Annotated in this window: 193 protein-coding genes, 1 tRNA gene and 4 pseudogenes (2 of these 198 cut by a window edge); 135 read left to right on the forward strand and 63 right to left on the reverse strand. The window is 72.8% G+C overall.

Annotated features, from left to right (window positions below; translation table 11 throughout):
- Both QRN89_RS28310 and QRN89_RS28315 read right to left on the reverse strand, forming a co-directional pair.
- On the reverse strand, positions 1–748 hold the 5' portion of the coding sequence (locus QRN89_RS28310; protein WP_290352241.1) for a glycerol-3-phosphate dehydrogenase/oxidase. It extends 809 nt beyond the left edge of the window; only the first 748 of its 1,557 coding nucleotides appear in the window; its start codon is at positions 746–748; its stop codon lies off the left edge, out of view.
- Positions 745–1,344: a TetR/AcrR family transcriptional regulator gene (locus QRN89_RS28315; protein WP_290352242.1), complete on the reverse strand. Its 600-nt coding sequence runs from the start codon at positions 1,342–1,344 to the stop codon at positions 745–747. The genes QRN89_RS28310 and QRN89_RS28315 overlap by 4 nt, the downstream gene beginning before the upstream one ends.
- A 73-nt stretch (positions 1,345–1,417) precedes the next feature.
- Here QRN89_RS28315 and QRN89_RS28320 point away from each other — a divergent pair, with 73 nt between their 5' ends.
- Entirely contained in the window at positions 1,418–3,013 is a 1,596-nt protein-coding gene (locus QRN89_RS28320) for an FAD-binding oxidoreductase (protein WP_290352243.1), read from the forward strand.
- 28 nt (positions 3,014–3,041) lie between these two features.
- Entirely contained in the window at positions 3,042–3,923 is an 882-nt protein-coding gene (locus QRN89_RS28325) for a YegS/Rv2252/BmrU family lipid kinase (protein ID WP_290352244.1), read from the forward strand.
- A gap of 67 nt (positions 3,924–3,990) precedes the next feature.
- On the opposite strand, the gene QRN89_RS28330 is transcribed toward QRN89_RS28325, so the two are convergent.
- Complete coding sequence (locus QRN89_RS28330) at positions 3,991–5,250, reverse strand: saccharopine dehydrogenase family protein (RefSeq protein ID WP_290352245.1); 1,260 nt, start codon at positions 5,248–5,250, stop codon at positions 3,991–3,993.
- A 140-nt stretch (positions 5,251–5,390) separates the two neighbouring features.
- Between QRN89_RS28330 and QRN89_RS28335 the strand changes: the two genes are divergently transcribed.
- Positions 5,391–6,086 (forward strand): TetR/AcrR family transcriptional regulator, encoded by a 696-nt coding sequence (locus QRN89_RS28335; protein ID WP_290352246.1) that lies wholly within the window; start codon positions 5,391–5,393, stop codon positions 6,084–6,086.
- Between the two features lie 411 nt (positions 6,087–6,497).
- Here QRN89_RS28335 and QRN89_RS28340 read toward each other — a convergent pair whose 3' ends face one another.
- Positions 6,498–6,710, reverse strand: a complete 213-nt coding sequence (locus QRN89_RS28340; protein ID WP_290352247.1) for a hypothetical protein — start codon at positions 6,708–6,710, stop codon at positions 6,498–6,500.
- Between the two features lie 145 nt (positions 6,711–6,855).
- On the opposite strand from QRN89_RS28340, the gene QRN89_RS28345 reads away from it, so the two are divergent.
- From QRN89_RS28345 to QRN89_RS28355, 3 genes are read left to right on the forward strand one after another with little or no spacing between them, the layout of a single operon-like run.
- Positions 6,856–8,085, forward strand: coding sequence for a sensor histidine kinase (locus QRN89_RS28345; protein WP_290352248.1), 1,230 nt, complete (start codon positions 6,856–6,858; stop codon positions 8,083–8,085).
- The gene (locus QRN89_RS28350; RefSeq protein WP_290352249.1) at positions 8,082–8,753 is read left to right on the forward strand and encodes a response regulator; all 672 of its coding nucleotides are present in this window, start codon (positions 8,082–8,084) and stop codon (positions 8,751–8,753) included. The genes QRN89_RS28345 and QRN89_RS28350 overlap by 4 nt, the downstream gene beginning before the upstream one ends.
- A gap of 9 nt (positions 8,754–8,762) precedes the next feature.
- Positions 8,763–9,986: a cytochrome P450 family protein gene (locus QRN89_RS28355; RefSeq protein WP_290352250.1), complete on the forward strand. Its 1,224-nt coding sequence runs from the start codon at positions 8,763–8,765 to the stop codon at positions 9,984–9,986.
- 22 nt (positions 9,987–10,008) lie between these two features.
- On the opposite strand, the gene QRN89_RS28360 is transcribed toward QRN89_RS28355, so the two are convergent.
- A complete protein-coding gene (locus tag QRN89_RS28360; RefSeq protein WP_290352251.1) occupies positions 10,009–11,013 on the reverse strand; it encodes a Gfo/Idh/MocA family protein in 1,005 nt (334 codons plus the stop codon).
- 155 nt (positions 11,014–11,168) lie between these two features.
- Here QRN89_RS28360 and QRN89_RS28365 point away from each other — a divergent pair, with 155 nt between their 5' ends.
- The 5 genes from QRN89_RS28365 (at position 11,169) to QRN89_RS28385 (ending at position 15,992) form a co-directional block, all read left to right on the forward strand.
- A complete protein-coding gene (locus tag QRN89_RS28365; protein ID WP_290353892.1) occupies positions 11,169–11,888 on the forward strand; it encodes a GntR family transcriptional regulator in 720 nt (239 codons plus the stop codon).
- 138 nt (positions 11,889–12,026) lie between these two features.
- Positions 12,027–13,019 (forward strand): sugar ABC transporter substrate-binding protein, encoded by a 993-nt coding sequence (locus tag QRN89_RS28370; RefSeq protein ID WP_290352252.1) that lies wholly within the window; start codon positions 12,027–12,029, stop codon positions 13,017–13,019.
- A 98-nt stretch (positions 13,020–13,117) separates the two neighbouring features.
- Positions 13,118–14,131 (forward strand): sugar ABC transporter substrate-binding protein, encoded by a 1,014-nt coding sequence (locus tag QRN89_RS28375; RefSeq protein ID WP_290352253.1) that lies wholly within the window; start codon positions 13,118–13,120, stop codon positions 14,129–14,131.
- Positions 14,128–15,183, forward strand: coding sequence for an ABC transporter permease (locus QRN89_RS28380; RefSeq protein ID WP_290352254.1), 1,056 nt, complete (start codon positions 14,128–14,130; stop codon positions 15,181–15,183). Before QRN89_RS28375 ends, QRN89_RS28380 begins: the two co-directional genes overlap by 4 nt.
- Positions 15,180–15,992, forward strand: coding sequence for an ATP-binding cassette domain-containing protein (locus QRN89_RS28385; RefSeq protein ID WP_290352255.1), 813 nt, complete (start codon positions 15,180–15,182; stop codon positions 15,990–15,992). The genes QRN89_RS28380 and QRN89_RS28385 overlap by 4 nt, the downstream gene beginning before the upstream one ends.
- A gap of 181 nt (positions 15,993–16,173) precedes the next feature.
- Here QRN89_RS28385 and QRN89_RS28390 read toward each other — a convergent pair whose 3' ends face one another.
- On the reverse strand, positions 16,174–17,115 hold the full coding sequence (locus QRN89_RS28390) for a YhjD/YihY/BrkB family envelope integrity protein (protein ID WP_290352256.1): 942 nt from the start codon (positions 17,113–17,115) through the stop codon (positions 16,174–16,176).
- Positions 17,116–17,764: 649 nt separating this feature from the next.
- On the opposite strand from QRN89_RS28390, the gene QRN89_RS28395 reads away from it, so the two are divergent.
- The 10 genes from QRN89_RS28395 (at position 17,765) to QRN89_RS28440 (ending at position 28,974) form a co-directional block, all read left to right on the forward strand.
- A complete protein-coding gene (locus QRN89_RS28395; RefSeq protein WP_290352257.1) occupies positions 17,765–18,439 on the forward strand; it encodes a GAP family protein in 675 nt (224 codons plus the stop codon).
- Positions 18,440–18,607: 168 nt separating this feature from the next.
- Positions 18,608–19,072: a DUF6325 family protein gene (locus QRN89_RS28400; protein ID WP_290352258.1), complete on the forward strand. Its 465-nt coding sequence runs from the start codon at positions 18,608–18,610 to the stop codon at positions 19,070–19,072.
- Positions 19,073–19,177: 105 nt separating this feature from the next.
- Positions 19,178–19,486: an SHOCT domain-containing protein gene (locus tag QRN89_RS28405; RefSeq protein WP_290352259.1), complete on the forward strand. Its 309-nt coding sequence runs from the start codon at positions 19,178–19,180 to the stop codon at positions 19,484–19,486.
- A gap of 12 nt (positions 19,487–19,498) precedes the next feature.
- Positions 19,499–20,899: a chloride channel protein gene (locus QRN89_RS28410; RefSeq protein WP_290352260.1), complete on the forward strand. Its 1,401-nt coding sequence runs from the start codon at positions 19,499–19,501 to the stop codon at positions 20,897–20,899.
- Between the two features lie 8 nt (positions 20,900–20,907).
- A complete protein-coding gene (locus QRN89_RS28415; RefSeq protein WP_290353893.1) occupies positions 20,908–21,822 on the forward strand; it encodes a cyclase family protein in 915 nt (304 codons plus the stop codon).
- Between the two features lie 182 nt (positions 21,823–22,004).
- Positions 22,005–23,588: a GMC oxidoreductase gene (locus QRN89_RS28420; RefSeq protein WP_290352261.1), complete on the forward strand. Its 1,584-nt coding sequence runs from the start codon at positions 22,005–22,007 to the stop codon at positions 23,586–23,588.
- A 190-nt stretch (positions 23,589–23,778) separates the two neighbouring features.
- Positions 23,779–24,573 carry an SDR family oxidoreductase gene (locus tag QRN89_RS28425; protein ID WP_290353894.1) on the forward strand — a complete coding sequence of 265 codons (795 nt, stop codon included), beginning with the start codon at positions 23,779–23,781 and terminating at the stop codon, positions 24,571–24,573.
- A 44-nt stretch (positions 24,574–24,617) separates the two neighbouring features.
- On the forward strand, positions 24,618–26,123 hold the full coding sequence (locus QRN89_RS28430; RefSeq protein WP_290352262.1) for a cytochrome ubiquinol oxidase subunit I: 1,506 nt from the start codon (positions 24,618–24,620) through the stop codon (positions 26,121–26,123).
- Complete coding sequence (locus QRN89_RS28435; protein WP_290352263.1) at positions 26,120–27,169, forward strand: cytochrome d ubiquinol oxidase subunit II; 1,050 nt, start codon at positions 26,120–26,122, stop codon at positions 27,167–27,169. Before QRN89_RS28430 ends, QRN89_RS28435 begins: the two co-directional genes overlap by 4 nt.
- Positions 27,170–27,174: 5 nt before the next feature.
- Positions 27,175–28,974 (forward strand): cation:proton antiporter, encoded by a 1,800-nt coding sequence (locus tag QRN89_RS28440; protein ID WP_290352264.1) that lies wholly within the window; start codon positions 27,175–27,177, stop codon positions 28,972–28,974.
- A gap of 53 nt (positions 28,975–29,027) precedes the next feature.
- Here the strand turns inward: QRN89_RS28440 and QRN89_RS28445 are convergent, their stop codons facing one another.
- Entirely contained in the window at positions 29,028–30,905 is a 1,878-nt protein-coding gene (locus tag QRN89_RS28445; RefSeq protein WP_290352265.1) for a glycoside hydrolase family 15 protein, read from the reverse strand.
- A 91-nt stretch (positions 30,906–30,996) separates the two neighbouring features.
- Here QRN89_RS28445 and QRN89_RS28450 point away from each other — a divergent pair, with 91 nt between their 5' ends.
- The 7 genes from QRN89_RS28450 (at position 30,997) to QRN89_RS28480 (ending at position 38,290) form a co-directional block, all read left to right on the forward strand.
- Complete coding sequence (locus tag QRN89_RS28450) at positions 30,997–32,352, forward strand: DUF2254 domain-containing protein (protein WP_290352266.1); 1,356 nt, start codon at positions 30,997–30,999, stop codon at positions 32,350–32,352.
- 595 nt (positions 32,353–32,947) lie between these two features.
- Entirely contained in the window at positions 32,948–34,135 is a 1,188-nt protein-coding gene (locus tag QRN89_RS28455; RefSeq protein ID WP_290352267.1) for an ROK family glucokinase, read from the forward strand.
- Positions 34,136–34,200: 65 nt separating this feature from the next.
- Entirely contained in the window at positions 34,201–34,710 is a 510-nt protein-coding gene (locus QRN89_RS28460) for a hypothetical protein (RefSeq protein WP_290352268.1), read from the forward strand.
- Positions 34,711–34,738: 28 nt separating this feature from the next.
- Positions 34,739–36,034 (forward strand): bifunctional 3-oxoadipate enol-lactonase/4-carboxymuconolactone decarboxylase PcaDC, encoded by a 1,296-nt coding sequence (gene pcaDC, locus QRN89_RS28465; RefSeq protein WP_290352269.1) that lies wholly within the window; start codon positions 34,739–34,741, stop codon positions 36,032–36,034.
- 166 nt (positions 36,035–36,200) lie between these two features.
- Entirely contained in the window at positions 36,201–36,833 is a 633-nt protein-coding gene (locus tag QRN89_RS28470; RefSeq protein WP_290352270.1) for an MBL fold metallo-hydrolase, read from the forward strand.
- A 156-nt stretch (positions 36,834–36,989) separates the two neighbouring features.
- Positions 36,990–37,769, forward strand: a complete 780-nt coding sequence (locus tag QRN89_RS28475; protein ID WP_290352271.1) for an exodeoxyribonuclease III — start codon at positions 36,990–36,992, stop codon at positions 37,767–37,769.
- A gap of 80 nt (positions 37,770–37,849) precedes the next feature.
- Entirely contained in the window at positions 37,850–38,290 is a 441-nt protein-coding gene (locus QRN89_RS28480; protein WP_290352272.1) for a DUF6278 family protein, read from the forward strand.
- Between the two features lie 252 nt (positions 38,291–38,542).
- Here QRN89_RS28480 and QRN89_RS28485 read toward each other — a convergent pair whose 3' ends face one another.
- Positions 38,543–40,129, reverse strand: coding sequence for a CocE/NonD family hydrolase (locus QRN89_RS28485; RefSeq protein WP_290352273.1), 1,587 nt, complete (start codon positions 40,127–40,129; stop codon positions 38,543–38,545).
- Positions 40,130–40,296: 167 nt separating this feature from the next.
- Entirely contained in the window at positions 40,297–41,517 is a 1,221-nt protein-coding gene (locus QRN89_RS28490; protein ID WP_390701058.1) for a L,D-transpeptidase, read from the reverse strand.
- A 221-nt stretch (positions 41,518–41,738) separates the two neighbouring features.
- On the opposite strand from QRN89_RS28490, the gene QRN89_RS28495 reads away from it, so the two are divergent.
- Both QRN89_RS28495 and QRN89_RS28500 read left to right on the forward strand, forming a co-directional pair.
- Positions 41,739–42,509, forward strand: a complete 771-nt coding sequence (locus tag QRN89_RS28495) for an alpha/beta fold hydrolase (RefSeq protein ID WP_290352274.1) — start codon at positions 41,739–41,741, stop codon at positions 42,507–42,509.
- Entirely contained in the window at positions 42,506–43,807 is a 1,302-nt protein-coding gene (locus QRN89_RS28500) for a cytochrome P450 (protein WP_290352275.1), read from the forward strand. Before QRN89_RS28495 ends, QRN89_RS28500 begins: the two co-directional genes overlap by 4 nt.
- A 425-nt stretch (positions 43,808–44,232) precedes the next feature.
- Here the strand turns inward: QRN89_RS28500 and QRN89_RS28505 are convergent, their stop codons facing one another.
- Positions 44,233–45,009 (reverse strand): hypothetical protein, encoded by a 777-nt coding sequence (locus tag QRN89_RS28505; RefSeq protein WP_290352276.1) that lies wholly within the window; start codon positions 45,007–45,009, stop codon positions 44,233–44,235.
- Positions 45,010–45,125: 116 nt separating this feature from the next.
- Between QRN89_RS28505 and ggt the strand changes: the two genes are divergently transcribed.
- The 13 genes from ggt (at position 45,126) to QRN89_RS28570 (ending at position 60,033) form a co-directional block, all read left to right on the forward strand.
- Complete coding sequence (ggt, locus tag QRN89_RS28510; protein WP_290352277.1) at positions 45,126–46,946, forward strand: gamma-glutamyltransferase; 1,821 nt, start codon at positions 45,126–45,128, stop codon at positions 46,944–46,946.
- 156 nt (positions 46,947–47,102) lie between these two features.
- Positions 47,103–47,741, forward strand: a complete 639-nt coding sequence (locus QRN89_RS28515; RefSeq protein ID WP_290352278.1) for a hypothetical protein — start codon at positions 47,103–47,105, stop codon at positions 47,739–47,741.
- A 225-nt stretch (positions 47,742–47,966) separates the two neighbouring features.
- Positions 47,967–48,197, forward strand: coding sequence for a ferredoxin (locus QRN89_RS28520; protein WP_290352279.1), 231 nt, complete (start codon positions 47,967–47,969; stop codon positions 48,195–48,197).
- Positions 48,187–49,581, forward strand: coding sequence for an NAD(P)/FAD-dependent oxidoreductase (locus tag QRN89_RS28525; RefSeq protein ID WP_290352280.1), 1,395 nt, complete (start codon positions 48,187–48,189; stop codon positions 49,579–49,581). Before QRN89_RS28520 ends, QRN89_RS28525 begins: the two co-directional genes overlap by 11 nt.
- Positions 49,582–49,608: 27 nt before the next feature.
- The gene (locus QRN89_RS28530) at positions 49,609–50,844 is read left to right on the forward strand and encodes a cytochrome P450 (RefSeq protein WP_290352281.1); all 1,236 of its coding nucleotides are present in this window, start codon (positions 49,609–49,611) and stop codon (positions 50,842–50,844) included.
- Positions 50,845–51,010: 166 nt separating this feature from the next.
- On the forward strand, positions 51,011–51,262 hold the full coding sequence (locus tag QRN89_RS28535) for a helix-turn-helix domain-containing protein (protein WP_290352282.1): 252 nt from the start codon (positions 51,011–51,013) through the stop codon (positions 51,260–51,262).
- A gap of 110 nt (positions 51,263–51,372) precedes the next feature.
- The gene (locus QRN89_RS28540; protein ID WP_290352283.1) at positions 51,373–51,762 is read left to right on the forward strand and encodes a PPOX class F420-dependent oxidoreductase; all 390 of its coding nucleotides are present in this window, start codon (positions 51,373–51,375) and stop codon (positions 51,760–51,762) included.
- Positions 51,763–51,856: 94 nt separating this feature from the next.
- On the forward strand, positions 51,857–53,701 hold the full coding sequence (locus QRN89_RS28545; protein WP_290352284.1) for a hypothetical protein: 1,845 nt from the start codon (positions 51,857–51,859) through the stop codon (positions 53,699–53,701).
- Between the two features lie 167 nt (positions 53,702–53,868).
- Complete coding sequence (locus QRN89_RS28550) at positions 53,869–54,711, forward strand: nitrilase-related carbon-nitrogen hydrolase (RefSeq protein ID WP_290352285.1); 843 nt, start codon at positions 53,869–53,871, stop codon at positions 54,709–54,711.
- The gene (locus QRN89_RS28555; protein ID WP_290352286.1) at positions 54,708–55,988 is read left to right on the forward strand and encodes an aspartate aminotransferase family protein; all 1,281 of its coding nucleotides are present in this window, start codon (positions 54,708–54,710) and stop codon (positions 55,986–55,988) included. The genes QRN89_RS28550 and QRN89_RS28555 overlap by 4 nt, the downstream gene beginning before the upstream one ends.
- Before the next feature lie 19 nt (positions 55,989–56,007).
- Complete coding sequence (gene hydA / locus QRN89_RS28560) at positions 56,008–57,411, forward strand: dihydropyrimidinase (RefSeq protein ID WP_290352287.1); 1,404 nt, start codon at positions 56,008–56,010, stop codon at positions 57,409–57,411.
- A 24-nt stretch (positions 57,412–57,435) separates the two neighbouring features.
- Positions 57,436–58,437, forward strand: a complete 1,002-nt coding sequence (locus tag QRN89_RS28565) for a TIGR03842 family LLM class F420-dependent oxidoreductase (RefSeq protein ID WP_290352288.1) — start codon at positions 57,436–57,438, stop codon at positions 58,435–58,437.
- 54 nt (positions 58,438–58,491) lie between these two features.
- Positions 58,492–60,033, forward strand: a complete 1,542-nt coding sequence (locus QRN89_RS28570) for an NCS1 family nucleobase:cation symporter-1 (protein ID WP_290352289.1) — start codon at positions 58,492–58,494, stop codon at positions 60,031–60,033.
- 111 nt (positions 60,034–60,144) lie between these two features.
- Here QRN89_RS28570 and QRN89_RS28575 read toward each other — a convergent pair whose 3' ends face one another.
- Entirely contained in the window at positions 60,145–60,939 is a 795-nt protein-coding gene (locus QRN89_RS28575; protein ID WP_290352290.1) for an SDR family NAD(P)-dependent oxidoreductase, read from the reverse strand.
- 56 nt (positions 60,940–60,995) lie between these two features.
- Here QRN89_RS28575 and QRN89_RS28580 point away from each other — a divergent pair, with 56 nt between their 5' ends.
- Both QRN89_RS28580 and QRN89_RS28585 read left to right on the forward strand, forming a co-directional pair.
- The gene (locus QRN89_RS28580) at positions 60,996–62,423 is read left to right on the forward strand and encodes an amidase (RefSeq protein ID WP_290352291.1); all 1,428 of its coding nucleotides are present in this window, start codon (positions 60,996–60,998) and stop codon (positions 62,421–62,423) included.
- 5 nt (positions 62,424–62,428) lie between these two features.
- Positions 62,429–63,043, forward strand: coding sequence for a TetR/AcrR family transcriptional regulator (locus tag QRN89_RS28585; protein ID WP_290352292.1), 615 nt, complete (start codon positions 62,429–62,431; stop codon positions 63,041–63,043).
- Here the strand turns inward: QRN89_RS28585 and QRN89_RS35960 are convergent.
- Both QRN89_RS35960 and QRN89_RS28590 read right to left on the reverse strand, forming a co-directional pair.
- Positions 62,985–63,404: a hypothetical protein gene (locus QRN89_RS35960; RefSeq protein ID WP_494478361.1), complete on the reverse strand. Its 420-nt coding sequence runs from the start codon at positions 63,402–63,404 to the stop codon at positions 62,985–62,987. The genes QRN89_RS28585 and QRN89_RS35960 overlap by 59 nt on opposite strands.
- Entirely contained in the window at positions 63,353–63,673 is a 321-nt protein-coding gene (locus tag QRN89_RS28590) for a hypothetical protein (protein ID WP_290352293.1), read from the reverse strand. Before QRN89_RS28590 ends, QRN89_RS35960 begins: the two co-directional genes overlap by 52 nt.
- A gap of 321 nt (positions 63,674–63,994) precedes the next feature.
- Between QRN89_RS28590 and QRN89_RS28595 the strand changes: the two genes are divergently transcribed.
- From QRN89_RS28595 to QRN89_RS28605, 3 genes are all read left to right on the forward strand, one after another.
- A complete protein-coding gene (locus QRN89_RS28595; protein ID WP_290352294.1) occupies positions 63,995–65,791 on the forward strand; it encodes a gamma-glutamyltransferase family protein in 1,797 nt (598 codons plus the stop codon).
- Positions 65,792–65,898: 107 nt separating this feature from the next.
- The gene (locus tag QRN89_RS28600) at positions 65,899–66,756 is read left to right on the forward strand and encodes an inositol monophosphatase family protein (RefSeq protein ID WP_290352295.1); all 858 of its coding nucleotides are present in this window, start codon (positions 65,899–65,901) and stop codon (positions 66,754–66,756) included.
- Between the two features lie 73 nt (positions 66,757–66,829).
- Positions 66,830–67,570, forward strand: a complete 741-nt coding sequence (locus tag QRN89_RS28605; RefSeq protein ID WP_290352296.1) for a Type 1 glutamine amidotransferase-like domain-containing protein — start codon at positions 66,830–66,832, stop codon at positions 67,568–67,570.
- 311 nt (positions 67,571–67,881) lie between these two features.
- On the opposite strand, the pseudogene QRN89_RS28610 reads toward QRN89_RS28605, so the two are convergent.
- Positions 67,882–68,680: pseudogene (locus QRN89_RS28610) on the reverse strand (nucleotidyltransferase domain-containing protein).
- A gap of 87 nt (positions 68,681–68,767) precedes the next feature.
- Between QRN89_RS28610 and QRN89_RS28615 the strand changes: the two are divergent.
- The 5 genes from QRN89_RS28615 to QRN89_RS28635 all read left to right on the forward strand — a co-directional run bounded on the left by QRN89_RS28615 (position 68,768) and on the right by QRN89_RS28635 (position 74,548).
- The gene (locus tag QRN89_RS28615) at positions 68,768–70,192 is read left to right on the forward strand and encodes a phytoene desaturase family protein (protein WP_290352297.1); all 1,425 of its coding nucleotides are present in this window, start codon (positions 68,768–68,770) and stop codon (positions 70,190–70,192) included.
- Positions 70,193–70,349: 157 nt separating this feature from the next.
- The gene (locus QRN89_RS28620) at positions 70,350–70,871 is read left to right on the forward strand and encodes an O-acetyl-ADP-ribose deacetylase (RefSeq protein WP_290352298.1); all 522 of its coding nucleotides are present in this window, start codon (positions 70,350–70,352) and stop codon (positions 70,869–70,871) included.
- A gap of 136 nt (positions 70,872–71,007) precedes the next feature.
- Positions 71,008–72,336, forward strand: coding sequence for an LCP family protein (locus QRN89_RS28625; RefSeq protein WP_290352299.1), 1,329 nt, complete (start codon positions 71,008–71,010; stop codon positions 72,334–72,336).
- 217 nt (positions 72,337–72,553) lie between these two features.
- A complete protein-coding gene (locus tag QRN89_RS28630) occupies positions 72,554–74,035 on the forward strand; it encodes an AlkA N-terminal domain-containing protein (protein ID WP_290353896.1) in 1,482 nt (493 codons plus the stop codon).
- A gap of 18 nt (positions 74,036–74,053) precedes the next feature.
- Entirely contained in the window at positions 74,054–74,548 is a 495-nt protein-coding gene (locus QRN89_RS28635) for a methylated-DNA--[protein]-cysteine S-methyltransferase (protein WP_290352300.1), read from the forward strand.
- A gap of 192 nt (positions 74,549–74,740) precedes the next feature.
- On the opposite strand, the gene QRN89_RS28640 is transcribed toward QRN89_RS28635, so the two are convergent.
- The 8 genes from QRN89_RS28640 to QRN89_RS28675 all read right to left on the reverse strand — a co-directional run bounded on the left by QRN89_RS28640 (position 74,741) and on the right by QRN89_RS28675 (position 85,662).
- A complete protein-coding gene (locus tag QRN89_RS28640) occupies positions 74,741–75,457 on the reverse strand; it encodes an SIR2 family NAD-dependent protein deacylase (RefSeq protein WP_290352301.1) in 717 nt (238 codons plus the stop codon).
- A 76-nt stretch (positions 75,458–75,533) separates the two neighbouring features.
- Entirely contained in the window at positions 75,534–76,025 is a 492-nt protein-coding gene (locus QRN89_RS28645; protein WP_290352302.1) for an NUDIX domain-containing protein, read from the reverse strand.
- A gap of 276 nt (positions 76,026–76,301) precedes the next feature.
- Entirely contained in the window at positions 76,302–80,546 is a 4,245-nt protein-coding gene (locus QRN89_RS28650) for an SAV_2336 N-terminal domain-related protein (protein ID WP_290352303.1), read from the reverse strand.
- Between the two features lie 4 nt (positions 80,547–80,550).
- Entirely contained in the window at positions 80,551–81,537 is a 987-nt protein-coding gene (locus QRN89_RS28655) for an AAA family ATPase (protein ID WP_290352304.1), read from the reverse strand.
- The gene (locus tag QRN89_RS28660) at positions 81,534–83,711 is read right to left on the reverse strand and encodes a VMAP-C domain-containing protein (protein WP_290352305.1); all 2,178 of its coding nucleotides are present in this window, start codon (positions 83,709–83,711) and stop codon (positions 81,534–81,536) included. The genes QRN89_RS28655 and QRN89_RS28660 overlap by 4 nt, the downstream gene beginning before the upstream one ends.
- A gap of 3 nt (positions 83,712–83,714) precedes the next feature.
- The gene (locus QRN89_RS28665; protein WP_290353897.1) at positions 83,715–84,062 is read right to left on the reverse strand and encodes a CU044_2847 family protein; all 348 of its coding nucleotides are present in this window, start codon (positions 84,060–84,062) and stop codon (positions 83,715–83,717) included.
- Between the two features lie 94 nt (positions 84,063–84,156).
- Positions 84,157–85,233: an ADP-ribosylglycohydrolase family protein gene (locus QRN89_RS28670; RefSeq protein WP_290352306.1), complete on the reverse strand. Its 1,077-nt coding sequence runs from the start codon at positions 85,231–85,233 to the stop codon at positions 84,157–84,159.
- A gap of 24 nt (positions 85,234–85,257) precedes the next feature.
- Positions 85,258–85,662 carry a VOC family protein gene (locus tag QRN89_RS28675; RefSeq protein ID WP_290352307.1) on the reverse strand — a complete coding sequence of 135 codons (405 nt, stop codon included), beginning with the start codon at positions 85,660–85,662 and terminating at the stop codon, positions 85,258–85,260.
- Between the two features lie 139 nt (positions 85,663–85,801).
- On the opposite strand from QRN89_RS28675, the gene QRN89_RS28680 reads away from it, so the two are divergent.
- Together QRN89_RS28680 and QRN89_RS28685 are read left to right on the forward strand one after the other, a co-directional pair.
- Positions 85,802–86,935, forward strand: coding sequence for a glycerate kinase (locus QRN89_RS28680; RefSeq protein WP_290352308.1), 1,134 nt, complete (start codon positions 85,802–85,804; stop codon positions 86,933–86,935).
- 289 nt (positions 86,936–87,224) lie between these two features.
- Entirely contained in the window at positions 87,225–88,037 is an 813-nt protein-coding gene (locus QRN89_RS28685) for an SAM-dependent methyltransferase (protein WP_290352309.1), read from the forward strand.
- Between the two features lie 113 nt (positions 88,038–88,150).
- On the opposite strand, the gene QRN89_RS28690 is transcribed toward QRN89_RS28685, so the two are convergent.
- Together QRN89_RS28690 and QRN89_RS28695 are read right to left on the reverse strand one after the other, a co-directional pair.
- A complete protein-coding gene (locus QRN89_RS28690; RefSeq protein ID WP_290352310.1) occupies positions 88,151–89,053 on the reverse strand; it encodes a helix-turn-helix domain-containing protein in 903 nt (300 codons plus the stop codon).
- A gap of 92 nt (positions 89,054–89,145) precedes the next feature.
- Positions 89,146–89,379, reverse strand: coding sequence for a DUF397 domain-containing protein (locus QRN89_RS28695; protein WP_290352311.1), 234 nt, complete (start codon positions 89,377–89,379; stop codon positions 89,146–89,148).
- 167 nt (positions 89,380–89,546) lie between these two features.
- Here QRN89_RS28695 and QRN89_RS28700 point away from each other — a divergent pair, with 167 nt between their 5' ends.
- Positions 89,547–90,092 carry an ATP-binding protein gene (locus QRN89_RS28700; protein WP_290352312.1) on the forward strand — a complete coding sequence of 182 codons (546 nt, stop codon included), beginning with the start codon at positions 89,547–89,549 and terminating at the stop codon, positions 90,090–90,092.
- Between the two features lie 1,127 nt (positions 90,093–91,219).
- Here QRN89_RS28700 and pssA read toward each other — a convergent pair.
- From pssA to QRN89_RS28745, 9 genes are all read right to left on the reverse strand, one after another.
- On the reverse strand, positions 91,220–92,089 hold the full coding sequence (gene pssA / locus QRN89_RS28705) for a CDP-diacylglycerol--serine O-phosphatidyltransferase (protein WP_290352313.1): 870 nt from the start codon (positions 92,087–92,089) through the stop codon (positions 91,220–91,222).
- Positions 92,076–92,723: a phosphatidylserine decarboxylase gene (locus QRN89_RS28710; RefSeq protein WP_290352314.1), complete on the reverse strand. Its 648-nt coding sequence runs from the start codon at positions 92,721–92,723 to the stop codon at positions 92,076–92,078. Before QRN89_RS28710 ends, pssA begins: the two co-directional genes overlap by 14 nt.
- Positions 92,724–92,905: 182 nt before the next feature.
- A complete protein-coding gene (locus QRN89_RS28715; RefSeq protein WP_290352315.1) occupies positions 92,906–94,111 on the reverse strand; it encodes an acyl-CoA dehydrogenase family protein in 1,206 nt (401 codons plus the stop codon).
- Between the two features lie 2 nt (positions 94,112–94,113).
- Positions 94,114–94,638, reverse strand: a complete 525-nt coding sequence (locus tag QRN89_RS28720) for a MaoC family dehydratase (protein WP_290352316.1) — start codon at positions 94,636–94,638, stop codon at positions 94,114–94,116.
- Positions 94,639–94,641: 3 nt separating this feature from the next.
- Positions 94,642–95,607 (reverse strand): HpcH/HpaI aldolase/citrate lyase family protein, encoded by a 966-nt coding sequence (locus tag QRN89_RS28725; protein ID WP_290352317.1) that lies wholly within the window; start codon positions 95,605–95,607, stop codon positions 94,642–94,644.
- The gene (locus QRN89_RS28730) at positions 95,604–97,616 is read right to left on the reverse strand and encodes a protein meaA (protein ID WP_290352318.1); all 2,013 of its coding nucleotides are present in this window, start codon (positions 97,614–97,616) and stop codon (positions 95,604–95,606) included. The genes QRN89_RS28725 and QRN89_RS28730 overlap by 4 nt, the downstream gene beginning before the upstream one ends.
- 16 nt (positions 97,617–97,632) lie before the next feature.
- Complete coding sequence (gene ccrA, locus QRN89_RS28735) at positions 97,633–98,970, reverse strand: crotonyl-CoA carboxylase/reductase (protein ID WP_290352319.1); 1,338 nt, start codon at positions 98,968–98,970, stop codon at positions 97,633–97,635.
- Between the two features lie 1,183 nt (positions 98,971–100,153).
- Complete coding sequence (locus QRN89_RS28740) at positions 100,154–100,990, reverse strand: TetR family transcriptional regulator (RefSeq protein WP_290352320.1); 837 nt, start codon at positions 100,988–100,990, stop codon at positions 100,154–100,156.
- Between the two features lie 295 nt (positions 100,991–101,285).
- Positions 101,286–103,067, reverse strand: coding sequence for a 3-hydroxyacyl-CoA dehydrogenase family protein (locus QRN89_RS28745; RefSeq protein ID WP_290352321.1), 1,782 nt, complete (start codon positions 103,065–103,067; stop codon positions 101,286–101,288).
- A 453-nt stretch (positions 103,068–103,520) separates the two neighbouring features.
- On the opposite strand from QRN89_RS28745, the gene QRN89_RS28750 reads away from it, so the two are divergent.
- A complete protein-coding gene (locus QRN89_RS28750; protein WP_290352322.1) occupies positions 103,521–104,096 on the forward strand; it encodes a HEAT repeat domain-containing protein in 576 nt (191 codons plus the stop codon).
- Here QRN89_RS28750 and QRN89_RS28755 read toward each other — a convergent pair.
- The 3 genes from QRN89_RS28755 to QRN89_RS28765 form a co-directional block, all read right to left on the reverse strand.
- Positions 104,045–104,662 (reverse strand): GNAT family N-acetyltransferase, encoded by a 618-nt coding sequence (locus QRN89_RS28755; RefSeq protein WP_290352323.1) that lies wholly within the window; start codon positions 104,660–104,662, stop codon positions 104,045–104,047. The two genes, QRN89_RS28750 and QRN89_RS28755, sit on opposite strands and share 52 nt — an antisense overlap.
- A 110-nt stretch (positions 104,663–104,772) precedes the next feature.
- On the reverse strand, positions 104,773–106,362 hold the full coding sequence (locus QRN89_RS28760) for an alpha/beta hydrolase (protein ID WP_290352324.1): 1,590 nt from the start codon (positions 106,360–106,362) through the stop codon (positions 104,773–104,775).
- Positions 106,363–106,532: 170 nt separating this feature from the next.
- Positions 106,533–107,594 carry an Rv2578c family radical SAM protein gene (locus QRN89_RS28765; RefSeq protein ID WP_290352325.1) on the reverse strand — a complete coding sequence of 354 codons (1,062 nt, stop codon included), beginning with the start codon at positions 107,592–107,594 and terminating at the stop codon, positions 106,533–106,535.
- Between the two features lie 134 nt (positions 107,595–107,728).
- On the opposite strand from QRN89_RS28765, the gene QRN89_RS28770 reads away from it, so the two are divergent.
- The 7 genes from QRN89_RS28770 (at position 107,729) to QRN89_RS28800 (ending at position 117,444) form a co-directional block, all read left to right on the forward strand.
- Complete coding sequence (locus tag QRN89_RS28770; protein ID WP_290352326.1) at positions 107,729–108,172, forward strand: SRPBCC family protein; 444 nt, start codon at positions 107,729–107,731, stop codon at positions 108,170–108,172.
- Positions 108,173–108,727: 555 nt separating this feature from the next.
- A complete protein-coding gene (locus QRN89_RS28775; RefSeq protein WP_290352327.1) occupies positions 108,728–111,154 on the forward strand; it encodes an MFS transporter in 2,427 nt (808 codons plus the stop codon).
- Positions 111,155–111,371: 217 nt separating this feature from the next.
- Positions 111,372–112,070, forward strand: coding sequence for a PAS domain-containing protein (locus QRN89_RS28780; protein ID WP_290352328.1), 699 nt, complete (start codon positions 111,372–111,374; stop codon positions 112,068–112,070).
- Positions 112,071–112,228: 158 nt separating this feature from the next.
- Positions 112,229–113,062 carry a M55 family metallopeptidase gene (locus QRN89_RS28785; protein WP_290352329.1) on the forward strand — a complete coding sequence of 278 codons (834 nt, stop codon included), beginning with the start codon at positions 112,229–112,231 and terminating at the stop codon, positions 113,060–113,062.
- Positions 113,063–113,138: 76 nt separating this feature from the next.
- Complete coding sequence (locus QRN89_RS28790; RefSeq protein WP_290353898.1) at positions 113,139–114,470, forward strand: M20/M25/M40 family metallo-hydrolase; 1,332 nt, start codon at positions 113,139–113,141, stop codon at positions 114,468–114,470.
- 11 nt (positions 114,471–114,481) lie between these two features.
- On the forward strand, positions 114,482–116,482 hold the full coding sequence (locus tag QRN89_RS28795) for a S9 family peptidase (protein WP_290352330.1): 2,001 nt from the start codon (positions 114,482–114,484) through the stop codon (positions 116,480–116,482).
- Complete coding sequence (locus tag QRN89_RS28800; RefSeq protein ID WP_290352331.1) at positions 116,479–117,444, forward strand: S66 peptidase family protein; 966 nt, start codon at positions 116,479–116,481, stop codon at positions 117,442–117,444. Before QRN89_RS28795 ends, QRN89_RS28800 begins: the two co-directional genes overlap by 4 nt.
- Before the next feature lie 133 nt (positions 117,445–117,577).
- On the opposite strand, the gene QRN89_RS28805 is transcribed toward QRN89_RS28800, so the two are convergent.
- Both QRN89_RS28805 and QRN89_RS28810 read right to left on the reverse strand, forming a co-directional pair.
- Positions 117,578–118,690: an adenosine deaminase gene (locus tag QRN89_RS28805; protein ID WP_290352332.1), complete on the reverse strand. Its 1,113-nt coding sequence runs from the start codon at positions 118,688–118,690 to the stop codon at positions 117,578–117,580.
- 192 nt (positions 118,691–118,882) lie between these two features.
- Positions 118,883–119,635 carry a GntR family transcriptional regulator gene (locus tag QRN89_RS28810; protein ID WP_290352333.1) on the reverse strand — a complete coding sequence of 251 codons (753 nt, stop codon included), beginning with the start codon at positions 119,633–119,635 and terminating at the stop codon, positions 118,883–118,885.
- A gap of 637 nt (positions 119,636–120,272) precedes the next feature.
- On the opposite strand from QRN89_RS28810, the gene QRN89_RS28815 reads away from it, so the two are divergent.
- The 6 genes from QRN89_RS28815 to QRN89_RS28840 all read left to right on the forward strand — a co-directional run bounded on the left by QRN89_RS28815 (position 120,273) and on the right by QRN89_RS28840 (position 130,179).
- Positions 120,273–120,962: an MFS transporter gene (locus QRN89_RS28815; RefSeq protein ID WP_290352334.1), complete on the forward strand. Its 690-nt coding sequence runs from the start codon at positions 120,273–120,275 to the stop codon at positions 120,960–120,962.
- Positions 120,959–121,231 (forward strand): LapA family protein, encoded by a 273-nt coding sequence (locus tag QRN89_RS28820; RefSeq protein WP_290352335.1) that lies wholly within the window; start codon positions 120,959–120,961, stop codon positions 121,229–121,231. The genes QRN89_RS28815 and QRN89_RS28820 overlap by 4 nt, the downstream gene beginning before the upstream one ends.
- Before the next feature lie 20 nt (positions 121,232–121,251).
- Positions 121,252–121,977, forward strand: coding sequence for a GNAT family N-acetyltransferase (locus tag QRN89_RS28825; protein ID WP_290352336.1), 726 nt, complete (start codon positions 121,252–121,254; stop codon positions 121,975–121,977).
- Between the two features lie 891 nt (positions 121,978–122,868).
- A complete protein-coding gene (locus tag QRN89_RS28830; RefSeq protein WP_290352337.1) occupies positions 122,869–126,255 on the forward strand; it encodes an ABC transporter permease in 3,387 nt (1,128 codons plus the stop codon).
- Between the two features lie 178 nt (positions 126,256–126,433).
- Entirely contained in the window at positions 126,434–129,097 is a 2,664-nt protein-coding gene (locus tag QRN89_RS28835) for an FtsX-like permease family protein (RefSeq protein ID WP_290353899.1), read from the forward strand.
- Positions 129,094–130,179 (forward strand): ABC transporter ATP-binding protein, encoded by a 1,086-nt coding sequence (locus QRN89_RS28840; RefSeq protein ID WP_290352338.1) that lies wholly within the window; start codon positions 129,094–129,096, stop codon positions 130,177–130,179. Before QRN89_RS28835 ends, QRN89_RS28840 begins: the two co-directional genes overlap by 4 nt.
- Before the next feature lie 349 nt (positions 130,180–130,528).
- Here the strand turns inward: QRN89_RS28840 and QRN89_RS28845 are convergent, their stop codons facing one another.
- A complete protein-coding gene (locus QRN89_RS28845; RefSeq protein WP_290352339.1) occupies positions 130,529–131,038 on the reverse strand; it encodes a DUF4232 domain-containing protein in 510 nt (169 codons plus the stop codon).
- A 499-nt stretch (positions 131,039–131,537) separates the two neighbouring features.
- Between QRN89_RS28845 and QRN89_RS28850 the strand changes: the two are divergent.
- Both QRN89_RS28850 and QRN89_RS28855 read left to right on the forward strand, forming a co-directional pair.
- Positions 131,538–132,423 (forward strand): annotated as a pseudogene (locus tag QRN89_RS28850) (arginase family protein).
- Between the two features lie 124 nt (positions 132,424–132,547).
- Positions 132,548–134,527, forward strand: coding sequence for a DUF5107 domain-containing protein (locus QRN89_RS28855; protein ID WP_290352340.1), 1,980 nt, complete (start codon positions 132,548–132,550; stop codon positions 134,525–134,527).
- A 304-nt stretch (positions 134,528–134,831) separates the two neighbouring features.
- Here QRN89_RS28855 and QRN89_RS28860 read toward each other — a convergent pair whose 3' ends face one another.
- Positions 134,832–135,212 (reverse strand): VOC family protein, encoded by a 381-nt coding sequence (locus tag QRN89_RS28860; protein WP_290352341.1) that lies wholly within the window; start codon positions 135,210–135,212, stop codon positions 134,832–134,834.
- A gap of 265 nt (positions 135,213–135,477) precedes the next feature.
- On the opposite strand from QRN89_RS28860, the gene QRN89_RS28865 reads away from it, so the two are divergent.
- Positions 135,478–136,047: an SMI1/KNR4 family protein gene (locus QRN89_RS28865; protein ID WP_290352344.1), complete on the forward strand. Its 570-nt coding sequence runs from the start codon at positions 135,478–135,480 to the stop codon at positions 136,045–136,047.
- A gap of 6 nt (positions 136,048–136,053) precedes the next feature.
- Here QRN89_RS28865 and QRN89_RS28870 read toward each other — a convergent pair whose 3' ends face one another.
- Complete coding sequence (locus QRN89_RS28870; RefSeq protein WP_290352346.1) at positions 136,054–136,866, reverse strand: class I SAM-dependent methyltransferase; 813 nt, start codon at positions 136,864–136,866, stop codon at positions 136,054–136,056.
- A 183-nt stretch (positions 136,867–137,049) separates the two neighbouring features.
- Positions 137,050–138,681, reverse strand: coding sequence for a bifunctional phosphatase PAP2/diacylglycerol kinase family protein (locus QRN89_RS28875; RefSeq protein WP_290352348.1), 1,632 nt, complete (start codon positions 138,679–138,681; stop codon positions 137,050–137,052).
- A gap of 296 nt (positions 138,682–138,977) precedes the next feature.
- Between QRN89_RS28875 and QRN89_RS28880 the strand changes: the two genes are divergently transcribed.
- The 4 genes from QRN89_RS28880 (at position 138,978) to QRN89_RS28895 (ending at position 144,263) form a co-directional block, all read left to right on the forward strand.
- The gene (locus tag QRN89_RS28880; RefSeq protein WP_290352349.1) at positions 138,978–139,550 is read left to right on the forward strand and encodes a TIGR03086 family metal-binding protein; all 573 of its coding nucleotides are present in this window, start codon (positions 138,978–138,980) and stop codon (positions 139,548–139,550) included.
- Between the two features lie 473 nt (positions 139,551–140,023).
- Positions 140,024–141,220 (forward strand): sulfite oxidase, encoded by a 1,197-nt coding sequence (locus QRN89_RS28885; RefSeq protein ID WP_392854268.1) that lies wholly within the window; start codon positions 140,024–140,026, stop codon positions 141,218–141,220.
- Between the two features lie 309 nt (positions 141,221–141,529).
- Positions 141,530–142,747, forward strand: coding sequence for an aminotransferase class I/II-fold pyridoxal phosphate-dependent enzyme (locus QRN89_RS28890; protein ID WP_290352350.1), 1,218 nt, complete (start codon positions 141,530–141,532; stop codon positions 142,745–142,747).
- A gap of 508 nt (positions 142,748–143,255) precedes the next feature.
- Positions 143,256–144,263, forward strand: coding sequence for an MBL fold metallo-hydrolase (locus QRN89_RS28895; protein WP_290353901.1), 1,008 nt, complete (start codon positions 143,256–143,258; stop codon positions 144,261–144,263).
- Here QRN89_RS28895 and QRN89_RS28900 read toward each other — a convergent pair.
- A complete protein-coding gene (locus QRN89_RS28900) occupies positions 144,243–144,881 on the reverse strand; it encodes a DedA family protein (protein ID WP_290353902.1) in 639 nt (212 codons plus the stop codon). The genes QRN89_RS28895 and QRN89_RS28900 overlap by 21 nt on opposite strands.
- A gap of 14 nt (positions 144,882–144,895) precedes the next feature.
- Positions 144,896–145,669 carry an MBL fold metallo-hydrolase gene (locus QRN89_RS28905; RefSeq protein ID WP_290352351.1) on the reverse strand — a complete coding sequence of 258 codons (774 nt, stop codon included), beginning with the start codon at positions 145,667–145,669 and terminating at the stop codon, positions 144,896–144,898.
- A gap of 182 nt (positions 145,670–145,851) precedes the next feature.
- On the opposite strand from QRN89_RS28905, the gene QRN89_RS28910 reads away from it, so the two are divergent.
- The 7 genes from QRN89_RS28910 (at position 145,852) to QRN89_RS28940 (ending at position 152,675) form a co-directional block, all read left to right on the forward strand.
- On the forward strand, positions 145,852–146,268 hold the full coding sequence (locus QRN89_RS28910) for a recombinase family protein (protein WP_290352353.1): 417 nt from the start codon (positions 145,852–145,854) through the stop codon (positions 146,266–146,268).
- A gap of 584 nt (positions 146,269–146,852) precedes the next feature.
- Positions 146,853–149,003: a phage holin family protein gene (locus QRN89_RS28915; protein ID WP_290353903.1), complete on the forward strand. Its 2,151-nt coding sequence runs from the start codon at positions 146,853–146,855 to the stop codon at positions 149,001–149,003.
- Positions 149,004–149,069: 66 nt separating this feature from the next.
- Positions 149,070–150,476: an amino acid permease gene (locus QRN89_RS28920; protein ID WP_290352355.1), complete on the forward strand. Its 1,407-nt coding sequence runs from the start codon at positions 149,070–149,072 to the stop codon at positions 150,474–150,476.
- A gap of 82 nt (positions 150,477–150,558) precedes the next feature.
- Complete coding sequence (locus QRN89_RS28925) at positions 150,559–150,903, forward strand: hypothetical protein (RefSeq protein WP_290352357.1); 345 nt, start codon at positions 150,559–150,561, stop codon at positions 150,901–150,903.
- A 109-nt stretch (positions 150,904–151,012) separates the two neighbouring features.
- Positions 151,013–151,177 (forward strand): hypothetical protein, encoded by a 165-nt coding sequence (locus QRN89_RS28930; protein WP_290352359.1) that lies wholly within the window; start codon positions 151,013–151,015, stop codon positions 151,175–151,177.
- A gap of 137 nt (positions 151,178–151,314) precedes the next feature.
- A complete protein-coding gene (locus tag QRN89_RS28935; RefSeq protein ID WP_290352360.1) occupies positions 151,315–151,773 on the forward strand; it encodes a DUF3093 family protein in 459 nt (152 codons plus the stop codon).
- A gap of 482 nt (positions 151,774–152,255) precedes the next feature.
- Entirely contained in the window at positions 152,256–152,675 is a 420-nt protein-coding gene (locus QRN89_RS28940) for a hypothetical protein (protein WP_290352362.1), read from the forward strand.
- On the opposite strand, the gene QRN89_RS28945 is transcribed toward QRN89_RS28940, so the two are convergent.
- Entirely contained in the window at positions 152,665–153,501 is an 837-nt protein-coding gene (locus tag QRN89_RS28945; RefSeq protein ID WP_290352363.1) for a helix-turn-helix domain-containing protein, read from the reverse strand. The two genes, QRN89_RS28940 and QRN89_RS28945, sit on opposite strands and share 11 nt — an antisense overlap.
- Before the next feature lie 48 nt (positions 153,502–153,549).
- Here QRN89_RS28945 and QRN89_RS28950 point away from each other — a divergent pair, with 48 nt between their 5' ends.
- From QRN89_RS28950 to QRN89_RS28960, 3 genes are all read left to right on the forward strand, one after another.
- Positions 153,550–153,855, forward strand: a complete 306-nt coding sequence (locus QRN89_RS28950; protein WP_290352364.1) for a 4a-hydroxytetrahydrobiopterin dehydratase — start codon at positions 153,550–153,552, stop codon at positions 153,853–153,855.
- Positions 153,856–153,857: 2 nt separating this feature from the next.
- Positions 153,858–154,646 carry a class I SAM-dependent methyltransferase gene (locus QRN89_RS28955; protein WP_290352365.1) on the forward strand — a complete coding sequence of 263 codons (789 nt, stop codon included), beginning with the start codon at positions 153,858–153,860 and terminating at the stop codon, positions 154,644–154,646.
- Between the two features lie 742 nt (positions 154,647–155,388).
- A complete protein-coding gene (locus tag QRN89_RS28960) occupies positions 155,389–156,315 on the forward strand; it encodes a class I SAM-dependent methyltransferase (protein WP_290352366.1) in 927 nt (308 codons plus the stop codon).
- A 228-nt stretch (positions 156,316–156,543) separates the two neighbouring features.
- On the opposite strand, the gene QRN89_RS28965 is transcribed toward QRN89_RS28960, so the two are convergent.
- The 4 genes from QRN89_RS28965 to QRN89_RS28980 all read right to left on the reverse strand — a co-directional run bounded on the left by QRN89_RS28965 (position 156,544) and on the right by QRN89_RS28980 (position 160,281).
- Complete coding sequence (locus tag QRN89_RS28965; RefSeq protein WP_290352367.1) at positions 156,544–157,578, reverse strand: YeiH family protein; 1,035 nt, start codon at positions 157,576–157,578, stop codon at positions 156,544–156,546.
- Complete coding sequence (locus tag QRN89_RS28970) at positions 157,578–158,144, reverse strand: cysteine dioxygenase family protein (protein WP_290352368.1); 567 nt, start codon at positions 158,142–158,144, stop codon at positions 157,578–157,580. The genes QRN89_RS28965 and QRN89_RS28970 overlap by 1 nt, the downstream gene beginning before the upstream one ends.
- A 188-nt stretch (positions 158,145–158,332) precedes the next feature.
- Entirely contained in the window at positions 158,333–159,238 is a 906-nt protein-coding gene (locus QRN89_RS28975) for a LysR family transcriptional regulator (protein ID WP_290352369.1), read from the reverse strand.
- Positions 159,239–159,444: 206 nt separating this feature from the next.
- Positions 159,445–160,281 (reverse strand): aldo/keto reductase, encoded by an 837-nt coding sequence (locus QRN89_RS28980; RefSeq protein ID WP_290352370.1) that lies wholly within the window; start codon positions 160,279–160,281, stop codon positions 159,445–159,447.
- 330 nt (positions 160,282–160,611) lie between these two features.
- On the opposite strand from QRN89_RS28980, the pseudogene QRN89_RS28985 reads away from it, so the two are divergent.
- Positions 160,612–161,198, forward strand: a pseudogene (locus tag QRN89_RS28985) (Tat pathway signal sequence domain protein).
- Between the two features lie 43 nt (positions 161,199–161,241).
- Here the strand turns inward: QRN89_RS28985 and QRN89_RS28990 are convergent.
- Both QRN89_RS28990 and QRN89_RS28995 read right to left on the reverse strand, forming a co-directional pair.
- Positions 161,242–163,041, reverse strand: a complete 1,800-nt coding sequence (locus QRN89_RS28990) for an AMP-dependent synthetase/ligase (RefSeq protein WP_290352371.1) — start codon at positions 163,039–163,041, stop codon at positions 161,242–161,244.
- 448 nt (positions 163,042–163,489) lie between these two features.
- Positions 163,490–164,386, reverse strand: coding sequence for a LysR substrate-binding domain-containing protein (locus tag QRN89_RS28995; RefSeq protein ID WP_290352372.1), 897 nt, complete (start codon positions 164,384–164,386; stop codon positions 163,490–163,492).
- A 116-nt stretch (positions 164,387–164,502) separates the two neighbouring features.
- Between QRN89_RS28995 and QRN89_RS29000 the strand changes: the two genes are divergently transcribed.
- Entirely contained in the window at positions 164,503–165,531 is a 1,029-nt protein-coding gene (locus QRN89_RS29000; protein WP_290352374.1) for a bile acid:sodium symporter family protein, read from the forward strand.
- A gap of 187 nt (positions 165,532–165,718) precedes the next feature.
- On the opposite strand, the gene fdhD is transcribed toward QRN89_RS29000, so the two are convergent.
- Positions 165,719–166,558, reverse strand: coding sequence for a formate dehydrogenase accessory sulfurtransferase FdhD (fdhD, locus tag QRN89_RS29005; RefSeq protein WP_290353904.1), 840 nt, complete (start codon positions 166,556–166,558; stop codon positions 165,719–165,721).
- 142 nt (positions 166,559–166,700) lie between these two features.
- A complete protein-coding gene (locus QRN89_RS29010; RefSeq protein WP_290352376.1) occupies positions 166,701–167,672 on the reverse strand; it encodes a 2-dehydropantoate 2-reductase in 972 nt (323 codons plus the stop codon).
- A 133-nt stretch (positions 167,673–167,805) separates the two neighbouring features.
- Between QRN89_RS29010 and QRN89_RS29015 the strand changes: the two genes are divergently transcribed.
- From QRN89_RS29015 to QRN89_RS29110, 20 genes are all read left to right on the forward strand, one after another.
- On the forward strand, positions 167,806–168,201 hold the full coding sequence (locus QRN89_RS29015; protein WP_290352378.1) for a VOC family protein: 396 nt from the start codon (positions 167,806–167,808) through the stop codon (positions 168,199–168,201).
- Between the two features lie 303 nt (positions 168,202–168,504).
- Positions 168,505–169,449 (forward strand): beta-ketoacyl-ACP synthase III, encoded by a 945-nt coding sequence (locus tag QRN89_RS29020; RefSeq protein ID WP_290352380.1) that lies wholly within the window; start codon positions 168,505–168,507, stop codon positions 169,447–169,449.
- 73 nt (positions 169,450–169,522) lie between these two features.
- Positions 169,523–170,197, forward strand: a complete 675-nt coding sequence (locus QRN89_RS29025; protein ID WP_290352381.1) for a GntR family transcriptional regulator — start codon at positions 169,523–169,525, stop codon at positions 170,195–170,197.
- 1,023 nt (positions 170,198–171,220) lie between these two features.
- On the forward strand, positions 171,221–173,809 hold the full coding sequence (locus tag QRN89_RS29030; protein WP_390701044.1) for a SpoIIE family protein phosphatase: 2,589 nt from the start codon (positions 171,221–171,223) through the stop codon (positions 173,807–173,809).
- A gap of 420 nt (positions 173,810–174,229) precedes the next feature.
- The gene (locus tag QRN89_RS29035; RefSeq protein WP_093659677.1) at positions 174,230–174,529 is read left to right on the forward strand and encodes an antibiotic biosynthesis monooxygenase; all 300 of its coding nucleotides are present in this window, start codon (positions 174,230–174,232) and stop codon (positions 174,527–174,529) included.
- Positions 174,530–174,740: 211 nt separating this feature from the next.
- Positions 174,741–175,922: an ROK family transcriptional regulator gene (locus QRN89_RS29040; protein WP_290352384.1), complete on the forward strand. Its 1,182-nt coding sequence runs from the start codon at positions 174,741–174,743 to the stop codon at positions 175,920–175,922.
- Between the two features lie 157 nt (positions 175,923–176,079).
- Positions 176,080–177,570 carry a sugar ABC transporter ATP-binding protein gene (locus tag QRN89_RS29045; protein WP_290353907.1) on the forward strand — a complete coding sequence of 497 codons (1,491 nt, stop codon included), beginning with the start codon at positions 176,080–176,082 and terminating at the stop codon, positions 177,568–177,570.
- A complete protein-coding gene (locus tag QRN89_RS29050) occupies positions 177,567–178,598 on the forward strand; it encodes an ABC transporter permease (protein WP_290352386.1) in 1,032 nt (343 codons plus the stop codon). The genes QRN89_RS29045 and QRN89_RS29050 overlap by 4 nt, the downstream gene beginning before the upstream one ends.
- A gap of 95 nt (positions 178,599–178,693) precedes the next feature.
- Positions 178,694–179,740: a substrate-binding domain-containing protein gene (locus tag QRN89_RS29055; protein WP_290352387.1), complete on the forward strand. Its 1,047-nt coding sequence runs from the start codon at positions 178,694–178,696 to the stop codon at positions 179,738–179,740.
- 44 nt (positions 179,741–179,784) lie between these two features.
- Positions 179,785–181,008, forward strand: coding sequence for a Gfo/Idh/MocA family protein (locus tag QRN89_RS29060; protein ID WP_290352388.1), 1,224 nt, complete (start codon positions 179,785–179,787; stop codon positions 181,006–181,008).
- A gap of 114 nt (positions 181,009–181,122) precedes the next feature.
- Positions 181,123–182,127, forward strand: coding sequence for a sugar phosphate isomerase/epimerase family protein (locus tag QRN89_RS29065; RefSeq protein ID WP_290352390.1), 1,005 nt, complete (start codon positions 181,123–181,125; stop codon positions 182,125–182,127).
- Positions 182,128–182,417: 290 nt separating this feature from the next.
- A complete protein-coding gene (locus QRN89_RS29070; RefSeq protein ID WP_290352391.1) occupies positions 182,418–186,131 on the forward strand; it encodes a ThuA domain-containing protein in 3,714 nt (1,237 codons plus the stop codon).
- Between the two features lie 92 nt (positions 186,132–186,223).
- Complete coding sequence (locus tag QRN89_RS29075) at positions 186,224–187,348, forward strand: inositol-3-phosphate synthase (protein WP_290352392.1); 1,125 nt, start codon at positions 186,224–186,226, stop codon at positions 187,346–187,348.
- Positions 187,349–188,130: 782 nt separating this feature from the next.
- On the forward strand, positions 188,131–189,006 hold the full coding sequence (locus QRN89_RS29080) for an SCO3242 family prenyltransferase (RefSeq protein ID WP_290353908.1): 876 nt from the start codon (positions 188,131–188,133) through the stop codon (positions 189,004–189,006).
- Positions 189,003–189,869 (forward strand): sugar phosphate isomerase/epimerase family protein, encoded by an 867-nt coding sequence (locus QRN89_RS29085; protein ID WP_290352393.1) that lies wholly within the window; start codon positions 189,003–189,005, stop codon positions 189,867–189,869. The genes QRN89_RS29080 and QRN89_RS29085 overlap by 4 nt, the downstream gene beginning before the upstream one ends.
- Positions 189,857–190,474, forward strand: a complete 618-nt coding sequence (locus tag QRN89_RS29090; protein ID WP_290352394.1) for an EboA domain-containing protein — start codon at positions 189,857–189,859, stop codon at positions 190,472–190,474. The genes QRN89_RS29085 and QRN89_RS29090 overlap by 13 nt, the downstream gene beginning before the upstream one ends.
- On the forward strand, positions 190,474–191,322 hold the full coding sequence (locus QRN89_RS29095) for a TatD family hydrolase (RefSeq protein ID WP_290352395.1): 849 nt from the start codon (positions 190,474–190,476) through the stop codon (positions 191,320–191,322). The genes QRN89_RS29090 and QRN89_RS29095 overlap by 1 nt, the downstream gene beginning before the upstream one ends.
- A gap of 13 nt (positions 191,323–191,335) precedes the next feature.
- On the forward strand, positions 191,336–192,505 hold the full coding sequence (eboE, locus tag QRN89_RS29100) for a metabolite traffic protein EboE (protein WP_290352396.1): 1,170 nt from the start codon (positions 191,336–191,338) through the stop codon (positions 192,503–192,505).
- Complete coding sequence (locus QRN89_RS29105; protein ID WP_290352397.1) at positions 192,502–193,911, forward strand: alkaline phosphatase family protein; 1,410 nt, start codon at positions 192,502–192,504, stop codon at positions 193,909–193,911. Before eboE ends, QRN89_RS29105 begins: the two co-directional genes overlap by 4 nt.
- Before the next feature lie 94 nt (positions 193,912–194,005).
- Positions 194,006–194,977: a sugar phosphate isomerase/epimerase family protein gene (locus tag QRN89_RS29110; protein WP_290353909.1), complete on the forward strand. Its 972-nt coding sequence runs from the start codon at positions 194,006–194,008 to the stop codon at positions 194,975–194,977.
- 11 nt (positions 194,978–194,988) lie between these two features.
- On the opposite strand, the gene QRN89_RS29115 is transcribed toward QRN89_RS29110, so the two are convergent.
- The 4 genes from QRN89_RS29115 to QRN89_RS29130 form a co-directional block, all read right to left on the reverse strand.
- Positions 194,989–196,377: an OFA family MFS transporter gene (locus QRN89_RS29115; RefSeq protein ID WP_290352398.1), complete on the reverse strand. Its 1,389-nt coding sequence runs from the start codon at positions 196,375–196,377 to the stop codon at positions 194,989–194,991.
- 119 nt (positions 196,378–196,496) lie between these two features.
- Positions 196,497–198,635 (reverse strand): acetate--CoA ligase family protein, encoded by a 2,139-nt coding sequence (locus QRN89_RS29120; RefSeq protein ID WP_290353910.1) that lies wholly within the window; start codon positions 198,633–198,635, stop codon positions 196,497–196,499.
- 32 nt (positions 198,636–198,667) lie between these two features.
- Entirely contained in the window at positions 198,668–199,897 is a 1,230-nt protein-coding gene (gene frc, locus QRN89_RS29125) for a formyl-CoA transferase (protein ID WP_290352399.1), read from the reverse strand.
- Positions 199,898–199,909: 12 nt separating this feature from the next.
- The gene (locus QRN89_RS29130; RefSeq protein WP_290352400.1) at positions 199,910–201,604 is read right to left on the reverse strand and encodes a thiamine pyrophosphate-binding protein; all 1,695 of its coding nucleotides are present in this window, start codon (positions 201,602–201,604) and stop codon (positions 199,910–199,912) included.
- 188 nt (positions 201,605–201,792) lie between these two features.
- On the opposite strand from QRN89_RS29130, the gene sucC reads away from it, so the two are divergent.
- From sucC to QRN89_RS29145, 3 genes are all read left to right on the forward strand, one after another.
- On the forward strand, positions 201,793–202,932 hold the full coding sequence (gene sucC, locus QRN89_RS29135) for an ADP-forming succinate--CoA ligase subunit beta (RefSeq protein ID WP_290352401.1): 1,140 nt from the start codon (positions 201,793–201,795) through the stop codon (positions 202,930–202,932).
- A gap of 11 nt (positions 202,933–202,943) precedes the next feature.
- Positions 202,944–203,825 carry a succinate--CoA ligase subunit alpha gene (gene sucD, locus QRN89_RS29140; protein WP_290352402.1) on the forward strand — a complete coding sequence of 294 codons (882 nt, stop codon included), beginning with the start codon at positions 202,944–202,946 and terminating at the stop codon, positions 203,823–203,825.
- A gap of 125 nt (positions 203,826–203,950) precedes the next feature.
- Positions 203,951–205,510 (forward strand): aldehyde dehydrogenase family protein, encoded by a 1,560-nt coding sequence (locus QRN89_RS29145; protein WP_290352403.1) that lies wholly within the window; start codon positions 203,951–203,953, stop codon positions 205,508–205,510.
- Positions 205,511–205,609: 99 nt separating this feature from the next.
- On the opposite strand, the gene QRN89_RS29150 is transcribed toward QRN89_RS29145, so the two are convergent.
- Complete coding sequence (locus QRN89_RS29150) at positions 205,610–206,917, reverse strand: DUF2254 domain-containing protein (protein ID WP_290352404.1); 1,308 nt, start codon at positions 206,915–206,917, stop codon at positions 205,610–205,612.
- Between the two features lie 212 nt (positions 206,918–207,129).
- Here QRN89_RS29150 and QRN89_RS29155 point away from each other — a divergent pair.
- A tRNA-Leu gene (locus tag QRN89_RS29155) sits at positions 207,130–207,214 on the forward strand.
- Here the strand turns inward: QRN89_RS29155 and QRN89_RS29160 are convergent.
- The gene (locus tag QRN89_RS29160; protein WP_290352405.1) at positions 207,179–208,888 is read right to left on the reverse strand and encodes a recombinase family protein; all 1,710 of its coding nucleotides are present in this window, start codon (positions 208,886–208,888) and stop codon (positions 207,179–207,181) included. The genes QRN89_RS29155 and QRN89_RS29160 overlap by 36 nt on opposite strands.
- A 561-nt stretch (positions 208,889–209,449) precedes the next feature.
- Between QRN89_RS29160 and QRN89_RS29165 the strand changes: the two genes are divergently transcribed.
- Positions 209,450–210,004 carry an HD domain-containing protein gene (locus tag QRN89_RS29165; RefSeq protein WP_290352406.1) on the forward strand — a complete coding sequence of 185 codons (555 nt, stop codon included), beginning with the start codon at positions 209,450–209,452 and terminating at the stop codon, positions 210,002–210,004.
- Here the strand turns inward: QRN89_RS29165 and QRN89_RS29170 are convergent.
- Together QRN89_RS29170 and QRN89_RS29175 are read right to left on the reverse strand one after the other, a co-directional pair.
- Positions 210,001–210,468, reverse strand: a complete 468-nt coding sequence (locus tag QRN89_RS29170) for an NUDIX hydrolase (RefSeq protein WP_290352407.1) — start codon at positions 210,466–210,468, stop codon at positions 210,001–210,003. The two genes, QRN89_RS29165 and QRN89_RS29170, sit on opposite strands and share 4 nt — an antisense overlap.
- On the reverse strand, positions 210,455–211,228 hold the full coding sequence (locus QRN89_RS29175) for an XRE family transcriptional regulator (RefSeq protein WP_290352408.1): 774 nt from the start codon (positions 211,226–211,228) through the stop codon (positions 210,455–210,457). Before QRN89_RS29175 ends, QRN89_RS29170 begins: the two co-directional genes overlap by 14 nt.
- 95 nt (positions 211,229–211,323) lie before the next feature.
- Here QRN89_RS29175 and QRN89_RS29180 point away from each other — a divergent pair, with 95 nt between their 5' ends.
- The 5 genes from QRN89_RS29180 to QRN89_RS29200 all read left to right on the forward strand — a co-directional run bounded on the left by QRN89_RS29180 (position 211,324) and on the right by QRN89_RS29200 (position 214,837).
- A complete protein-coding gene (locus QRN89_RS29180) occupies positions 211,324–212,016 on the forward strand; it encodes an HAD family hydrolase (RefSeq protein WP_290352409.1) in 693 nt (230 codons plus the stop codon).
- Between the two features lie 105 nt (positions 212,017–212,121).
- Positions 212,122–213,024, forward strand: a complete 903-nt coding sequence (locus tag QRN89_RS29185) for a radical SAM protein (RefSeq protein WP_290352410.1) — start codon at positions 212,122–212,124, stop codon at positions 213,022–213,024.
- Positions 213,017–213,658 carry a P-loop nucleotide/nucleoside kinase family protein gene (locus QRN89_RS29190; protein WP_290352411.1) on the forward strand — a complete coding sequence of 214 codons (642 nt, stop codon included), beginning with the start codon at positions 213,017–213,019 and terminating at the stop codon, positions 213,656–213,658. Before QRN89_RS29185 ends, QRN89_RS29190 begins: the two co-directional genes overlap by 8 nt.
- Positions 213,576–214,238 (forward strand): class I SAM-dependent methyltransferase, encoded by a 663-nt coding sequence (locus tag QRN89_RS29195; RefSeq protein ID WP_290352412.1) that lies wholly within the window; start codon positions 213,576–213,578, stop codon positions 214,236–214,238. The genes QRN89_RS29190 and QRN89_RS29195 overlap by 83 nt, the downstream gene beginning before the upstream one ends.
- 11 nt (positions 214,239–214,249) lie before the next feature.
- Entirely contained in the window at positions 214,250–214,837 is a 588-nt protein-coding gene (locus QRN89_RS29200; protein WP_290352413.1) for a class IV adenylate cyclase, read from the forward strand.
- 738 nt (positions 214,838–215,575) lie between these two features.
- Here the strand turns inward: QRN89_RS29200 and QRN89_RS29205 are convergent.
- Complete coding sequence (locus QRN89_RS29205; RefSeq protein WP_290352414.1) at positions 215,576–216,199, reverse strand: nucleotidyltransferase domain-containing protein; 624 nt, start codon at positions 216,197–216,199, stop codon at positions 215,576–215,578.
- Between the two features lie 487 nt (positions 216,200–216,686).
- On the opposite strand from QRN89_RS29205, the gene QRN89_RS29210 reads away from it, so the two are divergent.
- From QRN89_RS29210 to QRN89_RS29275, 14 genes are all read left to right on the forward strand, one after another.
- Positions 216,687–216,863: a hypothetical protein gene (locus QRN89_RS29210; protein WP_290352415.1), complete on the forward strand. Its 177-nt coding sequence runs from the start codon at positions 216,687–216,689 to the stop codon at positions 216,861–216,863.
- A gap of 22 nt (positions 216,864–216,885) precedes the next feature.
- A complete protein-coding gene (locus QRN89_RS29215; protein WP_290352416.1) occupies positions 216,886–217,227 on the forward strand; it encodes an ATP-binding protein in 342 nt (113 codons plus the stop codon).
- A 435-nt stretch (positions 217,228–217,662) separates the two neighbouring features.
- Complete coding sequence (locus tag QRN89_RS29220; protein ID WP_290352417.1) at positions 217,663–218,007, forward strand: hypothetical protein; 345 nt, start codon at positions 217,663–217,665, stop codon at positions 218,005–218,007.
- Between the two features lie 560 nt (positions 218,008–218,567).
- On the forward strand, positions 218,568–218,834 hold the full coding sequence (locus QRN89_RS35635) for a hypothetical protein (RefSeq protein WP_356948666.1): 267 nt from the start codon (positions 218,568–218,570) through the stop codon (positions 218,832–218,834).
- 230 nt (positions 218,835–219,064) lie between these two features.
- Positions 219,065–219,625 (forward strand): SAF domain-containing protein, encoded by a 561-nt coding sequence (locus QRN89_RS29230; protein ID WP_290352419.1) that lies wholly within the window; start codon positions 219,065–219,067, stop codon positions 219,623–219,625.
- Positions 219,622–220,443 (forward strand): MinD/ParA family ATP-binding protein, encoded by an 822-nt coding sequence (locus tag QRN89_RS29235; protein WP_290352420.1) that lies wholly within the window; start codon positions 219,622–219,624, stop codon positions 220,441–220,443. The genes QRN89_RS29230 and QRN89_RS29235 overlap by 4 nt, the downstream gene beginning before the upstream one ends.
- Complete coding sequence (locus tag QRN89_RS29240) at positions 220,440–221,810, forward strand: TadA family conjugal transfer-associated ATPase (protein WP_290352421.1); 1,371 nt, start codon at positions 220,440–220,442, stop codon at positions 221,808–221,810. Before QRN89_RS29235 ends, QRN89_RS29240 begins: the two co-directional genes overlap by 4 nt.
- Positions 221,810–222,718 carry a type II secretion system F family protein gene (locus tag QRN89_RS29245; RefSeq protein ID WP_290352422.1) on the forward strand — a complete coding sequence of 303 codons (909 nt, stop codon included), beginning with the start codon at positions 221,810–221,812 and terminating at the stop codon, positions 222,716–222,718. The genes QRN89_RS29240 and QRN89_RS29245 overlap by 1 nt, the downstream gene beginning before the upstream one ends.
- Positions 222,715–223,614, forward strand: a complete 900-nt coding sequence (locus tag QRN89_RS29250; RefSeq protein ID WP_356948667.1) for a type II secretion system F family protein — start codon at positions 222,715–222,717, stop codon at positions 223,612–223,614. The genes QRN89_RS29245 and QRN89_RS29250 overlap by 4 nt, the downstream gene beginning before the upstream one ends.
- Before the next feature lie 63 nt (positions 223,615–223,677).
- Positions 223,678–223,884 carry a hypothetical protein gene (locus QRN89_RS29255; RefSeq protein WP_290352423.1) on the forward strand — a complete coding sequence of 69 codons (207 nt, stop codon included), beginning with the start codon at positions 223,678–223,680 and terminating at the stop codon, positions 223,882–223,884.
- Positions 223,885–223,887: 3 nt separating this feature from the next.
- Positions 223,888–224,292 (forward strand): TadE/TadG family type IV pilus assembly protein, encoded by a 405-nt coding sequence (locus tag QRN89_RS29260; RefSeq protein ID WP_290352424.1) that lies wholly within the window; start codon positions 223,888–223,890, stop codon positions 224,290–224,292.
- Positions 224,289–224,726 (forward strand): TadE/TadG family type IV pilus assembly protein, encoded by a 438-nt coding sequence (locus QRN89_RS29265; RefSeq protein ID WP_290352425.1) that lies wholly within the window; start codon positions 224,289–224,291, stop codon positions 224,724–224,726. Before QRN89_RS29260 ends, QRN89_RS29265 begins: the two co-directional genes overlap by 4 nt.
- Positions 224,723–225,160 (forward strand): TadE/TadG family type IV pilus assembly protein, encoded by a 438-nt coding sequence (locus tag QRN89_RS29270; RefSeq protein WP_290352426.1) that lies wholly within the window; start codon positions 224,723–224,725, stop codon positions 225,158–225,160. The genes QRN89_RS29265 and QRN89_RS29270 overlap by 4 nt, the downstream gene beginning before the upstream one ends.
- Before the next feature lie 35 nt (positions 225,161–225,195).
- On the forward strand, positions 225,196–227,958 hold the full coding sequence (locus tag QRN89_RS29275) for an AfsR/SARP family transcriptional regulator (RefSeq protein ID WP_290352427.1): 2,763 nt from the start codon (positions 225,196–225,198) through the stop codon (positions 227,956–227,958).
- 237 nt (positions 227,959–228,195) lie between these two features.
- Here the strand turns inward: QRN89_RS29275 and QRN89_RS35640 are convergent.
- Positions 228,196–228,569: pseudogene (locus tag QRN89_RS35640) on the reverse strand (transposase); the annotation flags it as partial.
- 330 nt (positions 228,570–228,899) lie between these two features.
- Here QRN89_RS35640 and istA point away from each other — a divergent pair.
- Both istA and istB read left to right on the forward strand, forming a co-directional pair.
- On the forward strand, positions 228,900–230,492 hold the full coding sequence (istA, locus tag QRN89_RS29290; protein WP_290349017.1) for an IS21 family transposase: 1,593 nt from the start codon (positions 228,900–228,902) through the stop codon (positions 230,490–230,492).
- Positions 230,489–230,686 carry the start of an IS21-like element helper ATPase IstB gene (gene istB, locus QRN89_RS29295; protein ID WP_290349016.1) on the forward strand. 579 nt of this gene lie beyond the right edge of the window, so only the first 198 of its 777 coding nucleotides appear in the window; its start codon is at positions 230,489–230,491; the stop codon falls past the right edge of the window. The genes istA and istB overlap by 4 nt, the downstream gene beginning before the upstream one ends.

Here is a 230,686-nt window from a genome sequence, read left to right on the forward strand (position 1 = left end):
CGTCGACGAGCCCGCCCGCCCAGACCCCGGCGGCGTTGATCACCGTGCGGGCGCGGATCTGCAGTTCCTCGCCGGTCAGTTCGTCGCGCACGGCCGCGCCCCAGCCGCCGACGGAGAGCGCGCGCACCCGGGTGAGGATCCGGGCGCCGTGCGCGGCCGCGGTCCTGGCGACGGCGGTCACCAGCCTGGCGTCGTCGGTGAGCTGCCCGTCCCAGGACAGCAGTCCGCCGCGCAGCCCGGTCGGCCGCAGCGCGGGCGCCATGTGGCGGGTCTCCACCGCCGAGAGGGTGCGCGGCGCGGGCAGGGTCGTCCGCGAGGTGCGGGCGGAGACCCGCAGCAGGTCGCCCGCCCGGAAGCCGGCCCAGGCCAGCGCGGCCTGGGCGCGCGGGACCAGCGGCGTCAGCGGGAGGACGAACGGCTGCGCGCGTACGAGGTGCGGTGCGGTGCGCTCCATGAGGATGCCCCGTTCGACGGCGCTCTCGTGGGCGACGTCCAGCTGGGCGCTCGCCAGGTAGCGCAGTCCGCCGTGGATGAGCTTGGAGCTCCACCGGGAGGTGCCGAAGGCGAGGTCGTGGGCGTCGATCGCGGCGACCGACAGTCCCCGGGAGGCGGCGTCGAGGGCGGCGCCGGCGCCCGTCGCGCCGAGGCCGACGACGAGGACGTCGACCTCGGCCCCGGCGGCGAGTGCGGCGAGCTCCCGCGCGCGGCGCGCCGCGTTCAGGGAGGAGGCGGGACTCGGAGTGCTCATGGCGTGAGGGTCCTCTCCAGAAGGGTCCGCAGCTCTTCGAGGAAGGCCGCGTCGGTGAGCTCGGGGTCGTCCGGTTCGGTCATCGTCCGCAGCGACATGGCGAAGGACTGCACGACGAGCAGCAGCGACCGGGCCTGCAGATCCGGGTGCAGCTGCCGCACGGTTCCGTCGGCGTGGCCCTCCGCCAGAGCGCCGGTGATCAGCCCGAGGAGCGCGTCCTGGCTGGCGCCGCGGCGGTCCAGGACGTACGGCAGCAGCAGTTCCGGATCCACGTCGACGATCTTGTGGAACAGCGGGTGCGCCCGGAAGGCCGCGACCCCGGCGACGAGTCCGTCGACCAGCCGGGTCCGGGTGGCGACGTCCGGTTCGGCCGAGGGCATGGCCCCCACGGCGAGGGCGATCCACTCGCGGGTCATCAGGTCGCCGACGAGCGTCCGCACGTCCGGCCAGCGGCGGTACAGGGTCATGCGTGACACACCGGCGCGCCGGGCCACGTCGGTGAGGGTGGTCCGGCGTACGCCGACGGCCAGGACGCAGTCTCGTGCCGCGTCGAGCACGGCGTCTCCGTCCGCATGGTTGTGACGAATGGGCGTCATCTGTCACAGTGTAATGCCAGTGCAGGCCGCGCGGCACCGCGCCCCGCGAAACCGACGGTGAAGGACAGACGAAGTGGACATGTTGTGGAGCGGCTGGGGCGACCCGGCCAAGGCGGCCCCGCTGCCCGACTCGGTGATCGGCCTGCTGCGCGATCTGCTCGGCGTCACTCCCCGCGAGAGCGGCCCCGCCGGCCTCGGCGACATCGCCGTACCCGACTCCGCGCTGAGCGACGCGGCCCGCCGGGCGCTGAGCGCCGCGGTCGGCGACACCGCGCACGTACGCACCGACGCGGAGACCCGGATCCGCCACACCCGCGGCAAGTCCACTCCGGACCTGCTGCGCATCCGCGCCGGCGAGGTCGACGACATCCCCGCGGCCGTCGTGCTGCCCGCCGGCCACGACGAGGTGCTGGCCGTGCTGAGGGCCTGCGCCGAACACGGCCTGGCCGTCGTCCCGTTCGGCGGCGGCACCTCCGTCGTCGGCGGCCTGGCCCCCGAGGCCAAGCACGGGTTCGTCGCCCTGGACCTGCGCCGGCTCGACGCGCTCCTCGCCCTCGACGAGGTCTCCCGCACCGCGGTGCTCCAGCCCGGACTGCGCGCGCCCCACGCCGAGGCGCTGCTCAACGAACAGGGCTTCACCCTGGGCCACTTCCCCCAGTCCTGGGAATGGGCCTCGATCGGCGGGTTCGCCGCCGCCCGCTCCAGCGGCCAGGCGTCCGCCGGCTACGGCCGCTTCGACGAGATGGTCCTCGGCCTGACCGTCGCCACCCCCGAGGGCACCCTCGAGACCGGCCGCGCCCCGCGCTCGGCCGCCGGCCCGGACCTGCGCCAACTGGTCCTCGGCTCCGAGGGCGCGCTCGGTGTGATCACCGCGGTCACCGTCCGGATCCGCCCGCTCCCGCAGACCCGGGTCTACGAGGGCTGGCGCTTCGAGTCCTTCGAGGCGGGCGCCGCCGCGCTCCGCGCGCTCGCCCAGGACGGCCCGCGCCCGACCGTGCTCCGGCTGTCCGACGAGACCGAGTCCTTCATCGGCCTCGCCCAGCCCGACCGGATCGGCGGCGAGGGCGCCCCGCAGCCCGCCGGGTGCATGGCGATCGCCGGGTACGAGGGCACCGCCGAGGACACCGCCGACCGGCGCGCCCGCGCCCGCGAGGTCCTCCTCGCCTGCGGTGGCGAGTTCGTCGGCGAGGAGCCGGGCGAGCGCTGGGCCCACGGCCGCTACAACGCCCCGTACCTGCGCGACGCGCTCCTCGACGCCGGCGCCTTCGCCGAGACCCTGGAGACCGCCGCCTTCTGGTCCGCCCTGCCCGGCCTCTACGACGCCGTGCGGCAGGCACTCACCACCGCGCTCACCGAGGCGGGCACCCCGCCGCTGGTCATGTGCCACATCTCGCACGTGTACGAGAACGGCGCCTCGCTCTACTTCACCGTCGTCTCCGCCCAGGGCGAGGACCCCGTCGCCCACTGGGCGCCGGCGAAGCGGGCCGCGAACGACGCGATCCTGGCGGCCGGCGGCACCATCAGCCATCATCACGGCGTCGGCACCGACCACCGGGACTGGTTCGCCCGGGAGATCGGTCCCATCGGTGTCCGCGTGCTGCAGGCCGCCAAGGCCGAGCTCGACCCCTCCGGGATCCTCAACCCCGGTGTGCTCATCCCCGTCCGCTGACCGGCCCCTGCCTTCCGGAGGCGCATTCATGCGACAGTTCACCGCCGTCGTCAACCCCACCGCGGGCGGCTCCAGCGGTACGGCGGCCCTGCTCCCGCTGGCCCGCCTCCTCAGGGAGGCCGGAGCCGGGCTCGACACCCAGTACAGCCGCAACCTGGAGCACGCCCAGGAACTGGCGCGGGAGGCCGGACGCAAGGGGCACGTCGTGCTCGCCGTCGGCGGCGACGGGATGGCGGGCGGTGTCGGCGGCGCCCTCAGCGGCACCGAGACCGTCCTCGGCCTCGTACCCGCCGGGCGCGGCAACGACTTCGCCCGGGCGCTCGGCCTGCCCACCGACGCGGCCGCCCTCGCCGCCGTACTGCTCGACGGTTCACCCCGCGCGGTCGACACCATCCGGGTCGAGTCGTCCGTCCACGCCGGGGTGTCCGTCCTCGGCAGCGTGTACGCGGGCGTCGACGCCGTCGCCAACCAGCACGCCAACACCTCGAGGCTGCTGCGCGGCGCGGCCTCCTACTACGCGGGCGGGCTGCGTGCCGTGGCGTCCTGGCGGCCGGCGGAGTACCGCATCACCGTGGACGGGGTGCTCCACGAACGGCGCGGCTACACCGTCGTCGCGGCCAACTCCGGCTACTACGGCTTCGGCCGCCACGTCGCCCCCGGAGCGAGCCTCGACGACGGCCTGCTGGACGTCGTCGTCATACGGCACGCACCGAAGCGGCTGTTCTTCGCGATGATGAACGAGCTCAAGACGGGCGCGCACCTGAAGCGCCCCGAGGTGGAGATCCTGCGCGGCAAGGAGATCCGCATCGAGGCCGACCGCACCCTCCCGTACGGCGCGGACGGCGAGGTCGACGCGACCCTGCCGGTCACGGTGCGGGTGCAGCCCGGCGCGCTGAACGTGCTCGCCTGACGGGAGACGGCGCGGCCGGCCCCCGGACCGGCCGCGCCGCCTCCCGCCCGTGCCCCGAGCCGCCGTCTCACTGCTCGCGCATGCCCCAGGGGGACCCGTGGTCCGCAAGCAGATCCAGGAAGGGGCGCGCCGCGAAGGCCTCCGGGCCCAGGATGCCCGTACCGGACCACGCCCCCGTCGCCAGCAGCTCCAGTGCGACGACCGGGTTGACCGCGGTCTGCCACACCACCGCCTGGCTGCCGTACTCCTTCATCGACCACTCGTTGTCGACGACGTGGTACAGGTACACCTCCCGCGGCCGCCCGTCCTTGACGCCCTTCACCCACGTCCCCGCGCACGTCTTGCCCCGCATCCGGTCGCCGAGCGCGGCCGGGTCGGGCAGGCAGGCCGCGACGACGTCCCGCGGCGACACCTGCACCGGTCCGCCGGCGCTGCGCACCGTGACCGGTTCCGTACGGTCCAGGCCGATCTGGTGCAGCACCTGCAGGGTGTTGATGAAGTCGGCACCGAGGCCGTACTTGAAGGTGACGCGGTCCGCGTCGACCCAGCGCGGGATCAGCAGCACCTCCTCGTGCTCGACGTTCACGCACTCCACCGGTCCGATCCCCTCCGGGAAGTCGAACACCTCCGGCTCGCTGAACGGCGGCGTCGTGAACCACCCGCGTCCCGTCTCGAAGACCACCGGAGGATTCAGGCACTCCTCGATCGTGGTCCAGATGCTGAACGAAGGGGCGAAGTCGTAGCCCTCCACGGTGAGGTTCGCGCCGTCCCGGACGCCGATCTCCTCGATCGAGTCGAAGAGCTCGTCCGCCGCGTGCCGGGCGAAGACGTCCGACAGGCCGGGCTCCACGCCCATGCCGACGAGAGCGAGCCGGCCGGACTCCGTCCAGTCCTCGCCGAGCGAGAACTGCTCGTCGCCGAGCTTCACTCCGCACTCCTCGTACGGCTGCTGCGGATGCGGCCGCGACAGGGACATCGCCATGTCGAGGTAGTTCGCGCCCGCGGCGAGCGACGCGCGGAACAGCGGCATGACGAACCGGGGGTCCGTCGCGTTGAGCAGGACGTCGCACCGCTCCCGCTCCAGGAGTTCCCTGACGGCGGCCTCGTCCGAGGCGTCGATACGGGCGGCGGTGAACCGGTCGTCGGCGGACGCGCCGTCGTCCGGCCCGGCTCCCTCGCCCCCGGCCCGTGAGACGCCGGCCACGGCGGCCCGGGCCCTGGCCTCGTCGTAGTCCGCGACGACCATACGTTCGAAGAAATCGCGGCGTGCGGCGATCCGGGTGACTGCTGTCCCCACTCCGCCGGCGCCGACCAGCAAGATGCGCATGACCTCTTCCCTTCCCTCTTCACCGGGACTCTTCCGGGGTCCTGATGAAACTCACCGCCCGCTGATAGCGTCAATGGCGTTGGCATAAGGGCGGAGGGCCCGGTCGGGGTCCGCACCAACGGTCGGGAAGGGGTGGGGAGTTGCCGAAGAAGGTGGTACCGGAAGGGGCGCGCAGGCGCCGCCGTCCCACGAAGACCGGTGTGGTCCTTTCGGAGCAGCTGATCGTGACGACGGCATTGCGGATGCTGCGCGAGCACGGTGGCGAGGGGCTCACCGCCCGCCGCCTCGGCGCGGCCCTCGGCGCCGACCCGAGCACCCTGTACCGCTACTTCCGCGGCATGGACGAGCTGATCCTCGCCGTCGGCGACGAGCTGATCGGCCGGGCGCTCAGGGGCTGGCGCGCCACGGACGACTGGGCCGCGGACCTGCGCGGGCTGGGGCTGCGCATCCATGCCGCGTACCTGGCCCATCCGCAGGCCGCCGTGCTCACGGCCAGCCGCGTCTCCGGGCGGGCGCACGAGATCGCCGCGGACGAGGCCATCCTCGGGGTGCTGCACCGCGCGGGCTTCCCCGTGCCGGCGGCGGTGCGGATCTACCACTGCTTCATCGACCAGACGCTCGCCTTCGCGGCGCTGGACGCGGCGGCGCTCGCCCTTCCGGAGGCGGCGCGCCGGGCGGACGAGGCCGTGTGGCAGGCGACGTACGCGCGGCTGCCGGAGGAGACGCACCCGCACATCGCACCGGCGGCGCGGTATCTCGTCGCGGAGATGAACGTGAGCGCGTATCCGGCGGCGCTGGACATGCTGATCGCGAGCGCGGCGTCGCAGCTCGCATGAAGGCGCGCCCCGGGGCGCCAGGCGCCGCGCGCACGGCACGTGAGCGTGTGCGGGCGCGTGTCGCCGCGCGAGCCCTGCCGGCGTCTCCCTCGCGCGGGGTGCCGGGGCTCCCCGCGCGAGCCCGCGCTCACGCAACGCGCCGCGCCGGGCCCCCCGCGCGTGACGCCTGTGGGGCACGCACCGTGCGCGGTCCTCGTTCGCGACGCCTTTGGTTCATGACCGTCCGCCGTCCGCGCTCGCGAGGTGTCCGGGTGCGTCGTTCCCATCGTGTCGGTGCGGCGTGCGTGTCGCCGGCGGCCCGCCCTGTCGCTCTCGCAGTACGGGCGCGTGTCGCCGCGCGAGCCCGCTCGCGCAACGCGCCGCGCCACCGCCGGGGCGCAGCCCACCCCCGGCACCGCCCGCCCCACCCTGCTACGTCCGGTTCGCCGTCGTCAGCGAGGCGACGCCCAGGGCCGTCAGCACGATGTGGACATACAGCTCCTTGCCCTCCAGCACGCCGATCGGCGCGATGAGCAGGCGGGTGAAGCCCATGATCGCGAACCGGCCGCCGGTCAGCTCCCGCAGGACCCCGCACACGCCGACGACGAGCAGGGCCATGCCGACGAGCTCCAGAATCTTCCGCATGCGGTGATCCTCGCCCGCCTGCGAGGCGCCGCGCGTCGGCCGTCGGCACATGCCGCTCCGCCGAAAGTCTGCCGTCGCGCGACTTTGGTCTCTTCCCGCTCCCGACGGATCCCCGCCCCCGTCCCCGCTGCGTAGATTCGTCGACATGACCCGCACGGAATACCCCTGGCTGCTGCCGTCGGCCATCGCCGATCCTCTGGTCCAGGAGCTTCCGGGCGACCGGGGCAGGGAACGCCCCCGCCGCACCGTCCGCGACTGGACCGTCGACACGGTCGCGTTCCTGTTCGCCGCGCTCATCGGCGTGCTCGCCGTGGAGGCGAGCGCGCAGACCGACGTCTCCGGGCCCGTGCTCCTCGCCGACCAGCTGATCGGCGGACTGGCGTGCTGTGCCGTGTGGCTGCGGCGGCGCTGGCCGGTGGGGCTCGCCGGCCTCCTGATCGCCGTGTCGCTGGTGGTGCCCGCCGCGGGCGGGGCGATGCTCGTGAGCCTGTTCAGTCTCGCGGTGCACCGGCCGTTCCGCCCGGTCGCCGCGCTCGGCTCCCTCGCGCTCGCCGCCTCCGTGGCACAGCCCTTCGTACGCCCCGATCCCACGGTCTCCACCCTGGCGGGTGTCGTCGCCGGGGTGCTGCTCGTGCTGACGGTCCTCGGCTGGGGCATGCTCGTGCGCTCCCGCCGCCAGCTCGTCGTCGCCCTCCGGGAGCGCGCCGACCGCGCCGAGGCCGAGGCCGACCTGCGCGCCGAGCAGGCCCAGCGGCTGGCCCGGGAGGCGATCGCCCGGGAGATGCACGACGTGCTGGCGCACCGGCTGACGCTGCTGAGCGTGCACGCCGGAGCCCTGGAGTTCCGGCCCGACGCGCCCCCGGCCGAGGTCGCCAGGGCGGCCGGCGTCATCCGCGACAGCGCCCACGAGGCGCTGCAGGACCTGCGCGAGATCATCGGTGTGCTGCGCGCTCCGGGCGACGGTGAGGAGGGGCACCGGCCGCAGCCCACCCTGGCCACGCTGGACGCGCTGGTCGCCGAGTCGCGGCAGGCGGGCACGCGGGTCGTCCTCGACAACGCGATCGAGGAACCGGCCGCGGTGCCCGCCGCGACCGGCCGCACCGTCTACCGCATCGCGCAGGAGGGGCTCACCAACGCCCGCAAGCACGCCCCCGGCGCCGAGGTCACGGTCACCGTGCGCGGCGGACCGGGCGAGGGGCTCACGGTCGACGTGCGCAATCCCGCCCCCGGTGGGCCGGTCACCGGCGTCCCCGGCTCCGGTCAGGGGCTGATCGGGCTGAACGAGCGCGCCACACTCGCCGGCGGCAGGCTGGAGCACGGAAAGACCGAGGACGGAGGGTTCGCCCTGCGATCCTGGCTACCGTGGCCCTCATGACCATCCGGCTGCTCATCGTCGACGACGACCCGCTCGTCCGCGCAGGACTCACCTTCATGCTCGGCGGGGCCGAGGACATCGAGATCGTGGGGGAGGGCGCGGACGGTGCGGAGGCCGTCGAACTCGCGGAGCGGCTGCGGCCGGACGTCGTCCTCATGGACGTCCGGATGCCGCGGATGGACGGGCTGGCCGCCACCGAGCGGCTCCGCGCCCGTCCCGACGCCCCCGAGGTCGTCGTCCTCACCACCTTCCACGCCGACGAGCAGGTGCTGCGGGCGCTGCGGGCCGGGGCGGCGGGTTTCGTCCTCAAGGACACCGCGCCTGCCGAGATCGTCGACGGGGTGCGGCGTGTGGCGGGCGGGGAACCCGTGCTGTCACCTGCGGTGACCCGACGGCTGATGACGCAGGTCGTGGAGGCCGCGCCCGACGAGCGGCGGAGCCGGGCGCGGGCCCGGCTGGACGCCCTCGCCGAGCGGGAGCTCGAGGTCGCCGTGGCGGTGGGACGAGGCCGCTCCAACGCCGAGATCGCCGCCGGCCTCTACATGAGCGTGCCGACGGTGAAGACCCACGTCTCCCGCGCCCTGGCGAAGCTGGGCCTCAACAACCGTGTCCAGATCGCGCTGCTGGTCCACGACGCGGGGCTGCTGGACGAGGGAGCCGCCTCGTAGGCTGGCCCCATGGCCGTCATCGATCTGGGGGAGTACGGGGCGGACTTCACCGCCGATCCGTATCCGTACTACGCGAAGCTGCGCGAGGCCGGACCCGTCCACGAGGTGGTCTCGCCGTACGGCGACCGCGTCTGGCTGGTCGTCGGACACGAGGAGGCCCGTGCGGCGCTCGCCGATCCACGGCTGTCCAAATCGCCCGGGACCCTCGGTCTGAAGATGCTGGACGAGGAGCTCATCGGCCCGTATCTGCTGGTGCTGGACCCACCGGACCACACCCGGCTGCGCCGGCTCGTCTCCCGTGAGTTCACCGCGCGCCGGGTCGAGGCGCTGCGCCCGCGTATTCAGGACATCACCGACGAGCTGGTCGGGGCGATGCTCCCCGCGGGGCGCGCCGATCTCGTGGACGCGCTCGCGTTCCCGCTGCCCATCACCGTCATCTGCGAGCTGCTCGGCGTCCCGGCCGCCGACCGGGACCGCTTCCGCGCCTGGTCGACCGAGATCGTGGCGCCGACCGCGGCCGACCGCGAGCGCACCGCCGTCGAGGAACTCGCCGCCTATCTCGACGAACTGATCGAGGACAAGCGCTGCAGCGGGCCGGCCGACGACCTGCTGTCCGCGCTGCTGCGTACCCTCCCCCACAGCCGTGCGGGCTTGGGAGGTACCCCCATCGAGGACGGCGACCGGCTCTCCGCCGCCGAACTGCGCGCCATGGCCTATCTGCTGCTCATCGCCGGCCACGAGACCACCGTCAATCTGATCTCCAACGGCGTACGGGCCCTGCTCCGCCACCCGGACCAACTGGCCGCGCTGCGCGCGGACTTCGGTCTGATGGACGGTGCGGTGGAGGAGATGCTGCGCTACGACGGCCCGGTGGAGACGGCGACGATGCGGTTCACGACGGAACCGGTCCGCTACGGCGACTCGGTCGTCCCGGCGGGGGAGCCCGTCCTCGTCGCGCTGGCGGCCGCGGACCGGGACCCGGCCCGCTTCCCGGGGCCGGACCGGTTCGACATCCGCCGCACCGCGACGGCGGGTGGCCCGGGCCATCTCGCCTTCGGCCACGGCATCCACTACTGCCTGGGTGCTCCCCTGGCACGGCTGGAGGCCGGGATCGCGGTCCGTACCCTGCTGGAACGCTGTCCCGGCCTCGCCCTCGACCCGGCCGGAGCCCCGCTCGACTGGCTGCCCGGCCTGCTGATCCGGGGAGTGCGCCGGCTGCCCGTCGTGTGGTGACGGCCGGCAGCTGCGGCCGGGGTCACAGTCCGGGGATCTCCTCCAGACGCACCGGGCGGTTCTCCCGCCGGGACAGCTCGCACGCCTCGGCGACCCGCAGTGCCTCCAGTGCCTCCCGGCCGTCGCACGGGTTGTCCAGCTCGCCGGTCGCGACGCGGACGAAGGCGTCCAGTTCGGCCTCGTAGGCGGCAGCGAAGCGCTCCAGGAAGCCCGGCCACGGCTTGTCGGCGGGTGGCGGGCCCTGCGGCTCGGTCGAGGTGATCGGCGTACGGTCGTCCAGGCCGACGGCGACCGTGTCGTCCTCGCCGCACAGCTCCATGCGCACGTCGTAGCCCGCGCCGTTGCAGCGTGTGGCCGTGGCCGACGCCAGCGTGCCGTCGTCGAGGGTCAGCACGGCCGCCGCCGTGTCGACGTCGCCCGCCTCACGGAACATCGCGTGACCCGCGTCGGAGCCGGTGGCGTACACCTCCACGATCTGCCGCCCGGTGATCCAGCGCAGGATGTCGAAGTCGTGGACGAGGCAGTCGCGGTAGAGCCCGCCGGACAGCGGGAGGTACGCGGCGGGGGGCGGCGCCGGGTCCGCCGTGATCGCCCGTACGGTGTGCAGCCGGCCGAGCCGGCCCGAGCGCACCAGGTCGCGGGCCTTGCCGTACCCGGCGTCGAAGCGCCGCATGAAGCCGAGTTGGAGTTCGGTGCCCGCGCTGTCGACCTCGCGCAGCGCCTCCAGGGTCCCCGGCAGGTCGAGCGCTATCGGCTTCTCGCAGAAGGCGGGGAGCCCGGCGCGTGCGGCCCGGCCGATCAGCTCGGCGTGGGCGGCGGTGGCCGAGGCGATGACGACGGCGTCCACGCCCCACTTGAAGACCTCGTCGACGGAAGGGGCGGCGGTGGCGTCGATCCGGGCCGCCACCTCGCGGGCCCGCTGGGCGTCGGTGTCCGCGACCACCAGGGCGCCGACGTCACGATGACGGCTGAGGACGCCCGCGTGGAAGGCGCCGATACGTCCGGTTCCGATGAGTCCGATGCGCATGGCCCAAAGGTGGAGGCCGCCGAAGGGCCCTGTCAAGCATTTGTCCTGACAATCGAACGACACAACTTCCCGTCATCAGGTCCTGCGACTACCCTCGCAGCGTGCCCAAGCAGCCGAGAGACACGACGGACGCCACCGCGCGGCTCCAGCTCAGCGTGGACCGCGCCAGCCCGGTCCCGCTGTACTTCCAGCTGTCCCAGCAGCTGGAAGCGGCCATCGAGCACGGCACGCTCACGCCCGGCAGCCTCCTCGGCAACGAGATCGAGCTGGCGAACCGGCTCGGGCTCTCCCGGCCCACGGTCCGGCAGGCCATCCAGTCCCTCGTCGACAAGGGGCTGCTGGTGCGCCGCCGGGGCGTCGGCACCCAGGTCGTGCACAGCCAGGTCAAGCGCCCCCTGGAGCTGAGCAGCCTCTACGACGACCTGGAGGCGGCGGGCCAGCGGCCCGCCACCCGGGTCCTGCGCAACGCCGTCGAGCCGGCGACCGCCGAGGTCGCGGCCGCGCTCGGGGTGCCGGAGGGCAGCGACGTCCATCTCGTGGAGCGGCTGCGCTCGGCGCACGGCGAGCCCATGGCCCATCTGCGCAACCATCTGCCGGCCGGGCTGCTGTCACTGGACACCGGGCAGTTGGAGTCCACCGGGCTCTACCGGATGATGCGCAACGCCGGCATCACCCTGCACAGCGCCCGGCAGTCGGTCGGTGCCCGCGCCGCCGGCGGCGACGAGGCCCGGCTGCTCGGCGAGGAGGCCGGCGCCCCACTGCTGACGATGCAGCGGACCACGTTCGACGACACCGGGCGGGCCGTCGAGTTCGGCTCGCACGTCTACCGGGCCTCCCGGTACGCCTTCGAGTTCCAGCTCCTCGTGCGTCCGTGACGTGCCGGCCCGGACGCCGCTCCACCGGTACACCTTCCGCGTAAGAATGTTCGGACAAAGTATTGACGGGCTGGCGCCGTCCCCGTAGAAACTCACCCAGCCGCAACCGGGCGGCCGGGAGAGAAGGCGGACCCCACCATGCGCACACCCCGCACGGCAGCAGTCCTGCTCGCCGCACTCGCACTCGCCGTGGCCGGATGCAGCAGCTCCGGCGGCAAGGGCTCCGAGGAGGCCGAAGGCGGCACGGGCGGGGGCAAGCCCGCCACCACCGAGCGGTTGAAGATCGCCATGGTGACCCACTCCGGCGAGGGCGACACCTTCTGGGACATCGTCCAGCGCGGAGCGAAGGACGCGGCCGCCAAGGACAACGTGGAGTTCCTGTACGCCGCCGACAAGGAGGGCAAGGAGCAGGCCCAGCTCGTCCAGACCTACATCGACCAGAAGGTCGACGGCATCGTCGTCACCCTGGCCAAGCCCGAGGCGGTCAAGGACGTCGTCAAGAAGGCCGTCGCCGCCGGCATCCCCGTCGTCACCATCAACTCCGGGGGCCAGTTCTCCCAGGAGGTCGGCGCGCTCAGCCACATCGGCCAGGACGAGTCGGTCGCCGGCGAGGCCGTCGGCGAGGAGCTGAACAAGCGCGGGAAGAAGAAGGCCGTCTGCGTCATCCACGAGCAGGGCAACGTCTCGCTGGAGGAGCGCTGCGCGGGCGTGAAGAAGACGTTCGGGGGCACCGTCGAGAACCTCAACGTGGACGGCACCAACATGCCCGCCTCCACGTCCTCCATCGAGGCGAAGCTGCAGAGCGGCAAGGACATCGACGCGGTCGTCACCCTGGGCGCCCCGTTCGCGGCCGCCTCCGTGCAGGCGAAGGAGAGCGCCGGCAGCGAGGCCGAGATCGACACCTTCGACCTGAACGCCGAGGTGGTGAAGCGGCTCAAGGCCAAGGAGGTCGGCTTCGCCGTCGACCAGCAGCCCTACCTCCAGGGCTACCTCGCCGTCGACGAACTCTGGCTCAACAAGACCAACGGCAACGTCATCGGCGGCGGCAAGCCGGTGCTCACGGGTCCCGCTCTGGTGACGGAGAAGGACGTCCCCGCGCTGGAGAAGCTCACGGCCGACGGCACGCGATGACCTGCGTCACCACCACCCACCCGCCGGCCGCCCCGCCGATCCCGCTCAGGGATACTTGCGCCGGAGTACAGCAGGCACAGCAAGAGGGGCACGGCGTCGTGGCAAGGGTTCGGACAGGTGTACGTGCGATCGGCGCGGTGCTGGCGGCGGTGCTCGGGGCCTCCCTCGCGGGGTGCAGCGCCACCGGCGGCAAGCGCGCCGAGGACGCCCGCAGGGCGGCCGAGGCGCAGGGCCGGGCCGCGGTCGACACACCGCGCTGGACGTTCGCGATGGTCACGCACTCGGGAGACGGCGACACCTTCTGGGACATCGTCCAGAAGGGGGCCCGGCAGGCCGCGGTCAAGGACAACATCAAGTTCCTCTACGCCCACAGCGACGAGGGGCAGCAGCAGGCCCAGCTGGTCCAGACGTACATCGACCAGAAGGTCGACGGGCTGATCGTCACGCTCGCGAAGCCCGACGCGATGAAGGACGTCGTCGCCAAGGCCACCCGGGCCGGCATCCCGGTGATCACCGTCAACTCCGGCTCGGCCGAGTCCAAGGCGTACGGCGCCCTGACCCACATCGGCCAGGACGAGACCGTCGCCGGCGAGGCCGTCGGCGACGAGCTCGACCGGCGCGGCCGGAAGAAGGCCCTGTGCGTGCTGCACGAGCAGGGCAACGTCGGCCACGAGCAGCGCTGCTCCGGGACGGAGAAGACCTTCGACGGCGACCTGCAGAACCTCTACGTCGACGGCACCAACATGCCCGACGTCCAGGCGGCGATCGAGGCGAAGCTCCAGACCGACCCGTCCATCGACGCCGTCGTGACCCTGGGCGCGCCCTTCGCCGACGCCGCCGTCCAGGCGAAGAGGACCGCCGGGAGCAAGGCCGAGATCGACACCTTCGACCTGAACGCCAAGGTCGCCGCCGGGCTCGAGGCCGGCGACCTCGGCTTCGCCGTCGACCAGCAGCCCTACCTCCAGGGCTACGAGGCGGTGGACCTGCTGTGGCTCCACCGCTACAACGCCAATGCGCTCGGCGGCGGACGGCCCGTCCTCACCGGCCCGCAGATCGTCACCGAGAAGGACGCCGCCGAACTGCAGGACCACACCGAGCGGGGGACCCGATGACCGCGACCGCACCACCGGCCCACGACAGGACCGGCCCCTCCGACGAGCGGCTGCTGCACACCTCTCCGTGGAAGAAGCTGCTCGGCCGCCCCGAGCTCGGCTCGGTCGTCGGCGCGGCCGCCGTGTTCCTCTTCTTCTCGATCGTCGCCGACGCCTTCCTGCGCACGTCCAGCCTGAGCACCGTGCTGTACGCGGCGTCCACGATCGGCATCATGGCCGTGCCCGTCGCCCTGCTCATGATCGGCGGGGAGTTCGACCTCTCGGCCGGTGTGCTGGTGACCAGCTCCGCGCTGATCTCCTCGATGTTCAGCTACCAGATGACGGCGAACGTCTGGGTCGGCGCGCTGGTGTCCCTCCTGGTGACGCTCGCGATCGGCGCCTTCAACGGCGTCATGCTGGTCCGCACGAAACTCCCGAGCTTCATCATCACGCTCGGCACGTTCCTGATGCTCACCGGCATGAACCTCGGCTTCACCAAGCTGATCAGCGGCACGGTGTCGACGAAGACCATCGCCGACATGGAGGGCTTCCCCGCGGCCAAGAAGGTCTTCGCCTCGTTCTCCGTCGGCGGGGTCGACGTGAAGACGACGATCCTGTGGTGGATCGCCCTCGTCGCCCTCGCCACCTGGATCCTGCTGCGCACCCGCTTCGGCAACTGGATCTTCGCCGTCGGCGGCGGCTCGGGCGCGGCCCGGGCCGTCGGTGTCCCCGTGGCCCGCACCAAGATCCTGCTGTACACGGGTGTGGCCTTCTGCGCCTGGGTCTCCGGCCAGCACCTGCTGTTCTCGTTCGACGTCGTCCAGTCCGGGGAGGGCGTCGGCAACGAGCTGATCTACATCATCGCGGCCGTCATCGGCGGCTGTCTGATCACCGGCGGCTACGGTTCGGCGATCGGCTCCGCGGTCGGTGCCTTCATCTTCGGCATGACCAGCAAGGGCATCGTGTACGCGGAGTGGAACCCGGACTGGTTCAAGTTCTTCCTCGGAGCGATGCTGCTCCTGGCGACCCTGCTGAACGCATGGGTCCGCAAGCGCGCGGAGGCGACGACATGACGGCCCTCGTGGAACTCGACGACGTCAGCAAGTACTACGGGAACATCCGTGCGCTGGAAGGCGTGTCGCTGGAGGTCCACGCGGGTGGGATCACCTGTGTCCTCGGTGACAACGGCGCCGGCAAGTCCACGCTGATCAAGATCATCGCGGGGCTGCACCGGCACGACTCCGGCACCTTCTCCATCGAGGGGGAGGAGACCTCGCTGGGATCGCCCCGCGAGGCCCTCGACCGCGGGATCGCCACGGTCTACCAGGACCTCGCCGTCGTCCCGCTGATGCCGGTCTGGCGCAACTTCTTCCTCGGCTCCGAGCCGACGAAGGGCAAGGGCCCCTTCCGTCGCCTCGACGTCCGGCTGATGCGCGAGACCACCCGCGCCGAGCTGCTGCGCATGGGCATCGACCTGCGCGACGTGGACCAGCCCATCGGCACCCTGTCCGGCGGTGAGCGGCAGTGCGTCGCGATCGCCCGGGCCGTCTACTTCGGCGCCAAGGTGCTCGTCCTCGACGAGCCCACGGCCGCGCTCGGCGTCAAGCAGTCCGGGGTCGTGCTGAAGTACGTGGCCGCCGCGCGCGACGCGGGGCTCGGGGTGGTGCTGATCACCCACAACCCGCACCACGCCTATCTCGTCGGCGACCGGTTCGTCCTGCTCAAGCGGGGGGTCATGGCCGGTAGCCACAAGAAGTCGGAGATCACCCTGGACGAGCTGACCCGGCAGATGGCGGGCGGCAGCGAGCTCGAGGACCTGCGCCACGAGCTGGAGCGCGCTCCGGCTCCACGGCATGTCGGCGGGCACGACCTGGGGCACTGACCCGGCCCGGAGAACCCGCAGGGCCTGGGGAACTCACAGGGCCTGGGGTCTGCGGTAGGGGAAGCCGACCTCGCCGGGGCCGCCGCGCACGGCTGCCCCGGCGCGCCGGTCGGGCCCGCCCGGCAGGCCGGACCTGGCGGCCCCGGCTCACGGCCCCGCCCCGGGGACCGTCGCCCACCCGTCACTCGTCCCCGTCCGCCCTGCCGCGCGGCCCGGCTTCGGCCGCGGCCCAGCGCGGACCGGCGTCGCCGAGCCGCCGTGCGAGCCACGGCTCCCGCGCCAGCACCGCCCCGGTCGTCACACCCAGCGCGATCGCGACACAGAGCACGATCAGCCAGGACAGCAGGGTGAAGACCGTGCCCACCGAGCCGTACTCGGTCAGGCTCTTGTCGATGGCCCGTGGCATGTAGTACTTGCTGCCGATGAACAACGCCGTCACGGCGAAGCCCGTCAGCACGGCGCCCGGCAACAGCGGCCGCCATCCGACGAGGCCGCCCAGGAGCAGGTGCTGGGACCACCACCAGAGCAGGATCTGCGACAGCATGGTGACCGGGACGGCCAGCCACAGCCCGACCCCGAACCCGTCGCGCACCGGACCCTGGATCATCAGCAGGGACAGCCACACGCCGATCCACGCCAGCCAGCGCCACGGGGCGATCCGCACCCCGGTCCTCGGGACGAGCCAGGCCCGCTTGCACAGCCGCTGCATGGCCCGGCTGCAGGCCGTTGCGGACAGCAGCACCATCAGCGCGCCGATCAGGCCGGTGGCCTCCCGCAGATTGTCGTCGGTGGCCCGGTAGACCTGCTCGAGCAGGTCCTGCGAGGCTCCGGTCAGCCCGAAGATCGCCGAAACGGAGCTGACCAGCTGATCACGCACCGCCTTGGGTGCGAAGGCCCCGACCACGAACAGCAGCGGCACGGCGGTGAGGAAGCACTGTGCGGCGAGCCGGGTGGCGGAGTCGAGGATGTTGACCGAGATCATACGGGCCGTCAGATGAGTGACGACGGGGAAGCGGGTCTCGGCGCGCTCGGCCGCCGACCGCGCGGAGGCGCCCCATGACGCGAAGCGTCCCGACCACCACGACGGGCGGAGGAAGAGCGGAGCCCGGCGCCGCGTGGTCATGGCGTGCTCCTTCCCTGGGACCCAGAGTGGAGGACCCCGTCCGCCCCGGCATCTCGGCGCGCGGCGCGCGCCCGCCGCCCGGGGGACGGAGCACGCGCCCGCCGCCTGGGGTCGGAGCATGCGCCCAGCGTCCAGATCGCGCCGCTGACCGGCGTACCCGGCCAGGACGACGAGCAGCCGAGCGGCTGCCCTCGGTCGGGCCCGGCGGGGCCGGCGCGCTGTACCGCCTGATGCACCTGGCGGCCGCCCTCACGGAGACCGCCGGGGTGAGCGACGTCGTCGAGGCCGTCGCCGACCAGATCGTTCCCGCCTTCGGTCCCCGGCCGCCCACCGCCCGCCGCCCGGCGCGCCCGCCGCCTGGGGTCGGAGCATGCCCCTGCCGTCCGGGGGTCGGAGCATGCGCCCGCCGCCCGCCGCCCGCCGCCCGCCGCCCGCCGCCCGCCGCCCGCCGCGCGCCCGCCACCCGGGGGTCGGAGCATGCGCCTCGGCCCGGGGAGGCCGCGCTCTGTTTGCGGGGGACCGTCACCGGAGGTGACCATGGACCGTGAGCGGGCCGGACACGGCCCGCGTTCGAGCGGGCGGCCGGGTGGCCCCGGGCCCGGCCCGCGAGGGGCCCGCACGGCGTGCGAAACCGCCGGAGGGGAGCGTCATGGTCCTCGACTTGCTGCTCATCGCCGTCGCCATCACCCTCGACCCGCTGCCCATCATGGCCTTCGTGCTGGTGCTGTCCTCGTCCAAGGGCGTCTGGCGGGGACTGGTCTTCATCCTCGCCTGGCTGGCCTGTCTCGTGGCCGTGATCGCCCTGGTGCTGCTGTTCACCGGAGGCCAGCCGCCACCGCCCAGGTCGCCGCCGTCCACGGCCGCCCTGGCCGCCAAGCTCGCCATCGGCCTCGGACTGGTCCTGTACGGCGAGTACCGCCGGCGCAAGCGCCGGGCGCCCAACGAGCCCGCCGAGGCACGGGGCCGCGCCAAGCACGCGGCCGACCCGCACGGCGGTTCGGGCCGGATGTCGCCCTGGTCGGCGGCCGCGCTGGCCGTCTTCCTCCAGCCCTGGGGCCTCGTCGCGGCCGCCGCCACCGTCGTGGTCCGCGCCGACCTCTCCCACTTCACGTCGTACGTGGCCCTGTTCGGTTTCTGCATCCTCGCCTCCGCCAGCCTGCTGGCGGCCGAGCTGTACACGGTCTTCGCGCCGGAGGCGGCCGGGGTGCGGCTGAAGCGGCTGCGGACCTGGCTGCAGGAGCACCAGGAGCCGGCCATCGTCGTCGGCTGTCTGGTGATGGGCCTGTGGCTGACGGGGAACAGCATCTACCAGCTCACGAGCTGAGCGGACCCCCTCGAAACGGCCCCGTCGCCGGTCCGGGGGACCGCGCCGCCGGAGGTGCGAAGCATTCGGGCGAGTGCTCCAATGGCTTACGGGACGCCCCCCGAGGGCGCGCCGAGCGTTCGGCAGGCGAGCCGCCCCGGACCGCTGTTGCGCTCGCAAGGAGTGGTCATGAGCGATGACTTCGAAGACATGGGACCCGTCGACTACCTGGTGGTCGAGTTCCCCGGAAACCGCATGACGGGCGAGGGGCTTCCGCTGCTCGTCGACCTCGTCGACCGGAAGATCATCCGCATTCTCGACCTGCTGTTCGTCCGCAAGGACACCGACGGCACCGTCACCGCCCTGGAGCTCGCTGACATGGACGGAGACGGGACGCTCGACCTCACCGTCTTCGAGGGCGCGTCCTCCGGTCTGCTCGGCCAGGACGACGTCGAGGAGGCCGCCGCGGCCGTCGAGCCCGGCAACTCCGCCGCCGTCCTGGTGTACGAGAACACCTGGGCGGCGCCGCTCGCCCGCGCCATGCGGCGCAGCGGGGCGCAGCTGGTGGCGGGAGGGCGGATCCCGGTCCAGGCCCTGCTGTCCGCGCTGGACGAGGTCGAGGGCGCGTCCGGTCGGGGAGCGTCGGCGGCCTGAGCGCCCGCGCGGCCGGCCGCGGACGCGTCCGGCGTCCGGGGCGGTCCCTCCGAACGGCGCCGCCGTCACACACACCGGAGACCCCACCCCGTACGGGAGGACGACATGCCCCGCCTCATCCGCAGTGTGGTCCGCACGGCCGCCATCGCCGGAACCGCCACGGCGGTGTCCAGCCGCGTGTCCCGCCGGCAGTCGGGCCGGTGGGCCCAGCAGGACCAGCAGGCTCAGCAACAGGCCCAGGCCCCTGCCGCGGCGGCCCCGGGGACGTCGCAGGGTGCCGTGCCCCCGCCGATGCCGCCCGACGACGACATGGGCCGGAAGATCGACAGGCTCAAGGAACTCGGCGAGCTCAAGGCCCAGGGCCTGCTCACCGAGCAGGAGTTCGCGGCCGAGAAGCAGAAGGTCCTCGGCTGAGGGCCGCCGCCGATGACGCAGCCGCAGGCCGGGCCGGAGCGGGAGGACGCCGCGCCCGGGAGCCCCCGGCCGGAGCCCGATGTCCTGCGAGGGCTCCTGCTCAGCGCCTCCTACCGCCGGATCCTGCTGTTCTCCGCGCTCATCGGGATCCCGATCTCGCTGATCGCCTTCTGGTTCCTCGTCGCGCTCCACCAGTTGGAGCACCTGATGTGGGACCACGTGCCGAAGACGCTCCTCGGCTCCCCGGTCCCGCCGTGGTGGTGGCCGCTGGTGCTGCTGCCGGTCGCCGGCCTGATCGTCGGCCTGGTCGTGGCCCGGCTGCCCGGCGCGGGCGGCCACGTCCCCGCGTACGGACTCCAGTCCGGCGGCGCCTCGGCCAAGGCCCTGCCCGGAGTGGTCATCGCGGCGGCCGCGAGCCTGCCGCTCGGCGCCACCCTCGGTCCCGAGGCACCGCTCATCGCCCTCGGCGGGGGGCTCGCGCTGCTGTTCCGCAATCTCGCCCGCGGCAACGCGACCTCCCAGAACACCGCACTGCTGGGCGCCGCCGGGGCCGGAGCGGCCATCGCCGTGGTCCTCGGCAACCCGGTGATCGCCGCCGTACTGCTGATGGAGATCATCGGCGTGGGCGGCCCACGGCTGGTCGCCGTCATGCTGCCGGCGCTGCTGTCCAGCGGGGTCGGCTCGCTGGTGTTCACGGGCTTCGGCCGCTGGACCGGGCTGCAGACGGGCAGTCTCCGGCTGCCGCTGTCGGGGCGGTTCCCGCACCTCGACGCCGGGGACGTGGGCTGGACCCTGGTCATCGGCGTCGTCGTCGGCGTGCTGGTCCACATGATCCAGGTCGGCGGCCGGTTCGCGGCCGGTCTCGTCCGCACCCGGCCCGTCCCGTTCACCGTCCTGTTCGCCCTCGGCGCCGGCGTCTGCGCGGCCCTCTACACCGGGATCACCGGCCGGACCCCGGCGGACGTCGCCTCGTCCGGCCAGACCACCATGGTGCAACTGGCGTCCGACCCCGCCTCCTGGGGGGTCGGGGCGCTCGTCGCCGTCCTCGCCTTCAAGGGCATCGCCTACGCGCTCTGCCTGGGCAGCCTTCGCGGTGGACCCATCTTCCCGGCACTGTTCCTGGGCGCCGCGACGGGCGTCCTGCTGGCGCCGCTGCCCGGCCTCGGCGTCATCCCGGGCATGGCCGCCGGCATGGCCGCCTCGGCCGGCGCCGCCCTGCGGCTGCCCGTCAGCAGCGTGGTGCTCGTGGCCCTCCTGCTCGGCAGCATCGCCATGACGCCCGTGGTGATCCTGGCGGCCGTCGTCGCGATCATCACCACCGAACTGCTGCCGGGCGCACACGGGGCGCCGCCCCCGGAGTCCGCACCGGCGGCTCCCGCCGGGGCCGCCGGCGCGGCCAGGGGAGCACCGTGAGCGGGACGATGAGCGCCGAGGCGTTCCGGGCCCTCTGCGAGCGGGTCCGCGAGCGGACGCCGCGCGGCCCGGACGACCGGCGCGGCACGCTGCGCCATCTCACGCCCGCCCGGGTGGTGGCGGCGACCCGCGAGGTCATGACGGGACGGACGGTCTCGCTCGGCGCTCCCGTGGACACCCGGCCCGGCCCGGACAACCCGGAGCCCGCCCGGCACCGGATGACGGCGCCGGAGCCCGGTCGACGGCCGTCCGCAGGGCTGGACTTCGCCCGCGACTGCTTCGCGATGAACGTGCACGGTGACGCCGACAGCCATCTCGACGCCCTGTGCCACGTCCTGTGGGACGGCACGCTGTACAACGACGTGCCGTCCGGCAGCGTGACCCCGGACGGCGCCACCGAGCTCACCGTCGACGTGGTACGCGACGGCGTCGTGGGCCGCGGCGTGCTCCTGGACATCCCGCGGCTCCGGGGCGTGCCCTGGCTGGAGCCGGGGGAGCAGGTCACCGCCGACGACCTGGCGGCGGCCGAGGCGGCCCAGGGAGTGCACACCGGGCCGGGGGACGTGCTGCTGGTCCGGGTGGGCCACCGGCTCAGACGCCGGGAGCAAGGCCCCTGGCACACCGCGGAGGCACGCGCCGGACTCCACCCGGAGGCCGTCGAGTTCCTCGTCGACCGTCGCGTCGCGATGCTCGGCAGCGACGGCAACAACGACACCGCGCCGAGCGCCGTGGAGGGGGTCGGCTTCCCCGTCCACGTCCTGACCGTCCACACCATGGGCATGCACCTCATGGACTACCTGCAGTTCGAGGAACTGGCGCCGGTCTGCGAGCAGGAGGGCCGCTGGAGTTTCCTCTGCGCGGTCGCGCCGCTGCGCCTGCCGCGGGCCACCGGCTCACCCGTCAACCCGATCGCCGTCCTGTGAGGGCCCGCCCCGTGGCCAGCCGTACCGTCCCGAGCCGCTGCCGCACCGACCCGGCTCCCCGCTCCCGACTCCCGACTCCCGGCCCCACGATTCCGACACCCGCCCCCGAGCACCGATCCCGAAAACCCCTACCCGTGCCGGAGCCCTCGTCCCGGCCCGGACCCGCGAGAACGGTGGCTGCCATGACCGAATCCCCGCACTACGACGTCATCGTCATCGGCACCGGAGCCGGCGGCGGCACGCTCGCCCATCGCCTCGCCCCCACGGGGCACCGCGTCCTCCTGCTGGAACGCGGCGGCTACCTTCCCCGGGAACGCGACAACTGGGACTCCACGGCCGTCTTCGTCAAGGGCAAGTACCGCGCACCCGAGTTCTGGTACGACAAGTACGGCAACACCTTCCCGCCGGAGGTCAACTACTACGTCGGCGGCAACACCAAGTTCTACGGCGCCGCCCTCTTCCGGCTGCGCCCCGAGGACTTCGGCCCGCTGCGCCACCACGGCGGTGTGTCCCCGGCGTGGCCGCTGAGCTACGAGGACCTCGAGCCGTACTACACCCAGGCCGAACACCTCTACCTCGTGCACGGCAACCACGGCGAGGACCCCACCGAGGGCGTGGTGAGCGGGCAGTACCGCCACCCGCCCGTCGAACACGAGCCGCGCATCCAGCAGTTGAGCGACGACCTGGAGAAGCAGGGACTGCACCCGTTCCACCTGCCCATCGGGGTCAACCTCGACCAGGACCGCGACGGCCGGGCCACCCACTCCAGCGTCTGCATCCGCTGCGACCGTGTCGACGGCTTCCCCTGCCTGGTGCGCGGCAAGTCCGACGCCCAGGTGATCTGCGTCGAGCCCGCCCTGGAACACCCCAACGTGGACCTCATCACCGGCGCCCGTGCGACCCGGCTGGAGACCGACGCCACGGGCCGCAGCGTCACCACGGTCGTCGCGGAACTCGCCGACGGCACCGAGGCACGCTTCTCCTCCCACCTCGTCGCCGTGGCCTGCGGAGCCGTCAACACCGCGGCCCTGCTGCTGGCATCGGCCGGCGACCGGCACCCGGACGGGCTCGCCAACAGTTCGGGCGTGGTGGGCCGCCACTACATGCGGCACAACAACATGGCACTGATGGCGGTCTCGAAGGAGCCCAACGACACCCGGTTCCAGAAGACCCTCGCCCTGCACGACTGGTACCTGGGCGCGGACGACTGGGAGTACCCGCTCGGCGGCATCCAGATGCTCGGCAAGTCCGACGCCGAGCAGATCCACGGCGAGGCACCGCGCTGGGCCGGCGCCGTGACCCCCGAGATGCCCTTCGAGGTGCTGGCCCACCACGCCGTCGACTTCTGGCTGTGCGGCGAGGATCTCCCCGACCCCGGCAACCGTGTCACCCTGGACCGGGACGGCGGCATCCATCTCGCGCTCGACGAGAAGAACAACATCACCGGGCTGAACCGGCTGCGCCACAAACTGCAGGGCATGCTGGGCCGGCTGGGGATGCACGAGCACCATCTGCTGCCGCACAGCATCTATCTGCACAAGGGCATGCCCATCGGGGCGACCGCCCACCAGGCCGGCACCGTTCGCTTCGGCAACGACCCGGCGAACTCCGCCCTGGACGTCAACTGCAAGGCCCACGACCTCGACAACCTCTACGTCGTCGACACGAGCTTCTTCCCGAGCATCGGCGCCGTGAACCCGTCGCTGACCGCCATCGCCAACGCCCTGCGCGTCGGGGACCACCTGGCCGAGCGGCTCCGCGGCTGAGCCGACCGGGCGAACATCGCCCACCCAACGGCCCACTCGACCGTGCGCTGTCCGCCTGACGGCATGCGCCGGTGGTTCCGTGGCGCGCGGGTTCCGTCCAGCGCCGCCACGGCCCGGGCCGCAGGCAGGCACGTTCCCAGGAGGCATCGTGAATTCCCAGGCCGGAGCGGCACCGTACCCGGTTCCGCAGCTGCTCAAGGGACAGAAGGCGCTGGTCACCGGCGCCAACTCGGGCATCGGGAAGGCGACGGCGATCGCTCTCGGCCGGGCGGGCGCGGACGTCGTCGTCAACTTCGTCGCCGGCCAGGAGGCCGCCGACGCGGTCGTCAAGGAGATCACCGCCGTCGGTGTGCGCGCCTACGCCCACGAGGCCGACGTCTCCGACGAGGAGCAGGTCGTCGAGATGACGCGGCGGATGGTCGAGGAGTTCGGCACCATCGACATCCTCGTCGCCAACGCCGGTCTCCAGCGGGACGCCGCGCTCACCGAGATGACGCTCGCCCAGTGGCAGAAGGTCATCGACGTCAACCTCACCGGCCAGTTCCTGTGCGCCCGCGAGGCGGTCAAGGAGTTCCTGCGGCGCGGCGTCGTCCCCGACGTGTCGCGCGCCGCCGGGAAGATCGTCTGCATGAGCTCGGTCCACCAGATCATCCCCTGGGCCGGCCACGTCAACTACGCCTCCTCCAAGGGCGGCGTGCAGATGATGATGGAGACCCTCGCCCAGGAGCTCGCACCCAAGAAGATCCGGGTCAACGCGGTCGCGCCGGGCGCCATCAAGACCCCGATCAACACCGACGCCTGGAACACCCCGGACGCCGAACGGGACCTGCTCACCCTCATCCCGTACGCCCGAGTCGGGGACCCCGAGGACATCGCCCACGCGGTCGTCGCCCTCTGCTCCGACCTCATGGACTACGTGGTGGGAACCACGCTGTACGTCGACGGAGGCATGACCCTCTTCCCCGGATTCGCCACCGGCGGCTGACGCCGCGCGGCCGATCCGAAGGGCTCCGACGACCGAAGGCACACATGCACAATCCGGTACCCCTGCCGGCCGGGGCGCACCTGCTGCTCGCGGAGGCACCCGCCCAGCTGCTCCCGGCCCGGGAGCTGATGGCGTTCACGCTCGCCTCCCACATCATCCTCGTGCCGATGGGGGTGGCGCTGCCGCTGATCACGCTGATCATGCACTACCGCGGGCTGCGCCGGAACGACCCCACCGCCCTGCTGCTCGCCCGGCGCTGGTCGGCCGTGATGGCGATCCAGTTCGCCGTGGGCGTCGTCACCGGGACCGTCCTGTCCTTCGAGTTCGGGCTGCTCTGGCCGGGTCTCATGGGCCGCTGGGGCGATGTCTTCGGCATCGGGTTCGGCGTCGAGGCATGGGCGTTCTTCCTGGAGGCCGTCCTCATCGCCATCTATCTCTACGGCTGGCGGCGGCTGCCGGCGCGGACGCACTTCCTCCTCGGGGTGCCCCTCCCGGCCACCGCGCTCCTCGGGGCCTTCGGCATCCTGGCGGCCAACTCCTGGATGAACACCCCCCGGGGCTTCCGGCTCGACCCCGCGGGCAACCCCGTGGACGTCGACGTCTGGAAGGCGATCTTCACCCCGATGTTCGGGCCGCAGTACTGGCACTTCGTCGTGGCGATGTTCGTGACGGCCGGGTACGTCGTCGCCGGTGTCTACGCCGTCGGGATCCTGAAGGGCCGCAGGGACCGCTACCACCGGCTCGGCTTCGCGGTCCCGTTCACCGTCGCCGCCGTCTTCACCCCCGTCCAGTTCGTGCTCGGCGACTCCATCGCCCGCTCCGTGTTCCACAAGCAGCCGGTGAAGTTCGCCGCCATGGAACTGGTGTGGGAGACCGACACCCATGTGCCGGAGTACATCTTCGGCCGTCTGCACCCGGACGGGACCGTCACCGGGGGCATCAAGATCCCCCAACTCGACTCCGTCCTGGCCGGGTTCCGGCCCGACACCGAGGTGACCGGCCTCACCTCCGTGCCCGCTTCCGACCGGCCCAACCCCACACAGGCCACGATCGCCCACTGGGCCTTCGACATCATGGTGGTCATCGGCTCGCTGCTGGTGCTCCTCGTGCTCTGGTACGCGTGGGTCGTATGGCGCAGGCGGAAGCGTCCCGCGGCCGAGCGCCTGCCGCAGTCCCGGTGGTTCTACCGCAGCGCGGCCTGCGCCGGGGTCGCCTCCGTCATCGCCGTCGAGTGCGGCTGGATCACCACCGAGGTGGCGCGGCAGCCCTGGATCGTGTACCAGAACATGCGCGTCGCCGAGGCGGTCACGGCGACCCGGTCCTCCACCCTCTGGATCATGTTCGGTGTCGTGATCATCGTGTACGTCTTCATCTTCGGCTCCTTCCTCGCGGTGCTGCTGAAGCTGCGGACCCGCTGGCGGCTCGCGGACGCGGCGGCGGCGACGGGCGCCCCGGCCGAGGGCCCGGAGACCGAGACGCCCTACGGACCGCGCGCCGCCGTGCCGGAGGCGGCCGCCGGCGCCCGGGCGGGCGAGGACGGAACGCCATGACGACCGCAGGCATCGTGGCCCTCGTGCTGCTCCTCGCCGTCGCCGCCTACGCCTGCGCGGGCGGCACCGACTACGGCGCCGGCTTCTGGGACCTCACCGCGGGCGGCGCCGAGCGCGGCAAACGGCCCCGCTGGCTGATCGACCACGCCATGGCTCCCGTGTGGGAGGTCAACAACGTCTGGCTGATCTTCGTTTTCGTCATCATGTGGACCGGGTTCCCGGTGCTGTTCCAGACGGTGTTCTCGGCGATGTGGCTGCCGCTCGCCCTCGCCGCCGTCGGCATGGTCCTGCGCGGCGCCGGATTCGCCCTGCGCAAGCCGATCACACGGGTGGCGGGACGGCGGCTGTACGGTGCGCTGTTCGCCGTCTCCTCACTGCTCACACCGTACTTCCTCGGTGCCGCCGTCGGCGGCGTCGCCTCCGGCCGGGCCGCGCCCGGCACCGTCGCGTCGGCGCACGCCTGGGCCAATCCGACGTCCTCCTTCTTCGGTCTGCTGACGGTGACGGCGACCGCCTTCCTCGGCGCCGTGTTCCTGTCCTGCGACGCCGAGCGCTGGGAGGCCCCCGATCTCGTCGGCTACTTCCGGCGCCGGGCCCTGGCCTCGCTGGCCGTCGTCGTCCTCCTCGGCGCGGCTGCCTTCGTCGTCGTCCGCGGTGACGCCCCCCACCTCTGGCACGGACTCACCCACGGTGCCGGACTGGTGCTCCTGCTCGTGGCCGTGGTCTGCACGGTGGCGACGGCGCTGATGCTGCTGCGCGGACAGGCCCGCTGGTCCCGGTTCACCGCGACGGGCATGGTCGCCGCCGTCGTCGTCGCCTGGGGCGTCGCCCAGCGCCCGTACCTCATCCCGACCTCCCTGACCGTCGAGGAGGCGGCGGGTTCCCCCTCGACGCTGGTGTGGCTGCTGTTCGTCACCCTCGTCGCGGTGATCCTCGTCGGTCCCGCGCTCGTCCTGCTCTACTGGCTCGACACCCACGGGGAGCTGGAGTCCCTCTCCGAGTCCGATCTGCGGCAGGGCGGGGGCGGCGGCCCCGGGAGCGAGTGACACGCGTGCTTCCCCCCGACCAGTTCCTCCTGGGCATCGCCCTGACCGTGCTGCTCGCCGTCGGCTCCCAGATCGCGGCGAGCAGGCTGCGCATCCCGGCGCTGATCCTGCTGCTGCCCGCCGGCTTCACGGCAGGCGCCCTCACCGACGTCGTCCACCCGGACGAGCTGGCGCCCGGCAACTTCTCGTCCATCGTGTCCCTGTCCGTCGCCGTGATCCTCTACGACGCCGGGCTCGGACTGGAGATGCGCCATCTGCGGGGCGCCACCCGCTCGGTGGTCCTCCGGCTCCTCGTCCTCGGCGTGCTGGTCACCTGGGCTGCGGTCATCGGGCTCGCCCCCGCGCTGTTCGGCGTCCCCCTCCCCGTGGCCGTGCTGCTGGGTGCCGTCCTCGTCGTCTCCGGGCCGACGGTGGTGGGGCCGCTGCTCGACCACGTACGTCCGCCGGACCGGCTGCGGCGCGTCCTGATCTGGGAAGGCACGCTCGTCGACCCGGTCGGGGCGATCCTGGGCACACTCGTCCTGCACTCCCTGCTCGCCGGCGACTTCCGGGTCGCCCGGGGCTTCCACCCGGGCGAGTTCCTGCTCAGCTGGCTGGTCGGGCTGGCCGGCGGCGCGGTGGGCGCGGCGCTGCTGTGGTACTGCCTCCGCAGGCTCCGGCTCGGCGAGACGCTGGGGACCCTCGCCCAACTCGCCACGGTGGTCGCGGTGTCGGCGGGCTGCGACATCGTGCGCGACGACACGGGGCTGATCGCCGCGGTCGTCGCCGGACTCGCCGTCGCCAACCTCCCCGGTCTGGGCATGACGGCCAGGCGCCCCTTCTTCGAGACGCTGGTCCAGCTCATCATCGGGCTGCTGTTCGTGACCATCTCGGCCGGGGTCGCCCCGTCGTCCGTCCGTCCCGTGCTGCTGCCCACGCTCGCCCTGATCGGCGCGCTCGTCCTGGTGGTCCGGCCGCTGGTCGCCTGGATCTCCACCCGTGGGCGCGGACTGGCGCGCGGGGAGCGCGCGTTCATCGCGTGGATGGCGCCGCGCGGCATCGTCGCCGCGTCCACCGCCTCCGCCTTCGCCGCCACCCTGTCCGGCTCGGGACTGTCCGGCGCGGACAAGATCCTCCCGGTGACGTTCCTGGTGATCGTGGGGACGGTACTCGTCTACGGGCTGACCGCGGCACCGGTCGCCGCCGCGCTGGGCATCAACCGGCCGGCCCGTGCCCGGCCGCTGCTCGTGGGCGGGCGGCCCTGGTCGGTCGACCTGGGCCGGTGCCTCAAGTCCGCCGGGCTCGACGTGACGATGTGGACCGCGACGGACGAACAGCGGCAGCGCGTCCGCCGGGCCGGGATCGAGCCGGCCCCGGGGGATCTCCTCGCCACGGCCACCGACGCCTCCGGGCGGCTCGAGGGTGTCACCTCCGTCCTCCTCCTCACCGACGACGACGACTTCAACGCGCTGGTCTGCGTCGTCGCACAGGACAGCGTGGACGGACCGGTCCACCGCGTCGGCCCGCCGCCGGACGGCCCCGGCGCGGTCGCCACCCGCACCGGCCCGGACGTGCTCTTCGGGCCGGGCCTGGGGCGGGACGTGCTGGCGGCACGCCACGAGCGGGGGGCGCGCTTCACCGTGGGCGCTCCGGGCGAGTCCCCGCCGCCCGGTCACGACGCCCTGTTCGTCCTGCGCGCCGACGGCCGTCTGGAGCCGGTCACCGAGGAGCGGCCGGCGCGGCCGGGGCCGGGGGACCGGATCGTCCTGCTGGGCCCTGCCCCGGACGGGCGGCCCGCGGAGGAGCCTCCCGGCGCCGGCCGGTGAACGGACGGGCGGGAGGAGCCGTCGACCTCGGCCGGTGAACGGACGGGCGCCGCTCAGAGGTTGGACTCCGCCGGAGCCTTCCGCGGACGGCTCTCCCCCTGCGCGCGGTTGAGCTCCGCGTCCAGCGTGAGCGCCGTGTCGATGAACGCCAGATGGGTGAACGCCTGCGGGAAGTTGCCCAGTTGACGCCCCGTCAGGTCGATCTCCTCGGAGTACAGGCCGAGGTGGTTGGCGTACGTGAGCATCTTCTCCAGCACGAGCCTCGACTGGTTCAGCCGGCCGGCCCGCGCCAGCGCGTCGACGTACATGAACGTGCACAGGGAGAACGTGCCCTCGGAGCCGGCCAGGCCGTCGGGCGTGACCTCGGGGTTGTACCGGTAGACCAGGCTGTCGTTCACCAGTTCGCGGTCCATCGCGTCGAGCGTGGCGGTCCACATCGGGTCGTCGGGGGTGATGAACCCCACCGTGGACATCCGGACGAGCGACGAGTCGAGCACATCGGTGTCGTAGTGCTGGACGAACGCCTGGCGCTCCTCGTTCCAGCCGCGGGTGAGGACCTGGTGGTACAGCCTGTCCCGCGCGTGGGCCCAGCGGGCGAGCGAGGCCGGCCGGCCGCTCGCGGCCGCGAGCCGCAGCGCCCGGTCGAAGGCGACCCAGGACATCACCCGTCCGTAGGTGAAGTTCTTGCGCCCGCCCCGGGTCTCCCAGAGCCCCTCGTCGGGCTGGTCCCAGTGGTCGGTGAGCCAGTCGAGGAGCGTGCGCAGCGAGGTCCAGCCGCGGTGGTCGAGCTGGATGCCCCGCTCGTGCGCGAAGAAGATGCTGTCCAGCGCCTCGCCGTAGATGTCGAGCTGGAGCTGGGAGGCAGCCCCGTTCCCGATCCGGACCGGGCTGGAGCCCTCGTAGCCCGCCCAGTTGTCGAGGATGTCCTCCTCGAGGTCGGAGGAGCCGTCGACCCGGTACATGATGTTGAGCGGTCCCGATTCGCCGTCGCGGCCGGCCGTCTCGTGGACGCGGTCGCGCAGCCAGCCGATGAACGCCTGGGCCTCGCCGGTGAAGCCGAGGCCCAGCAGCGCGTACACGGAGAAGGACGCGTCGCGGATCCAGGTGAACCGGTAGTCCCAGTTCCGCTCGCCGCCCAGCTGCTCGGGCAGCCCGGCCGTCGGGGCCGCCACGATCGCGCCGCTCGGCGCGTACGTCATCAGTTTCAGCGTGATCGCCGACCGCTCGACCGCCTCCCGCCAGCGGCCCGAGTAGCGGGACTGGCTCAGCCAGTCGCGCCAGAACTGGACGGTGTCGTCGAAGAGCTGCATGAACTCGGCGTGGTGGATGTGCCGCGGCGGACCGTCGGCGAAGGTCTCCAGCACCACCCCGCGCTCCTGGCCGGCCTCCAGGGTGAGGCTGAAGTGCATGTCGTGGTCGCCCAGGTCCAGGGGGACCAGCCGGACGTCCTCGGGCTCCCGGACCGCGTGGACGGTCAGCTCCAGGCCGTCCGCGGCGAACACCGCACCGCGCTCGGTGTAGTGCAGTTTGTGCGGGGAACGGCCGTAGTTGAAGCGCGGAACGATGTCGACCTTGAAGGTGAGGCTGCCGCGGACGCAGCGCAGCAGGCGCACCAGCCGGTGCCGCTCGGTGGCCGTGGAGCCGGTGACCGGCATGAAGTCGACGACCTCGCCCGCGCCCGCCTCGGTCATGAAACGGGTGACCAGGACCGCGGTGTCGGGAAGGTACAGCTGTTTGGTGGCGTACGTCCGGTCCACCGGGGTGACCTTGAAGTACCCGCCCTTCTCACTGTCGAGCAGTGAGCCGAAGACGCTCGGCGAGTCGAACCGCGGGGTGCAGTACCAGTCGATCGTCCCTTGCGTGCTGACCAGTGCCGCGGTCTGCAGGTCACCGATCAGCCCGTGGTCCTCGATGAGGGGGTAGTCGCCCATCCCGAGCCCCTTTCGCCCTGGGTCGCGAGCGGATGCCGCCCCATCAGCTTAGGTAATGCATGCATTCCGGGCTTTTCGGGACGATTTTCCCGTGGCGGGGAAGGGCTCCACCGTGGAGGCGAGAACCGCACGACGGAAGACGCGCCGGGCCCGCGCGCCCCTGTCCTGGGCGGCGGCCTTCGCGCTGCGCCAGTACGTCGTGGCGTGCCTCTGGATCGCCCCACTGGTGGGGATCGTCCTCGGCTCGCTCCTCGCGGAGGCCGCGGTGGCGCTCGACGGCGTCGTCCGGGTGCCGGAGGAGTGGCGGTACTCCCCGTCCACCGCGAGCAGCGTCCTCAGCTCCATCGTCGGCGCGATGGTCGCCCTGCTCGGTTTCGTCGTGACCATCGGGATCCTGGTCGTCCAGCAGGCCACCGGGACGCTGTCGCCGCGCTACATGCGGCTCTGGTACCGCGACCGGCTCCAGAAGGCCGTGCTCGCCACCTTCACCGGGACCTTCGCCTTCGCCTTCTCGCTGCTGCGCAGCATCGAGACGGACTTCGTGCCCGACGTCGGCGTCACGCTCGCGGGAGCGGCGGTCGCGGTGAGCCTGGTGCTGCTGCTGATGTACCTCAACCGCTTCATCCACAACCTGCGGCCCGTCGCCATCGCGGCCCTGGTCTCCCGGGCGGGACGGCGGGTGCTCCGCCAGGGGGTGCTGCTGGCGGAGAGCGGGGCGCTCCGCGGCGCGGACGGGACGCGGGCCCCGCCGGGCGGCCCGGTGACGCCGGTGCCCTCCGCGGCGGGCGGGGCGCTCCAGGGGTTCCAGCCGGAGCGGCTCGCGGCGCTCGCCGAACGGCACGACTGCTTCGTGGTGCTCACCCACCCCGTCGGCGACTTCGTGCCGCCCGGGGTGACGCTGTTCGAGGTGCACGGCTCCACGCCGCCCCCGCCCAGGGAACTGACCGGGCTGGTCGCGCTCGGCGTCGAACGGACCATCGAGCAGGATCCCGCCTTCGGACTGCGCATCCTCGTGGACATCGCCATCCGGGCGCTCTCCCCGGCGGTGAACGACCCCACGACGGCGGTGCAGGTCCTGAACCACATCGAGGCGTTCCTGCACACCGTCGGCCGACTGCGGCTGAGCGGGCGCTACACCCTCCACGACGCCCGCGGTGTGCCCCGGCTCGAGGTCCCCGGCCGTTCCTGGCAGGACTTCCTCCAGCTCGCCGTCACCGAGATCCGCGAGTACGGCACCGGCTCCCTGCAGATCTGCCGGCGCCTGCGGGCGCTGTTCGACGGACTCCTGGACGCCGGCCTGCCCGAACCTCACCGGGAGGCGGTACGGACGGAGCTGCGCCTCCTCGGCGAGGCGGTGGAGCGCCAGTACGCCGACCCGGTCCGCCGGACCGCCGCGCTGACCCCCGACCGCCAGGGCATCGGGGGAGGCGCGGGTCGCCGGACCTGAGCCGGGAACCGGCCGCACGCGGTCCCGCGCGGAACCCCGTGCCGGCGTGGGAAGGGGCCGCGGCAGGACCGGGCCGGGGTCGGGGCCGGGCCGGAACCCGCCGGGCGTGCGGCCGCGCGGGGGCGGACTGCGTCCGGAGTCGGTTGCGACGGAACCCGCGGGGCCCGGCCGGATCTCCGGGGCCCCGTGCGGGATCCCGTCCGGGTCGTCCCGCGCCGGTTGCGACCGGAGTCGGCTCCGGGCCCGTGCCGGAACCCGCCGGACCTGAGCCGGGAACCGGCCGCGCGGGGTCCCGCGCGGAACCCCGTGCCTGCGTAGGACGCGGCCCGGCTGCGGCTGAGACGGAACCGCCGGGCCCGTGCCGGACCCCGGTGCCCCCGCGCCGGCTCGATCACGTCCGGTGCCCGGAATGTGACATCACGCACGCGGACCGTCCCGGCCGACGCGCCCGCAGCCCCCGTGCCGGGCGGCGGGAGGGGCGGGCCGCGCCGCGAGCGCTCAGGGCCGGGGCCGTCCCCGGATGGCACAATCGGGCACGGCGGACGCCGCCCGCCTCCGGTGATCCGGACCCGCCCCCACGATCCGCAGGGACGCCTTGAGCACGTACCGCGACTTCGCCCACCGTGGCTCCGCCCGCGCCACCGTCCTGCGGACCGTCGGCACCCGGGAGCGGCGCTCGCACCTCACCGCGCCCCGCGTCCCCACCGTGGGCATCGACATCGGCGGCACCAAGGTGATGGCCGGTGTCGTGGACGCCGACGGGGTCATCCTGGAGAAGATCCGCACGGAGACCCCGGACAAGTCCAAGAGCCCCAAGGTCGTCGAGGACACCATCGTGGAGCTGGTCCTCGACCTCTCCGACCGGCACGACGTGCACGCCGTCGGCATCGGTGCCGCCGGATGGGTGGACGCCGACCGCTCCAAGGTGCTGTTCGCCCCGCACCTGGCCTGGCGCAACGAGCCGCTGCGGGACTCGCTGCAGAACCGTCTCGCCGTCCCGGTGATGGTCGACAACGACGCCAACACCGCCGCCTGGGCCGAGTGGCGCTTCGGTGCCGGCCGCGGCGAGGACCATCTCGTCATGATCACGCTCGGCACCGGCATCGGCGGCGCGATCCTGGAGGACGGCCGGGTCAAGCGCGGCAAGTTCGGCGTCGCCGGCGAGTTCGGCCACATGCAGGTCGTCCCCGGCGGACACCGCTGCGCGTGCGGCAACCGCGGCTGCTGGGAGCAGTACAGCTCCGGCAACGCCCTGGTCCGCGAGGCGCGCGAGCTGGCAGCCGCGGACTCACCGGTCGCGTACAACATCATCGAGCGGGTCAAGGGCAACGTCCCCGACATCACCGGCCCGCTGATCACCGAGCTGGCCCGGGAGGGCGACGCCATGTGCGTCGAGCTCCTCCAGGACATCGGCCAGTGGCTCGGCGTCGGCATCGCCAACCTGGCCGCCGCCCTCGACCCTTCGTGCTTCGTCATCGGCGGTGGCGTCAGCGCCGCGGACGACCTGCTCATCGGGCCCGCACGGGACGCGTTCCGGCGTCATCTCACCGGCCGCGGCTACCGGCCCGAGGCCCGTATCGCCAAGGCCCAGCTCGGACCCGAGGCGGGTATGGTCGGCGCGGCCGACCTCGCGCGGCTCGTCGCCCGCCGGTTCCGCCGCGCCAAGCGGCGCCGCGTCGAGCGGTACGAGAGATACGAGCGCTACGCCCAGGTCCTCCGCGGCGCCGGAGGAATCGGCGACACCGGCGACAGTGCCCGCCCCACCCCCCAGGACCCCGAGTGAAGACCCTGCCCCGACAGACCCCACCCGTGGAAGAGAACGTGCGTCCCCCCGAGGACCGGCGCCACATGATCTGGCGCCGTGTGCTGACCGCGATCGTCATCGTGCTGCTCATCGGCATCCCCGCCGGGTACCTGGTGATCTCCGCGGAGCAGAGCAGGGACAGCGGCCGGGACAAGGAGGCCGAGTCGTCGGCGACCGGGCTGCGCGAGAACTGGCCGTCCAAGATGAAGCGCCGGGTCTTCGAGGTGCCGATCCCGGCCCGCTCCACCGAGGTCGCCTACTACGAGACCAGCAACTGGAAGTCGAGCCGGCTGTACGTCAAGTTCCGTACGACCGCCGGCGGGCTCGACGCGTTCCTCAACGACGTCGGTACCAGTCGTGCGCGGCTGAAGACCGGCCAGGTCACCATCCACGAGCGCGACGCGGCAACCGTCGGCTGGGTCTTCCGGCCCGAGGCCGCATGGGCCGGAACGTCGCACAAGCAGCGCGATCCCCGTCCCAGCCAGGACATCGCCGTGGATCTGACCGATCCGTCCGCACCCATGGTGTTTGTGGTCTCGACCGCGACCCCCTGAGCCGGAACCACTCCGTCCGCTCACTACTGTGGAGCGGGTGAGTGAGCAGACGCAGACGCCCCCGAAGACCCTGCAGTACCGGATCGACGGCCCCGACGACGCGCCCGTCCTCATCCTCGGGCCGTCGCTCGGCACGACCTGGCACATGTGGGACCGGCAGGTGCCGGAGCTGTCGCGGCAGTGGCGGGTGCTGCGCTTCGACCTGCCGGGCCACGGCGGCGCGCCCGCCCACCCGGCCGGGTCGGTGACCGAACTCGCCGACCGCCTCGTCGCCACCCTCGACGAGCTCGGCGTCCAGCGCTTCGGCTACGCGGGCTGCTCCGTCGGCGGCGCGGTCGGCATCGACCTGGCGCTGCGGCTCCCGCACCGCGTCGCCTCGCTCGCCCTGGTCGCCGCCTCGCCGAGGTTCGGCACCGCCGACGAGTTCCGCCGGCGCGGGGTGATCGTCCGTACCAACGGCCTCGACCCGATGGCCCGCACGGCTCCCGACCAGTGGTTCACCCCGGGTTTCGCGGCCACGCAGCCGGCGATCGTCGAGTGGGCCGTGCAGATGGTGCGCACCACCGACCCCGGCTGCTACATCGCCGCCTGCGAGGCACTGGCCGCCTTCGACGTACGGGCCGAGCTGGGGCGGGTCGGCGTGCCGACGCTGGTCCTGGTGGGCTCCGAGGACCACCTGACGGGGCCCGCCGAGGCACGCACCCTGGTCGCCGGGATACCGGACGCCCGGCTCGCCCTCGTCCCGGGCGCCTCGCACCTCGCGCCCGTGGAGCAGCCGGCCGCGGTGACCGACCTGCTCGTACGGCACTTCTCCCTGGCCTGGCAGGACACCCTCCACGCGATCCCCGTGCCGTCGTCGGTCCCGTCCGTCTCCGCGCCCGTGGCCCCCGTCGCCGAGATCGCCCCGGCCGCCGAGCAGCCGCACCCCGCCGGCGCGGTACGGCCCGACCCGTACGAGGCGGGGATGAAGGTCCGGCGCGCGGTTCTGGGCGACGCGCACGTCGACCGGGCGACGGAGACGGCGGACGAGTTCACCGCGGACTTCCAGGAGCTGATCACGCGCTACGCCTGGGGCGAGGTCTGGACGCGCGAGGGCCTGGACCGAAGGACCCGCAGCGCGGTCACCCTCACGGCCCTGGTCGCGGGCGGTCACCTGGACGAACTGGTCTTCCACACGCGTGCCGCGCTCCGCAACGGCCTCACCCCCACGGAGATCCGCGAGATCCTCATCCACGCGGGCGTCTACTGCGGCGTTCCGGCGGCGAACGCCGCGTTCCGGGTCGCCCAGTCGGTGATCCGCGAGGAGACGACCCCGCGCGACTGAGCGCCGGGCCCGCCGGCCGTGCCCCCTCCCGGTCCGGGCGTGGGCCGGGAGGCGCCCGGGGGTGCGCCGTCCGCCGTTCGGGAAGGCGCCGGGCGGGGAAAGATCCGTTCGGGGAACGAGGCGCGCCGCGTCGGGCGGGGCCCGGACGGAGAGGATGGTCGTCCCCGTGAAGCTCACCAAGAAGTCGCACGCCTGCATCCGCCTCGAGAAGGCCGGCCGGACCCTCGTCGTCGATCCCGGGGTCTTCAGCGAGGCCGACGCCGCCGCCGGGGCCGACGCGCTGCTCGTCACGCACGAGCACCCGGACCACTTCAGCGAGGAACGGCTCCGTGTCGCGCTCGACGCCGATCCCGCCGTCGAGGTCTGGACCCTCCGCAGCGTCGCCGAGCAGCTCTCGGCCGCCTTCCCCGGCCGGGTGCACACCGTCGGTGACGGCGACACCTTCACCGCCGCCGGCTTCGACGTGCAGGTGCACGGCGAACTGCACGCCGTCATCCACCCCGACCTGCCGAGGATCACCAACGTCGGCTTCCTCGTGGACGGTTCGGTCTTCCACCCCGGCGACGCCCTCACCGTCCCCGGCGAACAGGTGGAGACGCTGATGATCCCGGTGATGGCCCCGTGGAACAAGGTCGCCGAGGTCATCGAGTACGTCCGCGAGGTCAAGCCGCGCCTGGCCGTCGACATCCACGACGCCCTGCTCACCGACCTCGCCCGCCCGATCTACGACACCCACATCGGGAACCTGGGCGGCGCCGAGCACCGTCGGCTCGCCGCCGGGGAGTCCACCGAGCTCTGAGAACGGCGCCCTCCGGCGGACGGGCGACGGCGCCCGTCTCCCGCCGGCCCCGGCCCGGCCCCGGCCCGGCCCCGGCCCGGTCACGGCGGGACACCGGCCGGTCCGGGAACTCCCGTCCGCCCGTGACTGTCCGACCCCGCGGTTACGCTTGGCGGCATGCGCATCGCCACCTTCAACGTCAATTCGATCACCGCCCGGCTCCCGCGGCTGCTCGCCTGGCTGGAGAGCAGCGGCACGGACGTGCTGTGCATCCAGGAGACCAAGTGCACCGCCGAGCAGTTCCCCGCGGACGCCCTGAAGGAGCTCGGCTACGAGTCCGCGGTCAACGCCGACGGCAGGTGGAACGGCGTGGCGGTGGTCTCCCGCGTGGGCCTCGACGACGTCGCGCAGGGCCTGCCCGGCGGCCCGGAGTACGGCGGCGTGCAGGAGCCGCGGGCGCTCAGCGCCACCTGCGGCCCGGTCCGCGTCTGGTCGGTGTACGTGCCGAACGGCCGCGAGGTCGCCCATGAGCACTACGCGTACAAGCTGGCCTGGCTGGAGGCGCTGAGGGCCGCGGTCGCGGAGGACGCGGCGGGGGACCGCCCGTTCGCGGTGCTCGGCGACTACAACATCGCGCCGACCGACGACGACGTGTGGGATCCGGCCTTCTTCGAGGGTATGACCCATGTGACCGAGCCGGAGCGTGCCGCCCTGGCCGGGCTGCGCGAGGCGGGCCTCGCCGACGTGGTGCCGCGCCCGCTGAAGTACGACCACCCGTTCACGTACTGGGACTACCGCCAGCTGTGCTTCCCCAAGAACCGGGGCATGCGCATCGACCTGGTGTACGGCAACGAGCCGTTCGCCGAGGCCGTCAAGGACAGCTACGTCGACCGCGAGGAGCGCAAGGGCAAGGGCGCCTCGGACCATGCCCCCGTCGTGGTCGATCTCGACCTCTGACCGGTCCGGGGCCGCGCACTCCGGCCGGCGCCCGCGCGCCCAGTGGTGCGCCCGTCCACGGGAATGCGAGGCTGATCCGTATGAACATCCCTTTCTTGGACAACTGGCGAAAACGGCACGGCAGCGCACGGAGCCAGTCGCCGGCGTCCACCGTCGGGGGCGACCCGGAGGGTGTGGCGGAGCTGCTGTCCGAGTGCGAGCTGCTGCGGGCGCGGGTGGGTCAGCAGGGGCTCGAACTGGATGACACCCCGGCCTCGTTGGAGGCGCTCGACCAGCTGCCCCCGCGCTGGCGGGACGACCCGGAGGAACTGCCCTGGCTGGGGAACGACGCGGGCCTCTATCTGGGCACCGTGATCGTCCGCACCGTGCGGGGTGCCGCCTGGCACGTCTGGCCGGGCGGCCACCCCGTGGTGCGGCTCGCCTCCGGGCGTGAGGTCAATGTGGTGGAGGCGGGGCTCGACTGGGCGGTGCACGGATCGCCCGAGCTGTCCCAGGTGTACGCGGAGGCGGCCGAGGCCTGACCGGCCCCCGTCCCTTTAGATGGCTATTACCGCTTATGTCCTATTCGGTGCGTGTCGGGACGTGAAGTGCCTTGCCTGGCTGGATAGTTTGCGCTGACCTCGACACCGCCGAGATTGGGGCAGAGCAGCGTATGGCCGTCGATCTGCTGATCGAGTTGAGTGACGTCGACAAGGACCGCGTGTGCGAGGCGCGTTCCCCAGAGCCGGGCAGTAGCTCGTAGAGCCCGTGCCCGGCTCGGCGTCGGCCGGAGATCACTGCTCGCGCAACGGGACCGACACGTACGAGGGGTCGGTCGCGGGCGAGGAGAAGGTCAGCTGCGCGCCGGACGGGTTGTGCTCGATGTAGAGCGGGTCGACCGTGTCGACGACCAGGGCCAGACGGTGGCCTGCCGGGACGTCGTAGGCGGTGGAGAACAACTCCAGGTCTACGGGGAACGGCTCGCCCGGGGTCCGGCCGTGGAACGTGTACGGCGCACTGCTGACCAGCTTGCCGAGGCCGAGCGGCCCCACGTCGTAGAGGTACGCGACGAGGGTGCCGCTCTCCTTGGTGCTGGTGACCGTGGTGTGGAGCCTCGCCGTCCCCCTGATCCGCTGGGGGGAGCCGTGGCGCTCGGACTGCCAGACCGCGGCGTAGCGCCGGGGGAGCAGCGGGATCGAGGCGACCGGGGGCAGTTTCACGAACTGGTCCAGGACGTTGGAGAGCATCACGATGCCCCCGTTCGCCCCCGAGTCGATGTTCGCGTGGATCCTCTTCGTGCCGCCCAGGGTGACCTTGCGGGCGTCGGCGCCCACCGACTTCCAGTCCGGGTAGGTCTCGTAGGGGCCGCCGGAGCGCGACTTGATGCGCACGGGCGCCTCGCGGTCCACTCCGTTGTCCGTGCCCCTGAGGTGGTGGTCGAGCCAGCGGCGGGTGCTCGTCCAGGTGTCGTTGGGCAGGCCGAGCAGGCCCGTCGCCTCGGCGGTCGCATGGTCGCCCGGACGGAACTCCAGCCGCTTGGGCACGGTGAGCCGCTCGTAGAACTCGGCGTACTGGTTGGGCGGGAAGACGGTGTCGCCCCAGGCGTTGCCCAGCATCACCGCCGCGCCGTTCCGGTTGATCCGGTCGACGTAGGCCGAGGGGGAGCGCTTCTCCCCCCAGGCGATCATCTCGTCCTCCTTCTCCAGGTTCGATCCGAGGAAGTCCTTGGTGAACTGCTGGAACTCGGGGCTGGGGCGGCCCGTGAGATAGCCGGCGCCGACCAGCAGGCCGGCGGCCTGGAGGTGCTGGGTGCGGCCGCTGTAGATGGAGTCGGTGAGGTCGGCCCAGCCGCTGAGCGCCGCCACGGCCTTGATCCGGTCGTCGTGCGCCGCGGCGAGAAGGGTGATGCCGGCCGCGTACGACATCCCTGCCATGCCCACCCTGGACGGGTCGGCCGGGGTGTTGGCGAGCGCCCAGTCGATGACCTTGCGCGCGTCGGCGATGTCGGGCGGCCCCGCGACCTCGATGTTCCCGCCGGACTGCCAGAAGCCGCGGACGTTGTAGGTGACCACCACGTAGCCGGAGTCGGCGAGCTTCGCGGCCTGCGCGAGGTACTCGACCTGGGGTGTGGCCCAGCTGGTGGGGAGTACGACCACCGGGTACGTGCGCGAGCCGCCGGCGCCGGCCGGGGTGACGACGTTGGCCTTGAGGACGGTGCCGCCGTCACCGCGGATGTCGACGAACCGGATGCCCGGTGCCGACGACGCCTCGGTGGCCGCCGCGGGGGTGGCCGGGGCGAGCCCGAAGGCCGCCCCGGCCAGCAGCGCCGCGGAGACGGCGCCGGTCGTCGAGGTGCGCAGGGCTTTGTGGGGGTGTCCCATCGCTCACTCCTGACTCGTGCCGGCCGACCCGTGCCGGTCCGAAAGTGACCCGAAGGTAACCTCCCGCCTTTACCTTTGGTAACCGGTCGGTAAGTTACGCGCGCGTAACGATTGTTGTACCTGACGTCAGCGAGCGTGCGCGGCCGTTGACATTCGCTGACGAGGCGTCAGCGCAGGGCGCTCTTCGCCTGCCACTCCGTCCAGCCGAGGTTCCACGCGCCGTAACCGTTGTTGACCGCGACGGTGCCCTTGGCGTCGCCGCCGGTGATCTCGAACGGGTCGCCGACCCGGACCTCCGCGTAGACCGAGGCGGCGTCCGCGTCGCTCATGCCGACACAGCCCGAACTCCGGTTGGCGCTGCCGAAGTAGGCGGCGTTCCAGGGGGCGGCGTGCGCGTACATCCCGGACCAGGTCAGCCGCATCGAGTAGTCGACCATCTTGTCGTAGGCGTCGCCCAGGCCGACCGTCTCCGAACGCATGTTGATCGTGCCCTCCTTGGCCATCAGCACCGCCGTGCCGCGCCACGAGGCCTTCTCGCCGCCGGGCGTGCCCGCGGACATGGGTACGTCCTTGACCTGGACTCCGTCGCGGTAGAGCCGCAGCCGGTGGCTGTCGAGGTCGACCTTCACCACCTGCTGCCTGCCCACGGTGAACCCGGTCGTGTAGTCCCGGACGAACCAGCCGCCGTCCGCGCCCGAGTCGACGCCGTTCAGCCGCGCGTCGAGCGTCACCTTCGTCCCCGGCTTCCAGTACTCCTTCGGTCGCCAGTCGACCCGGTCCTTGCCCGACCAGTCCTGCATCCAGCCCCACGAGCCCTGGGTGTCGTCGGACGTGGTGACCCTGAGCTGCCGTTCCACGGCGGCCTTGTTCTTCACCGGGTGGTCGAAGACGATCGACAGCGGCTGGGCGACGCCCACGGTGGAGTCCCTGCCCGGCACCAGCGCCAGTTTGTTGACCTTCTCCGCCGCGGCCGTGGCGAACTCGGCCCGGGCCGTGCCGCCTTGGTCGTCCCGCGCCTCGACCGCGTACGCCGTGCCCGGTGCGGCGACCCGGGACGAGGCCCAGCTCCGGCCGTCGCCCGAGACCTTTCCGTCGAGCCTCTCGCCGCGGGAGCCGGTGACCGTCACCTGGCGCAGCCGCCCCGACTCCAGCGTCACCCGCACGGGTTCACCGGCCCGGGCCTGCTTGCCCCGCAGATTCACCGTGATGCTCGTCCGCGACTGACCCTTGCCGTCCGCTCCCGGGTCCTCCGGGGCGGAGCCGGAACACCCCGCGAGCCCCACCGCCAGGGCCACCGCGCCGGCGGTCGCGGCGGCGCTCCGGCCCCGGCGCTGACGCCGATGGGCGAGCGGGGCGCTCGGGTGCGTGTGGACGCGGCTGCGGCTCAACTCAAAAACCTCCGTGACGATCTCTCTCCCCGGTAGAGAGCAACGAGCGGTTGGACCGGTTGCGTACATACCGGGAATTTCCGTCCCCCCTGGGTGTGACATGTCCGACAGTGCGCCGGTTCTGCACCCTGGCGGTTCCGCACACACCGGTACACCGTGGTGGCGTACGGCCCGCGCTCACCCGCGGCCCGCACTCCGCTGCCCCGCGAACGGAGAAGACGTTGACACCCTTCGTGCTCCCGCACACGCTCCTCGGCGACGGCCCGCACCGGGTCGTCGCCGTCCACGGCTGGCTCGCGGACCGCGACGCCTTCGCCCCCGTGCGCCCCGACCTCGACCTGGAGTCGTTCACCTACGCGTTCGTCGATCTGCGCGGCTACGGCGAGGCCATGGGCACACCGGGCGGGCACACCACGGGCGAGGGCGCCGCCGACGTCCTCGCCCTCGCCGGGCACCTCGGCTGGGACCGCTTCTCGGTCGTCGGCCACTCCATGGGCGGAGCGGTGGCCCAGCGCGTCGCCGCGCTCGTACCGGACCGGGTGCGGCGGATCGTCGGCATCTCCCCGGTCCCGGCCAACGGGCTGCCGATGCCGCCCGAGCAGTGGGGGCTCTTCGCCGACGCCGCCGAACGCCCGGAGAACCGCCGCGTCATCATCGACCTCACCACCGGCTCGGTGCGGCCGGCCGCCTGGCTGGACCGCATGGTCCGCAGGTCGGTGGAGCGCAGCGACCCCAAGGCGTTCCGCGCCTGGCTGGACTCCTGGGCCGTCGAGGACTTCCACACCGATGTGGACGGGTCGGCCGTCCCCGCGCTCGCCGTCACCGGCGCGCTCGACCCGGCCGTCAACGCCGGGCTGATGCGGGACACCTGGATGCGCTCGTTCCCGCACGGCGAGCTCGCCGAACTGGCCCACGCCGGGCACTACGCCATGGACGAGACGCCGCTGCAACTGATCCGCATCGTCGAGGACTTCCTCCGGGCCGACGGATGAGCACGGTGCCCGCCCCGGACGTCTTCGACCCGCGGCTGTACGCGGCCGGGCTGCCGCACGCCGCCTTCCGCGAGCTGCGCGACCGTCACCCCGTCTCCTGGCAGGACGAGTACGAGGTGCTGGGCTGGCCGTCGGGCCCCGGCTTCTGGGCGGTCGTCCGGCACGCCGACGTCGTGCGCGTCCTCAAGGAGCCCCGCACCTACTCGTCCCGGACCGGCGCGACCCAGATCCGCGACCCCGACCCCGCCGATCTGCCCTTCATCCGCCGCATGATGCTCAACCAGGACCCGTGCCCCCGCCGCCCGGCCGTGGCGCCGCCGGCCGCGGGCGGCGCGGAGGAGGGCGGCCCCGACCACGGCCGGCTGCGGCGGCTCGTCAGCCGGGCCTTCACCCCCGGCCGCGTCGACCGCTTCACCTCCGCCGCCCGCACCCGGGCCCGGGAACTGCTCGGCGCCGCCCGCGGGGCCGGCCCCGTCGTCGACCTCGTCACCGCCGTCACCGACGACTACGCCCTCCTCAACCTCGCCGATCTGCTGGGTGTCCCGGAGAGCGACCGGGGGCTGCTGCTGTCGTGGACGGAGCGCGTCATCGGCTACCAGGACCCCGACGAACCACCCGTGCTCGACGCGGACGGCAGACCCGTCAACCCCCGCTCGCCCGCGATGCTCAAGGAGATGTTCGACTACGCCCGCGAACTGGCGGCGTACAAGCGCCGCCGGCCCGGCGACGACGTCATGACCGCACTCGCCGGCAGCGGACTCCGCGACGGCGAGCTCGAGATGTTCTTCTTTCTCCTCACCGTCGCCGGGAACGACACCGTCCGCAGCGCCGCGCCCGGCGGCTTCCTCGCCCTCGCCGAACACCCGGACCAGCAGCGGCGCCTCCGCTCCGGCGAGGCGGCGCCGGACACCGCGGTCGAGGAACTGCTGCGCTGGCACCCGCCCGTGCTCTCGTTCCGCCGCACGGCGACCCACGACACGACGCTCGCCGGCCGGGACATCCGCGCCGGCGACAAGGTCGTCGTCTTCCACGCCTCGGCCAACTACGACGACCGCGCCTTCCGCGAACCCCACCGCCTGGACCTGACCCGCACCCCCAACCCCCATGTCTCCTTCGGTGACGGACCGCACGTGTGCCTCGGCGCCCACTTCGCGCGCCTCCAGCTCCGCGTGCTGCACGAGGAGGCGAGGGCCCTGCTGCCGCCCTGCACCCTGGGCGGGGAGCCCCGGAGGCTGGTGTCCAACTTCATCAACGGGCTGAAGTCGCTGCCGCTGGCCCTGGCGGGTACGGACGGATGACGCGGCGCCGCGGCGGGGCGCGGTGCTCCCGGCCCTCGTCGCCACGGACGACGAAGGGGCCGCCCACGACCGCCGCGGTGTGCGCCCGGACGCGGCCGTTCTCGTCGGAACCGCTGCCGGGCCGGGCCGGGCCCGGCCCGCCCCGAACCGGTGCGGACGACGGCGGGCGGCGGCACGCCCGGTGAACACCGTGGACGGCGCGCGGTGGGTGACGCGACGGCACCGGGCACCACGGTGCGGGGCGGCGGACGGCGCCGTGGGCCCGTGCACGGCTCCCGCGCCCTCCGCCCCCGTCACCGGGGGCGGATACCGGGTCCGGCACGCGGACCCGCCGCTGTGGCCGTCGGGGTGATCCCCTCGCGGGAGGGTGCCGCAGCCGCGGCGCACCGCGTTCTTCCGCGCTCCCCGGCGACCTGGCGCCGTGGCTAGCCCTTCGCCCGGTGGGACTTGCGCGACGGAGCCGTAGCCGGAGCGGGGTCGGGCGCTGCCGCCGGGGCCGGGGACTGGGCGGCGCGGGTCACGTCGGCGACGAGTTCGACGACATCGGGGCCGTACGCCTGGGTGTTGACCACCTTGAGCAGCAGGACGAAGGAGTTCGAGCCGTGCTTGCGGGCGAGCTTCTCGTGGTGGCGGGCCAGATAGCGGGTCGCCGCCTGGTTCGTGATGGCGCGCTGGCCGCAGAAGAGGAACACGGGCCGGCCGCCCTCACCGGCGGTCAGCCGGGCGAGGAGCACGTACTCCGTGGTGCCCGCCTCCAGCCGGTAGCGCTCGGAACCGATCCGGAAGGCACCGCGGTCCGGGCCCGCCTCCACGTCCGTGTTCACCTGCACACCGGGCAGCAGACTGCTCAGATGGGCCGCCATCCGCCGATTGGAGTAAGGCCCGCCGACGCAGAACTCGGTGCGCTCGCCGAAGCCCTGCTGGGCGACGTCGTGCTGGAGTATCCGGGCGTTCGCCCCGCAGTCCTTGATGAGCGCGGAGAGCTCCAGCAGCGCGAACACGTCGAAGCGGTGCACGGCGCCGTCGGCGCCGGCGTCGCGGTTGACGACGAGCAGGCACTCGGAGTTGCCGGGTAGACCGAAGAAGGCCTGCTTGCGGCGCAGCTTCCGGCGCCACAGGTAGGTCCGGACCGTCCAGCCGAGGAAGGCGCTGACACCGGCGGCCACGACACCGAGCACGATGTTGCGCAGGTCTTCGTTCATGGGCGCGCATGCTAGCGCCACGGGCGGAACAATGTTCGATGTGGTCCAGATGTGTTCCTGACGGCGAACGCGCGGTGACGTTACGCTGCGCGGACGTCCGCCGGATGGAGGTACGCATGCGTCGCAGAGTCGTCCGTCACGCTCCGGTCACCGTCGCCGTCGTCCTGGCCGTGCTCACGGCCGGTGCGGCCGCGCCGCCGACGCAGCAACCACCGGACCGGACGCCGACGCCCGTGAAGGAGCCCGTGGCCGCCGGGTACGGGGGAGCGGTCGCGAGCGTCGACGCCGACGCCTCGGCGGTGGGCATCGAGGTGCTGCGGCGCGGCGGGAACGCCGTGGACGCGGCCGTCGCCACGGCCGCCGCGCTCGGGGTCACCGAGCCGTACTCGGCCGGTATCGGCGGCGGCGGCTACTTCGTGTACTACGACGCGAGACAGCGCAGGGTCCACACCGTCGACGGGCGCGAGACCGCACCCCGCTCGGCCGACGCCGCGCTGTTCCAGGAGAACGGCAAGCCCATCCCGTTCGAGGAGGGCGTCACCAGCGGCCTGGGCGTCGGCACCCCCGGTACCCCCGCGACCTGGGACACGGCGCTCGCCGCCTGGGGCAGCCGCCCGCTCGCGGACCTGCTGAAGCCGGCGGAGCGACTGGCGAGGAACGGCTTCACCGTCGACGAGACCTTCCGCAGCCAGACCCGGGCGAACGAGGCCCGGTTCCGGGACTTCCCGGCCAGCGCCGAGCTGTTCCTGCCCGGCGGCCGTCTGCCGGAGCCCGGCTCCGTCTTCAAGAACCCCGATCTCGCCCGTACTTATGCGGACATCGGCCGCGAGGGCACCGAAGTGCTCTACCGGGGCGACGTCGCCCGCGACATCGTCCGTACCGTGCGCGCCCCGCAGGTGCGCGAGGGCGCCACCCGCGTCGTACGGCCCGGCGACCTCACGCTGCGCGACCTCGCCTCGTACGAGACGGTGCGCCGGTACCCGACGAGGGTGTCCTACCGGGGGCTCGACGTCTACGGCATGGCCCCGTCGTCGTCCGGCGGCACCAGCGTCGGCGAGGCGCTGAACATCCTGGAGAGCACCGACCTGTCGGGCCTGTCCGAGTCGAAGTACCTGCACCGCTTCATCGAGGCGAGCCGGATCGCCTTCGCGGACCGGGGGCGCTGGGTCGGCGACCCGGCCTTCGAGGACGTGCCGGTGCGGGGACTGCTCTCCCAGCGGTACGCGGACACCCGGGCCTGCCTCATCCGCGACGACGCCGTCCTCACCAGCCCGCTCGCGCCCGGGGACCCGCGTGATCCGCGGCCGTGCGCGTCGGCGGGCAGGGCCGCGCCGACGACGTACGAGGGCGAGAACACCACCCATCTCACCGTGGCCGACAAGTGGGGCAACGTCGTCGCCTACACGCTGACGATCGAGTCGACCGGCGGCAGCGGCATCACCGTGCCCGGCCGGGGGTTCCTCCTGAACAACGAGCTGACGGACTTCTCCTTCGCCCCGGCCGATCCGGCCGTCCACGACCCGAACCTCCCCGGCCCCGGCAAGCGGCCGCGCTCGTCGATGTCCCCGACGATCGTCCTGGACGACCGCGCCCGGCCCGTGCTGGCCCTGGGCTCCCCGGGCGGTGCCACGATCATCACCACCGCACTGCAGACGCTCACCGGCGTCGTCGACCGGGGTCTGCCCCTGGTCGACGCGATCGCCGCCCCGCGCGCCAGCCAGCGCAACCAGCCCACCACCGAACTCGAACCGGCCCTCTGGAACAGCCCGCTCCGGGCGGAGCTCGAGGCGCTGGGCCACGCCTTCCGACTGAATCCGGAGATCGGCGCCGCGACCGGGGTGCACCGTCTGCCGGACGGCCGCTGGCTGGCGGCGGCGGAGAAGGTCCGCCGCGGCGGCGGCTCGGCGATGGTGGTGCGCCCCTCGGGCACCCCGTAGGCCGCCCCTCGGGCATCCGGACCGGCTCCGGCCGGCCCCGCCGTGTCCGGCCACCGCGCGGCCGCGGTGCGGCACCGGGTCACCCTCACGGGCGGCCCCGGTGGCGCACCGCGGCCTTCCCGCTGCTTGCTGGTAGGGACAGAAAGCGAGCAGCCCATGGAGCCGAACCGGGAGCGACTTCGCACCCCCCGCGCCGCGGGGCTTGCCGGCATCGTGTTCGCGGTGCTGCTGGCCGCCGCGATCGTGCTGATGAGGCTGGCGATCCCCGAGGGCGCCGCCGAGGCGGGTGACGACGCGCTCAGCCCCGGCCGCCGGCGGGCCGTGCGCGCGGCCCTGGAACTCGTCCCGTTCGCCGGGATCTTCTTCCTGTGGTTCATGGGCGCGCTGCGGGCCCAGGTGGGGGAGCGGGAGGACAAGTTCGTCGCGACGGTCTTCCTGGGTAGCGGACTGGTGTTCGTGGCGACCATGTTCGGAGCCGCATCGGCGGCGGGCAGCATCCTCGACGACCAGCAGCCCTCGGAGTTCGGACGCAACTTCGCGTACACGCTGCTGACGACGTACTCGATGCGGATGGCCGCCGTCTTCGTCCTCGCGACCTCGACCATCGGCCACCGGCTCGGAGTGATCCCGCGTCCGCTGGCCGTGATCGGCTACGTGGCCGGCCTGGTGCTGCTGTTCGCGGGGCCGGCCTTCCCGTGGTCGGAACTGGTCTTCCCGGCCTGGTCCGCGCTCATCAGCGTCCATCTGCTGCGGGTCCGGATGAGAGCCCGGCCGGAGCCGGCGGACGTGGTCTGAACTCCCGCCGCCGCACGGTCACCGGCCGCGGCGGCCGTTCGTGGTCCGGATGCACCCGCCGGCCGGAGCCGGGCCACCGCGCCCCGTCCGCCCGCCCCGTCCGCCCGCCGGACCCGGCCCACGCCTTTCCGCTCACCCCTTCGGCCGCCACGGCGAGCGGGACCGCCCCGCTGCTCCCATGCTGGTTCCGGGGGAGTGACCAGGCACGGGAAGGGCTGATCCGTCGTGAGAGTTGTCGTCGATCTCAACCGGTGCCAGGGGTACGCGCAGTGCGCCTTCCTCGCTCCGGACGTCTTCGAAATGCACGGCGAGGAAGCACTGCTGTACAAGCCACGGCCGGACGAGGCACATCGGGACGACGTGGTCCGGGCCGTCGCCGCCTGTCCCGTCCAGGCGATTCTCCTGGACCGGTCCGACGAGACCGTGACCGCCGGGGAGGCGTCCGATGCCCGCTGACGGATACCTCGAACGGTTCAAGCGCGAGGGGCGCGTCGTCGTCGTGGGCGCGTCGCTGGCCGGCCTCAGGGCCGCCGAGACCCTGCGGGACGAGGGCTTCGCCGGCACGCTCACGATGGTCGGAGACGAGCCCTACGAGCCGTACGACCGCCCTCCGCTGTCCAAGGGGGTCCTGCTCAGCAGGACCACGGCGGACCGCACCGCGCTGCCCCGGCGACGCGCCCTGGACGCCGACTGGCGGCTCGGAATCGCCGCCACCGGGCTCGACATGGCCGCCAAGCGCGTCCGCCTGGCCGACGGCGAGGAGATCGAGTACGACCGGCTGCTGATCGCCACCGGGGTCCGCGCGCGGCCGTGGCCGCACGAACGCGAGGCAGAGCTCGACGGGGTCTTCGTGCTGCGGACCCGTGACGACGCGACCGCGCTGCAGAAGCGGCTGGCGGACGGACCGCGCCGGGTGTTCGTCATCGGCGCGGGCTTCACCGGCTCGGAGATCGCCTCCGCCTGCCGCGAGCGGGAGATCTCGGTGACCGTCGCCGAACGCGGAGCCGCGCCCCTCGTGGGCGCGCTCGGCGGTGTCGTGGGGGAGGTGGCCGCCCAACTCCAGCGCGAGAACGGGGTGGATCTCCGGACGGGCGTCATGGTGACCGGGCTGGAGGGCGACTCGGCGGGGCGGGTGCGCGCCGCGCACCTCTCCGACGGCTCCTCGGTGGAGACGGACGTCGTGGTCGTCTCGCTCGGCGCGACCCGCAACACCGAGTGGCTCGCCGGTTCGGGGCTCGGAGCGGGCCCCCGGGGCATCGCCTGCGACGCCGGCTGCCGGGCGTTCGACATCCGGGGCATCGTCACCGACGACATCTTCGTCGCCGGCGACGTGGCGCGGTCGCCGCACCCGCTGTTCGGGTACCAGTTCCTGTCGCTGGAGCACTGGGGCAACGCCGTCAGCCAGGCCGAGACCGCGGCGCACAACATGCTCTGCGAGAGCGTCGACCGCCGCCCCCACATGTGGGTCCCGGCCTTCTGGTCCTCCCAGTTCGGCGTGAACATCAAGTCGGTGGGCGTGCCGTCCATGGGCACGGAGATCCTGATCTCCCAGGGATCGCTGGCCGAACGCAGGTTCGTCGGGGTGTACGGCTACCAGGGCCGCGTCATCGGTGCCGTCACGTTCGACCAGGCGCGCTGGCTGCCGTTCTACGAGCACCTGATCGAGACGACGGCGCCGTTCCCGCCGCCGTTCCCCACGGTGGACCGCCGCCCGGAGGGAGCGCGGCCGGTGCCGGCCGAATTCCCCGACCCGTCGGTCCCCACCCACGGCCCCACCGTCACCCTCAGCGGCTATTCGCCGGCCGACCGGCGCATGACCTTCACCCCCGGCCGGCACTGACGCCGCGAGCGAGCACAAGGACCCGTCATGACTGAAGGCAGCCTGCTGCGGCAGATCCTCGACTACGAGAACCGCCACGACCCGTACCCCCTGTACGCGGAGCTCCGGAAGACGCCGGTGCTCAACGACGGCGACGGTGCGTACGTCGTGAGCACCTACCACGAGATCCTGAGCCTCCTGCACGACCCCCGGGTCAGCTCCGACGCCCGCAACATGACCCAGGCCGCCGGTCCCGACCTCCCGCAGCAGGAGGAGGAGACCGCACTGCCGCCCAGCTTCATCCGGCTCGACCCCCCGGAGCACGACCGGCTGCGCCGCATGACGAACACGTCCTTCGGGCCGCCCCACGAGCCGCGCCGGGTCCACGAGATGCGCGGCGAACTGGGTGGGATCGTCTCGGACCTCATCGCCGGCATCGGCGGTACGGACCGGATCGACCTCGTCGAGCAGTTCTCGTACCCGTTCCCCGTGACCGTGATCTGCCGGCTGCTCGGGGTGCCGCGCGAGGACGAGTCCCGCTTCCACGGCTGGGCCGACACCCTCGCGGCCAGCCTCGACCCGATGCCCGGGGAGGACCCGACCGAGCGGAACAAGATCGCCCAGAAGGCCCGTACGGAGCTGGGCATGTATCTGGCCGGGCTGATCGAGGAGCGGCGCAAGAACCCGCAGCAGGACATGCTCTCCGAACTGGCCACCCTCAAGGGGCCGGACGGTTCGATGACGACGATGGAACTGCTCAGCACCGCCGCGCTGCTGCTGATCGCCGGACACGAGACGACGGTGAACCTGATCACCAACGGCATGCTGACGCTGCTGCGCAACCCGGAGGTGCTCGACCGGCTGCGGGAGGACCCGGGCCTGTCCGTCCCGCTCGTGGAGGAACTGCTGCGCTTCGAGCCGCCGGTCCAGCTGGTGCCGAACCGCACGACCCTCGCGGACATCGAGATCGGCGGGGTCACCATCCCGAAGGGCGCCTCGCTGTGGCTGGTGGTGGCCGCCGGCAACCGCGACCCGATGCGCTTCGAGGACCCCGACCGTTTCGACCCGGACCGCGCGGACATCGAGCACCTGGGCTTCGGCAGCGGCATCCACAGCTGCTTCGGCGCGCCCCTCGCCCGGCAGGAGGCGCAGCTCGCACTGAGCGAACTCGCCCGCAGACTGGTCAACCCCCGGCTGCTCGAGGACCCGCCCGAGTACCGCAGGAACGCGGTGCTGCGCGGCCCCCGTCATCTGCCGATCGCCTGCGACGACATCAGACCGTGAGGGCGGACGCCGTCGCTGGGCGGGCGGCGGGGCAGGGCGGGGACGGTCCCGCTCCCAGTCGCGCCCTCGCGCCCTCGCGCCGTGCCGGTCGCGCCGGTCGCGCCGGTCGCGCCGGTCGTGCCGGTCGTGCCGGTCGTGCCGGTCGTGCCGGTATTAGAATGACGGCATGGTTCGTGCGCCCCTGACCCCCGAAGAACGCGAACGCGGCGAGCGCCTCGGGCGGTTGCTGCGTGAGACCCGAGGTCCCCGGAGCATGGTGGAGGTGGCCGCCGCCGCGGGGATCTCCGCCGAGACGCTGCGCAAGATCGAGACGGGCCGCGCGCCGACGCCCGCGTTCTTCACCGTGGCGGCCCTGGCCGGCGCGCTCGGACTGTCCATGGACGACCTGGTGACGCGCTGCGCGCTCGCCCCCGTGTGAGCCTCCGGCGGGTCCCACGGCGAGTGCCCGGGCGGGCGGGGCCCCGCGTCGACCGGCTCGGTGCCGGTCCGGGATGCCCGCGCGGTGCCCCGGGGCGTAGTCTCGCGCCCGTGGATCTCCAGCAGCTCGACCGCGCGAAGTACATCAGCCTCACGACCTTCCGGAAGGACGGGACGGGCGTCGCCACTCCCGTGTGGTTCGCCGTCGACGGCGGTGAACTGTACGTGTGGACCCGCTCCGACTCCTGGAAGATCAAGCGTCTGCGCAGGGACGACCGGGTCACCGTGACGGCGTGCGATGTGCGCGGCAGGGTCGAGGAAGGGGCCGAGACGGCGGACGGTACGGCGCGGCTGCTCGACGGCGCCGAACTCGGGAGGGTCAGGAAGCTGCTGAGCCGCAAGTACACCTGGCAGTTCTGGCTCGTCGACGTCCCCGCGGCGGTCGTACGGCTCGGCAAGCGCCCCCACACCGGCATCGCAGTGACGCTCCGGACACGTTGAGCGATCCGCACCGCCCGCGAAAACTGCGCGTAGCCGTCCCGTAACACGGCTGGGGTCGAATGCCTGCGAACCCGAAGCGGAGAGCGAGCAGGCAATGGCGGCGCATCAACTCCCCGGCCAGGTCGACGGTTTCGCGCGGTACCTCAGAGCGGTGACGGGGCGCCTCGACCCGGGAAGCGGCTGGTACGGGGTGTTCCTGCGCCGCGACCCCGACGGACTGACGGCCTGTCTGCGGGGCGCGGAGATCCCGCCGTGGGACGTGGTGGCGTCGCTCCTCCAGGACCTCGCGGCGGACGACGAGGAGACGGCGCACGCCCGCGGACTGCATTCCGCGGCGGCGGCCGTCCACGACCGCCGCCCCGGTGGCGGCGAAGCCCTCCGGGAACGGCTGGAACTGATGCGCCGCGAACAGGCCCGCGCGGCCGGACGCGGCCGGGACCTGCTGCACCGGCTCGCCGCCGTCCCCGAGGGCACCCCTGTGTACCGGGAGCTCGCCCACGACCTCTCCTGGGCCAACGACGACCACACCCGCGCTACCGCCCGCTGCGCCGAACTCGCCACCCGCATCGCGGCGCTGGCCCCTCCTCCCGGACTCCCCTCCGGGGCGGCGCCGTACGTCCGGGGCCCGGCCCCCGGGCCGGTCCACCCCGGACCGGTAGCCGGGGTGTCCGGACCACCCGAGACGGCGCACGACCGCGACGCGCTCTCGGGCGCGGAGCGGGGCGGCACGGGGCCGGCGCCGGAGCCGTGGGCCGGACAGGGGCATGGCACGGGGCACTTCGCGGTGGCGGCACGACCCGGGCCGGACGGGCCTGACAGGGCGGACGTGTCGGACGGTGCGCACAGGGCGGACGGGGACGCCGGTCGGGGGTGGGCCGGAACGACTGCCGCCGCGCGCGGTCCTGGGGCGTGGGGCGGCCCCGCGGTGGGCGGGGCGGACGGGGGCGGCTGGAGCAGAGCGGCCGCAGTGGCCGAAGGTCCGGACGGTGGGGCTGATTCCGGGCCCGACAGGGCGGACGGGGCGCACAGGGCGGACGTGTCGGACGGGGCGGACGCGGACGCCGGTCGGGAGTGGGCCGGAACGGATGCGGCCTCCCCCGATCCCGGGGCGTGGGCCCGTCCGGGGGCGGACGGGGCAGGGCCACCGCAGCCCTTCGGGGACGGCTCGTCCGAGGAGCGGCGCGCTCCCGGGCGGGAAGCCCGCAGAGGGAGCAAACGGCGGCCGCGCGGGGCCCGGTACGCCTGGCTCGACGACGCGGAGGAGAGTGCGGGCGAGCCCGTTCCCGTGCCCGGCGTGCCCGAACTGCCCGTCGCCGCCGTGCGGCCGCGCGGCGCGCGGTTCGGCGGGGGAGCGGAGGCGGAGCCGACCGCGGCGACCGGCCCGGGCTCGGCGGCGCCCGCCGGCGAGGAGGACCGCCGTGCCGCCCTCGCGACCGTCGCCACGCTCCGGCGGCTGCGGGCCGAGGGCCGCGGGGGTGAGGCCCACGTCCTGCTGTGCGAGGCCGCGTCGGGGCCTTCGGCCCGGCTCCCCGTGCTCGCCGCCGAGATGCACCGTTCCGGTCTCGGTGCCGACTGGCCCACGCTCCTCTGGGAGGTGGCCTCGCTGCCGCCGGAACGGCTCGCGGAGGCCGCCGGCGCCCTCGCCGGAGCGGGTCGCGACGACGACTGCGGCCGGCTCCTGCGCCAGGGCGTCGCCCGCCCCCCCGACGAGATCGCCGATGCCGTCCTCGCGCTCGGCGACGCAGGAGCGCTCGCCGAGGCGGACGCCCTGCTCGCGGCCTTCCTCCGGGTCCGCAGCCCGGCGGACGGCGCGCGGATCGCCACCGCCGACCCGCGCCGCCTCGTCCCGCAACTGCTCTCCGCCGCCCGCGCGGTGTCGCCCGGCTGTGAGCGCGATCTGGTGCACGCCTTGCGCGTTGCGGGTCTCATCAGCGCCTGAAAAAGTACGGTATACGCTGTATGTCGACCGCTCGGGTGCGAAACATGATCGACACTGCGGGTTGACGACGATGGTCTTGCCCCAGTGTGTGACGGGGCTTACGTTCTCCTCCTACGCATCGCGTCTACGTGCGTAGAGGCTCTGACGTCTTGTCGAAGGAGCAGCTCATGACCAACGTCGTACGCGCCGCACTCGTCCAGGCCACCTGGACCGGCGACACCGAATCCATGATCGCCAAGCATGAGGAGCACGCCCGCGAGGCGGCCCGGCAGGGTGCCAAGGTCATCGGGTTCCAGGAGGTCTTCAACGCCCCCTACTTCTGCCAGGTGCAGGAGCCGGAGCACTACCGCTGGGCGGAACCCGTGCCCGACGGCCCCACGGTGCTGCGCATGCGGGACCTCGCCAGGGAGACCGGGATGGTGATCGTCGTCCCCGTCTTCGAGGTCGAGGACTCCGGCTTCTACTACAACACCGCCGCGGTGATCGACGCCGACGGCAGCTATCTCGGCAAGTACCGCAAGCACCACATCCCCCAGGTCAAGGGATTCTGGGAGAAGTACTACTTCAGGCCCGGCAACGCGGGCTGGCCGGTCTTCGACACCGCGGTCGGCAGGGTCGGCGTCTACATCTGCTACGACCGCCACTTCCCGGAGGGCTGGCGCCAACTCGGACTCGGCGGAGCCCAGTTGGTCTACAACCCGTCGGCAACCTCCCGGGGCCTGTCCGCGTACCTCTGGCAGCTGGAGCAGCCCGCCGCGGCGGTCGCCAACGAGTACTTCATCGCCGCCATCAACCGGGTCGGCCAGGAGGAGTACGGCGACAACGACTTCTACGGCACCAGCTACTTCGTCGACCCGCGCGGCCAGTTCGTCGGAGACGTCGCCAGCGACAAGGAGGAGGAACTGATCGTCAGGGACCTCGACTTCGGCCTGATCGACGAGGTGCGGCAGCAGTGGGCCTTCTACCGGGACCGCCGGCCCGACGCGTACGAAGGGCTGGTCCAGCCGTGAACGACCTGTACGAGCGGCACCGTGCCGTCATCCCCGACTGGGTCGCGCTCTACTACCGGCAGCCCATGGAGATCACCCACGGGGAGGGGCGGCACGTCTGGGACGCGGACGGCAACCGCTACCTCGACTTCTTCGGCGGCATCCTCACCACCATGACCGCCCACGCCCTCCCCGAGGTCACCAAGGCGGTCAGCGAGCAGGCCGGGCGGATCATCCACTCCTCGACGCTCTACCTCAACCGCCCCATGGTGGAGCTGGCCGAGCGCATCGCCGCCCTGTCCGGGATCCCCGACGCCCGGGTCTTCTTCACCACCTCGGGCACCGAGGCCAACGACACCGCCCTGCTGCTGGCCACCGCGTACCGCAGGTCCGGCCAGATCCTGGCCATGCGCAACAGCTACCACGGCCGTTCCTTCTCGGCGGTCTCCATCACCGGCAACCGCTCGTGGTCGCCGACGACGCTCTCCCCGGTGCAGACCCTGTACGTGCACGGGGGCATGCGCACCCGCGGTCCCTACGCGGGGCTCTCCGACGCCCAGTTCGTCGAGGCGTGCGTCGCCGACCTGGAGGACCTGCTCGGCCACACCCACGACGTGGCCGCGCTGATCGCCGAGCCGATCCAGGGCGTCGGCGGCTTCACCTCCCCGCCCGACGGGCTGTACGCCGCGTTCCGCGAAGTCCTCGACCGCCACGGGATCCTGTGGATCGCCGACGAGGTGCAGACCGGCTGGGGCCGGACGGGCGAGCACTTCTGGGGCTGGCAGGCGCACGCGGAGAACGGCCCGCCGGACATCCTCACCTTCGCCAAGGGCATCGGCAACGGGATGTCGCTGGGCGGCGTCGTGGCCCGGGCCGAGGTGATGAACTGCATCGACGCCAACTCCATCTCCACGTTCGGCGGTTCACCCGTCACCGCGGCCGCGGGCCTCGCGAACCTCTCGTACCTGCTGGAGCACGACCTGCAGGGCAACGCGCGGCGCGTCGGCGGGCTGCTCATCGAACGGCTCCGCGCCATCACGGCCGGGGTCCCCGCCGTGCGCGAGGTGCGCGGACGCGGACTGATGATCGGCATCGAACTGGTCCGGCCCGGCACGGACGAGGCGTCCCCGGAGGCCGCCGCCGCCGTGCTCGAAGCCGCTCGCGAAGGCGGACTGCTCATCGGGAAGGGCGGCGGCCACAACACCAGCGTGCTGAGGATCGCGCCACCGATGTCCCTCACCGTCGCCGAGGCGGAAGAGGGCGCCTCGATCCTCGAACGCACCCTGCGCAGCCTCTAGTCCACGCGAGGGGAAGACCATGAGCAACCGCACACTGATCCGCGGCGGACTCGTCCTCACGGCCGCCGACGAGACCCACGCCGACGTCCTGGTCGAGGACGGCCGCGTCGCCGCCCTCGCCGCCCACGGGTCCACCGCCGCCGAGAGCTGGACCGCCGACCGCACCATCGATGCCACCGGGAAGTACGTCATCCCCGGCGGGGTCGACGCGCACACCCACATGGAACTGCCGTTCGGCGGCACCTTCGCGTCCGACACCTTCGAGACCGGCACCCGCGCCGCCGCCTGGGGCGGCACCACCACCATCGTCGACTTCGCCGTCCAGACCAAGGGCCAGAGCCTGCGCGAAGGACTCGATGCCTGGTACGCCAAGGCCGACGGCAAGTGCGCGATCGACTACGGCTTCCACATGATCCTCTCCGACGTCGACGAGTCGTCGCTGAAGGAGATGGACCTGCTCGTCGAGGAGGGCGTCACCTCCTTCAAGCTGTTCATGGCCTACCCCGGCGTCTTCTACAGCGACGACGGGCAGATCCTGCGCGCCATGCAGCGCGGCACCGCCAACGGCGGGCTGATCATGATGCACGCGGAGAACGGCATCGCGATCGACGTCCTCGTCGAACAGGCCCTGGCGCGCGGCGAGACCGACCCCCGCTACCACGGCGAGGTCCGCAAGGTGCTGCTGGAGGCCGAGGCCACGCACCGGGCCGTCCAGCTCGCCCGGGTCGCCGGCGCCCCGCTGTACGTCGTCCACGTCTCGGCCGAGGAGGCCGTCGCGGAGCTCGCCGCCGCCCGTGACAAGGGACTCCCGGTCTTCGGCGAGACCTGCCCGCAGTACCTGTTCCTGTCCACGGACAACCTCGCCGAACCGGACTTCGAGGGCGCCAAGTACGTCTGCAGCACACCGCTGCGGCCCAAGGAGCACCAGGCCGCACTGTGGCGCGGGCTGCGGACCGACGACCTCCAGGTCGTCTCCACCGACCACTGCCCGTTCTGCTTCTCCGGCCAGAAGGACCTCGGCCGCGGCGACTTCTCCAAGATCCCCAACGGGCTGCCGGGCGTGGAGAACCGGATGGACCTGCTGCACCAGGCGGTCCTCGACGGCCACATCTCGCGCCGCCGCTGGATCGAGATCGCCTGCGCCGCACCCGCCCGGATGTTCGGCCTCTACCCCAAGAAGGGCACCATCGCGCCGGGCGCCGACGCCGACATCGTCGTGTACGACCCGCACGCGGAGCAGGTCCTCTCCGCCGAGACCCACCACATGAACGTCGACTACTCGGCCTACGAGGGCAGGCGGATCACCGGCCGGGTCGAGACCGTGCTCTCACGGGGCGAAGTGGTCATCGACGGACGGGAGTTCACCGGCCGGGCCGGACACGGCGTGTTCACCCCCCGCTCGACCTGCCAGTACCTGAACTAGCGGAACCCGACCCAGGAGGTCCCGGTGGACTTCGGACTCGTCCTGCAGACGGACCCGCCCGCTTCGGCGGTCGTCGGTCTGATGCGGCGCGCGGAACGCAACGGCTTCCGCTACGGCTGGACGTTCGACTCGGCGGTCCTGTGGCAGGAGCCGTTCGTCGTCTACAGCCAGATCCTTGAACACACACAGAAGATGCACGTCGGCCCGATGGTCACCAATCCCGGGACCCGGACGTGGGAGGTGACGGCCTCGACCTTCGCCACCCTGAACGACATGTTCGGCAACCGCACCGTATGCGGCATCGGCCGCGGCGACTCCGCGATGCGCGTGGCCGGGCGCAGCCCCAACACCCTGGCCCGGCTGGGCGAGGCGATCGGGGTCATCCGCGATCTCGCCGAGGGCCGTGAGGCGGTCGTGGACGGGCAGCCCGTCCGGATCCCGTGGGTACGGGACGGGAAACTGCCCGTGTGGATGGCGGCGTACGGGCCGAAGGCACTCGCCCTCGCCGGGCAGAAGGCCGACGGCTTCATCCTCCAGCTCGCCGACCTCTACCTCACCGAGTGGATGGTCAAGGCCGTGCGGGAGGCGGCCGCCGGGGCCGGACGCGACCCGGACGCGATCACCGTCTGCGTGGCCGCGCCGGCGTACGTGGGTGACGACCTCGCCCACGCCCGCGACCAGTGCCGCTGGTTCGGGGGGATGGTCGGCAACCACGTCGCCGACCTGGTCTCGCGCTACGGGGAGCACTCGGACATGGTGCCGGAGGCCCTGACCGCCTACATCAAGGAGCGGCAGGGGTACGACTACAGCCACCACGGCCGGGCCGGGAACCCGTCCACCGACTTCGTGCCCGACGAGATCGTCGACCGGTTCTGCCTGCTGGGCCCGCCCTCCGCGCACATCGAGAAACTGCGGGCGCTGCGGGACCTGGGCGTGGACCAGTTCGCCGTCTACAACATGCACGACGCGAAGGAAGCGACGATCGACGCCTACGGCGCGGAGATCATCCCCGCACTCACCCGCTGACGGGCACCGAACTCCCCCACGCGACCGCCCGACCTCTGCTGAAGGGTCAAGGCCATGACCGCGACCGTTCCCCCGGCATCCTCCCCGTCCCCTTCCGACTCCGGCCAGCACATCGACGCCCAGGGCCGGGTGGAACTCGTGCCCGGCGCGATCCCCGCCGGAGGCCGCTTCGTCAACAACGACCTGCTTCCCGTACCGCTCGCCAACCGCCACTGGACCACGTACAACTTCGCCGCCCTGTGGGTCGGGATGGCCCACAACATCCCGTCCTGGCTGCTCGCCTCCGGGCTCGTCGCGCTCGGCATGGACTGGAAACAGGCCGTGTTCACCATCGCGCTGGCCAATGTGATCGTGCTGTTCCCGATGCTCCTCACCGGCCACGCCGGTCCCAAGTACGGCATCCCCTTCCCGGTGCTGGCCCGCGCCTCCTTCGGACTGCGCGGCGCCAATCTCCCGGCTCTGATCAGAGCCGCCGTCGCCTGTGCCTGGTTCGGCATCCAGACGTGGATCGGCGGACAGGGCATCTTCATCCTGCTCGGCACCATCTTCGGCGGCTGGACGGAGGCCGCCGAGATCGCCGGCCAGCCCTGGACGCTGTGGCTCTGCTTCCTCGTCTTCTGGGTGGTGGAACTCGCCATCATCTACCGGGGCATGGAGACACTGCGCCGCTTCGAGAACTGGGCGGCCCCGTTCGTGATCGTCGGCGCGCTGGTGCTGCTGGTCTGGATCGCGATGAAGGCCGGCGGCTTCGGCCCGCTGCTCGACCAGCCCTCCAAGCTCGGCTGGGGGGACGACTTCTGGCCGGTGTTCTTCCCCTCCCTCATGGGGATGATCGCCTTCTGGTCCACACTGTCCCTGAACATCCCGGACTTCACCCGCTTCGGCGCCGGCCAGCGCGCCCAGGTCTGGGGCCAGACGCTGGGCCTGCCCACGACCATGACCCTGTTCGCCCTGCTGTCGGTGTTCGTCACCTCCGGCTCCCAGGCCGTCTACGGCGCGCCGATCTGGGACCCGGTGCAGCTCGCCGCCAAGACGGACAACGTCTTCGGCCTGCTGTTCGCCCTGGTGACCGTGCTGATCGCGACGATCTCCGTGAACATCGCGGCGAACGTCGTGTCCCCCGCGTACGACCTGGCGAACCTCGCACCGCGGTTCGTCACCTTCCGCACGGGGGCGCTGATCACGGGTGTCGTCGGTGTCCTGATCATGCCGTGGAAGCTGACCGAGACCCCGGAGCTGTACATCTTCACCTGGCTCGGTCTGGTCGGCGGACTGCTCGGTACGGTCGCCGGCATCCTGATCGCCGACTACTGGATCGTCCGCCGCACCCATCTGGAACTGGCGGACCTCTACCGCCCGGAGGGCCGCTACTGGTACGCGTCCGGCTGGAACTGGCGTGCCGTCCTGGCCTTCGGCGTCGGCGGGGTCCTCGCGATCGGCGGCTCCCACTCCGCCCCGGGGAAGGGTCCGTTCCCCGAGGACGGGCTGATCCCCTTCCTGAAGCCGCTCGCGGACTACGGCTGGGCGGTGGGGCTCGCAGCCTCGCTGCTGCTGTACACGCTGCTGATGCTGCCGGAGCGCCGCAGGCACAGCTGAGGGACCGGCGTGACCCGGGGCCCGGACCGCTCCCCAGCGGTCCGGGCCCCGGGCGTGAAGAGGGCCCGCCCCGTACGGGGGTGGTACACGGGGCGGGCCGGACGGCGGGCCTCAGCGGCTGTCGCGCTGGGCCGCCACGATCCTGCGGACCGTGCGGTCGGCGCCTCCCGAGCGGCGCTGGACGCGCTCGGAGAAACCGGGGAACTGGCCGCCGATCGCGCTGAGGATCCGCATCTCCGGCGGCGCCACGTTCACTTCGGCCCGGTTGCGCTCGACGGCGCGCACGACCCCCGCGACGACCTGCCGGGGGGAGACCGTGCGCATACCCGCGGGCGGCTCGGCCCCGGTCGCCGCGAACATGCCCGCCTCCCGGACGAAGCCGGGCTGGACGAGCGACACGCCGACCCCGTGCTCGTGCAGGTCCTGCCTCAGTCCGAGCGCGAAGCCCCGCAGACCGAACTTGGTGGCGTTGTAGAGCGCGGAGTGCTTCGTCGCCGTCTTGCCCGAGATCGAGCCCACGAAGACGAGATGGCCCCGGCGGGCCTCGACCATGGCCGGGGCGAGCAGCCGGGCCAGCATGGCGGGGGCGCGGAGGTTGACCGCCAGGGCGCGGTCGATCTGGTCGGGGGTGTAGTCGAGCAACTCGCCGCTGGACGGCAGCGCGGCGTTGGCCAGCAGGATCTCGGTCCCGGCCGCCTCGGCGGCGAGGCGCTCCACGTCCTCCGGGTCGGCCAGATCGGCGACGACGGCGCGGGCGCCGTACTCCTTGGCCAGCGGCTCGACTGCGTCGCGCCGGCGCCCCGTGAGGATCAACCGGGCGCCCCGCCGGGACAGTTCGGCGGCCAGCGCGGTGCCGATGCCGCCGGTGACACCGGTGAGGAGAACGGTTGATCCGTTGATGCGCATCTGGTTACCCTCCAGTTCTGTTCGTTCGAACGAACGATAAGGAGCACAGGGTGGTCATGTCCACAGCGGATTTCTCCGGCCTCGCCGAGCAGGCCCGGAAACTGAAGGAAGGTCAGACCACCTCGGTGGAGCTGGTCCGGGCGGCGCTGAGGCGCATCGAGTCCAGTCAGCCCACCCTCAACGCCTTCCGGCACGTCCGCACCGAGTCCGCCCTCGCCGAGGCCGAGGACGCCGACCGGCGCCTCGCGGCGGGCGGGACGGCAACGCTGCTCGGCGTCCCCCTCGCCGTGAAGGACGACACGGACGTGGCCGGGCTGCCCACCCACTTCGGCTGCCGCGGTGAGAGGGCCCCGGCGGTCGCGGACGGCGAGGCGGTACGGCGGCTGCGCGCGGCCGGCGCCGTCGTCGTCGGCAAGACCAACTCCTGTGAGCTCGGGCAGTGGCCGTTCACCGAGGGCCCCGCCTTCGGCGCCACCCGCAACCCGTGGTCCCCGGACCACACGCCCGGCGGTTCCTCCGGCGGCTCCGCGGCCGCCGTCGCCGCGGGACTGGTGCCCGCGGCCCTCGGCTCGGACGGCGGCGGCTCCATCCGCATCCCCGCGGCCTGGACCCATCTCGTCGGCATCAAGCCGCAGCGCGGCCGCGTCTCGCTGCACCCGCATACCGACGCCTTCCACGGACTCACGGTCAACGGGCCGCTGGCCCGGACCGTCGCCGACGCCGCGCTGCTGCTCGACGCCGTCCAGGGCTCCCACCCGGAGGACTTGCACCGGCCCGACGCCATCGACGCCTCGGCCGCCGCCCGCCGCGAGCCCGGCCGGCTGCGCATCGCCCTCGCCTGGCGGCCGCCGCTCACCCTCAGCGGCGCCCGGCCCCACCCCGAGGTGCGACGGGCCGTCGCCGACCTCGCCGAGACACTCGCCCGGCTCGGCCACCACGTCGAGGAGGCCCGGCCCCGCTACGGGCTGATGGGCCTCGGCTTCGTCTCCCGGGGCACCGCGGGCGTGGCCGAGTTCGCGGCCCTCCACCCCGAGCCCGCACTGCTCGACCCGCGCACCCGTACGGCACTGCGCAACGGCAGGCTGCTCAGCGGGCCGGTCGTGCGTGCCGCGCGCGCCCGCGAGGCACGCCAGCACCGCCGTGTCGGCGCGCTGTTCGACAGGTACGACGTGCTGCTGACGCCGACCACCGCCGCACCCCCGCCGCGCATCGGCACCTTCGACGGCCTCAGCGCCTGGCGCACCAACGCGGCCATGGCCGCCGTCTGCCCCTACGCGTGGCCCTGGAACGTCCTCGGCTGGCCGGGTGTCAACGTCCCCGCGGGGTTCACCTCCGACGGACTGCCCGTCGGCGCGCAGCTGCTCGGTCCGGAGGGCACCGAGGAGTCGCTGATCTCGCTGGCCGCCCAGCTGGAGGCCGACCGGCGATGGTACGAGCGCTGCCCCGACCCGCTGAGGACGTGGAGCGCCCCGGTGGAACAATGACGCGCATGCCCAGCCAGACCAGTGCCTCCGCGGAGCCCGCCGCGCCCGCCATACCCCCGACCCGGCAGCGCATCATCGGTGCCGTCCTGCGCATCATCGGCCAGGACGGCATCGCCGCGGTCACCAACCGGCGGATCGCCAAGGAGGCCGGGGTCTCGCTCGGCTCGGTCACCTACCACTTCTCCAGCCAGCACGAGCTGCTGCGCGAGTCGCTGCTGCACTTCGTCCGCGAGGAGACCCGGCGCTTCACCGAACTCGCCGACGCGGGCGAGGCCGAGGGCGTCGACCTCGACGGCGCGGCCGCGCTCGCCGCCCAGGTCGCGGACGGCACGGTCTTCGACAGCGAGCACATCGCGCCCTTCGAGCTCTACATCCAGGCCGGGCGCGACGAACGGCTGCGCGAGGCGGCGGCCGAGTGCTTCGGCGCGTACGACCGTCTCGCCGTCCAGATCCTCACGGCCCTCGGCGTCCCCGAACCCCAGCGCCTCGCCGCCCACACCGTCGCCCTCGTCACCGGCCTCCAGCTCCGCCGCCTGGCCACCGGCTCGCCCGCCGAGGAGCTCACCGACGCCCTGCTCCTGCTCGTCCGGGGCGCGCTGAGCGAGGACGCGGCGCACTGAGCGAGTAGCCCAGCGAGCGCGGCGCGGGCCGGCCGACCGGACGCCGGAGGCTCCCTGACCGTCCGGAACTCCGGGTGCCGGAGCCAGGACTCCATGCACGCGGCGTCGCGCACGTGGGTGTACTCGACCTGGTGGCCCCGCGCGGCGTACGGGACCTCGTGCACCACCCCGCGGATGCCCGGACCACCACCCGGGTCGCCGCCAGTGCGGAAGCGTCCGGGGCCGGGCCGCCGCCGTGGACGGAGTACCGGTGGCCGAGCAGCCCGTTGCAGCCGATGAGCGCGCCGAGCCGCCGGGCGGGGGACGCAGTCACATGCCCCTGGAGCCGGTGGTTGTCCCGGCCCTGGCAGTACGCCGACACGACGATCTCCTGTACCGGCCGCCGTTCGATCCCTCCGAAGTCGTACCCGGCGAGGACGTCCTCGCTCTCCTCCGCCAGGTGGAACGGGCCGCCCGTACGGGGCGCATGGCCCGCGCCGATGGGAGTGCCGTCTCGATCCAGACGTCCGGGCCGCCGCCCGGCACCGGTTCGACGGCCCGGCAGAACGTCCCCTGCCGGCTCTCGACGTCCACCCACTGCGCGTCGGTGAGCCGTGCGAAGAGCAGCAGCGACGCCTCGGGTCCTGGCATGCCCTCACGGTACGCGTGCCGTCCACTCGGGCGTGGTGAGTTCCCGGGCCGCGAGGTCCTGCGCGCGGGCCGGTTCCCCCGGTCCGCCCCGGCCGTCCGTCGGGCCGCGACGCGCGGAACGAGTCGATCAGCCGCCGGAGACGACGAACCCGGCGTCCCCTGCCGCACCGGGCGCGGGCTGCGTACGCTGCCGGGGACGTGCCGACCGTCCGCCGGCGGGAGCCCCGAGCGCGGTACCGCGTCCACCGCTCCGCCGGCGTCCCCACGCCCACAGCGCCCACCGCACCGGACCGTTCGCGCCGCCCCGAGGGAGCCGCCCCCATGTTCACCACCCGGCCCACGCTGCAGGGCACCTTCGGCATGGTGTCCTCCACCCACTGGCTGGCCTCGCAGTCCGCGATGGCCGTGCTGGAGGACGGCGGGAACGCGTTCGACGCCGCCGTGGCCGCGGGCTTCGTCCTGCACGTCGTCGAACCGCACCTCAACGGCCCCGCCGGCGAGGTGCCCGTCATCCTCGCGCCCGCCGGCGGCGAGGTTCGCGTCCTGTGCGGGCAGGGCCCGGCGCCCGCCGGGGCGGGCATCGGCCACTACCGGTCGCTCGGACTGGAACTGGTCCCGGGCACCGGCCCGCTCGCCGCGGCCGTGCCCGGGGCGTTCGACGCCTGGATGCTGCTGCTGCGCGACCACGGCACCAGGACGCTCGCCCAGGTGCTGAAGTACGCCATCGGGTACGCCGAGGACGGGCACCCGCCCGTCGAGCGGATCGGCGGCACCGTGGAGACGATGCGCGAACTGTTCGAGACGGAGTGGACCACCTCCGCCGAGCTGTACCTGCCCGGCGGCCGCGCCCCGAGGCCCGGGGAACCGCTGCGCAACCCCGCCCTGGCCGCGACGTGGCGACGCGTGATCGCGGAGTCCGGCGGCGGCAGCCGTACGGAGCAGATCGAGCGGGCCCGGGCCGTCTGGCGCGAGGGATTCGTCGCCGAGGCGCTCGTGCGGCAGTCGTCCGTACCGACCACGGACACCAGCGGCCGCCGCCACACCGGCACCCTGACGACGGCCGACCTCGCCGGCTGGTCGGCCTCGTACGAGGCGCCGGTGACGTACGAGTGGCGGGGCTGGACGCTGTGCAAGGCGGGAGGCTGGAGCCAGGGACCCGTCCTGCTGCAGCAACTGGCACTGCTGCCGCCGGAGTTGCCCGAGTACGGGTCCGCCGAGTACATCCATCTGCTCGTCGAGGGCTGCAAGCTGGCCATGGCGGACCGGGAGGCCTGGTACGGCGACGCCGCGGACGTGCCCCTGGAAGAGCTGCTGTCGGAACCGTACAACGCCGGCCGGCGGGCGCTGATCGGTGCCGAGGCCTCGCACGAACTGCGTCCGGGCAGCCCCGGCGGACGCGTGCCCGCCCTCGCCGCGCACGTCCTCGCCGTCGCGGCGGGGAAGCCGGGTCCGTGCGCCGCGGGCGGCACGGCCGCCGGGACCGGCGAACCCACCGTCGCGCCGGACGGCGCCACCCGCGGCGACACCTGCCACCTGGACGTCGTGGACCGCTGGGGCAACATGGTCGCGGCCACGCCCAGCGGCGGCTGGCTCCAGTCCAACCCGGTCGTGCCGGAGCTCGGATTCCCGCTGGGCACCCGGCTGCAGATGGCCTGGCTCGACCCGGGCCTGCCGAACTCCCTCACCCCCGGGCGGCGGCCGCGCACCACGCTCAGCCCCTCGCTGGCACTGCGGGACGGGGTGCCGGTGATGGCCTTCGGCACCCCGGGCGGCGACCAGCAGGACCAGTGGCAGACGCACTTCTTCCTCGCCGTGGCGCTCCGGGCCGGAGTGCGGGGCGGGCTCGACCTGCAGGGCGCGATCGACGCCCCCGACTGGCACACCGACAGCTTCCCCGGCTCGTTCCACCCGCGCGCGATGCGGCCGGGGTCCGTCACCGTGGAGTCCCGGACGGACCCGGAGACCGTGGCTGAGCTGCGCCGCCGCGGCCATGACGTCACGGTCGGCGGGCCCTGGTCCGAGGGCAGGCTGTGCGCGGTCGCACGGGACCCGGAGACGGGGGTGCTGTCCGCCGCGGCCAACCCGCGCGGCATGCAGGGTTACGCGGTGGGGCGCTGAACCGGCACCCCGCGTTCACCTCGTCGTCGCCGGGAGTCCGGCAGGTGTCCGCCGACCGGTCGCCGGGCGGCAGCGGGAATGTCGGTCCGGCGTGCTTAGCTGGTCGTATGACCGAAGAGTTTCTGTCCGGCACGACGGGGAACCCCTGGGAGTCCGGAACCCTCGCCCTGGTCGAGGAGGCGGTCCGCAAGGCGGCCGCCTCCGAGATCATGCCGCGCTTCCGCCAGCTCGCCGTGCACGAGATCGTCGAGAAGAACGGTCCGCACGACCTGGTGACCGTCGCCGACCGCAGCGCCGAGGAGCACCTGACGGCGTCTCTGACGGCCCTGCTGCCCGGCTCGGTGGTCGTGGGCGAGGAGGCCGTCCACGCGGACGCGGGGGTGTACGAGGCGATCCGGGGCGACGCGCCCGTGTGGATCGTCGACCCCGTCGACGGCACCCGGCAGTTCGTCCACGGCGACCCCGGTTTCTGCACGCTCGTCGCGCTGGCCCGGCACGGGGAGGTGCTCGCGTCGTGGACGTACGCCCCGGCCCTCGACGAGATGGCGGTCGCGGTGCGCGGTCACGGCGCCCGGGTCGACGGCTCGGTGATACGGTCGGGCGCTCCGGAGCCCGGCCAGGTCCTCCAGGTGGCCATGTCGCACCCGGACTTCACGACGCCTCAGGAGAAGCGGGCCCTGCTCGCGCTCCGCACCGAGGGCGTCCACTCCCGGCCGTGCGGCTCCGCGGGCCTGGAGTACCTCGCCGTGGCCCGGGGTGAGCTCGACGCCGTCGCCTTCTCCTGGGAGAACGCGTGGGACCACGCGGCGGGGCTGCTGCTCGTCGAGGAGGCCGGCGGCACGGATCTGACGCTGACCGGCGAGCGGTTCCGCATCACGGGCGGCAACGCCCTGCCGTTCACGGCGGCGCGGGACGCGGCGACCGCACGGCTCGTCCACGAACTCCTCGTCTCCGGCGCGGAATAGGCGGAACCGGGGGAGCGGAGCAGGAGGGGGCACGGGCCGGGAGGACCGTGCACCCGGCCGGTAGGGTCGCGCCATGACTGCCGCCGAGCCCACCATCCTCGCCACCTCGGGCGGACACCGCGTCGGCGACCGCACGCGCGTGGCGTTCGACTCGCTGGTCCACCACGCCGTCGAGCTGTCCGGGGTCCACGGGCGCCGACCCCGGATCATGTACGTCGGCACCGCCATCGGTGACGCCGAGCACTTCGCCTTCCGCATGGGTGAGGCCGCCCGTGCGGCCGGATTCGACCTGACACCCCTTCATCTCTTCCCGATGCCCAACATCGAGGACATCGAGGGCGCCGTCCTCGACCACGACGTCGTCTGGGTCATGGGCGGTTCGGTGGCGAACCTGCTCGCCGTGTGGCGGGTGCACGGCCTGGACGCCGTGCTGCGTCGCGCCTGGGAGGCGGGGGTCGTGCTCAGCGGGGTCAGCGCGGGCTCGATCTGCTGGTTCCGGGGCGGGACCACCGACTCCTTCGGACCCCGGCTGCGACCGCTCACCGACGCGCTCGGCTTCCTCCCCTACGGCAACGGCGTGCACTACGACAGCGACCTCGGCCGCCGCCCCCTGGTGCACCGCCTGGTCGCGGACGGCACCCTGCCGGTCACCCACTGCACCGACGACGGGGTGGGCCTCGTCTACCGGGGCACCGAACTCGTCGAGGCCGTCAGCGAGCAGCCGGGGAAGCGCGCGTACCTCGTCGTCCGGGAGGGCGACAGGGCGGTCGAGGAGCGCATCGCCCCGCGCCGCCTGCCCGCACCCCGCTCCTGAGCGGACCCGGCTTCCGCGCGCACTCCGCTTCCGAGCGGACCCGGTTCCGGGGCCCGCTCTCCGCTTCCCGCGCACACTGCTCCCGACCGGCCCCGGCTGCGGCTCGCGAGCGGGCTCCGGGTGGGGGCCGCGCGGGGACGGGGCGGCCGGACGGCACCCCGGCCGGACCTCCGGGTGGACGGCGCGCCGGTCGTGGAGGACGGCACCCCGGCCGGACCTCCGGGTGGACGGCGCGCCGGTCGTGGGCGTGCCGGGTGCCGTCTCCGGCCGCCTGGGCACCGGCCCGCCTGGGTTCCGGCCCGGCCCGCCGGTCACGGCAGGGCCATGGCCCCGCGGATCTCCGCCGTCAGGGCGGCGGCCGATTCCACGGCCCGCGGGCCGAGGCCGCGCTGTGCCGTTTCGACCCGGGGGACGAGGTCCGGCTGAGCCGCGGGCAGGGCCGCAGCGGCGGCCGGCGCGCCCTTCTCGTTGAGGCACCACACACGGTGGTACGCGTGGAGCGACTGCACGAGCACGCCGAACGCCCTCGACAGGCACAGCCCGACGTGCGGCACGTCGCCGCCCGGCGCGGACTTCGCCGCAGCGGCCACCGAGAAGCCGGCCTCCCACGCCGCCCCGACCAGGGCCGCGCGCAGGGGTTCCGGGTACGCCGCCGTCGCCGCCCGAAGCGCGGTCAGCTCGCCCGCGGGATCGGCGAGGACCCGGCACAGGGCCACCTCGCCGGCGTATGCGGGCGACCAGAACCCCAGCGGGTGCCCCGCCTGCACGCCCACCTCGCAACGACCCGCCCGGCAGTCCGCCCAGACCCGATCCACCCGGTCCGGATCGCGCAGGATCCAGTCGACGCGGGCCCCGTCCACGGTCAGCCAGGCGCCGCAGTTCACCCATGGCCCCCAGCCGCCGGGCCCGCGACCTCCACGGGCCCGCCGGTCAGCTCCTCGGCGAGCGGGCGAGCCCCGCCACCTCGACGCCGCCGCGGTAGTGGACGCCCAGGTCCCAGTCCGAACCGGGCCGGTGCGCCACGCGGGCCCGGCTGCCTCCGAGGGCGACGGCGCGTACGCCCCGCACCTCCGCGAGCCGGGCGGCCATCGTCCCGATCACCTCGTCCATCACCGGGGAACGCTACCCCCGGCGGCGTTGTCGGCGCGGGCGAATATCCTGGATCCCTTGGCCACCGGCTGACGAAGGAGTCCCAAGGTGCCGTCGATGCTCGATGCCGTCGTCGTGGGGGCAGGGCCCAACGGACTGACCGCAGCCGCCGAGTTGGCGCGCCGCGGGTTCTCGGTCGCCGTGTTCGAGGCCCTGGACACCGTCGGCGGCGGCGCCAGGACCGAGGAGCTCACGCTCCCGGGCTTCCGGCACGACCCCTGCTCCGCGGTGCATCCGCTGGGCGCGGGCTCGCCGGCGTTCAACGCCATGCCCCTCGCGCGGTACGGGCTGGAGTGGCTGCAGCCCCCGCTGCCCATGGCCCACCCGTTCGACGACGGCACCGCCGCCGTTCTCTCCCGGTCCGTCTCGGAGACCGCGGCCTCGTTCGGGCCCCGTGACGCCGGGGCCTATCGCCGGCTGGTCGCGCCCTACCTCTGCAAGTGGGAGACCCTCGTCCGGGACTTCATGTCCCTGCCGCTCAGCGCCCTGCCGCGCGATCCGCTCACCCTGGCCCGCTTCGGCATCGACGGGCTGCCTCCCGTCACCTGGCTGATGCGCCGGTTCCGCGACGACCGGGCCCGTGCCCTGTTCGCCGGGCTCGCCGCCCATGTGATCGGCCCCCTGACCGGGATCGGCACCGGCGCGGTCGGCCTGGTCTTCGCCCTCGCCGCGCACTCCGTCGGCTGGCCGCTGCCCCGGGGCGGTTCGCAGTCGATCTCCGACGCCCTCGCCGCGTACGTACGCGACTGCGGCGGCACGATCCACACCGGCACCGAGATCAAGCGTCTCGACGACCTGCCGCCCGCCCGCGCCTATGTCTTCGACACCTCTCCCACCGCGCTCGCCCGGATCGCCGGCCTGGGCCGGGTCTACGACGGCTACCGGTACGGAGCGAGCGTCTTCAAGATCGATTACGCCCTGGACGGGCCGGTCCCCTGGACGGCGGAGGCTCCGCGCCGCGCCGGGACCGTCCAGATCGGACCCAGCAGCCGGGAGATCGACACAGCCCTCCGCCAGGCCTCCGGCGGCCGTGCCCCCGGGACACCGTTCCTGATCACCGCGCAGCCCTCGCTGGTCGACCCTTCCCGCGCCCCCGAGGGCAAGCACGTCTTCTGGGCCTACGGCCACGTCCCGCACGGCTGGGAGGGCGACCTCACGGACGCCATGGAGCGCCAGATCGAGCGCTTCGCCCCCGGCTTCCGCGATCTGGTGCTCGCCCGGGCCGTCGCCGGGCCGCCGCAACTGGCCGCGCGCAACGCCAACTACGTGGGCGGCGACATCGCGTGCGGAGCCGCGAGCGGCATCCAGCTGCTGCTGCGCCCCAGGCCGACGCTGTTCCCGTACCGCACCCCGCATCCCGCGGTCTTCCTGTGCTCGTCCGCGACCCCGCCCGGCCCGGGTGTGCACGGGATGCCGGGGCACAACGCGGCCAAGGCGGTGTGGCGGCATCTGCGTCGCGGCGGCGACCGCTGAGTGACGGCCGGGCGACCCCTGTGCCGCCGACAGCCCGTCCCGCCCTCCGCCCGACCCGCTCCCCGTCCGTCATGCCGTCCCGTGACCCGGCCGGTCGTTCCGGCACCCGGCCGGCAAGCGATCGACGGGAGGCGTCAGGCGGCGGCATGATGGGGCCATGAACGGCCGCCCCACGATCACGCTCGTCCGCGGAGACATCACCGAGCAGGACGTCGACGCCGTCGTCAACGCCGCGAACTCCTCCCTCCTCGGCGGGGGAGGGGTGGACGGGGCGATCCACCGACGCGGCGGACCGGAGATCCTGGAGGAGTGCCGGGGACTGCGGGCCTCCCACTACGGCAAGGGCCTGCCGACCGGCCGGGCCGTCGCGACCACGGCCGGGAGGCTGCCGGCCCGGTGGGTCATCCACACGGTCGGCCCGGTCCACAGCCGCTCCGAGGACCGCTCCGAGCAGCTGGCTTCCTGCTACCGCGAATCGCTGCGGGTGGCGGACGAACTCGGTGCGCGTACGGTCGCCTTCCCCGCCATCTCCACCGGCGTCTACGGGTGGCCGATGGACGACGGCGCCCGCATCGCCACCGAGACGGTCCGGAACACGGGGACGACCTCGGTGGAGGAGGTCCGCTTCGTGCTCTTCGACGAGCCGGCTTACGACGCGTTCGCGGCCCACACTGACTGACCGACGGTCCGTCCGTTGGCCAACGCGGGTGACCGACGGCCCCCGCGACGGCGCGCCCCGGCCGCCTGACACCGACCTCCCCGATCGTCCGGTTAACGTCACGCGTATTCCGTGATGATCCTCCCGGGGGTGTCCGATGCGCCGTCTGACCGCAGGACTGACCGTGCTGGCCGGCCTCGCCTCCTGGCCCTGGCTCGGCGCGCAGGCCGCCCCCGCCGCTGGTGAACCCGCCGCCCGGGACACCGGCCGCGGCACCAACATCCTGATCGTCGGCATCGACAGCCGCGCCGGTCTCTCGGCCGGCGAGAAGCGCCGCCTGCACGTCGGCGGTGAAGGCTGTGACTGCACCGACGTGATGATGCTCGTTCACCTTTCCGAGGACCGGCGTCGCGCGAGCGTCGTCTCCGTCCCCCGCGACAGCTACGTCGAATACGCCACGCCCGAGGGCACGGCCGGGGCCGCCCCGCGCGGGAAGATCAACGGCGCCTTCAAGATCGGCCGCGGTCCGCTGGCGGTGCGCACCGTGGAGAAGGTCACGGGCCTGAGCGTCGACCACTACCTGGAGACGGGCTTCACCGGATTCGAACAGGCCGTCAACGACCTCGGTGGTGCCACCGTGTGCACGGACAAGCCGCTCAAGGACGAGAACTCCGGCCTCGACGTCACCACGGGCACGCATCACCTCGACGGGAACAAGGCGCTCGGCTACGCCCGGGCGCGGCACCTCAACCCCCCGGGGGACCTCGGCCGGGTCCGCCGTCAGCAGCGCCTGCTCGCCGACATGCTCGACGGGCTGACCGTACGCGGGGCGCTGGCCGACCCCGTGAAGGCGGCGGACACGGCACGCCGGCTGCTCAAGTCCGTTCGCACCGACGACCGTACGGGCATGAACGACCTCATCGGCATCGGCTGGACGCTGGGGCGGCTGCCGGCCGACCGGATGGAGTTCGCCACCGTACCGATCGCGCACTTCGACCACCGCGTGCCCGGCGTGGGTTCCACGCTGCTCTGGCACGAGTCGCGCTCCCGGGCCCTGTGGGAGGCCCTGCGCGCGGACCGCCCCATCACCGGCGACACCCGCATCCTGCCCGTGCCCGAGACCCGCGCCGAGACCAACCCCGCCGGGATCAAGGTGCACGTCGACGACGCGAAGGTCGCCACGGCGCTGCGGCGCAGCAAGTTCGTGGTGACGGACACCTCCGCGTCGGCCCCCGCCGTGCGGCCCGCGGGTCCGCCGGTGATCACCTACCCGGCCGGGCGCGAAGCCGACGCGGCCACCCTGGCGGCCGCGCTCCCCGGCGCACGCCTTCAGGCGGTCACCCGAGCCGACGGCGTCTTCGACGTCGCCGTCGGCTCCGAGCCCGCCGCGGTGAGGACGGTCACCTACGACCGCAACCTCGCCGAGGGCGCGCCGGTCACCGCGGACCGGCTCCGCTGCGCCGGTTCGCCGTCGCAACCGTCGTAGCCGTAGCCGTAGCCGTAGCCGTGGCAGTGGCCGTGGCCGTGGCCGGCCCCCGCCCGGACCGCGTCCGCCCGCCCGGCCCGTAGCGCGGAAGCGCCCCCGCCCCGCCCGCTCGTCGGTGAGGCCGTCCCTCCCTCCCCGCGGTGATGTCGTTTTTTCGCCAGCGTCGCCCCTCACCATGGACGATGCTGGAGTCATGCCTTCCGACGTGCACACGTCCATGCACACCGACACCGAGCGCTGCGTACGGGCCGTACGGTCCAAGGACGCGCGGTTCGACGGGTGGTTCTTCACCGCCGTGCTGACGACGCGGATCTACTGCCGGCCCAGTTGCCCCGCCGTTCCGCCCAAGGCCGAGAACATGACCTTCCACCCCAGCGCGGCGGCCTGCCAGCAGGCCGGGTTCCGGGCCTGCAAGCGGTGCCGGCCGGACACCAGCCCGGGATCGCCGGAGTGGAACGCCCGTGCCGACGCCGTGGCCCGTGCGATGCGCCTGATCCAGGACGGGGTCGTCGACCGGGAGGGCGTGACCGGCCTCGCGGCGCGGCTGGGGTACTCGACCCGTCAGATCGAGCGGCAGTTGCTCGCCGAGGTCGGCGCGGGCCCGCTCGCGCTCGCCCGGGCCCAGCGCGCACAGACCGCGCGGCTCCTCGTGGAGACGACCTCGCTGCCCATGGCCCAGGTGGCGTTCGCCGCGGGTTTCTCCTCCATCCGGACCTTCAACGACACCGTCCGCGAGGTGTTCGCGCTGGCCCCGGGCGAACTGCGGACCCGCGCCGCGACCCGGCGCGGCGGGGCGGCGCTCCCCGCAGTGCCGGGCGTGCTCACGCTCCGCCTCCCGTTCCGCGCGCCGCTCAACCCCGACAACCTCTTCGGGCATCTGGCCGCGACCGCGGTCCCCGGCGTGGAGGAGTGGCGCGACGGCTGGTACCGCCGCACGCTCACCCTGCCGAACGGCCACGGCATCGTGGCCCTGGCCCCTCGCCCGGATCACATCGCGTGCCGACTGTCCCTCACCGACCACCGCGACCTCACGTTCGCCATCAGCGTCTGCCGCCGGATGCTCGACCTGGACGCCGACCCGGTCGCCGTGGACGACCAGCTGCGTACCGACCCGCTGCTCGCGCCGCTCGTGGACAAGGCGCCCGGGCGGCGAGTGCCGCGCACCGTCGACGCCGCGGAGTTCGCGGTACGGGCCGTCCTCGGCCAGCAGGTCTCCACCGCGGCCGCCCGCACCCACGCCGCCCGGCTGGTCACCGCCCACGGCACCCCCGTACAGGACCCCGAGGGCGGCCTCACCCACCTCTTCCCCGGCCCGGGGGCCCTGGCCACCGTCGACCCGGGGACGCTGGCGTTCCCGCGCAGCCGCCGCACCACCCTCACCACACTGTTCGGCGCCCTCGCCGACGGCACGCTCCGCCTGGGCCCCGACAGCGACTGGAACGAAGCCCGCGCCCGGCTCTCCGAGCTGCCCGGGTTCGGCCCGTGGACCGTGGAGGTCATCGCGATGCGGGCACTCGGCGACCCGGACGCGTTCCTGCCCACGGACCTCGGCATCCGGCACGCCGCCGCCGGCCTCGGGCTGCCGTCGACACCCGCCGCGCTCACCGCCCGCGCCGCCGCCTGGCGGCCCTGGCGCGCCTACGCCGTCCAGTACCTCTGGGCCACCGGCGACCACCCGATCAACCGTCTCCCCTCCTGAGGAAGCAGAGACCGCCCCATGAGCCGCACCCACACCGTCACCGACAGCCCGTACGGCCCGCTCACCCTCGTCGCCACCGACTCCGTACTGAGCGGGCTGTACATGACCGAGCAGCGCCACCGCCCCGGCGAGGAGACCTTCGGCGATCCCGACCCGCGCCCCTTCCGCGAGGTGATCCGCCAGCTCGACGCCTACTTCGCCGGCGACCTGAAGGAGTTCGACCTGCCCCTGCACCTCGCGGGCACGCCTTTCCAGCGCGCCGTCTGGGAGCAGCTGCTGCTGATCCCGTACGGCGAGACCCGCACCTACGGCGAGCTGGCCGGGTCACTGGGCAGCACGGGCGCCTCCCGCGCCGTGGGTCTCGCCAACGGGAAGAACCCCATCGGGATCATCGTTCCCTGCCACCGGGTGATCGGCGCCTCCGGCGGTCTGACGGGGTACGGCGGCGGACTGGACCGCAAGCAGCGGCTGCTGGCCTTCGAACGGGGCGTTCCCGACGACGGGCTGTTCTGAGTCGACGACGGGCCGTTCTCAGTGCCCGGACGGCGGCCCCCGTACGCGCCCGTGCGTACGGAGCGGGGGCGGCGCCCGCACGGCCGACCGAGCCCGCGCCCCGCGCCGGCTTCCGAGCCGCTCGGGGGAGTCCGTGACCACGGGCCCCGCCGCCGGGGCACCATCGGCAGGCTCCCTGCCCGCGGCCGGTGATCAGCGCAGCCGCCGCAGCAGCGCGGGCAGTGCCGTTCCGATCGGCTCGCGCACGACCTCGTCGGCGAGTTCGTCGTACGGGGTCGGCTCGGCGTTCACGATGATCAACCGGGCCCCGTGCTCGGCCGCGACCCCGGCGAGCGAGGCGGCCGGCTGCACCTGGAGGCTGGAGCCCACCGCGATGAAGACCTCGGAGGCCTTCGCGATGCCCATCGACTCCCCGAGCACCACAGGATCGAGACGCTGTCCGAACATGACCGTCGCCGACTTCAGGATTCCCCCGCAGGAGGTGCACGCCGGATCGGCATCGCCCGCCTTCACCCGTTCCAGCGCGTCCTCCATGGACGACCGTGCGTGGCAGCCGGTGCACACCACTGCCCGTGCCGTGCCGTGCAGTTCGAGGACCTTGCGGTCCGGGACCCCCGCTCTCTGGTGCAGTCCGTCCACGTTCTGCGTGATCACCCGGAGCGCGTGCCCGCTGCGTTCGAACTCGGCGATGGCGAGGTGCGCGGCGTTCGGCTCGGCGCGCAGGACGGGACCGTCGAGGCGCATGCGCCACGAGCGCCGGCGAATGTCCGGGTCGGCCATGTAGTGCTCGTAGGTGACCAGCTTCTCGGCCCCCGGATCGCGCCGCCACAGGCCGTTGGGCCCGCGGTAGTCGGGGATGCCGGAGTCCGTGGAGATACCGGCTCCGCTGAGAATCGCGACCATGGTCATGCCGTGAGCGTACGCAGCGGGCCGTGGGACGGGCGACCGGAATTCGCCGCACGTGCCGGCCCGTGCGGCGCCGGGTTCAGCGCACCGGGCGGCCGTCGACCAGCTCGACGGGAGCCGTGTCCGCCGCCAGGGCGTCCAGTGCGGCGAGTACGCGCAGGCCGAGCGAGCCGAGCAGGTACTGGGTGATGTCCTCCCGCGGCACCAGCTTCCACGAGACCAGTTCCTCCTCCTGGAGCCTGATCGCCGAGAGCTGCCGGTCGTCGAGCACGCCGCCGTCGTAGACGTACGCGACGATCGGGGGGCGACCCGGCCCCCGGACCCAGTCGACGGCGAGCAGCCGGCCGGGCACGACGTCCAGCCCGATCTCCTCCAGCGTCTCCCGCCGTGCGGCCTCCCGGGGCGTCTCCCCGGCGTCGGACTCGATCGTCCCGCCCGGAAGCGCCCATCCGGGGCGGTAGTTGGGTTCCACGAGCAGCGCTCGGCCCTCGGCGTCCCGGAAGAGGGCCGCGGCGCCGGAGAGCACGCGGGGCAGGGCGGCGATGTAGGTGGCGTACGCGTCGGTGGTCACCCGGGAAGCGTAGTGGGCGCGCGCGATCCGGAGATCGTGAACCTGCGGGACCCGGGGGTCGCGGACACCTGCGTCGGGACGGCGGACGAGGGGGGCGGCGGACGAGGGCGGAGGGGCGGCCGCGGACGAACGGCGGTGCGCGGCGCACGAGCAGGCGGCGGTGCCCGGCGCACGAGCGGGCGGCAGGGCGTCGGGGAGGGACGGGCGGCGGGCAACTTGCAGGGGAGGCACCGGAGTTCACACGGGACGGATCCCGGTGACCCGTTCGGTCACGCCCTAGGGACGGCTCCCCGGCGTCGGCCCGGGCGGAGTCCTCGGGCCGCCCGCCCGCCGCCGTGCCGCGGCGGCGTTGCGTCCGGCCGCCACGGTGTCGGCATGGCCGGCGCCCAGGGTGCGGGTCCAGCCCGCGGCCACCGCCCCGTACCGTGCGGCGGCCTCCTCCCAGCGCTCCGTCCCGGCCGCCGTGTGCGCCAGTTCGTACAGGGAGAGGAGGGTGTCGGCGTGCAGTTCGCCCAGTACCTCCGTACGGGCGCGGTAGGTCTCGCGCGCCACCTTGTACGCCTCGGTGAGCCTGCCCGTCGACCGGAGCGCGGAGGCGACGTCGTGCCGGCAGCGCATGGTGTCCTCGTGTGTCGTGCCCTGCACCCGCTCGCGCCTGGAGAGCACTTCGAGGTACAGCGTCAGCGCCTCGCTGTGGCGGCCCAGCCGCCCGAGCGCACGGGCCGCCTGCTGCCGGGCGTCCAGGGTGTCCGTGTGGTCGGAGCCGAGCACGCGCGCCCGGACGCGGGCGACGTGCCGGTACGCGTCGAGGGCCTCCGCGTGCCTGCCGAGCGCCAGCAGGGTCCGGGCGTGCTCGTGGCGGGAGGCCAGCGTGGCCCCGTGCTCGGGGCCGAGTGCCTTCTCCCGTGCCGTGACGGCGTCACCGAGCATCCGCAGGGCGAGTTCGGCGCGGCCCTCGCGCAGCAGCGCCACCCCGTGGGCGTGCCGTTCGCCGTGGTCCCAGCCCCGTGCGGGCCCGCCGTCGGCGCGCACGGGGCTGAAGTCCACGGCCGGGCCCTCGCCGTGCCGCAGCCGGGCCCGGGGCGGGGTGAGCTCGATCGTGTACGAGGGGCCGAGCAGATCCACGAGCGGGCTGCGACCGGTGTGCTGCGCCATGAGCACATGGATGCCCGCGCAGGCGCTGACGGCCCTGACCTCGTCGGCCAGTGCGAAGAACGGCTCCTCGCTGCCGGCGATCCGGTCGAAGTCGTCGAGGACGACGAGGAGCCGTGGCAGGCCGGCGGCGCGGGCCGCCGTCCCCCGCCGCCTGCGCTCCCTGAGCAGCAGCGCCGTCAGCTCGCGCAGTCGCGCGGGCCGGCCGCCGACGCTGTCGCACCACCCCGTGTGCGGCAGCGCGGCGAGCGGGGAGCCGGGCAGCGCCGCGTCGTGACCGGCGCAGACGACCGTGAGGGCGTCGGGGGAGCAGGACTCGGCGAGCCGCCGCACGACACCGGTGAGCAGGGCCCGGCGTTCGGCGTCGGACCCGCCCCGCACCAGGCCGTGCGGGCCGATACCGCCGTGCTCCGGCCCGTTGGCGTCGAGCCGGACCGACCGGCCCCCGTCGTCCTCACCGAGCGGGACGGCGGGGAGGGCGGGGAGCGCCGGGCGGTTCGCCGGGTCGAACGCCCACAGCAGTTCTTCCGCGGAGGGACGCGCCGCCGGATCCCGGGCGACGCAGTCGGCGAGCAGCGCGGACACCTCCGCGGGTACTCCGGGCAGGGGCGGAACGGCCGTGCTGGAGAAGGACGTTCCCCACCGGCCGCTCGCGGCCGCGAGGAGGAGCGACCCCACCGCGTACATGTCCGAGGCCCTGGTGGGTCCCTCGGGGGAGCCGGTGAGTTCGGGCGCCTCGTACTCGACCGGTTGGAGTGACATCCCCCGGAGCGGGCTGCTCCCGCCGTCGACCGACGCGGTCGTCCAGCCCGCCACCCGGACGTCGTCGCCGGCGATCAGCACCGAGCCGGGGAGGAGCGTGCCGTGCACCAGGTCCTCGGCGTGGGCCTTCGCCATGGCGGCGGCGAACTGCCTCCCCACGGAAAGGAACCGCTCGCGGGAGAAGGAGCCGTGGCGGGCGTGATGGGTGTGCAGGGTGTCCGCGGGGTCGCCGGTCGCCGGGTCGGTCAGGAACTCGGTGGCCAGCCACCCCGTCCCGCTGCGGGTGCTCACCCCGAGGAGCCGCGGAGCGTGGGCCGCGCCGATCCGGATCAGTGCCTCGGCCTCGGTGGCCAGCAGGCCCACGGCCGTGTCCCGGTCCGGTGACCCGGGCACGCGCAGCAGGACGTGCGAGCCGTGGTTGCCGGCCGTGCCGAGGAAGACGCCGATCCGCGGCCGGCCGGGGACCCTTCGGGCGACGAGCCGGTAGGGGCCGGCGGAACGCGGTTCCTCCGAGGGGTGTCGGGACACCCAGCCGGTGCCGGGCCGGTCGACGAACGACGGCAGTACGGGGGAGATCGGCAGCACGGGGGAGATCGGCAGCACGGGGGAGGCCGGCAGCACGGGGGAGGACCCGTCCGCCGCCCTGGGTGCCGCGGGCCCCGGGGACGCCGACTCCGTGCGCGCCGGGGTGTCCGCGGGTGCGGGGGAGACCGCGGTCGGAGCCGTGGCCGGGGCCTCCGCTGCCCGGGCCAGGCCGTGCACCTCCTGGGCCGCGGCCGGTTCCGTCCCGGCAGACGCCGCGGAATGCGGCCCCGCAGCACCCGGATCAGACCCGGCCGGCCCCGCGGAACCCTGCCCCTCGGATCCCGGCCCCGCAGCACCCGGATCCGTCCCGGCCGGCCCCGCGGAATCCGGTCCCGCAGAACCGCGTTCCCTCCCGGCCGGCCCCGCGGCGGCCGGTGCCGGCATGCCGAGGCGCCGCAGCAGCCGGGCGTCCACCCAGCCGAACGGCCGCGTGCCCCCGGCGAGCATGTCCCGGCCCGAAGGATGCGGCAGCCAGGCGGGGAATCCGGCCGTCCCGTCGGCGAGTTCGGCCATGCGCAGGGTGACGGCGCGGGTGGTGCGCACCAGGTCCGGCGGCGGCACCGTGTCCAGCAGGATGCGCCGGGTGTCCTCCGCGAAGTCGAACCCGCGGTGCTGCGGCAGCAGATCCCCCTCCCGGCCGTCGGCCCCGCGCATCAGCCCGCCGAGGAACACCTCCGCCAGATGGCCTGTGTCGACCTCAGGGCCCAGGGCGTCCTGGACCAGCCGCATCGCCGGCACCGACACCGGCGCCACCGCCGCCAGATGCGCCGCCAGCCGGTAGGCCTGGGGGGAGGCGGCGTCCCGGAACCGCAGCAGACCGTCCCCGCCTCCCGTGCGCGTCGCGGCGTACGGGCGGGCCGGGTCGCGCGGCGCCAGCAGGGGCAGTACCACCGACGTGCCGGACGAGCCGACGAGCCGGGCCCAGGCCCCCACGGAGTCGGGGTCGGGAGCCAGCACCGGCACGGGAACCCCGGTGTACGGGGCGAGTCCGGGCGGCAGCACCGGGTCGGCGACCCGCCAGGTGCGGTTGGCGGCGCCACGCCGCAGGGTGGTCACGCGCCACGGTTCGGCGCGGATGCCCGAGCCGTCCCACAGGCGCCGCGGCAGGGCGTGCAGCACGGCGGTCGGGCCGAGCGCGGCGGCCCGTTCAAGGGCCCGGTGCATCCGGCCGTCCCGCCAGGCCGGGCCCACCCCGTCGCTGACGACGAGCATCAGGGTGTGTCCGCAGGGGTCGGCGACCGCGGTCAGCGGAAGCGGCGCCGGGTCCTTGGCGAAGGGGTGGTGGCCCAGTACCGGGGCGTCGGGGCTCCTGCTGTCGAGCGAGTACACCCGGATGTCGCGGAACGCGCCGCTGCGTTCGAGCAGCCGCCGGGTCTCGGTCGCGAGTCGCTGCCACAGCAGCATCGACACCCCGTCGTCCACCAGCAGCGCCAGATCGAGCCAGCGGGTCCGGGCGGGACGCAGCACCACGTCCGGCAGCCCGGTCTCGGCCATGGCGGTCACCGTGGCCGGCTCGTCCATCTCGCGGGCCCGCCCGTCGGGCCGCAGCTGCTTCAGCGGCCGCAGCGCACGGCCCAGGCGCAGCTCGGCCGAGGCCAGTGCCCGGGCCTCCGGGGCGCGCACCGGCACGGCGGGGCGGCGCGGTGGCACGCGGGAGGACGCGGCCGATACCGGGAGGACGGGGCCGGGTGCGGCCGGGGCGCCGTGCAGCCCGGTGCCCGCGGGCATCCGCGGCCGCCGACCCGGACGTTCGGGGGCCGCCGCGTCCTCGGAGCCGTGCTGCCCGGTCGGCCGCGGCCCGGTGGGCGGTGTCCCGCAGGAGGGGGCCGCGGTCCTCCCGGGCGCCTCGGCCTCTTCCTCGGAGGGAGTCACGGGCGACCCCGCCGAGGAGCCGGCCGCTGCGGCGAGGGCCGACGAGGCCCCAGGAGGCAGCCGCCCCGCCAGCCACACGGCGTCCAGCAGCTCCTCGTGCGCCAGTTGGATCCCGCTGTCACCGAGGACCCGGTGCAGCTCCCGCCACACCCGGCTACACCGTCCCGCCGAGCCGGTGCAGCACGGCGTCCAGCAGCCCGTCGGCGTCGAGGTCGACCCCGCCCCTGCGCAGGAACACGGCGTTCAGCAGCTGGTCGGTGGCCAGCTCCCCGCGACCGCGCCGGGCGAGGAAGGCGTGCAGCAACTCGTCCGTGCCGTCCGGCGCCGCACCGTCGCCGAGATGGGCGCGGACGATCTCCACCAGCCGGGCCTCGTCCGGCTCGGGCAGGTCGAGCCGGACGCAGCGGCGCAGGAACGCGGGAGGGAAGTCCCGCTCCCCGTTGCTGGTGATGACGACGACGGGGAACTCGGAGCAGCGCACCCGGCCGCGCACCACCTCGGTACGGACCCGGGGATCGGCGGTCAGCACCTCGACGGCGGCCTGGTCCTCGGGCAGCCGGGCGAGTTCCGGGATCTCGAACTCGCCCTCCTCGAAGACGCCGAGCAGATCGTTCGGCAGGTCCACGTCGCCCTTGTCGAGCTCGTCGACGAGCAGGACCCGCGGCCGGGTGCCGGGGACGAGTGCCGTGCCGAGCGGCCCGAGGCGCACATAGGAGCCGATGTCCGGCTCACCGGCCTCCCGACCCCTGTCACGGCGCAGGTTGGTCTCGCGCAGTCTGCCGATCGCGTCGTAGCGGTAGAGCGCGTCCTGGAGCGTGGCCCGGCTGTTGACGTGCCAGCTCAGCACCCGGCCGAGCCTCAGCTCGTGGGCGACGGCGTGCGCGAGCGACGACTTGCCGGTCCCGGGGCGGCCCGTCACCAGGAGCGGCCGGCGCAGGTGCAGCGCGGCGTTGACGACGTCGGCCTCGGCGTCGCCGATCAAATACGGCAGCGGCCGCGGCGCACCCGTGTCCCGTGCGCCCCCGGCCGCGTGGTCGAATCGCCGCCACGGCGGGGGCTCGGGGAACGCCACGTCCCGGACCCCGCCGTCACCCCGGAACAGCCGCCAGCCGTCCGCCGCCTCGCCCTGACGTCCTGTCATCGGATGTCCGCTCCTTCCGCGGGGTCCAGCAGTTCGAGCCCGCCGGGCAGCGGGAGTTCGGTGTCCTCCCACACCAGCGACGGCCGTGCGCCGCCGGGGTCGGGGGCGCCGTAGCGCTCCGCCCGGAAGTGCCGTACGCGTTCGGGGAGCTGGTGCAGCGGACCGGTCGGCGCGACCGCGTCGAGCCGGTGCGCGTGCTCGTGCCCCTCCGCCTGCCGGTCCCACAGCACCACGGGTACGCCGACGGCCAGACACAGCTGCACCAGTCGCGCGCGGTCCCCCCGCGGGCCGTGCACCACGACCTGGGCGGTGTCCCGGTGGGAGCTCGCGAGCAGCGCGTACACCCGCTCGGGGGAGGCGGTCCGCTCGTCCACGACCAGCGGACCGGTGTGCCCGCTCTCCCAGCGCCGCCGCAGTTCCGCCTCGCGCCCCGGCGCCCGGGCGCTGACCTCGGGGCAGCGCAGGGCGACCCGGTACGTCACACCCAGCGGCACGCCCGGCAGGAACTCCACGGGGCTGCCGGCGTCCCACTCGTCCACGTCGAGTTCGAGGCCGTCCCGGCCGACGACGACGTCGATCTGCTCCACGGGCGTTCCGCCGCCGTGCGCCGCGCGTTCCGCCGCCTCGCGGATCAGCCGGCCGATCTCCGCGGAGCTCCGGGGCCGGTCGGCCGGGACGAGCCGGGCGGCCGTACCGTCGCCGCGCACCTCCCACACCTCGCACCGGAACCGGCCCTCGTCCTCGGCCGGCGCGCCGCTGAGCTCCGCCACGAGTCGGACGACGGGCGGAGGCCGGTGCGCGGCCCAGGCCGCGGCGTCACCCCGGCGCTGCGACAGCGCGGCACGGTGGACGCCGAGGCGCCCGGCGACCCGGTCCGACCACTCGCTCAGCGCCCGGGACGAAGCGGGGGAGGCACACGCCGCCGCGTACTCGACCAGCTTGAGCAGGGCGGGGACCGGCGCGGTGCCGTCCGGGAGGGAGCCCCCGTCGGGATAGGCCTCCAGCTCGGTCACGACGGGGCCGATGTCGTCCGGGGCCAGCCGGGGCGCCGCCAGCGGCGCCGGCAGCGGTGTGTAGCGCAGTGCCTCTCGCGCGGCGCGTGGCAGCAGCGTCGCGTCGGCGGTCACGACCCCCGCCAATTCGGCGAGGAGGACCCGGTGTTCGTCCACGGACAGCAGCCGCGCCCCGGCCAGCCGGCCGGCGGTCAGCAACCGGTCCAGGCTGTCGCGCCCGGCCCCCGGCGCGGCCGCGGCCGCGAGCGACTCGCTGAGCGTCGCCAGCGCCCGTTCCTCGGCCGCCAGCACCGCCGCCAGTTCCTCCACGGACGGGGCGGAGTCCCCGGCCGGGGGTTCGTACCCCAGCGCCGCGGCGAGCGCCCGCGCGTGCTGGGCCCGGTGCGCGGGATCGCCCAGGAGCCGCCACAGTTCGGCGGCCAGTGCGCCGAGCGCGGGATCGTCGTGGCCCGCCGGACGGTGCACCGCGCAGTCCGCGAGCACCTCCGCCGCGCCCGCCCGCCGCAGCTCCTCCTGCACCGTCCGCCACGGCACCGCCCAGCTGCGGCGCACCGTGTCCTGGGCGCCGAGCGGCCGCCCGCGATCCGGGAGCACGTGCGCCACGACCAGTCCGACCACGGTCTCGTCGGACAGCGACCAAAGCGGCCCGCCGCTGAACCCGGGGCCGATCGCACCGCCGGACAGCTCGCCGTCCAGATAGCCGACGGCGTCCTCCTGCAGTTTGACCCGGGCGTCCGCGAAGGCGATCGCGGCCCCGCCGCCGTGCCAGGCCCGCAGCGCCTGCCCCTCGGCCATGTCGCGCCAGACCACGGGGCGCGGCCCCGGCGGGGCGGGCTCGGCCAGTTCGAGGACCGCGAGGTCTCCCCGCCACACCGTCGCGGACGCGGCCGGCCGGGGCGGCACCCACACCGAGACCCTGGCCGCCCGGTGCCCGGAGCCGGGCACGCGGTTCTCGGGCCCGTGCAGCGCGACGGTCAGTTCGGCGGCCTCGGGCGGCCCGGTCTCGTAAGGGTCCCGTCCCAGCGCGTCGTTCACCACATGGGCGCAGGTCAGCACCCGGTGCGGGGACAGCAGTGCCGCTCCGCCCGCGGCCGCGCGCCCGTCGGAGTACAGCACCGAGAGGCGGGCGGCCGGGGCGGTCGGCCGTGTGAACCAGCCCATGGGTCAGTTCTGCCGCGCCCCGGGCTGCCAGGTGGCCGAGACGGTCATGGTGGCCTTGCCGTTCGCCCCGACGATGCCCAGCTTGAGGTCCTGGCCGATTTCCATATCGAACGCGACCGTGATCTCGGACGGCGGGTTGCCGGCGCCCGCCACCGCGGAGTGGATCTCGTCCAGCAGCGGCCCCATGGGGCTGAGCGCCGTGCGCAGCGCCTCGGTCGCACGTGCGGCGGCCCGTCCCTCCCCGCCGCCGCGTGCCACGGGCACCACGGTCCCGAATCCCTCCGGGAGATCACCGGGGTCCGCGGGCCCCGGTGGCACGGCCAGTGCCTCACCGGCCCCGGAAAGTTCCATCCGCACCTGCGAACCGTCAGTCAGTGCAACATCCATGTACTCGGGCACCCGGCCATTCTCCCGGTCAAGGGCCGCGCCGGGAGGTATTTTCCGGTCAGGCTGAGGCCAAACGAGCGGTCCGGTCGGCGAGTTCACCGATTCGTGTGCCGTCGAAACCGAACACGGCGCTGCGCACGCGGTCCTCCAGCGGCCCGGTCCACTGCGGCGGGATGCCGGCCGCGCCGCACAGCACCCCGGCCACCGAGCCCGCCGTCGCGCCGTTGGAGTCGGTGTCCAGCCCGCCGCGCACGGTCAGCGCGATGGTGGAGGTGAAGTCGCCCTCGCCGTACAGCAGTCCGGCCGTGATGACACCCGCGTTCGGGACGGCGTGGATCCAGCCGAGGTGTCCCGTCTCCCTGTCGAGTTCGTCCAGCGCGGAGGACCAGGACACGCCCGCCTCGTACAGCGCCGTCGCCCGGCGGACGGTACGGGCGAACCTGCTGCTCGCGGGGATCCTGGCGAGGGCCGCCTCGATCGCCTCCCGCGCGTCGGCGGCCGTGAACGCCGCGGCGACCAGCGCGGCCGCCCACATCGCCCCGTACACCCCGTTCCCCGTGTGCGACAGCACCGCGTCCCGGCGGGCGAGCGACGCGGCGCGCACCGGGTCGCCCGGACTCGTCCAGCCGAAGACGTCGGCGCGGATCAGCGCGCCGATCCACTCCTGGTACGGGTTGTCGTACGTGGCCGTCAGCGGCGGCTTCAGCCCGGCGGTGAGATTGCGGTACGCCGCCCGCTCGGCGGTGAAGGTCTGCAGGAACGGCATCCGCAGCAGCCACAGCTCGCCCACCTGCTCGGTGGTGAACGCGAAGCCGTGGGTCTCCAGCAGATGCAGGCCGAGGATCGCGTAGTCCACGTCGTCGTCGCGGCAGCTGCCGTGGATCCGGCCTCGCACGCACTCCCGCCACTCGGGACGCAGCTCGAAGTCCGCTGCCGCACCGGGCGGCGGCTCGGGGAGGTAGTCCGTGAGCGGCAGCGCGCCGGTGAGCCGCAGGTAGCGGTCGATCCGGTCGCGCGTCCAGTAGTCGCCGCGCTCGACGGGCTTGCCGAGCATGTTGCCCGCGATCCGGCCCAGCCAGCCGCCGAGGATCCGGTCGGCGGTCGTCGGGCCCTGGGGCGTGCCGGGAGGCGTCATGGAACGGGTGTACCCCGTCGCGGCTCAGGAACCGGGGAGGCCCGTCCGCAGGACGTCGAGGTAGTGCCGGTTGTACATGATGCCGAGGACGTTCCCGAACGGGTCCACGACCGACGCGGTGACGAAGCCCTCACCGTGCTCCGTGGGTGCCTGGTGCTCCTCGGCGCCCAGCGACAGCAGCCTGTCCAGCGTCCCCTCGAGATCGTCGACGTGCCAGTGGACGACCGCGCCGCCCGCACCGGGCGCGTGGTCCTGCGGGGCGAAGCGGCTGTCGATGATCCCGAGCTCGTGCTCGTAGTCCCCGAGACGGAACTCGATGTAGCCGGGCCGCTCGAAGTACGGGGCGACGCCCAGCAGCTCCGTGTACCACTTCGCGGCCGCGTCCAGGTCGCCCGCCCAGAAGCTGACGGTGGTGAGTCCTCGCAGCATGTCCGCTCTTCCTTCCCGTGGTTCCTCCGCTGCGCCGCAGGCTAGGAGCCATATAGGTCAAATCCTGACCGCTTTCAAAACCGGTCGGCTGCGGATAGGGTCGGGTCGGCGCGACTGCCTGTTCGAAAGCAAGGGATTGATGGTGGCGGACGGAGCAGTTACTGCCCCACGTGTGCTCGTGGCGGCGGACAAGTTCAAGGGCTCGCTCACGGCCGTGCAGGTCGCCGAGCGGGTGACCGCGGGGCTGCGGCGGGTCGTCCCGGGGCTCGCGGTGGAGACCCTGCCGGTCGCGGACGGCGGCGACGGTACCGTCGCCGCGGCCGTGGCGGCCGGGTTCGAGCGGCGTCAGGTCGACGTGACCGGCCCGCTCGGCCAGCCCGTGACGGCGGCGTACGCCCTGCGCGGCACGACCGCGGTGGTGGAGATGGCCGAGGCGTCCGGTCTCCAGCACCTGCCCGACGGCGTCTTCGCGCCGCTCACGGCGACCACGTACGGCTCCGGGGAGCTGCTGCGCGCCGCCCTCGACGCGGGTGCGCGGACGATCGTCTTCGGCGTCGGCGGCAGCGCCACCACGGACGGCGGCGCGGGGATGCTGGCGGCGCTCGGCGCGCGTTTCCTGGACGCGGACGGCGAGCCCGTCGGTCCCGGCGGCGGCGCCCTGATCGACGTGGCGAGCGCTGACCTGTCCGGGCTGGACGCCCGCTTCGAGGACGTGGAGCTGATTCTCGCCAGCGACGTCGACAACCCGCTGACCGGTCCGAAGGGCGCGCCTGCCGTCTTCGGCCCGCAGAAGGGCGCCTCTCCGGAGGACGTGGCCGCCCTGGACGCGGCCCTCGCCCACTACGCGTCGGTCCTCGGGCCCGAGCAGGCCGGGCGTCCCGGCGCCGGCGCGGCGGGCGGCATCGGCTACGGCGCGCTGGTCGCCCTCGGCGCGGGCTTCCGGCCGGGCATCGAGGTGATGCTCGACATCCTCGGCTTCTCCGACGCGCTGTCCCGGGCGACCCTCGTCGTCACCGGCGAGGGCTCCCTCGACGAGCAGACCCTGCACGGCAAGGCCCCGGCCGGTGTCGCCGCGGCCGCCCGTGCGAAGGGCATCGACGTCGTCGCGGTCTGCGGCCGGCTCGCGCTCACCCCGGACGCGCTCGCCGGCGCGGGCATCCGCCGCGCCTACGCGCTCCTGGAGCTGGAGCCCGACCCGGCGGCCTGCATGGCCCAGGCGGGCCCGCTGCTGGAACGGGTCGCGGAGTCGGTCGCGAAGGACTTCCTCTCCTGACGCGTCCTGAAACGTCCTGACGGTACCGGGACGTTCCGGCACCGCGGGTCCCCCACGAGAGCCCCCCGGATCCCGTCCGGGGGCTCCGGTGTGTCCGTGGGCGGAACCGCCGCAAGGCACCCCGTGGGTCCGGAGCGACGGCGCGAACTCCGGTGGAGCGCACGGCGAATGGCCGAAAGACGGCCCTTGCGGACCTGGGCTGTTCCGACGACCTGTACCCGCTCCCCACCGCTCCCTAGCATGTGCGTCCTACCCGACCCGATTTCCCATTGACGCGAATGAGGACTGGATGCAGAGCGAGTCGTGGAGCCCGGACGCCATCGACACCAAGGTGCCCAGCGTGGCGCGTATGTACGACTTCTTCCTGGGGGGCGACGACAACTACCAGTCCGACCGCGACGCCTGTGAGCAGCTGCTGAAGCAGGTGCCCAGCACGAAGGTGCTCGCCGTCAACAACCGCCGTTTCCTGCAGCGTGTCGTCCGTACCCTGGCCGAGGACTACGGCATCCGGCAGTTCATCGACCACGGTTCCGGCCTGCCGACCCAGAACAACGTCCACCAGGTGGCGCAGGCCGTCGACCCGGAGTCACGGGTGGTGTACGTGGACAGCGACCCCATCGTGCTGGCGCACGGCCGGGCGTTGCTGGAGGAGAACGACCGCACCGCGGTCATACAGGCGGACATGAGGGACACCGACGGCATCTTCGGCCACGAGGAGACCACCCGCCTCATCGACTTCGACAAGCCGGTCGCCGCCCTGTTCGTCTCGGTGATGCACTGCATCCCGGACTCGGACGACCCGGCCGGTCTCGTTCGCCGGGTCGCCGAACGCCTGGTGCCCGGCAGCTTCCTGGTGGTCTGTCAGCTCGTCAGCGACCGCCCCGAGATCCGCACGTTCGTGACGGACTTCATGGCCGAGGCCACCGGCGGGCAGTGGGGCCGGGTCCGTGAGGAGCACGAGGTGACGGAGTACTTCAACGGGCTCCAGATCCTGGAACCGGGACTGGTGGAGGTCTCCACCTGGCGGCCGGACACCGATCTGGCGCCGGTGCAGCAGACCGACGAGTGGATCGAGTGGGGCGGCGTGGGCCGGCTGGTCTGACGCCTTCGGACGTCGCGGGCGGCCCCGCGCTCTCAGGCCCGGCTGCCCGCGACGCGGACGGTGCGGTCGTGTCCTCGGCGCCGGCGACCGGGCGGGCCTCTCCGGTCACGGCACTAGAGACGGGACAGCCGCTCCTCGATGAGGGCCAGGGAGTTCTTGGGGGTGAGCGCGCAGGCGCCGAGCCGGTCCAGCATGTCCCGGTACTGCTCCACGACGTGGGGCTTCTGGCTGAAGGTGCTGTCGGTCAGGTGCTCGATGTAGACGGCGTCCTTCAGATCGCTCAGCGCGAAGCGCAGATAGGTCACCCCGGTGCCGACGCCGACCGAGGCCGTCACGTCCAGAGGGGCGATCTGCAACGTGATCCGGGGCTCCTGCATCATCGTGACCAGGTGCTCCAGCTGACCGCGCATCACCTTCGGCCCGCCGACGGTGCGCATCAGCACGGACTCGTCGATCACCGCCCACAGCCGGGGCGCGTCGGGCTGGTCGAGCTGGCGCTGCCGTTCCTGCCGCAGCTCGACCCGGCGGTGCACGTCGTGGGCGTACAGCCGCGCCGGTCCGGACTCGATGACCGCACGGGCGTACGCCGAGGTCTGCAACAGGCCCGGTACGTAGAAGGGTTCGTACGTACGGATCGTCGCCGCCGCGCCCTCCAGGGCGACCAGCGGGGCGAAGAAGTCCGTCAGCACGTCGCTGAAGTTGCGCCACCAGTCACCGCGCCGCGACTGCTCGACGAGCCGCAGGAACTCGGCGACGCTCTCCTCCCCGTCCACCCCGTAGAGCTCCAGCAGGGCGACGGCGTCGGCCGGCTTGCAGCCGTGCCGGCCCAGCTCGATACGGCTGGTCTTGGAACGGGAGAAGCCGAGGCGGACGTCGACGGCGGAGGGGTCGAGCCCGGCGGCCGTGCGCAGTTCGCGCAACTTGCCACCCAGGATCACCTTCAGGGCGGTCGGGTTGCTCTCGACCGCTCCCAGTGGCCCGGCGAACAACGACGGGCTCGGTTCTACTGCAGCCATCGTGCGCTCCTGCGGACTATTGAGAAGACGTCGACACTATCCCGTACATCCGTGTGTGAGCCACGGCGAACTGGACGGTGAGGTACCCATTTTCAGCCAATCACGTCATCGAATTCACCGCCGCGGGCCCCGGCCACGAAAGCCTCCACCTCGTCCCGCGTGTAGACGAGCGCGGGCCCTTGCGGATCACGGGAGTTGCGCACGGCCACCTGCCCGTCGGGGAGTGCTGCCAGCTCCACGCAGTTGCCGGTGGCATTGCTGTGGCTGCTCTTGATCCACGTCACCCGGTTCAGCTCCCCCGCCGGCATGCCATTGGTGAACTCCATGCCCAACAACCCCTCTTTGTTCGCACGTTCGTTCGCCCCGTATCTGGTCAGTGCAATCCCAGATGCAATTGCATTTTCGGGGCCGGCTCGACAATACTCGGTCAACACCGGCTGCCGCAGCGTCGAACACCCAGGCCTGCAGGGGGACATGACCAGTGACGATTCACATGTCAACCATCTCCACCACGACGGCCGGGCACGGAAGTCGGCGCGCAACAGAGCAATACGGCCCGAAACCGCTGCCCGAGAGCCCTCGTGCCACACCCCAGGACCCCGTCCTGGAGGGACTTCCGCCACTCGGTGGGTTCGCCGCCTGCGGGCTGGACGGCAGCCCCCGGAATCCGTGCCAGGCGCGCCGCTTCGTCGCCCACACCCTGCACTGCTGGGAACTTCCGTCCCTCGTCCCGGACATGGCGCTGGTCGTCAGCGAGCTGGTGACCAACGCCGTCCGGCACGCGCTCGTCGCCGAACCGCAGGGGGCGGCGCCCGAGTACCCCCTGTGGCTGGGCCTCGTCCGCCACCCTGAGCACGTCGTCTGCTCCGTCGCCGATCCGAGCTCCGAACCGCCCAGGCAGCGCGACGCCGCGGCCGCGGACCTCGACGGCCGCGGCCTCGAACTGATCGGCGCGCTGAGCGAGAGCTGGTCCTGGTCGCTCACCGAGCCCAGGGGCAAGACCGTGTGGGCGAGCCTGGCCCTGCCCGGCCGGGACTGAGCCCGGGGCGCACCGCCGGGACGCCCGTCCGGAGAGGGCGGAGGTGCCCGCGCCGCCGTACGCGTACCCCGCGCGGCCGCCGTCCCTCAGGGTCCCGGCACGGACGGTGCGCGGTTTCGGACGTGGACCGCCGCCCACGGGTGCCGTCGGCCGTCCGTCGCGAACGCTCCGATGCCCTGCGCCCCGCACCGCCGAACGGGCCGGACGGGCTGCCGGGGCGCGAGGCATCGATGGGGGCAGGGGCGCCGAACGCGCCGGAGCCGTCCCACGCGCCCGATCCGCTGGACGCGCCGCTCCCGCCGCGCGGGCCGGCTCTTCCTCGTGTGCCGGAGTCGCCGTACCCGACGTACGCGCCGTACACGCCGTACGCGCCGGGCCGCCGTACCGGCCGGATCCCTTCCCGCGGCGCCGGGTCCTCCGACTGTGCCGGGGCCGTCGTACGGGCCGGATCCCTTCCCGCGGCGCCGGGTCCTCCGACTGTGCCGGGGCCGTCGTACGGGCCGGATCCCTTCCCGCGGCGCCGGCCCTTCCTCGTGTGCCGGAGTCGCCGTACACGCCGTACCCGACGTACGCGCCGGGCCGCCGTACCGGCCGGATCCCTTCCCGCGGCGCCGGGTCCTCCGACTGTGCCGGGGCCGTCGTACGGGCCGGACCGCTGTACGCGCTGTACGCGCCAGACCGTCGCCCCGGCGGGATCCCGTCGCGCGGCGCCGGAGCTCGCCACCTGCGCCGGAGGTCGTCGCGCCGGACCGCCGTACGGGCCGGACCCTCCGTACGCGCCCGGCCCTGACACGGCTTCCGGCCGGCACACCCGGGCGGAGACGCCTCCCGTGGGCCCGCCTCCCTCCCCCGCCACCTCTCCGCGCGCGGGCTCCCTCGCGGTCTCCGTCCCGCACCGCCCCGTCCGGCGCGACGACCGTGGACACCACCCCGGCCGTCCTGCGGCGAGCCCGGGGAGCGGGCTCGACGGTGGGAAGGGCAGCCGGCGGCACGCGCGGCGCGACGTCGACGGACGCGTACGAGCGGTCTCGGCCCCGGCCGCCCCACCGACAGCGTGTGGGACGCGGGCACAGCGAAGGGCCCGGGGCATGCGCCCCGGGCCCTTCGCTGTGCCGTCGGAGGAACCGCTACGGAAGCTGTGCCGAAGCCCGCGCCTCGCGCCGGTTGTCACGGAAGGTGTTCACCCGCCGTGCCGTCGCGAACAGCGGGATCGTCGCCGCCAGCACGATCTGCAGTGCGCAGCCGGTCTGCAGCAGCAGCTGACCGCCCGGCGCGTCGAACGCCCACGCCGCGAGCAGGCCCATCGCCCCCACGATCCAGCTGAGCATCGCGATCGCCAGCTTGCCCCGCGGCTTCGGGTACTCGACCCGGCTCACCATCAGCCAGGCCGCGCCGATGATCGCGAGCAGCGTCGGGATGAACGGCAGCTCCAGCAGGACGATCGACACGACCGTCAGCGCGCCGAAGGGGCTCGGCATGCCCTGGAACATGCCGTCCTTCATCGTCACGCACGAGAATCTGGCCAGACGCAGCACGACGGCCAGCAGCACCACGATCGCGGCCACCGCCGACACCTTCTGGTGGGCGTCGTCGGCGACCATGCCGTAGACGAGGACGAAGTACGCCGGAGCCAGTCCGAAGCTGATCAGGTCCGAGAGGTTGTCCAGCTCGGCACCCATCGGGCTGCTGCGCAGCTTGCGCGCCACGAGACCGTCGAACAGGTCGAAGACGGCGGCGCACAGCATGAGGATCACCGCGGTCGCCGCGGAGTGCCGCGCCATGCCGCTCTCGCCGCTGCCGACGAGGTGCGGGATCAGGATTCCGGTGGTGGTGAAGTACACCGCCATGAAACCGCACGTGGCGTTACCGAGAGTGAGGGTGTCCGCTATCGACAGCCGGAGCGAGAGGGGCATCTCCTCCGCGTCGTCGGCCGTCCCGGAGCCGGGCTCGGTCCCGTCGACCCAGCCCGCCTGTGTGTCGGGATCAATCACGGTCAATGCGAGTCACCCCCGCGGTCGTGACCTGACCGACTTCGACACCGACCTCGACACCCTCGGGGAGGTAGATGTCGACGCGAGAGCCGAAGCGGATGAGGCCGATGCGCTCGCCCTGCTCGACCTTGGTGCCCTGCGGGATGTACGGCACGATGCGGCGCGCGACGGCGCCGGCGATCTGGATCATCTCGATGTCACCGAGCTCGGTGTCGAAGTGCCAGACGACGCGCTCGTTGTTCTCGCTCTCCTTGTTGAACGCCGGAACGAATCCGCCGGGCACGTGCTCGACGGAGGTCACCGTGCCGGCGAGCGGAGCGCGGTTGACGTGGACGTTCAGCGGGCTCATGAAGATGGCGACACGGGTGCGCCCGTCCTTCCACGGCATGATGCTCTGCACCACACCGTCGGCCGGGGAGATGACCCGGCCCTGGGCGATCTCGCGCTCGGGGTCGCGGAAGAACCACAGCATGCCCGCCGCGAGCGCGGTCGTGGGCACGGCGATGGCCGCGGCGCGCCTCGACCGGCGCGCACGCGCCAGGCTCAGCGCCGCGGTCGCGACGGTCGGGAGGAGCCACGGCGATGCTCCGCGCGCGAGGCGGACGCGGCCGCGAGGTGCAGAGGTTTGGCTGTGGGGCATGGATGACCTTCGTAGCGGATGATGCCGCGCTGGCAACACGGGGGACGGCGGCTTTCTGGCGATGTTATCGGTTACGGGCCGCAACTGGGAAAGCCAGAAGCCGAGTCGGTCGGCCGGAAGCCTTCGGCAAAGGCTGCCGGAATGTGATCTTCTTCGCGGCCGAACCGACTCAAAAGCCCCGTTCAGCCCTGAAACCGGTATTCCTCGAGGAGCCTGCGCCCGATGATCATTTTCTGGATCTCGGCGGTACCTTCGCCGATCAGCAGCATCGGGGCCTCCCGGTAGAGGCGCTCGATCTCGTACTCCTTGGAGAAGCCGTAACCGCCGTGGATCCGGAAGGCGTCCTCGACGACTTCCTTGCAGTACTCGGAGGCGAGGTACTTCGCCATCCCGGCCTCCAGGTCGTTTCGCTCCCCGGAGTCCTTTTTGCGGGCTGCGTTGACCATCATCGCATGGGCGGCCTCGACCTTGGTAGCCATCTCCGCGAGCTTGAACTGGATGGCCTGGTGCTGGGCGATCGGCTTGCCGAAGGTGTGACGTTGCTGGGCGTACCCGACACCCAGCTCGAAGGCGCGCTGGGCCACGCCGCAGCCACGGGCCGCCACATTGACGCGGCCGACCTCGACTCCGTCCATCATTTGGTAAAACCCTCGGCCGGTCCTGCCGCCGAGGACGCGATTGGCCGGAATGCGCAGTCCGTCCATGATGAGCTCGGTCGTGTCGACGCCCTTGTAGCCCATCTTGTCGATCTTCCCGGGGATGGTGAGGCCGGGCCGCACCTCTCCGAAGCCGGGCTCCTTCTCGACGAGGAAGGTCGTCATCGACTTGTGCGGGGCCGTGCCCTCCGGGTGGCCTTCGTCACTCCGGACCAGAACGGCCACCAGCGTCGACGTGCCGCCGTTGGTCAGCCACATCTTCTGGCCGTTCAGGACGTACTCGTCGCCGTCCTTCACCGCCTTGGACGTGATGGCCGACACGTCCGAGCCGAGCCCCGGCTCGGACATCGAGAACGCGCCGCGGACCTCGCCGGCCGCCATCCGGGGGAGGAAGTACTCCTTCTGCTCCTGCGTGCCGTGCTGCTTCAGCATGTACGCCACGATGAAGTGCGTGTTGATGATGCCCGAGACGGACATCCAGCCCCGGGCGATCTCCTCCACGCACAGCGCGTACGTGAGCAGGGACTCGCCCAGGCCCCCGTACTCCTCGGGGATCATCAGGCCGAAGAGCCCGAGCTCCTTGAGCCCGTCGACGATCTGCTGCGGGTACTCGTCGCGGTGCTCCAGCTCGGTGGCGACCGGGATGATCTCCTTGTCGACGAAGTCGCGGACCGTCGACAGGATCTCCTGCTGGACGTCGGTCAGACCGGCGGTCTGGGCGAGTCGGGCCATGGCTACTTCTCCGCCTTCTTCGTGGGCTCGATCAGCTCCGGCCGGCCGGGCTGCTCGCCGCCGCGCTCCTTGATGTACGTCTCGGTGGGGACCATCACCTTGCGGCGGAACACGCACACGAGCGTGCCGTCCTGCTTGTAGCCCTTGGTCTCGACGTAAACGATCCCGCGGTCCGACTTGGACCGGGAGGGCGTCTTGTCGAGGACCGTCGTCTCGCCGTAGATCGTGTCGCCGTGGAAGGTCGGCGCCACGTGCCGCAGCGACTCGATCTCCAGATTGGCGATGGCCTTGCCGGAGACGTCCGGTACGGACATGCCGAGCAGCAGCGAGTAGATGTAGTTGCCCACGACGACGTTCTTCCCGAAATCCGTCGTCTTCTCCGCATAGTTGGTGTCCATGTGGAGCGGGTGGTGGTTCATCGTCAGGAGACAGAAGAGGTGGTCGTCGTACTCGGTGACCGTCTTCCCCGGCCAGTGCTTGTAGACGGCCCCGACCTCGAACTCCTCGTAGGTGCGTCCGAACTGCATCGCTTACGCCTCCGGGGCTTCGAACTTGGAGGTACGGGTCATGCCGGCGGCGCGGCCCTTGCCGGAGACGACCAGGGCCATCTTGCGGCTGGCCTCGTCGATCATCTCGTCGCCGAGCATCGCGGAGCCCTTCTTCCCGCCGGCCTCGGACGTGTAGTAGTCGTAGGCGTCGAGGATCAGCTCGGCGTGGTCGAAGTCCTCCTGCGAGGGCGAGAAGATCTCGTTGGACGCCTCGACCTGGCCCGGGTGCAGCACCCACTTGCCGTCGAAGCCCAGTGCCGCGGCGCGCTGCGCGACCTCGCGGTAGCCGTCGATGTTGCGGATCTGGAGGTAGGGGCCGTCGATCGCCTGCAGGTTGTTGGCGCGGGCGGCCATGAGGATCTTCATCAGGATGTAGTGGTAGGCGTCCGCCGGGTAGCCGGGCGGCTGCTCGCCGACGACCAGCGACTTCATGTTGATGGAGGCCATGAAGTCGGCCGGGCCGAAGATGATCGTCTCGACGCGCGGCGACGCCTGGGCGATCGCGTTGACGTTGTTGAGGCCCTGGGCGTTCTCGATCTGCGCCTCGATGCCGATCTTGCCGACCTCGAAGCCCATCGTCTTCTCGATCTGCGTCAGCAGCAGGTCGAGGGCGACGACCTGCTGGGCGTCCTGGACCTTCGGCAGCATGATGCAGTCGAGGTTCTGGCCCGCGCCCTCGACGACCGTGACGACGTCCCGGTACGTCCAGTGGGTCGTCCAGTCGTTGACCCGCACGACACGAGTCTTGCCCGTCCAGTCGCCCTCGTTGAGGAACTTCACGATGGTGTGCCGGGCCTCCGGCTTGGCCAGCGGGGCGCACGCGTCCTCGAGGTCCAGGAAGACCTGGTCGGCCGGCAGCCCCTGGGCCTTCTCCAGGAAGCGCGGGTTCGAACCGGGGACCGCCAGGCAGGACCGGCGCGGCCGCAGCCGGTTGACGGGGCTTGTCATGCGGGGACCTCCAGGGGGTCGAGCTTGTTCGCTTGACGGATCTCGTCGACGATACGTCCGATGATCTCCGTGATACCGAAGTCCTTCGGGGTGAAGACGGCGGCCACGCCCGCACGCTTCAGTTCCGCGGCGTCGCCGTTCGGGATGATCCCGCCGACGATCACCGGGATGTCGGCGGCGCCCGCGTCACGCAGACGCTCCAGCACGTCCGGTACCAGTTCGGCGTGGGAGCCGGACAGGATGGACAGGCCCACGCAGTGCACGTCCTCCGCGAGGGCGGCGTTGACGATCTGCTCGGGCGTGAGCCGGATGCCCTGGTAGACCACCTCGAAGCCCGCGTCGCGGGCCCGAACGGCGATCTGCTCGGCACCGTTGGAGTGCCCGTCCAGACCCGGCTTGCCGACCAGCAGCCGCAGCCGGCCCGAGCCGAGCTCGTCGGCGGTGCGGGACACCTTCTCGCGGACCAGGGCGAGCGGCGTGCCCGCCTCGGCGGTCACGGCCACCGGGGCTGACGACACCCCGGTCGGGGCGCGGAACTCGCCGAAGACGTCCCGCAGCGCCCAGGCCCACTCGCCGGTGGTGACGCCCGCCCGGGCGCACTCGACCGTGGCGGCCATCAGATTGGCGTCGCCCGCCGCCGCGGCCTTGAGCGCGGCCAGGGCGTCCTGGGCGCGGCTCTCGTCGCGGTTGTCTCGCCACTCGTGGAGCTTGGCGACGACACGCGCCTCGTTCGCCGGGTCGACCGTCATGATCGCCGTGTCGAGGTCCGCGGTGAGCGGGTTCTCCTCGGTGGTCTCGAAGATGTTGACGCCGACGATCTTCTCGTCGCCGGCCTCGATCCTGGCCCGTCGCTCGGCGTGCGAGGACACCAGCTGCGACTTGAGGTATCCGGACTCGACGGCCGCCATGGCGCCGCCCATCTCCTCGATGCGCTCGATCTCGGCGAGCGACTCCTCGACGAGGGCCTCCACCTTGGCCTCGACGACGTGCGAGCCGGCGAAGATGTCCTCGTACTCCAGCAGGTCGCTCTCGTGGGCGAGGACCTGCTGGATGCGCAGCGACCACTGCTGGTCCCAGGGGCGGGGCAGGCCGAGGGCCTCGTTCCACGCCGGGAGCTGGACGGCGCGGGCGCGGGCGTCCTTGGAGAGCGTCACGGCCAGCATCTCGAGGACGATGCGCTGGACGTTGTTCTCCGGCTGCGCCTCGGTCAGGCCGAGCGAGTTGACCTGGACCCCGTAGCGGAAGCGCCGCTGCTTGGGGTTCTCGATGCCGTAGCGCTCGCTCGTGATCTTCTCCCAGATGCGGCCGAAGGCGCGCATCTTGCACATCTCCTCGATGAAGCGGACGCCCGCGTTCACGAAGAAGGAGATCCGGGCGACGACGTCGCCGAACTTCTCCCGCGGCACCTGGCCGGAGTCGCGCACCGCGTCCAGGACGGCGATCGCCGTGGACATCGCGTAGGCGATCTCCTGGACGGGGGTGGCCCCGGCCTCCTGCAGGTGGTAGCTGCAGATGTTGATCGGGTTCCACTTGGGGATGTTCGCCACCGTGTAGGTGATCATGTCGGTGGTCAGGCGCAGGGAGGGCCCCGGCGGGAAGACGTGCGTCCCGCGCGACAGGTACTCCTTGACGATGTCGTTCTGCGTCGTCCCCTGGAGCCTGGTGATGTCGGCGCCCTGCTCCTCCGCGACCACCTGGTAGAGCGCCAGCAGCCACATGGCGGTGGCGTTGATGGTCATCGAGGTGTTCATCTGCTCCAGGGGGATGTCCTGGAACAGCCGCCGCATGTCACCGAGGTGCGAGACCGGTACCCCGACCCGGCCGACCTCGCCGCGGGCGAGGACGTGGTCGGGGTCGTAGCCGGTCTGCGTCGGCAGGTCGAACGCGACCGAGAGGCCGGTCTGGCCCTTGGCGAGGTTGCGCCGGTACAGCTCGTTGGACGCCTCGGCCGTGGAGTGACCGGCGTACGTGCGCATGAGCCACGGCCGGTCCTTCTGACGCTCTGTCATCTGGTGGACCTCTGACTCAGATGTTCCGGAAGCGGTTGATGGCGTCGAGGTGCTTGGCGCGCATCTCCTCGTCGCGCACGCCCAGGCCCTCCTCGGGCGCCAGGCAGAGGACGCCGACCTTGCCCTGGTGCACGTTGCGGTGGACGTCGTGGGCGGCCTGGCCCGTGTCCTCCAGCGCGTACGTCTTCGACAGGGTGGGGTGGATCTTGCCCTTGGCGATGAGGCGGTTGGCCTCCCAGGCCTCGCGGTAGTTGGCGAAGTGGGAGCCGATGATGCGCTTCAGCGACATCCACAGGTAGCGGTTGTCGTACTCGTGCATGTAGCCCGAGGTCGAGGCGCAGGTGGTGATGGTGCCGCCCTTGCGGGTGACGTAGACGCTCGCGCCGAAGGTCTCGCGTCCCGGGTGCTCGAAGACGATGTCGATGTCCTCCCCGCCGGTGAACTCGCGGATGCGCTTGCCGAAGCGCTTCCACTCCTTCGGGTCCTGGGTCCGCTCGTCCTTCCAGAACTTGTAGCCCTCGGCGCTGCGGTCGATGATCGCCTCGGCGCCCATGGAGCGGCAGATGTCCGCCTTCTGCTCGCTGGAGACGACACAGATGGGGTTGGCGCCGCCGGCCAGCGCGAACTGGGTGGCGTAGGAGCCGAGACCGCCGCTGGCGCCCCAGATCAGGACGTTGTCGCCCTGCTTCATCGCCGCGCCGTTCCGCGAGACGAGCTGGCGGTAGGCGGTGGAGTTGACCAGGCCGGGGGCGGCGGCCTCCTCCCAGCTGAGGTGCTTGGGCTTCGGCATCAGCTGGTTGGACTTCACCAGCGCGATCTCGGCGAGGCCGCCGAAGTTGGTCTCGAAGCCCCAGATGCGCTGCTCGGGGTCGAGCATCGTGTCGTTGTGGCCGTCCGAGGACTCCAGCTCGACGGAGAGGCAGTGCGCGACGACCTCGTCGCCGGGGGTCCAGGCGTTGACGCCCGGGCCGGTGCGCAGCACGACGCCCGCGAGGTCGGAGCCGATGATGTGGTACGGCAGGTCGTGGCGCTTGGTGAGCTCGGAGAGCCGGCCGTAGCGCTCCAGGAAGCCGAACGTGGACAGCGGCTCGAAGATCGAGGTCCACACGGAGTTGTAGTTCACCGAGCTGGCCATCACGGCCACCAGGGCCTCACCCGGCCCGAGCTCGGGCAGCGGGACCTCGTCGAGGTGCAGGGACTTGCGCGGGTCCTTCTCGCGCGTGGTGAGTCCCTCGAACATGTCGGTCTCGTCCTTGTGCACGGTCACCGCTCGGTACGACTCGGGGAGCGGCAGTGCGGCGAAGTCGGCGGACGTGGTGTCCGGCGACTGGATCGCGTCCAGGATTTCCTTCACGGGTGCCTCCGGCGAATGGGATCTCCCCGGCCCGGGGCCGGGGGAGGCGTCTCGCGGACGAGAGCGCTGAGGGGAACGTCGGGGAGTGCTGCTTCTGTGGAGGTGTGCCGTCGGTTCGGCGGGTGGTGCCGGCAGCGCTGGTGTGCGCGGGAGGTTGCCTGTGACGCAGGCGTCCGGGCGCGCGAGCCGGGTGGCTTGCGGGGACAGCCGGCGTACGAGAGTTCTCTGCACGCCGGCCGCCCGGACCACTTCAACGTATGGCACGCCGTGCCAGCCCGCAAGACACTGCGTGCCAACAATTTCACTCACCTGCAATCTCGGCGTCACACATGAGCGATGATCGATCGAATTCGACGCTGACCTGCGGAAACGGCGGTCGGTGGCGAGCCTGGCCTCGCGTGGCGTGCCTGCCCGTGCACAGCGGGTCACAGCGGTGTGGGCTATGTCATGAACGCGGCCCGTGGTGCCCGGGTGCCGCCTTCGGCTCCGGCCGGCCGCTTCGGTCACCGGCGCAAGGGCCCGGCGGGGCCGCTTCGGCCGCACGGGCCGGGCGCGCCCGCCGAAGCCCGGGGCGATGTCTCCCCGGTCCGCGTACGGGGCACGGCGGGCGGCGTGCCGAACCGTGCAACTCGTGGCGCTCGTGGCCGAGTTCGTGCGGGAGCGGCCGGCGGGCGCGCACCGCGATCCCGGTGTGCCCGTCCGGTCGCGTGACGCGGGCCCCCGGTGTGCCTCCGGCAGGCGCGCGCCGCGATCCCGGTGTGTCTCCGGCCGGCGCGCGTGACACGGGCCCCAGACAGGCGGCGCAGGCGCCCGCGCCCGGGTCCTCCGGCCGCGGGCGCCTGCGCGGTGCGCCCCAGCGAGAGCCCCGCGGGGTCCGCACGGGGGGCGCCGTACCGGACGGGGCGGCGGAGGGCCGTACGGGGGCGCCGTTCCGGTCCGCAGTCCGGGAGCGGGCGTCGTGGGGGAGCCCGCGCCGCCCGCGGCGGGGCGGCCGGGCGCCGCGTCGGTGGCAGCAGGGGAAAGCCGTGTGCGGGGGGCCGAAGCGGCTGCCGCACACGGCTCGTCGGAGGCGGGTCCCGCGTGGGAGCCGCGGCTCAGGGCATTCCCGGGGGCAGGTCCGGGGGCGCGCAGGCCCGGCCGGTGCCGTCCGCCCCGGCCACCGGACCGCCGGCGGCCGACGACGTCAGCGGCGGCGCAGCGCTTCCTCGATCGTGCGCATCACCTCGGGCAGCGGAGCGTCCGTGCGGGCCACCGCGACCAGGACCTCGTCGCCCGTCCGCACCTGTGCGGCGGCGGGGGCGGGTGCGCGTTCCGCCCCGGCGCGCCCCGCGCCGATGCCGGAGCCGAACGTGTCGCGCACGATGGCGAAGGCGTGGTCGAGCTGGGCCTCCACGTCGCCCTGGCCGCCGGCCCGCAGCCAGCGCCTCAGCACATGGTTGTGAGCGGTGACCACGGCGGACGCGGCGACCTCGGCGAGCAGCGGATCGTCGTTGCCGTCGTGGTGGTCGCGCTCGTCGAAGTGGCCCAGCAGATAGCGCGTGAAGAGCCGCTCGTAACGGGCCACCGAGGCGATCTCCCGCTCCCGCAGCGTCGGCACCTCACGGGTCAGGCGGTACCGCTCGACGGACACCGCGGGCGACGCCGCGTACATCTTCATGACTTCCTTGATGCCCCGGCACACGGTGTCGAGCGGGTGCTCGTGGGCCGGAGCGGCGTTCAGCACGGCCTCTGCCCGCACGAGCGTGTCGTCGTGGTCGGGGAAGATCGCCTCTTCCTTGGAGCGGAAGTGCCGGAAGAAGGTGCGCCGGGCGACCCCTGCCGCCGCGGCGATCTCGTCGACGGTCGTCGCCTCGTACCCCTTCGTCGCGAACAGCTCCATCGCCGCCGCCGCCAGCTCCCGGCGCATCTTGAGCCGCTGGGCGGCGGCGCGGCTGCCCGCGGCGCTCTCGGGGGCGTCGGACGTGGCGGGCGCGGAGGAGGTCCGGGCGGTGCGTCGGTGGGCGTCAGCGGGCTGGGACATGCCCTGAACGTACTGCATCTGCGCAGGGGACTGCGCCTCCAGGGGCGGGCCGCCCGCTCCGTCCAGCAGCCCGCCCCAGGCCCGGCGGCCGACGCCGGGGTCCGCGGTGTCAGGGGCCGACGGCTGTCGCCCGGCCGCGTTCCCGTCGGCGCGCGCAGTGCCTCCCCCCTGGCCGGTCGGGCCTGGGAGGGGCCCCGAGCGCTCTTCTCCCCCGTCCTGCCGGGCTCGGCCCTCGACCCGCTCCCTGACCCACGCTCCCCGCCGTCGGCCGCCGGCTCCGTTCGCGCGGCCCGAATCAGCGCCGGGCATATTCGCGGAAGCCGCGGCCCGTCTTGCGGCCGAGGCAGCCCGCGGCGACGAGGTGCTCGAGCAGCGGCGCCGGGGCCAGCCCCGGGTCACGGAACTCCCGGTGCAGCACCTTCTCGATGGCGAGGGAGACATCGAGACCGACCACGTCCAGCAGTTCGAACGGCCCCATCGGATATCCACCGCCGAGCTTCATCGCCGCGTCGATGTCGTCGAGGGTGGCGTAGTGCTCCTCCACCATCTTGATCGCGTTGTTCAGGTACGGGAACAGCAGCGCGTTCACGATGAAGCCCGCGCGGTCACCGCAGTCGACCGCGTGCTTCCTGATGTTCGCCGTCACCCCGCGGACCGTGGCGTGGACGTCGTCCGAGGTCAGAACCGTACGGACCACCTCGACGAGCTTCATCGCCGGGGCCGGGTTGAAGAAGTGCATCCCGATGACGTCCTGGGGTCGCGAAGTGGCGCGGGCGCAGGCGACGACGGGCAGCGAGGACGTGGTGGTGGCGAGGACGGCGCCGGGCTTGCAGACCTTGTCGAGCGTCGCGAACAGCTGCTGCTTGACCTCCAGGTCCTCCGCGACGGCCTCCAGCGCCAGATCGACCTCGGCGAACGCGTCGAGCGAGCCCGCCGGAGTGATCCGCGCCAGCGTCTCGTCCCGGGCCTCGGCGGTCATCCGGCCCTTGTCGACGGAGCGCGACAGCGACTTGGCGATACGGGACTTGGCGGTCTCGGCCTTCTCCTGACCGCGGGCGGCGAGGACCACGTCGTACCCGGCCTTCGCGAACACCTCCGCGATACCGCTCGCCATCGTGCCCGACCCGGCCACGCCGACCGAGCTCACCGGGCGCCCGCCGGCCGACTGGGCGGCCTCCAGCGGCGTCAGCGCGTCCCGCACGACCGTGCCGCTGTCCGGTGCCTCGTAGGTGTAGAAGCCGCGGCCCGCCTTGCGGCCGGTCAGCCCGGCCTCGCTGAGCTGCTTCAGGATCGGGGCGGGAGCGTGCAGCCGGTCGTGGGACTCGGCGTACATCGCCTCCAGGACGGTGCGGGCCGTGTCGATGCCGATCAGGTCGAGCAGCGCCAGCGGGCCCATCGGCAGACCGCAGCCCAGCTTCATCGCGGCGTCGATGTCCTCGCGCGAGGCGTACTTCGCCTCGTACATGGCGGCGGCCTGGTTGAGGTAGCCGAAGAGGAGCCCGTCCGCGACGAAACCGGGCCGGTCGCCGACGGCCACGGGCTCCTTGCCGAGGTCGCGGGCGAGCGCGGTGACGGCCTCCACGGCCTGCGGGGCGGTCAGCACGGAGGAGACCACCTCGACGAGCTTCATCGCCGGGGCCGGGTTGAAGAAGTGCAGGCCGAGGACCCGCTCCGGGTGCGCCGAGTCCGCCGCGAGCCGGGTCACGGACAGCGCGTTGGTGCCGGTGGCCAGGATCGCCCCGGGCCGGACGATGCCGTCGAGCTCCCGGAAGACCTGCTGCTTCAGCTCGTACGACTCGGGCACGACCTCGATCACGAGGTCGGCCTCGGCCGCTGCCTGGAGGTCGGAGAAGGTACGGAAGCGGGCCAGGACGTTCCGCCGCTCCTCCTCGGTGAGGCGCTCGCGCTGCACGGCGCGCGCGGTGGACGCTTCGAGGGCGGTGGCGGCGTGGCGTGCGGCGGTCTCGCTGACGTCGATGCCGATGACCTCACGCCCGGCCCGGGCGAGCACCTCGGCGATACCGGTGCCCATGGTGCCGAGACCGACGACGGCAATGGTGGAGAGAGGGGTGTCCATCACGGGACTCCAGGAGTGAGTGACGACTGAGGGAGGCGTACGTGCCGCAGGGCGCCGTGGGCCGTCCGCGTCCGCGGACCGGCGGGGCGCGCGGCACGCGCAGAGTGCGTGTCGCGATGAAGATGGCGACGGACCCTGTCCCGGAGTCACGTCGTACTGAAACTGCCGAACCGACCGGCTCTCCCCGGCCGTGCGGCCCGGGAGTCACCCCCGAACGGCTGCGTCACCAGGCCGCCGAGAGCAGAGCGGGTGTTGCCCGCTCACTTGAGATTAACTGGCGGGTAACGAGCGCGCCAGCCCTGCGTGGATGTGATCTGCGCCGCCACCGGACGAATCGCGCAAGGGGGAAGGAAGAGGGCTCCTACCGGCCGGCGACGGCCGCCGCGTCCGTCCCGGCGGTGGCGATCCGTGAAGAGCCCCACCCGCCCCGGACGCGCACCCTAGGCTGCTCGCATGGACGCGGATCTCGAGGATCTGGCACGCCGGACACGCCGCGAGCTGACCGGGCCGGCGGACGAGGAACTCCACCGGCGGCTCACCGCCGTCGCGGATCCCGACGCCCTGGCCGCCGCGCTCACCCAGACCCAGTTGCCCCTGTGGGCACGGGAGATCGCCGCCTTCAGGCTCGGCTGCGCAGGTGACCGTCGCTCCTTCGAACCCCTTGTGCTCCTGCTCAACCACCGCGACCCCGAGCGCTGCCTCTCCGCCTCGTACGCCCTGAGCAGGCTCGGCGACCCCCGTACCGGGGCGGCCGCGGCCGCCCTCGCCACCAACGAACTGCGCGTCGCCTACGCCCTCATCCCCGTGCGGCTCCTCACCACCCTGCGCGCCCCCGAGTCCGCCCCGGCGCTCATCACCGCACTCGGCCGGAGACTCGGCCCGGGCGACCCGCACTGGCGCGTCGCCCTCGCCTGTGTGGAAGGGCTCGGCGCACTCGCCGACGAGCGCGCCCGGCCGGTCCTGGAGTCGGCCCTGTCTCACCCCCGGCTGTCCGCCGCCGCCTCCGCCGCGCTCAGCCGTCTGCGGTAGCGCACTTCGGGCACCGCCACGCCGTCCACCTCGAACGGCTCCTCCGCTCCGTCCGGCGCGAATCCCGCCTTCTCGTAGAAGCGGCGTGCCCGCCCGTTCTCCCTCAGCACCCACAGCAGCAGCGAGGCCCGGCCGTCCGACTCCGCCCGGGCGAGCAGCGCGTCCATCAGTGCCCGCCCCACGCCCGTACCGATCCGCTCGGGCCGTACGTAGAGCGCGTACACCTCGCCGTCCGCCGTCGTCGAACCCCCGTCGCGGTACGGGCCGTAGCACCCCCAGCCGGCCACCTCACCGGCGCACTCCGCGACCAGGTGCGCCACGCCGGCGCCCCCGGCGGAGGCCAGGTGGGCCCGCTGCCGCTCGGCGTCCGCCGTCTCGTCCATGGCGTCGAGGTACGACTGCGGCATCAGCCCGGCGTAGGCGTGCCGCCAGCCGCCGACCCGTACGGCGGCGACCGCCTCGCAGTCCGCGGCCGTCATCGACCGCACGAGGACCCGCGCGCGGCCCCCCGCGCCCAGGGCGCCCCCGTCGTCGGAGGGACTCGGCGATGCGCGGTGCGTGCTCATGGGCCTCATCCTCGCGCACCCCACCGACAGCGCGCCGCCCGGTTCTCCCGCGGTGCCGGACCGTCGGGCCCGGCACCGCCCGGGGGAGAACCGGGCGGCGCGGCGTCACCTCAGGTGCGGTGACCGAGGATCCGGTGCAGTGCGGCACCGGTCCTCTCCGTCTCCGGCACATCCGTCCGCACGCCCGGCTTCAGCGGCTTCGGCTCCTTGCCCGGCGCGCAGAACGCGTCCGCCTCGCCCGTGGCGGCCGCGGGAGGGAGCTTCCCGATGGCCAGATAGTCCGTCACATGGCGGTCCATGCAGGCGTTCCCGCTCAGCGAGGTGGCGTGGTTGCCGCCGCCGCGCTCCACGACGAGCCGGGAGCCCCGCAACGTGCGGTGGACGGTGACGGCGCCCTCGTACGGCGTCGCCGCGTCCTCGGTGGCCTGGAGGATCAGCACCGGCGGCACCTTGTCGTTGGTGACGTCCGTCCGGCCGAGCGGCGGGAGGGGCCAGAACAGGCACGGAGCGTTGTACCAGGCGTTGTTCCACGTGGAGAACGGGGCCTTGGCGTGGGCGGCGGCGTTGTCCAGGCGCCAGGTGCGCCAGTCACGGGGCCAGGCGGCGTCCCTGCACTGCACCGCCGCGTACACGGAGTAGGCGTTCTCGCCCTCCTTGTCCACCGCGGCGAAGGTCCGGTACACCTCCAGCAGCGGCCTCGTGTCCCTGCCCCGGGCGAACGCCGAGAACGCGTCGGCGAGGTACGGCCAGAAGCCGTTGTCGTAGCCGCCCGGCAGGAAGGTGTCCTCGAGTTCGGACGGGCCGATCACGCCTCCCACGGGCGCCTTGGCGAGTGCCGCGCGCATCCCGTACCACGCCGCCTCCACCTGCGCCGGGTCGCTGCCCAGCCGGTACGTCGTGTGGTGCTTCGCCACCCAGGCGGTGAACGCCTTGTGGCGTGCGTCGAAGCCCAGGTTCTGGGCCAGGTTGGCCCGGTACCAGACCCGGTCCGGATCCACGACCGAGTCGAGCACCGCGCGCCGCACGCGCCCGGGGAAGTACTTCGCGTACACGGCTCCGAGGTAGGTGCCGTAGGAGTACCCGAGGTAGTTGATCCTGGCGGCTCCCAGGGCCTGCCGGACGAGGTCCAGGTCCTTCGCCATGCTGACCGTGTTCATATGGGGCAGCAGCTCGGTGTGCCGGGTCGCGCAGCCCAGGGCGAAGGATCGGGCCCTGGAGAGGTTCGCCAGCTCGGTCCTGCGGTCGAGCGGCAGCGAGTCGGGGCGCACCGGGGCGAAGTGCCCCGGACGGCAGTCGAGCGCCGGCCGCGACCTGCCCACGCCCCGGGGGTCGAAGCCGATCACGTCGTACTGGGCCGCCAGCCCGGCGGGCAACGAGGCGGCCACGAAACCGGCGGTCTTCAGCCCGGACGCGCCCGGCCCGCCGGGGTTGACCAGCAGGGGCCCCTGGAAGGTCTTCGCCGTGTGCCGGATCCGTGAGAGCGCCAGCGTGATCTTCGTGCCCTGCGGCTCGGCGTGGTCCAGCGGCACCCGGAGCGAGGCGCATTCGAGCCTCGGGTGCTCCTCGGTGGCGCAGCTCGCCCACGTCAGCGCCGCCGCACGCGGGGCCACGGCGCCCGCGGTCGCGGCGGACGGCGCGCCGGTCACCAGTCCGGCCACCGTCGCCCCCATGGCGACCAGCACTCCTGCCCGTCTGTTCACGTGTCCTCCCGGGATGGCGGGGCGCGCCCGGGCGGCAGAGCCCCGGGGCAGGTTTCCCCGATACCAACGGGAGTGGACGTGTTCTCCGGGTAATCGACCCGTTTGGTGATGTTCCTTCGTCTCCGGGTCGTCCCGGCGGGCGCGAGGCGCGGGGCGCCGCCGAACGGCGGTCAGAGGAGGGTGAGCTGGGTGGCCGCGGGCTCGGCGAGGGTGGGTTCGGCAGGGACCGGGACGCGCCTGGGCGCACCCCGCCGCGCCGGACCGATACCGAACTCCGTGGCCAGCTCGTGCACATGACGGGTGATGCGCCGCTGGTACCACTTGGGTGCGTAGGCGCCCTCCGCGTAGAGCCGCTCGTACCGGCGCACCAGATGCGGATGCTCCCGTGCCAGCCAGGCCGTGAACCACTCGCGCGCCCCGGGCCGCAGATGCAGCACCAGCGGCGTCACGGACGTCGCCCCGGCCGAGGCGATCGCCCGTACGGTCGCGCGCAGCCGGTCCGGGTGGTCGCTCAGGAAGGGGATGACCGGCGCCATCAGCACCGCGCAGCCGATGCCGTGGTCCGCGAGCGTCCGGACCACGTCGAGGCGCCGCTCCGGCGCCGGCGTGCCCGGCTCGACCGACCGCCACAGCTCGCGGTCGGTGAAGCCGACCGACACGGAGATGCCGACATCTGTCACGTCGGCTGCCTGCCGCAGCAGCTCCAGGTCGCGCAGGATCAGCGTCCCCTTGGTGAGGATCGAGAAGGGGTTGGCGTGGTCGCGCAGCGCGCCGATGATGCCGGGCATAAGCCGGTAGCGCCCCTCCGCGCGCTGGTAGCAGTCGACGTTCGTCCCCATGGCGACGTGTGCGCCCTGCCAGCGCGGGGAGGCCAGCTGCCGGCGCAGCACCTCCGGGGCGTTGATCTTGACGACGATCTGGCTGTCGAATCCGTGGCCGGTGTCGAGGTCCAGATAGCTGTGGGTCTTGCGGGCGAAGCAGTACACGCAGGCGTGGGTGCAGCCGCGGTAGGGGTTCACCGTCCAGTCGAACGGCATGCGCGAGGCCCCGGGCACCCGGTTCAGGACCGAGCGGGCCCGGACCTCGTGGAAGGTCATCCCCCGGAACTCCGGTGTGTCGAACGTCCGTGTGGTCACGGCGTCCGTACCGAAGAGCGCGGCGTCCCCGGGCAGGGGTGCGGTGTCGGGGTCCGTGGCGTTCCTGCGGTTCTCGGCGAGATTGTCCCAGCGCATCGGCGCCTCCTCGGTAGCACTGACCACAGAATAGAACACTTGTTCCCTTGATCGCCGCAACCCCGATTTTGGGCGGCCACGGGGGAGGTGGTTGGCTTGGGGCACCGCAGGAACCGAGTGCTGAAGGAGAAGCGATGGCGCAGGTCGAGGCCACGACGGAGCGGATCGTCGCGGGGGACGCGGAGACCGTGTTCGATGCGCTGGCCGACTACAAGGACACCCGCGCGAAGCTCCTGCCCGGGCACTTCAGCGAGTACCAGGTGCGTGAGGGCGGCGACGGGGAGGGGACGCTCGTCCACTGGAAGCTGCAGGCCACCAGCAAGCGCGTCCGTGACTGCCTCCTCGAGGTCGCCGAGCCGACCGACGGGCAGCTCGTCGAGAAGGACCGCAACTCGTCGATGGTCACCACCTGGACCGTGACGCCCGCCGGCGAGGGCCGCTCCCGGGTCGTCGTCACCACCGTCTGGAACGGTGCGGGCGGCATCGGCGGATTCTTCGAGCGCACCTTCGCCCCCAAGGGGCTCGCGCGGATCTACGACGAGGTGCTCGCGAACCTCGCGACCGAAGTGGAGAAGTGACCTCCTCGAACGCCGTCCTGCGTGGGCGCTGATCCATTCGCGCGCTCACGCTTTCCCGCCCGGATCGCTCGAGCCCGGATCCTTTCGGGCGTCGATCGCTCCGAGCCCGGATTCGTTCGGGTGTTGATCTCTGCGAGCGTAGATCCCTCGCCGGGGCGGCGCTCCGCGCTGCGGTCCTTCGAGTGGCGGTGCCCGCGGGCGCCCGTCCGCTCGAAGGGCGGACTCGCTCGGGGGTGACGCGCTCCGGGCGACGCACGCCGCAAGGGCTCCCTTCGAAACGCCCGATTCCGGAGGGGCTTCGCCCTGTCCGGAGGTGAACTCCCTTCCGCTGCCGCCCCGCAAGGGTCACCGATTCGAGTGGTTTTCCCCGTGGCCCCTCGGGGGCGCCGGCGCACTCGGAGCGTCGAAAAGCCCCTGATGAGCGACTGTTGTGCGCCCCCGTACCCCCGTCCGCCCGCGCCGCGCCCCCTCATTCACGGCAAGCGTCCCGCTTGATCCGTCTTGGCGTGTAATGCGAAGAATGGCGCCGCGCAGCCGCGACGAGGGGAGCAGTACGTGGGCGGGACCACTCTGGTGAAGGACGGGCAGACCGCCGAGGCGACCGGTCCCCCCGGGCCCCCCGCACCCCCTGCGGACGGAGCAGGCGACGCCACCGCGCTCAGCCCCCGGCGGGTCCGGCTCGTGTTCTTCGCTCTGATGCTCGCGTTGCTGCTCGCCGCCCTGGAGCAGATGATCGTCGCCACCGCGCTGCCGAAGATCGTTGGCGAGCTCCAGGGCCTGGACCGGATGTCCTGGGCGATCACCGCGTATCTGCTCACCGCCACCATCGGGCTGCCGGTCTACGGAAAGCTCGGCGACCTCTACGGCCGCAAGGGCGTCTTCCAGTTCGCCATCGTCGTGTTCGTCGTCGGTTCGGCCCTCGCGGGCTGGTCCCGGACGATGGACGAGCTCATCGCCTTCCGCGCCGTCCAGGGCATCGGCGCCGGCGGACTCATGATCGGCGTCCAGGCGATCATCGCCGACATCGTCCCGGCCAGGGAGCGCGGCCGGTTCATGGGCCTCATCGGCGCCGCCTTCGGCCTCGCCTCCGTCGCCGGCCCGCTCCTCGGCGGCTTCTTCACCGACCACGTGTCCTGGCGCTGGTGCTTCTACTTCAACGTCCCGTTCGGCCTCGTCACCCTCGCCGTGGTGGCCGTCGTACTGAAACTCCCCAAGCCGCCCGCGAGGGCGCGCTTCGACGTGCTCGGCTCCCTGCTCCTGGCCGCCGCGTCCACCTGCCTGGTCCTGCTGACCAGCTGGGGCGGCACCGAGTACGCGTGGGACTCGCGCGTCATCCTCGCTCTCGCAGCGGGCGCCGCCGGAACGGCCCTGCTGTTCCTCGTCGTCGAGCACTACGCGCCCGAACCCGTCATCCCCCTGCGGCTGTTCCGCGACTCGGTCTTCAACGTCACCGGTCTCGTGGGGGCCGTGGTGGGCGTCGCCCTCTTCGGCGCGGCCAGTTACCTGCCCACCTTCCTGCAGATGGTCGACGGCGCCAGCGCCACCGAGTCCGGGCTGCTGATGCTCCCCATGATGGGCGGCATCGTCGTCGCGTCGATCGTCTCCGGACACCTCATCAGCCGCACCGGCCGCTACAAGTTCCATCCCGTGGCCGGTACGGCCCTCTCGGCCGTCGGCATGTGGCTGCTGTCGGGTCTGGAGACCGACACCTCCCGGTTGACCTACTCGGTCTGGCAGGCGGTCCTCGGCATCGGCGTCGGCATGGTGCTGCCGGTGCTGATCCTGGCGGTGCAGAACTCCGTACCGCCGGCCGACCTCGGCACCGCCACCAGCGCCAACAACTACTTCCGCCAGATCGGCGGCAGCGTCGGCGCGGCCGTCTTCGGCACCCTCTTCGCCGACCGGCTCACCGACGCCCTGGCCGGCCGCATCCCCGCGACCCCCGAGGGCATGCCCGAGGCCGAGGCCATCACCCCGCAGCTCGTGCACGCGATGCCGCCCGCCCTGCGCGACGGCTACATCCAGGCGTACGCCGACGCGATGCCGCGGATCTTCCTCTACCTCGTGCCGGTGCTCGTCCTCGGCCTGATCCTCGCCTTCTTCCTCAAGGAGAAACCGCTGGTGACCCACAACGCCCCCACCGCCGCCGAGCCCACGTCCGTACCGCACGCCCGTACGGCGCCCGCCGCCCCCGCCCCGGCGCCGGCCCCCAGCGCGGGGGTGCCCGTCTGCGGGACGGTCCAGCACCACGACGGCAGCACGGTGCCCCGCGCCGCGCTCACCCTCATCGACGTCCGCGGACGGCAGATCGGACGTGGGGCGAGCGGCGAGGACGGACGGTACGCACTCAGCGTCCCCGGCCCCGGCTCGTACGTCCTCATCGCCGCCGCCGGCGGGCACCAGCCGCAGGCCGTTTCCGTCACCGTCGGCGAGCGGCCGGTCGACCTTGACGTCGTCCTCGGCGGGGCCGGCCGGCTCGCCGGCAACGTGGTCACCGCCGACGGCAGCCCCGTGCGCGACGCCGCGGTGACGCTGACCGACGTGCGCGGCGAAGTCGTCGCGTCCACCCGCAGCGGCCGCGAGGGCGGCTATGTGATCGGCGAACTGGTGGCGGGGGAGTACACCCTCGCGGCGAGCGCACCGGCCTTCCGCCCCGCGGCTCTGCCCGTCAGCGTGCAGGCGTCCCGCGAGACCCGCCAGGACATCGAACTCGCCGGTGGCGCGGTCCTGCGCGGCACGGTCCGCGCGGGTGGCGGGCGGCCCGTCGAGGACGCGCGGGTGACCCTGCTCGACGCTGCCGGGAACGTCGTCGACACCCTCACCACGGGCCCCGAGGGCGCCTTCCGCTTCGTGGATCTGTCGTCCGGCGAGTACACGGTCATCACGGCGGGCTATCCGCCCGTGGCGACGGTGCTGCAGGTCGCGGCCGGAGGGCGCACGGAGCGCGAACTCCAGCTGGGGCACGAGGACCCCTACTCCTGAAGCCGGAGGCCGGTGGTCCCTCCGGGCCCCGGCCGGGGCCCGGAGCCGCGGCGGACGGGGGTACGGAGAGGTCTCCCGGGGCGCGGAGTGGGGCCTTCCGCCTCGTCGCACGCGGGGGCTCGGCCGATTCGCGCGATGACCGGCGGGCCGCGCTCGCAGAGGCCTACTGTGGAGTCACTTGCCACGGACCCCGTGCCGGGGAAGGAGCCTGTCAGCCATGGACGGTGGCGTTCCGCCGGCCCCGCGCCGGCGGTCGGCGGCGGTCGGAGCGACCGGCCTGGCCGTGGTCGTCGCCGACGGCCACGGCCGTGTCTCGCACTGGTCCGCGGGTGCGCGGGCGCTGTTCGGACACGACACGGAGACGGCCGTCGGCCGGCCCGCGGTGGAACTGCTGCCCGTCTCGGGCGCCCTGGCGGCCGCCCCGCCCTCCTCGTCGCCGCGCCGCGGCGGTCCCGGCCCCGCGCCTGACTCCCCGCCCGGGACCCTCGTCTTCTACCCGGCGGCGGGGCGTGCCCGGCTCGGTGTCGGCGGAGGGCGGCCGCCGGAGGAGAGGGTCGACGTCCTGTGGTGGGCGTATCCGCTCGTGGGCCCGGGGCCGGAGCGGTTGCTCGTCCTGGCCGCGGACGCCGGACGCTTCGGCTCCGGCCACGCGTCCGGCACGGGCGCCGCAGGCGGCGGGGAACGCATCGCGCCCGGGTTCGCTCTGCACACCGAGCTCCCCGACTCCGGCGACCTGGTCCGCCGGCTCGCCGGTACACTGCCCGGCCCGGGTGTCCGGGATCCCGGCGGGATCGTGGACCAGGTACGGGAACTGGGCTGCCCCGTCGTCGAGTTCAGACGCCACGACCGGGTACCGGACGCGCCGGGCCGGGGCGTCCCCGGATGCCGGTCCTCCACCCCCGGTGGCGACGGGTGAGCAAGCCGGGGAAACGTCCGCCGAAGTGACCCCGCGCCGATGGGGCTGACGACGAAGCGGCAGGTCGCGGGCCGGATGGGGTGATGTCACCGGTCTGAACCACCGGGAGTTATCCACAGGGCTGGTCGGGGCGGCGGACGGCGCGTACGGTTCCTGGCATGAAGATCCTGATCAGTGCCGACATGGAGGGCGCCACCGGTGTCACGTGGCCGGCCGACGTGCTGCCCGGGACGCCCCAGTGGGAGCGCTGCCGGTCCCTCTTCACCTCGGACGTGAACGCGGCGGCGCTCGGCTTCTTCGACGGCGGTGCCGATGAGGTGCTCATCAACGAAGCGCACTGGAGCATGCGCAATCTTCTGCTGGAGCGACTGGACGACCGCGTCGAAATGCTGACAGGTCGGCACAAATCGCTGTCCATGGTGGAGGGCGTGCAGCACGGGGAAGTGGACGGCATCGCCTTCGTCGGCTATCACACCGGCGCCGGCGCCGAGGGCGTGCTCGCGCACACCTATCTGGCGAACTCGATCACGGGCGTCTGGCTGAACGGCACCCGGGCGAGCGAGGGTCTGCTCAACGCGCACGTGGTCGCCGAGTACGGCGTCCCGGTGATCCTCGTCACCGGCGACGACCTGACCTGTGAGGACGCCCTGGGGTACGCGCCGGAGGCCCGCAAGGTCGCGGTCAAGGACCATGTCTCGCGGTACGCGGCCGTGTGCCGCACACCCGCGCGCACGTCCACCGACATCCGCGCCGCCGCCAAGGAGGCCACGGCCCTCGCCGTCCGCCACGAACCGGTCCGGGGCGGACCGTTCACCGTGGAGCTGGAGTTCGACGCCGAGCACCTCGCCGCAGCCGCCACGGTGGTGCCGGGCACCTCACGCAGCGGCGAGCGACGCACCGTCTACACCAGCGAGACGATGTATGAGGCCATTCGCACCTTCAAGGCCGTCACGACGATCGTCTCCGCCGCGGTGGAGGAGCAGTATGGCTGACGTGACGCACCGCCCCACCCCGACCGCCACGCCCACCGCACCATCCGACAACCCGCACATGGACAGGTCCCACGACATGACAACGGCCGCACCCGTCGACGACACCGCCCTCGACGAGGTGGTGACCTTCACATCCGAACTCATCCGCATCGACACCACCAACCGTGGTGACGGCGACTGCCGTGAGCGCCCCGCCGCCGAGTACGTGGCGGAGCGGCTCGCCGCGGCCGGCCTCGACCCCGTCATGCTGGAGCGCACACCCGGCCGCACGAACGTGGTCGCCAGGATCGAGGGCACCGACCCCTCCGCCGACGCCCTCCTCGTCCACGGCCATCTCGACGTGGTCCCGGCCGAGCCCGCCGACTGGACCGTCCACCCGTTCTCCGGCGAGGTCCGCGACGGCGTCGTCTGGGGACGCGGCGCGGTCGACATGAAGAACATGGACGCGATGATCCTGGCCGTCGTCCGGGCCTGGCACCGCGCCGGCATCCGGCCGCGCCGGGACATCGTCATCGCCTACACGGCCGACGAGGAGGCGAGCGCGGCCGACGGCGCGGGCTTCCTCGCCGACCGCCACCCCGGCCTCTTCGACGGCTGCACCGAAGGCATCAGCGAATCCGGGGCCTTCACCTTCCACGCCGGCCCCGGAATGGCGCTGTACCCGGTCGGAGCCGGTGAGCGCGGCACCGCCTGGCTGAAGCTCACCGCCCACGGCCGGGCGGGCCACGGCTCCAAGGTCAACCGCTCCAACGCCGTCACACGCCTGGCCGCGGCGATCAGCAGGATCGGTGCGTACGAGTGGCCGGTCCGGCTCACCCCGACGGTGCGTGCCGCCCTGACGGAGCTGGCGGCGCTGCAGGGCATCAGTGCCGACCTCGACGCCCCGGACTTCGACGTGGACGCCCTGATGACCAAGCTCGGTCCCGCCGCCGCGCTGGTCGAACCGGTCGTGCGCAACAGCAGCAACCCGACGATGCTGGACGCCGGCTACAAGGTCAATGTGATCCCCGGCCACGCCAGTGCCTTCGTCGACGGGCGGATGGTGCCCGGCGGCGAGGAGGAGTTCCGCGAGACCCTGGACCGGCTCACCGGTCCCGACGTCGACTGGGAGTTCCACCACCGGGAGGTCGCCCTGCAGGCGCCCGTCGACTCGCCGACGTTCGCGAAGCTGCGCGCGGCTGTCGAGCGCTTCGACCCGGAGGGGCACGTCGTCCCGTTCTGCATGTCCGGCGGCACCGACGCCAAGCAGTTCTCGCGCCTCGGCATCACCGGGTACGGCTTCTCACCGCTGAAGCTGCCCGAGGGCTACGACTACGCGGCGATGTTCCACGGCGTCGACGAGCGGGTCCCCGTCGACTCCCTGCACTTCGGCGTCCGCGTCCTCGACCACTACCTGAAGACCGCATAGGGGGAGTTGGCATGGTACCCACGGGGGCCTACGGCACCTGGCCGTCGCCGATCGACGCCGCGCTCGCGGCCTCGCACGACGGCCGTCCCGAATTCGCCGGCGTCGTCGGGGACGAGGTGTGGTGGACCGCGCCGCGTCCCACCGAGGGCGGCCGCAGAGCGCTGATGCGCCGCAGAGCGGACGGAGCCGAGGAGTCCGTCCTGCCCGCTCCCTGGAACGTGCGCAGCCGCGTCATCGAGTACGGCGGCCGGCCGTGGGCCGCCGCCGCCCGCCCCGAGGGCGGCCCGCTCGTCGTCTTCGCCCACCACCCCGACCAGCGGCTGTACGTGTTCGAGCCGGACGGCGAGGGTGAGCCCCGGCCGCTCACCCCGCTCTCCGGGGTCGGCGGCGGCCTCCGCTGGGTCGACCCGGTGCTGCTGCCCGACCGCGGCGAGGTCTGGTGCGTGCTGGAGGAGTTCACCGGCGACGCCCCCACCGATGTCCGGCGCGTCGTCGCGGCCGTGCCGCTGGACGGCTCCGCGGCCGAGGACCGCGCCGCCGTCCGGGAACTGACCGACGACCGGCACCGGTTCGTGACCGGACCCCGGCTGTCCCCCGACGGGCGCAGGGCCGCGTGGATCGCCTGGGACCATCCGCGCATGCCGTGGGACGGTACCGAGGCCATGGTCGGCGAGGTCTCCGGCACGGGACCGTTCACCGCGGTGCGCTCCGTCGCCGGCGGCCCCGACGAGTCGGTCGCCCAGGTCGACTGGGCCCCGGACGGTTCGCTGCTCCTCGTCTCCGACCCGGGCAACTGGTGGGAGCTGCGCCGTATCCCGCCGGACGCCCTCGACGGCGGCGAGCCGATCGCGACCGGACTATGCGGCGGCCGGAACGAGGAGTTCGGCGGCCCGCTGTGGAAGATCGGCCTGCAGTGGTTCCAGCCGCTCGACAGCGGACTCGTCGCGGTCATCCACGGCAAGGGCTCCACGGCCCTCGGGATACTCGACCCGGAGACCGGCGAACTGGTCGACGCCGCGGGCCCCTGGACGGAGTGGGCCCCCACCCTCGCGGCGTACGGCACCAGGGTCGTCGGCGTGGCAGCGAGCCCCCGCACCGGCTACGAGGTCGTCGAACTCGACACCTGTACCGGCCGGACCCGCGTCATCGGAGCGGCACACGTCGACGCCGTGGACCCCGCGTACTACCCCGAGCCCCATATCCGCACCTTCACCGGTCCGGACAACCGGGAGATCCACGCGCACATCTACCCGCCCCACAACCCGGACCGGATCGCCCCCGACGACGAGCTGCCGCCGTTCGTCGTCTGGGCGCACGGCGGACCGACCGGCCATGCGCCCCTCGTCCTCGACCTCGAGATCGCCTACTTCACCTCGCGCGGGATCGGCGTCGCCGAGGTCAACTACGGGGGCTCCACCGGCTACGGCCGCGAGTACCGCAACCGGCTGCGCGAGCAGTGGGGCGTCGTGGACGTCGAGGACTGCGCGGCGGTCGCCGAGGCGCTCGCCTCTGAGGGCACCGCCGACCCCGACCGGCTCGCCATCCGCGGCGGCAGCGCCGGAGGCTGGACCACCGCGGCATCGCTCACCAGCACGGACGTGTACGCGTGCGGCACGATCATCTATCCCATCCTGGATCTGATGGGCTGGGCCACCGACGAGACCCATGACTTCGAGTCCCGGTACCTGGAGTCACTCGTCGGCCCGCTCGCCGAGGTACCCGGCCGCTACCGGGAGAGGTCGCCGATCGAGCACGTCGACCGGATCTCCGTACCGTTCCTGCTGCTCCAGGGGCTGGACGATCCGATCTGCCCACCGGTGCAGAGCGAGCGTTTCCTGGCCCAGATGGCGGGGCGCGGCATAGCGCACGCGTACATCGCCTTCGAGGGGGAGAGTCACGGTTTCCGCCGCGCCGAGACCATGATCCGCGCCCTGGAGGCCGAGCTCTCGCTGTACGCGCAGACCTTCGGCATCCGGCGCACCGACGTCCCCCAGCTCGAACTGAAGAAATGAACGGCATGCACCAGCACTCCGGCGCGGCGGTCCTGACCGCCCTGACCCGCCCCCCGCGCCTCACCCCCGGCGCCAGGGTCGCCGTCGTCGCGACGAGCGGTCCCGTCCCGGCCGACACCCTCGAAACGGGCCTGGACATCCTGCGCGGCTGGGACCTGGACCCGGTCGTCATGCCCCATGTCCACGACGAGCACCCGGCCTTCGGGTATCTCGCGGGCGCGGACGAGCACCGGGCGCGTGACCTGGAACGGGCGTGGTGCGACCCGGCTGTCTCCGCCGTGCTCTGCGCGCGCGGCGGCTACGGGGCACAGCGCATGGTGGACCTCGTCGACTGGGCCGCGATACGCGCGGCCGGGCCGAAGGTCTTCGTCGGCTACAGCGACGTGACCGCGCTCCACGAGGCCTTCGCCGTCCGGGCCGGGCTGTCCACCCTGCACGGGCCGATGCCGGCCGCGGCGACGTTCCTCAAGGACGCCGCCACCCAGGAGTCCCTGCGCGCCACGCTGTTCGAGCCCGAGTCGGTGATGACTCTCGGCCCGGGTACGGCCGGTGGCGCGCTCGTCCCGGGGCGCGCGAGCGGCATCACCCTCGGCGGCTGCGTCAGCCTGCTCGCGGCCGATCTCGGCACCCCGCACGCACGGCCCTCTGCCCGCGGTGGTCTGCTGCTGATCGAGGACGTCGGTGAGGAGGCGTACCGCCTGGACCGGATTCTCACCCAGTTGCTGCGCTCCGGCTGGCTGGACGGTGTCGCGGGCGTCGCCCTCGGCTCCTGGGAGGACTGCGGACCCTACGAGGAGGTCCGCGCGCTGCTCCTGGACCGGCTGGCCGGCCTCGGTGTACCGGTCGTCGAGGAGCTGGGCTTCGGGCACGGCCCCGGCAACCTCACCGTGCCCCTAGGGCTGCCGGCGGTGCTGGACGCCGACGCGGGGACGCTGACGCTGGAGGTCCCGGCGCTGAGCTGACCCGGAAGGCACCGCCCCACGGGTGTGGCCGGACCGGTGTCCGCGCGGCCCCCCCCGTGACGGACGCGCAGACACCTGCCGGACCTTGGAGCACCGGCGGGCGCGTCGAGGACGCACCGCCGATGCGTCCCGGTCAGCCGAGTGCCGCGTAACCGGGCCGGACCACCTCGTCGATGACGCGGCGGCGCTCGGGGAGCGGCAGGAACGCGGATTCGACGGCCGCGACCGTGAACTGCTCGAAGACCTCGGGCCCGTAGCCGAACGCGTCGGCCATGTGCTGGAACTCGCGGCTCATGGTGGTACCGGACACCAGGCGGTTGTCGGTGTTGAGCGTCACCCGGAAGCCCAGGCGGCGCAGCAGGTCGATCGGGTGCGTCGCGTAGTCCTTCGCCGCGCCGGTCTGCAGATTGGACGTCGGGCAGACCTCGAGCGCGATCCCGTTGTCGCGGACATAGGCGGCGAGATGGCCGAGGGTGGCCGTGCCGTCGTCGTGGACCTGGATGTCGTCGGTGATCCGCACACCGTGGCCGATCCGCTCGGCACCGCAGACCTGGACCGCCTCGTGGATGGACTCCGCTCCCACGGCCTCGCCGGCGTGGATGGTGAAGTGGCAGTTGTGCCGCTTCAGGTGCTGGAACGCGGGCAGGTGGTTCGCCGGCGGGTTGCCGATCTCACCGCCCGCTATGTCGAAGCCGGCGACACCGCGGTCCCGGTGGGCGACCGTCAGCTCGGCTATCTCCAGCGAGCGCCGTGTGTGCCGCATGCCCGTGAGCAGGGCACGTACGGTGATCCGTCCTCCCGCCCGCCGCTCGCCCTCACGGAGGCCCTCGTTGACCGCGTCCACGACCTCGTCGAGACTCAGACCCCGCTCCTGGTGCTGCTCGGGTGCGTAGCGCACCTCGGCGTACACGACGCCGTCCGCCGCCAGGTCCTCGGCGCACTCGGCCGCGACCCGGAAGAGGGCGTCGCGGGTCTGCATCACCGCGCAGGTGTGGGCGAAGGTCTCCAGATAGCGCTCCAGCGACCCGGAGTCGGCGGCGTCGCGGAACCAGACGGCGAGCGCGCCGGGGTCCTCGGTGGGCAGATCGCCGTAGCCGCACTCCCGCGCCAGCTCGATGATCGTGGCGGGGCGCAGACCGCCGTCCAGATGGTCGTGGAGCACGGCCTTCGGCGCGCGGCGGATCCAGTCGGCGACGGCGCCCGGGGCTGCGGCCGGCTCTGCGGCGGAGTTGTCAGACAAGTGCATGCAGCGGGAGTGTACGCCACCCCGCGACCGGGCGCGTCCGGGGTCCCCGCAGAGGGGCGCGGAGGGCCCGGCGGCCCGGCCGGCTCCGGGCCGGTGCCTCGCCGTCGCCGGGCGGGAGCCCGCGTGCCCGGGCCCGGCGTCGGTCGGGTGACGCAGCGGGGCGCATTGTCCGCCCGTCCCAGCCGGTCGCCGTCAGTTCGACTGGAGGACGGGCAGGGTCGGGGCACCTGTGGGAAGCATGTGCTTGGCGGCCAGGACCGGGACGCCGGCAGACCGTACGACCTGGGTGACCAGCACGGCGGGGGTGTCGGCGGGGCGGTTCAGCTGGGCACCGCGGCGGCGCCCGAGCAGCGTCGCCGTGATGCCCGAGTGGGCGGTCAGGGGCACACCCCGGGACGCCCCGGTCAGGACCGCGAGCATGGACGTCCCGGTGTCGTCCCCCGCCTCGCGCAGGGCCTGCGCGAACGCCGGATGAGCCCGTTCCAGGACGTCGTCGGCGGCCGCCCACTCCTGGCTGAGCGCCGCCGCGGTGTCCTCGCCCGACAGCAGCGACTCCCAGAACCGCAACTCGGCCCGCGCGGGGGCGAGCAGGTGCTGGGTGGTGAAGTCGGTGGGTTCCTCGACGGTCCGCAGCAGCGCCCGCACCCGCAGGGGCGACGTGCCCGCCGAGAGCTGTTCCTCCAGCGGCTGGACGTGCTCGAAGCCCCGGCGCGGCAGGCGGTCGTTCACGGTCCTGCCCACCCCGCGCCGCACCGTCAGCAGCCCGTCCTCCTGCAGGAGCAGCAGCGCCTCGCGCAGGGCGGGCCGGCTGACCCCGAGTTCGGTGGCCAGCCTGGGCTCGGACGGCAGCGTGCATCCCGGCGGATAGGTGCCGTCGTGGATGGCGTCCGCGATCCGCTCGTACAGGACGACGACCGGCCTTCGCTGCTGTCCGCTGACTGCCACGACCCCTCCTCGGCTCACTTGTCAGGCTGCGTGCCCGGCCCCATGTTCCCGCCATGTTCCCGTCGCGGGCTCCGGACGACGAAGACCGACGGCAGGAGACCTCGGGCCGGCCCCTGTTTCGCCCGGTGCACCTCGGCTGTCGCGCACCTCGCATCCTGCCGCCCACCGTAATTCACAGCCAGGGGCCTTGAGGTTCTATGCACGCAGATTCCCATCTGTACCGGCGGATCTTGTCAGACAAGCTCTGGTGGGCGCTGTCGGACTGCCGTCGTACCGACGGACCACATCGGTGGGCCTCGGGAGAGAACCGACATCCAAGGCAAAGGGGCCGACGTGTCAGCCGCGCCCGGCCGGACGCGATCCGGGCCGACTCCGACCTGGCGGGGCGCCGCGGCATGCCGGCGGCGATGGTGCTGGCGGTGCTGGGCCACCGGATCAACGCCACCATGCTGAGTCCCCCCTGCCGGACGTCATCGAGCGCCGCGGCACCACGACGGCCGCCGCGGGCCTCTCGCAGACGCTGTTCTTCCTGGCCGCTGCTGCTCACCACGATCTGCGCGCTCGGGGGTGCCTTCGGCGCGATCGCGCTCACCATCCCGCTGTTCGCGCAGGACCCCGGTGTCGGTTCGGACTGTCGGTGGTCACCGCCGCCGTGCTCCTCCTGACCCCGCTCCAGCTCACCGGGGCCATCTCCGCCCCGCTGACCGGCCGTATCGGTCCGAGGCTCGGCTGGCGCAGGATCGTGGTCACCGGTGCGATCGCCAACTTCACGATCTTCGCCCTCGCTACCGTCGTCCGGCACCACGAGTGGTTCCTGGTCGCCGCGCCGGCCGCGCTCGGAATGACCTACGGCGGGTTCATGCTCACCGGTCTCGACGGGCTCGCCGTCACCACCGCCCCCAAGGACTGGCCCGGCTCCCTCTCCGGTCTCAACGGCGCGTGCTTCGGAATCGGCGCCTCGCTCGGCATCGCCCTCGCCTCCGCCGTGATCACTGCCGGCAGCGACGCGAACGGCGTCACGGAGGCGGGCTACCGCAACGCAATGCTCGTCGCGCTCGCCCTGCTCGCCGTCGGCGTCGTCACCGCGCTGCTGATCCGGCGCCCGGAGCGGCGGGCGGGACGGGGGAGCGGGACGAGCCGCGCCTGGAGCAGCCCCGACCGGTGCTCAGCCACCACTGACGTCACCACTGACGTCACCACTGACGTCACCACTGACGTCATCACTGTCGTCACCACCGAGGACGCCGCACGGGCGCCGTGGGCGTCACCCGTACGGCCCACTCCGCGCGCCTCATGGGACCGGGATCCGTCCATCCTGGTCCCATGAGCCGCAAGGACGCATCGACCGGGGCCCGGAGCAGCAGGGGGAGCGGCGGGCACGGTGGTGAGGGCTTCCGCGGCAGACTCACCCCGGGCCGGATCGCCGCCCTCGTGGTCGCCGTCCTCACCTTGGTCTTCATCTTCGAGAACACCAAGGAGGTGGAGATCAGGCTGCTGATCCCCGAGGTCACGATCCCCCTGTACCTGGCCCTGCTGGGCACATGGGTCGTCGGCGGTCTCTGCGGGGCCTACCTCTTCCACCGCCGCAGGAGATGACCCGGGACTAGCCTGGCGCCATGCCCGCAGCACCAAGTCCCCCTCCGGACCCACGGGACACCAGCGCCGCCACCGACTCTCCGGCACCCTCCGGCTCTCGGCCCCCCGCGGACTCTCAGGCGTCCTCCCGCTCCGACGCCGCCGCCGGCGCTCCCGTCGCCGCGGTCGCGGTGGGCCCGAGGGTCTTCCTACGCCACTACCGCCTCGAGGACGCCGCGGAGTACACGGCGCTCGCCCGGGAGAGCACCGGACTGCACCGGCCCTGGCTCTTCCCGCCCCGGACGGAAGCCGACTACCTCGCCTACGCCCGCAGACTCCTCGAGGACCCGACCAGGGCCGGCTACCTCGTCTGCGACCGTGCCGACGGGCGGATCGCGGCGTTCATCAACATCAACAACATCGTCGAGGGGGCCTTTCTCAGCGGAGCGCTCGGCTACGGGGCATTCGCCCACGCCGCGGGTCGCGGACTGATGACGGAGGGCCTCGGGCTCGTCGTACGCCATGCCTTCGGGCCGCTCGGTCTGCACCGCCTCGAAGCCAACATCCAGCCCCGCAACGCGGCTTCCATCGCCCTCGTGCGGCGACTGGGCTTCCGGCTGGAGGGCTTCTCCCCCGACTTCCTGTTCATCGACGGTGCCTGGCGCGACCACGAGCGCTGGGCGATCACCGCGGAGATGGAACTCGGCACACCGCTGCCCGACTCCGGCGCCGGGCAGAGCGACCCGGGCGCCGACGAGGGGGACTGACCGGCTGCGGCCGCCCCGCCCGCTCCGTCGGCCGGGACCGAACGGCCGGGTGTCGGCCGTGACGGCCGCGCCTCCGAACGCCCGGTTCGCCCGCTCGTCGCCCGGGACGGCACAGCCGTCGTACGGTCGCACCGCCCGCCCTATCGGTCGGTGCGCCGCGCTTCCGAACGGCCCCGCCCGCTCCGTCGGCCGGGACCGAACGGCCGGGTGTCGGCCGTGACGTCCGCGCTTCCGAACGCCCGGTTCGCCCGCTCGTCGCCCGGGACGGCACCCGCCGCGCAACCCGTCCGCCCGCGTTCGTACGGAGCGGGCGTCCGCCCAGCCGTCACGGTGAACGTACGGCAGGCCGCCGACGGGTCCGGCGCGGTATCCGTGCGGCCGGTCCCGCCGCGGCCCGCGCGATCCGCCCCGACCCGCCGCCCCGGTCGACCCCCGGGCCGGCACCGGCCGTTCCCGCCCGCCCGAACCCTGCCCCGCCGGGCCCACCGTCGGAGCCCCGCCCCGACCCGCCGCCCCGGTCGACCCCCGGGCCGGCACCGGCCGTTCCCGCCCGCCCGAACCCTGCCCCGCCGGACCCACCGTCGGAGCCCCGCCCCGACCCGCCGCCCCGGTCGACCCCCGGGCCGGCACCGGCCGTTCCCGCCCGCCCGAACCCTGCCCCGCCGGACCCACCGTCGGAGCCCTGCCCCACCGACCCGCCGTCGGGCCCCCTCCGCCGGTCCCACCACCGCCTGCCCCTCCGGACGCGGAACCCGGTGCGCCCGCACCACGATTCCGGTCACGATCTCGTCAAGTCCCGGGTGAGAGCGTTCTCCTCGCCCCCTGCCGTCTGCGAGCATCCCGTCCCGAAAGGGCTTTCGGGGGACGTTCACCGTGTGCAAGGGGGGACCGGTGGCGGGGTTCGTGTTTCTGCGTGCGCGCGGGCACCGGCTGCTGCTGGCCGCCGCACTCCTCGCCGTCGTGCTGACCACCGCGGTCCTGACGACCCTCGCCGCCTTCGCCGGATCGGTCGGCGATGCCGGCCTCCGGCACGCGTTGCGCACCAGGGACGCGGCCGACGCCGCGCTGTTCATCACCTCGGACGATCCCGACTCCGACCCGGAAGCGGCATCGGACGCCGCGCTGCGCGGAGCACGTGAGTCGTTCGACGGACTCCCCGTCACCCTGCGCCGGTTCGACCGGTCGGGCCCGTACGGACTGCCGCGCGGCCTGCAGCAACCGGCCGCCCGCACGGGCGAGCCGGACCTCGCCGAGTTCGGCGTCGCCGACCGCTCCCGGGTCCGTCTGACGGCCGGGGCCTGGCCCACGGCCGGCGCCCGCGGGGTGACCGAGGTCGCGGTTTCCGAGGCGGCGGCCAGGCGGCTGCGGCTCGCGCCCGGACCGCGTGTGATCACGCTCGCCGACCGGCTGGGCGGCCCGCCCGCACGCATCCGGGTCGCGGCGGTGTACCGCCCGGCAGACCCCGCCGACCCGTACTGGCAGCTGGACGAGCTGCGCGGACGCGGAGTGCACAGGGACGCGTTCACCACCTACGGACCCCTGCTCACCGACCCCGCCGCCCTCGGTTCCGGCGGCCGGATCACCCAGCGCACCCGGTCCTGGCTGGCCACGGCCGACTTCACAACGCTCCACGCCGGCCGTGTCGACGCCCTGCGCACCGCCGCGGAGGGCACCCAGAAGCACCTCACCGCACAGCGGGCGCTCGCGGGCGGGGTCACGGCACGCACCGCCCTGCCGGACGCACTCGACCGGCTCGAGCGGGCCCTCCTCGTATCCCGGGCGACGCTGCTGATCGTCGCCTCCCAACTGGTGCTGCTCGCCGCGTACGCACTGCTGCTCGTGGCACGGCTGCTCACCGCGGAACGCGCGGCGGAGACCCAGGTGCTGCTCGCCCGGGGGGCGTCACGGCGCAGGGTCGCCGCGCTCGCCGCCCTGGAGGCACTGCTGCTCGCACTGCCCGCCGCCGTCACCGCCCCGCTGCTCGCCGGACCCCTCGCCGGGCTGCTCGCGGGCCAGGGGCTGACCGGCAGGCTCGGACTGCGCATCGACACCGCCCCCACCGCGGCCGTGTGGTCGGCCGGCGCGGCGGTGGCGGCGGCGTGCGCGGTGGCCGTGGCCGCCCCGGCGCTCACCGCGGCCCGGGCGGCCGACGGGCGGGCCCGTGCCCTGCCCGCCCCGCTGCGGGCCGGCGCCGACATCGGACTCCTCGTCGTCGCCGCGGTGGCCTACTGGCAGCTGGACCAGCGCACTTCGGGTGCGGGCGCGCTCAGCGGCGACCGGGAGGGGCGGCTCGGGATCGACCCGCTGCTCGTCGTGGCGCCCGCCCTGGCCCTCCTCGCCGGCACGGTGCTCACCCTGCGGCTGCTGCCGCCCGCCGCGAAGCTCGCCGAGCGGCGGGCGGCCCGCGGCCGGGGGCTGACCGTCTCGCTCGCAGGGTGGCAGCTGAGCCGCCGGCCGATGCGCGGTGCCGGTCCGGTGCTGCTGCTCGTACTGGCCGTCGCCATGGGCATGCTGGCGATCGGTCAGGGCGCGTCCTGGGACCGGTCGCAGGACGACCAGGCGGACTTCCGGGCCGGCGCCCCCGTGCGCGTACTCGGTTCCACCGCACCGCCGTTCGGCCAGGGCGGCGCCCACGACGACACGCCCGGCCTCCGGGCCGCCGCCCCGGCGGCGCGCGGCACCCTCGGGCTCTCCGCCGGGCGCCAGGCCACCGTCCTCGCTCTCGACACGGGACTCGCGGGCGACGGACTGCGGCTGCGCGACGACCTGGCGGACACCGACCCACGGGCGCTCCTCGGGCGGCTCGCGACGGATCGGCCGCCGGGCCGCGGGACCGTCCCCGCCTCCGCCGCGCCGACCGGGTTGGTGCTCCCCTCCGGCACGGAACGGCTGCTCCTCGACGTCACGCTCCGCGCCGCCGAGGACGGCCCGTACGCCGAGTCCGGCTCGGTCCTCACCGTGACCGTCGAGGACCGGTACGGAGTGCCCTACCGCCTGCAGGCGGACGGGCTGCGCCCCGACGGCCGGCCGCACCGCACCACCGTGGACTTCGCGGCGGCCGCCGGCGCCCCCACGGGCCGTCCGGCGGGACCCCTGGTGCTGACGGCGGTCGAGTTCGACGAGAGCGGCCAACCCGACCGGATCGCGCCGAAACGGCTCACCGTCGGCGCGCTGCACGCCGTCGCAGCGGACGGCACTCCCCGGCCGGTGACCGTGCCGGACGGCCTCCGCTGGCAGGCCACGGCCGTGGTCGCGGACGGGGAGCCGCCGTCCGGCGACGAGAAGGCGCCCGCGGTCACTTCGGTGCGTTCGTCGGCCGCGACACCCCTCGACGTCGCGTACCACAGCGGCACGGCGGTCCCCGAATTCGACTGGGGCGACGAGCGCCTGGTGACGATCCGGGCGGCGGTCCGGCGGGCCGCGCCTCCGATGCCGCTCGCCCTGGCGACCGACCGGTTCCTGGAGGCCGGTGGCGCCAGGACCGGCGACGTGGTCGAGGTGCCCATGCCCGGCGGGGCCCTCAGGGTCCGGATCGCCGGCGCGCTGCGGGCCCTTCCCACCACCGGGCCCGGCGCGGACCCGGCCGGTGCCGTGCCCGGCGGCCCCGCCGCGGCCGGCTCGGCGGCCGCGCCGGTGGACGGGGGCGCGCTGCTGCTCGACCTGCGGGCCGTCAACCGGGTGCTCGCCACCCGCGCCGGCGCCTCGCTGCCGCCCACCGAGTGGTGGGTGTTCCCCGAACCCGGCCGCGCCGCCCAGGTCGCGGCGGCACTGCGGGACCGGGCGGAGACCGCACCCGGCCAGGTCCTGGTGCGCGACGAGACCGCCCGGGAGCTCCACGACGACCCGCTCGGCGCGGGCTCCCGCTCGGCGCTGCTGGCCGCGGCGTTCGCGGCCGCCGCGCTGGCCGCCGTCGGCTTCGCGGTGAGCACCGCCGGCACGGTCCGCGAGCGCGCGCGGGAGTTCGCCGTGCTGCGGGCGCTCGGCGCGCCGCGCCGGATGCTCGCCCGGTTGCTCGCCGCCGAACAGGCCCTGCTCATCGGACTCGCCATGGCGATCGGCGTCGCCGTCGGCACGGCGCTGACCCGCGCGGTCGTCCCCCTGGTCGTGCTCACCGGGCAGGCCACGCAGCCGGTGCCGGGCGTACTCGTGGAACTGCCCGTCGGCCGGGTGGTCCTGCTCCTCGCCGGCGTCGCCGCCGCGCCCGTGCTGATCGTGGCGGTGTCGGCGCTGCGCCGCGGGGAGCCTCCGACGGCCCTGCGCGGCCAGGAAGGCGAGTGAGGTGAAGCAGATGCCGGGGAGGGACGCGGCAGGGCGGACGGACACGTCCGGTACCGGCACGGCGGGCGGACCGGGCACGGCCGGGCGGTGGGGCAGCCGTGCGGTTCGCCGTGGCCCCGATGCGTCCGCGCCGTGGGTGCGGACACGGCTGCGCACGGCCCCGCGGCCCGCCGTGGCGATGCTCCTGCTCGTCCTGGTCACGTCCTTCCTCGCCGCCGCCTTTCCGCGGGCCGTGGACACCTACGAGGGCGAGGCGCTGCGCCACGAACTGCGCGGCGCCCCCGCCGAACGCAGCAGCGTCCAACTGTCCGTGGGCCCGCCGGCACCGGACGCCGGGGACGAGGCGGTCGAGGCGCTGCGGCCGGCGAGGCTGGCCGCACGGCACCGTGCCGTGCTGGCCGCGATGCCGCGCTCGCTGCCCGCCGACGCGGCGCAGTCCTCGTACGGGAGCCGTCTCCGCAAGCCGGAGCGGGCCGCGGACGGCTGGCTGCCGCAACTCGACGGCGGCGCACCGGTGTTCACCCTGAGTGCCCCCTCGGGGCTCGCCGGCCACTCGGTGGTGCGGTCGGGGCGGATGCCGACGGCGCCCCGCGAGGGCCCGGGGGCCTGTGAGGTGGAGGCCGCAGTCACCACGGACACAGCCCGCGTCCTGGGCATCGGGGCCGGTGCGCGGATCCATGTGCGGCGGGCCCCCGGCTTCGGCGCACCGCTCGCCGTCCACGTCACCGGGGTCCTGGAACCCCGGCACCCGGAAGGCGGCTACTGGTCCGTCGAACCGGTCCTGCGCACCCCGGCGAAGCTCTACACCCCGCCACCGGTTCCGGAGCCCTACTGGCACGGCGCCCTGCTGCTCGCCCCCGACGCCGCGCCGGTGCTGCTGTCGGTGTCCCCGAACACCGAGGCCTACTCGCGCGTCGCCGTGGACCCCTCCCTGGTCACCGCGGACGAGCTGCCCGCGGTCAGGGAAGCCGTCGCCTCGGTCGAGCACGGGGCCCGGGGTACGGCGCTGCGCGCCCGGGTGTCGCCCGACCTGGAGATCACGACCGGCCTGGACGACATCCTCGTCGAGGCGGAGGGCGTGCTCGGCTCGGCCCGCCCCGTGGTCGCGGTGGCCGCCGTGGGCGTCGGCACGGTCGCGGGCATCGTCCTCGTGCTGGCCGGCGGCCTGGGCGCCGTGCGCCGGCACTCCGAACTGACGCTGCTGCGGGCCCGCGGAGGCTCGGTGCGCGGCATCGCGGGACGGCTCCTCGCGGAGTCCGCCGTCCCCGTCCTGCCCGCGGCGGCGGCGGGCTGCGCCCTCGCGTTCCTCCTGCTGCCCGGCGGCAGGCCGCTGCCCGCCCTGCCGGCCTCCGCCGCAGTGGCGCTCGTCGGATGCGCGGCGCTGCCGATGCGCGCCGCGTTCCTGCACCGGCGGCTGCGGCTGCACGGGCAGCGGGACGACCTCGTCCGCACCAGGCCCTCCCGGCGCAGGACCGTGGCCGAACTGACGCTGCTGGTCCTCGCCGCGGCGGCAGTGGTGGCGCTGCGCAGGGGCGGCACCGCAGGCGGGACGACGGATCTGCTCGCCGGCGCCGCGCCCGTGCTGGTGGGCGTGATCGCCGCACTGCTGCTCGTACGGCTGTACCCGCTGCCGCTGCGGCTCGCAGCCGCGGCGGCCGCGCGATGGCGGGGTGCGATCGGCTTCCTGTCCGTGGCCCGGGCGGGCCGGGCCCCCGCCACCGCCGCGCTGCCGCTCCTGGCCCTGCTCGTCGCCCTGACGACGGCTTCCTTCGGCGGCTCGGTGCTCACCGGTGTCGGCGAGGCCCGCGACCGGGCCTCACTGCTCGCGGTCGGCGCCGACGCCAGGATCGAGGCGGAGGAACTGCCCCGGGGGCTGGCCGAGGAGGTACGGAAGGCGCCCGGCGTGGACGACGTCGCCGCCGTGCACCGCTCGTACGACCTCGACCTGCGGGACGGCGGGTCCGAGAGCGTCACGCTCCTCGCCGTCGAACCCGGTGCCTACGCCCGCCTCGCCCGCTCCACCGGAATCGGCGCGTTCGCGTCCGGGGAACTGCGCGGCGCCACGGACGCGCTGCCTGCCCTCGCCTCCCCGCGGGTCGCCGCGCGCCTGGGCGACGCACCGGCCGAAGTCGGCCCGCCGGACGCGCCGTTCACCGTGCGCGTGGCCGCCGTCCGCGACACCACCCCGGCCGTGGCCGAGGGCGACTTCCTCGTCGTGGACGCCGCGGGACTGCCCGCCGTCCCGGCTCTCACGACGCTGCTGGTTTCCGGCCCGTCCGTCACGGCGGCACACCTCGGCGAAGCGGTCCGAGCGGCGGGTGCCGGGGCCGGGACCCGGGTGACGCTGCGCTCCACGGGGCGCGCCGGTTTCGTCGAGACCCCGGTGCAGCGCGGCGCGGAGCGGGTCTACGTCGTGGCAGTGGCCGCGGGCGCCGGGTACGCGGCGCTCGCGCTGCTGCTGTCCTTGCTGCAGGCCGCGCCGGAGCGCTCCGCGATGCTGGCGCGACTGCGCACCATGGGCCTGACCCGGCGTCAGGGAAGGCGGCTGCTGGTCCTGGAGTCGCTGCCGCAGGCGGTGCTGGCGGGCGCGGGCGGCGCACTGGTCGGATGGGCCGCGATCCGGCTGCTCGCGCCGGGCGTCGATCTGACCCGGCTGGCACTGGCGGCGCGGGGAGGGTTCGCCCCGCCCGGCGCGGTGCGGCTCAGCGCGGATCCGTGGAGCCTGCTGCTGCCCGCGGCCGCCGTGGTGCTGCTGGCCGCCGGGGTGGCGGCGCTGCAGGCGTGGGCGGCGACGCGGCGTACGACGACGACCGAACTCAGGGCAGGAGACATCACCCGATGACCGAGTCCTCCACCGGCTCACCGGCCGCGTCCGGTTCCGCCTGCGCGTCCGGTTCCGTCACGTCCGCGAGCGGGTCGTCCGGGCCGGGCCCCCGGGGACCCGCGCAGGAACCGCCGCCCGCCCCGCCGGGCGGCGCCGCCACCCGCACACTCGGGGAGCTGGAGGCCCGGGCCGCGGCACGCCGGGGCAGGCCCGAGTACGGCCATGACGCGCTGATCACCTGCGACCGGCTGGTCCGGATCTTCTCCACGGACGGGGTGGAGGTCCAGGCGCTGCAAGGGCTCGACCTGCTGGTGCGGGAAGGCGAGTTGACCGCCCTGGTCGGGGCCTCCGGCAGCGGCAAGTCGACGCTGATGAACATCCTCGCCGGGCTCGACGAGCCGACGGCCGGCGCGGCGAAGGTGGCCGGTTTCGATCTGCTGGCGATGGGCGCGAAGGACCGGCTGCGCTACCGGCGCGACGTCGTCGGGTTCGTCTGGCAGCAGACCGCGCGCAATCTGCTCCCGTACCTCACGGCGGCCCAGAACGTGGCCCTGCCCATGCAGTTGCGCGGCCGAGGCAGGAAGGCCGCCCGCGCCGAGCGGGTGACGGAGCTGCTGTCGATACTCGGCGTCGCCGACTGCCGGGACCGCCGCCCCCGTGCGATGTCCGGCGGGCAGCAGCAGCGCACGGCGATCGCGGTCGCACTGGCCAACGACCCGAAAGTGCTCCTCGCCGACGAGCCGACCGGCGAACTCGACTCCCGGACCGCTGAGCAGATCTTCGCCGCGTTCCGCACGGCGAACGAACGTCTGGGCACGACCGTCGTCATCGTCACCCACGACCAGGCCGTCGCCTCCGAGGTCCGCCGCACCGTCGCCATCCGCGACGGCCGCACCTCCACGGAGATCCTGCGCCGGACGGAGGTCGACGCGGTGACGGGCCAGGAGTCGGTGGTGGCGCGGGAGTACGCGATGCTCGACCGCGCCGGCCGGCTGCAGCTCCCCGCCGACTACACCGAGGCCCTGGGGATGCGCGACCGGGTCATGCTGGAGCTGGAGACGGACCACATCGGCATCTGGCCGGACGACACGGCGTCGTAGAGACGACGTTCCGCCGCCGTGGGGCCGGCGGATCGCCCGAGGGCCGCGGGCGGATGGCCTGCCGTGCGGCGCGCGGCACGACATGCCCGCAGGCGCCCGCGGACATGTCGTGGGCGTGCCGCTCAGCGTGCCGTGGACATGCCCGCGTGCGCCCGATCCGCCGATGTCGCCGCCCAACGTGCCGCGGTGGCCGCGCCCGGGCGCGCACGTACGCGGCGCGCCGCGAAGCGGCCGGCCGTTGCGGCGGACGAGCCGAAGGGCGCGCCGCCCGACAGGAGGCGGGCGCGGCGGAGGAGGACCTGAGCCCCCGTACCCCCGTGGTGACGGGGGCTCAGGGGACGAAGGGGACTCAGGCGGCCACCACGGGACCCACGAAGTTCCGGGGCGGGTCGGCGGACTCCTGCTCGGCGACGGGACCCCAGCGCCAGCGCATGTTCTGCGACGCCGTGTTGTTCGGCGGGGTCACGATCGCCGTCACGGGCTCGATCACCCCGTCCTCGCCGGACTGCCCCTGCCGGAACGTGAGGGTGAACCGGGCGCTGGCCCCGGGCTCGAGGGTGACGGCCGAGTGCGACACCGACCGCTGGTCCACGAGGTTCTCCGTCGTGGCGCCCTGGGCGAGCGTCACCTTGGGGAACCCGTCCAGCAGGCACGCGGTGTTCCCCGAGTTCCGCAGCGCCACGACGGCGGTACGGCTGCTGCCGGGGTCCGTGCCGCCGGAGACGGCGGTGCCGCCGGGAGCCCAGGACAGCGCCAGGTCCGAGGTCAGGCACGGCGGGGGCGGCGCCGCCGTCGCGGGAGCGGCCGACACCACCGGCGCGGCGACGGCCACGACGGCCAGGATGCCCAGGGCCCGCACCCTGGCGCGGGGCTCGGTACGGGCACGGACGGCCGTACGGACACGTGCCGCACGGGCGCCCGCGGCAGGCTCAGGGACGGGACGGCACCGTCCTGCGCGGCTGCCCGTGCGTGTGCGTATCGGCCATGACATGCGGTACCTCCGAGGTCGGCTGCTGGGGGACCCGCTCGCGGCGCCCGGGGCGTCCGCTCCGGGACGACAGGGCCTCCCGGGCCCGGCCGGACGCCGACGAAATGCGGACCGTCCGGATCACGGCTGCCGTTCCGAACGCGGCTCGGGCACTCACGAGCACAGTCGATTTCACCCTAAACCAGCCATTCGGGTGATGCATCCGGGCGTTTTCTCGTGGTCCCCCTGTTCGCCCGGTGCTTTCCGTCCACCCGGTTCTTCGGGCACTCGCGTGCGGGGCGCCACCGCGGCTTCGGCCTCGCCTCGCGGGTCCGCTCGCTCAGCGCTGAATCGATGGAGCGACGGGCGCACGGATGGACAGGATGGCCGGATGAGGAACATCGTGGTGATCGACGCCCCCTCCAACCTGGGCCTGCGCCCGCCCGCCCCCGGCTGCCACGAACTCGCCGGAGCCCTGCGCGAACAGCGCGTCGTGCAGAGGCTCGGAGCCTTCGAGGGCGGTGTGGTCGTGCCGCCCCGCTACGACCGCGGCGACTGGCAGGAGGGGGGACGGCGTCTTCAACGCCGGGGCCATCGCCGCCTACACGCCGAAGCTCGCCGACCGCATCGAACACCACGTGCGGGCGGGCGACTTCCCGCTCGTCCTCGGCGGTGACTGCTCGATCCAGCTCGGCGCCTCCCTCGCACTGCGCCGCACGGGCCGCTACGGGCTCGTCGCGGTCGACGCCTCCGCCGACTTCCGGCATCCCGGGAACTCCGACCGCGTCGGCGCCGCGGGTGGCGAGGAACTGGCCCTCGCCACCGGCCGGGGCCAGTCGGACCTCACCGACCTCGAGGGCCTCGGGCCCTATCTGCGCGACGAGGACGTCCGGCTCTTCGGCCTCCGCGACGGCGACGAGGACCGGGCGGAGCTCACCGCGCTCAGGGTCCCCCACGTCACCGTGGGGGAGATACGGCAGTGGGGCGCGGCCGACCTCGCCGCGGCAGCCGTGCGGTCCTTCGGGGCACCCGCGCTCGACGGATTCTGGGTGCACCTGGACGCGGACGTGCTCGACCCCTCCGTGCTGCCCGCCGTCGACAGCCCCGACCCCGACGGCCTGCTGCCGGAGGAAATCCTGCCGCTGCTGCGGACGTTGATCGGCTCCGAGCGGTGCGTCGGCCTCAACGTCACCGTCTACGACCCCGACCTGGACCCGGACGGCGCCGCGGGCCGGCTCCTCGCGGATCTCGTCGTGGCGGCCTTTGCCGAAGCCTGACCCGGCGAGCCCCTGGTCGGCACGGCGGGCACCGTGTTCCATGGTCGACGAGGGCCGCCCCGGCGAATGCCGCAGGGCCGGCGCGCGACCCCGTGTGAACGACGCGAGACGAAGCGAGGTTGCCTTGGCCACGACCGTGCGACGTGCCGTACTCACCCTGCCCGCGGCCCCGTTGGGACCGGAGAACCCCCTGCCCGCCCTGCGTACCCTCGACCGGCTCCACCGCCTCGACGACCGCGCACTGCGCGGACTGCCCCGCGGCATGGCCCGCCGGATCGCGTACGAGCCCCTGCGCACGGTACTGCCGACCCGGCTCCGCGACGGGTACGGGCGGGAGCGCACCGAGACGGACCTCGACGCGATCGTCATCGAGAACGACCTGCTCCGGGCCACCGTGCTGCCGGGCCTCGGCGGGCGTGTCCACTCGCTGCACCACAAGCCCACCGGCCGGGAACTGGTCCACCGCAACCCCGTACTCCAGCCGGCCGACTTCGCCCTCAACGGAGCCTGGTTCGCCGGCGGCATCGAATGGAACATCGGCGCGACCGGGCACACCACCCTCTCCTGCGCGCCCCTGCACGCGGCCGTCGTCGCCGCACCCGACGGCGGTGACATGGTCCGGCTCTGGGAGTGGGAGCGGCTGCGCGACCTGCCGTTCCAGATCGACCTGTGGCTTCCCGACGGGTCCGCGTTCCTCCTCGTCGGCGTGCGGATACGCAACCCCCACGAGCGCCCGGCGCCCGTCTACTGGTGGTCCAACACGGCGGTGCCGGAGGGCGAGCGGACCCGTGTCCTGGCACCGGCCGCCGAGGCGTGGCACTTCGGCTACCGACGCTCCCTGCGCAGAGTGCCCGTGACGGACCACGACGGCACCGACCGCACGTACCCGCTGCGCGGCGAGTATCCCACCGACTACTTCTACGACGTGCCCGAGGACTCCCGCAAGTGGATCGCCTCGCTCGACGAGCGCGGCAGCGGCCTCGTCCAGACCTCCACGGACCGGTTGTGCGGCCGCAAACTGTTCGTCTGGGGCTCCGGCCGCGGCGGACGCAACTGGCAGCGGTGGCTGACCGAGCCCGGCGGACCCGGCTACGCCGAGATCCAGGCCGGGCTCGCCCCCACCCAGCTGGAGCACGTACGGCTCGGGGCCGAGGAGGAGTTCAGCTGGCTGGAGGCGTACGGCCCGCTCGACGCCGACCCGGCCGTCGTGCACGGCGACGACTGGACCGCCGCGCGGGCCGAGACGGAGGCGTGCCTCGAACGGGTGCTGCCACGAGCGGAGTTGGAGAGGGCCTACGCGGCATGGAGGCGGTCCGCAGACACCGACCCCGGTGCGGAACTGGCCACCGGCTCCGGCTGGGGCGCCCTCGAAGTGCTGCGCGCGGGGTACAAACTGCCCGGTACCCCGTTCGACCCGGCCACCCTCGGCGACGAGCAGACGCCCTGGCTTGAACTGCTGCGCACGGGCGTCCTTCCGGCTCCCCGCCGCGTCGCCCCGCCGGGCCCCACTCTCGTCGCGCCGCACTGGCGCGACATGCTGGAGACCGCGCCCGCCGAGCCGCACACCGAGTACCACCTCGGTGTCGCCCAGTGGCACGCCGGCGACCGCGCACAGGCCGTACGGAGTTGGGAACGCGGCCTCCGGTTGGCCCCTTCGCGCTGGCCGCTGCTGCGCTGTCTGGCCCTCGCCGACCGGGTGGGCGGCCATCCCGAGCGGGCCGCCGACCTCTGCGCGGAGGCCTTCGACGACCTGTGCGCCGAGCGCCGCGACCACGGCGAGGCGTGGACGGCGGCGACGGCGGCGCTCGCCCGGGAGACGATCGAGTCCCTGCTGGAGACGGGCCGTACGGCTGCTGCCCGATCGGTACTGGACCGGCTGTGGCCCGCCCTGCGCGAACGGGGCCGGTTCCGGCTGCTGGAGGCCCGGCTGCTGCTCGCGGAGGGCGACCGGGCCGGGGCGCGGGCCGTCTTCGACCAGGGCTTCGAGGTGGCGGACCTGCACGAGGGGGCCGAGACCCTCGGCGAACTCTGGTCGCGGCTCACCGACGAACCCCTGCCCGAACGCTACGACTTCCGGATGCGCCCGCCGCACCCGCTGACGTGAGTCCCCCGGCAGGCGACGGCGGGGGAGGCGCGGCCGAAGTGACAGCGGCGGCGGCCGGACCCGGGGCCGGACGGCCTGGGTGGGGTGTGCCGGGACGGCCTGGTCGGGGTGGGCAGCGGCGGCTCGACGACGGCGCGGACGACCTCGGCCCGGAGGCCGCAGGGTCGCGGCGGCGGTGAGCAGGGCGCGTCACCGCCGGGTGGGAACCCTGCTGCCGGCCCGGTACGGAGGACGGCGCGGGGGCCGGGGGAGGCGGGGACCCGGCGGCGCCGCGCGGTGCGGTCCGCCGAACTGCGGCCTGCTCTCAGCGGCCCGGGGCGCCGGCGGTGTCCGGGGCGGCGGCTTTCCGGTCGACGTACTCGAACACCGACCCGTCCGGGTGGACCGCGATGAGGTTGCGGCCCACCGGCGTCGGCACCGGCCCCGCCACCACCTTGGCCCCGACCTCGGTGAGCGTCGTGTACGCCGTGTCCACGTCCTCGACGGCGATGGTCGCGGAGACCTTGCGGAGGACCTCCAGCTCCGACTCGGGACCGCTCATCAGCAGGAAGCAGCCCACCGCCGCCACCGACACCCCGCCGCGCTCGAAGCGGAGCGCGGGCGTGCCGGTGAGGCGTTCGTAGAAGCCGGACGCGGCCTCGAGGTCGTCGACGCAGATACGCAGCGTGGTTCCGAGGATCTCCATACGGGCGAGGGTAGTTGGCGCCGCCGCACCACGAGATCGATTCCGTCCCGCGGCCGCCGGGGTCGCCGTCGGCCACGGGCACCGCCGCACGGCGCGGCGAGGCACGGACGGTTCGCGGACGGACGGTGCCGCGAGGGCCGGCACGTCCCGGCGCAACCGACGTCGGGTCCCCGGGCGCCCGGGGACCCGACGGCCGCAGGGGACGCCGCCACGATGTCCGCGCCCCTCACCGGGAATTGTCGGACGGCTCTGGCACGCTGCGGTCATGAACGACGAGTCGATCGGCACACAGACGCCGGCCCGCCGCATCACGGATCCGCAGGAGGCCCTCGCGGCGCTGGAGTCGGCCGTCCCCGGACTGCGCGGACTGCGCAGGGCGGAGCCCGTCGTGCCGGACTGGGCCGTGCTGGAGGACGGCCTGGGCACCGCCCTCCCCGCCGACTACAAGCGCCTCGCCGAGTGGTACCCGACGTTCGCCCTCGGGGACTTCGTCCTCGTCGCCCTCCCCGAGCCGGGCGGGGAGCACGATCTGCTCCACGGTGTGCGCGGCGCCCTCGACGTCCTCGCCGACGCCTGGCTCGAATCCGACCGCGGTCCGACGGCCCATCCCGCCCCCGGCGGCCTGCTGCCCTGGGCGGAGTCGAACGAGAGCGACAAGTTCCTGTGGACGGCGGCCGGCGACACCCCGCAGGACTGGGTCGTCACGGTTGCCTCCCGCAGCGGAGGCTGGTGGCACTACGCCGGTGGTGCGGTCCAGTTCCTCGCCGAGTACGCCGGGGGGACGCTGGAGCCGTGGGCGCTGCCGTCGCTCGGGCCCGAGGTGACGCCCTGCTGAGCAGCCTCAGGGCACCCGGCAGAGCAGTTCGCCGTGCGGGACCATGAACCATCCGTCGTCCTCGCTGCCCCACGCGCGCCAGGCGGCGGCGATGCCGTCGAGTTCGTCCGGGCCGGCGTGGCCGCCCTCGACGGCGAGCGACGCGTAGGCCGACGCCGTCGTACGGTCCGCCCACAGGCCGCTCCACCACGCGCGTTCCTCGGGGGTGGTGAAGCACCAGGCGGAGGCGGTGGCCGTGACGGCGGTGAAACCGGCGGCGCGTGCCCACGCGTACAGCCTGCGCCCGGCGTCCGGCTCGCCGCCGTTGGCCCGGGCCACGCGGTGGTAGAGGTCCAGCCAGGAGTCGAGCCCCGGGACCTCGGGGAACCAGGCGAAGGCGCCGTAGTCGCTGTCTCGGACGGCGACGACACCGCCCGGCCTGCACACCCGCCGCATCTCGCGCAGCGCCGCCACCGGGTCACCGACGTGCTGCAGCACCTGGTGGGCGTGGACGACGTCGAAGGAGTCGTCGGGGAAGTCCAGCGCGTGCACATCGGCGACCGCGAAGCGGACGTTGTCCCTCCCGCGGGCCCTCACCGCCTCCCGCGCCTGCTCCAGGACGTCGGCCGCGGCGTCGACCGCCGTGACCGTGCCGGGGGCGACCAGGGACGCGAGATCGGCCGTGATCGTGCCGGGGCCGCATCCGACGTCCAGCAGGTCCGTACCGGGCCGGAGTTCGGGCACGAGGTACGCGGCCGAGTTGGCGGCCGTGCGCCAGCCGTGCGAGCGCAGCACCGACTCGTGGTGGCCATGGGTGTAGACGGCGGTCTCCTTCGACATGCGGCCGTACCCCTCTCGAGACGTGGTACGGCCACCGTACGCCCGAGATTCGGATGCTGAGACCTGGGTCTTGCTATGTGGACAGCAGTCGTCGCCGGGCGCCGCGCGGGGAAGGGGGAGCCGCGTGCGGGACCCGGCTCCGGGGACGGTCGCCGGATCCGGGCCCGCGCGGGACGGGGCCCGTCAGAGCAGCGGCGAGGCCGGTGACGGGCGGTAGACGACCAGCGCCTCCGTGAGCTTGTCCACCGTCAGGTCCGTCGGCGCCTTGGCGATCTCGCCGTCGTACGCGAGCAGCGAGCCCGGCGCCAGTCCGGAGATGCGCAGCTTCCGCAACCGGCCGGCAGCGTGGAACGGGGACCGGCTCAGCGGACCCGCGAGCGCCGCGGCGAGCAGCCGCACACCGGGGAAGCGGCCGCCGTGCACCGCCCGCACGTCGAGCAGCCCGTCGGCGAGGTCGTAACGGCGCCCGGGGGTGGGGCCGACGCGCTGGTAGCTGCCGTTGCCGGCGAACAGCAGCCACAGCGGCCTCCGGCGTCCGGCGATCTCCGCCTCCACCGGGTGCTCGCCCCGCAGGGTCCGCAACGCGGCCAGCACGCCGGCCGGCCAGCCGCCGATCCGAGGTGACCAGCGCTCACGGATGTGCACCATCTCGGGGTACACGCCGAGGGAGAAGGTGTTGACGAAGTGGCCCTCGCGCGCGCCGTCCGGGCCCGGGGTGAACCGGCCCAGGTCGACCCGTACGGCATCGCCCGACGTCAGCGCCTCGCAGGTGTCGTGCACGGTCTCCAGGCCGAGGTCGTGCGCGAAGTGGTTCAGGGTCCCGCCGGGGAACACGGCGAGCGGCAGCCCGTGCCGGGCCGCGGTGGTCGCGGCGCGGTTCACCGTGCCGTCGCCGCCGAGCACGCCGAGCGCCCGGCAGCCGCTCCTGGCCGCCTCTTCCAGAGCGCTCTCGATCTCCTCCGGCGCGCACTCGACGATCCGCGCCAGCGGCAGCGCGTCGCGGACGAGCGCGGTGGCGTCGTCCCCGGCCGCCAGCGCGCCGAGCGGCCCGGTGCCGGAACCGGACGAGCGGTTGGCGACCACGACGAGGTCCTTGCCGGCGGGCAGCCGGGGCGCCCGGGTGTGCGGCCGGCCCGGTGGCGGCAACTGGTCGCGGGTCGGCACCAGCCCGCGTACGGCGAACGCCGCGCCGACCCCGAGGGCCGCGCCCACGAGCACGTCGCTCGGGTAGTGCACCCCGGTGTACACGCGCGACAGCGCGACGGCCGCCGCGACCGGCGCCACCACGGCCCCCCAGCCCTTCGACTCCATCGCCACTCCCGCGGCGAACGCCGCCGCCGACGCCGAGTGTCCCGAGGGGAAGGACGTGGTGAACGGCTGCCGCTTCAGCTGTCTGACGAGCGGCACGGTGTCGAGCATCGGGCGCGCCCTGCGCACCGACCGTTTGGCCACGGTGTTGATCGTCGCCGAGGCGAGCGCCAGTGAGGCGGCGCCCCGCACCGCCGCCCTCCGCGACCGTGCGCCGCGCCCGAAGACGACCATCCCGGCGGCCGTGCCGAACCACAGCAGCCCGTGGTCGGCGGCCCTGCTGAGCCTCGGCAGCACGGGGTCGGCACCCGGCCAGTGGCGGGTCGCGATCGCGTGGAGGGCGCTGCGGTCCCATCCCGTGAGGGTCGAGGCGATCCGCCGGGCGCGCGGCGTGCGCCGTGGCAACCCCTCGGGGACGGACACGAGGCGGGACACGGCGCGGGTGAGGGACTGCGGGAGCGACTGCGCGGTGGACTGCGGCGCTCTGTCTCGGTGGAAGGCCGGCATGCAACGCGGGTACCCCGCCTCATCGCGATCCAAGCGGGCCCCGCTCACATGCCACCCGCGCCGCGCAGAGCGGACGGGCCGGGCTCATACTTCTGCTTCCCCACGGGCGCCTCCTGCCCCACGTGCATCGCCGATCCCGCGGGCGCTTGGCGCCGGCCGGGCCGGGACCCTCGCGCCGTACCGCCTCGCTGCCGCGTTGCCCGACCCCGGGGCCCGCTTCCGCGTCCCTGTCCCGTGGCCCGGCAGCGCACCGCGTGCGTTCGCGGGGGCCGGACGGCCGGAGCACAGTGGACTCCATGGACGATCCCCTGCTGGAACGGCATGCCGAGGCCCTCGCGCTGTTCACGGAACGGGTCCACGCCGTCCGCCCGGAGCAGTGGGACGCGCCGACGCCCTGCGCCGGATGGTCCGTGCGGGATCTCGTCAACCATGTGACCGCCGAGCAGCTCTGGGTGCCGCCCCTGGTCGGCGAGGGCCGTTCGGTCGACGACGTCGGCGACTCCTACGACGGCGACGTGCTCGGCGGCCATCCCGCCGTCACCTGGGACCGGGCCGCCTCCGCCGCCAAGGCCGCCTTCCGCGAGCCCGGCGTCCTGGAGCGCCGTGTCGGGCTGTCGTACGGCGAGAGCACCGTCGCCGCCTACTGCTCGCAGATGACGGCCGACACGATCGTGCACGCGTGGGACCTCTCGCGGGCCATCGGCGCCGACGACGCCCTCCCGGACGCGCTGGTGGGTTTCGCCGCCGCGGAGGTGGCACCGTACGCCGCCGAGCTCGCCGGGAGCGGCATGTTCGCCCCCGCGGTGGAGCCCCCGGAGGGCGCCGACCCGCAGACGAAGCTGCTCTGCCTGCTGGGGCGCCGTCCCTGACGCCCCTTCTCCCGTCACGCCCCCTCCCCCCGGTCGCGGCCGGCACCATTCCGGCCGAACGGCTGACCGGGAGGGCCGGTCGCGCCCAGGCTCACGGCATGACCCTCGACAGGCAGGATCTCGTGGCCCGCCACTCCCGCCGCCGTCACGCACTGCCTTCCGCTTCGGCGTGCCTGTGTCGCTGTCGTGTCCGCTGTCGCTGACCGCCTGCGCCGCACACCCTGCCGCGCGTTGCGCGTTCCCGACGGCCGGTCCTTGCCGTTCGTGTCGGCCGTTCCCTCCCGGTCTGAGCGCGGTTCGGGTCCTTCCGGTCATGTCCCCCCGGTCGAGCCGTGTTCCCGCTTGTTCCGGAATCCCCTGTTCTCTGCCGTTTCCCCGCCCTTCCTCCAGCTGTTCACCGTAAGCGGCCGCCGTCCGCGTCGCGCCACTCGCGGTCCGCCGTGCCGCCCCCCGACACACTTCCGAGGAGTGCCGTGCCGATTCCGTCAGCCCGTCCACCCGCCCGACGTTCCCTGCTCAAACTGATCGCTTCCGCACCGGTCGCGGCAGCCGTCCCCCTGGCCGCCGGAGGGCCGGCCGCCGCTGCGACCGCCGGCATCGTCAAGCCGCTGCCGCCCGGGCTGTTCACCGTCCGCGGCACCAACGCCGAGGCCGACTTCGCGGCGTTCCGGGACACCGGGCCCCTGACACCCGCCGACCGGTTCTTCGTCCGCAACCACACCTCGACACCCGTGCTGAGCGAGACGGACTGGACACTCACGCTCTGGGGCAGCGGCCTCCGCGGACGCCGGTCCGTCGACTTCCGCTACGGCGAACTCCGGTCGATGCCGTCCGTCACCCGTACCGCCTTCCTCGAATGCGCCGGAAACGGCCGCAGTTTCTATGCCTCCCAGCAGGGCGAGACGGTCGGCGGCACGCCTTGGACGCTCGGCGCGATCGGCGTCGCGCGCTGGCGCGGGGTGCGACTGGCCGAGGTGCTCCGGCGTGCGGGTGTCGCCTCCGACGCGGTGGACGTCATGCCCCGGGGACTGGACGACGCGTTCGTCTCGGGCGGGGTCTCCCTGGGCCGGGTGCGCCGGCCCCTTCCGCTCGCCAAGGCCATGGACGACGTGATCCTCGCCTACGAGATGAACGGCGAGCCGCTGCCGTACGACCACGGCTTCCCCGTCCGGGTCGTCGTGCCGTCCTGGGTCGGCATCGCCTCCGTGAAGTGGGTCGGCGACATCGAGGTGAGCACCGCACCGCTGCACTCGCCCTGGAACACCGACACCTACCGGCTGTTCGGGGACGCCTACCCGCCCGGGGGCAGCGCCCCGCTGACCCGGCAGACGGTCAAGAGCGCCTTCGAGCTGCCGGTCCACGCCTCGCTCGCGGCCGGCCGCACCCATCTGCTCACCGGACGGTCCTGGTCCGGGGCGGCGCCCGTACGCCGTGTCGAGATCAGCACGGACGGCGGGGCCCGGTGGCGGCCGGCCGTACTGCGGGACGCCCCGCGCCGCGACGGCTGGGTGCGCTGGGCGACTCCCTGGCGCCCCGGCCGTACCGGTGACACGGTGCTGATGGCCCGCACGACGGACGCCGCCGGCAACACCCAGCCGGCCCGCAGCGTCCACAACTCCCAGGGCTATCTGTTCGACGCGGTCGTTCGCCATCCGGTGACCGTGGTCTGAGCGGGCAGCCCGGAGACGACCGGGAGCGACGGAACCCCCCGGGCCGGGAGCAACCGTGTCCGGGACCCCGGCCGGGATCGACCACCTCCGGGAACGACCCCGGCCCCAAACGACCGTGGCCTCAACGACCGCGCCCGTGAACGACCGCGCCCGTGAACGACCGCGCCCGTGAACGACCGCGGGCCCGGAAGGCGGTGGCCCGAGGAATGCCGAACGGCCCGCCCGGAGCGGCGGGCGGGCCCGAACCTCCGTATAAAGGGCTCGAGGGCCGGGCAGGGATTCCGGGCCGTGAGCACGGGAGGTGGGCGCATGCGGCGGACGGATCCGGAGGGCCGCGGCCCGGTGCGCTACGGCCCGCCCGCGCCTGACCCGGGCCTGCCCGTGCTGCCCGAACTCGCCGACGTCCTCGCGTCCGCCGCCGGACGCACATCACCCGAACCACCGGGCGGCGGGCCGATCCTGCGCGAGGCAGCCGCCGGCTACTGGTGGCGGCGGGGACTGCGCAGCCGCCCCGAGGACATCGCCGCCGCGCCCGGTGCCCAGCCGCTGCTGCTCGCGCTGCTCGCCGCGCACGGCGGCGACGTCCTCATGCCGCGGCCCTGCCCCGCCTGGTGGACACCGCAGGCCCGGCTCCTCGGCAGGCCCGCGTTCCACGTGCCCACCTCCGCCGAGAGTGGCGGAGTGCCCGATCCGTACGCCCTGCTGGAGACCGTGCGCAGGATCCGGGCGGAGGGCGGGAGTCCGCACGTCATGCTGCTGTCCGTCGCCGACGACCCCACCGCCACCGTCGCGCCGCCCGAACTCGTCCGCGAGGCCTGCGAGGCGGCGGTCGACGAAGGGCTGCACATCATCAGCGACGAGACCTGGCGCGACACGGTGCACGAACCTCTCGACCGCCCCCTGCTCAGCCCCGCCGAGATGTGCCCGGACGACGTGACCGTCATCAGCGATCTCTCGGGGGCCCTGCTGCCGGCCGCGTGGCCCGTCGCCGTGGCCCGGTTCCCGACGACGGGACCGGCCGTCGACCGGCGGGCCCGGGTGCTCGACATCCTCACCGCCCTCGGGGGGTTCGTCGCCGGCCCGGTGGCGGCGGCCGCCGCGCACGCGCTGGAGGAGCCCGCCCCGGTCACCGCCCGGCGGGACCGGGCGAACGCCCTGCACGCGGCGGTCGCCGACGCCGTCCACCATCTGATCCTCACCTCCGGTGCCCTGGCCGGGCCGCCGCAGGCGGGCCGCCACCTGTACGCGGACCTGGGCCCGTTGCGCGCCCGGCTCACCGGACTCGGCGTCACCGACTCGATGGAGCTGGAGGACTACCTCAGCGAACGGCTGCACACGCCGGTCCCCGGCGGCCACCGCTTCGGCGACGAACTCGGCGCACTGCGCGCCCGTGTCGACACCAGTCCCTTTCTCGGCTCGAGCCCGGCGGAACGCCTCGAAGCCCTCGAGTCCGAGGACCCCCTCGAACTGCCGCATGTCGCCAAGGCGCTGAAATCCCTCGGATCGGCCTTCCGGGAACTGCGATGACGCAGTCCCGGAGACCGCGACCCGCGAGCCCCCACCGCGATGAACGGAGCCGCAGATGACGGACCAGACGGAGCAGCCGCCTCCCACCTCCCCGGCGGCGCCCACCCGCCGCACCACGGGGGTCTCCCGGGCCCTGAACCCCGCCCACCGGTCCGCGAAGGCCCGCACCGGCACCGCGGACGGCGCGCTCCCCGGCACCGGCCCGGGCGATCCGTTCGCGCCGGCCGCGGCGGCGCCGGGCGACGAGGCGCTCGGCGGGACGGAGCCCAGCGCCCCCCGCCCGCCGGCCGCGGCGGCGTCCGCCGAGCGCGGGAGTGATGGCACGGTCGGCTCGTACCCGCCGGCCCACACGGACCAGCCCGCTCAGGGGCGCCGCCCGTCCGCCGCGTCCGGCCCGTCCGGCCCGTCCGGCCCGTCCGGCCCGTCCGGCCCGTCCGGCTCGTCCGCCGCGTCCGGTGCGGCTGCCCCGCCGGAGGCCGCGGCCCCGCCGGAGGCCGGCCCCCAGCCCGTGCCCGTGACCGGGCCGGAGTCCGTGACGGGACTGCGGCCGCTGGGGCTCACCCGGCGGTGGCCGCGGTCCTTCGCCGACCGGCTCACCTCACCGCTTCCCGGTGTTCGCGCCATGGCGCGGCTGGCGAGGGAGGGTGCGCTGCGGCCCGCGGCGGCCGGGCTCAAGGACATTCCCCGGCTGCCCTTCGCCCCCGGCACCCTGCCGGAGGCCGAACCGGGCACCGTCGCCGTCACCTGGGCCGGCCACGCGAGCTGGGTCGTGGCCATCGGCGAGCTCACGGTGCTCACGGATCCCGTCTGGTCCCGCAGGATCCTCGGCACACCAGCCCGGCTCACTCCCGTGGGCGTCCGCTGGGAGGACCTGCCGCCCGTCGACGCCGTCGTCATCAGCCACAACCACTACGACCACCTCGACGCGCCCACCATCGCCCGGCTGCCCAGACGCACCCCGATGTTCGTACCCGCGGGCCTCGGCGGCTGGTTCCGGCGCCGGCGCTTCACCCGCGTCACCGAACTCGACTGGTGGGAGTCGGCGGAACTGCCCGCCGGCAGCGGGGTCGGCTCGGTCCGGTTCGAGTTCGTCCCCGCGCACCACTGGTCCAAGCGCACCCTCACGGACACCTGCCGTTCGCTCTGGGGCGGCTGGATCCTCACCGACCAGCGCGGCCGCCAGGTGTACTTCTCCGGCGACACCGGATACGGCCACTGGTTCAAGGAGATCGGCCGCCGCCACCCGGACATCGACCTGGCGATGCTGCCGATCGGCGCGTACGCCCCGCGCTGGTGGCTCAGTTCGGTGCACACCGACCCGGAGGAGGCGGTACAGGCGTTCGAGGATCTCGGCGCCCGCAACATGGCCCCGATGCACTGGGCCACCTTCGTGCTCTCGTCCGAGCCCGTGATGGAACCCATCCGCAGGCTGCTGACCGCCTGGGCGCACACGGGCCGACCACGCGAACAGCTGTGGGACCTGCCGGTCGGCGGCTCACGCGTGCTGACCGCCTGACGACCGGCGCCCGCGCGATCCCCGCCGCTGCCGAAGTCTTCTCCACAGCGCGGGCACCCCGCTGAGCAGCAGCGTCAGCCCCACGGCCGCCAGCACGCCCTCCCACGGCTCGTCGAACAGCGAACCGCCGAGGATCCCGATCACCCCGTACGTGGCGGCCCACGCCAGACAGGCGGGCGCGTCACCGCGCGCGAAGCGGGCCAGCGGCATCCTCGCCATCAGGCATGCGAGCATCACCGGAATCCGTCCCGCCGGTACCAGCCGGGACAGCACGAGCACGGTGCCGCCGTGGTCGTCGAGTTTGCGCTGTGCCTGGGCCAACCGGTCCGGGGCCGCCCGGGACCGCAGTGCCTCCAGCCACTTCGAGCCGTTCCTCGACCCGACGCCGCGCCGGCCGAGCCAGTACAGCGTGATGTCCCCGAGGAACGCCGCCGAGGCGGAGACCAGGAACACGAGGAACACCGAGAGAGGCGCCGTCTGATGGAGCGCCACCACCGCCGCCGTGCTCACCACCGCTCCCGTCGGCACCACCGGCACCAGCGCGCCCAGCGCCACCAGCAGGAACAGCGTCGGATAGCCGACGGCCTGCTGCGTCGACTCCGGCGGCAGCTGACCCATGACGTCCTGGAGCGTCACCTGGAGACCTCCGGCCGCACGCTCTCGCCGTGACCCAGCCGGTGCACCGCCACCTCCGGCACCAGACGGGCCGCCCTGCGCACGAACTCGTCGCCCGGGGAGTGGAACTCGTGCGGTCTGACCGCGTCCATCCCGATCGGCCAGTACGTGCCGTAGTGCACCGGCACCGCCGAGCGCGGGGCGAGCGCCGCCAGCGCGCGGGCGGCGCGGTCCGGGTCCAGATGGCCGTGCCCCAGGAACGGCCCCCAGCCGCCGACCGGCAGCAACGCCACGTCCACCGGACCGACCGCGGCCGCCATGCCGTCGAACAGTCCGGTGTCACCGGCGAAGTAGGTCCGGGCCGCGCCGTGGATGACGAAGCCCAGCGCGGGGGAGCGGTGCGGCCCGACCGGCAGCCGCCGCCCGTCGTGCGCCGCCGGAACGGCCCGTAGGCGCAGGTCCGCCACGGCCACCTCGTCGCCCGGTGCCACCTCCACGATCCGCAGGCCGCGGAGTCTGCGCAGCCCGGGGACCGCACGGGGGGCGCCGCGGGGCACGATCAGCCGGGTGCCGGGGGCGAGCCGGGCCAGCGAAGGCAGATGCAGATGGTCGGAGTGCAGGTGGGAGACGACCACGGCGTCGGCGACGGCTGCCTCTGCCGGCGGCAGTTGTCCCCGCCGCCGGCGCAGATGCGCGAGCCTGCCGACGAACAGCGGGTCGGTGAGCACCCGGACCCCCGAGTCCTCGACCGTGCAGGTGGCGTGACCCCACCAGGTGACCTCGACCGCCACGCACCGCCTCCTCGCCGGCGACCCGGCCCGGTCCGCCCCTCGGCGGGCCGGCCGCCGTCCTCGGTACGAGCGTAGGCGCTCGGGGGTCCGGCGGTCTCCCGCGCGCCCCGAAGTGCGCCTCCCCCGCGCGGCCGTACCCGAGTAGGGTCGGGCCACGACAGCCGAGGCGGGGGGAAGGGTCCATGACAGGCGCAGGGGACGGTGTGCGGGTGGCGGCCATCGCGAGCCTGACCCCGCTGGAGGAGCTCGACAGCGACCCCTTCCTCGTCGACACCCGCAGCCAGCACGCGATGTGCGCCCGATGGGCGGCGGACCAGGGGTACGTGGTCGCCCGCGAGCTGCTGTTCTACCGGCTGCGTCCCGACCACTGCGTGCTCTGGGCCGACGTCGAGGCGGGCCTCGTCGACCTTTTCGTCGCCCCGAACGAGCGGGTGCTGGCGCGCGCCCTGACCTCCGTCCCCGACTTCTCCGCCGAGTGCGAGCGCCGCGGTGTCCGGCTGGCCACGGCCGGTCTGGACGAGCCGGCGTACGACGCCGCGATGAAGGCGAGCGTCCACCGCCGGCTCTCGATGCCGACAGCGGGCTACAACGGCTGCTGACCGCTCCTCGCTCCGGCAACCGGCCGGGGCCGCGGCGCCCGCCGGCCCGGCGCCCGGGCTGGCCGCGCCATGTGCGGCTCCCGGCCATCGGGCACGGGGCGACCCACCCACGCTTCCGGGCCCCGAGGACAGCTCCCGGCCCCGAGCAAGCCGCCCGGCCGCCCGGGCTCGCACGGGACCCGGCTACGGGGCCCCGGTCCGCGGCCGAGGTCCCGGTGCACGTATCCCGGTGCCGGACCCGTCCGTCCCGGTCCGTGGCCGAAGTCGCGGTGCACGTATCCCGGTGCCGGACCCGTCCGTCCTGGTGGCGGACCGCCGGTCCCGGTCCGCGGCCGAGGTCCCGGTGCACGTATCCCGGTGGCGGATCGCCGGTCCTGGTGCACGGTCCTGGTGGCGGACCGCCGCTCCCGGTGCACGGAACCCGTTCCCGCCGCCGGCCCCGAGCGCACGGAACCCGCTCCCGTCGCGCGCCCCCGTGCCCCCCTGCGGGGGATCCGGGAGGTTCCGGCGTCCGGGTGGCCGGGACGCGTGACACGCTGGACGCAGGCGAGGCGAGAGGCGGTGGCGCGGTGGGCGAACCGCGGGTGGGCGGGGCGCGGTGGAAGGCCGCCGGGGGAGCGCTGCTGCGCGTGATCGTGGTGTGGGCGGTGTCCACCCTGACGCTGCTCGCGCTCGCGGGGATCCTGCCCGACTTCCAGCTCCGGTCCGAGGACGGCGAGAGCATCACGAGGACCGCGGTCACCGCGGCCTGGGGTGCCGGCGCGTTCGGCCTGCTCAGCGCGCTGGTCTGGCCGCTGGTCGTGCGCGCGTTCCTGCTGGTGCCCGCGCTGGTGCTGGGGCTGCTGGTGTTCTTCCTGAACGGTTCGCTGCTGCTGCTCGCCCTGCGGCTGATACCCGACGGGGGCGGTGCCGCCGCGCCCGAGACCGCCGTGGTGGTCGCCGCCGTCATGTCCGCCGTCGCCTCGGCCACCTCGACCGCCCTGGCGGTCCGTGACGACAACGCCTACCGCCGACGGCTGTCGCGCCTCGCCACCCGCCGGCGCCGCAGACGCGGCGGGCCGGCGGACGGCGACGCGCCTCCCGGCACGGTGTTCCTGCAACTCGACGGCGTGGGCCACGCCGTGCTCGTCCGGGCCGTGGAGGACGGGCTGATGCCCACCGTGGCGGGATGGCTCGGCACCTCGCACCGGCTCACCCGTTGGCGCACCGACTGGTCCAGCCAGACGGGCGCCAGCCAGCTCGGCATCCTGCACGGCTCGAACCACGACGTGCCCGGCTTCCGCTGGTACGAGAAGGACACCGGCCGGATCATGGTCAGCAACCGGCCCGCGAGCGCCGTCGAGCTCCAGCGCCGCGCCGTCCTGCGGACCCGGGACGCAGGCCTCCTCAGTCTCGACGGCGCCAGCCGCGGGAACCTCTTCACCGGCGGCGCCGACCAGCTCGCGCTGGTGCTGTCCGTGGCGGCCCGCCGCGGCCGCGCCAACCGCTCACGGGCCGGCTACTTCGCCTACTTCTCGGATCCCGCGAACGCCGTCCGGACCGCGGTGTCGTTCGTGGCGGAGGTCGGCCGCGAGATCGGGCAGTCCGTCCGCTCACGGATGCGGGGCGACCGGCCGCGCACCGGCCGGGGCGGCCTGTACCCGTTCATCCGGGCCTTCGCGACCGTCGTCGAACGGGACGTGGTGGTCGCCGCCGTGATGGGCGACCTGCTCGCCGGGCGCACCACCGTCTACGCCGACCTCGTCGCCTACGACGAGGTCGCCCACCACTCCGGGCCGCACAGCCGCGACGCCGCCAAGGTGCTCGAGCGGATCGACCGTGCCGTCGCCCTGATCGCCAAGGCCGCCGAGCACGCGCCCCGCACCTACCGGATCGTGCTCCTGTCCGACCACGGCCAGAGCCCCGGCGAGACGTTCGAGGGCGCCTACGGGCTGACCCTGAAGGACCTCGTCCGCGCCGGCTGCGGGCTGCCCGTCTCCCGCCGTGCGGGACGCACCAAGAGCGGCGCCGAGGCACGGGACGCGGCCCGGCACGCGCTGCTCGGGGCGCTGCACCGGCCGATGGGCGAGGAGGCGGCAGGGGAGCGGCCCGCTCCCGGCTCGGACCCGATCGTCCTCGCCTCGGGGAACCTGGGCCTGATCTCCTTCCCGGACCTTCCGGGCCGGGCCGGCAGGGAGGACATCGACCGCCGCCACCCGGCGCTCCTGCACACCCTCGCCGGGCACCCCGGTATCGGCTTCCTCCTGGTACGGAGCGAACGGCACGGCTCGGTCGTGCTCGCGCGGGACGGGGCCGGGACCGTGGAGCTTCCGGTGGCCGGACTCGACGGGGCGGGCCCGCTCGCGGTGTTCGGGCCGGGGGCCGCCGAGGCAGTCCGGCGCACCGACGCGTTCCCGCACGTCGCCGACATCATGGTGAACTCCATGTACGACCCCGCCACGGGCCGGGTGCACGCCTTCGAGGCGCAGATCGGTTCGCACGGGGGACTCGGCGGCGAGCAGTCCCTCCCCTTCCTCCTCTCGCCGCGCGAACTGTCGGAACCCGTCCCGGGCGGGGGCGAGCCGACCGGGGCCGAAGAGGTTCACGCGGTGCTGCAGCGCTGGCTGGACGAGTGTCGGGGCGAGCCCTTCGGTCCGCAGGTACCGCTGGATCCGGCGGAGAATCCCCGGTCGCCGGGCCGTCCGGGCGAAGCTTTTCCCGTGAGGGACCCGGTCGTACGGGACGCATCGGACTGATTTGGCGGGGTGCGGAACCGTCCCCGAACATGGTCGGGTTTGCACGGAGAAAGGCGCACCACCCCCATGACCACCACAGTTCCCCGGACCGAACCCACCGTCGCCACCACCGGGGAGACGGCCGGGAAACGCAGCAGGCACGCACGGAGCTTCGGACTCCCCGTCGCGACCGCCCTGGTCATGGGCAACATCATCGGTGGGGGCATCTTCCTGCTGCCCGCCTCGGTCGCCCCCTTCGGCACGGTCAGCCTCGTCGCCTTCGCCGTCCTCACCGTGGGCGCGATCGCGCTCGCAATGGTCTTCGGACGCCTCGCCGCGCGCCATCCGCGTACCGGCGGCCCGTACGTGTACGCCCGGGAGGCGTTCGGCGACTTCGCCGGTTTCCTCGCCGCCTGGTCGTACTGGATCACCGCCTGGGTGTCGAACGCCGCACTCGCCGTGGCGGCCGTCGGCTACCTCGACGTCCTCGTACCCCTGCACGACTCCAAGCCCGCGACCATGGCGGCGGCCCTGCTGCTCCAGTGGCTGCCCGCCCTGGCCAATCTCGCCGGCACCCGTTACGTCGGCGCCGTGCAGCTCGTCGCCACTGTCATGAAGTTCGTGCCGCTGCTGTTCGTGGCCGTCGGCGGACTGTTCTTCTTCGACGCCGACAACCTCGGGCCGTTCGAGGCCAGTGGTTCCGGCGCCGTCGGCGCGATCTCCGCCTCCGCAGCCATCCTGCTCTTCAGCTACCTCGGTGTGGAGTCCGCGGCGGTCAGCGCCGGCGAGGTCCGAGACCCCCGGCGCAACGTCGGACGCGCCACCCTCCTCGGCACCGCGGGCGCCGCCGTGATCTACCTCCTCGGCACCCTCGCGGTCTTCGGCACGGTCGCCCACGACGAGCTCATCGGCTCCACCGCGCCGTTCTCCGACGCCGTCAACGCCATGTTCGGCGGCGCCTGGGGCGGCACGGCCGTGGCGTGCATGGCGCTCGTCTCCATGGTCGGCGCGCTCAACGGCTGGACGCTGCTGAGCGCCCAGACCCCGTACGCGGCCGCCCGGGACGGCCTGTTCCCGGCGTTCTTCGCCCGCAAGCGGCGCGGCGTGCCCACGGCGGGCGTGCTCGTCACCGTCGTCCTGGCCTCTCTGCTGACCGTCTACAACTACACGGCGGGCGCCGACGGGGTGTTCGAGATCCTGGTCCTGATCACGACCTTCACCGCGACCGTGCCCTACCTGCTGTCGACCGCGGCACAGATCCACTACCTGGCCTCGGGCCAGGCCCACCGCATCGACCGGGCCCGGCTCGTGCGCGACGGGGTGCTCGCCTCGGTCGCCGCCGCCTTCTCCCTCTGGCTGGTCGCCGGATCCGGCTACGCCGCCGTCTACCAGGGCGTGCTGTTCCTTTTCGCCGGAGTCCTCGTGTACGCGTGGATGTCCGCGCGGAACCGCCGAACGGCGGCGGGGACCGAGGGTTCGGCCGGTCGGGCGTAGCCCGATAGGGCGGATTCCGGCCGCGGACGGCGCGTCGGGAGCGGTTCGCGGGCACAGCTGGCATGTCCAGGAGGTTGTGCCCGTGAACCGACCCGTGCGCTGTGCCGACCGTGTCGTGCTCGCCGTCCTGATGGCGCTCGTCGCCGTACTGGGGACCCGGGCGGGCGCCACGGCCGTCACCCCGCCCGGCGCGGATCGCCCGCCGGCCTCCGTGCCCGCCGATCCGGCGGGAGAGGCACCGCAGGACACCTCCGTCACGGAACAGCCTCCGCCCGCCCGGGCGGAAGGGCGGTCCGCACGGGCCTGCGCGCCGACCGAGGACGGGACAGCACGCGACGGCGCCCCCGGCCCGTACCCCCGCGGAGTCGCCGTGTCCGCCGCTCCGCCCCCGCCCCCGGCCTCGAGGTCCGTGGTCCTGCGCTGCTGAGGACCCGTACGGGAACGGCATCTCGTCGTGCCGTCCCTCGCACGGACGTTCACCTTCCTTCGCATCCAAGCGAACACCGAACACCTCGTCCAAGCGCAAGGAGACAGCCATGCCCATCGACCCCCTCGCCGCCGTGAACGCGCTCATCCGTGCCGAGGTCGTCCGCCACGGTCCGGACGACCACCACACCCCCGGAGCGGCCGAACGAGAACCCGAACCTCCCGAGCCCTCCGATTCCCGAGGCCGCGAATCCGGGGCGCACGACGCGCACTGACCCTCGCCGGAGCCGGGCGCGGGGCGCGTGCGCCCCTCGCCCGGCTCCGCGGTCCGTCAGCCCCCCGGTCGCCGCTGCGGCCCGGGAACACCGCGCCCGGCGCGCCGAGTGGATGCGGGCATGGCACCATCGGCGGCATGACTGCCTATCAGGAGCGCCTCGTCGTACCGGTGCGCTGGTGGCTGCTGGCCGGCGTGGCCTGCTGCGCGGTCGCGCTCGCCGTCGCGCCCCTCGGCACCGGCCCGGCGCTGGCCGCCGCGTCGGTCAGCGCCGTGCTCCTGACGGCGGCCCTCCTGGCGTACGGCGCAGCCCGCCTGCGCGTCCAGGACGGTGTACTCATCACCGACGGCCTGGCCGTACGGGTCGAACGCCTCGGCTGGGTCGAGATCCTGGACGAGGCCGAGGCGCTCGAATGGCGTACCTTCCGGGCCGGACCCCACGCCCGCTTCGCCCTGCGCGCGTACATCCCTACGGCGGTCCGGGTCGAGATCGCCGACCCCGGCGTCCCGTACCGCTATGTGTACGTGTCCACCCGGCACCCGCTGAGGGTCGTACGGGCCATCAACGCCGCGAGAGCGGAACAGGCGCCGGTCTGAGCCGCCGAGGTCAAGGGCGGTGGCTCAGACCGGCTCGGGGGCCGCGAGCCGCGGCGCTCCGGGCGCCGCTGCCGTCGGCCCTGCCCGGCGGCCCCCCACCGGGTGGGCACATCGCCGCAGCCGGCTTCCCGCACGGCTGACGTGCTGACGGGCTGACGTGCTGCGCTCGTGCGGCCGGCGGTACCGAGCACCATCCGCACCCTGCCCGTCGTGCCTGGTCCCTGCCTGCCGCGCCCCTTCACCCCCGGCTCCTTCACCCCCGGCTCCTTCACCCCCGGTCCGTCGCCCCTGGTTGCTCCGCTGCCGCCCCCGCGGACGGGAGCCGACGCAACGGCGGGCGCACGCGCGGAGCATGACCTCGCGGGTAATCGACCTCCTCGCGCTGCCCCGGCATCGTGAAGGCACCGGGGCCCGGGCGGCACGCTCCGCCCCGGCAACCGGTCCCCGACCCGTTCCACCACCTCGACGGAGGCTGATCCGCCATGTCCCAGGCCCTGCTCGCCGGTCTCTCCCGCACCACCGACCCGCGGCGTTCGCTGCGTCGCTTCCTCGCCCTCGACGCCGTCGTCACCGGCCTCAACGGGGCGGCCTACCTCGCCGCCCCGGGCCCGCTCGGGCGACTGCTCGGCATCGACGGCACGCTGCTCGCGGCACTGGGCGCGTTCCTCGTCGCAGTGGCGGCGGGCATCGGCCTCCTCGCCTCACGGCCGGAGCCGCCCGCCACCGCCGTCAGGCTCGTCGTCGACGTCAACGCGGCGTGGGCGGTGCTCAGCATCGCCGCGGCCGTGCTCTGGCTGGAGCCCACGACGGCGGGTGCCCTCTGGACACCGGCCCAGGCAGTGACCGTCGGCTGCTTCGCCGCCCTGCAGTGGTCGGCGCTGCGCGCCACGGCTACGGCGTGAGGGACTGCAGGTACTTCACCGTCGCGGGGTCGGCCGGCAGCAGCGTCTCGATGGCCAGCTCCGCGACGGTCACGTCCATCGGCGTGTTGAACGTCGAGATCGACGACACGAACGACAGCACCCGGCCGTCGTGCTCGATCCGCAGGGGCAGGGCGAAGTACGCGTACGGCGCGTCGTCCCCGTTGCCCCCCGCCCCGCCGGCCGCGGCCTCCGGCCCGGCCCCGGCGGGGGTCGCCGCGTACGGGTACGCCGCGACCTCGTCGTACAGCTCCCGCAGCTCCGTCGAGCGGAGCAGGGCGATCTGGCGCTCCATCTGGGCCAGCAGATGCCCGCGCCACTCGGGCAGATTGCGGATCCTCGGGGCGAGGCCCTCCGGGTGGAGGGTGATCCGCATCGCGTTCAGCGGCGGCGTGAGCAGATGCTCCGGAAGGCCGTCCAGGAGCATCGCGATGCCCCGGTTCGCTGCCACCACCGTGTACGTGCCGTCGACCACGAGCGCCGGATACGGCTCGTAGCCGCGCAGCAGCTGCTCCACACCCGCTCGCAGCGCGTCCATCGCCGGGTCGTCGAGCGGTGTCCGCGCGAACCGGGGCGCGTAACCCGCCGCCAGCAGCAGCGCGTTCCGGTCCCGCACCGGCACGTCCAACTGCTCGGCCAGCCGCAGGACCATCTCCTCGCTGGGCCGCGACCTGCCCGTTTCGACGAAGCTGATGTGACGGGCGGAAGAGCCCGCACGCAGCGCCAGCTCGAGCTGGCTCAGCCTGCGCCGCTCCCGCCAGCCGCGCAGTAGTGGCCCTACTCCCGTGTCGGGCGCGACAGTTGTCATGAGGGAACCGTAACGTCGCCGACAGACACATCCGGAGGGAGCTCGCCCATGCCCACAGAGCCGCTGTCCCAGAAGGAGATCGAGGACAGACTGCGTGAACTGCCAGGCTGGTCCCAGGAAGGCGACCGCATCGCCCGCACCTACCGGCTCGGCAACCACTTCGCGGCCACCTCGCTGGTCGTCCACATCGCCCAGATCCAGGAGGAGCTGAACCACCACTCCGATCTGCTCCTCGGGTACAACACGGTCAACCTCACGGTGAACACGCATGCCGCAGGCGGCGCGATCACCGAACACGATTTCGAACTCGCTCATCGGGTCGAAGGCGTTGCCCCCAGCCACGGCGCGAGCTGACCGTGCTGCAGGACGACGAGCCCCGCGACACGGCCGCCGGTGCCGGCCGTGACGCGCGGCTCGACCACGACCTGGAGGCTGCCCTCTACGACGCGGTACGGGGCGGGGTGCACCGAGCGGCGGCGGCCGCCGCGGCGGTGCTTTCCCTCGTCCCCCACCCCGCGCGGTCGCTCCTCGACATCGGCTGCGGCACGGGCCTGGTGACCGAGCGGCTCTCCCGGCCCGGTCTGCGCCTGCTGGGCGCGGACTCCTCGCCCGGCATGGTCAGGGCCGCCGCCGGACGGATCCCGCGCGTCGTCCTCGCGGACGCGCGCCGGCTGCCGCTGCCCGACGCGTCCGTGGACGCGGTGAGCTCGGTGTGGCTGCTGCATCTGGTGCGCGACGCCCGGGCGGTGGTGGCGGAAGCCGCGCGTGTCCTGCGCCCCGGCGGGGTGTTCGTCACCACCGTGGACATGGACGCGGCGCACGGGCCCGGCGACGACATCGAGGCCGTGCTCGCCCCGTACCGGGCCGTGGCGCCGTCCGACCGGGCCGAGCGCGTCGAGGCGTTCGGCGCGGCCCAGGGCCTGGGACCGGCGGGGGAGACCCGCTTCACCGGGCACGGCCAGGGCCGATCACCCCGGCGTACCGCCCAGGCGCTGCTCCGCGGGGAGTACGCCTCCCGCCTGACGGCCCGCGGAGCGGTGGCCGAGAGGCTCGCCGCCGAACTCTGCACGCTCCCCGCCCCGGACGAACCCCGCCCCGAGCCGCGCTACCGGGTCATCGCCCTTCGTCGGGCCGCCGTTGCCTGACAGGTGTCGGCTTTCGGCCGCCGGTTGCAGGGAGCCGTTGCCGCAGTGCGGCGGAGCGCGCCCCGGGGCGCTGCGCCTGGTGCCGGGGGCGGTGCTCCGGCCAGGCCCGGGCGTCGGGGACGCCGGGGTGGAGGCGCGCATCACCAGGACATCGGCGAGCGTCCCGTCGCCGTCCTGACAGGTGTCGGGAGCTGCTGCCGCTGTGCGGGGGTGCGCTCCCGGTGGGCGCTGCGCCGGCCGGGCGGGCCGTGCTCCCGCCCGGTCTCCACGCCGGGCACGCCGGCGGGACAGCCGGCCCGCGCGGGCGCGCCGACGCAGCGTCCGGAACGGGCGTCCCCACGCCGAAGAGCGGTCCGCCGCAGCACGGCCGGCACGCCCGGCCGTCCATGTCGCAGCACGGACGCCCCCGGGCGCCCACGCCCCAGCACGGACGGCGTGCCCGCGGCTCCTCCACGGCGCGGACGACCTCGGCCCGGAGGCCGCAGGGTCTCGGCGGCGGTGAGCAGGGCGCGTCACCGCCGGGTGGGAACCCTGCTGCCGGCCCGGTACGGAGGACGGCGCGGGGGCCGGGGCGTCCCACGCCCCAGCACGGACGGCGTGCCCCCGGGCGTCCCACGCCGCAGCACGGACGGCGTGCCCGCGCGTCCCCCGCCGCGCCGGGCGGCCCCGCCCAGCCCCGCGCGTTTTGCCGGAACGGCAAGAAAACTCGCCATGACGGGCCCCTCCCGCGCACGCTGGCGCCATGAGCCCTCACGACCACGGAACGCCCGCCGGCCACGGATCCGCCGGCGGCCACGCCCACCACGGCCACCACGGTCCCGACACGACGCACATCGACTGGGAGGAGTTCGCCACGCTGCTCGAAGGCGAGGCCGCGCTGAATCTCCCGCTGTACGAGCAGGTCGCGCACTGGGTGCGGGAACAGCTCCCCGCCGGATCGGTGCGCCGCGTCCTCGACATCGGCAGCGGCCCCGGCGCGGTCAGCTGTCTCCTCGCCGAGGTCTTCCCGCAGGCGGAGGTCGTCGCCGTCGACGCCACCCCGGGCCTTCTGGAGCTGGCCCGGGCCCGCGCCGACCGCGCCGGCCTCGGCGAGCGGGTCCGCACCCACGTCGCCGAGCTCCCCGACGGCATCGCCGAGCTGGGCCCGGCGGATCTGGTGTGGGCGAGCGGTTCCCTCCACCACGTGGGCGACCAGCGCGCCGCCCTCACCGGACTGGCCGGGCTGCTCCGTCCCGGCGGGCTGCTCGCCCTCCTCGAAGGCGGCCTGCCGGCGCGCCATCTGCCGCGCGACATCGGCATCGGACGGCCCGGCCTGGAGAGCCGGCTCGAGGCCGCCGCGGCCACCTGGTTCGCCGACATGCGCGCCGCCCTGCCCGGCGCGAAGCCGGAGGTCGAGGACTGGCGCGCCCTGCTCTCCGCGGCCGGACTCACGCCCACCGTCACCCGGTCCTTCCTCCTCGACCTGCCGGCCCCGGTCACCGACGCCGTGCGCGAAGCGCTCGTCTCCGGCCTCTCCTGGCAGCGCGGGGCCCTGGAGGGGCGGCTGGACGCGGACGACGCCGCCGTACTGGAGCGGCTGCTGGACCCGGACGACGAGGAGGGCCTGATGCGCCGCCCGGACTGCTTCATGCTGGCGGCCCGCACCGTGCACACGGCTCGGCGCGGATAGCGGCCCGCACCGTGCACACGGCTCGGCGCGGATAGCGGCCCGCACCGTGCACACGGCTCGGCGCGGACAGCGGCCCGCACCGTGCACACGGCTCGGCGCGGATAGCGGCCCGCACCGTGCACACGGCTCGGCGCGGACAGCGGCCCGCACCGTGCACACGGCTCGGCGCGGACAGCGGCCCGCACCGTGCACGCCGTCCGGCGGGCGCGCCGCGCCCGGTCCCGGGTGTCAGGCGGTGAGAAGCACCCCCGCGTACGCCGCCGTCGCGATCAGCACCCAGGACGTCAGCCCGAGCAGCGCCACCTTCGGGCCGGTGCGGGACAGGGACGGCAGATGGACCGCGCTGCCGAGGCCGAACAGCGCCGCGGCGAGCAGCAGTTCCTGTGCCGTACCGGCCACCGCGAGGACCTGCGCGGGCAGCAGGCCCGTGCTGCGCAGGGCCACCGTCGCGAGGAAGCCCACGACGAACAGCGGGACGAGCGGAGGCCGTCCGGACCGAGGGGCGTCGCGGCCGCGGCGGCGCGCCGAGACGACGAGCACCGCGACCAGCGGGGCCAGCAGCGCCACCCGGAGGAGTTTCACCAGGACCGCCTCGCCCAGCGCCGCCGGTCCGGCCGTCTGCGCGGTGGCCACCACCTGGCCCACGTCGTGGACCCCGGCGCCGACCCACCGCCCGAACTCGGCGTCGGTGAGCCCCAGCGGCCCGTGCAGCAGGGGCAGTACCGCGATGGCGAGGGTGCCGCAGAGCGTCACCAGCGCGACGGAGGTGACCACGTCGTCGTCGTCACTGTCGTGCACCGACCCCACGGCCCCGATCGCGGAGGCCCCGCAGATCGAGTAGCCCGCGGCGATCAGCAGCGGCTGGTCGCCCGGCAGCCCCAGCCTCCGCCCGAGCCACCATGTGCCGCAGAAGGTCGCCGCCACCACGGCCAGCACCATCGCGACCGTCGCCCACCCGAGCCCCAGCACGTCCGCGAGGCTCAGCTTGAGCCCCAGCAGGACGATCCCGGCGCGCATCAGCCGCTTCGTGGCCAGCGTCAGCCCCGGCCGGCAGCGGCCGCGGACCCAGGGGGCCGACCACGGTGCGTGCGCGGCGGCGACTCCCAGGACGACGGCCGCGGTGAGCATCGGCACGGCGGGCGCGGCACGGTGCACCAGCCACGCCGCGGCCACGCCGGCGGCGGCCAGCACCAGCCCCGGAACGGGACCGGCCGGCCGGGCCCGTGCCGTGACGCGCCGGGTCCGGGAGCCCGTGAGGGCCATCACCGGTCGGCAGGCAGGTCGTAGACGCGCCGGATGCTGGTGCCGAGGCGGGCGATGTCGGCGCCGTACACGTGCAGGGACAGGGCCACGTCCGTCCCGGAGTTGCGCACGAGATGGATGTCGCCGGGCGGGGCGAAGGCGGCGACGGTCCCGGCCGGGTTGACCACGTCCCCGGTGGCGACGAGCCGGGCGGCCGCACCGTGCGGCACCAGCCGGTAGCGCCGCTCGTGCTCCTCGCCCCGGTGCACACCCGTCACGCACCACGACACATGGTCGTGGACGGGCGTGCGCTGGCCGGGCAGCCAGACCAGGGCGACCACGGAGAAGCTGCCGTCGTGCTCGGCGTGCAGCACGTGCTGGCGGTAGTTCCCCGGGTCGCCCTCGCACTGCTCGGCGGTCAGCAGATCGGGCCTGCCGAGGTGCGGCAGCAGCTTCTCCGCCACCATGTACGCCGTGGGCTCGGGAGGCAGGCCGCGGTTCACGGTCTCGCGTATCTCCGCCACCAGGGAGCGGAGCCGGGCGGTCGTGGCGGGAGCGGTGACGGTGGCCGGGTTCGCAGTCGTCATGTCCGCAGCGTCCGCCCGCCCGTCCCGGGCGTCCAGGAACGATCGCTTGCAGGGTTCTCAACGTCCGCTTATGGATGGGGAGGAACGGCAACGGACGGGGAGCGGGTACGGCCGTAGCCGGCGGATCCAGGGGTGGAGCGTGCGCCCCAGGGCCGTCCGTAGGGCTCCGCCGCACCCGGCCGCGCCGTTCAGCAGCCGATCTTGCGCTCCGCCACCGCCACGAGACGGTCCAGCACCAGCGCCGTGGCGGGGATGCGCAACTGCTCCCGGAGCGCGTACGCGCCGACCCGGCGGCGGGTGTGCGGTTCCACGATCCGGCCCGTCACCTTGCCGTGGCACAGGAAGGACAGCACGAGCTGCGGCACCACGGCGATGCCCACACCCGACGCCACGAGGCTCTGCATCACGAGGTTGTCGTCCGTGGTGCAGGCGATGTCGGGCGCGAACCCCTCCTCGGCGCAGGCGTGGAGGAAGTTGGCGCGGCAGCGCAGGCACCCCGCGATCCACCGTTCGCCGGCGAGATCGGCCAGCCGGACCGCCCGCCGTCTCGCCAGCGGGTGCCCGGTGGGCAGCAGCACCGTCAGCGGGTCCTCCAGCAGCGGCACCTCGGCCAGCTCGTCCGGGACCTCGGCGGTGTGGCCGGGATAGCTGAAGGCCAGGGCGATGTCGCAGTCGCCCCGGGCCACCAGCCGCAGGGACTCGGGAGGTTCGCTCTCGGTCAACTCGATGCGGATGCCCGGGTGTTCGGCCGCGATGGCGGCCATCGTCTCGGGGATGAGGGTCGCACAGGCGCTGGGGAACGCGCATACGCGCACCCGCCCCGCGCGCAGTCGGGCGATGGCGTCGATCTGCTGCTGCGCAGCCGACAGGCTGTCGAGGATCGTCCCGGTGTGCCGGGTCAGCGCCTCTCCGGCCTCGGTGAGCCTGATGCCGCGGCCGACCCGGGTGAACAGGGGAGTGCCGACATCCCGCTCCAGCGCCTTCATCTGCTGGCTCACCGCGGGCTGGGTGTAGCCGAGCGAACGGGCGGCCGCCGAGTACGAGCCGGTCCTGACCACCTCGTGGAAAGTCCTGATGTACCGGGAATCGAACACGGCAGAAAGCATAAGCAGAATTTGGGTGCCCACAGGCGCCGAATGCCGGTCGTCCACGGCGGGTCAGGGCCCGCGGAGGAGCGGCGCGCCCGTCCCGTGGAAAAGCGGCAGGAGGCCGGACCGCGCCGGACGTGCCCGCCCTGCCGGACGCGCGGCCGCCGTGGAGGCGGCCGCGCCGGGCCCGGATCCCCCGTACCGCCGGGGTGTCAGGCGCCCATGGCGAACGTGGCCGGGTCGGGGCCGAGGCGCCGGTTCTCGTCCAGGGCGGCGAACGCCGCGAGGTCGTCGTCGTCCAGCTCGAAGCCGAAGACGTCGATGTTCTCCCGGATCCGCGACGGCGTCACGGACTTGGGGATCACGACGTTGCCGAGCTGCAGATGCCAGCGGAGCACGACCTGCGCCGGGGTCTTCCCGTGCTTCTGCGCGACCGCGACGATCGTCGGAACCTCCAGCAGGCCGCGGCCCGAGCCGAGCGGCGACCACGCCTCGGTGGCGATGCCGTGCTTGGCGTGGAAGGTCCGCGACTCGGTCTGCTGCAGTTGCGGGTGCAGCTCGATCTGATTCACGGCAGGGACGGCCGAGGTCTCGCCGATCAGCCGCTCCAGGTGCTCGGGAAGGAAGTTGGAGACGCCGATGGCCCGGGCGCGGCCCTCGGCGAGAATGGTCTCGAACGCCTTGTACGTGTCCACGTACGCGTTCTTGGACGGCACCGGCCAGTGGATCAGGTACAGGTCCACGTAGTCGAGGCCGAGTCGGGAGAGCGAGGCGTCGAAGGCGCGGAGCGTGGAGTCGTAGCCCTGGTCGCCGTTCCAGAGCTTGGTGGTGACGAACAGCTCCTCGCGGGGGATCCCGGCGGCCGCGACGGCCTTGCCGGTGCCCTTCTCGTTCTCGTAGACGGCAGCCGTGTCGATGCTGCGGTAACCGGCCTCCAGGGCCGCGCCGACGGCCTTCGCCGCCTCGTCGTCCGGCACCTGCCACACGCCGAAGCCGAGCTGCGGCATGGCGACGCCGTTGTTGAGGGTGATGGAGGGGACCTTGCTCACGAGCGGTCGATCCTTACGTCGGTCGGGTGTTGCTTCCATGGTCAACGATCATCTCGGCGGTCGCATTCCCGATGAGGGAACGCCGGCCGCCGCGGACCGCTCCCGCGCGGGCTTGGCCGAAACCGTTGACCGGCGGTGCGCCGGCCGCGACTCTATTGCACATCGCTGAACGTGGTACATGAATGTGAACGCCGCGGTTCCGTCCCTGTCCCTGCGCTCCCGGCCGGGACGGCTCCTGCCCCCTCCCAGGAAGGCAGGCCCCGCCATGCACCACCCCGAACCGTCATCGCGGCCGCGGCGGCCGCACGCAGCCTCGCGCCGGACCGTGCTGTGCGCCCGTTCCGCCGTCGCCGGCGGAACGGCCTCGGCGCCGCCGGCCGGCAACTGCGCTGGTCGCCCTCCGCACGGACCGACGGGCTGAGGGCCTTCGAGACCATCGAGGACGACCGGGCCGGCTCGCACCCCGCCGGCAACCCCCGCATCCGCGCCGAGGGCGACGACTGGCGTCCCACGATGCACACGGTGGACCGGGACACCGGCCCGGACCGCCGGCGCCAGGAGGCGACCGGCTGCCGGTGCAGTCGCTGCGCCGGGTGAACGGGGCGCAGACGATCGAGCTCAAGCTCTTCGGGTCCGACACCCTCGTCGGCCGGACCGGCCTGGAACCGCTGCACGACAGATGGATCGACGTGGACTTCCGGATCGGGATCGGCAACGGCCCGGCCGGTTCGGTCCGCTGGATCGTGAAGAGCGGCGGTACGACCGTCGTCGACGGGTCGAGGGGCGTCGTCGACACCTTCCTCGCCGACCGGGTCCGCCCCGAGTGGGGCATCCACCGCTTCCTCGGCGACAGTTCGGGCTCGCTCCAGTACTGCCACCTGCTGCTCACGGGTCTGCGGGCCTGTCAACCCGTGTGACCCGGTGCGGCGCCGCACCGGACGACAACCCGTGTCGCGCGCCTCAGCGGTACAGCGCGTCCACCTCGGTCGCGTACGCCGTCTCGATCGCCTTGCGCTTCAGCTTCAGCGACGGCGTCAGCAGCCCGTGCTCCTCGCTGAACGGATGCGCCAGTATCCGGAAGGTACGGATGGACTCGGCCTGCGACACCAGGGTGTTGGCGGCCACCACCGCCCGGCGGATCTCCATCTCCAGGTCCGGGTCGCGCACGAGGTCCCCCGGTTTCATCGGCGGCCGGTTGCGCATCGCGAGCCAGTGCTCGACGGACTCGTGGTCCACGGTGACCAGCGCCGCGATGTAGGGGCGGTCGTTGCCGACGACGATGCACTGGGCCACCAGGGGGTGGGCCCGCACCCGCTCCTCCAGCCCGATCGGCGACACGCTCTTGCCGCCCGAGGTCACCAGGATCTCCTTCTTCCGCCCGGTGATCGTCAGATAGCCGTCCTCGTCCAGCGCCCCCAGGTCGCCGGTGGCCAGCCAGCCGTCCTTGAGGACGGCGTCCGTCGCCTTGGGGTCGTTGAGATAACCGGAGAAGACCTGCGGCCCGTGCAGCCACACCTCGCCGTCCTCGGCGATGTGGACCGTCGTGCCGGGGATCGGCTGCCCGACCGTGCCGTACTTGGTGCGCTCCGGGGGGTTGGCGGTGGCGGCGGCGGAGGACTCCGTCAGCCCGAAGCCCTCGAAGACGGTGACGCCGGCGCCCGCGAAGAACAGCCCGAGTCTGCGGTCCATGGCCGAACCGCCGGACATCGCGTGCCGTACCCGGCCGCCCAGGGCCTCGCGGACCTTGGTGTACACGACCTTCTCGAAGAACTGGTGCTGCAGGCGCAGGCTCGCCGACGGGCCGGGGCCGAGACCGAAGGCGCGGTGTTCCACGGCCTCCGCGTACCGCACCGCCACGTCCACGGCCTTGTCGAACGGACCGGACTTGCCCGCGGCCTCCGCCTTCCGCCGGGCGGCGTTGAAGACCTTCTCGAAGATGTAGGGGACGGCCAGGACGAACGTCGGCCGGAACGAGGCGAGGTCGGCGATCAGGGCGGTCGCCTGGAGCACCGGCTGGTGGCCCAGCTTGACCCTGCCGAGGATCGCCGCCACCTCCACCATCCGGCCGAAGACGTGCGCGAGCGGCAGGAAGAGCAGCGTCGCGGCCTCGTCGCCCGGCTTGGAGTGGAAGACGGGCTCCCAGCGGCCGACGAGCGTCTCGGTCTCGTACATGAAGTTGGCGTGGGTGAGCACGCACCCCTTGGGCCGGCCGGTGGTCCCGGAGGTGTAGATCACCGTGGCGACGGACTCCGGGGTCACGGCCCTGCGGTGCCGGTGCACCACGTCGTCGTCGATGTGCTCGCCCGCCGCGACGAGTTCGTCTACGGCGCCCTTGTCGAGCTGCCAGAGCCGCTTGAGGTGCGGCAGCCGGTCGATGACGGAGCCGATCGTCATCGCGTGGTCCTCGTGCTCCACCATGCAGGCCGAGACCTCGGCGTCGTGCATCATCCACAGGACCTGCTCGGCGGACGAGGTGGGGTAGACGGGTACGGACTGGGCGCCCACCGCCCACAGCGCGAAGTCGAACAGCGTCCACTCGTACCGGGTGCGGCACATGATCGCGACGCGGTCGCCGAACCGCACCCCGTGGGCGAGCAGTCCCTTGGCGAGCGCCAGCACCTCGTCCCGGAACTCGGCGGACGTCACGTCGTGCCAGTCGCCGTCCTCGTCCTTGCGGCCCAGGGCGACCCGGCCGGGGTCGGTCCGGGCGTGGTCGAACACGGCATCCGCCAGCCCGCCGACAGGGGGTGCCGTCGCCAAGGGGGGAACCGTGAACTCACGCAATGACCTGCTCCTTGTGGCGCTCCGCACAGCGCCGGTGACGGTACCCCACCGGGCGTTCGTGCGGGAGGGCCTTCAGTAACTCGGCACATTTCGCATCGACGCTGGTCAGCCGCATGAATTCGGCCAACCCTGGTGTGGGCAGGCCGGGTTCTGACCGAAGAGTAAGTGACACCCGCAAGAATCTGCACCGAATCTGTACGCGGTGAACACGCCCCGGTCTGCCTTCTGTGTCCGTTTTGGGGGTCCGCGGCCGGAGTTCGGCCGTACCCGCCCGGACCCGGCTTCCGTGACCGGGCCCCGGCTTCCGTGAACCGGCTCCGGCTCCGCGGCCCTGCCCCGGCTCCAGGCGCCCGCCCGGGCCTCCCCGGCCAGGCGCCCGGCCGGGCTCCGGCTTCCGCCGCGCGGCCCGCTCCGGACGCCGCCGTCAGCGGGTGCCGTCGGCCGGGCGGGGCCGCCGGTCGACGCCGGCGAGGATCGCGGCGGCGAGCGCGTCCGCCGCCTGCTGGGTGCCGCGGCGCGCACCGGCCCGGTGGCCGTGCAGCAGCACGAAGTCCACGTCCCCCAGGTCCGGCAGCCCCGCGCGGGCCGTCACCGGCGCAAGTCCCGCCGGGATCAGCCCGCGGGTATGGGCCATCACGCCCAGCCCCGCGCGTGCCGCCGCGACCAGTGCGCTCAGGCTCCCGCTGGTGCAGGCGATGCGCCACGGGCGGCCGTGCGCCTCCAGCACCTCCAGGGCCCGGGCCCGCGTGATGCCCGGCGGCGGGAACACGATCAGCGGCACCGGCCGGTCCGGGTCCAGCCGAAGCTGCGGGGCGCCGATCCAGGTGAGCGCGTCCTGCCAGACCAGCTCGCCGTGGGTGCCGCCGGTGCGGCGCTTGGCGAGGACGAGGTCGAGCCGGCCCGCCTCCAGTTGCTCGTGCAGCGTGCCGGACAGCTCGACGGTCAGCTCCAGGTCGACCTCGGGATGGTCGCGCCGGAACGACTCCAGGATCTCGGGGAGCCGGGTCAGGACGAAGTCCTCGGAGGCACCGAAGCGGAGCCGGCCCCGCAGACGGGTTCCCGTGAAGAAGGCGGCCGCCCGTTCGTGCGCCTCCAGGATGGTCCGTGCGAAGCCGAGCATCGCCTCGCCGTCCTCCGTGAGCTCCACGCCGTGGGTGTCCCGGGTGAACAGCTGCCGCCCCGCCGCCTCCTCGAGGCGCCGCACGTGCTGGCTGACCGTCGACTGCCGCACGCCCAGCCGGCGGGCCGCCTGGGTGAAGCTGAGTGTCTGCGCCACGGCGAGGAACGTGCGCAGCTGACCGGGGTCGTACACGCCGCCCATTCTAGCCGCTCATCGCGAATCGTGATGACAGTAAGTGCGGTGTACGGGATTCCCGATCGCCCGGGAGGCGTGGACGATGGAGAGGGCACGATCCGCACCGAGAGCAAGTGGAGCCCATGAGCCGCCGCACCTCCTCCCGACCGCCGTTCCGGCTGCCGGTCGATCCGTACGTCCTCGTGCTCCTCGGCACCGTGCTCCTCGCGGCACTGCTCCCCGCCTCCGGCACCGCGGCCGACGTCGCGGGCGGAGCCTCCACCGGGGCCGTCGCCCTGCTCTTCTTCCTGTACGGGGCCCGGCTCTCGGCCCGGGAGGCGCTGGACGGACTGCGCCACTGGCGGCTCCACACGACCGTCCTGGCCGCCACCTTCGTCGTGTTCCCGCTGCTGGGTCTCGCCGCGGGCGGTCTCGTCCCCGCCGTGCTGACCCCGTCGCTCCACGACGGACTGCTCTTCCTCTGTCTGGTGCCGTCGACGATCCAGTCCTCGATCGCCTTCACGTCGATGGCCCGCGGAAACGTCCCCGCGGCGATCTGCGCGGGATCCTTCTCCAGCCTCGCCGGGATCGTGCTCACCCCGCTGCTGGCCGCCCTCCTGCTCGGCAGCGGCACCGGCGGCTTCTCGGCGGACGGGCTGCTGAGGATCGTGCTCCAGCTGCTGGTGCCGTTCCTGGCGGGGCAGTTGCTGCGCCACTGGATCGCGGGCTTCCTCGCACGCCGGCGCCGGCTCCTGGGCATCGTGGACCGCGGCTCGATCGTGCTGGTCGTCTACACCGCCTTCAGCCAGGGCACGGTGGCCGGTGTCTGGCACCAGGTCACCCCGGTGCGGCTGGGCGCGCTGCTGCTCGTCGAGGCGGTGCTGCTCGCGGTGATGCTCACCCTGACGTGGTACGGGCCCGCATGGCTCGGCTTCGGCCGCGCGGACCGCGTCGCCGTCCAGTTCGCCGGCGCGGAGAAGAGCCTGGCCGCGGGGCTGCCGATGGCGAGCGTCCTCTTCGGTGCGCAGGCGAGCCTTGCCGTGCTGCCGCTGATGCTGTTCCACCAGCTGCAGTTGATGGTCTGCGCGGTCATCGCCGAACGGCGCGCGCGGGACCCGCGACCGGCCGAGGCCGGGCCCGGGCCCACCCGGGCCCGGGTTCCGGCGCGCTGAACGGTGCCGACGATCCGCGCCCGCGCCCGCCCGTCCCGCCGCCCGGTCCGGCTCGGGCGCCGGCGCACTGAACCGCGCCCGGGCCCGACTGCTGCCGCGGGCCGGCGCATCGGGCGAGGCTCCTCGGGATGGCCCCGCGGGGAAGGACCCGGCCGGCGCAGGGGGCGCTCCCCGCCGGCCGGGCCCGTCACACCCCCGAGTGAAGGGCGATGCGCTCCTCGCCCGCGTACACGTTCATGTCCGGGCCGCGCAGAAAGCCGACCAGGGTCAGCCCGGTCTCGGCCGCCAGGTCGACGGCCAGCGACGACGGCGCGGAGACCGCCGCGAGCACCGGGATCCCCGCCATCACGGCCTTCTGCGCCAGCTCGAACGACGCCCGGCCCGACACCAGCAGGATGACCCGCGACAGCGGCAGCAGGTCCTCGCGCACCGCGCGGCCGATCAGCTTGTCCACGGCGTTGTGCCGGCCGACGTCCTCGCGGACGTCGAGCAGTTCGCCCTCCTCGGAGAACAGCGCCGCGGCGTGCAGCCCCCCGGTCCGGTCGAAGACCCGCTGCGCGGCGCGCAACCGGTCGGGGAGGCCGGAGAGCAGTCCGGGCTCGATCCGGACCGGGGGAGTGTCGGCGATGGGGAACCGGGCGGTGGTGCGTACCGCGTCGAGGCTGGCCTTGCCGCACAGTCCGCAGGACGACGTCGTGTAGACGTTGCGTTCGAGCGTGATGTCGGGGACGGGTACGCCCGGCGCGAGCTGCACGTCGACGACGTTGTACGTGTTGGTGCCGTCGTCCTTGGCGCCGGCGCAGTAGACGATCGACCGCAGCTCCGACGCGGAGCCGATCACGCCCTCGCTGACCAGGAACCCGGCCGCGAGCGCGAAGTCGTCGCCCGGGGTGCGCATGGTGACCGCCAGGGGGCGGCCGTTCAGCCGGATCTCGAGGGGTTCCTCGGCGACCAGCGTGTCCGGGCGGGCGGTCACCGCCCCGTTCCTGATCCGGATGGTGCGGCGGCGCTCGGTGACCCGTCCCATGGTGATCAGTCCCGACTCTGTGCGGTGGAGGTGCGCGGTACGGCGCACGGCCTCGCGCGGGTGCGGCGAGGCGCTCCCGACGATCTCATTGTCCTGCACCGAACGCCGCGCCCGGCACGGGCGGGCACCGCCCGTGCCGTTCTCATGCCGCGCTCCTCGTCGCCAGCAGGTCCGAAATGGCCGCCACCGTACGGAGCGTGGGCACCGGCACCCCGGTGATCCCGGCGAGCTCCACCACGGCGGCGAGCAGCACGTCCAGCTCCAGCGGCTTGCCCTTCTCCAAGTCCTGCAGCGTGGAGGTGCGGTGGTCGCCGACCCGCTCCGCGCCGGCGAGACGCCGCTCCACGGAGATCGCGGGCCGGCATCCCAGGGCGGCCGCGACCTCCAGGGTCTCGGTCATCATCAGCCCGATGACCTCACGGGTGGTGCGGTGGAGGCACATCTCCCGCATCGTCGCCCGGGTGAGCGCGCTGATCGGGTTGAAGGAGATGTTGCCGAGCAGCTTGATCCAGATGTCGTGGCGCACCTCCGGCTCCACCGGGCACTTCAGGCCGCCCTCGCGCATCGCCTCGCTGAACCCGAGACAGCGCGCGGAGACGGAGCGGTCGGGTTCGCCGATGGAGAAGCGGGTGCCTTCCAGGTGGCGGACGACCCCGGGGCCCGCCAGCTCCGTCGCCGCGTAGACGACGCAGCCCACCGCGCGCTCGGGAGCGAGGACGGCGCTGACGGCACCGCCGGGGTCCACACTCTCGATGCGCTGTCCGTCGTACGGGCCGCCGTGCCGGTGGAAGTACCACCAGGGAATGCCGTTCTGGGCGGCGACGATCGTGGTGCCGTCCCGGAGCAGGGGCTCGATCAGCGGCCCGCACGCCGCGTACGCGTTGGCCTTGAGGCCCAGGAAGACGTGGTCGACCGGGCCGACGTCGGCCGGGCGGTCGGTGGCGTGGACCCGCGCGGTGAAGTCGCCGCGCGGACTCAGTACCCGTACACCGTGCCGCCTCATGGCCGCCAGATGCGCTCCACGGGCGATGAGATGGACATCGGCGCCGGCGCGGTCGAGCGCGGCTCCGACGTAGGCGCCGATCGCACCGGCGCCGACGACTGCGACTTTCACGTGGGGCTCTCCGTTCGGTCGAGGGGAACCGAGAAACCGGCTGCGCAGCAGCAACGGGCACTGCATGTCGACGATATATTGTCTACAGTATGGACTTCCCGCCGACAAGGCGTGCGACAAGGCGTGTGGCAGCGTGGACGGGAACACCCTCGTCGTACGACAGGAGCCCGCGATGGCCGGGGAGATCTCGTTCTTCGAACTCGGCGTGGACGATCCCAGGAAGGCCCGCACCTTCTACGGCAACCTCTTCGGCTGGACCTTCGAGGACGCGCCCGGCGGCACCGGCTTCGCGATCACCACGCCCACCGTCCCCGGCGGAGTGCACGGCGCCGACGCCGGAGCCGCGCCCTACGTCTTCTTCAAGGTCGACGACCTCGCGTCCGCGCTCGAACGGATCGTGGAACTGGGCGGCACGGTCGAGGACCCCGACGCCGGCACGGAGGACGGCGCCGAACGCTTCGGCCGCTTCCGCTTCTGCCGCGACGACCAGGGCTCGCCCTTCGGGATCCACGAGCCGCCGGCGCGGTGAACCCCGGCCGGGATCGCTCCGCCCGGCGCGAGGGGATGCGGCGGACCCACCCGACCGGCCCGCGCACACCCGTGCCGACCGCACCCGCACCGGTCGCCGACCGTGCCCGTCCCCGCCGCTGCCCGCGCCCCCGTCCCGCGCCCACGCCGGTCCCGGGCGCTCGCGCGGCCCCCGCGCAGACCGCCGACTGGGCGGAGCCTCCAACCCGCGCGGGTGAATCCTGTGGGTTCGGCCGCCCTCGTACCCGCCGGTCGCTGACGAGACTGTTGGCTCCTGACCTCGACACAAAGGGGGTGCCCGGGCATGACCGGCACTCGTATCGCCGCGCTCGGCCACCACCGGCCCGCCCGGGTACTCACCAACGAAGACCTGGTGCGGATGGTCGACACCAGCGACGAGTGGATCACCAGCAGGGTCGGTATCCGGACACGCCACATCGCGGGCCCCGACGAACCGGTCGACGAACTCGCCGCCCACGCCGCCGGGAAGGCCCTCGCCGCGGCCGGGCTCACCCCCGCCGACATCGATCTCGTCCTCGTCGCCACCTCGACCGCGATCGACCGCTCCCCGAACACCGCGGCCCGCGTCGCCGCCCGGCTGGGGATGGCCTCCCCGGCGGTCATGGACCTCAACGTCGTCTGCGCCGGCTTCACCCACGCCCTCGCCACCGCCGACCACGCGATCCGGGCCGGCTCCGCGCTCCGCGCCCTCGTCATCGGCGCCGACAAGATGTCCGCAGTCGCCGACTGGACCGACCGCACCACCTGCGTCCTCGTCGGCGACGGGGCGGGTGCCGCGGTGGTCGAGGCGTGCGACGAGCGCGAGGCGGGCATCGGACCCGTGCTGTGGGGTTCGGTCCCCGAGATGGGCCACGCGGTGCGGATCGAGGGCACGCCACCCCGGTTCGCGCAGGAGGGCCAGTCCGTCTACCGCTGGGCGACGACCCAGCTCCCGCCGATCGCCCGCCGGGTCTGCGAACGGGCCTCGGTCGCGCCGGAGGACCTCGCCGCCGTCGTACTGCACCAGGCCAACCTGCGGATCATCGAGCCCGTCGCCGAGCGGATCGGCGCGGTGAACGCCGTCGTCGCCCGTGATGTCGTCGACTCCGGCAACACCTCGGCCGCCTCGATCCCGATCGCCCTGTCCCGGCTGGTCGAACGCGGGGACATCCCGTCCGGCACGCCCGCGCTCCTCTTCGGATTCGGCGGAAACCTGTCGTACGCGGGTCAGGTCGTCCGCTGCCCCTGAGGGATTGCGCTCGGTAGACTGTAGACGATAGCCAATTGCCGTCGCGTTGGTGCCGAGGACCGAGGGGGACCCGATGTTGTCCGCAGGACTGCCGCAGGGAACCGTGCCCAGGCTGGAGCGGCCGGGCCCGTTGCGCGAGCGCGTGTACGAGGCACTGCTGGAGCTCATCACCACCCGCGCCCTGCGCCCCGGCCAGCATCTCGTCGAGAGCGAACTCGCGGGCCACCTCGGGGTGTCGCGCCAGCCCGTACGGGAGGCGCTGCAGCGGCTCAACACGGAGGGATGGGTCGATCTGCGCCCGGCGCAGGGCGCGTTCGTCCACGAGCCGACCGAGGAGGAGGCCGACCAGCTGCTGTCGGTCCGTACGCTGCTGGAGGCCGAGGCCGCCCGGCTGGCCGCCGCGAACGCCGGCTCCGCCGGCATCGCCGCCCTGGAGGAGCTCTGCGACAAGGGCGAGCAGGCCGTCGCCGCCGACGACGTGGACCTGGCGGTCGCCACCAACGCCGCCTTCCACGCGAAGGTGATGGAGCTCGCGGGCAACGTGGTGCTCGCCGAACTGGCCGGCCAGGTCGACCGGCGCGTGCGCTGGTACTACACCCCCGTGGCCCGGCAGCGCGGCGAGCAGTCGTGGATCGAGCACCGCGAACTGATCGCGGCCATCTCGGCACGCGACGAGGGCCGGGCCACCGAGGTGATGCGCGCCCACACGGAGCACACCAGGCGCACCTACCACGAGCGCGAGTCCTGAGCCCGCCCGCGTCCTTCACCTCCGGGCGGCGGGGCCTGCGCCCCGGCTTCCCGCTGCGGTGCCCGGGTGCTCGGTCTCCTGCCGCGGGGGTCCCGGCCCTCGGCGTCGGCACCTGCGCGGGGAGACGGCGGCCGGGCGTGGCTGGGCCGGGGCGGTCGTGGCCGGGGCTGCCGGGGAGCGTCGGCTTCGGTCTCCCGCGACGAGTCGCCGGCCTTCGGGTTCGCGCCTGCGCGAGGTGTTCGGGGCCGGGCGGGGCGGTTGGGTCCGGGCGCCGGCAAGGGAGTGTGGGCTCCGGGCCAACGGCGGCGAGGGTGCCGGTCTTCGGGTCTGGCCTGCGCGGGGCGTCCGTGGCCGGGGCTGCCGCGGAGTACCGGCTGTCGGCTTCCCCCGCGGGAGCCTTGGCCTCAGGCTCGCGCCCCGCGCCGGGAGATCGCGTCCGGGCCGCCTGACGGGGAGCGTCGGCCCCGGGATTCCGCCGCGGGCGGTCGCGGTCTCCGGTGTTCACGCCCAGGGCCGTCGGGGGAGTGGCGCCTGCTCCCGGCCCCGCAGCCGCGGGCGGTCGCGTCCGGCGGCCGCGGAGCCTGCCGGGACGCCGGCATCTCCTGCGCTCGGGCCGCTCCGGGACGGCCGTCCCCGGGCGCGGGCGGTGCCGGTGCCGGAGGCCCGTCCTCGGCAGGGGCGCGACAGGCCCGGCGCCCCGCGACCGCTCACCCGCCGACATCGGGACGCCGGCATGTCCTGCGCTCGGGCCGCTCCGGGACGGCCGTCCCCGGGCGCGGGCGGTGCCGGTGCCGGAGGCCCGTCCTCGGCAGGGGCGCGACAGGCCCGGCGCCCCGCGACCGCTCACCCGCCGACATCGGGACGTCGGCATGTCCTGCGGCTCGGGCCGCTCCGGGACGGCCGTCCCCGGGCGCGGGCGGTGCCGGTGCCGGAGGCCCGTCCTCGGCAGGGGCGCGACAGGCCCGGCGCCCCGCGACCGCTCACCCGCCCACGCGCGCACCCGCCCGTGTCCAGCGGCCTGAGGTGCGCGCCCCCGCGGCCCTGACGCATCCTTTCTATGTGACCTGGTACGGCGCGGCCAGGCCCGGCGCGCGCTCGAAGCGCGGGCCGCAGCGCGAGACGAGCGGCGGCGCGGTCCACCCCCTGGACGAGCTCGGACTGGTGCTCGCCGAGGCCGCGGTCCACTCGATCGGCGCGGTGGGGGGTTACGCCGGCGGGGTGTACCTGCGGTCGCACACGTCCGGCCTGCTGCGCCTGGCCGTGGCCGTCGGGCTCCCCGGCGAACTGATGCGCCCGTGGTGGCGCATGCACGTCAACAGGCCCTTCCCCGTTGCCGAGTGCCACCGCCGCTCCCAGCCCATCCACCTCGCCGACGGCGAGGAGGCCATGCAGCGTTTCCCGCAGCTCATGGCGGGGCTGCCGTTCTCCTTCAGCTCCCTGTACGCACCGGTCAGGAGCGGGAACGAGCGCTTCGGCGTCCTCGTGGCGCTGCGCCCCGCCACCGCCGGGCAATCCGTCGCCGAGGAGGACCTGCGGCGCTTCACCGACGCGGGGACCCGGCTCGGCGCCGCCCTCGGTGAACTCCACCACGACGGCACCTCCGTCCGCTGGGAACGCGAGCCCTTCGTCGTCCAGGCCCCCGACGCGACGGCCCGACCCGTGCGCATCGGAGCCTTCGACTGGGACCTCGGCACGGGAGCGCTCTCCGCCGACGAGGAACTCTGCGCCATCCTCGGTGTCGACCCCGCCTGTTTCCCGGGCACCATCGAGGCGCTCACCGCCCATGTCACACCCGAGGACGCCTACCAGCTGTGGGCCGTGGCCCGGGAGGCCGCCCAGACCGGCCGTCCCGTCGTACGCCGGATCCGGATCGTCCGCGACGGCCATCCGCCGTCCCTGGTGGAACTCACCGGCCGCCCCGTTCACTCGTCCCCCGGCATCGGCACGCGCCGCGTCACCGGCTCCCTCATCGACCTCGGGACCGGAGTGGTCTCCGGAGAGGCCGGCGACCGGCTCCCCGACGGGCTGTTCTCCCTCGACCGCTCCTGCCGCATCACCTACGCCAACCACAGCGCCGAGGATCTCATCGGGATGCCCCGCGACCAGCTCGTCGGCCGGGTGCTCTGGGAGGCCGTGTCCTGGCTCGACCGCCCGGGCTACTGGGACCACTACCGGGCGGCGCTGCTCTCGCACACCCCCGTCCAGTTCCGCGCCAACCGCGAGGAGGACGACTGGGTCACCGTCTCCCTCTTCCCCGGCCGGGAAGGAGTGACCGGAACCGTCGCCGCCGCCGAGCCCCCCGACTACGCACCGGGTTCCGTCAGCTTCCCCGGCGCCGGACTGGGCACCTTCGCCTCACCCGCCGACCGGGCCAGCGCCCTGTACCGGCCGGTCGCCCTCGCCATCGCCCTGACCGAGGCCGTCACCGCCCGCCAGGTCTCGGCGGTCGTCACGGAGGAACTGCTGCCCGCGTTCGGCGGCCGCCAGCTGGCCATCTACGTCCTCCACGAGCGCCACCTCTACCTGGCCTGGGAGACCGGCTTCCCGGCCGGGTTCCTCGCCCCCTTCGACGGGGTCGGGCTGGACGCCCGCATCCCCGGCGTGGAAACCCTCACCACCGGCCGCCCGATCTTCTTCGAGTCCATGGACAAACTCGCCGCCGCCTATCCCGGGCTCGCGATCGACGCCTCCGTCGGCGCCCGCGCCTTCCTGCCGCTGATCGCCTCCGGCCGCCCCGTCGGCTCCTGCATCCTCGGCTTCGACCACCCGCGCGGCTTCGCCCCCGAGGAGCGCACCGTCCTCACCGCCCTCGCCGGGCTCATCGCCCAGGCCCTCGAACGCGCCCAGCGCTACGACAGCGAGTCCGCACTCGCCCGCGGCCTCCAGGACGCCCTGCTGCCGCACCGGCTGCCCGTCATCAAGGACGTGGAGACCGTCGGCCGCTATCTCCCCGGCACCCAGGGGATGGACGTCGGCGGCGACTGGTACGACGTCATCGAGACGGACCGCGGCCTCGCCCTCGTCATCGGCGACGTCCAGGGGCACGGGGTCTCCGCCGCCGCCATCATGGGCCAGCTGCGCAGCGCGGTACGGGCGTTCGCCCTCGCCGACCGGGAGCCCGACGAGGTGATGAGCGGCACCAACCGGCTCCTCATCGACCTCGACCCGGCACAGTTCGCCACCTGCTGCTACGTGCTCCTCGACCCGGCGACCGGCACCGCCCAGGCCGTACGCGCCGGGCACCCCCAGCCGCTGCTGCGCAGGCCCGACGGCACGACCGAGGTGCTCGACCTGCCCGGCGGGCTGATCCTCGGCGTCGACGCGGAGGAGCACTACCCGGTCTGCGAACTCACCCTGGAACCAGGGGCGGTACTGGCCCTCTTCACCGACGGGCTGATCGAGGAGGCGGGCACCGACATCGACGCCGGCGTCGAGCGTCTGCGGGCCACCCTCAGCCGGGTCAGCCACATCTCGATCGCCGACACCGCGGACCGGCTGATCCGCGAGGCGCGCCAGGCCACGGACCGGCCCGACGACATCGCGCTGCTGCTCACCGCCCGCTGGTCGAGGCGCCAGACGGACCGCACCCTGGCCGGTCCCGGCCGGCGGTGACCGGCGCGGGCCCGTGCCCGCTGCCGTCCGCCACCCGGCCCGGGGCCGTCAGGGCCCGCCTCCGACACGTCCGGAGGGAGGCCGGCCGCCTCGGCCCGGCTCGCGGCACCCGCACGGTCCCGCCGCCCGCCCCCGCGGGTGCGCGCGAACCCCGCTCGTCGCCGTGCGCGGGCGGGCCACTCGTACGCCGGCCGCCCGCTCCCGCTGCTGCGTCCGATCCCGTTCGTCCCCGTGCGACGGCACGACGCCCGTGCGCCGACCGCCCGACCGCCCGGGGCCGCCACCCGCGTGGGGACACGGGCCGTCGCCCAAGCGCCCCGGGCGTACGGAGCCGTGGCGTGCGGGCGGCCGGAGGACGGGGCACGCTGGTCCTGGGGCTGCCGACCGCCCGGCCACGGCCGCGGAGGAAGGGAAGCTGCGATGTTCGCGAGACTGAGCAGGTACGAGGGGTCGCCCGTGCCCCCCGAGGGCGACCTGTCCGCGCACGCGGAGACGGTCGTCCAGCAGGTCCGGGGACTTCCCGGCTTCCTCGGCGTGTACTGGTTCGTCGACCGGGCAACGGGCAGGGCCGTGTCGCTGACCCTGTGGGAGGACGAGGAGACCATGCTGGCCAGCGAGGAGAGGGCTGACCGGATCCGGGTGGACACGGCCCGCAGGGAGGGCCAGCGGATCGTCTCCGTCGACCGCTACGAAGTCGGCTTCAGCCACCTCAAACCCTGACGGCACCCCACGGAACGCGCCCTGCCCGTGCCACGTTCGGCCACCCCCGTCCCCGGCTTTGTCCTGGGTGTGGAGAAAGTTGCGGTGGATTGGTGCTCAACTTCTTCCCCCTCGGGGAAAGCGCTGCTACGTTCCCCTCGAAAGCCCGACGGAACGGCTGACCGGGATTCCCCGCGCCGACGGCCAGGGAGGGGAGGGGCGCGTGAGACGCATGACGGCTCGACCCGCCAACGCGCACCAGGCGCGACTGCTCAGGCTGTTGCGCGACGGCGGTCCCAACTCCCGTGCCCAGCTGGGCGATCAGGTCGACCTGTCCCGCTCCAAGCTCGCCGTCGAGATCGACCGCCTGCTGGAGACCGGACTGGTCGTCGCCGACGGCCTCGCCGCCTCACGCGGCGGCCGCCGCTCCCACAACATCCGGCTCGCCCCGAACCTTCGCTTCCTCGGCGTCGACATCGGCGCCACCTCCGTCGACGTCGCCGTCACCAACGCCGAACTGGAGGTCCTCGGACACCTCAACCAGCCGATGGACGTCCGCGAGGGCCCGGTCGCCGTCTTCGAGCAGGTCCTCGCCATGGCCGCCAAACTGAAGGCCTCCGGCCTCGCCGAAGGCTTCGACGGCGCCGGCATCGGCGTACCCGGACCGGTCCGCTACCCCGAGGGCGTCCCCGTCGCACCGCCGATCATGCCCGGCTGGGACGGCTTCCCGGTCCGCGAGGCCCTCAGCCAGGAACTCGGCTGCCCGGTCATGGTCGACAACGACGTGAACCTCATGGCCATGGGGGAGCAGCACGCCGGCGTCGCCCGCTCCGTCGGCGACTTCCTCTGCGTCAAGATCGGCACCGGCATCGGCTGCGGCATCGTCGTCGGCGGCGAGGTCTACCGCGGTACCACCGGCAGCGCCGGCGACATCGGCCACATCCAGGTCGAGGCCGACGGACGCGCCTGCGCCTGCGGCAACAAGGGCTGCCTGGAAGCCCACTTCAGCGGCGCGGCCCTCGCCCGCGACGCGGAGGAGGCGGCCCGCACCGGCCAGTCGCCCGAACTCGCCGCACGGCTGGAGGCCGCGGGCAGGCTCACCGCCGTCGACGTGGCCACCGCGGCCGCCGCCGGCGACTCCACCGCGCTCGACCTGATCCGCGAGGGCGGCAACCGCGTCGGCCAGGTCATCGCCGGACTCGTCAGCTTCTTCAACCCCGGACTGGTGGTGATCGGCGGCGGAGTCACCGGTCTCGGCCACACCCTGCTCGCCAGCGTCCGCACCCAGGTCTACCGGCAGTCCCTGCCGCTTGCCACCGGAAACCTCCCCATCGTGCTGGGCGAACTGGGCCCCGCCGCCGGAGTGATCGGCGCGGCCCGGCTCATCAGCGACCACCTGTTCTCCCCGGCCTGATCCGCCCGGACCGGTCGGTCCGCAACGCACCACAGCACACGCACCTGGTTCCACCCTGCCCGCTCACCGGCCGCACCCGCCGAGGGGATCCGCCATGGCACCAGAACCACCCGCACCGCCTTCACCGCAGGACGCGTCCGCACCACCGCTGCTCACGATGCGCGGCATCACCAAATCGTTCCCCGGCGTCCGCGCCCTCGACGGCGTCGACCTCGACGTCCAGGCCGGCGAGGTCCACTGTCTCCTCGGCCAGAACGGCGCCGGCAAGTCCACCCTCATCAAGGTCCTCGCCGGAGCCCACCAGCCCGACGACGGACAGATCACCTGGCGCGGCGAACCCGTCGCGCTCAGGTCGCCCATCGCCGCCATGCGCCTCGGCATCGCCACCATCTACCAGGAACTCGACCTGGTGGAGGGCCTGTCGGTCGCCGAGAACGTCTTCCTCGGCCATGAACCCACCGCCGCCGGGTTCGTCGTCCGCGGCCGCGAGGCCCGCCGCGCCGCCACCGCGCTGCTGCGTCGCCTCGGCCACCCCGAGATCGACCCCGGCCGCCCCGTCGGCAGCCTCTCCGCCGCCCAGCAGCAGATCGTCTCCATGGCCCGCGCCCTCTCCCACGACGTACGCCTCATCGTCATGGACGAACCCTCGGCGGCCCTCGACCCCGACGAGACCGACAACCTCTTCCGCATCGTCGCCGACCTCACCGCCGACGGCGTCGCCGTCGTCTACATCTCCCACCGCCTGGAGGAGATCCGCCGCATCGGCGACCGGGTCACCGTCCTCAAGGACGGCCGTGCCGTCGCCGGGGGACTGCCCGCCAAGGACACCCCCACGCGCGACATCGTTGCCATGATGACCGGCCGCAGCGTCGAGTACGTCTTCCCCGACCGCCCCGCGGCCCCGCCCCGGGCGGAACCCGTGCTCCGCGTCGAAGGCCTCAGCCGCGAGGGCGAGTTCGCCCCCGTCGACCTCGAACTGCGCCCGGGGGAGATCCTCGGCCTCGCCGGACTCGTCGGCTCCGGACGCTCCGAGATCCTGGAGACCGTCTACGGCGCCCGCAAGCCCACCACCGGCCGCGTCACCGTCGACGGCCGCCCCCTCAAGCCCGGCAGCGTACGCTCCGCCGTCCGCGCCGGACTCGGCCTCGCCCCCGAGGAACGCAAGGCCCAGGGCCTGCTGATGCTCGAATCCGTCACCCGCAACGTGTCGGTGTCCTCCCTCTCCCGCTTCTCCCGGGGCGGCTGGCTGGACCGCGGCGCCGAACGCCGCGACGCCCGCCGGGCCACCCGCGAGCTGTCGCTGCGGCCGGACAACCCCGACGCCCGCATCCGCACCCTGTCCGGCGGCAACCAGCAAAAGGCCGTCCTCGCCCGCTGGCTGCTGCGCGGCTGCCGTGTGCTGCTGCTCGACGAGCCCACCCGCGGCGTCGACGTCGGCGCCCGCGCCGAGCTCTACGCCGTCATCCGCCGGCTCGCCGACGAAGGACTCGCCGTCCTCCTCGTCTCCAGCGAGGTCCCCGAAGTGCTGGGCCTCGCCGACCGGGTGCTGGTGCTCCGGGAAGGCCGCGTCGTGCACACGGCGCCCGCCGGGGAGCTGGACGAGCACCGTGTACTCGACCTTGTCATGGAAGGGAGCCCGAGCTCATGACGCAGCCCGCCTCCGAGGCCCCGCAGGCCCCGCCGCCGCCCGCGGTGTCGCCCCCGGCCGCCAAGGCCGTCCGGCCCGCCCTGGGACTGCGCGCCGACGTCCGCAACCTCTCGCTCCTCGGGGTCCTCGCCGTGCTCGTCGCGGTCGGCGGCATCACCGAGCCCGACACCTTCCTCGACACCTCCAACCTCCAACTGGTCCTCACCCAGGCGTCCGTCATCGGCGTCGTCACCGTCGGCATGACCTTCGTCATCACCAGCGGCGGCATCGACCTCTCCGTCGGCGCGATCGTCGCCCTCGCCTCCGTGTGGGCGACCACCCTCGCCACCCAGGAGTACGGCTTCGCCGGAATCCTGTTCACCGCGATCGTCGTCGGCGTCGGCTGCGGACTGGTCAACGGCCTGCTCATCGCCTACGGCGGGATGGTGCCGTTCATCGCGACCCTCGCCATGCTCGCCTCGGCCCGCGGCCTCGCCCTGCAGATCACCGACGGCAAGACGCAGATCGTCACCGTCCAGCCCGTGCTCGACCTGGGCGTCCCCGACTCCTACCTCCTCGGCATCCCGCCGCTGGTGCTGGTCTTCGCCGCCGTCACCGCACTCGGCTGGCTGCTGCTGAACCGGACGACCTTCGGACGCCGCACCGTCGCCGTCGGCGGCAACGCCGAAGCGGCCCGGCTCGCCGGCATCGACGTACGCCGCCAGCGGCTCTACCTCTACCTGCTGTCCGGACTGTGCTGCGGCATCGCCGCCTTCCTGCTGATCGTCCTGTCCGGCTCGGGCCAGAACACCAACGGCAACCTCTACGAACTCGACGCCATCGCCGCCGCGATCATCGGCGGCACCCTCCTCAGCGGCGGCCGCGGCACCATCGTCGGCTCCGTCCTCGGCGTCCTCGTCTTCACCACCATCACCAACATCTTCGCCCTCAACAACCTGGAGAGCGCCGTCCAGCAGATCGCCAAGGGAGCGATCATCGTGGCCGCCGTCCTGGTCCAGCGCAGCACCCTGCGCAACGGCGAGACGTGACCCAGCTCCGCTGACACCTCGTCACCCCCGTCCCACCTCCACCCCCGCACGTCCCGGCCCACCCGCACGCCCGAACCCAGAGGGGTTGACCCGCCATGCCAGAAATCCCCGCCACCAGCCGCAGAGGACTGCTCTTCGGCACCGCCGCCGTCTCCGCCGGCGCCCTCCTCACCGCCTGCACGAGCAACGAGCCGAAGAGCGCCGGCACGGCCACCGGCAACGCCCCGGCCGCCGACGACAAGCCCGGCAAGCCCGTCACCATCGGCTTCGCCGGCCCGCAGGCCGACCACGGCTGGCTCGCCGCCATCAACGCCAACGCCAAGCAGCGCGCCGGGAAGTACGCGGACGTCACTCTGGAGATCACCGAGGGCTCCAACGACACCGCCGCCCAGATCGGCCAGATCCAGACCCTCATCAACAAGAAGGTCGACGTCCTGGTGATCCTGCCGGCCGACGGCAAGGCCCTCACCCAGGTCGGACTCCAGGCCATGAAGGCCGGCATCCCCGTCGTCAACCTGGACCGCATCTTCGCCTCCCCGCAGGCATACCGCTGCTGGATCGGCGGCGACAACTACGGCATGGGCCTCAACGCGGGCCGCTTCATCGGCGAACAGCTCAAGGACAAGCCGAACGCCAAGGTCATCGAACTCGCCGGCATGGACAACCTGGAACTCACCAAGCAGCGCACCCAGGGCTTCGACGACGCCCTCAAGAACTACCCCAACATCCGCAAGGTCGCCCGCCAGGCCGCCGAGTTCACCGTCGAGTCCGGCCAGGCCAAGATGGCCCAGCTGCTCCAGGCGCAGAAGCAGTTCGACGCCCTCTGGAACCACGACGACGACCAGGGCGTCGGCGCCCTCCGCGCCATCCAGCAGGCCGGCCGGGACGACTTCCTCATGGTCGGCGGCGCCGGCGCCAAGTCCGCGATGGACGCCATCAAGGCCGACAACGGCGTACTGAAGGCCACCGTCCTCTACCCGCCGACGATGGCCGCCTCCGCCATCGACCTCGCCCGCGCCCTCGGCCAGGGCAAGGGCATCGGCGGCATGGCGGAACTCGAGATCCCCGCCTCCGTCACCCTCTACTCGGCCGTCGTCACCAAGGACAACGTCGACCAGTACCTGCCCACGGGCTTCAACTGACGTTCCGCCCGCCCCCACCGAGCAACCGACGAGGAGGAACCCGCATGCCCGGCAAGGAACAGAGGGACAGCGACAGCGAGGCCGCACCGCCGACACTCGGCGTCGGCATGGTCGGATACGCGTTCATGGGCGCCGCCCACTCACAGGGCTGGCGCACCGCGGGGCGCGTCTTCGACCTGCCGCTGCGGCCGGTCCTCGCCGCGATCGGCGGCCGCGACGCGGTCGCCGTCCGGGCCGCCGCCGCCAAGCACGGCTGGGCGGCGGCGGAGACCGACTGGCGCGCCCTCGTGACCCGCGACGACGTGCAGCTCGTCGACGTCTGCACCCCGGGTGACAGCCATGCGGAGATCGCCATCGCGGCACTGGAGGCGGGCAAGCACGTCCTCTGCGAGAAGCCGCTGGCCAACTCGGTCCCCGAGGCCGAGGCGATGGTGGCCGCCGCCGAGGCGGCCGCCGCGCGCGGCCAGGTGGCCATGGTCGGCTTCAACTACCGGCGCGTGCCCGCCATCGCGTACGCCCGCCGGCTGATCACCGACAACCGGCTCGGCGCGCTCCGGCACGTGCGGGTCACCTATCTGCAGGACTGGCTCGTCGACCCCGACTTTCCACTGACCTGGCGGCTCGAGCGCGAGCACGCGGGCTCCGGCGCGCTCGGCGACCTCGGCGCGCACGCCGTGGACCTCGCGCAGTACCTGGCGGGCGAGCCGCTGGTCGGGGTGTCCGCACTCACCGAGACCTTCGTACGCGAACGGCCGCTGCTCGCCGGGGCGTCCACGGGGCTGTCCGCCACCGGCGCCGACGGCCGCGGCCCGGTCACCGTCGACGACGCCGCCCTGTTCACCGGACGGCTCGCCTCCGGGGCGCTGGCCTCCTTCGAGGCGACCCGGATGGCCGCCGGCCGCAAGAACGCCCTGCGGCTGGAGATCAACGGCGAACGCGGCTCCCTCGCCTTCGACCTGGAACGCCTCAACGAACTGTCCTTCCACGACCACACCGAACCCGCCGCTTCGGCCGGCTTCCGGCGGATCCTCGTCACCGAGCCGGGTCATCCCTACCTGGAGGCGTGGTGGCCGCCCGGCCACGCCCTCGGCTACGAGCACACCTTCGTGCACCAGGCGCGCGACATCGTGCACGCCGTCGCCGCGGGGAACACCTCACCGGCGCCGTCGTTCGCCGACGGACTGCAGGTGCAGCGGGTGCTCGCCGCCGTGGAGGAGAGCGCCGAGAAGAACGCCGTCTACACCCCCGTCCCGGGGTCCGTCGTCTGACGCCGGTCCCCACCCAGTCCGCACACCGGCGGGGAGCCCGGGGGGTGCTCCCCGCCGGTGTGCCCCGTCCGCGGACCGCCGGTCCGCGGGTCGCCGTCCGAGGAGGTCCTCGCCGTGCCCCGTCCCTTCACCCTGTTCACCGGCCAGTGGGCCGACCTGCCCCTGGAGGAGGTCTGCCGGCTCGCCCGCGACTTCGGCTACGACGGACTCGAACTCGCCTGCTGGGGCGACCACTTCGAGGTCGACAAGGCCCTCGCCGACCCTTCGTACCTGGACGGGCGGCGCGCGCTGCTCGACAAGTACGGGCTGAAGTGCTGGGCGATCTCCAACCACCTCGTCGGCCAGGCCGTCTGCGACCACCCGATCGACGAGCGGCACCAGGCGATCGTGCCCGCCCGGATCTGGGGCGACGGCGAGCCGGAGGGCGTCCGGCGGCGCGCCGCCCGCGAACTGCAGGACACCGCCCGGGCCGCGGCCGCCTTCGGCGTCCGCACCGTCATCGGCTTCACCGGATCGTCGATCTGGCACCTGGTCGCCATGTTCCCCCCGGTGCCGGAGCGGATGATCGAACGCGGCTACGAGGACTTCGCCGAGCGGTGGAACCCGATCCTCGACGTGTTCGACGCCGAGGGCGTGCGCTTCGCCCACGAGGTCCACCCGAGCGAGATCGCCTACGACTACTGGACCACGCACCGCGCGCTGGAGGCCGTCGGCCGGCGGCCCGCCTTCGGGCTGAACTTCGACCCCAGCCACTTCGTCTGGCAGGACCTCGACCCCGTCGGCTTCCTCTACGACTTCCGGGACCGGATCTACCACGTGGACTGCAAGGAGGCCCGCACCCGGCTCGACGGCCGCAACGGCCGCCTCGGCTCCCACCTTCCCTGGGGCGACCCCCGACGCGGCTGGGACTTCGTGTCCGCCGGCCACGGCGACGTGCCCTGGGAGGACGTGTTCCGCATGCTGCGTTCCATCGGCTACGACGGGCCGGTGTCCGTCGAGTGGGAGGACGCCGGAATGGACCGTCTGGCGGGCGCACCGGAAGCGCTTGCCACGCTGAAGCGCTACGACTTCGACCCGCCGTCGGCGTCCTTCGACGCGGCCTTCGGGGGCAACGACTAGCCCGTTCCCGCAGGCCGGAGCCCGGCGGTGGCCCCCGCCGCCGGGCGGTCCGGCCTGCCCCGGAACGGCTTTGTCCTGATGCGGGAAAAAGTTCAACTTCCCCGCTGCACAAGGGCTTTCGGCGCAGGACGAACCCCGCTACCGTCCCTGAGGTGTACAGGACACAGTCCTGAAACACGGCTCACATCCTGAACGAGTGACACGACCAGCGTGACGGCGCACGCCGGTCCCCGGACCTTCCGCACGGCAGCACCACCCGCCCGTACGACCGCTCCTTCCGGAGGACACACGTGCACACAAAACGGCCCGGAGCACCACGGAACCGCGTCAGAAAGGGCCTCGCGCTCCTCACCGGCGGCCTGCTCGCCGCGACCTCCCTCACCCTCGCCGCCCCCGTCGGCGCCCTCGCGTCCGCGAACGACCCGGCACCCGCCGCGGCCGAGGAGTTCCAGCAGGTGACCCTCGCCAAGGGCGAGCCCGAGGTCGGCGAGCCCATGTCGCTCGCCGTACTGCCCGACCGCAGCGTCCTGCACACCTCCCGCGACGGCGAGCTGCGCATGACCGACGCCGCCGGCAACACCCGCGTCGTCGGCACCGTCCCCGTCTACGCACACGACGAGGAAGGCCTCCAGGGCGTCGGCATCGACCCCGGCTTCGCACAGAACCGGGCGATCTACCTCTACTACGCGCCCCCGCTGGACACCCCCGCAGGCGACGCCCCCAACGAGGGCACCGCCGCCGACTTCGCCGAGTACGACGGCGTCAACCGGCTCTCCCGCTTCGTGCTCAAGGCCGACGGCACCCTGGACAACGCCAGCGAGAAGAAGGTCATCGACGTCCCCGCCACACGCGGCATCTGCTGCCACGTCGGCGGCGACATCGACTTCGACGCCCAGGGCAACCTGTACCTGTCGACCGGCGACGACTCCAACCCCTTCGCCTCCGACGGCTACACCCCCATCGACGAACGCCCCGGCCGCAACCCGGCCTACGACGCCCGTCGCACCTCCGGCAACACCAACGACCTCCGCGGCAAGATCCTGCGCATCAAGGTCGCCGACGACGGCAGCTACACCGTCCCCGACGGCAACCTCTTCGCCCCGGGCACCGCCAAGACCCGGCCCGAGATCTACGCCATGGGCTTCCGCAACCCGTTCCGCTTCAGCGTCGACAAGAAGACCGGCGTGGCCTACGTCGGCGAGTACGGGCCCGACGCCGGCGCCGCCGACCCCAAGCGCGGACCGGCCGGACAGGTCGAGTTCGCCCGCATCACCAAGCCCGGCAACTTCGGCTGGCCGTTCTGCACCGGCGACAACGACCCCTACGTCGACTACGACTTCGCCACCAAGGTGTCCGGCGCGACCTACGACTGCGCGGCCCCGAAGAACGACTCGCCGCACAACACCGGCCTCGTCGACCTCCCGCCCGCCGAACCCGCCTGGATCCCCTACGACGGCGGCTCCGTACCCGAGTTCGGCACCGGCTCCGAGTCCCCCATGGGCGGACCCGTCTACCACTACGACCCGGACCTCGACTCCCCGGTGAAGTTCCCCGAGGCCTACGACGGCGACTTCTTCGCCGGCGAGTTCGGCCGCCGCTGGATCAAGCGCATCGAGCACGGCGCCGACGGCACCGTCCAGTCCATCAACCCCGTCCCCTGGACCGGGACGCAGATCATGGACATGAGCTTCGGCCCCGACGGCGCGCTCTACGTCCTCGACTACGGCACCGCCTGGTTCGGCGGCGACGAGCACTCCGCGCTCTACCGCATCGAGAACGCCACCGGAGGCCGCTCCCCGGTCGCCGAGGCCACCGCCAACAAGACCTCCGGCAAGGCACCGCTGAAGGTCGCGTTCTCCTCCGCCGGCACGACCGACGCCGACGGCGACGCCCTCACCTACACCTGGGACTTCGGCGACGGCGGCACCTCCACCGCCGCCAACCCGACGTACACCTACCGCAAGAACGGCACCTACACCGCCACCGTGACCGCCAAGGACCCCACCGGACGCACCGGATCCGCCAGCGTCCAGGTCGTCGTCGGCAACACCGCACCCAAGGTCACCCTCGAACTCCCCGCCGAAGGCGCCCTGTTCAGCTTCGGCGACGAGATCCCCTTCAAGGTCACCGTCACCGACCCCGAGGACGGCACCGTCGACTGCGCCAAGGTCAAGGTCACCTACATCCTCGGCCACGACAGCCACGGCCACCCCGTGACCTCCGCCAACGGCTGCACCGGCACCATCAAGACCTCCGCCGACGGCGGCCACGACCCCAACGCCAACATCTTCGGCGTCTTCGACGCCGAATACACCGACGGCGGAGGCGGCGGCCAGGCCGCCCTCACCGGCCACGACCAGGCCCAGCTCCAGCCCCGCCACCGCCAGGCCGAGCACTTCACCGGCCGGTCCGGCATCAGCGTCATCGACAAGGCGCCCGCCCACGGCGGCAAGACCGTCGGCGACATCCACGACGGCGACTGGATCTCCTTCAAGCCCTACAACCTCACCGGCACCACCAAGCTCACCGCCCGCGTCTCCTCCGGCGGCGCCGGCGGCTTCCTCGAGGTCCGCACCGGCTCCGCAGGCGGCACCCTCCTCGGCTCCGCCCCCGTACCGGTCACCGGCGGCTGGGAGACCTTCCAGGACATCGACGTGCCGCTGCGCGCCGTACCCAGGAAGACCACCGAACTGTTCCTCGTCTTCAAGGGCGGAGCCGGAGCCCTCTACGACGTCGACGACTTCGAACTCTCCAGCACCCCCGCCGACCGCTCCGCCAAACGCGTCCTCGTCTTCTCCAAGACCGCGGGCTTCCGCCACGACTCCATCCCCACCGGTGTGACGGCCCTCAAGGAACTCGGCACCGGCAGCAACATCACCGTCGACGCCACCGAGGAAGCCGGCCAGTTCACCACCGCCAACCTCGCCCGCTACGACGCCGTCGTCTTCCTCTCCACCACCGGCGACGTCCTCAACGCCGAGCAGCAGAAGGCGTTCGAGAACTACGTCGCCACCGGCGGCGGCTACATGGGCGTCCACGCGGCCGCCGACACCGAGTACGACTGGGAGTTCTACGGCGGCCTCGTCGGCGCCCACTTCCACTCCCACCCGCAGATCCAGAAGGCCACCGTCCGCGTCGAGGACCCCGACCACCCCGCGACCTCCCACCTCGACGCGGCATGGGAGCGCACCGACGAGTGGTACAACTACCGCACCAACCCCCGCGGCCAGGCCCGCATCCTCGCCACCCTGGACGAGACCACCTACCAGGGCGGCAACATGAAGGGCGACCACCCGATCGCCTGGTGCCAGACCTACGAGGGCGGCCGCGCCTTCTACACCGGCGGCGGACACACCAAGGAGTCCTACGCCGAGCCCGCCTTCCGGCAGCACCTGCTCGGCGGACTGCGCTACGCCTCCGGCCAGGTCAACGCCAACTGCAGGCCCGCCACCGGTTACCGCGACCTGTTCAACGGCCACACCCTCGAAGGCTGGAAGCAGGCGGGCCCCGGCAAGTTCAACGTCACCGGCGGCGAACTGCGCACCGAGGGCGGCATGGGCATGCTCTGGTACCAGGCCAAGGAGCTGAAGTCCTACTCCCTCAAGCTCGACTGGAAACTGGACGGCGACGACAACTCCGGAGTCTTCGTCGGCTTCCCCGCCTCCGACGACCCCTGGTCCGCCGTGAACAACGGCTACGAGATCCAGATCGACGCCACCGACGCCCCGGACCGCACCACCGGAGCCGTCTACGGATTCAAGTCGGCCGACCTCAAGGCCCGCGACCGGGCGCTGCGGCCCCCCGGCCAGTGGAACAGCTACGAGATCAAGGTCCAGGGTGAGCGGCTCCAGGTCTTCCTCAACGGCGCCAAGATCAACGACTTCACCAACACCGACCCGGCACGCAGCCTGAAGGACGGCCACATCGGCATCCAGAACCACGGAGCCGACGACCAGGCGTCCTTCCGCAACATCCAGCTCAAGGAGCTGCCCTCGTCGTCGTAGGGCGGCCCCTGCCGGACCCACAAGCCGGCGGCGGGCGGGGAGACGCCGTACCCCCGCCCGCCGCCCCACCACCTCACGCAGGGAGGCAGCCCGTGACGAACACCGACGAACGCCGCACCGGAGTCTGGCTGATCGGAGCCCGCGGCTCCGTCGCCACCACAGCGATCACCGGATGCGCCGCCGTCACCGCCGGCCTCCACCCGGCCACCGGCATGGTGACCGAAACCCCGCCGTTCGCCGCGGCCGCCCTGCCATCGTTGTCATCCCTCGTCTTCGGCGGCCACGACACCACCGCCTGCCCCCTGCCCAAACGCGCCGAACACCTCGCCGCAGGCGGCGTCCTGCCCCACGGCCTGCCCACCGCGCTGCGCGCCGAACTCTCCGCCGTCGACGAGGAGATCCGCACCGGCGGCCCCCTCCCCGGCGACAACCGCAGCGACGCCGAACTCGTCACCGCCTTCGCCGCCGACATCACCGCCTTCGTCCGGCGCCACGACCTCGCCCGCGCCGTCGTCGTCAACGTCGCCTCCACCGAACCCGCCCCCGCACCCGACTCGGCACGCCTGCCCGCCAGTTCCCTCTACGCCGCCGCCGCCGTCGAGGCCGGCAGCCCCTACGTCAACTTCACCCCCTCCACCGGGCTGCGCACCGCCGCCCTCGAGGACGCCGCGCGCGCCGCCGGACTTCCCCACGCCGGCCGCGACGGCAAGACCGGGCAGACGCTCCTGCGCTCCGTGCTCGCCCCCATGTTCGTCCAGCGCGCCCTGACCGTACGGGCATGGTCGGGCACCAACCTCCTCGGCGGCGGCGACGGAGCGGCCCTCGCCGACCCCGCGGCGGCCGCCGCGAAGAACGCCGGCAAGGAACGCGTCCTCGCCGACACCCTCGGCACCACGCCCGAAGGGGAGGTCCACATCGACGACGTCCCCGCCCTCGGCGACTGGAAGACCGCCTGGGACCACATCGCCTTCGACGGCTTCCTCGGCACCCGCATGGTCCTCCAGACCACCTGGCAGGGCTGTGACTCCGCACTCGCCGCGCCCCTCGTCCTCGACCTCGCCCGCCTCACCGCCCGCGCCCACGAAGCCGGACTGTCCGGGCCGCTCCCTCAACTCGCCTTCTACTTCAAGGACCCCGACCCGGGGGCGCCCGCGGCGCTCGCCGACCAGTACGCGACCCTCCTCGCCTTCGCCGGCCGGCTCCGGAACGCCCGATGACGCGGCGCCGTTCCCCGGCCGCCCTCGCGACCCCGGGAGCCGCGCGCACCCTGGGGCTTCTCGGCGCGCTGGCCACCGCCGCCGCGGGCACCGCGGTCCTCGTCGGCGCCCTGCGCGGCACCCCGCCCGGCCCCGGCCGCGGCACTGACGAGCGTGCCGCCGACGGCCCGGACCCGGGCCGTGAGGCGGGCGGCGACGGCGTGCCGCACGAACGCCCTTCCTCGTCCGTCCCGGCCGCGGCCGGCCCCGGCCACGGCGGCACGGACGAGCGTGCCCGGCGTGCCCCCGAGTTCCCGCCGCCCGCGACGGCGCCCGTCCGGGGCGGAGGCACGGCCGCCGGGGGAGCGGAGGATACCGGGCGCGGCCGTTTCGGCCATGCACCTGCCGATGGTGCGGGTCTCCGCGGTCCCGCCTCCCAGGGCCCGCCCGCCGACACAACACCCGTCGGCGGTTCCCACCTCGGCGGCCCGGGTTCCGGCGATCCGGGCGCGGAAAGACCCAGTACCGGTGCGACGCCCACCGACGTTCCGCGTTCCCACAGCCGACGCTCCGGCGGCGCGCACCGTGCTGAGCGCGTCGGCACAACACCTGTCGGCGGTCCGCGTGCCGGCGGTCGGCGCGACGACACAACACCCGCTGAGGGTCGGCGCCCGGGGGGTGCGTGTGCTGACGCGACGTCTGCCGATGGTGCGGCTTCCGGCGGCCCGCACGCCGACGGCCCGCCCTCCGGCAGCCGGCCCGCCGACGGCCCGCGCCCCGGGCGGCTCGCCGCGTGGGCCGAACTGCTGCGCGTGTCCGCACTGTTCACCGTCCCCGGCGACGCCCTCGCCGGCGCCGCGGCCGCCGGGGTCCGCCCCTCCCGCCGCACCCTGCTCGCCATCGGCACCTCCCTCTGCCTCTACGAAGCGGGCATGGCCCTCAACGACTGGAGCGACCGGGACGAGGACGCCGTCGACCGCCCCCACCGGCCCATCCCGTCCGGCCGCATCAGCCCCGCCGCCGCCCTGGCCGCCGCAGGCGCCCTGACCGCCGCCGGACTGGCGATCGCCGCCCGCGCGGGCCGCGCCCCGTTCACCGTCGCCACCGCCCTCGCCGCCGCCGTGTGGGCATACGACCTCCGCCTCAAGCACACAGCCGCCGGCCCCGCCGCCATGGCCACCGCCCGCGCACTCGACCTCCTCCTCGGCGCGGCGGCCACCCGCCCCCGCGACACCGCACCGGCCCTGCGCGCCGCACTGCCGCACGCGGGACTCCTCGCGGCCCACACCTGGGCCGTCACCACCGTGTCCCGCCACGAGACGCAGGGCGGCTCCACCACCGCACCCCTCGCGGCGCTCACGACCACACTCGCCATCACCTCCACCACCACCCGCCACGCGCTGCGCACCGCCGCGCGGGGCCGGCTCCCCGCCGCAGGGCAGACGACCACCGCACTCACCGGCCTCGCCTACGCCCGCACCGCCCTCACCCCCCTCCTCCACGCCGCTCTCAACCCGTCCCCGCCCCTGACCCAACGCGCCGTCGGCGCCGGCATCCGCGCCATGATCCCGCTGCAGGCCGCCCTCGCCGCCCGTGCCGGAGCACCCGGCACCGGACTCGCCCTCCTGGGCCTCGCCCCCCTCGCCCGCCGACTCGCCCGGAAGGTGAGCCCCACATGAGCCTGCGCCTCGGCTACGGAACCAACGGCCTCACCGACCTGCGCCTCGACGACGCCCTCGTCCTCCTCGCCGACCTCGGCTACGACGGCGTCGGCCTCACCCTCGACCACATGCACCTCGATCCCCTCGCCCCCGACCTCGTCGCACGCACCCGCCGGCTCGCGGGCCGTCTCGCCGACCTCGGGCTCGAGGTCACCGTCGAGACCGGCGCCCGCTATGTGCTCGACCCGCGGCACAAGCACGGACCGTCCCTGCTCGACCCGGACCCCGACGCCCGCACCGCACGCACCGGGCTCCTCCTGCGGGCCGTGCAGGTCGCCGCCGACCTCGGCGCCCACGCCGTGCACTGCTTCAGCGGCACCACCCCCCACGGCACCCCCATCGACACCGCCTGGCGGCGCCTCGAATCGGCCCTCACCCCCGTCCTGGACGCCGCCGCCACCGCCCGCGTCCCCCTCGCGATCGAACCCGAACCCGGCCACCTCCTCGCCACCCTCGACGACTTCCACCACCTACGCGCCCTCCTCGGCGACCCCGAACCCCTCGGCCTCACCCTCGACATCGGCCACTGCCAGTGCCTGGAACCCGCCCCGCCCGCCGAGTGCGTCAAGCAGGCCGCGCCCTGGCTGCGGCACGTCCAGATCGAGGACATGCGCCGCGGCGTCCACGAACACCTCCCCTTCGGCGACGGCGACATCGACTTCCCGCCCGTCCTCGACGCCCTCGCCGCCACCGGCTACGGCGGACTGACCGTCGTCGAACTGCCCCGCCACTCCCACGCGGGACCCGAACTCGCCCGCGCCTCCCTCGACTTCCTGCGCCCCCGCCTCCCGACGAACGGAGCCCCGGCATGGCGACCCTGACCCTCGACGACCTCGACAGCAGGCTCGACGGCGCCGCCCGAGCCTGGTTCCACGAAGCCCTCGCCGAAGCCGCCCGCGCCCCCCAGGACCCCGCCGGCCCCCACACCGTCCCCGCCTGGGAGACCCGCTTCGCGTCCGCCGGCCGCCACTGCGGCCGTGAACACGCCGACTCCGTACGCACCCACCTCCTCCACGCGGCCCGCGCGGACGCCGCCACCCTCACCCGCCTCTACCGGCAGGGCACCGCCGCCGAACGCCGCGCCGTGCTCCTCGCCCTCCACCACCTCGCCCCCGACCCCGCCGACGGCCTCCCTCTCGTCGAAGACGCACTGCGCACCAACGACACCCACCTCGTCGCCGCCGCCGTCGGCCCCTACGCCGCCCGCCACCTCCCCCCGCACCCCTGGCGCCACGCCGTCCTCAAATGCCTGTTCACCGGCGTCCCCGTCGACGCCGCCGACGGCATCGAACGCCGCGCCCAAGGCGACACCGAACTCGCCCGCATGCTCACCGACTACGCGGCCGAACGCACCGCCGCCGGCCGGCCCGTCCCCGCCGACCTCCACCGCGTCCTCGCCCTGACGTCCCCCACGGAGGAGTCCTGATGCGCATCTTCGACCCGCACATCCACATGACCTCCCGCACCACGGACGACTACCGGGCGATGTACGACGCCGGTGTCCGCGCCGTCGTCGAACCCTCCTTCTGGCTCGGCCAGCCCCGCACCTCACCCGCCTCCTTCTTCGACTACTTCGACTCCCTCCTCGGCTGGGAACCCTTCCGCGCCGCCCAGCACGGCATCGCCCACCACTGCACCATCGCCCTCAACCCCAAGGAGGCCAACGACCCCCGCTGCCGCCCCGTCCTCGACGCACTGCCCCGCTACCTCGACAAGGACAACGTCGTCGCCGTCGGCGAGATCGGCTACGACTCCATGACCCCCCAAGAGGACACCGCCCTCGCCGCCCAGCTGCAGCTCGCCGCCGACCACGGACTGCCCGCCCTCGTCCACACCCCCCACCGCGACAAACTCGCCGGCCTGCACCGCACCGTCGACGCCGTCCACGCGTCCGCCCTCGCCCCCGAACGGGTCCTGCTCGACCACCTCAACGAGACCACCGTCAGAGCCGCCGCCGACAGCGGCTGCTGGCTCGGCTTCTCCATCTACCCCGACACCAAGATGGACGAGGACCGCATGGTCGCCATCCTCGAGGACCACGGAACCGAACGCGTCCTCGTCAACTCCGCCGCCGACTGGGGCAGAAGCGACCCCCTCAAGACCCGGAAGACGGCCGACGCGATGCTCGCCGCCGGCTTCACCCACGACGACGTCGACCGGGTGCTGTGGCGCAACCCCGTCGCCTTCTACGGCCAGAGCGGCCGCCTCCAGCTCGACGTCCCCCCGCCCGAGGCCCTCCACGAGGGCAACTCCATCCTCCGCGGCGGGGAATGAGGAGGCCGCGCCCATGCGCTTCCGCCACCCCGACGGCACCACCGTCCACCTCTCCTACTGCACCAACGTCCACCCCGCCGAAACCCTCGACGGCGTCCTCACCCAGCTCCGCGACCACTGCGAACCCGTCCGCAAACGCCTCGGCCGCGACCGGCTCGGCATCGGCCTGTGGCTCGCACGCGACGCCGCCCGCGCCCTCACCACCGACCCCGCCGCCCTGCGCGGCCTGCGCGCCGAACTCGACCGGCGCGGACTCGAAGTCGTCACCCTCAACGGCTTCCCCTACGAAGGCTTCGGCGCCGACGAGGTCAAACACCGCGTCTACCGGCCCGACTGGGCCGAACCGGAACGCCTCACCCACACCGCCGACCTCGCCCGCCTCCTCGCCGCACTCCTCCCCGACGACGTCACCGAAGGCTCCGTCTCCACCCTCCCACTCGCCTGGCGCACCCGCTGGGACGAGCACACCGCCACCACCGCACACACCGCCCTCACCACCCTCGCCGAACGCCTCGACGCCCTCGAGGAACTCACCGGCAAGTCCATCCGCATCGCCCTCGAACCCGAACCCGGCTGCACCGTCGAAACCACCACCGACGCCATCGGCCCCCTCACCGCCGTCGCCAGCCCCCGCATCGGCATCTGCGTCGACACCTGCCACCTCGCCACCTCCTTCGAACAACCCGGCCCCGCCCTCGACGCACTCACCGCAGCCGGCATCACCATCCCCAAAGCACAACTCTCCGCCGCCCTCCACGCCGAACACCCCCACCTCCCCGACGTACGCGAAGCCCTCGCCGCGTTCGCCGAACCCCGCTTCCTCCACCAGACCCGCACCTGCACCGCCGCCGGACTCCGCGGCACCGACGACCTCCACGAAGCCCTCGCCGCCGACGCCCTCCCCGACGCCGCCCCCTGGCGCGCCCACTTCCACGTCCCCCTCCACGCACCCCCCGCCCCGCCGCTCACCTCCACCCTGCCCGTGCTCCGCGACACCCTCGCCCGGCTCGCCGGCGGCCCCACCCCGCTCACCCGGCACCTCGAGGTCGAGACCTACACCTGGCAGGCCCTCCCCGACGCACTGAGGCCCCGCAGCCGCGCCCAGCTCGCCGACGGCATCGCCGCCGAACTCACCCTCGCCCGCGACCTGCTCACCGACCTCGGCCTCAAGGAACTCCCATGAGCGACACCACAACCAACGGCACCCCCCGCCCCACCCCCCTGCTCGTCCTCGACGTCGTCGGCCTCACCCCCCGCCTCCTCGACCACATGCCCCACCTCAAACACCTCGCCACCGCCGGCTCCCACGCCCCCCTCGGCACCGTCCTCCCCGCCGTCACCTGCACCGCCCAGTCCACCTTCCTCACCGGCACCCTCCCCGCCGAACACGGCATCGTCGGCAACGGCTGGTACTTCCGCGAACTCGGCGACGTCCTCCTGTGGCGCCAGCACAACGGCCTCGTCGCCGGCGACAAACTCTGGGACGCCGCCCGCCGCGCCCACCCCGGCTACACCGTCGCCAACATCTGCTGGTGGTACGCCATGGGCGCCGACACCGACATCACCGTCACCCCCCGCCCCGTCTACTACGCCGACGGCCGCAAGGAACCCGACTGCTACACCCGCCCGCCCGCCCTCCACGACGAACTCACCGACCGCCTCGGCACCTTCCCCCTCTTCCACTTCTGGGGACCCGGCGCCGACATCGTCTCCAGCCGCTGGATCATCGACGCCACCCGCCACATCCTCCGCACCCGCACCCCCGACCTCGCCCTCTGCTACCTCCCCCACCTCGACTACGACCTCCAGCGCTACGGCCCCGACGACCCCCGCTCCCACCGGGCCGCCACCGACCTCGACACCGCGCTGGCACCCCTCCTCGACGACGCACACGCCGAAGGCCGCACCGTCGTCGCCCTCTCCGAATACGGCATCACCCGCGTCACCCGGCCCGTCGACATCAACCGCGAACTGCGCCGCGCCGGGCTCCTCGACGTCCACACCCAGGACGGCATGGAATACCTCGACCCCATGGCCTCCCGCGCGTTCGCCGTCGCCGACCACCAGATCGCCCACGTCTACGTACGCCGCCCCGAAGACCTCGACGCCACCCGCGAAGCACTCCACGGCCTCGACGGAGTCGCCGAACTCCTCGACGACGAGGGCAAGAAGACCCACGGCCTCGACCACCCGCGCTCCGGCGAACTCGTCGCCGTCGCCGAACCCGACGCCTGGTTCACCTACTACTACTGGCTCGACGACGCCCACGCCCCCGACTTCGCCCAGCTCGTCGAGATCCACCGCAAACCCGGCTACGACCCCGTCGAACTGTTCATGGACCCCGAGGACCCCTACGTCCGCGTCAAAGCCGCCACAGCCCTCGCCCGCAAGAAACTCGGCATGCGCTACCGCATGGCCGTCGTCCCCCTCGACCCCTCACCTGTTCGCGGGAGCCACGGCCGCCTCCCCACGAGCGACGACACCGACAACGGTCCGCTCATCCTGTGCTCCACCCCCCGCGCCGTCACCGGCCGCGTCGCGGCCACCGAAGTCAAAACCCTGCTGCTCCGACTCGCAGGACTTCACTGAACCACACCCCACCGACAACGAGGAGTCATCCACCGTGACCCGCCCCAGCAAGCACACCGACCCCGAACTCGCCCACAAGCTCAGCAGACGCGGCATGCTCGGCGTCGCCGCCGGCGCCACCGCAGCCGCCCTCCTCGGCGCCGGCGCCCCCACCGCCGCCGCCCACGGCAAGAGCCACGGCCGCCCCGTCCTGCCCCCCGGCCGGCTCGGCATCCAGCTCTACTCGCTCCGCGACAAGGTCTCCACCCTCGGCTTCGCCGCCGTCTTCGCCGAACTGGAGAAGTACGGCTACGACGAGGTCGAGTACGCCGGCTACACCCAGGGCTCCGCCGGCCCCATCACCCTCCAGCAGCTCCGCCGCCTCACCCGCGACCACGGACTGCGCGCCATCGGCAGCCACGTCGGCTACTACAACGACAACGACCCCGGCGCCTACACCTTCGCCCAGAACCTCGACAAGGTCCTCGACGACGCCCAGGCCCTCGGCCTCAAGCACATCGGCACCGCATCGGGACCCTGGCGCTACGGCGCCACCGTCGACGGCTGGAAGCGCTGCGCCGACGAGTTCAACGCGTACGGCGCCGCCGCCAAGGCCCGCGGCATGAAGTTCTACCAGCACAACCACGCCGAGGAATTCTCCTTCGCCACCGACAAGCCGAACGTACGCCTCTACGACGTCCTCCTCGCCGAGACCGACCCCGACCTCGTCTACCTGGAAATGGACATCTACTGGGCCTACGCCGGCCAGTTCCGCTTCTCCAAGCGCGCCGACGGCACCCCCGCCCCCTTCGACCCCCTGCGCTACGTCCTGCAGCAGCCCGACCGCTACCCCCTCTTCCACGTCAAGGACGGAGAACGCGACATCTCCGCCCGCGACGGCTACCGCATGGTGGACGTCGGAGACGGAGACATCGACTACCAGCGCTTCATCTCGGCCGTGACCCGCACCCGGGGCGGCCGGCTCGACCACCACTGGCAGGCCGAGCACGACAACCCCGTCGAGTCCTTCACCTTCGCCCGCAAGTCCAGCGCACACCTGCACTCACTGCGCGAGAAGGACTGCTGACACCGGGCCCGCTACACCACGTCCCGGCTGATCGGCTGCGGGTTCGCCGCGATCCGGCGGACCCGCGGCCGCCCCGGCGGATGCAGGAACACCGCCACGAACCCCGCGAACAGCGAGATCGAACCCGCCAGGACGAACGCCCCCGCGTAGTCCCACGCCGCCACCACCACGGCACCCATGCCCGACCCCAGCAGACCCGACACCAGCTTCGAGCTGTACACCAGACCGTAGTTCGACGCGTTGTTGTTCTCCCCGAAATAGTCCGCCGTCATCGCCGCGAACATCGGGAAGATCGCCCCGCCACCGAAACCTGAAATGCTGGAGAACAACAGGAACAGCGGCAGATTGTGGATGTTGCCCGACCAGAGAATGCCGTACTGCGACAACCCCAGCACCACACACACGAAGATCAGACACTGCTTCCGGCCGTAACGGTCCGACAGCCAGCCGATCACACCCCGGCCCGTACCGTTCACGATCGCCTTCAACGACATCGCCGTCGCCACGATCCCACCCGCGAAACCCGCCTCGTCACCGAACGGCACCTGGAACGCGATACCGAAGATGTTCACACCCGACGTACACAGCAGACAGAACCACATCAACGCCACCCGGCCCGTCCGCCACGCCTCGATCGGCGTGAACTGCCTCACCGCCGGCGGATTCTTCTCCAACGCCCGGCGCGCCCGCGGATCGTCCGGCTTCCGCAGCGGATCCACCTCCGCCGGCCACCAGTTCTTCGGCGGATCCCGGAAGAAGTAACCGGCCACCGCCACCACCGCCGCCAGGAACACACCCACCGACACCAGCACCCAGCGGAAGTTCGTCAGGTCCATGTAGCCGGTGAAGATGAACACGAACGGCACCGAACCATAGGCGAAACCACCGTTGACGAACCCCGTCTTGCCGCCCTTGCGCTCCGGATACCACTTGCCCACCATGTTCACGCACGTCGCGTACACCATGCCCGCGCCCATACCGCTGAACATGCCGAACCCGACATACGCCACCACCACATGAGGCGCGAACGCCAGCGACAGATACCCCAGCAGCGTCCCCACCGCACCCAGCATCATCGCCCACCGCGCCGGCAACCTCCCGCTCTCCCGCAGCTTCCCCGCCGGGAAAGCCACCGCAGCCTGGAAGAACACCCACACACCGAGCATCCAGAAAATGTGCTGACTGCTCCACGAATGCGCCGTGTGCAGAGTCTCCTCCGCCGACGCGAACGCATACTCCGCCGAACTGATGCCCATCATGCCCACCCAGGGCAGAACGACCATCCACTTGCGCTTGCGGCCCATGATGTCCACATCGGACTCACCGATGCGGTACACCCGGCCATTGGCGTCCGTCACCTCCCTGAAGGAGACGGGCGAGGAAACGTCGGTCGTCACCATGTCGATCAGAACCCCCTGCGTCGAAGAAGCCAGGCCAGCGCCCCCTGTCCGTACTTCTCGTGCCGGGGCCCGCAGCACACGCACGACCGCGGGCCCCCCGGGTGGTGCCTCACCTCAGCTCATCGACCACCACCCGGCAGCAACCCCGCCGCCCGCGCCCAGGCGTACTTCGCACCCAGCACCGCGACCGGCTTCTCCGTCGTGTACGGATACGCCACGACACCCCGCTCGAAGAGATACGCACACGCCTCCTCGACCTCCACGTCACCCGCCAGCGACGCCACCACCGGCTTCTCGATCCCGCGCTCCCGGAACTCCGCCACCACCCGCGCCGTCAACTCGGCGAACACCATCGGCGGAGTGACGATCGTGTGCCAGTAACCCAGCACCAGCGCATGGATCCGCGGATCCTCCAGACCCAGCCGGATCGTCGCCTCGTACGTCGCCGGCGGCTCACCACCCGTGATGTCCACCGGATTCCCCGCCGCACCGAACGGCGGAATGAACTCCCGGAACGCCGCGTCCAGATCCGGCGGAATCTCCATCAGACGCAACCCGTTGTCGACGATCGCGTCCGACAACAGCACACCCGAACCACCCGCACCCGTGATGACGACGACATTGTCGCCCCCCGGCGCCGGCAGCACCGGCAACGCCCGCGCGTACTCCAGCATCTCGTTCAGACCCGGCGCCCGGATCACCCCCGCCTGCCGCAGCACGTCGTCGTACACCGCGTCATCACCCGCCAGCGCACCCGTGTGCGAACCCGCCGCCCTCGCACCCGCACTCGTACGACCCGCCTTCAGCACCACCACCGGCTTCCTCGGCACCGTCGCCCGCGCCGCCTCCACAAACGCACGCCCGTCCTTCAGATCCTCCAGATGCATCGCGATGCAATCCGTGTTCGGATCCTCCCCGAACCACGTCAGCAGATCGTCCTCGTCCAGGTCCGACTTGTTGCCCAGCCCCACGATCGCCGACACACCCGTACGCGTCGCCCGCGCGAAACCGAGAATCGCCATCCCGATCCCACCCGACTGCGACGTCAGCGCCACCCCGCCCCGCACGTCGTACGGAGTGCAGAACGTCGCACACAGGTCCTGCCACGTCGAGTAGTAGCCGTAGATGTTCGGCCCCAGAACCCGCACCCCGTACCGCTCCGCCACCGCCACGACCTCGTCCTGCAGCGCCTGCTCACCCGTCTCGGCGAAACCCGACGGAATCAGCACCGCATTCGGGATCCCCCTGCGGCCCACCTCCTCCAGCGCAGCGGCCACGAACCGGGCGGGAATCGCGAACACCGCCACATCCACCTCACCCGGAACGTCCGTGACACTCTTGTACGCCTTGCGGCCCAGAATGTCATCGGCCCGCGGATTCACCGGATGAATCTCCCCCGGAAAACCCCCGTCGACGAGATTCCGCATCACCGAATTGCCGATCTTCCCCGGCTCGTTCGACGCCCCGATCACCGCCACCGACCGCGGCCGCATCAACCGCCGCATCGACGCCAGGATCTCCTCACGCCCATAACGACGCCGCCGCCTCGGCACCCCCTCCGCCAGAATCACCCGGACATCCGCCGCCACCGCCCCCTCCGGCGTCGCCACCACCGGATTCAGATCCACCTCCGCGATCTCCGGGAAATCCGACACCAGCCGCGACACCCGCCGGATCTGCTCCGCCAGCGCCCGGCGATCCACCGCCGGCGCACCCCGCACCCCCCGCAGAACCTCCGCCGCGCCGATCGAATCCAGCATCGACTCCGCCTCGTCCGCACTCACCGGAGCCAGCCGGAACGTGACGTCCCGCAGAACCTCCACCAGGACACCGCCCAGACCGAACGCCACCACCTTCCCGAACGTCGGATCCGTCACCGCACCGACGATCACCTCCTGGCCCGGCGGCAGCAACTGCTGCACCTGCACCCCGTCGATCCGCGCATCCGGCGCATACGCCCGCACGTTCTCCACGATCCGCCGGAACGCCGACCGCACCTCCGCGGCACCCTCCACCCCCACGACCACCCCGCCCGCATCCGTCTTGTGCAGCACATCCGGCGAGACGATCTTCAACACCACCTTCCCGCCCAGCCGGTCGGCGTGCACCACCGCCTCTTCCACATCCCGCGCCAGCGCCTCACCCGGCACCGCGATCCCGTACGCGTCCGCCACGGCCTTGGCCTCCGGCGCCGTCAACGCCGAACGACCCTCCGACCGCACCGCGTCCAGCACCGCACGCACCACATCCCGGTGCACCTCGAACGCCGAGTCCGCCCCGAAACCCACCACTAGATCACCCCACTCGTCCTCAGCAGCCGCAGCTCCTCGTCCCCGAGCCCCAGCTCACCCACGTACACCTCGGCGTTGTGCTCACCCAGCAACGGCGAACGCACCACATCCACCGGGGAATCCGACAGCTTCAACGGCGAACCCACCGTCGTGAACACACCCCGCTCCGGATGCTCCACCTCCACGACCATCCCGTTCGCCACCAACGACGCGTCCTCGATGATCTCCCTCGTCGACAGGATCGGCCCGCACGGAATGTTGTGCGCGTTCAGCCGCTCCAGCACCTCCCACTTCGGCAGCGCCGACGACCACTCCTCGATCAGCTGGAACATCTTCCCCAGCTTCGGCAACCGCGCCTCCGGCGTCGCCCACTCCGGGTCCCCCGCCAACTCCGGCCGGCCGATCAACCGCGACAGCGGCTCCCACCCCACCGGCTGCACGATCACGTACACATAGTCGTTCGGACCACCCGGAGCACACCTCACCGCCCACCCCGGCTGCCCACCCCCCGACGCGTTACCCGAACGCGGAACCTCGTCACCGAAGTCCTCATTGGGATACTCGGCCAACGGCCCCCGCGCCAGCCGCTGCTGATCACGCAACTTCACCCGGCACAGATTCAGCACCGCATGCTGCATCGCCACATTCACCCGCTGACCGCGACCCGTACGCTCCCGCTGCAGCAACGCCGCCAGCACCGCCGCCACCGCATGCACACCCGTACCCGAATCACCGATCTGCGCACCCGTCGCCAACGGCGGCCCCTCCTCGAACCCCGTCGTCGACATCGACCCGCCCATCGCCTGCGCCACCACCTCGTACGCCTTGAAGTCGGTGTACGGGCCCTCACCGAACCCCTTGATCGACGCATACACGATCCGCGGATTGATCTCCCTGATCCGCTCCCACGTGAACCCCATCCGGTCCACCGCACCCGGACCGAAGTTCTCCACCAGCACGTCCGAACGCCGGATCAGCTCCGTCAGCAACTCCCGGCCCCGCTCGGACTTCGTGTTCAGCGTGATGCTCCGCTTGTTGCAGTTGAGCATCGTGAAGTACAGCGAGTCGACGTCCGGGATGTCACGCAACTGCCTCCGCGTGATGTCCCCACCCGGCGCCTCCAGCTTCACCACGTCCGCACCCAGCCACGCCAGCAACTGCGTCGCCGAAGGACCGGACTGCACATGCGTCATGTCGAGGACACGCACGCCCTCAAGAGCCTTCGCCACGGCCGGCACCCCTCACTTGTACATGGTCTGGTTCACGGTCCCCGGGGCGTACACGTCCGGGTCCACCCACACGTTCACCAACGACGGCAGCCCCGACTCACGCGCACGCCGCAACGCCGGCCCGATGTCCGCCGCGTCACGGACCTCCTCGCCGTAACCACCCAGCATCCGCGCGAACCGGTCGTACGGCACATCACCCAGCGTGTTCCCGACCCGCTCCCGCTCCAGGCCGTACTTCTGCGCCTGGCCGTAACGGATCTGGTTCATCGACGAGTTGTTCCCCACGATCCCGACGAACGGCAGGTTGTACCGCACCAGCGTCTCGAAGTCCCAGCCCGTCAGACTGAACGCACCGTCCCCGAACAGCGCCACGACCTCCTTGTCCGGCCGCGCCTGCTTCGCCGCCAGCACGAACGGCACCCCCACACCCAGCGTCCCCAACGGCCCCGGATCCATCCAGTGCCCCGGCGACTTCGGCTGCACCACCTGCCCCGAGAACGTGACGATGTCACCCCCGTCACCGATGTAGACCGAGTCCTCGGTCAGGAAGTCGTTGATCTCACTCACCAGCCGGTACGGATGAACCGGCGACGCGTCCGACCGCAACAGCGGCAACCGCTTCTCCAACGCCGCCTGCTCCGCCGTACGCAGCTCCTCCAACCACACCTTCCGGCCCGCCGAACCACCGTTCAGCCGCCCCGAAGCCGACTCCGTCACCGCCTTCAGAACCAGCCCCGCGTCACCCACGATCCCCAGATCGACATCACGGTTCTTGCCCACCGTCCGGTAGTCCAGATCGATCTGCACCACCGTCGCCGACGGCGACAGCCGCTTCCCGTACCCCATCCGGAAATCGAACGGCGTGCCCACGATCACGATCACATCCGCGTTCGAGAACGCGTACCGCCGCGACAGCTGGAAGTGGTGCGGATCGCCCGGCGGCAGCGTCCCCCGCCCCGCACCGTTCATGTACGCCGGCACGTTCAGCGCCCGCACCAGCTCGATCGCCGCGTCCGTCGCCCGCGTCGTCCACACCTGACTGCCCAGCAGGATCGCCGGCCTCTCCGCATGCACCAGCAGATCGGCCAGCCGCTCCACCGCCTCCGGATCGCCGGCCGACCGCGTCGACGCCCGGTACCGTCCCGCCGCCGGCACCCGCGCCTTCTCCACCGGCACCTTCGCGTCCAGCACATCCCGCGGGATCTCCAGGAACGACGGCCCCGGAGCACCGTGGTAGCACTCACGGAACGCCATCGACACCATGTCAGCGGCACGCGCCGTGTCCGGCACCGTCGCCGCGAACTTCGTGATCGGCGTCATCATGTCGACGTGCGGCAGGTCCTGCAGCGACCCCATCTTGTGCTGGGTGAGCGCCCCCTGACCCCCGATCAGCAGCATCGGCGACTCCGCGCGGAAGGCGTTCGCCACACCCGTCACGGCGTCCGTCGTGCCCGGCCCCGCCGTCACCACGGCGCACCCGGGCTTCCCGGTGATCCGGGCGTAGCCGTCCGCGGCATGCGCGGCGACCTGTTCATGGCGTACGTCGACGACTTCGATGCCTTCGTCCACGCAGCCGTCGTAGATGTCGATGATGTGTCCGCCGCACAGGGTGTAGACGACGTCGACCCCTTCGGCCCTGAGCGCCTTGGCGACCAGATGCCCACCGGAGATGAGGTCCTGCTGACGGTCCTGGCTGTCGTCGGGCATGGCGAAGTCCCGTCCCTTCGTAGGGGGATCCGTGGCCGAGAGCAGGTGCTCCGGGCTGCTGCGACCTGCCCGGGGACCGCCCTCGCGTAGATTGCATACAGTCGACGAATACTGTATGAACCTTGTTATCCCGCATCCGGGAGAAGGTGTCCAGGGGGCGTGCGGCACTTTCCGAGACAGGAGCCGGCATGGATCTGTACGAGTACCAAGCCCACGAGCTCTTCCAGCAGCACGGCATCCCCGTGCCCGACGCAGAAACCGTCCGCACGGCCCGCGAAGCCCGCGCCGCCGCCGAACGCCTCGGCGGCCGCGCCGTCATCAAGGCCCAGGTCAGAACCGGCGGACGCGGCAAGGCGGGCGGCGTCAAAATCGCCGCCGACCCCGCGGCCGCCGAACTCACCGCCCGCCAGATCCTCGCCATGGACATCAAGGGCCACCGCGTCCACCAGGTGCTGGTCGCCCGGCCCGTCGCCATCGACACCGAGTACTACGTCTCCTACGTACTCGACCGCGCCGCCGGCCACTTCCTCGCCATCGCCTCCGCGGAAGGCGGCATGGACATCGAGGAGATCGCGGCCACCCGGCCCGAAGCCGTCGCCCGCATCCCCGTCGAGCCCGGCGAAGGCGTCACCGCCGACAAGGCCCGGGACATCGCCGCCGCCGCCGGACTGCCGGCCGCGACCGCACCCGTACTCCAGCGGCTCTGGCAGGTCCTCACCGCGGAGGACGCCCTCCTCGTCGAGGTCAACCCACTCGTCCGCACCACCGACGGAGACATCCTCGCCCTCGACGGCAAGGTCACCCTCGACGACAACGCCCGCTTCCGGCAGGCCCGGTGGGGCGACGGCACCGGCACCCACGACGACCCCCTCGAAGCCGCCGCGGCCGACAAGGGCCTCGGCTACGTACGCCTCGACGGCGAGGTCGGCATCATCGGCAACGGCGCCGGACTCGTCATGTCCACCCTCGACGTCGTCGCCGGCTGCGGAGCCCGGCCCGCCAACTTCCTCGACATCGGAGGCGGCGCCTCCGCCACCGTCATGGCCGACGCCCTCTCCCTCGTCCTCGCCGACCCCGGCGTACGCAGCGTCCTCGTCAACGTCTTCGGCGGCATCACCGCCTGCGACGCCGTCGCCGACGGCATCGTCACCGCACTCGACACCGTACGGCTCACCAAACCCCTCGTCGTACGCCTCGACGGCAACAACGCCGCACGCGGCCGCGCCATCCTCGACGAACGCGCGCACCCCCTGGTCCAGCAGGCCGCCACCATGGACGGCGCCGCCCGGCAGGCCGCCGAACTCGCCCACCACGCCGCAGCAGTGTGAGGAGACCGGACATGGCCATCCATCTCACCAAGGACAGCAAGGTCCTCGTCCAGGGCATGACCGGCGCCGAGGGCATGAAGCACACCCGGCGGATGCTCGCCGCCGGCACCGACGTCGTCGGCGGGGTCAACCCGCGCAAGGCCGGGCAGAGCGTCGCCTTCGACGACCGCACCGTCCCCGTCCTCGGCACCGTGCGCGAAGCCGTGGACGCCACCGGCGCGGACGTGACCGTCGTCTTCGTCCCGCCCCAGTTCACCGCCGCCGCCGTCATCGAAGCGGCGGACGCGGGCATCGGCCTCGTCGTCGTCATCACCGAAGGCGTGCCCGTCCACGACGCCGTCGCGTTCACCGCCTACGCCAAAGCGCGAGGGACTCGCATCATCGGCCCCAACTGCCCCGGCCTCATCAGTCCCGGACAGTCGAACGCGGGCATCATCCCCGCGGACATCGCGCCCCAGCCGGGGCGGATCGGGCTCGTGTCCAAGTCCGGGACGCTCACCTACCAGCTGATGCACGAACTGCGCGACATCGGCTTCTCGTCGGCGGTCGGCATCGGGGGCGACCCCGTCATCGGGACGAGCCACATCGACTGCCTCGCGGCCTTCGAGCAGGACCCGGACACGGAACTCATCGTGCTGATCGGTGAGATCGGGGGAGACGCCGAAGAACGGGCGGCGACATACATCAGCGAACAGATTTCAAAACCTGTCATCGCATACATCGCGGGCTTCACGGCACCGGAAGGCCGGACCATGGGCCACGCCGGCGCCATCGTCTCCGGATCCGCCGGCACCGCCCGGGCGAAGAAGGCCGCCCTCGAGGCCGCCGGCGTCACCGTCGGCTCCACCCCCACCGAGACCGCCCGGCTTGTACGGAGCCGTCTCGACCGATGACACGGGGTGACATCGCCCACACTTGGTTGGAGGAGCGCGACAGCCGGGGTACCGGGCTCACGACGTTCCTCGCGCAACGAGCCATCACTCCCGCCCCGACTGTGCACCGAGAGCGGAGACCACCCATGGCATCATCCCGCAACGGCACACCCACCCTCACCCTCAAGCCCGGCACCTCCTGGGCCGACGCCTGGCAGTGCTGTCTGACCGTCGCCCCCGAGGCGTTCCGCGACGACCGCGTGCTCAACCTCTGGGACGGCCGCTGGCAGGCCGACGGCCGTGCCCTCCCCGCCACCAGCCCCGTCGACGGCGGGCCGATCGCCGGCCCGCCCCGGCTCGCCGCGGACGCCGCCCACCAGGCCGTCCGCGCCTCCCTCGACCAGCACCGGGCCTGGCGCCACGTCGCGCTCCCCGAGCGCCGCGCCAGGGTGAACGCCACCCTCGACGCGCTCTCCGAGCACCGCGAGCTGCTGTCCCTGCTGCTGGTCCACGAGATCGGCAAGCCCTGGCGGCTCGCCCAGGCGGACGTCGACCGGGCGATCGACGGAGTCCGCTGGTACGCGGACGGCATCGAGGACATGCTCGACGGCCGGTCGCCGCTCGGCGGTCCGGTCTCCAACATCGCCAGCTGGAACTACCCGATGTCCGTCCTCGTCCACGCGATGCTCGTCCAGGCCCTCGCCGGGAACGCGGTCATCGCCAAGACACCCACCGACGGCGGCCTGTCCTGCCTCACCCTCGCCTGCGCGCTCGCCGCCCGCGAGGGCATCCCGGTCACCCTGGTCAGCGGCAGCGGCGGCGACCTGTCCGAGGCCCTGGTCCGCGCACCCGAGATCGGCTGCGTCTCCTTCGTCGGCGGCCGCGACACCGGCGCCCGGATCGCCACGGACGTGGCCGACCTCGGCAAGCGACACATCCTCGAACAGGAGGGCCTCAACACCTGGGGTGTCTGGAACTACTCGGACTGGGACGCGCTCGGCGCCGTCATCCCCAAACTGTTCGACTACGGCAAGCAGCGCTGCACCGCCTACCCGCGGTTCGTCGTCCAGCGGGCGCTCTTCGACGACTTCCTCGCCGCGTACCTGCCGGCGGTCCGCTCCGTCCGGCTGGGCCACCCCCTCGCCGTCGAGCACCCCGACGACCCGCTCCCCGCACTGGACTTCGGTCCCCTGATCAACGCGGCGAAGGCCAAGGAACTGACCGACCAGGTGGCCGAGGCGGTCGACCGGGGCGCGGTGCCCCTGCACCGGGGGTCCCTGGCGGACGGCCACTTCCTGCCCGGCCAGGACACCGGTGCGTACGTGGCGCCCGTGACCCTCCTCAACCCGCCGCCCTCCTCCCCGCTGCACCACGCGGAACCGTTCGGGCCGGTCGACACGATCGTGCTCGTCGACACGGAGGCGGAGTTGCTCGCCGCGATGAACGCCTCGAACGGCGCGCTCGTCGCCTCCCTGTCCACGGACGACCAGGAGACGTACGAGCGGTTGTCGCCGCAGATCCGGGCGTTCAAGGTGGGCCGGGGGAAGCCGCGTTCCCGCGGGGACCGCGAGGAGCTCTTCGGCGGCTTCGGCGCGTCCTGGCGCGGCGCGTTCGTCGGCGGCGAGCTGCTGGTCAAGGCGGTCACCGAGGGCGAACCGGGGGAGCGTCTCCCGGGCAACTTCCCCGACTACCAGCTCAACGCCTGACACCGGGCCCGGGCGACGGGGCCGCGGCGCATGCCGGGCCCCGTCGACGAGCCGCCCCGTCGGCCGCGTGTCCCGGCGCGGCCGAGGTGTCCCGTCGGGTCAGCCGATGCCCTGGCGGTCGGGCCGCAGCGCGAACGCGCGCTCGGCCGCCTCGGGCAGGGTCCGCTCCACGGCCTGCACGAGCAGCGCCCGATGCCGCTCCAGCGGTGCGCGCCGTTCGTCCGTTACGAGCCGCAGCAGGTCGTCGATGCCGGCCAGCATGCGCCGGGAGACCTGCGGGCTCGCAGCCGCGTTCCCGCGGATCTCGGTGAGGCCGAGGTCGACGAGGTCGGTCCAACCGGGGACGTTCTGCACCAGCCGCACCACTCCCTTGCGGTCCCGGTGGTGCACCGCGCCCAGCGGGCGTGTGGCGACCACCGCGAGGAACTCGACGATCCGGTCGAGGCACTGCACGGCGGTGGTGGGATCGTTCACGGCGGGGGAGAGCGCCCGCAGCGCGATGTCGGACAGTTGCCGCAGCCCGAACCCCAGGTCCTGGTGGAAGGTGCGCTCGACCCCGACCGACACGGTGTGCCGCAGTGCCGACCGGGCCGGCACGCGCGGCCCGTGCACCGCGAGTACCGGCGTGCCGGGCACGACGTAGTCCCCGATCCGGGGGATGAGCCGCAGCACGACCCCGTTCCGCCGCGCGACGCGCACCAGCCGCGCGATGTGCGCGTCCCGCAGCACGCCGGCGTGTCCCTGGTGGCTCATGCGGGCGATCTCGGGTGCCAGGGGTGTCTCGTCGGGTCCCTGCACGGGCATCCTCGCGACTTCGTCGAGCGACTCCTTGTTGATGCGTTCGACGACCGGCCCGACCTTCATCAGCTGCAGGGTCTGGGTGACGTAGGCGATGAACAGCACCAGGCTGAGCAGGACCATGACGACGGTCAGGGCGCTCTGCAGCAGCGGTACGGTCGTGATGTCCCGGGGGTCGGCGTCGCTGTCGTACGAGGTGAGGACGAGCAGCGACAGCAGGAAGGTCGCCAGGAACACGGCGAAGGTGAGTTTGCTGATCCTGCTCCGGATGAAGATCCGTACGATGCGGGGGGTGAAGTTCCCGGCGGCCATCTGGACGGCGACCAGCGAGATGCTGAAGACGACGCCGATGAAGGTCATCATCGCCGCACTGACGGTGGTGACGATGGTGCGGGCGTCCTCGGCGATCCCCATGAGGTGGCGGATGGTCTCGAGGTCCCCGTTCTGGCGGAGGGTCTCCACGAGCGCGGCGTCGAGGGTGTCGGCGATGCCCCAGAGCAGGCAGACGAGCACCAGGGCCATGGTGGGCGCGAACCAGAAGGTGTCGCGCAGATGCTCCCGCAGCGGGGACAGCGCGCGCGGCCTGCGATGACGGAGTTCACGGCTCACGCCGTGAGGCTAGACGACGCCGTACGGAGCGTACGTGCACGGTCGCCCTCCGTGCGCCGGACCGAGTCCCGGGCGGGGGAGGGGGCGCCGGGGGAGCCGTTCCGTCGGCCGACCCCACTGACCGGGGAAAATGCGGTTCGGGGGCGCCTCGAACCCCTGGTAGAGTTGTCCATGTCGCCGCGGGGAACACCCCGAGGGCGGCGAAACACCTGGTCCGGGTGGCGGAATGGCAGACGCGCTAGCTTGAGGTGCTAGTGCCCTTTATCGGGCGTGGGGGTTCAAGTCCCCCCTCGGACACAACCACTGACGATACGGATTCGAGGGCCTCGACCTTACGGTTGCGGTCCTCGTTTCGTGTTCGTAGCTGATGGTGATGCCGAGGGCTTCGTAGAGTGGCCCTTTTGTGTCGGTGCTGGCTGCGTGAATGTGTTGTGCGATGTCTCCGAGGCCGTCCGTGATCTGTCGGATGCGGTGGGCGTCGAGCGGTGGCTCCTTGTGTCGGTTCGCGTGAGGGAGCGTGTCGAGCTGCTTCTGGGCGCTTTCCTTGTCTCGGTGCGCTGCGTTGATCCATTGGCTGACGACGGCCGGGTCGGCGCCGGCGTCGAGGGCTGCCTGGTAGCGGGCGAGGCGGCGGTCGCAGTCCTTGATCGCTTTGCGGGCTTGGGCCTGCTCGGGTGTCTGCGACTCGGCGGCGCTTGCGGCGGCGCTGGCCTGGGCCAGGGCTTGGATCGTGGCGGTGAGCCGGTCGGGTGTGAAGGCGCGGGCGATCCACTGGTCCAGGGCCTGGCACACGATGTCTTCCCGCAGGTACACGGTGCGGGGGTGGTCGAGGCCGGGGTGGAGTGCTGCTTCGTGCTCGGTGAACTGGCACCGGTAGTAGACGCGGTCGCGAATGGTCGCGGGCTGCATCTTCCGCCCGCACAGCGCGCAGCGGACGCGGCCGCGCAGCGCGTAGGGGCGGGCGCTGGGTTTTGCGGCTCGTTCCTGTCGTCCCTGGTTGCGGGCTCGCTGTTTGCGGAGGGCTTGGACGGCGTCGAAACGGTCGGGGCTGATGATCGCTTCGTGGGCGGGTTCGTTGGAGCGGATCCACTTCTCGGTGGGGTTGTGTGTCATGCGGGTGGTGTGGCCGAGGGTGACGTCGTCGATGTCGAGGAGGCGTTCTTCCTTGCGTTGTTTGTTCCAGACCTCGTAGCCGGTGTAGCGGGGGTTGAGCAGGATCGCTCTCACTGCACCTTGCTGCCATGCGACTTTCGCCCGGTGGGGGTTGCGGCCCGGGTCGTGAGCCGAAGGGCAGGGGACTCCGTCGCGGGTGAGGCGGGCGGCGATGCCCTTGTCGCTGAGGCCCTCGAGGTACAGGGAGAAAATCTGCTGGACGACGGGCGCGGCGGTGGGATCGGGTTCGAGTCTGCGGATGCGCTGGCCGGCGGCGGCTTTGCCCGGGTTCGGATGTGGTCCGGCGTCGGCGATGCGGTACCCGTAGGGAGGGCGTCCGCCGAGGTAGCGGCCCTGTAGTTGGGCCTGGGAACTCATGGCTGTCCGCACGCGGATTTTGATGCGGTTGCGTTCTCCCTTGCTCATGCCGCCGAAGACGGACATGACGAGGTCGTGGGCCTCGTTGTCCGGGTCGATGGGGCCGCCGACCTCGGGCACCCACAGCGGGATGCGGAAGTGGACGAAGACGGGGAAGGTGTTGCCGAACTGGTTTCCGTAGAAGGTGCGTTGAGGCTCCCCGATCACGACCGCGTCGAACCCGCGTCCGGGATCGCGCAGGGCTTTGAGGAGTTCGTTGGCGCGGGGGCGGCGCTGCCAGGGCAGGGCGCGACTGTGGCCGATGTCGAAGTACTCGGCGACGATATGGCCCTCGGCGGGTTCGATGAGGGCGCGGGCGCGGGTGAGTTGCCAGTTCCGTGAGGCTTCGGGGTCTTGAAGGTCCTCGGTGGAGCAGCGTCCGGCGAAGGCGAAACGGATCACGAGCGCTGAGACCTCCACGGCGGTTCGGTGCAGTGGTTGGGATACGTGAGTTGATGGCGTTCTGTCCTACCCGGAGGGGGCGAGAAGCGCCAGCGGACCCTCAGCCCTGTGGTGCACTGCCGCCTGCTCTCGGGCAAGCCTGACTCAGGTCGCCGCCAAGTACGCGAAGGAAATCCAAGAGGCTGGTGGCGACGGACTCGGTCACGAGAGGCGGCTCAGCAGGGAGGGTTACGTCGACCTCCCCGGGGTTGCCTGCACCGGATCGGTGCTCAGGTGCGCGCCGGCTCATGCTCTTTGGCGCCGTGCGGTTGCTGCTGACATGACCTTCATGGAGGTGTCGTACGGCAGATTTGTCGCGCTCAGGGCATTCCGCGCTACACGGGCCGTGGTGCGTCCCTGCTGTGTCGAATCACCACAAGCGAGAAGCTTAATGGCAGGTGGGAAGTACGAAACTGATCTTTGACCTGTGGTTATACGGGTTTGGCCGGCCTCGGTCGGAGCGGAGACGAATCCTGCCCTTGGCCAGGCTTGTGCGGGCCACGCCCCGGGCAGAGAGCTCGCATGGTTGATCTGACCGAGGAATGGGCCACCCAGGTCGCGGAGGCCGAGCTCAGCAGAACGCTTCCACGGAGGTGGGCACATACGCAGGGAGTGGCCAAACGCGCGGTCAAAGTAGGTCAGGTTCTCGGCGACGACGCCGGCCTCCTCGTCGCTGCCGCCACGCTGCACGACGTCGGGTACGCGCCACGGCTGGCCGTGACGGGGTTCCATCCACTGGACGGAGCGCGGTTCCTTCGGGACGAGCATGGGGCTGACGAGCGGTTGGTACGGCTGGTGGCCAACCACTCGTTCGCGCTTCTGGAAGCCGAGGAGCGGGGGCTGCGGGAGGAACTCGCGAGCGAGTTCCCCTTGCTGGAGGAGCGTCTGCTGGTGGACGCGCTCGTGTACTGCGACATGACGACGACGCCCGACGGCGGCCGTACGACTGCCGAGGAGCGTGTCGCAGAGATCCTTGGTCGATACGGAGACGACAGTGTGGCCGGGCGGTTCATCCGGCGGGCGGCGCCGGAGATCTTCTCCTCCACCAAGCGGATCGAGGCACTGCTGGCGGCTTAGCCGAGGTAGGGGTAGGTGCCGGCGAGGTAGTCCCCGATCTGTTGGCGCATGCTGGGGTGGATGTCGTAATGGTCCAGGTCGGCGGGCTGGACGAAGCGGACGCCGTCGGCTTCGTCGTTGATCGTGGGTGCTCCTCCGGTGGGGCGGCCAATGTAGGTGTTCTCGTACTGCTGGCGGATCTCGCCGTCGGTGTAGGCGACGATGTGGTTCGGGTTGGTGTAGACGCCGAGGAAGCCGGTGATCTCGGCGATGATGCCGGTTTCCTCCAAGCACTCGCGGACGGCGCACTGGGCCGCGGTCTCGCCGATGTCCTGGGCCCCGCCGGGGAGCGCCCATTGGCCGGTGTCGCGGCGGCGCTGGAGGAGGATCGCGCCGGTCTCGTCGACGACGAGCAGGTTGCTGGCCGGAATGAGGGTGTTCGCCTTCGGGGCGGTGGGGTCGTTGTAGTACTCAGTCCTGCCCATGGTCGGCGGTCCTCTCCTGGTCGGGTGCCCATGGCCGCGCAGCGGCCCAGACGGCGTCGAAGCTCTGAGCGTAGTTGTCGAACCACCCTGTGCCGTCTGCCCTCTTGAGGTGGAGGAGGGGGTTGGCGCTGGCCGGTAATCCCCAGATGTGGGGGTTGACGAGCAGGTTGTCGTCATAGCGGAACATGGACGTGTAGAGCGTGGTGTCGTGGAGCCGTACGGCGCACCCTGGGTCGCCCAGCAGGGGCCGGTAGTACGTCAGTGAGGCGCGGATCTTGGCGGCGAGGGTGTCGCCGATTCCCTCCTCGTGGCCCCGGAGGGCGACTGCCTGCCCGCCCGGGTCGCCGAAGCACAGGCGCACCCGCACTCCCTCGGCAGCACGTTCGGAGAGCATCTTGGCGACGTGGGGGTTGGACTGGGCGAAGAAGGTGCCGGAGAAGACGAGGACGCCGATCTCGTGCCGAGCCTCTCGCAGCAGCGCGAGCCAGACGTCCCGGGGCACGCTGGCCCTGTTCTGGTAGGTGCCGACCAGTTCGGTACCTAACCCGTCCCGCGGCTGGCCGGGGCGCTTGGATGGCTCGGGCCAGAGGAAGGTCTCTTCCACGCGCAGGTGTCGCGCGACGCGGAAGCGGTGCCGGGCATGGGGAATTCGCCCGCCCAGCCACCGGCTCACTGTTTTGGGATCTACCTCGCAGATTTCGGCCAGCGAGTCGGGCGAGACGCCGCGTTGGCCGAGCACAGTGCGCAGTCGGTCGTTCACAGCAGCCATCGAATCGGCGCACCGCGTGATCGCGCAAGGACGTTTTGGGACGCGGTGGCTGAAGTGCAACCATGCCGACTGCCTACTCTGGCGGCATGGAGCTCTTCGTCCTGTGGGACATCGACCACACCCTCATCGAGAACGCGGGGGTGAGCAAGGAGATCTACGCTACTGCCTTCGCTGCCCTGTCGGGGCGCGAGCCCACGGAGCCGGCGCGTACCGAGGGGCGTACGGATCGACTGATCATGCGCGACATGTTCGTCCGCGAAGGGCTGCCCGTACCTGACTGGCACTTCATCGAGAGCGCGCTGGCCCAGGCTGGGGAAGCGCGCCTGGAGGAGTTGCGCAGGCGCGGGACCGCCCTGCCCGGTGTCCATGAGGCGCTGAAGGCCGCCTCCGCTCAGAGCGGTTGGGTCTCCTCCGTTCTCACCGGCAACATTGCCGCCAACGCCCGTGTGAAGCTGTCCGCGTTCGGCCTCGAAACGCTGCTGGACCTGACAGTGGGCGCCTACGGAGCGGACGCTGAACTCCGTCCCCATTTGGTCGCTGTCGCCCGCGAGCGCGCGCAGCGGCTTCATGGTGTTCCAGCTGACGTTCCCACGGTCCTGGTGGGGGACACCCCTCGTGACGTGGAAGCGGCTCTGACCACGGGCTCCGGGATCCTCGCTGTCGCCTCCGGCATCCACACTCCGGAGGAACTGACCGCGGCGGGCGCTGCTGACGTCCTGCCCGACCTTTCGGACACGAAGCGTGTCCTCGGCATCCTGGAGTCTTTCGCAGGTCACTGAAAACGTCCCAGGACGTCCTCGGACCGTCCCTGAACGCGGTGCCGGGGTCCCCAGGCAGAAAGCCAATATCAGGCTCCCAACAGGCAGTCAGCCGAAGGAGCCGATGTGATCGGGGAAGTCACCGGGATCAGGAAGATCCGCATGCTGTACCTGCAGCTGCTCTACCGCTGCAATTTCACGTGCCTGCACTGCTTTCACGGCAAGCGGCTCCAGTACGCCGACGCGTTCACCGCCGAGGAAGCCGCGAGCCTCCTCACCCTGATGCGGGACGAGTACGGTACAGAGGCCGTGACCCTGCTCGGCGGGGAGCCGTTCGTCCACCGGGACCTCGCGCAGGTCGTCCGCCACGCCAGGGAGGAGCTGGGCCAGCGCGTCGAGATCTGCACCAACGGGTACCGGATCGAGCGCCGCCTGACCGAGATCGCTCCGCACGTGGACCTGCTCAGGGTCTCGCTGGAGGGCGTCGGAACGACCAACGACGGCATCCGGAGACAGGGCAGCTACCAGAGCGCCCTGAACTCGCTCAGCCTGGCGCGGGACCTCGGCGTTCCGACGGGCGCGACCATGACCGTCACCTCCCGGAACATCGACGAGGTCATCCCTCTCGCAAGCGTCTTGGCGCAACTCGAGGTCCGGCAACTCAAGCTCCACCACCTGCGGCCGGTGGGCAACGCTGCCGACCACCCTGAACTGCTGGTCACCGCCCCATCCGCCTACGGCCGGCTCCGCGAAGAGCTCGCGTCGGCCGATCTGCCCTTGGAGGTGATCGTCGACGAGGACCTCTCCGAGCACGGCGCCCCGCAGGTGTGCGCACCGTCTGACGGGCCTCGCGAGATCGACCGCATCGAGGCCGACCCGCGCGGTGCGCTGACTATGTCCTGCAAGGCCGTGGGCAAGGACGCGCATGCCTTCTGGTACGAGAAGGCGGCAGGACGCATCGTCCACAAGCCCTCTGCCACAGACGAGCTCACTCTCGCGGTGCCGGACGTGGTGTACGGCCGTGCCTGATCACCCGCGTTTCGAGAGCCTGGAGGGCTTACGCGGCACCGGCAAGTCCACCCTGGCGCCGATGCTGGCCGCCGCCCGACAAGCCGTCCTTGTCGCCACCGTCCCGTCCCTCTACCAGCCGCTCAGGCACGCGGTGGACGAGCGGACGAACGTCGAGGCGCGGATGTGCCTCTACCTTTCCGCTCTGTTCACCGCGGCCGAGGAAATCCTGCACCATCTCGACGCCGGCGTCCCGGTCGTCGTCGAGAGCTACTTCGCCCGGTGCCTCGCCACCAACCGGGCTCTGGGCGCCCGGCTCGGTATCACCCTGCCGAGCTGGCTGCCGACACCCGTCACGTACCACCTCCTCTGCGACGACGACGAACGACAGCGCCGCCTCGCTGGACGGAACAAGCCGGCATCGCGATGGGACGCACTGATCGAGACGGTCACGCACCGGGTGACGGACGCCTACACCTCGTTCCCGATGCACCGCGTTGATACCACGGGGCGCAGCCCCGACGAGGTCCTCCGCGTGATCACGGACACCGATACGCAAGGAGCGCACTCCCATGCAGACACAGAGCCTGTGGGAGCACACCCTCACCTTCTTCCCGCAGTTCCTCGCCACGTTGCGGGAACGCGTCGCCCATGACGCCACTGTCGCGGTTGTCGGCGCGAGCGACGGCAAGTTCGTCCTGCCCCTCGCCGCTGCCGGCTACCACGTCGTCGCCGTCGAACGCGACTCGGTCGCCCTGCACGGGGGCGACGTCCACCTCCCGGGTGACAGCCAGGCACACGCGTTGGGCCTGATCGATCGACTGAAGCTCGAAGAACTCCACGAACGCGTACAGGTCGTTGAGGACGACTTCCTCGACGGCGAACCCCTGGGCCTGCAGTGCGAGGCGGTCTGGACGAGCTGCTCGTGGCACTACAGTGCCAACCACCACCGCCCGCTCGCCGAGTTCATCGACCGCATGCAGCGCCTGGTCCGCCCGGGCGGTGTGTTCGGCGCGGAGTTCATGATGCCCGTCGAGAGACGCCACCACATGATCGAGCACTACACCTCTCCCGAGCGCCTTCGCTACCACTTCCTCGGCGACTGGGAGGTCCTGCTCACCCTGCGCACGACCGAGTTCACCGAGCGGCCCCACGTCGGTCAGCTGCACGACCACACCCACCGCATGGGCCTGCTCATTGCAGCCCGGATGTCCGCCCTCACCGACCACTTCTGAGAGAGGGACCCATGAAGCACGAGTACGAGGCGAAGTTCCTGGCCGTCGACGCCGCCGGCCTCCAGGCCAAGCTGACTGCCCTCGGCGCCGTCCAGGCGTTCCCCCGCACGCTCCTCACCCGCAAGATCTTCGAGAACGACTCCCTGGATGGCGGGGCCTGGATTCGGCTGCGTGACGAGGGCACCCGCTCGACGCTCACGCTCAAGCAGGTCACCGACGCCACGACGATCGACGGCACCAAGGAGATCGAGACCGAGGTAGCCGACCTGCACGCCATGACCGACATCCTCCGCCGGGTTGGCCTCACCGAGGTGCGCTACCAGGAGAACTACCGGGAGGAGTGGCGCTTGGGCGAGGTCGCCTTCGACTTCGATACCTGGCCCGACCTTCCCACCTTCCTGGAGATCGAGGGACCCGACGAGGAGTCGGTGCGGCAGGCCGCCTCGCTGCTGGACCTCGACTACTCCGAAGCTCGGTTCGGCAGCGTCGACGAGATCTATAAGAGCGAGTCCGGCCGCGACATCCTCGCCGAACCCACCCTCCTGTTCTCCGACGCCGAGAAGCAGGGAGACCCTTCCGTAACGGCGCACGGCTGTTGATCATGGAGGCGGACGAGCAATGCTGACGGAAGTCGCCTTACAGCACAGGGTGATCCCGGGGATCGCCGAGTTCGCGCGCGGAGGGCTGCCCGCACCGGCGACAACCGACGACGGTAACGAATGGGTCGACGGATTCTGCTGGCTCTACTGCGGGCAGCGGTGGACGTGCGTCCTGTGGATCGGCCCCGCCCGAGTCGCTGGCGCCCAGGCGCCGATGTACGCGTGCGGCCCCTGCATCCGCGAGCTGCAGGAACGGGTCTGGCAGTCCCTTCTCAGCAAGGACCGGCCGGAACGCTCCGCTCGGCCGAGCGAAGCCGCCGCGGTGGGACGGCCGACCTCCGGCAGGAGGACCGGCAAGCACCGGGGCCAGCGCAAATTCCTCCGCCGAGGCTAAGCCCCCGCCCTGGTCACCCAGGTGCTCCGCCGTCCCCCGCGGCGCGAGCCCCGTGACCAGGGCGGGTCTTGGCGTGCACCCCTTCGACCGAGAACTACGCTAGAAACGGGCCCGTTGCTTCCCCCTGCCTGCGGCGCCGGCCCCCCAGCCAGAGGTTCGAAGGGTTGATCCTCTTCTTCCAGGGCGGCGATGCGCCGTTCCAGCTCCTCTCGGCTGGGGCTTCCTCGGCGTCGACGATGTGGCCATTTGGGGCTACGGAAGTTCGCCAGCGAGGCCCTTCGTGGAGGTCACGACGCCCATGATCACCCGGCCTCGTAACTCAGACCTCTACGACGTCCCGCTGCTCACGTTCGGCTGACCGGCAGAAGCCGGCGAATCCACGGGTGGCCGGGCGAGAGCACCTTGATCGCGTCCGCCAGCCAGGCGCGTGCTGGAGCGTCAAGCAGCGGGAGCACAGCTTCGAAGTCGGTCTCGTCCTTGTCCCGGGTCGCTCTCGCCTTGTAGAAGAGTTGGACCTCAGGAGCGAGATACGGGATGCCCGTCTCGCTCGTCCGCCCGAGCTGGTCAATCGGGAGCCGGATCTCCGGGTTGCGCCGCGAGACCCACTGGATGCCCTCGGTTTCGTCCAGCATGAGCTGCATCGACCAGGGGGCCTCCGGCGTGCGACGGCACCAGATATCGTGGAGCGGCGGCTGAAGGGCCTCTTCAGGAAGCCACGGGCGAAGCTCCCCCTGGCCGGGCGGGTCCGCCACGTACAGGTCCCAGCCCGTGAGGAGATCCCGTAGGTAGGCCTGGTCACGCCGGAGGACGAGGACGTCGAGATCGCCGTGTGCGCGTAGCTCACGGCCGACCGCGAGTTCGATCGCGTAACCACCAGCGATCCACCACGGGAAGTTCGCCTTGACGAAGACCGCGGCCACATCTTCGGGACGTTCCGGTACCCAGCGCCCCAACGCGTCAGCACTCACCCGCTCATATTCCCAGTGGCCAGAGAGGGCACAAGCGAAGGCGGAGCGGGCCGGTGGTCGCGCTGGAGTGCCGTGCCCCTGGTTGGTCGCTTGCGCTCACAAACGCCATTGAGTATCAGGGGCACCGGCGATTCGAAGCTCCAAGGGGCGCTTGAGAGTGCATCAGAAGCTTCCGCTGGCGCGCTCGCGCCGTTGGCGGGGCTGCGGTGAGAGTCGTTGCTCGCACGGTTTCGTTCATGGGAAGCCCGCGTGTGATCGAAGCAGTGCTTTGGAATGAGACGGCATCTTCTTTCCTGCCCCCTTTCGGGGGATCCGCAAGTTCTCGTCAAAGGGGTGGTCCGCTCTTCGCCGGACAGCGGTGTCGTGGTCGTGGATCAACCACGACCGACAGGAGCTGCCGTCATGGCGCCACTGCTGTTCACTGCACTACACCTGCTTCCCTTCGCTACGGACGCCAGCTCTCTGTTGGTCGGTGAGGTGCGCGCTCATGTTCGGCCAGGGCGAGGTCGACATAGGCGTCCAATGGGGGCGCGTCATGCTGCTCGAGGTGGTCGATCGTGATGCGGCGACTGAACCATGGGGCTGCAATCGTTCTGTGGCGCTGGACGAGTTTCACTTCGGATGCCCCTTCTCGCGCTCGAATCGCATTGAGATGCGCGCTTGAACAACTGGGTTGTGACCCTGAGGTGATCAGCGACACGGTTCTAGCCGTCTCTGAGCTCGTTGCGAATGCCGTCGAGCATGGCCGCGGACCGTATGAGCTGCGGCTGCGCCAGGCCAACCAGCGGATTATCTGCGAAGTCGAGGACCACGATCCCTGCCTACCGGAAATCGAGCATTTTGCGGCGGCTTCTCCATATCCCCCTCGGGAAGAGGACCGAGGTGGTGGGCTCGACGCATTGTGCTCTCGGGTTACAGAGCGCGGGCGTGGTCTTCAGATCGTTAACGTGATCACCGGCGGGTGTTGGGGATTCCTACCGACATCCAACGCAACAAAGTCAGCCTGGCTGATGATCCCACTCGAGTGACACCTCAGTCAGCGTGCGTCGGATCGTGGTGCGTAGGTACCTGGACGCCGTTCCTCGCGCGATCGGGTGAACTTGATTGCGTTCAATGAGAGCGGGACTGGCCATCAACAAGTCTGGACTGGCGAGGAGTTGACACGCAACCGCCGTGCTCGGAGTTCGCCCTCCGGCACGGATCGCGACAACTCCTCGCGGTTCGCTCGCTATACGTGACATGTGGGGAAACGGAGGCTGATCACGATGAAGTCTGGAAGGGTCACATGGGTAACACTGGCTGCGCTGCCGCTCGGGCTGGGCCTTAACGCTTGCACCAGTTCAGCGGGAGCCCCATCACTACCAGCTTCGGCTGCTGTGTCGCCCCCGACTACAGGCAGCACGGCATCGATTGATGGACGGGAGGCGGTGGATGCTTACCGAGCCATGTGGAAGGACCTCGTCGTGGCGGCGCAGACATCAGACGCAGAGCATCCCCAGCTTGATGACCACGCCACAGGTGATGCGCTCGAGCTTCTCAAGCACATGATGCGGGACGGCAAAGCAAAGGGGGTCGTCACGAAGGGCGAACCTAAATTTGCTCCAAGAGTTGAGAATGTCCGCTCAACAACAGCCGTGATCAGCGATTGCGCGGACGGTACTGCCTGGCTGCGGTATACCGAGACGGGAGAATTGGAGAACGACACCCCGGGTAGCCACCATCTGGTCGATGCGAAGGTCGTCAGGCAGGGAGGCCGGTGGCTAGTCGCGACGTTGTACATCGATGAGGCGGGCACGTGCCTGGGCTGATCATGCGATGGTCACGTGGTCTGCTGGTGACTGCAATTGCCTCTTCTATCTGCGGCTGCCCGATGTTCGCTATGGATGCAACAGCGGACGATGGATTCGGGGCGGGTGCAAGCCTCAGCTGTGAGGGCGCGGGATGCAATCTCAAAGCGGCCCGGAACGCGGTAACTCGGCAGCACCAAGGCCAAGAGCACAAGCCAAATCGAGACCGTGTCGTCAAGACAGGGCCACAAGGCGCTGATGCCTTCGTTGTAGAGCGTCCTGTTGGTACTCAGCTGGGGTTGCGTCCTCCTATCGATCTTCCGCAAGTTGGACCGCAGGGGCGGCCGGCGCCGGTGGAGGACGCATTTGATGTTGTTCAGGCTGCGCAGCAGGCTGTGGCGAGGTTGGACCTTCCTTCCCCTGTAATTCATACGAGTCCGGAGGAGGGCTTCGTCCAGGTGGTACACGTGCCTACCTGGATGTGGGTGGGTGGTTCGCATTGGCGGCCAGTTTCGCAGACGGTGCAGGTCCCGGGCGTGACGGTGAAGGCGACAGCACGACCGCGTCGGGCACTTTGGTCCATGGGCGACGGGTCCACCGTCACGTGTTCCGGCCCCGGGACTGCGTACACCCGTGACTTCCCGGCAGAGGCCGAGTCTCCGGATTGCGGTCATGTCTATACGCGGGCCTCTACGGCCGAGCCCAGCCGCAAGTTCACGGTCTCCGTCCGGGTGGTCTGGGACGTGGAGTGGACCGGTGGTGGGCAGTCCGGTGTGGTGCGTGGCCTTGAGACCGAGGCGGAACGTCAACTGACGGTGGACGAGGTTCAGGCCGTCGTCGTGCGCTGACGGACTTGAGCTGGGTCGGCGTGAGCCGAGCCTGACGGTGCTGCAAGCACGGCTCCTGAGAGCCGATCTCCCAACCTGTGAGGTGATGGATGGGGACCTCTGTGTCTTCTACGCCCGTCAAGGGTGCCAACCTGCCCGGTGCACGCGGAGTCGGGCCGGATCGGCCCCCGGCCGTCGGCGCCTCTACGCGCCGTAGGCCGGGCTGGCTGTGGGCCGGACTTGGCACGGTCGTGGTCTCGGCCATCGGATTCACGGTGATCGCGACGAATCTGAGCGGCCGGGACGAGGTCCTGATGCTCGCCAAGGACGTGCCGGCCGGACACGTCCTGACCACCAAGGACCTGCGCACGGTGCAGGCTGCCGCTGACGCCGGTGTGGTCTCTGCCGACGACCGCGCTGTCGTGCTGGGCAGGGAGGCGAGGGTGCCGCTCGTCGCGGGATCGCTGCTCGCGGCCGGGCATGTGGGGGAGAAGTCGAACTTCCCGCCTGTCGGCTGGTCGCAGGTCTCGCTTGCCGTGGAGACGGGAGCCGCGCCCTCGGATCTCGCGCTTGGCGAGCGCGTGGGCGTGCTGCCCGGCCCCTCCGGCACCGCGCTAGGGAAGGTGGCCGCCGATGCGGAACGACCCCCGGCCGCTGTGATCGGAACGGTGACGGGCGTCAAGGCCGCGGAGTCGGCCGGTGCCGCCCGAGTGGTGACCGTGCTGGTGGAGACCGGTGCAGCCCGACGCGCCACTGCGATGGAGCACCCGCGGATCGTTGTGCTGTCCGCGGAGGGGCGTGATGCCCCGTGAGGCGACTGGTGGCACTGGGTTCGCTGACCGGCGCGCCTGGGGTGACGACCACGGCGCTGGTGTTGGCTGCCGCGTGGCCGCAGGAGGCAGACGGCGGAGTGCGTCCTGTGGTGGTCGAAGCGAATGTGTGGGGCGGTGATCTTGCCACGCGCTGCGGCGTTCCGCACACGTCCGCTTTGCTGGACGTCGCGATGGCCGCCCGTCAGGCACAGCCCGGGTCCCTCCTCGGTGCGGTAGCCGAGTTGCCGTTCGGTGTGCGGGCCGTGGTGGCTCCCGCAGGACGTACGGCATGCCGTGAAGCTGTTCGTGTACTTGCCGCGGATTCGGGCCGGCGGGTACTGACGGGGGAGAGCGGCGACCGGGGCACGGTCCTTCTCGACGTGGGCCGGATCGGTGACGACGTCGGTGAGCTGCTGGATGCGGCAGGGCAGGTGCTGCTGGTGACACGGGGGACCCCCGAGGCGCTGACCCACGTTTACGCCCATCTGCTGGCCACGGATGCGGCGCAACGGCATGTGACCCTGCTGGTGGTCGGGCCTTCGCCGTACCCGAAGGAGGAGATCGCTCAAGCACTCGGGCTCGGACACGTTGTGTGCCTTCCGTGGGATGTGAGAACCGCGGCCGCTACGGGCAGTCGCAGGCGCGTGACCTTGCGGGCGACGGGTTTCCGGCCCGCGCCGCTCATGGCCGCAGCCCACCTCCTGGCTCGGCGCATCACCGGCACCGACGGCCTCGGCCAGAAGCCGGAGAGCGTCGGTGTGGCCGGTCAGCTGCGCGCGGCGCTGCCCGACCGGGCGACGGAAGGGAGCCCCGTATGACCATCCCGCATCTTTCCCCCGCAGCCTTTCCTGCCCAGACCGGGACACACCCGGGCCGGGAGCAGGACCTGGCGGACGTCGTACGGCAGCGGGTCGTGGCCCGCCTCGCGGACTACGCCGGTGAACGGGAAGCAGCCGGCCTCCCACCGGAAGACGAGACGACGCGCCGATCAACGGTCAAGCGCCTGCTGAAGGAGGAACTCGGCGCCTACTGGCGGCAGGCCGTGACAGCCGGCGGCAAGGCCCTCGAACCGTGGGCCGAGGAACGCATCGCGCAAGCGGTCGAGGACGCCCTGTTCGGCACGGGTGGCCTGGAACGGCTGCTGGCTGACGACAGCCTGGAGAACATCTGCGTCAACGGCTGCGACACCGTCTGGGTCAAGGACTCCCACGGCCAGTGGCAGCCCCGCCCGCCCGTCGCCGCCTCCGACGCCGAACTGATCGAGCTGGTCCGCACCCTGGCCGCGAACGTGGACGGGGAGGAACGGCGCTTCGACCGCGGCATGCCCAGGGTGAACCTGCAGCTGCCGGACGGCTCCCGCCTGTTCGCCGTCATGGCCGTTACCGGACGCGTGTCCCTGACGATCCGACGCCACCGCTTCCCCACGGCCTCGATGGCAGAACTGGTCCGCCTCGGCGTCTGCGACCAGGCAATGGCCGGCTTCCTTGCAGCCCTGGTCCGCGCCCGGAAGAACATCGTCATCGGCGGCGGCACCAACGCCGGCAAGACCACCATGCTGCGCGCCCTGGCCAGTGAGATCGCGCCGTCCGAACGCCTGGTTACGATCGAGGACACCTTCGAACTCGGCCTCGACGTCGACAAGGGGGCGCACCCGAACGTGGTCGCCATGCAGGCTCGCGAACCGAACCTCGAAGGCCAAGGTGGCCTCGACCAGGCCGAGCTGGTCCGCTGGGGTCTGCGTATGTCACCGGACCGCGTCATCGTCGGGGAGATTCGCGGGGCCGAGGTCATCCCGATGTGCAACGCCATGTCCCAGGGCAACGACGGCTCCCTGTCCACCATCCACGCCTCCACCTCACGAGGCGTCTTCACCAAACTCGCCGCCTATGCCGCCCAGGCGCCGGAACGCCTCTCGCTGGATGCGACGAACCTGCTGATCGCCTCGGCCGTGCACTTCGTGGTCCACCTGGGCTGGGACGCACAGCGCCGCCGCTGTGTCGACTCGGTCCGCGAGGTCATCGACGCGGACGGAGCCCAGGTGATCTCGAACGAGATCTACCGGCCTGGCCCGGGCGGCCGCCCCGAACCATCCGCTCCGCTGCGTGCCGAAACACTCCACGACCTCGTGGCCGTCGGACTGGACCCACAGGCCATCACCCTTCCGGCTCGCGGCTGGGGTGTCTGATGGATCAGATCCTGGCCAGCGGCTCCCTCACCCTCGTGACCGCGCTCCTTGGAGCCGCATTCGGTATGGGGCTCGTCGCCGCCATCCACGGAGCACGACGGCACCCCGTCGAGCAGCTGGCCGGCAACCGGGGGAGAGCGCTGCTGCAGCGACTGCCCGCGGACTGGACGAAACGGCGGTCAACTATCGCCCTGGTCGCCGCAGCGGCGGCCTGGGCTCTTACGGGGTGGCCGGTCGCCGCGATCCTCACCGGGGTGGCCCTGCTCACCCTGCCGGGACTGCTCGGCCCCGACCGGCAGGCCGCGCGCCGCACCGAGCGCATGGAGGCACTGGCCACCTGGACCGAGATGCTCCGCGACACCCTCTCCGCCGCGGCCGGGCTCGAACAGGCAGTACTCGCCACGGCCGACATCGCCCCCGCCGCCCTGAACCCCGAACTGGAGCGCCTCGCCGCCTCCGTCCGCAGCGGACGTCCGCTCCCCGCAGCCTTGAGGACGCTCGCCAACGACGTCGACGACCCACTGGCCGACGTCGTCGTCGCAGCCCTCCTCATGGCCGCCGAGCAGCAGGCACGCCAACTCGGCTCTCTCCTGGGAGAGCTGGCGGAGTCCGTCCGCGAACAGGTCGCGATGCGGCAGCGGATCGGCGCCGGCCGCGCCAGCATCCGCACCGGCGTCCGCGTCACCGTGACCGTCACCATCGGTCTGGCGATCGGCCTGGTGATCTTCAACCGCTCCTTCCTCACCCCCTTCGACACCCTCATGGGCCAAGCAGTCCTCGCCACGGTCGGAGCCCTGTTCGCCGCTTCCTTCACCTGGCTCAACGCCCTCGGCCGCATCGCCGAGCCGCTCCGGCTGATGACCACCAATCCGCCCGCGGCAGCGACAGCCCAGGAAGGCACACGATGATCACCGTCCTGGCCCTGGGATCCCTCTTCGGCGCGGGCCTGACCGCCCTCGCCTACGGCCTCCGCCCCTCCCGCCCCGCCCTCGCCGACGTCCTGGCCGCCCTCAACACCCCACCCTCACAGGCGGCCACCTTCCAGCCGACCGGCGACGAGGAATGGACCGTCCGCGTCGGCCGACGCCTCGTCCCCTACCTGAGGGCCCTCGGCCTGCCCAACCACAGCCTGCGTGCCGACCTCGCCGTCTGCGGACAAGACGTCGAACGCCACCTCGCCGGCAAGGCCACCTGTGGCATCGCCGGCCTGATCACGCCCTGGCTGTCCGCAGGCCTCATCCACTTCGCCATCAGCACCGGCACCGGATGGTGGATGCCGACCAGCAGCTCCCTCGTCCTCGCCGCCCTCCTCTTCTACGCCCCCGACCACACCGTCCGGCGCCACGCCGCGCAACGCCGAGCCGAGATGCGGCACACCCTCAGCCTCACCCTCGACCTCACCGTCATCGCCCTGGCCGGCGGAGCAGGCGTCCAACAGGCCCTCACCCACGCCGTCAACGCCCCCACCGGATGGGCAGCCGTCAAACTCCGCCACGCCCTCCACGTCGCCCAGCTCACCCGCACCAGCCCTTGGACCCATCTCGCCGACCTCGGCCGACAACTCGACATCAGCGACCTCACCGAACTCGCCGCCACCCTCGACCTGGCCGGCACCGAAGGCGCCAAAGTCCGCGGCTCACTCGCCGCCAAAGCCCGAGCCATGCGCCGCCGCCGCATCTCCGAAGCCGACGCAGCCGCCCAAGCCGCCACCGAGCAGATGTCCCTCCCCGTCGTCCTGCTCTTCGCCGCCTTCCTCCTCCTCATCGGCTATCCCGCCCTGTCCTACGTCCTCACCGCCACCTGAACCCGGCACCGGACGAGCCCGCACCACCACGCCCCTGACACGACCACAGGAGAAAACGGCCTGATGATCGCCGCCCGACTCATCCTCGACCGCCTCACCCACACCGCCCTCACTCACATCGACCAAAGGCGGAAGGCCGCCCGCCGCGACGACGGCTACACCACCGAGACCGTCGTCATCACCGCCCTGCTCGCCATCCTGGCCATGACCGTGGTCGGCATCATCGTCGCCAAGGTCACCGCCAAGGCCAACGGCATCAACCTCGGCTAACCCGTGACCCACCCACCACACCGCCCACGCGACGAGGGCGCCGCCACCACCCAGCTGGTCCTCGTCGTACCAGCGGTACTCGTGCTGATGCTCCTGACCGTGCAATTCGCTCTCGCCTGGCACGCCCAGCACATCGCCCAGTACGCCGCCGAACGAGGCCTGGCCGCAGCCCGCCTCCAGCACGCCACACAGGCCGCCGGACACGAGCAAGCACGCAGCAGCATCCACGGGCTCGGAAGCCACGTACTCACCACCCCGGCAATCAGCGTCCACCGCGGCGAGAAGCACGTCACGGTGAGCGTGCGAGGCAGCGTCATGCCGGTCGTCCCCGGCATCAACCTCCCCGCCACCGGCACCGCCTCCGGACCCGTCGAACGCCTCACCAACTCGGACGGAGGCACACCATGAACCGCCCACAGACCCAACACCGGAGCACCGCCGCCGACCAGGGGTCGGCGGCGGTCGAACTGGTCCTGGCCACACCTCTGGTCGTCCTCGTCCTTCTGACCGTCGTAGCACTCGGCCGCCTCACCGACGCACGACTGATCGTCGCCGACGCCGCCCACCAAGCAGCCAGAGCAGCCTCCCTGGCCCGCACCGACACCGACGCCCAAGCAGACGCCCAGCACATCGCCAACACCACACTCACTGACGCCCACAGCACCTGCACCCACCCCTACGTCACCATCGACACCGACGGCCTCACACCGGGCTCGAGCACCGCCGCAACCGTCACGTGCACCGCCGACCTCGGCGACCTGACACACCTCGGCATGCCCGGCACCGTGACCATCACCGGCACCGCACATTCGCCCGTAGACCGGTTCCGGAGCAGTCCATGAGCGTCCAGCAGAACCGGCAGCACGCACGGCGCATCCTCGGCGAGGACCGAGGACAGGTCACCGCATTCATCGTCGGCATATTCCTCGCCTTGTGGCTTTTCGCCGGAATTGTCGTCGACGGCGGCCTCGCCCTTGCCAGCAAAGCCCGAGCGCTCGACACTGCCCAGGAAGCCGCCCGAACCGGCGCTCAGCAACTCGACGTCGCCGAACTGCGCCACAACCAAGCCATCCAGCTGAAACCCGAGCATGCCGCCCAAATCGCCCGCGCCTACGTGACCTCAACCGGTGACACCGGAACGGCGCACGTCCGAGGTGACAAGGTCACCGTCCACGTCACCCACCGACAGAGCACACAGATCCTCCAGCTCATCGGCATCCACACCCTCACCCTCTCCGCGACCGCCACCGCGCAGGCCGCACAAGCAACCCCCTGAACCACCCCCTACCGGCCAGGAAGAACCCCCCGGAGATGACCTCCCCCTCCTTCCCGCGCACCAGGCTGCGCGCCGCTCTCACCGCGGCAGGCGCGCTCCTGATCGCACTCACCCTCCTGGCCGGAATGCCTTGGATCCTGTGGCAAGCAGCTGGCTTCCCCTGGCCCGAGCGCGTCACCTCCTGGCACGACTTCGCCGACCGCTTGGCCGAACCCGTCAGCGACCCGATGATGATCGAGCTCCTCGCACTCATCGGGTGGGCCTGCTGGGCCGCCTTTGCCTCCTCCGCCATACGCGAAGCCCTCTGGTACGCCACGCACCTGCCCCAGCTCATTCGCGACCGCCACGCCCACCACGAGCACCTGGCAGGGTTGACCCTGCGACGCTCCCTTGCGGCCCTGTGCATCGGCACCTTCGTCGTCGCACTGCTCAGCATCTTGCGCCCGCACCCCCACGGGATGCCCCAATCAGCCGTTTACGGGGAATCAGCCCCGTCACAGGCAGTCGTCACCGCCCCACTGCACCTCGCGGCCGCACAAGCACCTGAACCTGGGACGTCCACGGAGAAGCAAACACCTGGTGAGCAGCTCCTGCCAGGGCCGCCGCGGGAGCAACCGCACACCGAGCACACGGTTGTCGAAGGCGACACCCTCTGGGACCTAGCGGATACCTATCTCGGTGACGCCCTCAAATGGCCCCGCATCTACGCCGCCAACAAACAGCTCGTCCAAGGCGACGGCGCGAAGCTCACCGACCCCGACCGGATCACTCCCGGCTGGAAGCTAACCATTCCCGCAACAGGCTCCATCCCGCCATCGATGCCCACATCGTCAGCAGGGCAACGACCAAACGCACCCCACAACACGCCGACCGCAGAGACGCCTACACCAGCCGGAACCATCCGTCCCGGCCTCAACCACGGAACACACCCCCACACAGGCCCGCTGCATAAGCAGCCCGAGAAGCCACCCGCCACGGAACGGAAGGATCAATCGCTACCGAGACCCGCAACCGTCGACCTCGGCACAGCGAGCCTCATCGGCATCACCACGGCAGCCGGCCTCCTGGCTGCCCGGCGCTACTGGTACTGGCACAAGAACCGAGATCGTGGGGACGAGAGCAACGACCTACCCGCCCTCAGCCCACTCATCGACAGAGCCGCACAAGCCGCACAGGTGGCAAGCCAGCCAGCACCCGAACCAGACCCCGACGCGCTGATCACCCGCCGCACACCACCTCAGAAGCCGAGTCACCCCGGCGCAGTCACCATCGGCATCCGCGACAACACAGAGGTCCCGCTCGAGGAACTCGCCACCCCCGGCGGAATCGCCTGGACCGGACCCGGGGCCGACGCGGCCACCCGAGCCCTCCTCATCGGAATCCTCACCGCCGCCGAACGCACCCGCCCCGACCCAGCCCACACCACCGCAGTCATCCAACGAGCCCTCGCGGAGCGCCTCCTCCCCGGCCTGCCCACCCAATTCACCGCCCTTACCCAGAGCCGTGACCTGACACAAGCCATCCAGCTGGCCGAACACCACCTCATCGCCCACGCGCGGGCCCGGGACGAACATGAATCAGCCAGCGAACCCCTCGCTGACAACGTCAGTACCCCCGGGACACTGCTGCTGATCACCGTCCCAGATGCCGCCCACACCGAGCAGCTCCAGGCCCTGGCAGCCCGCAGCGACGCCAAAACCTTGATCGTGCTCAACCTGGATGCCTCACTACCCGCCGCAGCCACCTGGCACATCGCTCAGAACGGCACCACCACAACCCCGGAAGGAATGAAGTCAGGAACTCACCCTCTCCAACTGTTCCACCTCACCCCAGAAGCCGCCCGCGACGTCACCGATGTCATCCTCACCGCCCACGGCCAGCGCACACGCCTCCGCGTCCTCCCCAACCCCACCAAGCCCGCCGAACCTCAGGAGACAGACATCTCTGACGAGCCCGAAGAAGAGGAGCAGCCCCGACTCCCGCCCTCCCAGACGGCCGAACCTCCGCAGTCACCGACCCCGACCAAGCCGGTACGCATCCACGTCCTCGGCCCCGTCACCCTCTACGCCCGAGGACACGAGGGCCCCATCGGCACCAACCTGCGCAGCGAAGCCCGAGAATTCCTCGCGCTCCTCGCCGCCCACCCCACGGGACTGCTCTCACACGACATCGCCGACAAACTCCACATCAAGCCGGGCACCGAGCAAAACGCGCTGAAGAACTTACGCCGCGCCGTCCGCCGAACCCTCCGCGCCGCCACCGGAATCACGACACAGGAATTCATCCTCCGCCAAGGCGAACTTCACAAACTTCACCCCGATCTGGTGGAGACCGACCTCGCCGACTTCACCAAGCACGTCAAAGACGCCTTCGCTGCACCCGCTCATGCTCCAGTAAGCAGCGCCCTTCTACCGGCCCTTCGAGACGTCCTCAACCACTACCGAGGCCCCTTCGCTCAAGGCGCCGACTACCTCTGGGCAGACGCGATCCGCGAAAATGCCTCCACCCAAGCCACCGACGCGGCAATCCGACTAGCCCGCGCAACCGAGCAGACAGGCGCCGAACCACCCAACCGCGACGCCGTCCTCGACCTCCTGGAGCGCCTCTGCACGCTTCACCCCGATCGAGAACGCCTTGCACAGCACACCATCCGCCTCTACCAAGCCGCACACCGCCATGACGCCGCCCGCTGCGTCTACGACCGCCTCAACCGCCAGCTCACCGACATCGGCCTCAAACCTGACCCGGGCACCCAGGTCCTCATCGCCCCCAGAACGGGCACGAGGCAGTCACAATGAAAGTCATTTCGACATCCTTCCGATGACCCATCACGTGGAGTGCGTGGCGATCCTTGAACGGTCGCGAAGGGTGCCTGACCTGGGGTTTCGTGCGTGCGCATTATGTGGGGTGTGGGCGTTACGGGCGATCTTGACGCTGAAATGGCGCTCGTAACGCCTCTTCTGATGGAGTGTCAGATGTGTTGCGTCGCTGGCCAGGCGGTCTGATTGGCTGAGAGGTCGTTTTCGTCCGACGATTCATCCCGTAATGGATGTTTCGCGGCTCATCGGGTCGCGCCAGGAGACGTGTTCTCGCCGGCGAGACGGCGGGCCATGAGGTCGGTCACGGCGATGTGGATCACGGCTGCGGAGCGGCTGGGAAGGGTTTCGTAGTCACGCGCGAGACGGCGGTGGAGCATGAGCCAGCTGTAGGTCCGCTCGACCGCCCACCGTTTCGGGATCGGGGTGAAACCCCTAATCCCGGGCTTGCGAGCGGTGATTTCCATGTCGATGCCGAGGCTCGCGGCGTGCTCGACGAGGTGCCGACGGTAGCCGCCGTCGACCCAGACCTCGCGGATCCCGGGGTGGTCGGCGGTGACCTGGTCCAGGAGCCGGGCGCCGGCGATGGAGTCCTACACGCTCGGTTCGGTGACCAGCTGTCGGCGATCAAGTTTTTCCCGCCGATTTCATGATCGCGATCAAATAATTCCCCACCCCCTTGTCGTTCGTCCCGCCGCAGTGGGCGGCATACACGGGTTCTCCGGTTCCCGAGGTTGAGTGCGCTCTCGCGGGTGGTTTGGGGGCTGGTTCTTGTCTTCATCGGCACGTTCTTGATCCCGATGGGTAGCACGGCCTCGGGTCAACGGGGACAGGGTCGCGAAGTACGGCGATCACCATCCCTGACGCCTCCAGCGGTTTCTGACGGGCCGATGGGCAGCCGGATGGCAAGGAGGACATTCGTCGTGGTCGACATCACCGAGATCTTCGTCCACTGGTACGCGGGACGGTCCAAGACCGAGGTCGCGACGTCGCTGGGGGTGGACCCGAAGACGGTGAGGAAGTACCTGCGGCCGGCCGAGCGGTCCGGAATCGTGCCGGGCGGCCCGCCGATGGCCGAGGAGGACTGGTCCAAGCTCATCAAGGGCTGGTTCCCGGAGATGACCGACCGCAGGCTGCGGCAGATCACCTGGGGCGAGATCGATCCGCACCGCGACTTCGTCAAGGACCTGCTGGGCACGGTCAACATGTCCACGATCCACCAGCGGCTTCGCGACGAGCGCGGTCTGACGGTGTCGGTGGCCACCTTCCGGCGCTGGGTCCGGGCCACGATGCCCGAACAGGCCGACCGGGCGCGCGTCACGGTGCTGCGAGAGGAGGTCGAGCCGGGTTCCGAGGCCCAGATCGACTACGGGTTCCTCGGGCAGTGGATCAATCCCCGCACGGGCAAACGCCACCGCGTCTGGGCGTTCGTCATGGTGCTGCCCTGCTCGCGGCACATGTTCGTGCGCCCGGTGCTGAGCATGGACCAGCACGCCTGGACCGAGGCCCACGTCGCAGCGTTCGACTTCTTCGGCGGTGTCCCGCGGCGGCTGGTGCCGGACAACTTGAAAACCGGCGTCGACAAACCCGACCTCTACGACCCGAAGATCAATCGTGCCTACGCCGAACTGGCCGCGCACTACGGGACGTTGGTGGACCCGGCTCGCGCTGTCAAACCGAAGGACAAGCCGCGGGTTGAGCGCCAGATGCCCTACATCAGGGACTCCTGGTGGGCCGGGCGGGAGTTCGTCTCACTCGAACACATGCAGGCCGAGGCTGTGGAATGGGCCCGGAACGTGGCCGGCCGCCGCGAGTGCCGGCCGTTGGGCGGTGCCTCGCCGGTCTCGGTGTTCGAAGCGGTCGAGGCCCAGATGCTGCTGCCGCTGCCGCAGTCCCGGTTCACCCTCGCGCGCTGGTCGACCGCCACGGTCGGCCCCGACATCCACATCAAGGCCGGCCGCACCTTGTATTCGGTGCCGTGGAAGCTGATCGGCCGGCGTGTTGACGTCCGCTCGACCGCGACGATGGTGCAGGTGTTCCTGGACGGGGAACTGGTCAAGACGCATGCCGCACTCGAACAGGGCAAACGCACCGACAAGAACGACTACCCGCCGGAGAAGATCGCGTTCCAGATGCGGACCCCGGTCTGGTGCCGCACCCAGGCATCCGAGGTCGGCGACGCCTGCCGAGAGCTGATCGACGGGCTCCTGGAGGTCAACGCGCTCTATCGGCTCCGGGCCGCCCAAGGGGTCCTCGGCCTGCGGAAGAAGTACGGGGACCACAGACTGGAGGCGGCCTGCGCGAAAGCGATCGCCGTCGGCGACCCTTCGTATCGGACGGTCAAGGGCATCCTGGTCGCCGGCACTGAGACCGATCCCGAGCCGGAGACCGGCGACGCGGGTGCCGCCGCCTTCCTGCACGGCCCGGCCCGGCTGTTCGCCGCCGACACGACGACCGACGCGAACGACGCCGAACTCGACGACCAGGTCCACGACGCGCGGGAGGACGCCCGATGAACCCCACGAGCAACGCTCTGCGCGAGTCACTGAAGGCCCTGCGGCTGTCAGGGATGCTGGAGACCCTGGACGCCCGGCTCTCCCAGGCCCATGGCGGGGAACTGGGCCACCTGGACTTCCTGCAGGTGCTGTGTCAGGACGAGATCACCCGCCGCGAGACCGTCGCCTTCCAACGGCGCCTCCAGCGCGCGAAG

This window comes from Streptomyces sp. HUAS CB01, from assembly GCF_030406905.1.
GTDB lineage: Bacteria > Actinomycetota > Actinomycetes > Streptomycetales > Streptomycetaceae > Streptomyces > Streptomyces chengbuensis.

Bases quoted from the DNA above. Each gene is read 5' to 3' on its own strand.
- QRN89_RS28315 (WP_290352242.1), bottom strand. From the start codon at position 1,344: ATGACGCCCATTCGTCACAACCATGCGGACGGAGACGCCGTGCTCGAC.
- QRN89_RS28325 (WP_290352244.1), top strand. From the start codon at position 3,042: ATGCGACAGTTCACCGCCGTCGTCAACCCCACCGCGGGCGGCTCCAGC.
- QRN89_RS28330 (WP_290352245.1), bottom strand. From the start codon at position 5,250: ATGCGCATCTTGCTGGTCGGCGCCGGCGGAGTGGGGACAGCAGTCACC.
- QRN89_RS28340 (WP_290352247.1), bottom strand. From the start codon at position 6,710: ATGCGGAAGATTCTGGAGCTCGTCGGCATGGCCCTGCTCGTCGTCGGC.
- QRN89_RS28345 (WP_290352248.1), top strand. From the start codon at position 6,856: ATGACCCGCACGGAATACCCCTGGCTGCTGCCGTCGGCCATCGCCGAT.
- QRN89_RS28350 (WP_290352249.1), top strand. From the start codon at position 8,082: ATGACCATCCGGCTGCTCATCGTCGACGACGACCCGCTCGTCCGCGCA.
- QRN89_RS28355 (WP_290352250.1), top strand. From the start codon at position 8,763: ATGGCCGTCATCGATCTGGGGGAGTACGGGGCGGACTTCACCGCCGAT.
- QRN89_RS28360 (WP_290352251.1), bottom strand. From the start codon at position 11,013: ATGCGCATCGGACTCATCGGAACCGGACGTATCGGCGCCTTCCACGCG.
- QRN89_RS28370 (WP_290352252.1), top strand. From the start codon at position 12,027: ATGCGCACACCCCGCACGGCAGCAGTCCTGCTCGCCGCACTCGCACTC.
- QRN89_RS28380 (WP_290352254.1), top strand. From the start codon at position 14,128: ATGACCGCGACCGCACCACCGGCCCACGACAGGACCGGCCCCTCCGAC.
- QRN89_RS28385 (WP_290352255.1), top strand. From the start codon at position 15,180: ATGACGGCCCTCGTGGAACTCGACGACGTCAGCAAGTACTACGGGAAC.
- QRN89_RS28390 (WP_290352256.1), bottom strand. From the start codon at position 17,115: ATGACCACGCGGCGCCGGGCTCCGCTCTTCCTCCGCCCGTCGTGGTGG.
- QRN89_RS28395 (WP_290352257.1), top strand. From the start codon at position 17,765: ATGGTCCTCGACTTGCTGCTCATCGCCGTCGCCATCACCCTCGACCCG.
- QRN89_RS28400 (WP_290352258.1), top strand. From the start codon at position 18,608: ATGAGCGATGACTTCGAAGACATGGGACCCGTCGACTACCTGGTGGTC.
- QRN89_RS28405 (WP_290352259.1), top strand. From the start codon at position 19,178: ATGCCCCGCCTCATCCGCAGTGTGGTCCGCACGGCCGCCATCGCCGGA.
- QRN89_RS28410 (WP_290352260.1), top strand. From the start codon at position 19,499: ATGACGCAGCCGCAGGCCGGGCCGGAGCGGGAGGACGCCGCGCCCGGG.
- QRN89_RS28415 (WP_290353893.1), top strand. From the start codon at position 20,908: ATGAGCGCCGAGGCGTTCCGGGCCCTCTGCGAGCGGGTCCGCGAGCGG.
- QRN89_RS28420 (WP_290352261.1), top strand. From the start codon at position 22,005: ATGACCGAATCCCCGCACTACGACGTCATCGTCATCGGCACCGGAGCC.
- QRN89_RS28430 (WP_290352262.1), top strand. From the start codon at position 24,618: ATGCACAATCCGGTACCCCTGCCGGCCGGGGCGCACCTGCTGCTCGCG.
- QRN89_RS28435 (WP_290352263.1), top strand. From the start codon at position 26,120: ATGACGACCGCAGGCATCGTGGCCCTCGTGCTGCTCCTCGCCGTCGCC.
- QRN89_RS28445 (WP_290352265.1), bottom strand. From the start codon at position 30,905: ATGGGCGACTACCCCCTCATCGAGGACCACGGGCTGATCGGTGACCTG.
- QRN89_RS28460 (WP_290352268.1), top strand. From the start codon at position 34,201: ATGATCTGGCGCCGTGTGCTGACCGCGATCGTCATCGTGCTGCTCATC.
- QRN89_RS28475 (WP_290352271.1), top strand. From the start codon at position 36,990: ATGCGCATCGCCACCTTCAACGTCAATTCGATCACCGCCCGGCTCCCG.
- QRN89_RS28480 (WP_290352272.1), top strand. From the start codon at position 37,850: ATGAACATCCCTTTCTTGGACAACTGGCGAAAACGGCACGGCAGCGCA.
- QRN89_RS28485 (WP_290352273.1), bottom strand. From the start codon at position 40,129: ATGGGACACCCCCACAAAGCCCTGCGCACCTCGACGACCGGCGCCGTC.
- QRN89_RS28500 (WP_290352275.1), top strand. From the start codon at position 42,506: ATGAGCACGGTGCCCGCCCCGGACGTCTTCGACCCGCGGCTGTACGCG.
- QRN89_RS28505 (WP_290352276.1), bottom strand. From the start codon at position 45,009: ATGAACGAAGACCTGCGCAACATCGTGCTCGGTGTCGTGGCCGCCGGT.
- ggt (WP_290352277.1), top strand. From the start codon at position 45,126: ATGCGTCGCAGAGTCGTCCGTCACGCTCCGGTCACCGTCGCCGTCGTC.
- QRN89_RS28515 (WP_290352278.1), top strand. From the start codon at position 47,103: ATGGAGCCGAACCGGGAGCGACTTCGCACCCCCCGCGCCGCGGGGCTT.
- QRN89_RS28525 (WP_290352280.1), top strand. From the start codon at position 48,187: ATGCCCGCTGACGGATACCTCGAACGGTTCAAGCGCGAGGGGCGCGTC.
- QRN89_RS28530 (WP_290352281.1), top strand. From the start codon at position 49,609: ATGACTGAAGGCAGCCTGCTGCGGCAGATCCTCGACTACGAGAACCGC.
- QRN89_RS28535 (WP_290352282.1), top strand. From the start codon at position 51,011: ATGGTTCGTGCGCCCCTGACCCCCGAAGAACGCGAACGCGGCGAGCGC.
- QRN89_RS28545 (WP_290352284.1), top strand. From the start codon at position 51,857: ATGGCGGCGCATCAACTCCCCGGCCAGGTCGACGGTTTCGCGCGGTAC.
- QRN89_RS28550 (WP_290352285.1), top strand. From the start codon at position 53,869: ATGACCAACGTCGTACGCGCCGCACTCGTCCAGGCCACCTGGACCGGC.
- hydA (WP_290352287.1), top strand. From the start codon at position 56,008: ATGAGCAACCGCACACTGATCCGCGGCGGACTCGTCCTCACGGCCGCC.
- QRN89_RS28570 (WP_290352289.1), top strand. From the start codon at position 58,492: ATGACCGCGACCGTTCCCCCGGCATCCTCCCCGTCCCCTTCCGACTCC.
- QRN89_RS28575 (WP_290352290.1), bottom strand. From the start codon at position 60,939: ATGCGCATCAACGGATCAACCGTTCTCCTCACCGGTGTCACCGGCGGC.
- QRN89_RS28580 (WP_290352291.1), top strand. From the start codon at position 60,996: ATGTCCACAGCGGATTTCTCCGGCCTCGCCGAGCAGGCCCGGAAACTG.
- QRN89_RS28585 (WP_290352292.1), top strand. From the start codon at position 62,429: ATGCCCAGCCAGACCAGTGCCTCCGCGGAGCCCGCCGCGCCCGCCATA.
- QRN89_RS28590 (WP_290352293.1), bottom strand. From the start codon at position 63,673: ATGCCAGGACCCGAGGCGTCGCTGCTGCTCTTCGCACGGCTCACCGAC.
- QRN89_RS28595 (WP_290352294.1), top strand. From the start codon at position 63,995: ATGTTCACCACCCGGCCCACGCTGCAGGGCACCTTCGGCATGGTGTCC.
- QRN89_RS28600 (WP_290352295.1), top strand. From the start codon at position 65,899: ATGACCGAAGAGTTTCTGTCCGGCACGACGGGGAACCCCTGGGAGTCC.
- QRN89_RS28605 (WP_290352296.1), top strand. From the start codon at position 66,830: ATGACTGCCGCCGAGCCCACCATCCTCGCCACCTCGGGCGGACACCGC.
- QRN89_RS28620 (WP_290352298.1), top strand. From the start codon at position 70,350: ATGAACGGCCGCCCCACGATCACGCTCGTCCGCGGAGACATCACCGAG.
- QRN89_RS28625 (WP_290352299.1), top strand. From the start codon at position 71,008: ATGCGCCGTCTGACCGCAGGACTGACCGTGCTGGCCGGCCTCGCCTCC.
- QRN89_RS28630 (WP_290353896.1), top strand. From the start codon at position 72,554: ATGCACACCGACACCGAGCGCTGCGTACGGGCCGTACGGTCCAAGGAC.
- QRN89_RS28635 (WP_290352300.1), top strand. From the start codon at position 74,054: ATGAGCCGCACCCACACCGTCACCGACAGCCCGTACGGCCCGCTCACC.
- QRN89_RS28640 (WP_290352301.1), bottom strand. From the start codon at position 75,457: ATGACCATGGTCGCGATTCTCAGCGGAGCCGGTATCTCCACGGACTCC.
- QRN89_RS28655 (WP_290352304.1), bottom strand. From the start codon at position 81,537: ATGACAGGACGTCAGGGCGAGGCGGCGGACGGCTGGCGGCTGTTCCGG.
- QRN89_RS28660 (WP_290352305.1), bottom strand. From the start codon at position 83,711: ATGGGCTGGTTCACACGGCCGACCGCCCCGGCCGCCCGCCTCTCGGTG.
- QRN89_RS28665 (WP_290353897.1), bottom strand. From the start codon at position 84,062: ATGGAACTTTCCGGGGCCGGTGAGGCACTGGCCGTGCCACCGGGGCCC.
- QRN89_RS28670 (WP_290352306.1), bottom strand. From the start codon at position 85,233: ATGACGCCTCCCGGCACGCCCCAGGGCCCGACGACCGCCGACCGGATC.
- QRN89_RS28675 (WP_290352307.1), bottom strand. From the start codon at position 85,662: ATGCTGCGAGGACTCACCACCGTCAGCTTCTGGGCGGGCGACCTGGAC.
- QRN89_RS28680 (WP_290352308.1), top strand. From the start codon at position 85,802: ATGGTGGCGGACGGAGCAGTTACTGCCCCACGTGTGCTCGTGGCGGCG.
- QRN89_RS28685 (WP_290352309.1), top strand. From the start codon at position 87,225: ATGCAGAGCGAGTCGTGGAGCCCGGACGCCATCGACACCAAGGTGCCC.
- QRN89_RS28690 (WP_290352310.1), bottom strand. From the start codon at position 89,053: ATGGCTGCAGTAGAACCGAGCCCGTCGTTGTTCGCCGGGCCACTGGGA.
- QRN89_RS28695 (WP_290352311.1), bottom strand. From the start codon at position 89,379: ATGGAGTTCACCAATGGCATGCCGGCGGGGGAGCTGAACCGGGTGACG.
- QRN89_RS28700 (WP_290352312.1), top strand. From the start codon at position 89,547: ATGTCAACCATCTCCACCACGACGGCCGGGCACGGAAGTCGGCGCGCA.
- QRN89_RS28710 (WP_290352314.1), bottom strand. From the start codon at position 92,723: ATGCCCCACAGCCAAACCTCTGCACCTCGCGGCCGCGTCCGCCTCGCG.
- QRN89_RS28715 (WP_290352315.1), bottom strand. From the start codon at position 94,111: ATGGCCCGACTCGCCCAGACCGCCGGTCTGACCGACGTCCAGCAGGAG.
- QRN89_RS28720 (WP_290352316.1), bottom strand. From the start codon at position 94,638: ATGCAGTTCGGACGCACCTACGAGGAGTTCGAGGTCGGGGCCGTCTAC.
- QRN89_RS28725 (WP_290352317.1), bottom strand. From the start codon at position 95,607: ATGACAAGCCCCGTCAACCGGCTGCGGCCGCGCCGGTCCTGCCTGGCG.
- QRN89_RS28730 (WP_290352318.1), bottom strand. From the start codon at position 97,616: ATGACAGAGCGTCAGAAGGACCGGCCGTGGCTCATGCGCACGTACGCC.
- QRN89_RS28740 (WP_290352320.1), bottom strand. From the start codon at position 100,990: ATGTCCCAGCCCGCTGACGCCCACCGACGCACCGCCCGGACCTCCTCC.
- QRN89_RS28745 (WP_290352321.1), bottom strand. From the start codon at position 103,067: ATGGACACCCCTCTCTCCACCATTGCCGTCGTCGGTCTCGGCACCATG.
- QRN89_RS28750 (WP_290352322.1), top strand. From the start codon at position 103,521: ATGGACGCGGATCTCGAGGATCTGGCACGCCGGACACGCCGCGAGCTG.
- QRN89_RS28755 (WP_290352323.1), bottom strand. From the start codon at position 104,662: ATGAGCACGCACCGCGCATCGCCGAGTCCCTCCGACGACGGGGGCGCC.
- QRN89_RS28765 (WP_290352325.1), bottom strand. From the start codon at position 107,594: ATGCGCTGGGACAATCTCGCCGAGAACCGCAGGAACGCCACGGACCCC.
- QRN89_RS28770 (WP_290352326.1), top strand. From the start codon at position 107,729: ATGGCGCAGGTCGAGGCCACGACGGAGCGGATCGTCGCGGGGGACGCG.
- QRN89_RS28780 (WP_290352328.1), top strand. From the start codon at position 111,372: ATGGACGGTGGCGTTCCGCCGGCCCCGCGCCGGCGGTCGGCGGCGGTC.
- QRN89_RS28785 (WP_290352329.1), top strand. From the start codon at position 112,229: ATGAAGATCCTGATCAGTGCCGACATGGAGGGCGCCACCGGTGTCACG.
- QRN89_RS28790 (WP_290353898.1), top strand. From the start codon at position 113,139: ATGACAACGGCCGCACCCGTCGACGACACCGCCCTCGACGAGGTGGTG.
- QRN89_RS28795 (WP_290352330.1), top strand. From the start codon at position 114,482: ATGGTACCCACGGGGGCCTACGGCACCTGGCCGTCGCCGATCGACGCC.
- QRN89_RS28800 (WP_290352331.1), top strand. From the start codon at position 116,479: ATGAACGGCATGCACCAGCACTCCGGCGCGGCGGTCCTGACCGCCCTG.
- QRN89_RS28805 (WP_290352332.1), bottom strand. From the start codon at position 118,690: ATGCACTTGTCTGACAACTCCGCCGCAGAGCCGGCCGCAGCCCCGGGC.
- QRN89_RS28820 (WP_290352335.1), top strand. From the start codon at position 120,959: ATGAGCCGCAAGGACGCATCGACCGGGGCCCGGAGCAGCAGGGGGAGC.
- QRN89_RS28825 (WP_290352336.1), top strand. From the start codon at position 121,252: ATGCCCGCAGCACCAAGTCCCCCTCCGGACCCACGGGACACCAGCGCC.
- QRN89_RS28835 (WP_290353899.1), top strand. From the start codon at position 126,434: ATGCTCCTGCTCGTCCTGGTCACGTCCTTCCTCGCCGCCGCCTTTCCG.
- QRN89_RS28840 (WP_290352338.1), top strand. From the start codon at position 129,094: ATGACCGAGTCCTCCACCGGCTCACCGGCCGCGTCCGGTTCCGCCTGC.
- QRN89_RS28860 (WP_290352341.1), bottom strand. From the start codon at position 135,212: ATGGAGATCCTCGGAACCACGCTGCGTATCTGCGTCGACGACCTCGAG.
- QRN89_RS28865 (WP_290352344.1), top strand. From the start codon at position 135,478: ATGAACGACGAGTCGATCGGCACACAGACGCCGGCCCGCCGCATCACG.
- QRN89_RS28870 (WP_290352346.1), bottom strand. From the start codon at position 136,866: ATGTCGAAGGAGACCGCCGTCTACACCCATGGCCACCACGAGTCGGTG.
- QRN89_RS28875 (WP_290352348.1), bottom strand. From the start codon at position 138,681: ATGCCGGCCTTCCACCGAGACAGAGCGCCGCAGTCCACCGCGCAGTCG.
- QRN89_RS28880 (WP_290352349.1), top strand. From the start codon at position 138,978: ATGGACGATCCCCTGCTGGAACGGCATGCCGAGGCCCTCGCGCTGTTC.
- QRN89_RS28890 (WP_290352350.1), top strand. From the start codon at position 141,530: ATGCGGCGGACGGATCCGGAGGGCCGCGGCCCGGTGCGCTACGGCCCG.
- QRN89_RS28900 (WP_290353902.1), bottom strand. From the start codon at position 144,881: ATGGGTCAGCTGCCGCCGGAGTCGACGCAGCAGGCCGTCGGCTATCCG.
- QRN89_RS28910 (WP_290352353.1), top strand. From the start codon at position 145,852: ATGACAGGCGCAGGGGACGGTGTGCGGGTGGCGGCCATCGCGAGCCTG.
- QRN89_RS28920 (WP_290352355.1), top strand. From the start codon at position 149,070: ATGACCACCACAGTTCCCCGGACCGAACCCACCGTCGCCACCACCGGG.
- QRN89_RS28930 (WP_290352359.1), top strand. From the start codon at position 151,013: ATGCCCATCGACCCCCTCGCCGCCGTGAACGCGCTCATCCGTGCCGAG.
- QRN89_RS28935 (WP_290352360.1), top strand. From the start codon at position 151,315: ATGACTGCCTATCAGGAGCGCCTCGTCGTACCGGTGCGCTGGTGGCTG.
- QRN89_RS28940 (WP_290352362.1), top strand. From the start codon at position 152,256: ATGTCCCAGGCCCTGCTCGCCGGTCTCTCCCGCACCACCGACCCGCGG.
- QRN89_RS28945 (WP_290352363.1), bottom strand. From the start codon at position 153,501: ATGACAACTGTCGCGCCCGACACGGGAGTAGGGCCACTACTGCGCGGC.
- QRN89_RS28950 (WP_290352364.1), top strand. From the start codon at position 153,550: ATGCCCACAGAGCCGCTGTCCCAGAAGGAGATCGAGGACAGACTGCGT.
- QRN89_RS28960 (WP_290352366.1), top strand. From the start codon at position 155,389: ATGAGCCCTCACGACCACGGAACGCCCGCCGGCCACGGATCCGCCGGC.
- QRN89_RS28965 (WP_290352367.1), bottom strand. From the start codon at position 157,578: ATGGCCCTCACGGGCTCCCGGACCCGGCGCGTCACGGCACGGGCCCGG.
- QRN89_RS28970 (WP_290352368.1), bottom strand. From the start codon at position 158,144: ATGACGACTGCGAACCCGGCCACCGTCACCGCTCCCGCCACGACCGCC.
- QRN89_RS28995 (WP_290352372.1), bottom strand. From the start codon at position 164,386: ATGGGCGGCGTGTACGACCCCGGTCAGCTGCGCACGTTCCTCGCCGTG.
- QRN89_RS29000 (WP_290352374.1), top strand. From the start codon at position 164,503: ATGAGCCGCCGCACCTCCTCCCGACCGCCGTTCCGGCTGCCGGTCGAT.
- fdhD (WP_290353904.1), bottom strand. From the start codon at position 166,558: ATGGGACGGGTCACCGAGCGCCGCCGCACCATCCGGATCAGGAACGGG.
- QRN89_RS29020 (WP_290352380.1), top strand. From the start codon at position 168,505: ATGACCGGCACTCGTATCGCCGCGCTCGGCCACCACCGGCCCGCCCGG.
- QRN89_RS29025 (WP_290352381.1), top strand. From the start codon at position 169,523: ATGTTGTCCGCAGGACTGCCGCAGGGAACCGTGCCCAGGCTGGAGCGG.
- QRN89_RS29035 (WP_093659677.1), top strand. From the start codon at position 174,230: ATGTTCGCGAGACTGAGCAGGTACGAGGGGTCGCCCGTGCCCCCCGAG.
- QRN89_RS29040 (WP_290352384.1), top strand. From the start codon at position 174,741: ATGACGGCTCGACCCGCCAACGCGCACCAGGCGCGACTGCTCAGGCTG.
- QRN89_RS29045 (WP_290353907.1), top strand. From the start codon at position 176,080: ATGCGCGGCATCACCAAATCGTTCCCCGGCGTCCGCGCCCTCGACGGC.
- QRN89_RS29050 (WP_290352386.1), top strand. From the start codon at position 177,567: ATGACGCAGCCCGCCTCCGAGGCCCCGCAGGCCCCGCCGCCGCCCGCG.
- QRN89_RS29055 (WP_290352387.1), top strand. From the start codon at position 178,694: ATGCCAGAAATCCCCGCCACCAGCCGCAGAGGACTGCTCTTCGGCACC.
- QRN89_RS29060 (WP_290352388.1), top strand. From the start codon at position 179,785: ATGCCCGGCAAGGAACAGAGGGACAGCGACAGCGAGGCCGCACCGCCG.
- QRN89_RS29085 (WP_290352393.1), top strand. From the start codon at position 189,003: ATGAGCCTGCGCCTCGGCTACGGAACCAACGGCCTCACCGACCTGCGC.
- QRN89_RS29090 (WP_290352394.1), top strand. From the start codon at position 189,857: ATGGCGACCCTGACCCTCGACGACCTCGACAGCAGGCTCGACGGCGCC.
- QRN89_RS29095 (WP_290352395.1), top strand. From the start codon at position 190,474: ATGCGCATCTTCGACCCGCACATCCACATGACCTCCCGCACCACGGAC.
- eboE (WP_290352396.1), top strand. From the start codon at position 191,336: ATGCGCTTCCGCCACCCCGACGGCACCACCGTCCACCTCTCCTACTGC.
- QRN89_RS29105 (WP_290352397.1), top strand. From the start codon at position 192,502: ATGAGCGACACCACAACCAACGGCACCCCCCGCCCCACCCCCCTGCTC.
- QRN89_RS29110 (WP_290353909.1), top strand. From the start codon at position 194,006: ATGCTCGGCGTCGCCGCCGGCGCCACCGCAGCCGCCCTCCTCGGCGCC.
- QRN89_RS29115 (WP_290352398.1), bottom strand. From the start codon at position 196,377: ATGGTGACGACCGACGTTTCCTCGCCCGTCTCCTTCAGGGAGGTGACG.
- QRN89_RS29130 (WP_290352400.1), bottom strand. From the start codon at position 201,604: ATGCCCGACGACAGCCAGGACCGTCAGCAGGACCTCATCTCCGGTGGG.
- sucC (WP_290352401.1), top strand. From the start codon at position 201,793: ATGGATCTGTACGAGTACCAAGCCCACGAGCTCTTCCAGCAGCACGGC.
- sucD (WP_290352402.1), top strand. From the start codon at position 202,944: ATGGCCATCCATCTCACCAAGGACAGCAAGGTCCTCGTCCAGGGCATG.
- QRN89_RS29145 (WP_290352403.1), top strand. From the start codon at position 203,951: ATGGCATCATCCCGCAACGGCACACCCACCCTCACCCTCAAGCCCGGC.
- QRN89_RS29165 (WP_290352406.1), top strand. From the start codon at position 209,450: ATGGTTGATCTGACCGAGGAATGGGCCACCCAGGTCGCGGAGGCCGAG.
- QRN89_RS29170 (WP_290352407.1), bottom strand. From the start codon at position 210,468: ATGGGCAGGACTGAGTACTACAACGACCCCACCGCCCCGAAGGCGAAC.
- QRN89_RS29180 (WP_290352409.1), top strand. From the start codon at position 211,324: ATGGAGCTCTTCGTCCTGTGGGACATCGACCACACCCTCATCGAGAAC.
- QRN89_RS29195 (WP_290352412.1), top strand. From the start codon at position 213,576: ATGCAGACACAGAGCCTGTGGGAGCACACCCTCACCTTCTTCCCGCAG.
- QRN89_RS29200 (WP_290352413.1), top strand. From the start codon at position 214,250: ATGAAGCACGAGTACGAGGCGAAGTTCCTGGCCGTCGACGCCGCCGGC.
- QRN89_RS29210 (WP_290352415.1), top strand. From the start codon at position 216,687: ATGTTCGGCCAGGGCGAGGTCGACATAGGCGTCCAATGGGGGCGCGTC.
- QRN89_RS35635 (WP_356948666.1), top strand. From the start codon at position 218,568: ATGGGCGACGGGTCCACCGTCACGTGTTCCGGCCCCGGGACTGCGTAC.
- QRN89_RS29240 (WP_290352421.1), top strand. From the start codon at position 220,440: ATGACCATCCCGCATCTTTCCCCCGCAGCCTTTCCTGCCCAGACCGGG.
- QRN89_RS29245 (WP_290352422.1), top strand. From the start codon at position 221,810: ATGGATCAGATCCTGGCCAGCGGCTCCCTCACCCTCGTGACCGCGCTC.
- QRN89_RS29250 (WP_356948667.1), top strand. From the start codon at position 222,715: ATGATCACCGTCCTGGCCCTGGGATCCCTCTTCGGCGCGGGCCTGACC.
- QRN89_RS29255 (WP_290352423.1), top strand. From the start codon at position 223,678: ATGATCGCCGCCCGACTCATCCTCGACCGCCTCACCCACACCGCCCTC.
- QRN89_RS29265 (WP_290352425.1), top strand. From the start codon at position 224,289: ATGAACCGCCCACAGACCCAACACCGGAGCACCGCCGCCGACCAGGGG.
- QRN89_RS29270 (WP_290352426.1), top strand. From the start codon at position 224,723: ATGAGCGTCCAGCAGAACCGGCAGCACGCACGGCGCATCCTCGGCGAG.
- QRN89_RS29275 (WP_290352427.1), top strand. From the start codon at position 225,196: ATGACCTCCCCCTCCTTCCCGCGCACCAGGCTGCGCGCCGCTCTCACC.